Source organism: Pseudomonas oryzihabitans (genome assembly GCF_007665395.1).
GTDB lineage: Bacteria > Pseudomonadota > Gammaproteobacteria > Pseudomonadales > Pseudomonadaceae > Chryseomonas > Chryseomonas psychrotolerans_C.
In genome coordinates this window covers 1-214,134 of record NZ_VDND01000009.1, presented here as the reverse complement: position 1 = coordinate 214,134, position 214,134 = coordinate 1, and the positions used below count along the sequence as shown (strand labels likewise).

Sequence of the window (214,134 nt, the reverse complement as noted above, 5' to 3'; positions counted from 1 at the left end):
CTGAAAGCATCTAAGCGGGAAACTTGCCTCAAGATGAGATCTCACTGGAGCCTTGAGCTTCCTAAAGGGCCGTCGAAGACTACGACGTTGATAGGTCGGGTGTGTAAGCGCTGTGAGGCGTTGAGCTAACCGATACTAATTGCCCGTGAGGCTTGACCATATAACACCCAAACAATCTGACCGCGTGTCAGAGCGTAAGGAAGACGACGCCGAAAACGGCGCGTGGGTTCGCAAGACCCAAGACGAGTTGTCTACTTCGATCACAGACCCAATTGGGCCAGCCAGGCAGGCGTCATCGCCTGGCCAGCCAACCGAATTGCTTGACGAACATAGAGCATTGGAACCACCTGATCCCTTCCCGAACTCAGAAGTGAAACGATGCATCGCCGATGGTAGTGTGGGGTTTCCCCATGTGAGAGTAGGTCATCGTCAAGCGCCTAACACCCAGCACCCCCGCTCAGTTCATTCTGACGGGGGTGTTGTCTTTGGGGCGGGGAAAGTTTGGCGGGGGTGCTAGGAGCGCTTGGGGCGAAGCCGGCAGGTCAGGTGGCTGGGGTTGCCCTCACCCCAGCCCTCTCCCGGGGGGAGAGGGGGCTAGGAGCGGTGCTGCGGGGGGCTTGAGTGCGGCCTGGTAGGCCAGGTGCAGCTGAAGCCTTCAAGAGCAAGAGCCACAACAGCCCGGCTGCGCCGGGCTCTCGCGGCCATGGGCCGCTCCTACAAAAGTCCTACCGTAGGAGCGGCCGCATCGGCGGACCGCCATGGCAGCGATAGATACGTAGGTTGGGCTGAGCTTGCGAAGCCCAACGTTCGAGCGGTACGTGCGCTAGGGGCTACAGGCCACGGAGCGGGCCTGGATGTTGGGCTTCGCTGCGCTCAGCCCAACCTGCCAAAGTACCAAGACAGAGCAATAAAAAGCCCGGCATTGGCCAGGCTTTTTGCTTTCTGCTGTTCAGGGTTTGCGGGCGATGAGGGTGGCGCGCAAGGGGGCGGGGAGGCCTTCGATCGTGAGACTCGGATCGTCCGGGTGGAGGAAGTCTGGTAGGGACTGGAAGCCCATCCACTCGGTGGAGCGTTGTTCGTCCACTGTGGTGGGAGTGAGATCCACCAGCTGGATGTCGCGATAACCGGCGCGACGTAGCCAGAGCTGCAGGGCATCGGTAGAGGGCAGGAACCAGACATTACGCATCTGGGCGTAGCGGTCTTCCGGGACCAGGACGGTAGTGGCGTCACCTGCGACGACTAGGGTTTCCAGGACCAGCTCGCCGCCGCTGTCGAGGCAGTTCTTGAGATCCAGTAGGTGATCGATGGGCGAGCGACGATGATAGAGCACACCCATGGAGAAGACCGTATCGAAGCCGCCGTCCAGGGCGGGTAGCTCTTCCAGCGTAAGGGGCAGGTGCCAGGTGGGCAGGTCGGGTAGATAGTGGCGCAGGGCTTGGAACTGGCAGTGGAACAGCCAGTTGGGATCTATCCCGATAACAGCGCTGGCCCCGGCGCCAAGCATGCGCCATTGGTAGTAGCCGTTGCCGCTACCGACATCCAGCACCCGCTTACCCTGCAGGTCCAGATGCGGAGCTACCCGCTCCCATTTCCAGTCGGAACGCCATTCGGTGTCCAGGTGCAGGTCGAACAACTGGAAGGGACCTTTGCGCCAGGGCCGTAGTTGCAGCAGGGCCTGGCGCAGCGCCTGGTGTTGCTCCGCGGAAAGACGACCGTCGAGGCGCAACCTGTCGCGTAATTCTACGTTGTCGACGACGAGATCAGGCAGGGCGTCGAGGCCGCCTTGCCAGCGTTGAAGATCACCATGGCCGCGGGCGTACTTGGCGGCCAGGATGGCTTCGAGGGCGTGGGACCAGGCGGCCAGTGGAGTGCCCGCGAGGGTCTGTTGCAATTCAGCGAGGTAAGCCGGTTGGGTCATGGCAGGGCGATCAGGGAGACGAAGTTCAGGCATTGGAACCAGGGTACGACGGTGGAAAAGCCGGCGGCCTGCAGGCGCGCGCGGTGTTCGTCCAGGGTATCGGTGAGCATGACGTTTTCCAGCGCGGTGCGTTTCTGGGCGATTTCCAGTTCGCTGTAGCCATTGGCTCTCTTGAAGTCCAGGTGCAGGCCGTTGAGCAACTGCTGGGTCTGGTCATCCGGGAAGCGGATCTTTTCCGACAGCAGCAGCGCGCCACCGGGCAGCAGGCTGCTTCTCAGCCGACCGAGCAGGCCCAGGCGCTGCTCCGGCGCGATGAATTGCAGGGTGAAGTTGAGCGCTATCACCGAGGCAGGTTGGAGCGGTGCCTCGAGGATGTCGGCCTCCAGCACCTCGACCGGCAGCAGTTCCTCGTGCATGGAGTCCTGGGCGCTCAGGTATTCGCGGCAGCGGGTGACCATGGCCGCGGAATTGTCGATGGCCACCACCCGGGTACCTTCGGCGCGGACATGGCGGCGCAGGGCCTGGGTAACGGCGCCCAGCGAGCAGCCGAGGTCATAGAGGTGGCTGTTGGGCTGGGCGAAGCGGGCGGCGATGACGCCGAGGTTTTCGACGATGGTGGGATAGCCCGGCACCGATCGCTTGATCATGTCGGGAAAGACGCGCACCACGTCTTCGTTGAAGGTGAAGTCGGCGGGAGGCTGCGGCGACGCGAACAGGCGGTCGGCTTCGCTCATGGGTGGTACCTGGAAAATCGAAAGGGGGCATTGTACCCCCGGCCGCTCGCGCCGGACGTGGCTTCAGCGGATTTCGATGCGGCAGTCGAAGCGGGCCTGGGGCTCGGCCGCGGCATCCCAGGGTTGCCGGGCCTGGAGTTCGAGATGGGCACTGCCGGCCGCTTGGGCGCGGAAGCGCCAGAGCGATTGACCGGCGCTGCCGATGCCGCCCTGGTCCTGGCGCTGTTCGCGGAAGACCTCCGGGCCGAGTTGCTTGAGGTTGTCGCTGCGCTGGAGGATGGCCCAGCGATAGCCGCTGGTGGGATCGCTGGGCAGGGTCAGGGTCAGTTCCTGGCCAGGATGCATGACCAGGGGGGTGCAGTCGCTGTCGTCGCCGAGAATGAGGTTGCCGCTCGGCTGAGTGCTGCTGCAACCGGCCAGCAGCAGGCAGCTCCAGAACAGGTGGCGCGGGGACATGGAAACCTCCGGGGTATGACGGCAAAACGCAGAGCATACCCCAAGAGGTCGGTCGGTCTAGAAGAGCACCTTGGCCACGTCGGCGAAGCGCCGGGCGAAATGGACGGTCAGGCCTTCCTTGAGATAGGCCGGCAACTCCTCGAAATCGCCACGATTGGGTTCCGGCAGGATCAGTTCGCTGATCTTCTGTCGCCGGGCGGCGATGACCTTTTCCCTGACCCCACCGATGGGCAGCACCTGGCCGGTGAGGGTCAGCTCGCCGGTCATGGCCACGTTCTTCTTCGGCGCCTGGTTGCGCGCCAGCGACAGCAGTGCCGAGGCCATGGTGACACCGGCGCTGGGGCCGTCCTTGGGCGTGGCGCCCTCGGGTACGTGCAGGTGCACGAAGGCCTGGTCGAAGAAATTCGGGTCGCCCTTGAATTCCTTCAGGTGGGCCGTGACGTAGCTGTAGGCGATCTCGGCCGATTCCTTCATGACCTCGCCGAGCTTGCCGGTGAGCTTGAAGCCCCGGTTCAGGGTATGGATGCGCGTGGCCTCGACCGGCAGGGTGGCACCGCCCATGCTGGTCCAGGCAAGCCCGGTGATGATGCCGACGCCGGAGAGCAGCTGTTCCTTGCGGAAGGTGGGCTTGCCCAGGTAATCCTCGAGATCCGCAGCACCGACCTTGAGCTTGAGCCTGGGCTCGTCGATGAGCTTGACCACCGCCTTGCGTACCAGCTTGCCCAGCTGCTTCTCCAGCTGCCGTACCCCGGCTTCGCGGGCATAGCCTTCCACCAGGGCCTTGAGGGCGCTGTCGGTCAGGGTCAGGCGCTCCTTGGGGACGCCGGCCTTGTCCAGCTGCTTGGGCCAGAGGTGGCGCTTGGCGATGGCCTGCTTCTCCTCGGCGATGTAGCCGGACAGACGGATGACTTCCATGCGGTCCAGCAGGGGCCCGGGAATGGAATCCAGGGTGTTGGCGGTGCAGACGAAGAGCACCTTGGACAGGTCCAGGCGCAGGTCCAGGTAGTGGTCGAGGAAGTCGACGTTCTGCTCGGGGTCGAGGGTCTCCAGCAGCGCCGAGGCCGGATCGCCCTGGTAGCTCTGGCCCATCTTGTCGATCTCGTCGAGCATGATCACCGGGTTCATCACCTTGACGTCGCGCAGGGCCTGGACGAGCTTGCCGGGCATGGCGCCGATGTAGGTACGGCGATGGCCCTTGATCTCGGCCTCGTCCCTCATGCCGCCGACGCTGAAGCGATAGAAGGGGCGGCCGAGGGATTCGGCGATGGACTTGCCGATGCTGGTCTTGCCCACCCCGGGCGGGCCTACCAGCAGCACGATGGAACCGGCCACCTCGCCCTTGAAGGCGCCCACGGCGAGGAATTCGAGGATGCGGTTCTTGATGTCGTCGAGGCCGGCATGGTGACGGTCGAGCACCTTGCGCGCGTGCTTGAGGTCGAGCTTGTCCTGGCCATGGACGCCCCAGGGCAGGTCGGTCGCCCAGTCCAGGTAGTTGCGGGTGACGCCGTACTCGGGCGAGCCGGTCTCGAGGATGGAGAGCTTGTTCAGCTCGTCGTCGATGCGCTTCTGCGCCGCCTCGGGCAGGACCTTGCCGTCCAGCCGCTGGCGGAAGCTTTCGATGTCGCTGCTGCGATCGTCCTTGGTGATGCCCAGTTCCTGCTGGATCAGCTTGAGCTGTTCCTTGAGGAAGAATTCGCGCTGGCGCTCGTTGATCTTGCGATTGACCTCGGCGGAGAGCTCCTTCTGCAGGCGCGCCACCTCCACTTCCTTGCGCAGCAGCGGCAGGACCCTTTCCATGCGCTGCAGCATGGGTACGGTGTCGAGCACCTGCTGCAGTTCGTCGCCCGGCGCGGTGGTGAGGGCGGCGGCGAAGTCGGTCAGCGGCGAAGGATCGTTGGGACTGAAGCGATTGAGGTAGTTCTTCAGCTCTTCGCTGTAGAGCGGGTTGAGCGGCAGGAGCTCCTTAATGGCGTTGATCAGCGCCATGCCGTAGGCCTTCACCTCGTCGCTGGGATCGGGGCTGGGGCGCAGGTGTTCGACTTCCACCAGGTAGGGCGGCCGTTGCCGGCGCAGCCAGCCGCGGATGCGTACCCGCGACAGGCCCTGGGCGACGAACTGCAGTTTGCCGTCCTGGCGACTGGCGTGATGGATGCGTACCAGGGTGCCATGCTGGGGCAACTGGTCGGGATCGAAGCCTTCGGCATCCTCGGCTTGCTGGTCCATGTAGAACAGCGCGAGGCAGTGGTGGTCGGTCTTGGCCACCAGTTCCAGGGTTTCCGCCCAGGGTTCTTCGTTGACGATGACGGGCAGTACCTGCGCCGGGAAGAACGGCCGGTTGTGAATGGGGATGATGTAGAGCTTGTCGGGAAGATTCTGGCCAGGGAGCGCCAGACCGGTCTGGCCGGCTTCCTCGCTGAGAATGTCCGCTTGATTATCCTGATCGCTCATTGGCGTACCTTGGGCTTGGATGTGAGGCCAACATGGGGCGAGCGCGCTGCTTTTTCAACGCGGGGAAACATCTGTCCTTCTTGACCGCCGGGCGCCGCTTGAAGTGCGACCGCCGGGATGACCAGGGGACTGGTCCCGATAAAGATTCCGCCGCGACGGCCGCTAATGCTGAGGTCACGCCGCGCAGCCGGCGATGGATTCGAACGATGCCTCGTGGAGAGCAGCCGGTGAACAAGCTATGGGTGGTGGCGGGACTGTTGGCCCTGGGCCTGGGGACCGCACAGGCGGCGGAGATCACGGTGACGGTCGTCGACAGCCAGGGCGCGGCCCTGGCCGACGCCGTGGTGATGCTGTCCGGCCAGGGGCTGGTCCCCGAGCGGCGCCCCGCAGCCATCGACCAGCAGAATCGGCGTTTCGTCCCCCATGTCCTGGCGGTGTCCACGGGCACGGCCGTGAGCTTTCCCAATACCGATGACATCCGGCACCAGGTGTATTCCTTTTCCAGCCCCAAGCACTTCGAGCTACCGCTCTACCACGGCATTCCCAGCACGCCGGTGGTGTTCGACCAGCCCGGGGTGGTGGTGGTGGGCTGCAACATCCACGACTGGATGGTGGGTTACATCTATGTGACCGCCGCTGGGCGCTCCGCGGTGACCGACAGTCAGGGTCACGCCCGGCTCGAGGCGCCGAACGGTCATTATCAGCTGACACTCTGGCATCCCGACCTCAGCGACAAGCATGAGGTGGCCCAACCCGATCTGGACGTGGCAGGGACGCCCTTGACCGTGAAGCTCCAGCTGGCCGTCCAGCCGAAGCCGCAGCCGGCGGAACCGGCGAGCTCGGCGTTCGAGGATGCCTTCCACAAGGCAGCGCACGATGAAGCTCATCCATAGTTTCCAGACCCGCATCGCCGGCAGTCTCTTCCTGCTGATGCTGGTGGTGATCGCGCTGGTCTACCTCACGGTCAAGGCCGCGACGGAGGCCAGCGCGGTCCGGCAATCCTATGACCAGCTCGATACCGGGGCCCGGGTCTTCCGTCAGGTCCTGGATGGCCAGTGCCGTCGGCTGAACGATGCCGTGCGCGTCCTGGCCGCCGATTTCGGCTTTCGCGACGCGGTAGCCAGTGGCGACGTGCCGACCCTGAGATCGGTACTGGCCAACCATGGGGCGCGCGTGGGCGCCGGTGACACCTATCTGCTGGACATGGACGGTCGCCTGATCGCCAGCACCGTGCCGGGCCACAGCGAGGGCGAGCGCCTGCCCGCGTCGACGGCGGCCGGTGGCGATGGCAGTTGCGTGGTGGCGGGCACCGGCCTACCGTCGCTGCGGGTGACGGTGCCGGTACGGGCGCCGGTACCCATTGCCCAGGTGGTGATGACCTTCGCCATGGATCAGGCCATGGCGCAGGAATTTCGCTCGCTGATCAACCTCGACGTGGTGTTCCTGGGCGGTGCTACCAGTATGGCCAGCACCCTGCCGGTGGCCCAGGGGCAGCTGTTGGCGCAGCAACTCCAGGCTTCGCCCAATACGACCGAGACCTGGCAGATGACGCTCGGCGACCGGCTCTATCAGGTCAAGCGACTGACCCTGGGCACCCGCGAGAGTCCGGTGTACGTCTACCTGTTGCGCTCGCTGGACGTGGCACTGGGGGAGTTCGCGCCCCTGCTGCGGCAACTGGCGCTGATCGCCGGTGGCGCCCTGCTGACGGCCCTGCTGGGTGCGCTCCTGCTGGCGCGTAGCCTGGCCCAGCCGCTGCGGGAGCTGGCGGTGGTGTCCTGGCGAATTGGCCAGGGCGATTATGCGGTCAAGGTGGACGTGCAGCGTCGGGACGAGTTCGGGCGACTGGCGCGGATGCTCGAGACGATGCGCGAAGGCATCGCCGAGCGGGAGCAGCGGCTGAATCACCATGCCTTGCACGACCCCCTGACCGGCCTACCCAACCGCATCCTGGCCGAAGAGCGGCTGCGGGTGTTCATCGCGACCCAGTCCCAGGTATCGCTGCTGTACCTGGGCCTGGACGACTTCCAGGCGATCAACGAGGCCGCGGGCGTCGCGGGGGGCGACCGCATCCTCAAGCTGGTGGCCGAGCGTGCCCAGGTGCTGCTGGCCGGCCGAGGTTGCGTCTCTCGTCCGGTGGGCGACGAGTTCCTCGTCCAGGTGTGCCGCATGAGTCTGGAAGGCGCCGTGGGGCTGGCCGACCAGTTGCGCCAGGCGCTGGCCGAGCCGATCGAGTGGGAAGGCCAGCTGTTCCGCCTCAGTTGCCGGATCGGCGTCACCGAGTACCCGCGGCACAGCGGCGATCCGGCGCTGCTGATCGAACGGGCGCGTAGCGCCATGCTCGATGCCGCCCAGGTGCCGGAGCGCCTGCGGGTCTATGACGAAGGCCGCGACGCGGCCCAGCAGCGCCGTCTGCAGCTGGTCCACGACCTGCCGCTGGCGGGCGAGCGGGGCGAATTGATGCTGGTGTTCCAGCCCAAGGTGGCCTTGCGTGGCGATGGGTCGCCGCAGGCGGAGGTATTGCTGCGCTGGCGACACGCCGAGCTGGGCATGATTTCGCCGGGCGAATTCATTCCCCTTGCCGAGCGCAGCGGCAGCATGGCCGGGCTCACCCGCTGGGTGATCCAGGCGACGATCCGCCAACTGGCGCTGTGGCAGACCCAGGGGCGCGAGGTGAAGGTGTCCCTGAACGTTTCCGCGGTGGATCTCACCGATACCCAACTCCCGGAACGGGTGATCCGCTGGCTCGACGAAGCGGGCGTCTCGGCCCGGCAGCTGACCTTCGAGATCACCGAGAGCGCCATCATGGCCGATCCCGAGGCGGCCATCGCCCTGCTCAAGCGCCTCTCCATCATGGGCATCCGGCTGTCGGTGGACGATTACGGCACCGGCCAGGCGTCGCTGGCGCACCTCAAGCGTCTGCCGGTGGACGAATTGAAGATCGACCAGTCCTTCATCAGGGAGCTGGAGCCGGGCAACGACGATGCCGTCATCGTCCGCTCGACCATCGAGATGGGGCACAACCTGGGGCTGGACGTCGTCGCCGAGGGCGTCGAGGAAGGTCGCACCCTGGCGCTGTTGCGCAGTTGGGGCTGCGACCTGATCCAGGGCTACTACATCAGCCGCCCGGTTCCGGCCGGAGAGTTCGAAGCCTGGATGGAACGGCAGGCCGAGCCCGCGGTAGAGGAGCTTTCATGACGCGATGGTGGTGGTTGGGCCTGGCGCTGCTGGCGACGGTCGTGCAGGCCGAGGGCGGCAAGCTGCTGGCCACCGGCGGCGCCAGCAGCGTGGAGGGCGCGGCGGGGGGCGGTATCACGCCCTGGGCGTTGATCGGCGGCTATGGTGAAAGCGGGCAGCCCGGGGCGACGGCGTTCGCCACCCGGGTCTGGACCGGCGATTACCGGCTCGACGTGGCCGGCGCCGCGGTGGCCTACGACAACCGGGTGGAGCTGTCCTACGCGCGGCAGCGGTTGGACATGCCGACCCTGAGGCGCCAGCTGGACCTTGCCGAAGACAGCCTCAGCCAGGACATCTTCGGCGCCAAGGTGCGCCTCGCCGGCGACCTGATCTACGATCGCCTGCCCCAGGTTTCCCTGGGGATCCAGTACAAGCACCAGCGTGATTTCGCCATTCCGCAGGCGGTGGGCGCACGGCGCGACAGCGATGTCGAGGGCTACCTGGGTGCCAGCCGGCTGTTCCTCGGCGGCGCCTTCGGCTACAACCTGCTGCTCAATGCCGGGCTGCGCTACAGCCGCGCCAACGAGCTGGGGTTGCTCGGCTTCGGCGGCGATCGCAACGACAGCCGCCAGTGGCTCAAGGAGGGCTCGGCCGCGGTGCTCTTCACCCCACGCTGGGCGGTGGGCATGGAGTACCGGCAGAAGCCGCAGAACCTGTCCTTCACCCATGAGAGCGACTGGGTGGATACCTTCGTCGGCTACTTCCCCAACAAGCACCTGTCGGTGGTGCTGGCCTACGCCTGGCTCGGCGAGATCGCCACCCTCGATGATCAGCAGGGCCTCTACCTGTCGCTGCAGGGAAGCTATTGATGAAGTTGAAGCCTTGGCTGTTGGCCTCCCTGCTGGCGAGCCTGCTCGGCTGCGCGTCCCCGCCTCCGGCGAATGACCGGCTCTACCAGGAGCTGGGTGGCCAGGCGGGTATCACCCGGATCGTCGAGGGGATGCTGCTCAATATCGCCCGTGATGAGCGGATCCGGCACTACTTCGCCAATGTCGACATTCGCCGCCTGCGCGGGCTACTCATCCAGAAGTTCTGTGTCGACGCCGGTGGACCCTGCCGCTACGAGGGCGCGAGCATGGCCGAGAGTCACCGTGGCCTGAACTTGCAGCCGGCCGATTTCAATGCGCTGGTGGAAGACCTGCAGCTGGCCATGCAGCGCGAAGGGATACCGGAGCGGACGCAGAATGGCCTGTTGGCCCGTCTTGCGCCGCAGCGCGGCGAGGTGATCCGTCACTAGGCTACCGGCCGTCGTTCCCATCGAACCGCGGTGGCGCAGGGTCATCCCTAGGCAAGAGACCCTGGAGAGGAATGATCCTTGCGCAAGACCACTTCGGCTACCGATCTCGGCCTGACCCTCACCGCCGAGGACGAACAGGCGCTGTTCGGCTGGTTCCTGGCCAGCTATCTATTCGGCAAGCGCATCTCCCAGGGCATTGCCGCCCAGGCCTGGACCGTGCTCTATCGCCGGTACGGCCGTGACAGCCCGCGCAAGGTGCTCAACCTGAGCTGGCGGCAACTGGTCGACTATCTCGGCGAAGGCCATTACCGGCGCTACGACGAAAGCACGGCGACGCGGTTGCTGGAGGCCTGTCGCCAGTTGCAGGAGGAATACCGGGGCAGCTTCGCCGGCCTGCGCGATACCAGTGCCGACCGGGCGGACTTCGAGCGCCGCCTGCAGACGCTGAAAGGCGTGGGACCCAAGACCTGCGAGATCTTCATGCGCGAGGCCGGCCCCCTGCTGTTTCCCGGCTGACAGCACACCGCCGGCGCGAGGCCGGCGGTGTGCTAAGCCAGTAACCGAATCCTACTTGGCCAGATCTGCCTTCAGGCGGCTGCCGGCATAGGCCTGGGCGTCCTTGGCCTTCTGCACCACGGCGGCGGTACCGAAGAACTCGTGGGTGACGCCGGGATAGACCTTGCGCTCCACCGGCACGCCGGCCTGGCGCAGGGCGGTTTCCAGGAAGGCGCCATCGTCCCGCAGCGGATCGATCTCGGCGTTGACGATGGTGACCGGCGGCAGGCCGGCGAGGTCGGCCTTGGTCAGGTCCAGGCGCGGATCCTTGAGGTCGGCAGGCGAGCGGGTCACCTGCTCGACGAACCACAGCATCATCGGCCGATTAAGCGGCTTGGCGTCGTCGTACTGGTCGTAGGACGGAGTGTGGGTATTAGTCTGGGCGACCGGATAGACCGACAGCACGTGCTTGGGCGCAATGAGCCCGGCCTTGCGCGCCGCCACGGCGGTCGCTACCGCCAGGTTGCCGCCAGCGCTCTCGCCGGCCAGCGCCAGGCGCTGGGGATCCCCGTTCAGGGAGCCGGCATTGGTGGTCACCCAGCGATAGGCCGCGAGGGCATCGTCGTGGGCGGCGGGGAATTTGTATTCCGGGGCCTGGCGATAGTCCACCGAAACGACGATGGCATTGGCCTGCTTGGCCAGGCCGCGGGCACCGCCGTCATAGACGTTGCGGTCGGCGAAGACCCAGCCACCGCCATGGAAATAGAGGATGACCGGGAAGGGACCCTGGCCCGCGGGAGTATAGATCCGGGCTGGGAGCACGCCAGCGGCGCCGTCCACGGCGCGGTCGACAGTGGTCACGCCCGGTACCAGGGCCTCTGGCTGGGTGGGACGACCCTCGTCCTGCAGCACACCCTTTACCGCATCGGCGATGGTAGGCTGTTGCCGGGCCTGCTGGGCGGTGAGTTTCTCGACCGCCTTGGGATCGAAGCTGGCGTACTTGTTCAGTACCCTTTGCATGTCGGCATCGGTGCGCGCCATGCTCTTGGCATTGCTGACCGCCTCGGCGCCCAGGGAGCGTTTTTCCGGGTCGCGGGCGCAGCCGGCGAGGGCGATGCCGGCCCCAACCAGAGCCAGGGCGAGGAGGGTAGGTTTGCTACGCAAGACGGACAGCGGCATGGGAAAGATCCTGTGCGAATTCGGGAGGCTTACCTTTAAACCGACACGCTTAGCGCGCGAGAGGTTCCGGCGGGCGGTTGGCAGGACGCTGGCGATCGCCCTGCTCGGGCTGCTGGCGACGGAGGCGCTCGCCGAGCCGGCCGCCTACTGGCGATGGCGCAGCCAGCTCGACGGCAAGGAGTTCTGCGCCCAGACCTCGCCGGGGCGTGGCTGGACCCAGGTCGCCGGGCCCTTCCGCGACCTGCAGTGCCGGGAGCCGGGCAGCCTGCCCCTGCGGCGCTGGGCCGAGCCGACGCCGCAGCGGTTCTAGTTCGAGGTCTCCGCCGCCTTGAGCAGGGCGGCGCCGATCTCGCCTTCGTAGCGCTGCCACACCGGTCGCATGGCCTCGCGCCAGCGGGCGCGCTGCTCGGGCGTGAGCGTCAGGATTTCGCTGCCGCCGATGGTGGCGATGCGTGCGCGGTCGCGCTGGTTTTCCGCCTCGGATTGTTTCTTCACCTCGAAGGTCACCTGGTCGACGATCTCCTCCAGGGTGCTGCGCACGGCGAAGGGCAAGGAACGCCAGCGCTCGGCCCGGACGATCAGCAGGTAGTCCAGGGCGCCGTGATTGGTCTCGGTGAAGTAGCGCTGCTGCTGGTCGAGGCGCTGGCTCCAGTAGTTGGACCAGGTGTTCTCGGTGGCGTTGACGGTGCCACTGGCGAGCGCCTGCAGGGTCTGGTTGAAGGGCAGCTTGACCGCCGTGGCGCCCAGGGTTTCGAACTGGGTCTGCAGGACATCGGAATTCTGGATGCGGAAGACCAGGCCCTTGGCATCGCCGGGTTCGCGGATCGGCTTGCGCGCCGACAACTGCTTGAGGCCGTTGGGCCAGTAGGCCAGGCCGATGATGCCGGCCGGTTCCAGACTCGTGAGCAGCTGGCGGCCGCTCGGGCGCGCCTGGAAATGATCCAGGGCGGCGCGACTCTCGAACAGGAACGGCAGGTCGAACAGCTTCAGCCTGGGGCTGAGGACGGTGAGCTTGCTGATGGCCGGCGCGAGGATGTCCACCTTGCCTTCCTGCAGGGCCTGCAGCTCGCTGGCGTCGTCGAAGGCCGTCGCGTTGGGCAGCACCTCCACCCGTACCTGACCGGCCAGCCGCTGCTCCACCAGCTGCTGCAGCAGCTGGGCACCGCGGCCCTTGGGCGTGTCCGGCGCCACCACATGGGAGAACCTCAGGGTGATGACGTCGGCGCAGGCGGCCGTCAGCGGCAGGGCGGCGGACAGCAGGGCGCAGAGGCCCAGGATCGGCGACTTCATGGAAGCTCCTTGGCGACCTTCTTATTGGATTCCTTGCAGGTCGTACTCTACCAGTGCGACGTCCGGCCGCAGGGCCTGCGGTAGGCCCCTGGCTGCCGTTGGGCGGATGACCGGGAGAATCGGCGTCGCGCTGGCGTTCCAACCCGAGACACCCACGAGAAGGATGCGTCCATGAATACCGCTCAAACCGTTCGTTTGCCCGATGGCACTACCGTTCCGGCGCTGGGACAGGGGACCTGGCGCATGGGCGAGAATCCCGACCTGCATCGCCAGGAGGTCAGTGCGCTGCGCCAGGGCCTGGACCTGGGCCTGACGCTGATCGATACCGCCGAGATGTATGGCGACGGCCAGGCCGAGGTGCTGGTTGGCGAGGCCATCGCCGGACGGCGCGACGAGGTCTTCCTGGTCAGCAAGTTCTACCCGCAAAACGCCACCGAAGCGGGCGTGCCCCTGGCCTGCGAGCGCAGCCTCAAGCGGCTGGGCACCGACGTGATCGATCTCTACCTGCTGCACTGGCGTGGCCAGGTGCCGCTGATCGAGACGGTGATGGCCCTGGAGAAACTGCGCGACGAGGGCAAGATCCGCCACTGGGGCGTGTCCAACCTCGACACCAGCGACATGCTCGAACTGGCGGACGACCGCTGCAGTGCCACCCAGGTGCTCTACAACCTCGAGCAGCGGGGCATCGAGCATGACCTGCTGCCCTGGTGCCAGCGTCAGCAGTTGCCGCTGATGGCCTACTGTCCCCTGGGGCAGGGGGGCGATCTGTTGCGACATCCGACCTTGGCTACCCTGGCCGAGCGGCATCAGGCCAGTCCGGCGCAGATCGCCCTGGCCTGGGTGCTGCGTCAGCCGGGCGTGATCGCCATTCCCAAGGCTGGCGATGCCGGGCATCTGGAAGAAAACGCCCGGGCGCTGGACCTGCGCCTGGGCGACGAGGATCTTGCCCTGCTCGACGGTGCCTTCCCGCCACCGCAAGGCAAGACCCCGCTGGCGATCGTCTAGCCGCCGCGGATCAGGCGGCGCAGGGGAAAGCGGTTGGGATGGCAGGCCTCGGCTACCCGCCGTGCCACGGGCAGGGGTTCGTCCTCCAGCCAGGCCGCCAGCAATTCGGCGGCCAATGGCGTGGTGACCAGGCCACGGGAGCCATGGGCCAGATTGAGGTAGAGGCCGGGACGCCAGGGCGCCGGCAGGTCCGGTACCTGGCGCGCGTCCTGGCCGAGTACCTGGTAACGCTCGGCGAACAACGCCTCGTCCACCACCGGGCCCACCAGCGGCAGGTAATCCGGCGAGGTGCAGCGAAAGGCCACGCGGCCATCCAAGGATTCGGTCGGGTAGGCCGCCGCCAGCGCGGGTGACAGCTCGGCGAGCAGCTGCAGGTTGCTCAGGTGTTCCGCCTGGCTGGGTTCGAGATCGTCACGGTCGAAGACGAAGCTGGCGCCCAGGCAATGCTGCCCCTCGCGCGCCGGGGCGAGATAGCCCTCGCCACAGACCACGGTCGCCAGCGCCTGGCTGTCCGGGGTTTGTGGCAGCTGCGAGAGCTGCCCGCGGATGGCCTTCAGCGGCAGCCCGGGCACCAGCGCCCTGGCCTGGGCGGCGCTGGCCACCACCACCACCGTGGCCTGCAACGCCGCGTCGCGGGTGATGACGTCCCAGCCCGTGGCGCCGGGCTGCACCGCCGTCACCTCGGTGCCGGTGACCAGCTCGATGTCGGGATGGGCCAGCCAGTGCGCGCACAGCGCCGGTGGATGGACCCAGCCACCCTCGGGAAAGAACAGGCCGCCGGCGGTCAGGCCGATACCGGCCTGGGCACTGGCGGCGTCGCGCGCCAGCGGTTGCAGCAAGTCGGCGGAAAAGTGCGCCGCCAGTTGCGCCTGGCGTTGGGCGTCCTTGGCGGTCAGGGCCAGTTGCAGCACCCCGCAGGGCGACCAGGCCGCTCCCGGCGGCAGGGCCTGCAATTCGCGCAGGGTGAGGCCGAAGCCGTCCAGGATCAGTCGGCTGAGCGGGGTGTCGTGGGCCGACAGCTTCAGGTAGAGCACGCCCTGGGGATTGCCGGAGGCCTCCTGGGCCGGTGCGGCATGCCGCTCGACGACCTGTACCCGCCAGCCACGGCGGGCGAGGCTGGCGGCGGTGGCGCAGCCGGCGAGTCCGGCGCCTATGACCACCGCCGTCCTGGGGCCCGTAGGGCGGGGTGGGCGGGCATACCAGGGGGCGCTGGCCTGGCTGCCCGGACGCTCCAGGACACCGGCCAGCATCTCCCGCTTGTGGCCGAAGCCCGGCACCTTGGTCATGGCGAAGCCGGCCTCGATGAGGCCACGGCGGACGAAGCCGGCGCAGGTGAAGGTGGCCAGGGTCGTACCGGGATGGCCCAGCCGTGCCAGTTCGGCGAACAGCGCGGGCGTCCACATCTCCGGGTTCTTCGCCGGGGCGAAGCCATCCAGGAACCAGGCATCGCACCGGGCGTCCAGCTCCGGCAGGCGCTCCAGGACATCGCCCACCAGCAGGGTCAGGGTGACGCGGCCGTCCCCGAGGACCAGTCGTTGGAAACCGGGATGGATGGCCTGGTACTGCCGTTGCAGCGCCGCGCCGTAGGACGCCAGCTCCGGCCAGAGGGCCAGCGTCTGGGCCAGGTCCGCAGCGGTCAGCGGGAAACGCTCGACGCTGACGAAGTGCAGCCGGGCCCCGGCGGGCGCCACCGTGTCGAACAGCTGCCAGGCGCAGAGAAAATTCAGGCCGGTGCCGAAGCCGGTCTCGCCGATGGTGAAGACCTCGCCCGCCGCCAGCGCGGCGAAACGCTCGGGCAGGCGGTTCTGCTGCAGGAACACATAGCGCGTTTCCTCCAGGCCGCTGGCGCGGGAGAAATAGACGTCGCCATAGGCGCGGGACAGGGGTTGCCCGGAGGCATCCCAGTCGAGCTGGGCGTGCTGGAAATCGGTCATCGGAGGCGCGGCCTGGAGGTCAGGGCGCGCAGTCTAAAGGATTGGGTGCGGCCGGTCAGAGGTTGCTGACGGATTGGCGCAACAGGCCGGAGGAGGTCTGCAGGCGCTCCACGTAGCGATCGATCTGGTTCAAGGCTTCTTCGCGACTGAAGAAGGGCCCTTCCAGGGTGCCCTCGCGGGTGGTGAAGAAGAACTGGCCGTTGACCACGCTGACGCGTTCGCTACGGAAATGGGTGCTGGAACCGGGATCGTCGTTGCGCTTGCCGAACATGAGCTTCTCCTCCTCGTCTTGCCAACAGACCATGCCGAGTGCCGCGGGTTGCCGCGCTGGGCAGATTTCCGTCCATTGGTCTTCCCTTAGGTGTAGCACCCTAACCGCCGCTGCGCCTGGCGGGAAAAAGCCCGCAGGAACTGTGAGGGCCATCACGTCCCGCCTGGCGCCGAGCCAGGAGGATGGCCCTGACACGAGCGGCTTTCGCGTTATAACCACAGCGCGATCCGATCTTTCCCGCCGTGCGCGGCGGGCGGCATAGTGCCTTCATCCCTACCTGCCTCAGGAGAACTGCCAATGACTATCCGTCTGGGCGATATCGCCCCCGATTTCGAACAGGATTCCAGCCTGGGCCGCATCCGCTTCCACGAGTGGCTGGGCAGCAGCTGGGGCGTGCTGTTCTCCCACCCGGCCGACTTCACGCCGGTCTGCACCACCGAGCTGGGGCTCACCGCCAAGCTCAAGGACGAATTCGCCAAGCGTGACGTCAAGGTCATCGCCCTGTCGGTGGACGGCCTGGAATCGCATAAAGGTTGGATCAAGGATATCGAGGAAACCCAGGCCACTGCCGTGGGCTTCCCCATCCTGGCCGATGCCGACCGCACGGTGGCCGGCCTCTACGACATGATCCATCCCAATGCCAACGACACCCTGACCGTGCGTTCGCTGTTCGTCATCGATCCGCAGAAGAAGGTGCGGCTGTCGATCACCTATCCGGCCAGCACCGGACGCAATTTCGACGAGATCCTGCGGGTGATCGATTCGCTGCAGCTCACCGACAACCACAAGGTCGCCACCCCGGGTAACTGGAAGGATGGCGATGACGTGGTCATCGTGCCCTCGCTCAAGGACGAGGAAGAGATCAAGCGGCGCTTTCCCAAGGGTTACACCGCGGTCAAACCCTATCTGCGCCTGACGCCGCAACCGAATCGTTGAAATCGGCGGTGACCAGCGACCCCGGCCCAGGCCGGGGTTTTGTTTATCTGGTTATAACCAAGTGCCTAAAGAGTATTTTTAGGTAATAAACACCCGCTGCTAAGGTCCGCTCATCCCTTTTTCGAGCGGCGCGACACCGCTCCTTTTTATTCCGGAGGCGGCGATGCAGGTGGTGACTTTGGCGGGCAGTCCGGCAGCGCGGTCGCGCTCCAGCGGGGTGCTCGATCTGGCGGCGAACTGGTTGCAGGCGCGTGGCGTGGAGCTGTCGCGCTGGCGTATCCAGGATTTTCCCGCCGCCGACCTCATCGGTGCCCGCTTCGACAGTCCGCCGGTGGTGGAGCTGATCGCCCAATTGCAGGCCGCCGATGGCCTGGTGATCGCCACGCCGGTGTACAAGGCCTCCCTGGCCGGCGCGCTGAAGACCCTGCTGGATCTGCTGCCCGAGCGCGCCCTGACCCACAAGGTGGTGCTGCCCCTGGCCACCGCCGGCTCCAGCGGCCACCTGTTGGCCATCGACTATGCGCTCAAGCCCGTGCTCTCGGCGCTCAAGGCCCAGGAAATCCTCAATGGCGTCTTCGCCGACGACAGCCAGGTCAGCTACACCGAGACCGGCGTGGCCCTGGTCCCAGCGCTGGAGCAGCGCCTCTACGAGTCCCTCGAACAATTCCACGCCGCCCTGGCGCGGCGTCCCCAGCCCCTGACCCCCGAGCTGCTGGCCGATCGCATCGGCCAGGCACGCTGGGGCATCTGATCCGGAGCGTCATCCATGCAGTTTTCGTTCAAGCGTTCGGTTCTCGCCGTCACCCTGCTGACCCTGGCCGCGGGCCTGGCCCAGGCGGAAGAGGTGGTGCGCATCGGCTACCAGAAGTACGGCACCCTGATCACCCTCAAGGCCCGCGGCACGCTGGAGCAACGGCTGGCCAAGGACGGCGTCAAGGTGCAGTGGACCGAGTTTCCCGGTGGCCCGCAGCTGCTCGAAGGCCTCAACGTCGGCAGCATCGACTTCGGCGTGACCGGCGAGACGCCGCCGGTGTTCGCCCAGGCCGCCGGGGCTGACTTGGTCTATGTGGCCAACGAACCGCCGGCGCCCACTAGCGAGGCCATCCTGGTACCCAAGGATTCATCGATCCAGTCGCTGGCCGATCTCAAGGGCAAGAAGATCGCCCTGAACAAGGGCTCCAACGTCCATTACCTGCTGGTGCAGGCGCTGGCCAAGGCCGGCATTTCCTACAAGGACATCCAGCCGGTCTACCTGCCGCCGGCTGATGCTCGCGCCGCCTTCGAGCGCGGCGCGGTGGATGCCTGGGTGATCTGGGATCCCTACCAGGCCGCCGCCGAGACGCAACTGCAGGCGCGCACCCTGACCGATGCTACCGGCCTGGCCGACAACCACCAGTTCTACCTGGCCACCCGCAGCTTCGCCAAGGCCCATCCGGAGCAGGTCGGCGTCATCGTCGACGAGGTGCGCTCGGTGGGTGACTGGGCCAAGGCCCACCCGGACGAGGTGGCCGCACAGGTGGCGCCGCTGCTCAACCTGCCGCTGGCTACCGCCCTGACCGTGGTCAAGCGCCAGGGCTATGGCGCCCGCTTCATCACCCCGGAGGTGGCCGCGCAGCAGCAGAAGATCGCCGACGCCTTCGCCGCCCTCAAGCTGATTCCCAAGCCGCTGGTCATCCGCGACGTGGTGTGGACCCCGCCCGCCAGTCTGCAGACCGCTGCCAAACCCTGATTTCGCTTTCTGGAGAACGTCCCATGAGTCTCGACATCTTCTGGTTCCTGCCCACCCACGGCGATGGCCATTACCTGGGTACCGCCGACGGCGCCCGTGCCGTCGACCACGGCTACCTGACTCAGATCGCCCAGGCCGCCGATCGCCTGGGCTTCGGCGGGGTGCTGATCCCCACCGGCCGCAGCTGCGAGGATTCCTGGCTGGTGGCCGCCTCGCTGATCCCGGTCACCCAGAAGCTCAAGTTCCTGGTGGCGCTGCGCCCCGGGATCATCTCGCCCACGGTGGCGGCGCGGCAGGCGGCGACCCTGGATCGCCTCTCCGGCGGCCGGGCGCTGTTCAACCTGGTCACCGGGGGTGATCCGGACGAACTGGCCGGTGACGGCCTGCACCTGTCCCACAGCGAGAGATACGAGGCCTCGGTGGAGTTCACCCGCATCTGGCGCCGGGTGCTGGAAGGCGAGAAGGTGGACTACGAGGGCAAGCACATCCAGGTCAAGGGCGCCAAGCTGCTCTATCCGCCGCTGCAGCAGCCCCGTCCGCCGCTGTATTTCGGCGGTTCCTCCGAGGCCGCCCAGGACCTCGCCGCCGAGCAGGTGGAGCTGTACCTGACCTGGGGCGAGCCGCTCGACGCCGTGCGCGAGAAGATCGAGACGGTCAAGGCCAAGGCGGCCGCCCTGGGGCGCACCGTGCGCTTCGGCATCCGCCTGCACCTGATCGTCCGCGAGACCAACGAGGAAGCCTGGAAGGCCGCCGACCGGCTGATCGCCAACCTGGACGACGCCACCATCGAGAAGGCCCAGGCTGCCTTCGCGCGCTTCGACTCGGTCGGTCAGCAGCGCATGGCCGCCCTGCACAAGGGCCGCCGCGACAACTTGGAGATCGCCCCCAACCTCTGGGCCGGCGTCGGCCTGGTCCGTGGCGGGGCCGGTACCGCCCTGGTCGGCGACGGCCCCACCGTGGCGGAGCGAGTCAAGGAATACGCCGCCCTGGGCATCGATACCTTCATCTTCTCCGGCTATCCGCACCTGGAAGAGTCCTACCGGGTGGCCGAGTTGCTGTTCCCGCACCTGCCGGTCAAGCGGCCGACCCAGGTGGAAGGGGCCAACTACGTGAGTCCCTTCGGCGAGATGGTGGCCAACGACATCCTGCCGCAGAAAGCGGCGCAGAGCTGAGGGAGGCCGGCATGAGCAGTACGACCGAACGCCAATTGCAGCGGCTGGCGCCCTGGGTGGTCCCGGTGGCCCTGATCCTCGCCTGGCAGCTGTCGGTGAGCAGCGGCCTGCTGTCCAGCCGCATCCTGCCGTCGCCGGCCGCGGTGCTGGAGGCCGGCTGGAGCCTGGTCAAGAGCGGAGAGCTGTGGCAACACCTGGCCATCAGCGGCTGGCGCGCCGGCATCGGCTTCGCCATCGGCGGCAGCATCGGCCTGGCGCTGGGCTTCATCACCGGCCTGTCTAAATGGGGCGAGCGGCTGCTCGACAGCACCCTGCAGATGGTCCGTAACGTGCCGCACCTGGCGCTGATCCCGCTGGTGATTCTCTGGTTCGGCATCGACGAGTCGGCCAAGCTGTTCCTGGTGGCCCTGGGGGTGTTCTTCCCCATCTACCTGAACACCTACCACGGCATTCGCAACGTCGATCCGGCGCTGGTGGAGATGGCCCGTAGCTACGGTCTTTCCGGGGCGCGGCTGTTCTGGCACGTGGTATTGCCGGGTGCGCTGCCGTCCATCCTGGTGGGGGTACGCTTCGCCCTCGGCCTGATGTGGCTGACGCTGATCGTCGCCGAAACCATTTCCGCCAGCTCCGGCATCGGCTACCTGGCGATGAACGCCCGGGAATTCCTGCAAACCGACGTCGTGGTGCTGGCCATCCTGCTCTACGCGGTGCTCGGCAAACTGGCGGACCTCGCCGCCCGCGGCCTCGAGCGCGCCTGGCTGCGCTGGCATCCGGCCTATCAGAAGGGGGCCCACGCATGACCAATCTCCAAGCCTTCCCGCCCTTGGCGCGGGGCATCGCCCTTAAGCTGCAACAGGTGGTGAAGAAGTTCGGCGAACGCACCGTATTGCATGGGATCGACCTGGAGATCCCGGCCGGCCAGTTCGTCGCCGTGGTGGGCCGCAGTGGCTGCGGCAAGAGCACCCTGCTGCGCCTGGTAGCCGGTCTCGACAAGGCCAGCGGTGGCAACCTGCTGGGTCAGGACGAACCCCTGGCCCAGCACCGCGAAGACACCCGGCTGATGTTCCAGGACGCGCGTCTGCTGCCGTGGAAACGCATCATCGATAACGTCGGCCTGGGCCTCAAGGGCGACTGGAAGCCCAAGGCGCTGGAAGCCCTGGAGGCGGTCGGCCTGGCCGATCGCGCCCAGGAATGGCCCTCGGCGCTCTCCGGTGGCCAGAAGCAGCGCGTGGCCCTGGCCCGCGCCCTGATCCACCAGCCGCGCCTGCTGCTGCTCGACGAGCCGCTGGGCGCCCTGGATGCCCTGACCCGCATCGAGATGCAGCAACTCATCGAAGGCCTCTGGCAGCGCCACGGCTTCACCGTGCTGCTGGTCACCCACGACGTGGGCGAGGCGGTGGCCCTGGCCGACCGCGTGGTGCTCATCGAAGACGGCCACGTCGGCCTGGATCTCGACGTCAACCTGGCGCGTCCCCGGGCTGCCGGCGATGCCCAGTTGGCCCGCCTGGAGGCCGAGGTACTCGCTCGCGTGCTGCAGCAACCGCTCAATCCCGATCTACCCGAAATCGTGCAACCCCTGCCCACGCAACTGCGCTGGGCCTATTGATCGTTCATCCGAGGAGTTCTGCCATGACCATCAAGGCCATCAACGTTCGCAACCAGTTCAAGGGCACCATCAAGGAAATCATCGAAGGCTCGGTGCTCTCCGAGATCGACGTCCAGACCGCCGCCGGCATCGTCACCTCCGTCATCACCACCCGCTCGGTCAAGGAGCTGGAACTGGTCGTCGGCAGTGAAGTGATCGCCTTCGTCAAATCCACCGAGGTGTCCATCGCCAAGCTGTGATGGGAGCCGGTGGTGAGAAAACCCGCCCTGGTGGCGGGTTTTTTGTTTTGGCTTGATGGTGTTGGGCTTCGCTGGCGCTCAGCCCAACCTCCGAAGTGGCGCGATGGCATAGGTGGGATTGCTCGCAGCGAAGCCCAGGGTGTTCCCGGTTCGAGAGGGCCAATGCCCCCAGGCGCCGCCGCCCGAGGGAGAAACGCCAACGCCCCGGCTGAACCAGGGAAGCGCCTGGGGCCGGGGCGTTGCGAAAGAGTGGGAAGGGCGGTGGTTCAGGCGACGCGCAGGCCCTGGAAGGAGCCGAGCTTCGCCAGCTGGATCAGGCCTTCTTCCCACTGATGGTGTCCGGAGCGGGTATTGATGTGCCCGGCGCCAGGGAGCACCTCCAGGTCGCTACCCCAGTCGCGTGCCAGGGCTTCGGCTTGGGGCAGACTGATGGCGTGGTCGTTGTCGGAGGTCACCATCCGCGAGGGGAAGGGCAGCGGCTGCCGGGGCAGCGGGGCGAAGCCTACCAGCTCCGCCGGGCAGCCGGGCCGCTCCACATCGGCCGGTGCCACCAGCAGCGCGGCCAGCACACGTTGCCGCCGCGCTAGGGTGGCGCTGGCTGCCCAATGCGCCACCGTCACGCAACCCAGGCTATGGGCGATCAGCACCACGGGAGCCACCGCCTGGGCGATGGCCTGGTCGAGGGTAGCGACCCAGCGTTGCGGATCGGGGTGCTGCCAATCCGCCTGCTCGACCCGCCGCGCATCCGGTAGGCGGCGTTGCCAATGGCTCTGCCAATGATCAGGGCCGGAGCCTTGCCAGCCGGGAAGGATGAGATAGCGGGTCATGGCGGGTCTCCGCGATGAAAAGGGGAGAGCCGATAGTGACGGCGGATGAGCCGTACGAGAAAGAATAAAAGGCGCTTTGGTTATGCCGTGGGGTTTAGGCTCAACGGCTATAGGTCGGCCGTGGCGGGCCGCCGAGGTGGCCGCGTCCAAGGAACTTCGGCATCTATTGATCGCGGCCATGGGCCGCTCCTACAGGAAACGGATACTCCCGTAGGAGCGGCCGCCTTGGCCGCGATTGCATCGATGAAACCCCGGGGACAGAGCTACTCGTTCCGCCCCAACCGGTCCACCTCTTGCAACCAGCGCAAGCGCTGCTCCTCGTCGGCGGCTCTTACCGGCGAGTACTCGTGCACCTGCAGCACCTGGATGCCGCAGGCTTCGAGGCCTTCCTGGATGCCCTGGCGGTGCGGGGCCTGGTTGCGCAGGCGTTGCCAGGGGGAGGGCGGGGTATCGGAGGTGACCAGCAGCTCGGCGCTGCGCCCGGCCAGCAGGGGCTCGCCGCCCCAGGTCTGGTCGCGCTGGGCGAAGGCGAAGCCCGGTTGCAGGACGCGTTCGAGAAAGCCGGCCAGCAGCGCCGGCAGGCCGTTCCACCACACCGGATAGATGAACACCAGATGCTCGGCCCAGTGGATCTGCCGCTGGGCTTCCAGCAGGTCCGGTTCCAGTGTCTGCGAGAGGTCATAGCCCTCGCGCAGCACCGGGTCGAATTGGGCCTCGGCCAGCTTGAGCTGGCGTACCACCTGGCCGCTGGCCTGGGCGCCCTGGACATAGGCGTCGGCCAGCGACTGGCAGAAACTGGCGCGCTTGGGATTGCCCTGGATGACCAGCAGGCGCCGGCCATCCCCTTCCAGCGGCGTGGCGCCGCGGAATTCAGCCACGGCCACCGGCTTCCAGCATGGTTTCCGGGCGTACCCACTCGTCGAACTGGGCGTCGGTCAGGTGGCCGAGTTCCAGCGCGGCGGCGCGCAGGGTCTTGTTCTCGGCATAGGCCTTCTTGGCGATCTCGGCGGCCTTGTCGTAGCCGATGTGCGGATTGAGCGCCGTCACCAGCATCAGCCCCTGTTCCAGGTGTTCGGCCATCTTGTGCTCGTCCGGCTCCATGCCGGTGACGCAATGGGTGTTGAAGTTGCGGCTGCCGTCGGCTAGCAGGCGGATGGATTCGAGCACGTTGTGGGCGATCACCGGCTTGTAGACGTTGAGCTGCAGGTGACCTTGGCTGGCGGCGAAGCCGACGGTGACGTCGTTGCCGATCACCTGGCAGGCCAGCATCGACAGCGCCTCGCACTGGGTCGGATTGACCTTGCCCGGCATGATGGAGCTGCCCGGTTCGTTGGCCGGCAGCTTGACCTCGGCGAAACCCGCGCGCGGACCGGAACCCAGCAGGCGCAGGTCGTTGGCGATCTTCATCAGGGCCACGGCCAGGGTCTTCAAACCGCCGTGCAGGGCCACCAGCGGCTCATGGCCGGCGAGGGCGGCGAACTTGTTCGGCGCGGTGACGAAGGGCAGGCCGGTGAGCTCGGCGATTTCCTTGGCGATGGCTTCGTCGAAGCCCTTGGGCGCATTGAGGCCGGTACCCACGGCGGTGCCACCCTGGGCCAGTTCCAGGACGGCCGGCAGGGCGTTGCGGATGGCCCGCTCGGCGAGGTCGAGCTGGGCGACGAAGGCCGACAGTTCCTGGCCGAAGGTCACCGGGGTGGCGTCCATCATGTGGGTGCGACCGGTCTTGACCAGGTTCTGGTAGCGTGCTGATTGCAGCGCCAGGCCGCCGGACAGCTCGGCGATGGCCGGCAGCAGGTCGTTCTGCACCGCCAGGGCGGTGGCGATGTGCATGGCGGTGGGGAAGCAGTCGTTGGAACTCTGGCCGCGGTTGACGTGGTCGTTGGGATGGACCGGCTGCTTGCCGCCCATGCCGTTGCCGGCCAGCTCGTTGCTGCGCCCGGCGATGACCTCGTTGACGTTCATGTTGCTCTGGGTGCCGCTGCCGGTCTGCCAGACCACCAGGGGAAACTGATCGTCGTGGAAGCCGTCGAGGATCTCGCTGCTGGCCTTCTCGATCAGGGTGGCGACGTCTTCCGGCAACTCACCGAGGCGCAGATTCACCCGTGCGGCCGCCTTCTTCACCGTGGCCAGGGCATGCACCACCGCCAGCGGCATCTGCTGGTTGCCGATGGCGAAGTTTTCCAGCGACCTCTGGGTCTGGGCGCCCCAGTAGACATCGTCGGCCACTTCGATGGGGCCGATGCTATCGGTTTCGGTACGGCTCATGGCGGTCTCCGCTCGTAGGTTGAGGATCCAGCTAGGTTGGGCAGCAGGTTAGCGCCAGGGTTCCCAAATGGGAAGTGTTCTCACTTGCGGGATTGCCGTCGCTGGCAGTTCAGCTGGCATTCAGCCCGTCTCTGCCAGACTTTCCGTCCATTTTTCGCATCCTCAAGGACGCCCATGAAGAAGACTCTCCGAACGCTCGGTGCCCTCGTCCTGCTGTCCAGCGCGAGCGGCTTGGCCCTGGCCGACGCCAAAAGCCACGCAGCCGACGCAGAGCGCTTTCTCAAGCTGGCCAACGCCGACAAGCTGACCACCCCGGTCTATGCCCAGGTGCAACAACTCTTCGCCCAGCACTTCGAGCAGGCCAAGGCGCCGGCCAAGAAGGCCGTGCTGGAAAGCTACACCGCGCGTGCCAACCAGGCGCTGGACAGCACCATCGGCTGGGAAAAGGTCAAGCCCGACCTGGTCAAGCTCTACACCGATACCTTCACCGAAGACGAGCTGGAAGGCCTGATCAAGTTCTACCAGTCGGACCTCGGCAAGAAGATGCTGGCGACCCTGCCGCGGCTGTCGGCGCAGTCCGCCGAGCTGACCCAGGCCAAGCTGGAGCTGGCGGTACCCAAGGTCAACGGCATCCTCGCCGAGATGGACAAGGAACTGGGCGTCAAGCCGCCGGCCGGGGCAGGCAACGCCACGCCGCCCGCCAAGCGCTGAGCCCAACCTCAGCCGAAGCCCGGACCCGTTCCGGGCTTCGTCGTTTTCGGGCCGACGGCGGCGATTCCGGCCGGTGGCCGCGCTCGCTAGAATGACGGCTCTCACAGTCGAGGTATCCCCATGAGCATGCGCGAACGTATCCAGTCCAGCCTGGGCCTGTTGCAACCCGAGCACCTGGAGGTGCTGGACGAAAGCCACATGCACAGCCGTGGCCAGGAGACCCACTACAAGGCGGTGGTGGTCAGCGAACACTTCGCCGGGCTCAATGCGGTGAAGCGCCACCAGAAGGTCTACGGCACCCTGGGCGAGCTCATGGGCCAGTTCCATGCGCTGGCGCTGCACACCTATACCCCGGAGGAGTGGGCGAGCCAGGGCCAGGCACCGGATTCGCCCACCTGCCGGGGCGGCAGCCAGCGCGACCTGACGGGCTGATCTCAAGACGCGACTGTTCGGCAGCGAAACGATTGGTTAAAATTTGACCGGCGCCGGCATCCTTGCCGGCGTTTTCGTCTAACCGGTCCGCCCTTTGCGAGGGCGACCCCTGGGAAATCGAAGATGACCGACAATATCGTCGTGGCGGCTCTGTACAAGTTCGTCACGCTGGACGACTACGTCCAATTACGTGAACCCCTGCTGCAGGCGCTGCTGGCGAACGACGTCAAGGGCACCCTGCTGCTGGCCGAGGAAGGCATCAACGGCACCGTCTCCGGCAGCCGTGAAGGCATCGACGCCGTGCTCGCCTGGTTGCGCGCCGATCCGCGCTTGGTCGATATCGACCACAAGGAATCCTATTGCGCCGAGCAGCCGTTCTACCGCACCAAGGTCAAGCTGAAGAAGGAGATCGTCACCCTGGGCGTGCCCGGCGTCGATCCCAACCAGCGCGTGGGCACCTACGTCGAGCCGCGGGACTGGAACGCCCTGGTGGACGATCCCGAGGTGCTGGTGATCGATACCCGCAACGACTACGAGGTGGGGATCGGCAGCTTCAAGGGCGCCATCGATCCCCAGACCAAGAGCTTCCGGGACTTTCCCGCCTACATCCGCGAGCACTTCGATCCGGCCCGGCACAAGAAGGTCGCCATGTTCTGCACCGGCGGCATCCGCTGCGAGAAGGCCTCCAGCTTCATGCTGCAGGAGGGTTTCCCCGAGGTGTTCCACCTCAAGGGTGGCATCCTCAAGTACCTCGAAGAGGTGCCGGCGGCCGAGTCGCGCTGGGAAGGCGAGTGCTTCGTCTTCGACAACCGGGTGACCGTGACCCATGAGCTGGCCGAGGGGGTCTACGACCAGTGCCATGCCTGCCGCAATCCGGTGTCGCCGCAGGACATGCAATCGCCGCACTACAGCCCCGGCATCAGTTGCCCGCACTGCTGGGATTCGCTGTCGGAGAAGACCCGCGCCGGCGCGCGCGAGCGGCAGAAGCAGATCGAACTCGCGCGCCTGCGCAACGAGCCCCATCCCATCGGCCGCGATCCGCGGCTGAACGCCATGCCCAGCCTCGAGGAGGTTTAGGATGCCCGGTCGCCTGCTCTATGTGATGGACCCCATGTGTTCCTGGTGCTGGGGCTTCGCCCCGGTGGTGGATCGCCTGGCCGAGCGGGCGGCCGCCCAGGGCATTCCCCTGCGCCTGGTGGTGGGTGGACTGCGCCGCGAGCGGGTGGCCCAGGACACCGCCAGCCGGGTGCGCACCCTGGCCTACTGGCAGGCGGTGCAGGAAACCACCGGCCAGCCCTTCGCCCTGGATGTGGGGCCGCCGGAAGGCCTGGTGTACGACACCGAGCCGGCCTGTCGTGCCCTGGTCGCCGCGCGCCAGCTCGACGAAGACGCCGTCTGGGGGCTGGCCAAGCGCATCCAGCAGGCCTTCTATGTCGAGGCCCGCGACGTCACCCAGCCGGCGCTGCTGGTGGCTCTGGCCGAGGCCAGCGGCCTGCCGCGCATCGAATTCGCCCCGCTGTTCGACGGTGAGCCCGCGCACCAGGCCACCCAGGCGGACTTCGACTGGGCGTTGAATCTGGGCATCGCCGGCTTTCCGACCCTGCTGGCCGAACGCGATGGCCAGCTGGCCCTGATCACCAACGGCTACCAGCCGCTGGCTGAGCTGGAGCCGCTGCTCGACGCCTGGCTGACCCGCGGCGCGCAACCGGCGTGAGTCTGGTCATCGACGAGCGCCTGACGCTGCCCGAGCAGGAGATCCAGCTCACCGCGGTACGCGCCCAGGGCGCCGGTGGCCAGAACGTCAACAAGGTCTCCAGCGCCGTCCACCTGAGATTCGACATCCAGGCCTCCTCGCTGCCGGAGGCACTCAAGGAGCGCCTGCTGGCCCTGCGCGACCAGCGCATCAGCCGTGACGGCGTGGTGGTGATCAAGGCGCAGCAGTACCGCACCCAGGAGCAGAATCGCGCCGACGCCCTGGAGCGCCTGGCCGCCCTGATCGCTACCGCCAACGTCCCGGAAAAACCCCGGCGCCCCACCAAGCCGACCTATGGCTCCAAGCAGCGCCGCCTGGAAGGCAAGTCCCGCCGCAGCGGCCTCAAGGCCAGCCGTGGGCGGGTGGATTTCTAGGCCTCGGCTTCTTCACGCGCCAATGTCTTCAGCCAGTCGCCGACGGCCACCAGCGCCGCGTCCTGGCGGCTACGGCTGGGCATCACCAGGTAATAGCCCAACTCGGTCGATACCGGCTCCGCCGTCACCTGGACCAGTCGACCGCTCGCCAGGGCCTCGTGCACGAAGCGCCGATTGACCATGGCCAGCCCCTGGCCGGCGAGGGCGGCGTCGATGGCCAGGGCGGCCTGGTTCATGTGCAGCTCCTGGTGCGCCGGCTCGCCCTCCAGCACCGCCGACCAGTCGGCTTGGCCATCGTTGAGCAGCGGATAGCGGGCCAGCGCCGCGCCGCTCAGGGGTAGCGGCTGGGCGCCGATCAGTGCGGGGCTGGCCACTACCACCAGGTCGGCGAAGAGAAAGTCCGCCATCACCCCTCGCAGGGTGGGACGGCGGACGAGGCGCACGGCCAGGTCGACGCCATCCCGGGCGAAGTCGACCAGGACATCGCTGGCCAGCACCCGCAGTTCGATAGCGGGATGGGCGCTGGCGAAGGTGGGCAGCGCAGGGATCAGGCACTTCGCGGCGAAGCTGGGCGTCACGCTGACGGTGACGATCCGCTTGAGCCTGAGCAGGGCGTCGGTGGCTTCCCGTAGCACGTCGAAGGCGCGCTGTACCTCGAGAAAATAGGCGTGGCCGCGGTCGGTCAAGCGCACGCCGCGGCGCTGGCGCAGGAACAGTGGAAAACCCAGGCGCTCCTCCAGTTGGCGCACCTGTTGGGCGACCGCCGCCTGGGTGACGGAGAGTTCCACGGCCGCTGCCTGGAAGCTGGCCCGGCGGCCGGTGGCTTCGAAGGCTTGCAGTGCTTTCAACGACGGTAAGCGTGGGCTGGCTGCCATGGTTCCTGACCCTAGTTTGGCTACTGGCTGAAGGCAGTGGATAGCGTGCCAGGAATTTACCGAAATCCGCTACATAGGGGCTTCTAGCAGAGGATTCGGCCAAGGTCGCCAGGAGGGGGATATGGGACTTACCGCAGCACTGTTCGGAGCGCTTGGCCTCTGTTGGGGCGCCAATTTCATCTACATGAAGCTGGCGGTGGAGATCATCTCGCCGGCCCAGATGACACTGCTGCGGGTCGGTTGTGGCTTCGTGCCCCTGGCCCTGGTGGCCTGGCGGCGGGGCGTGCTGCGGTGGGAGCAGGGGCGCCTGCTCCCGCAGTTCCTGGTCATGGCACTGCTGGCCACGGCCTTCTACTACTTCGCCATCGCCAAGGGCACCACGCTGCTGCCATCCGCCGTCGCCGGGGTCTTGGGCGGTACCATCGCCTTATTCACCACCCTGGCCAGCCTGGTGTTCCTGCGCACGGAGCGGCCCACTGCGGCCATGTGCGGAGGTGTACTGCTGGGCTTTCTCGGCGTGGTCCTGCTGATCGCCCCCTGGCAGGCCGCGAGTCAGGAGCTGGATGGCCGGGGCGTACTCTGGATGCTGGGCGCCGCCGCCTTGTTTGGCTGCTCCTACGTCTACGTCGGCCGCTATCTGGCGCCCCATGGCCTGCCGCCCCTGGCCTTGGTGACCTGGCAGATGGGCTTGGCCTTGGCGGTGTTGCTGGTGGTCACCGATACCGCCGGCATGGCGACGCTCTGGCAGTACCCACGGGCGCTGGCGGGGGTAACGCTTGGCTTGGGTGTGCTGGGGACCGGAATGGCCTTCCTGCTCTATTACGCCCTGCTCGAACGCCTGGGCGCGGTCGCTTCGGCGGCGGCGACCTATCTGACCCCCGCGGTCGCCCTGTGCATCGGTTGGGCCAATGGCGAAGCCGTCGGCCTGCGGGAGGTGGCGGCGGCCGGGGTGATCCTGCTGGGGATCGCCGTGGTGCAATGGGGGCGACGCTCCACCGTCCGCTAGCGCACCACGATCAGCGCACTGCCGGCGGTTTCCAGCATGTTGCGAGTGTTGCTGCCCATGAAGAAATGCCGCAGCCGTGAATGTCCGTAGGCGCCCATCACCACCAGTTCCAGGCCGTGCTGCTTGCGGTAGCGCTCCAGGCCCAGCTCGACGTCGCCATCGGTGATGGCGGTGGTGACCTGGCGGCCTCCGGCTGTCAATTCGTCGGCTGCGCGGGCGAGGGCGGCGCGGCGTTCTTCGCGCTCGCGGCCGACCGTCACCACATGGCAGGCGAGGCCGTCGAACAGGCGGCAGTGGGCGACCCAGGTCACTGCCTTGCGCGCGCTGCTGCTGTCGTCGTAGGCCAGCAGTACGCCCTTGGGCTCGACGAATTGATGGCCGGCCACCAGCAAGGGGCGGTGCAACAGGCGGATGGCGCTTTCCAGGTGGCGACCGATCAGCCGCTTGGGCGGACTGTCCTCGCCCTGGCGCCCCAGCACGATGAGGTCGAAGTCCTCCTGCAGGCTTTCCAGGGAGCCCATCAGGTCACCGTGTTGCAGCACCGCCCCGGCGCAGCGGGCCTGTCGTTCTTCCACCCGCAGCTGCGCCGCGTCGAGCAGGAGTCGCCCCTGGTCCTCGGCCAGGCTGCCCCGGCGGGCGTCCAGCGCGGCTAGCTCGGTGAGCAGGTGTTCGCGGTTGACCAGCAGGGGCGGCGGGGTGCCGTTGCCGGGTTTGGGAAAGCGCCGCTGATCCAGCACATGCAGCAGGGTCAGCGGAGCATCCAGGGTAGTGCCGGCCCAGGCGGCGAAGTCGCAGACGGCGGCGCTGACGGCTGAGCCGTCGAGGCAGGCGAGGATCTTGGACATGGCCGCGGGTCTCCGGACAGAGGACATTGCTGGGACAGACCCGGCGGCGGCGTCCGGGGTTCAATCGCCGAGGGCGAGGTCGTCGCTCACGCCACCGCGGCGCAGCAGCTGCTTGCAGCGCGCTGACAGGTGCAGCACCCGTACCCGCTTGCCGGCCTTGGCGTAGCGCTCGTGCAGGGTGCGCAGCGCGGCCACGGCGGAGTAGTCGACGAAACTCAGGTGGCGGCAGTCCACCACCACCCTGGGCGGATCGCCGGCCGGGTCGAACTGGTTGAGAAAGGTCGCGGTGGAGGCGAAGAACAGGGTGCCGTGCACCTGGTAGCTCTTGCTGCCGTCGGTGTCCAGGTGGCTGTCGGCATAGAGCCGGCGCGCGTGCTGCCAGGCGAAGTTGAGTGCCGCCAGCACGATGCCGCAGAGCACGGCGATGGCGAGGTCGGCGAACACGGTGATGACGGTGACCGCCACGATCATCAGCATGTCGCTGCGCGGCACCCGGTGCAGCACCCGTAGCGAGGCCCAGGCAAAGGTCTGCTGGGCGACCACGAACATGGTGCCGACCAGTGCCGCCAGCGGAATGCGCTCGATCAGCGGGGAGAGGAACAGCACGAAGAGCAGCATCAGCACCCCGGCGACCAGCCCCGACAGTCGCCCGCGACCACCGGAACTCAGGTTGATCATGGTCTGGCCGATCATGGCGCAGCCGCCCATGCCGCCGAACAGCCCCGAGACGAGGTTGGCGGCGCCCAGCGCCACGCACTCGCGGTTGGGATAGCCGCGACTCTCGGTGATCTCGTCGGTGAGGTTCAGCGTCAGCAGGGTTTCCAGCAGGCCGACCAGCGCCATCAGCACCGCATAGGGCAGGATGATCCGCAGGGTGTCGAGATTCCAGGGGATGTCCGGCCAGGCCAGTTGCGGCAGGCCGCCGGCGATATGGGCCATGTCGCCCAGGGTGCGCGTCGGCAGATCGAACAGGTAGACCGCGAGGCCGACGCCGAGGATGGCCGCCAGCGCCGGCGGCACGGCGCGGGTCAGCCGCGGCAAGAGCCAGATGATGGCCATGGTCGCCGCGGTCAGGCCGAGCATCAGGTACAGCGACGCGCCGCTGAGCCAGGCGCCCCCCTGCTTGAAATGTTCCAGCTGGGCCAGGGCGATGACGATGGCCAGGCCGTTGACGAAACCCAGCATCACCGGGTGCGGCACCATGCGGATCAGCTTGCCCAGGCGCAACAGGCCGAAGGCGATCATCAACAGTCCGCCGAGCACTACCGTGGCCAGCAGGTACTGCACGCCGTGCTGCACCACCAGGGCGACGATGACCACCGCCATGGAGCCGGCGGCACCGGAGATCATGCCGGGGCGGCCGCCGAAGAGCGCGGTGAGGGTACAGATGAAGAAGGCGCCATAGAGCCCCATCAGCGGATTGAGCTGGGCGACCAGGGCGAAGGCGATGCACTCGGGCACCAGGGCGAAGGACGTGGTGAGGCCGGCCAGGATGTCGGCGCGGGGAGAAGCACTTTTCATGGCGTATCCAGAACGGGCGATGGCACGGCAGGGCGCGACCGGGAAGAGATGACAGGGCAGGACGAAGCGGGCACACGCCGTGATGGGGCGGTTACCGGAGGAGGGGTGTTGCTATGGCGGCGTCGGCAGGTGCTTGGACATGGGGGCGGGGTCCGAAGGCAGCGCGAGGAAAGTTAGCCAGCTTAGCATGACTTGTCGGCGCTGCCGAATCGACGGGATAGACGGGTCGCGCCGAAGGCCCTTCGCCAGCCGTCAGCGGTCCACGGCCGATTGACCCGCGCGGGTAAGGCGGGTGATGACCCGGTGCCGGCAGAGCAACGCCGACCGAGTTTGAGGCACGGGGGGATCGGCGGGCAGCTCCGGGTTGAGGACGGAAGGTGGCCTTCCATTGATCGGCGACAGGAGCGAAGCGCTCGATAAGCCAAATGATTGAGGTACTCTTGCCTCAGGGCCTGGCTATGCACCGGGCCCAGCCTGAAACGAGGATAAGAACCGTGGATATGAACCGTCGGCAATTCTTCAAGGTCGCGGGAGTCGGCCTTGCGGGATCCAGCCTGGCGGCGTTAGGCATGGCCCCCACCGCCGCCTTCGCTGACCAGGTGCGCCATTTCAAACTGGCGCACACCGTGGAAACCCGCAACACCTGTCCCTATTGCTCGGTCGGCTGCGGCCTGATCATGTACAGCATGGGTGACCGGGCCAAGAACGTGGCCCAGAACATCATTCACATCGAGGGCGACTCCGACCATCCGGTCAACCGTGGCACCCTCTGCCCGAAAGGCGCCGGTCTGCTGGATTTCATCCACAGCCCCAATCGCCTCAAGTACCCCGAAGTCCGCAAGCCCGGCAGCAACGAGTGGACCCGCATCAGCTGGGACGAGGCGCTGGGGCGCATCGCCACCCTGATGAAGGAAGACCGCGACGCCAACTTCATCGCCACCAACGACCAGGGCCAGACGGTCAATCGTTGGTTGACCACGGGCTTTTTGGCCGCCTCGGCGTCCTCCAATGAAACCGGTTATCTGACGCACAAGATCGCGCGGAGTCTGGGCCTGCTGGCCTTCGACAACCAAGCACGCGTCTGACACGGCCCGACGGTGGCAGGTCTTGCCCCGACGTTTGGCCGTGGTGCGATGACGAATCATTGGAGTGACATCAAGAACGCCAATCTCGTCCTCATCATGGGCGGCAATGCCGCTGAAGCGCATCCGTGCGGCTTCAAGTGGGTCACCGAGGCCAAGGCGCACAACAACGCCCGGCTGATCGTGGTCGATCCGCGTTATACCCGTTCCGCCTCGGTGGCGGATTACTACGCGCCGATCCGCACCGGCAGCGACATCGCCTTCCTGGGCGGGCTGATCAACTACCTGATCACCCACGACAAGATCCAGCAGGAGTACGTCCGCAACTACACCGATGCCGGGTTCCTGGTGAAGGAAGGCTTCACCTTCGAGGACGGTCTCTACAACGGCTACGACGCCGAGAAGCGCACCTATACCGACAAGGTGAACTGGGGCTACCAGATCGGCGACGACGGCTTCGTCAAGATCGATCCGACCCTGCAGGATCCGCGTTGCGTCTTCCAGTTGATGAAGCAGCACTACAGCCGCTACACCCTGGAAGTGGCCAGCCAGACCTGCGGCACGCCGACCGATGCCATTCAGAAGATCTGGGCGGAAATCGCCGAGACCTCGGCGCCCGGTCGCGTCATGACCATCCTCTATGCCCTGGGCTGGACCCAGCACTCCATCGGCGCGCAGATCATCCGCTGCGGCGCCATGGTGCAGCTGCTGCTGGGCAACATCGGCCTGCCCGGTGGCGGCATGAACGCCCTGCGCGGTCACTCCAACATCCAGGGGCTCACCGACCTCGGCCTGCTGTCGATCCAGCTGCCCGGCTACCTGACCATCGGTGGTGACGGCGAGCAGGACTACAACGCCTTCATCACCAAGCGCGCCAGCAAGCCGCTGCGCCCGGGCCAACTGAGCTACTGGCAGAACTACGGCAAGTTCCATGTCAGCCTGATGAAGGCCTGGTACGGCGACAAGGCCACCAAGGACAACGACTGGTGCTATCACTGGTTGCCCAAGGTCGATGTCACCGGCGCCGGCTACGATGTGCTGCGCTATTTCGACATGATGGGCAAGGGCCAGGTCAACGGCTACGTCTGCCAGGGCTTCAACCCCATCGCCGCCTTCCCCAACAAGGCCAAGGTGCTGCGCGGGCTGTCCAAGCTCAAGTGGCTGGTGATCATGGATCCGCTGGCAACCGAGACCTCGGAATTCTGGCGCAACCACGGCGATCACCACGACGTGAAGACCGCGGACATCCAGACCGAGGTGTTCCGGCTGCCCACCACCTGCTTCGCCGAGGAAGACGGCTCCCTGGTCAACTCCAGCCGCTGGCTGCAGTGGCACTTCAAGGGCGCCGAGGCACCCGGGGAAGGGCGCAGTGACATCGCCATCATGTCCGAGTTGTTCATCAAGCTGCGCGAGGCCTATGCCAAGGACGGCGGGGCCTTCCCCGATCCGATCCTGGGGCTGTCCTGGCCCTACGCCAAGCCCGAGGAGCCTTCGCCCGAGGAACTGGCCAAGGAGTTCAACGGCTACGCCGTCACCGACGTGCTGGACGCCAAGGGCGCGGTCTCGGCCAAGGCCGGCCAGCAACTCGCCGGCTTCGGCCAGCTGATGGACGATGGCAGTACCGCCTCGGGCTGCTGGATCTTCTGCGGGGCCTGGACCGAACAGGGCAACCAGATGGCCCGGCGTGACAACAGTGATCCCTTCCACATGGGGCAGACCCTGGGCTGGGCCTGGTCGTGGCCGAACAACAGGCGCATCCTCTACAACCGGGCCTCCTCGGATCTCCAGGGCAAGCCCTGGGACCCGAGCAAGAAGCTGGTGTGGTGGAACGACAAGGCGCAGAAGTGGGGCGGCACCGACGTGCCGGACTACAAGATCGACGCCAAGCCGGCCGACGGCATGAGTCCCTTCATCATGAACCCCGAAGGGGTGGCGCGTTTCTTCGCCCTGGACAAGCTGGCCGAGGGGCCCTTCCCGGAGCACTACGAGCCATTCGAGACGCCCATCGGCGTCAACCCGCTGCACCCCAACAACCGCAAGGCCCTGAACAGCCCGGCGGCGCGGGTGCTCAAGGACGACTGGGCGGACTTCGGCGACCGCAAGGACTTCCCCTATGCGGCCACCACCTACCGCCTGACCGAGCACTTCCACTACTGGAGCAAGCACTGCCGGCTCAACGCCATCGTCCAGCCGGAGCAGTTCGTCGAGATCGGCGAGGTGCTGGCCAAGCAGAAGGGCATCGCCGCGGGTGACCTCGTGCGCGTGACCTCCAAGCGCGGCCACATCGTCTGCAAGGCGGTGGTGACCAAGCGCATCCGGCCGCTGCAGGTCAACGGCGAGACGGTGCACCATGTCGGCATCCCCATCCACTGGGGCTTCTCCGGCGTGGCGCGGATGGGCTATCTGGCCAACACCCTGACCCCCTTCGTGGGTGACGGGAACACCCAGACGCCCGAGTTCAAGTCGTTCCTGGTCAACGTGGAGAAAGCGTGATGGCAAGCCAAGATATCTATGCCCGCTCCGCGACCACCACGGCCTACACGTCCGTGCGCACCCAGGCGGAAGTGGCCAAGCTGATCGACGTGTCCAAGTGCATCGGCTGCAAGGCCTGCCAGGTCGCCTGCTCGGAATGGAACGAGCTGCGCGACGAGGTGGGCCACAACCACGGCACCTACGACAACCCGGCGGACCTTACTGCGGAGTCCTGGACCCTGATGAGGTTCACCGAGCACGAGGACGAGGCCGGCAAGCTGGAGTGGCTGATCCGCAAGGACGGCTGCATGCACTGCGCCGAGCCGGGTTGCCTGAAGGCCTGTCCGAGTCCGGGGGCCATCGTCAAGTACGCCAACGGCATCGTCGACTTCAACCAGGACCACTGCATCGGCTGCGGCTATTGCATCGCCGGTTGCCCCTTCGATATCCCGCGGATCTCGAAGAAGGACAACAAGGCCTACAAGTGCTCGCTCTGTTCGGACCGGGTCGGCGTGGGGCTGGAACCCGCCTGCGTGAAGACCTGCCCGACCGGCGCCATCACCTTCGGCACCAAGGACGCCATGAAGGAGCACGCCGCCGAGCGCATCGTCGATCTGAAGAGCCGGGGCTACGAGAACGCCGGGTTGTACGACCCGGCCGGGGTAGGGGGCACCCACGTCATGTACGTGCTGCACCATGCCGACCAGCCGCAGCTGTACAACCACCTGCCGAAGGATCCGACCATCAGCCCCAGCGTGGGCCTGTGGAAGGGCTTCACCAAGCCCCTGGCGCTGTTCGCCATGGGTGCGGCGGTGCTGGCCGGCTTCTTCCACTACGTGCGCGTCGGCCCCAACCGGACCGATGACGACGACGAGGTGGTCGAGGCGCCGCCCTCCACCGCGGGCGATGCGCCCAAGGGAGAGGTCAAGCAGCTGAGTCCGTCCGTGCAGATCTTCGATCCGCACGACAAGCAGCCCTAGAGCCGGAGGCCCCCGGTCCGGCCGGGGGCGTCTTGGGAGACTTCAGATGAAACCTGAAATCCAGCGTTACAACGCCAACGAGCGGACCAACCACTGGATCGTGGCGATCCTGTTCTTCATGGCCGGGCTGTCGGGGCTGGCGCTGTTCCACCCCGCGCTGTTCTGGCTGTCCAACCTGTTCGGCGGCGGCACCTGGACACGCATCCTGCACCCCTTCATGGGCGTGGCGATGTTCGTCTTCTTCGCCTTCCTGGTGATCCGCTTCTGGCGGCACAACAAGATCGGCCGCGAAGACGCCCAGTGGCTCAAGCAGATCAACGATGTCCTGAACAACCGCGAGGAGAAGCTGCCGCCGATCGACAAGTACAACCCCGGGCAGAAGATCCTGTTCTGGGTGCTGCTGGCCTGCATGCTGATCCTGCTGGTCAGCGGCGTGGTCATCTGGCGGCAGTACTTCGCCCACCTGTTCCCCATCCCGGTGATCCGCCTGGGCGCCCTGGCCCATGCCTTCGCCGCCTTCGTGCTGGTGCTGTCGATCATCGTGCACATCTATGCCGGGATCTGGATCAAGGGCTCGGTGAGCGCCATGCTGACCGGCTGGGTGAGCCGGGCCTGGGCCAAGAAGCACCACTCGCTGTGGTACGAGAAGGTCACCCGCGAGAAGAAGTGAGTCTTTTTGTTGGGCTTCGCTGTGCTCAACCCAACCTACGGATGAGGTGCGTGGGATTTCCCCCGCGCACCGATCTGGCTCCCTCTCCCTCCGGGAGAGGGTTGGGGTGAGGGCCGCAATTCCAGGTTGGGCCGAGCGCAGCGAAGCCCAACCACCCAACCTCCCCGCTATCCTGAATCTTCCATCGTCCATTGTTTGCCTAAGGAGCCCTGCCATGGCGGGCCAGATCCTAGAGCCCGGCGAAATCGAAGCCGCGGCCGTCAATCCCGATTTCATCCTGCTGCCCGGGGGCGAGCTGTTCGGCTATCGCGCCGACCGCCTGCGCCTGCTGGCCGCCGGCAATGCCCTCGGCGACTACCTGCTGCTGATGGCCGAGCTGTGCGAGGCCCAGCAGCGGGTCTTCGATAGCCTCGCCCCCCTGCCGCTGGACGAGGCGCGCAGCGCCCAGAGCCTGCAGCATGGCCTGCCGCCGCTGAGCTACGACACCCTGGTCCGCGAAGGCGACTGGCTACCGGCGCTGGACGCCCTGCTGGCGGCCCTCCAGATCGCGCAGTCGCCCGTGCAGGCCGCCCTCGACGCCTTGCGCCACGCCGATGCCGGCCAGCGCAAGGCCTGGGCCATCGCCCTGCTGGCGGGCAGCTACGAACTGGTGCCGGCCGCCGTGGTGCCCTTCCTCGGCGCCGCCCTGCAACTGGCCTGGACCCACTGGCTGCAACGCAGCGACTTCAGCGCCCTGCGCGAGCAGGGCAGCCAGACGACCTGTCCCTGCTGTGGCGCGCCGGCCATGGCCGGGGTCATCCATCACCTGGGCAAGGCCAATGGCCTGAGGTACCTCACCTGCTCGCTGTGCGCCTGCGAGTGGCACTTCGTGCGGGTCAAGTGCAGCCATTGCGAGACCGGCAAGGGCCTGGGCTACTACTCCCTGGGCACCGACGACGCCAATGCGCAGAAGGCCCCGCTGCGCGCCGAGACCTGCGCCCACTGCAAGACCTATCTCAAGCACCTCTATCGCGACCACGATGCCCGCAGCGAACCGCTGTCCGCCGACCTCGCCAGCCTGGCGCTGGACGTGCGCCTGGCGGAAGAGGGCTATGAGCGCCACGCGCCCAACCTGCTGTTCGCCCCGGGCTGAAGCCAGACGATGGGCCGCCGGCTAGGGTAGGGCGGCCTCGTCGTCGAAGATCGTCTCTATGGGTTGGGCGAAGAGGCGTGCGATCTGGAAAGCCAGCGGCAGGCTTGGGTCGTAGCGGCCATTCTCGATGGCATTGACCGTCTGGCGCGATACACCCAGGCGTTCGGCAAGGTCCTGCTGGGACCATTGGCGCTCGCCACGCAGCGCCTTGAGCCGGTTCTTCATCGGTAGCGCCAGCGTGCCATGCCCAGCCCGATGATCCAGGTCAGGCCCATCAACGGCCACACCATCAGCCACGAGAGCGGCGGGGCACCTACGTTCTGCAGGAAACCGTAGCTGAAGGTGGTCAGCGCCGTGGCCGCGAAGGCGAAGGCCAAGGCTTCGAACTGGATGCGCAGCTGCAGCTCGTCCAGTCGCCGCAGTTCCCGTAGCACCACCCAGCAGAGCAGGCCGCACGGCAACACGGGCGCCAGGCTAATCAGGGCGCGCATCAGCAGCGGACTCTCGCCGAACCGGTGCAGCAAGAGCAGGGACAGGGCCAGGATTACCAGATAAAGCAGCATGGTCGCGGTGAATTCAAGGGTGTAGCGCTTCATCGATGGCTCTCCAGGTAAAGGACGCTTTCCATTATGGGCACTGGGGTAGGTTTGTAAAGGAGGCTTTCCATTGACGAGTATTTTCGCCTGTCACCGGCTAGAGGACCGACCGCGGCTACTCGGATGGATCTTCATGAGGATCGCCCAGGCGATGGGGTCGATTGCCCCGATGAGATGTTCGCTGGCGAATGTTTCGCGTGCTTAAGGGCGGGGCCGTGGCGCTGTCACCCGAAGGTCATGTCCCAGAGTCAGTCTATCGACGGGCATAAAACCTTCTATCACGCCGGCCCGAGAAGCCGTCTAGTATGGTCCTTGCGCCGCTTCGTCGGCGCATCCATCTGATGAGGGGATAACAATGAACGAAACGTCCGCTTCGCCCGTGGTGGGGCTTTCCCTGGCGGCGGCTCGAAACTAGCCGCTGCGTGCGTCGCGCCGCTAGCCCGACGGCGCCGTCACCATGACTTCTGCAGGCCGTGCTGCTGTCGCGGCCGACAACCGGATGAACAAGACCCTGAGGTAGCCAAGAAGATGTCGACCGAATCCAAGTGCCCGTTCAATCACGCCGCCGGCGGCGGTACCACCAACAAGGATTGGTGGCCGAACCAGCTCAATCTCAACTTCCTGCACCAGCACTCGTCGCTGTCCGACCCCATGGGTGAGGAATTCGACTACGCCAGCGAATTCAAGAGCCTCGACCTGGAAGCGGTGAAGGCCGACCTGCGCGCCGTGATGACCGACTCCCAGGAGTGGTGGCCCGCCGACTTCGGCCACTATGGCCCGCTGTTCGTGCGCATGGCTTGGCACAGCGCCGGTACCTATCGCGTCGGTGACGGCCGCGGTGGTGCGGGCCAGGGTCAGCAGCGCTTCGCGCCGCTCAACAGCTGGCCGGACAACGTCAGCCTGGACAAGGCGCGCCGGTTGATCTGGCCGATCAAGCAGAAGTACGGTCGCAAGATTTCCTGGGCCGACCTCATCGTCCTCACCGGCAACGTCGCCCTGGAGTCCATGGGCTTCAAGACCTTCGGTTTCTCCGGTGGCCGCCAGGACGTCTGGGAACCCGATGACGCTGTGTTCTGGGGCTCGGAAACCGTCTGGCTGGGTGGTGACGTCCGCTACGGCGAGCACAAGAAGATGGAGCAGCCCGGCGATGGCGTGCTGACCGCGCAGCCCGAACAACATCCGGTCGAACAGAGCCGCAACGAGGGTCCCGGCCGCGTGCTGGAGAATCCGCTGGGCGCGGTACAGATGGGCCTCATCTACGTGAACCCCGAAGGTCCGAACGGTAATCCCGATCCGGTGGCCTCGGCCCACGACATCCGCGAAACCTTCGGCCGCATGGCCATGAACGACGAGGAAACCGTCGCCCTGATCGCTGGCGGCCACGCCTTCGGCAAAACCCACGGCGCCGGTCCGGCCACCAGCGTGGGCGCCGAGCCGGAAGCGGCCGACCTCGAACAGCAGGGCTTCGGCTGGCAGAACAGCTACGGCACCGGCAAGGGCGGCGACACCATCACCAGCGGCCTCGAAGTGACCTGGACCTCCACGCCCACCCGCTGGAGCAACGAATACTTCGAGAACATGTTCAAGTTCGAGTGGGAGCTGTTCAAGAGCCCGGCCGGTGCCCACCAGTGGCGGCCGAAGGACGGCGCCGGTGCCGGCGCGGTGCCCGATGCCCATGACCCGAGCAAGCGCCACCAGCCGACCATGCTCACCTCGGACCTGGCACTGCGCTTCGATCCGGCTTACGAGAAGATTTCCCGCCGCTTCCTGGAAAACCCGGACCAGCTGGCCGATGCCTTCGCCCGCGCCTGGTTCAAGCTGACCCACAGAGACATGGGCCCGCTGGCCCGCTACCTCGGTCCGGAAACCCCGGCCGAGGAACTGCTGTGGCAGGACCCGCTGCCCAAGGCCACCGCTGCGCCCCTGGGCGAGGCCGAGGTCAAGGCGCTCAAGGACAAGCTCGCCGCGTCCGGCCTGAGCGTATCCGAGCTGGTCGGCACCGCCTGGGCGGCGGCGTCCAGCTTCCGTGGCTCCGACAAGCGTGGCGGCGCCAACGGTGGTCGCCTGCGCCTGGCGCCGCAGAAGGATTGGGAAGTCAACCAGCCGGCGCAACTGGCCAAGGTGCTGGGCGTGCTGGAAGGCATCCAGCGCGACTTCCAGGGTCAGGGCAAGCAGGTCTCCATCGCCGACCTGATCGTGCTGGCCGGTAGTGTCGGTGTGGAAAAGGCCGCCCAGGCGGCGGGTCATGCGATCAGCGTGCCCTTCACTCCGGGCCGCGTGGACGCATCCCAGGAGCAGACCGACGTCCACTCCTTCGGGCACCTGGAGCCCTGGGCCGACGGCTTCCGCAACTACCTGGGCGGCGACTTCAAGGTCAAGTCCGAGTTCCTGCTGGTGGACAAGGCCCATCTGCTGAACCTGACCGCGCCGGAACTGACGGTACTGCTGGGTGGCCTGCGGGTGCTGGACATCAACGTGGGCGGCGCCAAGCACGGCGTCTTCACCCAGCGGCCGCAGACCCTGACCAACGACTTCTTCGTCAACCTGCTGGACATGGCGACCGAGTGGAAGGCCACTGGTCCGGACAAGGCCACCTTCGAAGGTCGCGATCGCAAGACCGGCGCCCTGAAGTGGACCGGCACCCGGGTCGACCTGGTGTTCGGCTCCCACGCCCAGCTGCGGGCCCTGAGCGAGGTCTACGGCAGTGCCGATGCCCAGGAGAAGTTCGTCAAGGACTTCGTCAAGGTCTGGACCAAGGTGATGGAGCTGGATCGCTTCGATCTGCGCTGAACGCCACGCGGTAACTGAAAACGCCTCCTTCGGGAGGCGTTTTTTTTGGGGCCTCGCCAGTAGGCGACCGTCCATCGTCGACCAATGGTGAGTACGCAGGATCCGCATTCCAGAGCGGTTGTTGTTCGCGCGGCGCCACGTCCGGCCAGCCTTAAGCAAACCCTAATGCTTCCTTAAGGAGCGCGTAACCCGGGAGATACAAACTGCGCTAAACAACCAGAGGCTGTCCCCATGGAAGCACTTGCCGAACTTTCCCTCAGTCTGGTCGAAGGCGCTGCGCGTCCCGATCTGTGTCGCGATGAAGTCCTCGCCGATCTGTTCGAGGCCACCGCGGCGCGGGCGCCGGAACGGCCGGCGCTGCTTGAGGGCGAGCGCAGCCTGAGCTACGGCGAGCTGGACGCCTGGGCCGATCGCGCCGCCTCGCGGCTGCTGGCGGCTGGCGCCGGCCCCGGCCGGGTGGTCGGCCTCTGGCTGCCGCGCGGGATCGAGCTGCTGGTGATGCAGCTGGCCATCGCCAAGACCGGCGCCGCCTGGCTGCCCTGCGATGCCGAGACCCCGGCCGAGCGCGTGGCCCTCTGCCTGGAGGATGCCCAGGCCGTGGGTGTGATCACCGGGACGCTCTTCGCCGATCTGCTGGCGCGCCCGGGTCTGCAGTGCTGGACGCCGGCCCTGCTGAGCGCTCCCTTGGGCAATGGCGAGACCCTGCGCCGCCGCGGCCAGGTATCCCCGGACAACCTCGCCTACCTGATCTACACCTCCGGCTCCACCGGCAAGCCCAAGGGCATCGGTATCCGCCAGGACAGCATCTGCCACTTCCTGCGCAGCGAGAACTCGCTGCTCGGCATCGAGGCCGGCGACCGGGTCTACCAGGGCTTCTCGGTGGCCTTCGACATGTCCTTCGAAGAGATCTGGATCAGCTACCTGGTGGGCGCCACCCTCTGGCTGGCCCCGCGGGAAATCACCGCCGACCCCGAGGCCCTGGCCCGGGCGCTGACCGCCAATCGCATCAGCGTGCTGCACGTGGTGCCGACCCTGCTGGCACTGCTGCCGGAAGACGTCCCCAGCCTGCGGCTGATCAACCTCGGCGGCGAGATGTGCCCCGAGCCGCTGGTGGCGCGCTGGAGCCGGCCGCAGCGGCGGCTGTTCAACACCTATGGGCCGAGCGAAGCGACCGTCTCGGCGAGCCTGGCGCGATTGCAGCCGGGCGAAGCGGTGACCATCGGCCGGCCGCTGCCCAACTACAGCCTGCTGGTGGTGCCTGCCGATGCCAGCCAGCCGCTGGCGCTGCTGCCGCGTGACCAGGTGGGCGAACTCTGCATCACCGGCCCGGGCGTCGCCGACGGTTACCTCGGCCGTCCGGAGCTGACCGCCGAGAAATTCCTGGCCAATCCCTGGAGCACCGGCAGCCACGACCTCAAGCTCTATCGCACCGGCGATCTGGCCCGGGTCGACGAACACGGCCAGGTGCATTGCCTGGGCCGGGTCGACGACCAGGTGAAGATCCGCGGCTATCGGGTGGAGCTGGGCGAGATCGAAGCCACCCTGGCGCGGCAGCCCGGGGTGGGCACCGTGGCCGTGGTGCTGCGCGAAGAGGCCGGCGTGGAGCAACTGGTGGCCTTCTTGGTCGGCGATGGCGGGCCGGTGCCGCGCAGCGACCTCCTGCGCACCGAACTGGCCGGCTGCCTGCCGCTGTACATGGTACCGAGCCGCTTCGAGTGGCTCGGCGAGATGCCGCGGCTGAATTCCGGCAAGATCGATCGCAAGCAGCTGCGCGCCCGGCCGCTGGCCATCGCCGCCGTGGCCCCGGTCGCCGCGACCAGTGGCGCGCTGGGGGCGGTGCTGGCGGCTACCGCCGAGCTGTTCCCCGGCCAGGCCCTGCGGGCCGAGCTGGATTTCTTCGATGACCTGGGTGGCCATTCGCTGTTCGCCGCCCGCCTGGTCTCGCGGCTGCGCCAGGACTCGCGCTATGCCAGCGCCACGGTCAAGGCGGTCTACGCCGGCCGGACCCTGGGCGCCATCGCCGAGGCCCTGGAGACGGACGCCGCCGCGGCCGGCCAGGCGACCGCCACCGAGGCCTGGGCACCGCCGAGTCGCTGGCGCCGCTGGCGTTGCGGCCTGGCCCAGGCGGTGGCCCTGCCGCCGCTGCTGACCCTGCGCCTGGGCCGCTGGCTGGCGCCCTTCCTGGCCTTTCCCCTGCTGATCCACACCGGCACGGCAGTGCCCGTGGCCATGCTCACCGCCCTGAGTCTGTTCGTCCTGGCCATCGGCCTGGAATTCGCCGTGGCCCTGGTCGGCAAGCGCCTGACCGGTCGCCTGGAAGCCGGCCGCTATCCGTTGTGGGGCCTGACCTACTACCGCTGGTGGCTGGGCGAGCGCTTCCTGTCCCTGGCGCCGGCCTACCTGCTCAGCGGCTCGCCGCTGGCACGGGGCTGGCTGCGGCTGCTGGGCGCCCGGGTCGGTGACCAGGCCTTCATCGGTACCTATACCTTGCGCGTCCCCGAGTTGCTGACCCTGGGGCAGGGCGTGAGCCTGGGCAACGGGGTCAATTTCGAGAACGCCTGGGTGCTGCGTGGCGAATTGCTGCTCGGCGCCGTGGCGCTGGGCCAGGAGGTTCAGGTCGGTTCCTACGCCGTGCTCGAAGGCGATACCGCCATCGGTAACAGCGGTCGGCTGCAGGCCCAGTCCGCGCTCCGCGCCGGACAGCGGGTGCCGGCCGGGCGCAACTGGGGCGGTGCCCCCGCCCATGACCAGGGCGCCGTGGCTGCCCGCGTCGCGCCGCCGGCGCCCAGCTCCCGCGCCAAGCGCAGTCTGCTGAACGCCCTCTATGCCGTGAGCGGCCTGGCGGTGTCCGTGCTGTTCTTCATGCCGCTGTTCCCCCTGGCGCTGCTGATCGACGCACTGGAAAGCCTCGGTGGCCTGCCCTGGTGGCACACCTCTTCGCTCGTGCTCGACGCCCTGCAGTACGGCGTGCTGGCCCTGCCGCTGGGCGTGGTCAGCGTCGCCCTGACGCTGCTTGGTTGCGCCCTGGCGCGGCGGCTGATCCTGCCGCGCCTGGAGGAGGGCCAGTGGTCGGTCGACAGCCTCTTCTACTGGCGCAAGTGGCTGGCCAACCTGATCCAGGAGTCGGCACTGCAAAGCCTGCAGGGGCTCTATGCGACGGTCTACTCGTCCCTCTGGTACCGCCTGCTGGGTGCCCGGGTCGGCCGAGATGCGGAGATCTCCACCGCCCAGGGCCCGGTGTCGTCGCTGCTGGAGCTCGGCGACGAAACCTTCATCGCCGATGCCGTGATGCTGGGTGACGAGCAGATCGCCCAGGGCTGGATCACCCTCAAGCGCACCTCCGTCGCCCGCCGCAGCTTCGTCGGTAACGGCGCCTACGTGGCCGACGGCTGCCATATTCCCGAGGATGCCCTGGTCGGCGTGCTGGGGCGGCTCGACGAGGGCGTGCCCCTGCGCCAGGGCGAGACCTGGCTCGGCTCGCCGGCGGTGCGGCTGCCGGCGCGGGAAACCCTCACCGGCTACCCGGAAAGCCTGACCTTCCGCCCGGCGCCCTGGCGGCGCCTGGTCCGCGGCCTGATCGAGGCGCTGCGGATCGTGCTGCCCACCGGCTTCACCGTGGCCGCCGGCTGCGCCATCGCCGAAGCCCTGGTACCACTGTGGCAGCAGGGGGCCTGGCTGAGCCTGCTGGGCGAGACCCTGCTGGCCGGCAGCGTCTTCGCCCTGGCCAGCTTCGCGGTGGTGCTGGCGCTCAAGTGGCTGGTGGTGGGGCGCTATCGCCCGCGTTCGGCGCCCATGTGGACCTTCTTCGTCTGGCGCAGCGAGGCCATTACCAGCCTCTACGAAACCCTGGCGGTACCCAACCTGCTCGCTACCCTGCGCGGCACGCCGTGGCTGCCGCTGGCCCTGCGCCTGCTCGGCGCGCGCCTGGGCCGCGGCACCTACCTGGATACCACCGACCTCACCGAATTCGACTGCGTGCGCCTCGGCGACCACGGCGAACTCAACGCCCTGGCCGGGCCCCAGACCCATCTGTTCGAAGACCGGGTGATGAAGGTCGGCGAGGTGGACCTGGGCGCCGGCGTCAATCTGGGCCCGCGCAGCGTGGTGCTCTATGGCGCCCGGGTCGGCGACGACGTCGAACTGGGGCCGCTGTCGCTGGTGATGAAGGGCGAAACCCTGCCAGCGCGGTCGCGTTGGGAAGGTAACCCCGTCCAGCCTCGTCGCTAGGGCTGTCATACAACTATAAAGACAGCCCTGGATACTCCGCCCCGTACAACGATGACGGGGCAAGGCAATGACGGCTTGGGTACGACGGATCAGGATCGGACGGACCGGCTGGCTGCTGGGCCTGGCCCTATTGCTGGCACTGGGGCTGACCCAGGGCCTGCGCGGCAGCCACCTGGATAGCCAGCTGCTGTTCTGGCTCGGCCAGCAATGGCAGAGCGAGCCCCGGACGTCACTGGAGCTCGGCCGCTACCGGGTGGCGGTGGAAGCCAAGCCGGTGGCCGGCATCACCGAGAATCTCTCCGACCTCAGCTACGACCCGGTGCGTGATCGCCTCTGGGCGGTGGTCAACAACCCGCCCGAGCTGCTGGCCCTGAGTCGTGACGGCGATCTGCTGGAACGGCATCGCCTGGAAGGCTTCGACGACGTCGAAGGCGTGACCTACCTGGGCGATGATCGCCTGCTGCTGGCGGAAGAGGGCGCCAATGCCCTGACCCTGGTCGACATTCCGGAAGGGGACGACGTGCTGCGGCGCAGCGACTATCGCAGTCTCACCCTGGATCTCTTCCCCCGCGCCAACCAGGGCTTCGAAGGGCTGGACTACGATGCCACCCGGGATCGCCTGTTCGTGGTCAAGGAGCACTCGCCGCGCAAGCTCTATGAAATCCGGGGCCTGCTCAAGAGCTTCGATGGCGACTTCGCCCTGCGCATCATCGATCGCCAGGCCTGGCTGGACCAGGCACCCAGCACCGGCGATCTCTCCGCCATCCACGTCGACCGCCGCACCGGGCACCTGCTGCTGCTCAGCGACGAGTCACGGGTGCTGATCGAACTCGACGACCAGGGCCGGACCCTGGATACCCGCTCCCTGGCGGCGCCCTTCGGCGGCCTGTCGCGGCGCATCCGCCAGCCCGAAGGGGTCACCCTGGATACGGCGGGCAACCTCTATGTGGTCAGCGAACCCAACCTCTTCTATCGCTACCAGAAACGCTGATCAGGCGCCGCCCAGGCGCTCCAGCACGGCCGGCGTATCCTGGGCGCCCATGGCGCGGGCCACGCTCAGCGCCGTGTTGCCGGCGGCGTCGCGCGCCCGGGGATCGGCGCCGCGGGCCACCAGCAGCTCCACCATCTGCACGTGGTTGAACATGGCCGCCATCATCAGGGCGGTCTTGCCATCGGGCATGGCGCCTTCCACCGCGGCGCCCTGGTCCAGCAGCAACTCGGCCATGGCCAGGTTGTTCTTGAAGGCCGCCCCGGCCAGCGGTGACTGCCCCATGTCGTTGGCCAGATTCGGATCGGCCTGATGCTCCAGCAGCACGCGACTGGCCTCCAGGTGACCGTGGTAGCTGGCCAGCATCAGCAGGCTGTCGCCCTTGTGATTGCGCAGGTTGGGCGTCAGCCCCTTGTCCAGCACCAGGGCCAGTACCTCGGCATTGCCGGTACGGGCGAGGTTGAACACCTCGGTGGCGAATTCCTGGGCTTCTTCATCGGTCATGCGCTGGGGACCGTCTGCGGTCATGGTGCTCTCCTCGGCTAAGGCGGGCGGGACCCTCGGGGTCCCGGGCGATAGGAGGGCAGACCCGAACGGCAGGGGGGAGTTCTCTCGCGGCGGCGAAAGAAGAGCGCCGCGAGCCGGCTAGCCAAAGGTCGCGTGGGTCTCGGCAAAGGCCTGTAACTCCGCCACGCTGTAGTTGCCGACCATCAGCACCGGACCATGGGCCGTGCCGATCTGCGCCGGCAGGGTGTCGAGAAAGCCGCCGGTAGGGGTCACCCCGAGGTTGGTGTATTCGGCGGCTGGCAGATGGAATTCGGCGATCAGGCGCGCCGCTTCGGCGATCCCGGCGGCGACGCTGAGCGGATGCAGGGCCGCCCCCAGTGGATTGACCTGGCCGCCGTTGTCGCCGTTGAACAGGTAGCCGACCTTGGCCGCCGCCTGGCTTAGGTCATGCTGGTCGGCCTGGGCACCGATCAAAAACAGCGAGCCATAGTGCGGCAGGCTGCCGCCACCCTCGGCCTGGCTGACGAAGCTGGGTGCGAAGGGCTGTTCGCCATGGATGTCGGAGCTGTAGTTGGCCACCGGATCACCGAGGGTGACCACATTGACGAAGTTGTCACCCTGGCCCGCGGCGTGCACGTCCCGAGGAATGCCCGAGGCCTCGAAGCTGATGCCGCCGAGGCCGGTCTGCTGGGCGACGTATTCCGCCGAGATGCCACCCAGGGAATGGCCGGTGACGAAGATGTCCTGGGTGCCGTAGCCCTGCTTGGCCGCCGCCTCGATCACCTGGTGGGCGAAGTCCAGCGACTGCCGCTGGGCGCTGGAGACCTGCTGGCCGAGGATCTGCAGGTCACTGAGCAGGCCACCCGCGGTGGCCAGGGGATCGATCAGCAGATTCTCGCCGCGAGTAGTACCAGCGTTGGTGATGAGGATCTGGTTCTCGGCGGTGATCCAGGTATGGGCCACGGCGCCGTTGAGCGAGTTGTGCAGCGTCAGTGGGTGGCCATCGACCAGAAAGGGCCGCATGCCGTCCGGGGTGCCGCCCAGCACATACTCGCTGATGGCACCGTTGAGGAATTCGCTGACCGTCGGCGTGACGGCCGCAGCGGTCTGGTGCACCGTGGTAGCCGCGCCACTCTGCAACGCCTGCAGGTAGGTGAAGTTGCCGAGGCTGACGAGGTCGCTGTGGTCGAGGAGGCCATCGCTGGCCCAGGGGGAGGTCTTCTTGGACATGGCGGCACCTTTGTTGTTTTTGTCGGCGGTGGACGGGGTCGTCGCCAAGCCTTCGGCTGCCGGGGCAAGGAAAAGGCTCGAAAATCCATCCTAGGACGGCCTCTGCCGCGCGGCAATCCGGGAACCCGGGGGTCATTTCCAGACGCGCGCGGTCTGGCGGCGGGCCGCGCCAGCCACGCCGGGTGGGCGACGGGAAGCCTGGGCGACCCGCCGCGGGTTCGGGCTACACTGGGGATCGACTCGACCCAAGGGGCTTCCATGACCGCCATTCGCCTGCCGTCCATCGACCGCCTGCTGCGCCATCCCGCTTCGCGTCCGCTGGAGGAGCGCCATGGCCGCGAGCAGGTCCTCGGTGGCTACCGCTCGCTGCTGGACGATCTGCGCGACGCCCTGAAAGCCGGCACCCTCACCGCCGTGGAGGTGGAGGAGGGTGTACTGGCCGGCCGCCTGGGCGAGCGCCTGGCCCTGCGCAGCCGGCCGCGGGTGCGGCGGGTGTTCAACCTGACCGGTACGGTGTTGCACACCAACCTGGGGCGGGCGCTGCTGGCGGAAGAGGCCATCGCCGCGGTCACCGAGGCGGCACGCCAGCCGATGAACCTGGAATTCGATCTGGCCACCGGCAAGCGCGGCGACCGCGATGACCTGGTGGCCGAGCTGGTACGCGAGCTCACCGGTGCCGAAGCGGTGACCGTGGTCAACAACAACGCCGCCGCCGTGCTGCTGGCCCTGCACGCCATCGGCGCGCGCAAGGAGGGAGTGCTGTCGCGCGGCGAGCTGATCGAGATCGGTGGCGCCTTTCGCATCCCCGACATCATGGCCCGCGCCGGCGTCAAGCTGGTTGAGGTGGGCACCACCAACCGTACCCATGCGCGCGACTACGAAGCCGCCATCGGCCCGCGCACCGCGCTGCTGATGCGGGTGCACACCAGCAACTACAGCGTCCAGGGCTTCACCGCCAGCGTCGCCACCGCGGAGCTGGCCGCCATTGCGCGCGCCCACCAGGTCCCCCTGCTGGAAGACCTGGGCAGTGGCACCCTGGTGGACCTGACGCGCTGGGGCCTGCCGGCCGAACCCACGGTGCAGCAGGCCCTGCGCGACGGTGCGGATCTGGTCACCTTCAGTGGCGACAAGCTGCTCGGCGGGCCCCAGTGCGGCCTCATCGTCGGTCGTCGCGACCTCATCGAGCGCATCAAGAAGAATCCGCTCAAGCGCGCCCTGCGGGTGGACAAGCTGACCCTGGCCGCCCTGGAGGCGACCCTGGCGCTCTATCGCGATCCGGATCGACTGGCCGAACGACTGCCTAGCCTGCGGCTGCTGTCGCGCCCGGCCGCGGACATCACCACCCAGGCCGAGCGCCTGCTACCCACCTTCGCCGCGGTCCTGGGTGATACCTATGCGGTCAGCGTGGAGCCGGCGCTGGGCATGATCGGCAGTGGCGCCCAGCCGGTGGCACGGCTGCCCGGCGCGGCCCTGTGCTGTCGCCCCCAGGTCAGCAAACGGCTGCGCGGGCGCGCCTTGCGGCAACTGGAAGAAGGGCTGCGCCAGCTACCCATCCCGGTGGTGGGCCGGATCGACGCCGACGCCCTCTGGCTGGACCTGCGCCAGCTCGACGACGAAGCGGCCTTTCTCGCGCAACTGCCAGCGCTGTTGCTGCCGGAGATTGGTTAGCGGACGACCCAGCGCTGCCGGGCCCAGTTGCTCAGCAGGTCCACGCCCAGCACCAGCACCAGCATGCCGAGGATCACCGTGGCGGCCTGGGCCTGCTGGAACAGGCTGAGGCTGAAATACAGCTGCTGCCCCAGGCCGCCGGCGCCGACGAAACCGAGGATGCTGGCCATGCGGATGTTGTTTTCCCAGCGATAGAGCAGATAGGCCAGCAACTGTGGCCAGACCGCCGGCAGGGTGCCGTAGAGAAAGGCCGCCAGAGGGCCGCCCCCGGCCAGGCGAATGGCCTCGGCGGGGGCCTTGGGCGTGTTCTCCAAGGCTTCGGCGAACAGCCGACCCAGCACCCCGGCGGTGTGCAGGGCCAGGGCCAGGGTCCCGGCATTGGGGCCGAGACCCGCCGCCAGGACCATCAGCGCCGCCCAGACCAGCTCGGGTACGGCGCGCAGGGCATTGAGCAGCAGTCGCGCCAGGGCCAGGGCGGCCAGGCCAAGCCGTCCGGCCGCCGGCAGCGCCAGCAGGATGCCGAGCAGCCCGGCGAGCAGGGTGCCCAGGGCCGACATGGCCAGGGTCTCCACCGCGCCGCGGGCCACGGCGGTCAATTGGCCGAGCGAGAAGTCGGGTTTGAGGAAGTCGGCCAGGAAGCTGCCCATCTGGCCCAGGGCACGCGCGCTCAGCAATTCGCCGAAGGCGGTGCCCAGGTAGCTGGCAGAGGCCAGCAGCGCCACCCCCATCGCCAGCACCGTCAAGGGACCGCGGCCACGGCCCTGGCCGCGTTCCACCTGGCGCAGCAGGCGACTGAGCACATCGGCCAGCAGCACCAGCACCAGGAAGGTCAGCAACAGGCTGGCCACCTCGCCGCCGGCGAACATGCGCAGCGACAGGTCGACCTGCTGGCCGAGGCCACCCGCGCCGACGAAGCCCATCACCACCGAGGCGCGGATGGCGCACTCCCAGCGATAGACGCTGTAGGAAATCATCTCGCCCGCGGCCGTGGGCAGCACGCCATAGACGAACGCCGGCAACCGCCCGGCGCCTTGCAGCAGCAGGGCGCGCGCCGGGCGTGGATCGACCGACTCGAAGATCTCCGCATAGACCTTGCCGAGCATGCCGCCATAGGTGATGGCGATGGCCAGCACCCCGGCGGTGGGGCCCAGGCCCACGGCGCGCACGAACAGCAGCGCCCAGACGATCTCCGGCACGCTGCGCAGGACGATCAGCACCGTGCGAATCAGCCCTCGCAGCAGCCGTGGCAGTGGTCCCGGTCGCCCGGCCCGGGGCAGGGCGGAAATCGACAGGACGCGGGTGGCGAGCAGGGCGGCGGGCAGGGCGATGAGTGCGGCCAGGGCCATGCCCAGGGTGGCGATGGCCAGGGTTTCCAGGGTGGCGCGACCCAGCACGGCGAGAAAGTCGGCGTCATGGGCCGGTGGCCAGAAGCCGGCGAGAAAGTTGCCCATGGTACGGGCGTTGTCGCCGCTGAAGAGACCCCGCAGATCGAATTCCGCCAGGCGCAGTGTCGGCCAGGCCAGCAGCAGGGCCAGCAGGGTCAACAGCAGGCGGGGCCAGGCAGCGGGGTCCCAATAGGGCGGCTTCAGCATCGCGGCAGATCGAGGGGGGCTTCGGCGGCGGCGGGCGTCGCGGGCGGCAGGGCCGTGCCCAGCCCCTCGTTGGCATAGAGCTCGGCCAGGTCGGCGGCAGTCACGGCGCTGGCGGGCTTGTCCCACAGCAGGCGGCCGGCGCGCAGGCCGAGGATACGGGGATAGCGCTGCAACGCCAGCTCGACGTTGTGCAGGCTGGTGACCAGGGTAGTGCCCTGGCGGGTCGCGGCGTCGCCCAGTACCCCCAGGGTATGGCCGGCCAGCACCGGGTCCATGGCCGAGACGGGTTCGTCGGCGAGCAGCAGCTGTGGCTGCTGGTAGAGCGCCCGGGCGATGCCGACGCGCTGCAACTGGCCACCGGAGAGCTGGTCGCAAGAGGCATAGAGGCGGTCGGCCAGGTTTAGCGGCGCCAGGGCCGCGGCAGCGCCGGCACGGTCCAGCGGATGCACCAGGCTGACCAGGCTGCGCGCCAGTGACCACTGGCCGAGGCGCCCGGCGAGCACCGCGGTGATGACCCTCTGCCGCGCGGGCAGCGGTGGCGCCTGGTGGATCAGGCCGATGCGGGCGCGCAACAGCCGCCGCGCAGCGTTGCCCAGCGCCCAGGGATCCTCGCCGAGCAGCTCCAGCTGGCCCGCGGCCGGCCGCAGGCCGGTGGCCAGCAGGCGCAGCAGGCTGGTCTTGCCGGCACCGGAGGGGCCGATCAGCGCGACCTGCTCACCCTGTTCCAGGCGCAGGTCCAGATCGGCGAGGGCCGGCGTACCATCGGCGTGGACCAGCCTCACGCCCCTGAGGGCGAGACTCACTTGAGCAGGCCGGCTGCCAGGGCGGAAGCCTCGATGCTCTTGTAGTTGTCCGGCGAGGTCGGCACGAAGCGGCTGGCCGCCTGCAGGTCGAGGATGGCCTTGTCCGCCGGCTTGGCCGGGTCCAGGTCGAGGAAGGCCTGCTTGATCTTGGCCGCCAGTTGCGGATCCAGGTTGCCGCGCACCGTCCAGTTGTAGTCGTAGAAGGCCGGGGTGGTAGAGATCACCCGGACCTTGCTGGTGTCGACCTTGCCGGCGTCGACCAGCTTCTGCCACACCGAGGCGTTGAGCACGCCGGCGTCGGCCTTGCCCGCGGCGACCCAGGCGACGGTGGCGTCGTGGGCGCCGGAGTAGGCCACCCGCGAGAAGAACTGCTCGGGCACGATGCCTTCCTGCTGCATGAAATAGCGCGGCATCAGGCTACCCGAGGTGGACGAGACCGAGCCGAAGGCGAAGGTCTTGCCCTTGAGGTCCTGCAGGGTCTTCACGGCCGGGTCGGCGGTGATGAACTTGCTGGTGAACTGCTGATCTTCCACGCGCTGCACCAGGGGCGTCATCGGCGCCTTGCGCTGCGCCTGGACGAAGGTGAAGCCGCCGAACCAGGCCAGGTCCAGGCGATCTGAGGCCATGGCTTCCACCACGCCGGCATAGTCGGACACCGGAATGAACTTGACCGGCATACCCAGGCGTTGCTCCAGGTATTCGCCCAGCGGCTTGAACTTGCGGATCAGCTCGGTGGGTGCCTCGTCGGGGATGGCCGAGACGCGCAATTCGGCGGCGGCGTGGGAAAGCAGGGACGTCAGGGACAGGGCCAGGCCTGCTGCCAGGGCCAGCGAACGCTTGAGCATGGGTTTCTCCGGTTCAATAGCGGAAAAAAAGGGGCTGCAGTATAGGGGCTCGCGGTGTTTTCCGCAGCTCGAGCGTCAGGCCAGGGGGCGGCCGGCTAACGCAGCGGGCGGCTCGGTGCGCGCCGGCAGGCTGCCGCACGCGCTCTGGCCCGCGTATTGCGCAGCGGGCCCGCCAGGCCCGGCGCGTCCACGGCGAAGGGCTCCGGCGCAAGGCGAGGGCGCTCAGGTCTCGTCGAAGAAACGCTCGTTCCAGTCCACCAGGGGTTGCGGCGCATTGAGCTTCTGGCCGTAGATCACCGCATAGGCCAGCACGTTCTGCACGTATTGCCGCGTCTCGTCGAAGGGAATGGTCTCCACCCAGACGTCGAAGGCCAGGTGGCGCGCACCGGTCAGCCAGCGCTTCACCCGGCCGGGTCCGGCGTTGTAGGCCGCCGAGGCCAGCACCCGGTTGCCGTTGAACTGGGCATGGACCATGGACAGGTAGGCGGTCCCCAGCTCGATGTTCTTCTCCGGCGTCAGCGCCTGCTGCGGCGAGGCCAGGGGAATCGCGAACTTGCTGGCGGTATGGCTGGCGGTGGCCGGCATCAGCTGCATCAGGCCCATGGCACCCACCCCGGAGCGGGCATCGGCCATGAAGCCACTCTCCTGGCGCGTGATGGCGAACACCCAGCTGCTGTGCAGGCCGCGGGTCTGGGCTTCGCGCACAAAGCTCTCGCGGTAGGCGATGGGGAAGCGCACGTCCAGGTCGTCCCAGTACTTGGCCAGGCTGATGGTGCGGATGGCCGGGAAGTACCACTGCATGTCATAGGCCAGGCGCGCCTGGGCCACCAGTTCGTCGCGGTTGAAATGGCGACTGACGTAGAACCACTCGCGGCGCGCATTGATCGGCTCGCCACGGGCGATGAATTCCAGGGCGCGCTGCACGCCCGGGGTGTTGCGCACCTTGCGCTTGAGCGCCTCGCTGAGCACCAGCGGCTTGTTGTTAAGCTGGTAGGGCGCCTTGCTGCGATCGGCGGCGAGGAAGCCGTAGTAGTCGCGCTCGCGACTGACCTCGGCGTATTCACGCAGCACCGACGGACTCTGTGGCTGCATCAGCTCCAGGGTACGGGCGCGCCAATATTCCCAGCGATTGGCCTTGGCCAGGCTCGGCGGGAAACGCTCGATCAGCGCGTGGGCATCGCTCCAGCGACCCAGGCGTAGTAGCAGCCGCGCGCGCCATTCGCTGACATCGTCGTCGCGCAGCTCGGGATCGTAGCGCTCCATCAGTGGCAGGGCGCGCGGATCGAAGTTCTTCGCCAGGGTCAGGCCGATCTGGCGGGCGATGGCCACCTTCTCGTCGCGGGTGAAGGGCATGCGCTGGCTGTAGACCTCGAGCAGGCCCATGGCCTGTTCCGGGTCCTGCCGCGCCAGCTTGCGCAGCCCCAGGCCGACCACGTCGGCGAGGCTTTCGCTGGCCGGGGCGAAGGCCTGGACATTGGCGATCTGCTGCGGCTTCTGGGCCACCTCGATCAACCGCTGGGCCTGGCTGGCCAGGGTCGGCAACTGGGCGGACAGCGACCGGACCAGGCCGTACTCGCCCTTGTCGGCGGCGGTCTTGGCGCGTTCCCAGACCCGCTCCTCGGTGAGTTGCCCGCGCGCCGCCCAGGCCTGGAACAGGCCGTCGCAGGTGGTCGGCTGGGGCTTGCCGGCCAGCCAGTATTTTTCCGCCAGCTTGAAGCCCTCGCTGGCATTGCCCTGGGCGATCAGGTACTGGCCGTGCAGGCAATCCAGTTCGGTGAAGTTGAAGTCGGGCGAATAGTATTTCTCGAAACGATTCCAGTCGCCGCGATCGGCTAGGCTGCGCAGCCAGCGCAGGCGCAGCCAGTTGGACTGCGGCAGGTCGCCGTGCTCGGCGAGAAAGGTCTCGATCTCGGCGTCGCTGGCACCGGGGACGCGCTTGATCAGCTCGTCGTAGGCTAGGTAGGGCTCCAGCGGATAGGTGCGCAATTCGCCGCGATTGGCCAGGTAGACGCTGGCGTCACCCTTGTCCAGCGCCGCCTTGGCCTGGTCGTAGAGTTGCCGCTGCTGCTCCAGGGGAGCGGCCTGCGACGTGGTGGAGGCGATCAGCGGAGCGAGGAGCAGGGGCAGGATGACGAACAGGCGACCGCGCATGGGAATTCCGTAAAAGCTGGATGCGGAGGGGGCGGCGCGCGCTGCCCAGGGCAAGCGGCCGACCGTCACGGGGCAGTCTAGCTTACGTGCCGGCGCCAGGTGGCGAAAGCGTCGGCCATGGCCTGCCGTCGGGCGGCATGGGCGTTTCGCCGGCTGGCGGCGAGCGCCGGGCAGGTGGCTGTCTCTGCTAGACTGGGCGCCATTTTTCGCGGAGAAACCCATGGCGCTGCTCAAGTTCACCAACGTATCCCTGGCCTTTGGCGTCACCCCCTTGCTGGACGGGGTGTCCTGGCAGATCGAACGGGGCGAGCGGGTATGCATCATCGGTCGCAACGGCACCGGTAAATCCAGCCTGCTGCGCATCGTCAAGGGCGAGCAGCAGGCCGACGACGGCGAAGTCTGGCGCGCCCCGGCGATCAAGATCGGCGAACTGCCGCAGGAATTGCCACGCGCCGACGACCGCACCGTGTTCGACGTGGTGGCCGCGGGCCTGGCCGGGGTCGGCGAACTGCTCGCCGAGTATCACCACCTGACCCAGGACACCAGCGGCGAGCTGGACATGGACCACCTCATGCGCGTGCAGCAGGAGCTGGAGGCGCGCGACGGCTGGCGCCTGCAGCAACTGGTGGACAGCACCCTGAGCCGGTTGCAACTGCCGGCCGAGAAGACCCTGGCCGAACTTTCCGGTGGCTGGCGCCGGCGCGTGCTGCTGGCCCAGGCGCTGGTGGCCGAGCCCGATCTGCTGCTGCTCGACGAACCCACCAACCACCTGGACATCGGCGCCATCGCCTGGCTGGAAGAGGCCCTGCGCGGCTATCCCGGTGCCGTGCTGTTCATCACCCACGACCGTGCCTTCCTGCAGGCCCTGGCCACCCGCATCCTCGAACTGGATCGCGGCAACCTGATCGACTGGCAGGGCGACTACGCCAGCTTCCTGGTGCACAAGGAGCAGCAGCTGGCGGCGGAAGAAACCGCCAATGCCCTGTTCGACAAGCGCCTGGCCCAGGAAGAGGTGTGGATCCGCCAGGGCATCAAGGCCCGGCGTACCCGCAACGAAGGCCGCGTCCGCGCCCTCAAGGCCATGCGCAACGAACGCAGCGAGCGGCGCGAACGCCAGGGCAAGGCCAACCTCCTGCTGGAGACGGCCGACAAGTCCGGCAAGCAGGTCATCCTCGCCGAGCACATGAGCTACGCCCATCCCGGTGGCGAGCCGCTGATCCGCGACCTGACCCTGCTGATCCAGCGCGGCGACCGCATCGGCCTGCTCGGCCCCAATGGCTCCGGCAAGACCACCCTGCTCAAGCTGCTGCTGGGCGATCTGCAGCCCACCGCCGGCACGATCCAGTACGGCACCAAGCTGGAGATCGCCTATTTCGACCAGCTGCGCCTGCAACTGGAGCCGGAAAAGACGGTGATCGACAACCTTGCCGAAGGCCGGGAATTCATTACCATCAACGGCCAGGACCGCCATGTGCTGAGCTACCTCGGCGACTTCCTGTTCAGCCCCCAGCGGGCGCGGACCCCGGTCAAGGCGCTGTCCGGCGGCGAGCGGGCCCGGCTGCTGCTGGCCAAGCTGTTCAGCAAGCCGGCCAATCTGCTGGTGCTGGACGAACCCACCAACGACCTCGACGTCGAGACCCTGGAATTGCTCGAAGAGGTGCTGCTGAGTTTCGAGGGCACGGTGCTGATGGTCAGCCACGACCGGGCCTTCCTCGACAACGTGGTGACCAGCACCCTGGTGTTCGAAGGGGAAGGGCAGGTACGGGAATACGTCGGTGGCTACCAGGACTGGCTGCGCCAGGGTGGCTCGCCACGCCTGCTGGGTGTGCAGACCCGCGAGGACAAGCCGGCGCAACCGGTCGCCAAGGTCGAGCCGGCACCGGTGGCAGCGCCCGTAGCCGCCGCAGCGGCACCGGCCAAGCGCAAGCTCAGCTACAAGGAGCAGCGTGAGCTGGATGCCCTGCCAGCCGCCATCGAAACCGCGGAGATCGAGCTGGAAGCCTTGCAGACCGCCATCGCCGATCCGGGCTTCTACCAGCTGCCGGGCGAGGTCACCCAAGCCAAGCTCGCCCGCATGGACGCGTTGCAGGCCGAGCTGGACCGCCTCATCGAGCGCTGGGCCGAGCTGGAGTAATCCAGCCCGGCTGCGGGATCAGGCTTTGTCTTTCTTCAGGGCCACCGCCAGGGTATCGCAGGGCGCGCCGTGCAACAGGTCGTTGGACGTCGAGCCCAGCAGCAGTGCCAGGCCGTGACGCCCATGGCTGCCGACCACGATGAGGTCGCAACCCTGTTCCTTGGCCATGCGGTGGATTTCCTGGCGCGGTTGGCCGTAGGCCAGCACGCAGTTGCCGGCCAGTTCCGCGTACTGGGTGGTGAAACCGTCCAGTCGCTCGCGGGCTTGCTCGATCTGCTGCTGCTGCAACGACGACAGGTCCATGGGCACGTCACCGCCAAAGGCCATGGCCATGGGCTCGACCACGTGCACCAGCGACACCTTGCTGCCACAGCACTGACCCAGGGCAACCGCCCGGCGAATCACCGGCTGGCAATCTTCGGTCAGGTCGACGGCGACCAATATGTGTTGGTAGGCCATACACATCTCTCCTTCATGATGGGGCGCCAGGCCGTACCGTGGCTGGCGCTCGATTCGCGGGCTTCAGGCACTGACTGGGCAGAACCGGCAATTCGCGCGGCGGCTGGTCAGGCAGACTCTCGCCCACTTGTAGTTTCGACTCCAGGAGTCGGGGATAGCTCCACGGCTATCTTGCACAGAAGCGCGACAAGCTCAAGCGCCCGCCGTTGGAACCTCCGGCCGCGCTTTCCCCCTGCGTCCCAATTGACAAGCGCCCGCTTTTGCCAGAAGGTTGTGCGAGCCGTTCAAACGGTTGTATGAATTTTCGCCCCGGCCCGGCCGGTGCCCTCCACAGAACAATATCGGGGCTGGCGATCCTCGGCTTCCAGCTGAAGCTACCGCCCGCCTCGCGACCAGGACTCAAGGGAGACCCGCTGATGATTTTCGAAGGCAAAGCCCTTTCGGTGCGCGACGTGGAGGACGGCATCGCCGAACTTCGCTTCGACCTCCAAGGCGAATCGGTCAACAAGTTCAGCGCCATCACCCTGCGTGAATTCCGCCAGGCCGTGGATGCCCTGAAAGCCCACGCCGGCCTGCGCGGCGTCATCGTCACCAGCGGCAAGGACGTCTTCATCGTCGGCGCCGACATCACCGAATTCGTCGAGATGTTCGGCCGGCCGACCGCAGAGCTGCAGGCCGGCATCGCCGAGATCAATCGCATCTTCAACGACTTCGAAGACCTGCCGGTCCCCACCGTGGCCGCGGTGGGCGGCATCGCCCTGGGTGGCGGCTGCGAGATGACCCTGGCCGCCGACTACCGGGTACTGAGCACCGCGGCGCGCATCGGCCTGCCGGAAGTCAAGCTGGGCATCTACCCGGGCTGGGGTGGCACCGTGCGCCTGCCGCGCCTGATCGGTAGCGACAATGCCATCGAATGGATAGCCTCCGGCAAGGAAAACGACGCCGCCACCGCCCTCAAGGTCGGCGTAGCCGATGCCGTGGTGGCCCCCGAGCACCTGTTCGACGCCGCCCTGGACCTGGTCCGCCGCGCCGCCGCCGGCGAGCTGGACTACCGCGCCAAGCGCAAGCCCAAGCTGGAGAAGCTGCAGCTCAACGCCATCGAAGCCATGATGGCCTTCGAATCGGCCAAGGGCTTCGTCGCCAGCCAAGCCGGCCCGCACTATCCGGCGCCGCTGGAAGCCATCAAGGCCATCCAGAAGTCCGCCAACTACGGTCGCGACAAGGCCCTGGAAGTGGAAGGCGCCGGTTTCGCCAAGATGGCCCAGACCTCGGTCTCCGCCAGCCTGGTGGGCCTGTTCCTCAACGACCAGGCGCTCAAGCGCAAGGCCAAGGGGCTGGAGAAGCTGGCTGCGCCGGTCAAGCTCACCAGCGTCCTGGGCGCCGGCATCATGGGTGGCGGCATCGCCTACCAGTCCGCGCTCAAGGGCACCCCGATCCTGATGAAGGACATCCGCGACGAGGCCCTGGAACTGGGGCTGAGCGAAGCCAGCAAGCTGCTCAACAAGCGCGTCGAGAAGGGTCGCCTGGAGCCGGTAAAGATGGCCGAGGCGCTCAATCGCATCCGCCCGACCCTGTCCTATGGCGACTTCAAGAGCGTCGACCTGGTGGTCGAGGCCGTGGTGGAGAATCCCAAGGTCAAGCAGGCCGTACTGGCGGAAGTGGAGGGCCAGGTGCGTGAGGACGCCATCCTCACCTCCAACACCTCGACCATTTCCATCAGCCTGCTGGCGCAGGCGCTCAAGCGTCCGGAAAACTTCTGCGGCATGCACTTCTTCAACCCGGTGCACATGATGCCCCTGGTGGAAGTGATCCGCGGCGAGAAGACCAGCGAGAAGGCCATCGCCACCACCGTGGCCTATGCCCGCCAGATGGGCAAGAACCCCATCGTGGTCAACGACTGCCCCGGCTTCTTGGTCAACCGCATTCTATTCCCCTACTTCGGCGGCTTCGCCGCGCTGCTGGCCCAGGGTGCCGACTTCCAGCGGGTTGACCGGCTGATGGAGAAGTTCGGCTGGCCCATGGGCCCGGCCTACCTGATGGACGTGGTCGGCATGGACACCGCCCACCACGCCCGCGACGTCATGGCCGAGGGTTTCCCCGAGCGCATGAAGGAAAGCCGCAAGACCGCGGTGGACGCCCTCTACGAAGCCCAGCGCTTCGGCCAGAAGAACGGCAAGGGCTTCTACGTCTACGAGACCGACAAGAAGGGCAAGCCGAAGAAGGTCGCCGACCCGGCCGTGGCCGAGGTGCTGGCACCGGTCACCTACGAACAGCGTGAATTCACTGATGAAGAGATCGTCGAGCGGATGATGGTGCCGCTGTGCCTGGAAGCCGTGCGCTGCCTGGAAGACGGTATCGTCGACAGCGCCGCCGAGGCCGACATGGGCCTGATCTATGGCATCGGCTTCCCACCCTTCCGCGGTGGTGCGCTGCGCTACATCGACAGCCTCGGCGTGGCCGAATTCGTCGCCATGGCCGATAAGTACGCCGACCTCGGGCCGCTGTACCACCCGACCCCCAAACTCCGCGAAATGGCCGCCGCCGGCCAACGCTTCTTCGGTTGAGCCAGGAGCCAGAACAAGATGAGCCTTAATCCGAGAGACGTCGTCATCGTCGACTTCGCCCGCACGCCCATGGGCCGATCCAAGGGCGGCATGCACCGCAACACCCGCGCCGAGACCCTCTCCGCGCGGCTGATCGACGCCGTGCTGGAGCGCAATCCCCAGGTCAATCCGGCCGAGGTGGAAGACGTGATCTGGGGCTGCGTCAACCAGACCCTGGAGCAGGGCTGGAACATCGCCCGCATGGCGTCGTTGCTGACCCGCATTCCCCACACCAGCGGCGCCCAGACGGTGAGCCGCCTGTGCGGCTCGTCCATGAGCGCCCTGCATACCGCCGCCCAGGCGATCCAGACCGGCAACGGCGACGTCTTCGTCGTCGGCGGGGTGGAGCACATGGGCCACGTCGGCATGATGCACGGTGTCGATCCCAACCCCCAGCTGTCGCTGCACGCCGCCAAGGCTTCCGGCATGATGGGCCTGACCGCCGAGATGCTCGGCAAGATGCACGGCATCACCCGCGAGGCCCAGGACCAGTTCGGCTATCGCTCGCACCAGCTGGCCTGGAAGGCTACCCAGGAAGGCAAGTTCAAGGACGAGATCATTCCCCTGGAAGGTCACGACGAGAACGGTTTCCTCAAGGTCTTCAGCCATGACGAAACCATTCGCCCGGAAACCACCGTCGAGGGCCTGGCCGCGCTCAAGCCGGCCTTCAATCCCAAGGGCGGCACCGTGACCGCGGGGACGTCCTCGCAGATCACCGATGGCGCCTCCTGCATGCTGGTCATGTCGGCCCAGCGCGCCCAGGACCTGGGCCTGCAGCCGCTGGCCAGGATCCGCTCCATGGCAGTAGCCGGCGTCGATCCGGCGATCATGGGCTACGGGCCGGTGCCGGCCTCGCAGAAGGCGCTCAAGCGCGCCGGCCTGACCATCGCCGACATCGACTTCATCGAGCTCAACGAAGCCTTCGCGGCCCAGGCCCTGCCGGTGCTCAAGGACCTCAAGGTACTGGACAAGATGGACGAGAAGGTCAACCTGCACGGCGGCGCCATCGCCCTGGGTCACCCCTTCGGTTGCTCTGGCGCCAGGATTTCAGGCACGCTGTTAAATGTCATGAAACAGAACGACGGCACCTTCGGCCTGGCCACCATGTGCGTGGGTCTCGGCCAGGGCATCACCACGGTATTCGAACGCCTGCGCTGATCCGCGGCGCGCGTCATCCGACCGGGGCGCCCCCAGGGCCGCCCCGGTTTTCTTTTTTCGAGGTGGAACATGGCATTGCAGACGGGACTCTACCGCCACTACAAGGGTCAGCAGTATCGGGTGCTGGGCGTGGCCCGGCATTCGGAGACCGAGGAAGAGCTGGTCATCTATCAGGCGCTGTACGGCGAATATGGTCTCTGGGCCCGGCCCCTGAGCATGTTTCGCGAGAGCGTCCAGGTGGATGGCGAGCAGGTGCCGCGCTTCGCGCTGATCAGCGTCGAAGCCGATCCCTTGGGTCTGGATGCCAAGACCCAGCCTTGACCTTGCCGACATCGCCACTATATATAGCGGTGCCGCGTTGGCCGACCGCCCCCGGCGCACCAGACTGAAATCGGTCCGGTCCTCCATTCGCCGCTACGGCGCTCGCCTTTCGCTCGCTCATCGCTTTCAAGCAGGAATCTGACTCTCCCATGGGTAAATCGCTGGTCATCGTGGAATCCCCGGCCAAGGCCAAGACCATCAACAAGTATCTGGGCAACCAGTACGTGGTGAAGTCGAGCATCGGCCATATCCGCGACCTTCCCACCAGCGGCGCCGGCACCGCCAAGGAGCCCGCCGCCAAGACGCGCAAGACCGCCGCCGAGGCGCCCGCGCTGTCACCCAAGGAAAAGGCCCGGCGCCAGCTGTTCACGCGCATGGGGGTCGACCCCGAGCATGGCTGGAAGGCGCACTACGAGATCCTGCCCGGCAAGGAAAAGGTGATCGAGGAACTGCGCCGGCTGGCCAAGGACGCCGACACCGTCTATCTCGCCACCGACTTGGACCGCGAAGGGGAGGCCATCGCCTGGCACCTGCGGGAAGCCATCGGTGGCGACGACTCGCGCTACAAGCGCGTGGTCTTCAACGAGATCACCAAGAAGGCCATCCAGGAGGCCTTCTCCCAGCCCGGCGAGCTGGACATCAATCGCGTCAACGCCCAGCAGGCGCGTCGCTTCCTCGACCGCGTGGTTGGCTACATGGTCTCGCCGCTGCTGTGGTCGAAGATCGCCCGTGGCCTGTCCGCCGGTCGGGTGCAGTCCGTCGCGGTCAAGCTGGTGGTGGAGCGCGAGCGCGAGATCCGCGCCTTCGTCCCCGAGGAATACTGGGAAATCCACGCCGACCTGGCCACGCCGAAAAAGGCCCAGGTGCGTTTTGAGGTGGTGCGCGAGAAGGGTGAAGCCTTCAAGCCGCTGAACGAAGCCCAGGCCAAGGCCGCCCTGGCCAAGCTGGAAAAGGCTGCCTATCGCATCGCCAAGCGCGAAGACAAGCCGACCAGCAGCAAGCCCTCGGCACCCTTCATCACCTCCACCCTGCAGCAGGCGGCGAGCAATCGCCTGGGCTTCGGGGTGAAGAAGACCATGATGATGGCCCAGCGTCTCTACGAGGCCGGCTACATCACCTACATGCGTACCGACTCGACCAACCTCTCGGGCGATGCCATCGCCATGGCCCGCGGCTACATCGAGAGCGAGTTTGGCAAGCAGTACCTGCCGGAAAAGGCCAATGTCTACGGTAGTCGCGAAGGCGCCCAGGAGGCTCACGAGGCCATCCGTCCGTCCGATATCAACGTCAAGCCCAACAGCCTGTCGGGCATGGAGCGCGACGCCGAGCGCCTGTACGAACTGATCTGGCGCCAGTTCCTGGCCTGCCAGATGCCACCGGCCGAATACCTGTCCACCACCGTGACCGCGGCGGCGGGCGACTTCGAGTTGCGCGCCCGTGGCCGCATCCTCAAGTTCGATGGCTACACCCGCGTGCTGCCGCAACAGAGCAAGCCGGGCGACGACGATGTCCTGCCCGAGATGAAGCAGGGCGAAGACCTCGGCCTGGTCAAGCTCGACCCCAGCCAGCATTTCACCAAGCCGCCGGCGCGCTTCTCCGAAGCCAGCCTGGTCAAGGAGCTGGAGAAGCGCGGCATCGGCCGGCCGTCCACCTATGCCGCCATCATCTCCACCATCCAGGATCGCGGCTACGTGACGGTGCACAATCGCCGTTTCTATGCCGAGAAGATGGGTGACATCGTCACCGATCGCCTCAACGAAAGCTTTGCCAACCTGATGGACTTCAGCTTCACCGCCAACATGGAAGGCAACCTGGACAACGTTGCCCAGGGCGAGCGGGACTGGAAGAACCTGCTCGACGAATTCTATGGCGACTTCAAGCAGAAGCTGGAGACCGCCGAGGCCGGCGAGAAGGGCATGAGGGCCAACCAGCCCACCCTGACTGACATTCCCTGCCAGGTCTGCGGCCGGCCAATGATGATCCGCACCGCCTCCACCGGGGTCTTCCTCGGCTGCTCGGGCTATGCCCTGCCGCCCAAGGAACGCTGCAAAGCCACCATCAACCTGGTGCCGGGCGACGAGATCGCCGAAGACGACGAGGGCGAATCCGAGTCCCTCGTCCTGCGCGGCAAGCACCGTTGCCCCATCTGCAGCACCGCGATGGACGCCTACCTGATCGACGAGCACCGCAAGCTGCACGTCTGCGGCAACAACCCCGACTGCCCGGGCTACGAGATCGAAGAGGGCAGCTATCGCATCAAGGGCTACGAGGGTCCGTCGCTGGAATGCGACAAGTGTGGCAGTGAGATGCAGCTCAAGACCGGTCGCTTCGGCAAGTTCTTCGGCTGTACCAACCCGGCCTGCAAGAACACCCGCAAGCTGCTCAAGAACGGCGAGCCGGCCCCGCCGAAAATGGATGCCGTGCCCATGCCGGAGCTGCGCTGCGAGAAGGTCGACGACACCTATGTGCTGCGTGACGGAGCCTCGGGCCTGTTCCTGGCCGCCAGTGGTTTCCCGAAGAATCGCGAGACCCGCGCGCCGCTGGTCAGCGAATTGCTGCCCCATCGCGACGAGATCGATCCCAAGTACCATTATCTGCTCAGTGCCCCGGTGAAGGATGGCGAGGGGCGTCCGGCGGTGATCCGCTTCAGCCGCAAGACCAAGGAGCAGTACGTGCAGACTGAGGTCGAGGGCAAGCCCACCGGCTGGAAGGCCTTCTACGACGGCAAGAAGTGGCAGGTGGAAGAGAAGCGCTAGGGCTGAGTCGACCCTGGCGGGAGAGAAACCGACCGGTGCGCCGGTCGCAGGAGAAGGGCATGGCCAACGAGCGTTACACCCGGACCAACCAGAAGCTCTACTTCGCCGGCCTGGCACTGGACAGCTGGCGCTCGGCCCAGGCCGCGCCCACGGCGCATAGCCAGGGGCGCATCATGGCCGAACGCGAAGCCTGCCTGTTCCACCTCCACGGAGCCCTGCTGGGGCTCTGCCAGGAGGTGGCGGGTTTCTATCGGCATCCCACCATGGAGGCCACCTCGCTGGCGGTGTTGCTCTCCCCCGAGGCGCTGCACGAGACGCCCAGTCCGGAGATGGGTGAACTGGCGGAGTTGGCCGGTAACCCGGAAACCTGGCTCGCGCGATTGATCGCCGAGTACCAGCGCCTGTTGCAGCCGCCCCAGGCAGCTCGTCGGCCCAAGCAGGACCCGACGCTGCCGCTGATCGAAGCGGTCAGTCTCGAGCCGGCCGAGCCGGAACTGGGCCTGGACGAGGTGGAAGCCTGGCGCCAAAGCCTCAAGCAGACGGCACTCCGCTTTCGCGGCGCCATGACCGAGTGGTAGGGCGCGCGGCCCTGGTAGCTCGTCCTCAGCGGCCTTCAGGAAGAGGGCCTTGCAGACCGTCGAAAAAGGCTCAGGCAGGTCAGCCTCTCAGACCCCACGCTGTTACACTGTTCGCTTAGCTGTGGAGATACTGAATGACTACTGCCTACCTGGAAATCGTTGAACTTTCCGATGGTCGCATCGTGTTGCGCCGTGCGGACGACGAGGAAGCCCTCGTTACCCTGGAGTTCTCCAGCGATGCCAAGGATTTCCTGCACGGACAGCAGATCGAGGTGGCCAAGGCCATGTTCAACCTGGGCGTGCAGATGGCCGGTCGACTGGCCGAAGGCGATAGCCTGCAACGCGACGATCAACCGCGCGTCCTGCACTGATCCCTTACCGAGATACCGGCATTCTGTCCTGGAATGCCGTCCCTACGCCTCGTACCGCCCGCCTTCCATTACGCGAATCTGATGTTCAGGCTCTGGCTATTGCCCTGGGCCGCGGCGCGCGCCAATTGCTGCTTGCCCGCGTCACTCAGGTCGTGCAGCCAGCTGATCACCGTATGGCTCTGGCCCTTGCGCAGTACCTCGCAGGCCAGTTGCAGCGTCTTGGCCGCACTGGGCGTCTGCAACAGGAGCACGCGCTCGGGATTCAGGTGGGTGCTGCGCAGCCAGGCATTGCTGAGCAGTGAGGGCGGGGTGACCAGGGTCAGCCAGCGCGCATCGTCCTTCTCGCTGAGTTGCCGCAGGATGGGTGCGAGCAGTTGCAGGCACTGCTCCTGGCTACCGTGCAGGGACATCTCGCTGAAGGTGTCCGGCAGCGCAGCGACCGGCAGTTCCCGTACCGGCTTGCCGGGCTTGGGCAGGAAGGCGGTCAGCTCCTGCAGCAGCAGGGGGGCCAGCTCCCGCTCTTGAACGGACGAGCGCGGTGCATCGAACATCAGGGGAAATTGCATGGCGACCTCCTCGAGGCGACTTGATCAAATCCACTTGAGGTCATGTACCACCACTACATGACGTCAATGTTCTCCGCCTGGTCTTGAGCGCTTTCTGGAGCGCGAACCGATACCCCCGATCAAGACTTCGGCGCAAGGCGAACAGCGGGTAAATAGGGGCTGGCGGTGAGGCCAGCCCTGGACGTCAGCGGCGGATGACGCCGACGCTCAACCCTTCGATGGCGAATTCCTGAGTGGAAAGATCGACTTCGATGGGGGAGAACTCGGGATTTTCCGCCAGCAGGGTGACCTGGTTGCCCGAGCGCTTGAATCTCTTCACGGTGACCTCGTCGCCCACCCGGGCCACGACGATCTGGCCGTTGTGCACCTCGCGGGTCACATGCACGGCGAGGAGGTCGCCATCGAGGATGCCGACGTCCTTCATGCTCATGCCCTTGACCCTGAGCAGGTAGTCGGCACGCGGCTGGAAGAACGCCGGGTTGATGGCGCAATTCTCCTCGACGTTCTGCTCCGCCAGGATGGGCGCACCGGCCGCGACCCGACCGATGACCGGCAGGCTCTCGTCGGCCTTGCGCGTGGTATCCAGGCCTGGAATGCGAATGCCCCGGGAGGCGCCCGGCGTCATCTCGATGGCGCCCTTGCGGGCCAGGGCCTTGAGGTGTTCCTCGGCCGCATTCGGCGATTTGAAACCAAGCTCCTGCGCGATCTCCGCGCGGGTGGGCGGAAAGCCATTGGCTTCGAGGCAACGCTTGATGAAGGCCAGGATCTCGGCTTGTCGCGGTGTCAGTTTCAGCATGATGCACGTCGCGTCGTCTAATGATGCTGTGATTATATACAGTAACTTCGGGTGGCAGGCAAGGCCGTCGCCCAGGCTTCTGACGACAGGCTGGACTGCGCTCCCGTGGCGGCCAAGGGGGGACGGGCACGCTACCCCTGGCCAGTTTCCCCGGCGTCTGGCGCCAGGCCGACATTGACGCCGATAGCGTTTGAAACATATGTTTCAAACGGAATTCATCTACCGAGGCAGATCATGGCGCAGTCGGATACCGTTGAGCGCATTCTGGATGCGGCCGAGCAGCTGTTCGCCGAGCGCGGCTTCGCCGAAACCTCGCTGCGGCTCATCACCACGCGGGCCGGGGTGAACCTGGCGGCCGTCAACTACCACTTCGGTTCCAAGAAGGCGCTGATCCAGGCGGTGTTCTCGCGCTTCCTCGATCCCTTCTTCTTCAATCTGGACCGGGATCTGGATCAGTGGCAGCCGCAGAATGGCGAGCAGATGAGCCTGGAGATGCTGCTGAATCTGCTGGTCGACCACTCGATCGCCATCAAGCCGCGGCACGGCAACGATCTCTCGGTGTTCATGCGGTTGCTGGGCCTGGCGTTCAGCCAGAGCCAGGGCCACCTGCGCAAGTATCTCGAGCAGAACTATGGCCGCGCCTTCCGCCGCTTCCTGTTGCTGATGAATCATGCGGTACCCGAGATCCCGCCGCTGGAGCTGTTCTGGCGCGCCCACTTTATGCTCGGCGCCGCAGTGTTCAGCATGTCCGGCATCAAGGCGCTGCGCGCCATCGGCGAGAACGACTTCGGCGTCGATACCCATACCGAGCAGGTGCTGCGGCTGATGGTGCCCTTTCTCGCCACCGGCATGCGCGCGCCCACCGCGATGCACGAGCCCGAGCTGGCCCGGGCCCAGTATCGGCCACGGCGCTCGACGCCCGTCGAGGCGGCCGAGACCTACTAGGCTGCAGCGCTGGCAAAGCCTGGGTTAAGCTTGCGTCCCTTTCGCGGCGCCGGGCGCCGGAGCATTCGGACGAGGTACCCATGCAAGGCTCCCTGATGGTCGATATCGCTGGCACCTGGCTTACCGCCGAGGATCGCCAGCTACTACGCCAGCCGGAGGTGAGCGGGCTGATCCTGTTCGCCCGCAACATCGAAACCCCGGGCCAGGTGCGCGAGCTGAGCCGCGCGATCCGTGCCGTGCGGCCGGAACTGTTGCTGGCGGTGGACCAGGAGGGCGGCCGCGTGCAGCGCCTGCGGCGCGACGTGGTGCGCCTGCCCGCGATGGGCCAGCTGGGCGGGCGGGCGGACAGCGTCGAGCTGGCGCGGCTCTGCGGGTGGCTGATGGCGACCGAGATCCTGGCGGTGGGGCTGGACTTCAGCTTCGCCCCGGTACTGGACGTCGACTACGGGCGCAGCCAGGTGATCGGCGCCCGCTCCTTCGGTGGCGCCGAGCAGGTGATCGAACTGGGCGGCGCCTTCATCGCCGGCATGAATGACGCCGGTATGGCCGCCACCGGCAAGCACTTTCCCGGACACGGCTGGGCCGAAGCCGATTCCCACTACGCCATTCCCACCGACGAGCGCGACCTGGAGACCCTGCAGCGTACCGATCTGCGGCCGTTCCAGGCGCTGCTGCCGAAGTTGGGTGCGGTGATGCCCGCTCACGTCATCTACCCCGCAGTGGATTCCCAGCCGGCCGGGTTTTCCCGGCGCTGGCTGCAGGAGATCCTGCGCGGTGAGCTGGAGTACCAGGGCGTCATCTTCAGCGACGACCTGTCGATGGCTGGCGCCCACGTCGCCGGCGATGCCGGTCAGCGGGTCGAGGCGGCGCTGGCCGCCGGCTGCGACATGGGCCTGGTCTGCAATGACCGCGCTGCGGCCGAGCTGGCCCTGACCCGAGTCCAGCAGTTGGGCGTCGCACCCGCACCACGGCTGGCCAGCATGAGGGCCCGTCGCCACGTCGATCTCGATTACCGGCAGCAGCCGCAGTGGAGCCAGGCTCTGCAGCGGTTGCGCCAGGCTGAACTCATCTAAGAGTCTATTCAAAGCGCTGCTGCGCGTCGGCCAAACCGCGTTAAAAATGCCTTCGGAATGCTCATTTACCACACGTAAACTCCGCTTCCTCAGGCATTTTCGCCTTGTTTGTCTCTAGCTCGCGAGCCTTTGAACAGGCTCTAAGGACATTCCCATGACCACCTACGCCATCATCGGCGGCACCGGCCTCACGGCGCTCGCCGGCCTGGAGCTGGACCAGGCCCAGACCTTCGACACGCCCTGGGGCGAACCCTCGGCGCCGGTACAGCGCGGCCACTATGCCGGCCGCCCGGTGCTGTTCCTGGCCCGCCATGGCCATCCCCACCGTATCCCGCCGCACCAGGTCAACTACCGCGCCAACCTCTGGGCGCTCAAGGAGGCCGGCGCTGAGGCCATCCTCGCGGTGAACGCCGTGGGTGGCATCCATGCCGCCATGGGCAGCGGGCACCTGTGCGTCCCCCACCAACTGGTGGACTACACCTGGGGTCGCGGCCACACCTTCTTCGAGGGCGCGGCGCTCGACCACGTCACCCATATCGACTTCAGCTTTCCCTACGACGAGCCCCTGCGCCAGCGGCTGCTCACCGCGCTGCGCAGGCTGCAGCTGCCGCACAGCGACCATGGCGTCTATGCCGCGACCCAGGGACCGCGCCTGGAAACGGCGGGAGAGATCGTCCGCCTGGAGCGCGACGGCTGCGATATCGTCGGCATGACCGGAATGCCGGAAGCGGCCCTGGCTCGCGAGCTGGGCCTGCCCTATGCCTGCCTGGCACTGGTGGTGAATCCGGCGGCCGGCAAGGTGCAGCGGGAGATCACCATGGCCGAGATCGAGGCCGTGCTGGCCAGCGGCATCGAGGAGGTGCGTCAGGTGCTGGCCGAGGTACTGACGGGCTGATCGGTAGAAGGAGCCGCTCCCGAGAGGTCCCGGGAGTGGCTCAGGCATCAGCTGGCGGCCGGCGTCAGCCGGTCGAACAAGGCTTCCAGCACGTTGAAGCGCTCCTCGGCGCGTTCCATCGGCACCTGGAACTTGAACAGGGTCGCGCCCTCCAGCCGGTACTTCTTCGGCTGCGCCTGGATCATCTTCACCAGCACCAGCGGGTCCACCTGGGTATCGGCGGCGAATTCCAGTCGCCCACCCTGGGGGCCGGCGTCCACCTTGACGATGCCCAGGCCTTCCGCGCGCAGCTTGAGCAGCGTCAGCCGTACCAGGTTCTTGGTCGGCTCGGGTAGCAGGCCGAAGCGGTCGATCATCTCCACCTGCAGTTCCTTGAGCGCTTCCTCGTCCGCCGCCGAGGCGATGCGCTTGTAGAGGATCAGCCGCGCATGGACGTCGGGTAGATAGTCCTCCGGGATCAACGCGGGAACGCGCAGGTTGATGTCCGGTCCGCCGCCCAGGGGTTTCTCCAGGTTGGGTTGCTCACCCTTGCGGATGGCCTTTACCGCGCGCTCGAGCATTTCCATGTAGAGGGTGAAGCCCACCGCCTGGATCTGCCCGCTCTGGCCTTCGCCGAGCAGTTCGCCGGCACCGCGGATCTCCAGGTCGTGGGTGGCCAGGATGAAGCCGGCCCCCAGGTCCTGGGCGCCGGCGATGGCTTCCAGGCGCTTCTCGGCGTCCGGAGTCATGCCCTTGCGCGGCGGGGTGAGCAGGTAGGCGTAGGCCTGGTGGTGACTGCGCCCGACCCGACCGCGCAGCTGGTGCAGCTGGGCCAGGCCGAACTTGTCGGCGCGCTCGATGATGATGGTGTTGGCGCTGGGCACGTCGATGCCGGTCTCGATGATGGTCGAGGCCACCAGCACGTTGAATCTCTTGTGGTAGAAGTCGCTCATCACCTGTTCGAGATCGCGCTCGCGCATCTGCCCGTGGCCGATGCCGACGCGGGCCTCGGGCACCAGTTCGGCCAACTCGCGGGCACGCTTCTCGATGGTCTTGACCTCGTTGTGCAGGAAGTACACCTGGCCACCGCGCAGGAGTTCGCGCAGCAGGGCTTCCTTGATCACCGCGTTCTGCTCCTCCATGACGAAGGTGCGCACCGAGAGGCGCCGCGCCGGCGGGGTGGCGATGATGGACAGGTCGCGCATGCCCGACACGGCCATGTTCAGGGTGCGTGGAATCGGCGTGGCGGTGAGGGTGAGGATGTCCACCTCGCTGCGCAGCGACTTGAGCTGTTCCTTCTGGCGTACCCCGAAGCGGTGCTCCTCGTCGATGATGGCCAGGCCCAGGTCCTTGAACTTCACATCGCCCTGCAACAGCTTGTGGGTACCGATGATGATGTCGATCTTGCCGTCGGCCAGCTCGCGCGCCGCGGCGGCGACCTCCTGGGTCGACTTGAAGCGGCTCATCACCTCGACGCGCACCGGCCAGTCGGCGAAGCGGTCGCGGAAGCTGTTGTAGTGCTGCTGGGCGAGCAGGGTGGTGGGCACCAGGACCGCCACCTGGCGGCCGCCGTGCACGGCGATGAAGGCCGCGCGCATGGCCACCTCGGTCTTGCCGAAGCCGACGTCGCCACAGACCAGGCGATCCATCGGCGTGCCGGCCAGCATGTCCTTGCGCACCGCCTCGATGGCGGCCTGCTGGTCAGGGGTCTCCTCGAAGGGGAAGCCGGCGGAGAAGGTGGCGTAGTCGACCGCCGGATCCTTGAACGCATAGCCCTTGCGCGCGGCGCGGCGGGCATAGATGTCGAGCAGCTCGGCGGCCACGTCCCGTACCTGCTCGGCGGCCTTGCGCTTGGCTTTCTGCCAGGCTTCCGAGCCGAGCTTGTGCAGCGGCGCCAGGGCGTCGTCGGTGCCTGAGTAGCGGGCGATCAGGTGCAGGCTGGCCACCGGCACATAGAGCTTGGCATCGTCGGCGTATTCGAGCAGCAGGAATTCCTGGGGCTGGTCGTCCAGCTCCAGGGTGATCAGGCCCATGTAGCGGCCGACGCCGTGGTCGATGTGCACCACCGGTGCGCCTTCGCGCAGCTCGGTCAGGTTCTTGATGACGTTGTCGCCGGCGTCGCGACCCTTCTCGCGGCGGCGACGCTGCATGATGCGCTGGCCGAACAGCGGATTCTCCGGGATTAGGGCAACCCCGGCGTCATCCAGCACCAGGCCTTCGTCCAGCGGCGCCAGGGCGATGGCGATGCGCTCGCCGCTGGCCTGGAAGGCCGCCCAGCCCTCGACCTGGCCGGGACGCAGATTCAACCGCGCCAGCAATTCCAGCAGCACCTCGCGGCGCCCCGCGCTTTCTGCGGTGAACAGCACGCGACCGGGGAAGTCGGTGATGAAGTGTTCCAGGGCGGCCAGCGGCTGGCTGGCCTTGGCGTCGATGGCCAGGTCGGGCAGTGCCCGGGCGGGGAAGCGCTCGCGGCCCACGCCGGACTCCAGGTCGTCCGCGCCTATGACCACCCGTGGCCAGTTCTTCAGCCGGGCGAAGCAGTCCTCCACCGGCAGGAAGACCTCGGCCGGGGGCAGCAAGGGTCGCTCCGGATCGACCCGGCGGTCCTCGTAGCGGGCACGCACGTCGGTCCAGAACTGCTCGGCCGCCTGCTCGATCCCCGGCAGGGAGAACACCTGGGTGTTGGCCGGCAGGTAGTCAAAGAGGGTGGAGGTCTCGTCGAAGAACAGCGGCAGGTAGTACTCGATGCCCGCCGGGGTGATGCCGCTGGCCAGGTCCTGGTAGATGGGGCAGCGGCGGTAATCCACGTCGAACCGCTCGCGGAAGCGCGCGCGGAAGCCGGTTACGGCTTCCTTGTGCAGCGGGAATTCCCGCGCGGGCAGGAGGCGGATGCTGTCGACCTTATCGATGGACCTCTGGGTCTCCGGATCGAAGGTGCGCAGCGTCTCGATCTCGTCGTCGAACAGGTCGATCCGGTAGGGCAGGCTGCTGCCCATGGGGAAGAGGTCGATCAGGGCGCCCCGCACGGCGAATTCGCCGTGCTCGTACACCGTATCCACATATCTATAGCCGGCCGCTTCCAGGCGCGCCCGGGTGGCCTCCACGTCCAGCCGCTGGCCGACGTCCAGCACCAGACTGCTGCCGAGCAGGAAACGGGTGGGTGCCAGGCGGTGTAGGGCGGTCGCCAGAGGGACTACCAAAATGCCGTGGGAGAGCTCCGGCAAGCGATAAAGGGTAGCCACGCGCTGGGAGATGATGTCCTGGTGAGGCGAGAAGACATCGTAGGGCAGCGTCTCCCAATCGGGGAAATTCAGCACCGGAAGTTCAGGGGCGAAGAAGCGCAGTTCCTGCTCCAGGCGATCGGCGGTCTGGCTGTCCTGGGTGATCAGCAGGGTGAAGCGGCGTGTCGCGGCCTTGGCGGCTTCAGCGATGGCGAGGGCTAGCGCGGCGCCGGGCAGGTTGCCCCACTGCTGGCGGCCGGCGGTTTCAGGAATTGACGGGGTACGCAAAACTGACACGCGGGCGGAACTCCGGTGGATTTCGGGAGGGTTGGGATTGTAACGACCGGGCATTCGCGCTGTCAGTGCAGCGACGCGCGTTGATTGCCTGGGACAGGCGGCGCGGTCATAATGTAGTTCCTTTTTTCAGCTCCTACATAGGGAAGGATTTGTCGTGAGTCAGAAGCCTGAGCAGTGCCTTGAAGAATGGATCGATCGCGAAGCGCTCGCCGAGGCCATGATTCCCCTGATTGGTCAGCTGTACCGGAACAACAATGTTGTGACCTCGATTTACGGTCGCGGTTTGGTCAACCGTTCGGTGATCTCCATCCTCAAGGCCCATCGTTTCGCGCGCCAGATCGACAACGTCGAGCTGTCCGTGCAGGACACCTTCCCGCTGGTGAAGGCCCTGAGCGAGCTGGAACTGGGTGCCGCCTCCATCGACCTGGCCCGCCTGAGCCTGAAGTTAAAGGCCGAGGGTGCCGGTCGCGACCTCAAGGACTTCCTGCGCAGCGAGCTGTCCGCCGTGGTCGGCAAGCAGGGTGTCGAGCAGCGCAAGGGCACCGACGTCGTCCTGTACGGCTTCGGTCGCATCGGTCGCCTGCTGGCCCGCATCCTCATCGAGCACCAGGGTAGCGGCGACGGCCTGCGCCTGCGCGCCATCGTCGTGCGCAAGGGCGCCGACAACGACCTGGTCAAGCGTGCCAGCCTGCTGCGTCGCGACTCCGTGCACGGCTCCTTCGACGGCACCATCACCGTCGACGAGGCCAACAGCACCCTGTGCGCCAACGGTACCCTGATCAAGGTGATCTATTCCAACGATCCCACCACCGTCGACTACACCCAGTACGGCATCCAGGATGCCATCGTGGTCGACAACACCGGCAAGTGGCGCGATGCCGAGGGCCTGGGCCAGCACCTCAAGTGCCAGGGCGTCGCCCGCGTGGTGCTGACCGCACCGGGCAAGGGCAGCCTGAAGAACATCGTGCATGGCATCAACCATGACACCATCACCGCCGAAGACACCATCGTCACCGCGGCGTCCTGCACCACCAACGCCATCGTGCCGATCCTCAAGGCGGTCAACGACAAGTACGGCATCGTCAACGGCCACGTCGAGACGGTGCACTCCTACACCAACGACCAGAACCTGATCGACAACTTCCACAAGGGCGATCGCCGGGGTCGCAGCGCCGCGCTGAACATGGTGATCACCGAGACCGGCGCTGCCAAGGCCGTGGCCAAGGCCCTGCCGGAACTGGCCGGCAAGCTTACTGGCAACGCCATTCGCGTGCCGACGCCCAATGTCTCCATGGCGATCCTCAACCTGAACCTGGAAAACGCCACCAGCAAGGACGAGATCAACGAGTACCTGCGCACCATGGCGCTGCACTCGCCGCTGCACAAGCAGATCGATTTCGTGAACTCGCCGGAAGTGGTGTCCAGCGACTTCGTCGGCTCCCGCCATGCGGGCGTGGTCGATGCCGGCGCCACCATCGTCAGCGACAACCGCGTCGTGCTCTACGTCTGGTACGACAACGAGTTCGGCTACAGCTGCCAGGTCGTCCGGGTGCTGGAAGAAATCGCGGGCGTCAACCCGCCGGCCTTCCCGGCCTGAGTCTTGCGCCCTAGGCAAGGCTGACTTGCGAGAAAAAACGGGAGCCCAGGCGGCTCCCGTTTTCGTTTTGTATGGGTTTTGCTTCACAATAGCCACCCGTGACAAGAGGTCGCAGCCCTGGGCTTGCGTCTCACGTCGGACGGCCTCGCGAGGCTGCCCGGCTCCAGCCGTCGCCTGCGGACGGCTAACCTTCTAAGGAGAAAGCATGGCGGTCTATAGCTACGATGTGGTGGTACTGGGTTCGGGACCGGCAGGCGAGGGCGCGGCGATGAACGCCGCCAAGAATGGTCGGCGGGTGGCGGTGGTGGACAATCGCCAGGTGGTCGGCGGCAACTGCACCCACCTGGGCACCATTCCGTCCAAGGCGCTGCGCCATTCGGTCAAGCAGATCATCCAGTTCAACACCAACGAGATGTTCCGCTCCATCGGCGAGCCGCGCTGGTTCTCCTTTCCCGACGTGCTGCGCAGCGCCGAGCGGGTGATCGCCCGCCAGGTGTCCTCGCGCACCAGCTACTACGCGCGCAACCGGGTCGACCTGTTCTTCGGCACCGCCAGCTTCGCCGACGAGAACACCATCGAGATCGTCAACCTGCGCGGCGACCTGGAGCGCCTGGTGGCCAAGCAGGTCATCATCGCCACCGGCTCGCGGCCCTATCGCCCCATGGACGTGGACTTCAGCCATCCGCGCATCTACGACAGCGACACCATCCTCTCGCTGACCCACACCCCGCGCCGGCTGATCATCTACGGCGCCGGGGTGATCGGCAGCGAATACGCCTCCATCTTCAGTGGTCTCGGCGTGCTGGTCGACCTGATCGACAACCGCGACCAGTTGCTCAGCTTCCTCGACGACGAGATCTCCGACGCCCTGAGCTATCACCTGCAGAACAACAACGTGCTCATTCGCCACAACGAAGAGTACGAGCGTATCGAAGGCCAGGAACACGGCGTGGTGCTGCACCTGAAATCCGGCAAGAAGCTGCGCGCCGATGCCCTGCTCTGGTGTAACGGCCGGACTGGCAACACCGATCACCTGGGGCTGCCGAACGTGGGCATCTCGGTGAACAGCCGTGGTCAGGTCAGCGTCGACGAGAACTACCGGACCTCGGTGGGCAACATCTACGCCGCGGGCGACGTCATCGGCTGGCCGAGCCTGGCCAGCGCCGCCTACGACCAGGGCCGTTCGGCCTCGGACAACATCCTGCACGACAACAACGGCCGGGTGGTCAACGACATCCCCACGGGCATCTACACCATTCCGGAGATCAGTTCGCTGGGCAAGACCGAGCGCGAGCTGACCCAGGAAAAGGTGCCCTACGAGGTGGGTAAGGCGTTCTTCAAGAGCATGGCGCGGGCGCAGATCTCCGGCGAACCGGTGGGCATGCTGAAGATCCTCTTCCACCGCGAGACGCTGCAGGTGCTCGGCGTGCACTGCTTCGGCGACCAGGCGTCGGAGATCCTGCACATCGGCCAGGCGATCATGAATCAGCAGGGCGAGGCGAACAGCATCCGCTATTTCGTCAATACCACCTTCAACTACCCGACCATGGCCGAGGCCTATCGGGTAGCCGCCTTCGATGGCTTGAATCGGTTGTTCTGAGTCGGCTCACATCGCGGCCATGGGCCGCTCCTACAGGATCCGTAGGAGCGGCCCATGGCCGCGATCATCTGTGATCAAGACAGCCTATGAGCGACCGCGTCGGCGGACCGCTATGGCCGCGATGATAGGTCGGTTGGGTTGAGCGCAGCGAAGCCCAACAGTGCCCAGGCCCGAGTCGAGTGTTGGGCTTCGACGATGAAGCCGTCTCAACCCAACCTACGAGCTGCCTGGACTAACGGTGCTGCTGGACTAGCCCTCTCTCCCCATGGGAGAGGGTTGGGGTGAGGGTGCTCCCCGTAGCGAACTTCCAGTGGAAAAGGCTGCGCCGTTTTCCACGCTACGGTTCTGGATCTGGTCACCTCGCGGCCATGGCGATCCGCCGATGCGGCCGCTCCTACGGTTACATCGAGCCTGTAGGAGCGGCCCATGGCCGCGATAGCCGGTAAGTTGGGCTTTCGTAGGTTGGGTTGAGCGCAGCGAAGCCCAACACTTACCGGGCTTCGAGCCGAGCCAGCTGCTACCCCAACGTCCGCCGCGCCAGACTCGGGAAATCGGTGATCAGGCTGTCCGCGCCGAAATCGGCCAGGCGGCGCATCAGGCTGGCGTCGTTCACCGTCCACACCGAGACGTGCAGACCCTGGCGCTGGGCCTTGAGCAGGCGCTCCGGGGTGCACAGCGTCCAGTTCAGCGCCAGCAGGTGGCAGCCGTAGTGGGCCGCGACCTTGAGCGGATCCAGCCAGGCGTATTCCGCCACCAGGCCGCGCGCCAGGTGTGGCGTATCGCGCTGCAAGGCGCGCAGGACCTCGCGCGAGGCGCTGGTCACGGTGATCCTGTCCTGCAGGCCGAATTCCCCGACCAGCTGGGCGATGGCCCTGACGGTCTGCGCCGCCCGCACCCGCGAGGTACTCTTCACTTCCAGTTGCCAGTGTTCGAAGGCGCACTTCTCGAACAGCTCGCGCAGGGTCGGGATGGGGCTGGGGCGGGGCCAGACCGGTCCGCCCTGGCGGGCATCCAGCGCCACCAGGTCGGCGACCAGCTTCTCGCTGACCTTGCCACCCCGGCCGGTGGTGCGCTTCAGGGTCGGGTCGTGGATCACCACCAGCTCGCCGTCGCGGGAGAGGTGCAGGTCCAGCTCGCAGCGCCGGACGCCCAGCTCCAGGCACAGCTCGAAGCCAGCCAGGGTGTTTTCCGGGGCTTCGCCGCGGGCACCGCGGTGTCCATAAATGAGGGTCATGAGCGCTCCTAGGGTGACGGGGCCGGGCGGTGCGGTTCGCGGACCGCATCCAGCACCCGGTCGTTTTCGAAATAGACACTGAACTCGCGATAGTCCCAGCGGCGAATGGGCGGGCGGCCGACGGGCGCGTGCTCCTGGTCGGGCAGGCCGAAGCGCTCCAGCACCTGGCTACGGCTGTCGCCGCGTGCCGGCAGCAGGGTGCCGGGATCGCCCTGCTGGCCGAGCGGGATCTGCAGGGTCTCGGCGCCGCCGGGAAGGGCGGCGCCCAGCAGCAGGAGCGCCAGCCAGGGGCGTTTCACGCCTCGTCTCCGCGGTCGGCGCGGCGGACCCGGGCCTGCTGGCGCAGGACATGGCGTGCCAGCAGCTGGCGCTGGGCATCTTCCAGCGCGATGAAGCTGGTGCCGATCTCGTAACCGCCGGCGACCGTCTGGCAACCGGTCACCTCGGCCAGCACCTGCAGGCCCAGGCCCTGGGGCGGCAGAGCCATGCGCAGGTCGAGCCGGGTGCCCAGGGCATAGGGCTCGGCGTCGACGAAGGCCAGGCCGCCCTCGGACAGCACCACGTCGCGGGTGGCGCCGCTGTCATGCAGGAGGTTCCAGGTGAAGGCCTGGCCGAGCAGGTCGAGGCGCTTGTGCACCAGCCGCAGGCAGGCGGTGACGGCGCGGTCGCGCTCGTCCAGGTTGCGCAGCAGGTGACGGGATTCGAATTCCAGCTGATGCAGTTCGCTCAGGAGTGCGAACAGCGGCGCGGTCTCGCCGGGGACCCCGTCGGCAGGGCTGATTTGCAGTGCGATACGGTCGGTGATGCGATAGTATTCCCGCCGTTCACGCGCGTCTGGGGTGGTCATGTCGGGCCGCTCCGTGGGTGATGGCCCCGAGTGTAGCCGGCGAGCCGGCACGGTGTCGCCGTCCAACCCGCCGGGCGCCTACGTCTTTCCGCCGTGCAAGCGAGCCTATGTTCAGACCCCTGCCGATCTACCTTGGCCTGCGTTACGTCCGCGCCAAGCGCCGCAATCATTTCGTCTCCTTCATCTCGCTCACCTCCATGATCGGCCTGGCCCTCGGCGTCGTCGTCATGATCGTGGTGCTGTCGGTCATGAACGGCTTCGATCGCGAGATGCGCGACCGCGTCCTCGGCATGATTCCCCATGCGACGGTGGAGTCCTACCAGCCCGTGCTCGACTGGCGCAGCGTGCGCGAGCGGGCGCTGCAGAACGGCCAGGTGGCCGCGGTGGCGCCCTTCACCCAGTTGCAGGGCATGCTGGCCAATGGCAAGGCGGTGCAGACGGTGCTGCTCAACGCCATCGACCCGGCCGAGGAACCCAAGGTCTCGATCATCGCCAGCTTCATGCGCCAGGGTCGGCTCGACGACCTCAAGCCGGGCGAGTTCGGCATCGTCATCGGCTCGCTGGCCGCCGAGAAGCTGGGCGTCAAGGTCGGCGACAAGGTCACCTACATCGCCCCCGAAGTGGCGGTGACCCCGGCCGGCATGTTCCCGCGCATGAAGAGATTCACCGTGGTGGGCATCTTCAGCGTTGGCGCCGGCGAGCTGGACGGCTCGGTGGGCCTGATCGACATCGAGGACGCCGCGCGGCTGCAACGCTGGCCGGCGCAGGCGGTACAGGGCGTGCGCCTGAAGCTGCACGACCTGTTCCAGGCTCCCGACGTCTCCTGGAACATCGCCCGCCAACTGCCTGGCAACGACTGGTACGCCCGCGACTGGACCCGCACCCACGGCAATCTCTACCAGGCCATCGGCATGGAAAAGACCATGATCGGCCTGCTGCTGCTGCTGATCGTCGCCGTCGCTGCCTTCAACATCGTCTCCACCCTGGTGATGGTGGTGACCGACAAGAAGTCCGACATCGCCATCCTGCGCACCCTGGGCGCCACACCGCGGCAGATCATGGCGGTGTTCATGGTCCAGGGGACCTTCATCGGCGTCATCGGCACCGCCATCGGCTGCGTGCTGGGCGTGCTCGCCGCGCTCAACGTCAGCGCCGCCCTGGCCTGGGTGCAGCAGGTGACCGGCCACCAGTTCCTCAATGCCGAGGTGTATTTCATCGACTACCTGCCGGCGCAGCTGCAGCTGCACGACGTCCTGCTGGTCTGTGGCGCGTCCTTCGCCCTGAGCTTCCTGGCCACGCTCTATCCCTCCTGGAGCGCCGCCCGTACCCAACCCGCCGAGGCCCTGCGTTATGAATGATCGAGCCGTTTTGCGTTGCCAGGACCTGGGCAAGCGCTACGAGGAAGGCCCCCAGACCGTCGAGGTGCTGAGCAACGTCCAGCTGACCCTGCAGCCGGGCGAGCGGGTCTCCATCGTCGGCAGCTCGGGGTCGGGCAAGACCACGCTGCTGAACCTCCTGGGCGGCCTGGATACCCCCAGCAGCGGTAGTGTCTGGCTCGACGGCGAAGAGCTGTCGGCGCTCAACGAGAAGGCCCGTGGCCTCCTGCGCAACCGCGCCATGGGCTTCGTCTACCAGTTCCACCACCTGCTGCCCGAATTCAGCGCCCTGGAAAACGTCTGCATGCCGCTGCTGATCGGCAAGGCGTCCATCGGCGAGGCCCGCGAGCGCGCCGCCAAGCTGCTGGAGCGGGTCGGTCTCGGTCACCGCCTGGGCCACAAACCGGCCGAGCTGTCCGGCGGTGAGCGCCAGCGCGTGGCCATCGCCCGCGCGCTGGTCAACCAGCCCAAGCTGGTACTGCTCGACGAACCCACCGGTAACCTCGACCAGCACACCGCCCACGGTATCCAGGACCTGATGCTGGAGCTGTCCACCTCGCTGCGCACGGCCTTCCTGGTGGTGACCCACGACCAGGTGCTGGCGGGCCAGATGGACCGGATGCTGCGCCTGGACGAGGGCCATCTGGTCGACGCCACGCCGGCCCGGCAGGTCTGAGGTCGTCATGTTCAGACCGCTTTCGCTGTTCGTCGGCCTCAGATACACCCGCGCCAAGCGGCGCAGGTCGTTCATCTCCTTCTTCTCGCTGGTCTCCATGTTCGGCCTGGCGCTGGGCGTGCTGGCCATGATCCTGGTGCTGTCGGTGATGAACGGCTTCCAGGAAGAAATGCGCGGCCGCATCCTCGGCATGGTGCCCCATGCCTTCATCAGCGCGGCTCAGCCGCTGGACGACTGGCGTCCGCTGGCGGCCAAGGCCGAGCAGCAGCCCCATGTGCTGGCGGCGGTGCCCTACACCCAGTTGCAGGGCATGCTCTCGGTACGGGGCCGCATGCAGCCGCTGCTGGTGGACGGCATAGATCCGAGCCAGGAGAAACGCGTCTCCATCGTCGGCGAGCGCATGACCCAGGGCAGCCTGGATGCCCTCAAGCCGGGCGAATTCGGCATCGTGCTGGGCGAGATCGCCGCCCGCCGCTTCCAGCTCGAGGTGGGCAGCCAGGTCACGGTGATCATCCCCGAGGTCGGCGCCACCGGCAGCATCACCCCGCGCCTGCGGCGCTTCACCGTGGTCGGCACCTTCAAGGTCGGCGCCGAGCTGGATGCCTCGCTGGCTCTGGTCAACGTGGCCGACGCCGCGCCGCTCAAGGGCTGGCAGCCGGGTCAGGTGGAAAGCATCCGCCTGGCGCTGGACGACCTGTTCCAGGCGCCGCGCATCTCCCGTGACGTGGCCAAGGCCCTGGGCGACGGCTACCAGGCGCGTGACTGGACCAGCACCCAGGGCAGCCTGTTCCAGGCCATGCAGATGGAGAAGACCATGATCGGCCTGCTGCTGCTGCTTATCGTGGCGGTGGCCGCCTTCAACATCATCGCCACCCTGATCATGGTGGTGGCCGACAAGAAGGCCGACATCGCCATCCTGCGCACCCTGGGCGCCACGCCCGGGCAGATCATGGCGGTGTTCATGGTCCAGGGCACGGTGATCGGTCTGGTCGGGACCCTCATCGGCGGCATCCTGGGGGTCCTCGCGGCGCTCAACGTCAGCCAGTGGATCGCGGCGCTGGAACGGCTGCTGGGCCACAAGCTGTTCGGCGGCGACATGTACTTCATCAGCAACCTGCCGTCACGGCTGGAGCTGGAGGACGTGGTGCTGATCGCCGTGGCAGCCCTGAGCATGAGCTTCCTGGCGACCCTCTATCCCGCCTGGCGCGCCTCGCGCACCTCGCCGGCCGAAGCCCTGCGCTACGACTGATCCCCGCGCCGGGCCAGGTGGCTGTGCGCCCCTGGCCCTGCGGCCCGCGAACTGGTCTAATCCGCGCATCTGAAGCCTTGCTGGTTCTCCACGGATGGAGTCCTGATGCGCGCCGCTCTGCTCGCGTTCGCCCTGGGTGTGCTGGTCCTGCGTGCCTTGCCGGCGCTGCCTTCGCTCGCCTGGCTGGCCGCCCTCGCCGCGGTAGCCGCCGTGCTGCTGGGGACGCGGCTGTTCGTCCTGGGCGCCTTCGGTCTCGGGCTGGCCTGGGCGGTGTTCAATGCCCAGGGCGCCCTGGACGATCGCCTGGATCCGGCACTCGAGCAGCGGGTGCTGTGGATCGAAGGCCAGGTGAGTGGCCTGCCGGCGGTGGGGGACGACTCGGTCGGCTTCGTGCTGAGTCAGCCGACCAGCCGGCGCGAACTGCGCCTACCCGCCCGGATACGCCTGAACTGGTACGGCGGCCCCCGGCCCCTGGCCGGCGAGCGCTGGCGACTGGCCGTGGAGCTGCGCCGGCCGGCGGGCGTGGCCAATGCCCTGGGGCAGGATCGCGAAGCCTGGCTGCTGGCCCAGGGCATAGGCGCCACCGGTAGCGTCAAGGATGGCCAGCGACTGGCCGCCGCCGCTGGCCTGGCGACCTGGCGCGACGGTATCCGCCAGTACCTGCAGGTCCGCGATCCGGCCGGGCAGGGCGGGCTGCTCGCGGCCCTGGTGGTAGGGGATGCCTCGGGGATCACCGATTCCCAGTGGCAGCTGTTCCAGGATACCGGCACCGTGCACCTGATGGTGATTTCCGGTCAGCACATCGGCCTGATCGCCCTCGGTGTCTATGCCGGGGTGGTCAGTCTGGCGCGCCGTGGCTACTGGCCGCGGCGGCTACCCTGGCGGCTGTCCGCGGCGGGGCTGACCATCGCCACCGCCCTGGGCTACGGCCTGCTGGCCGGCTTCGAGGTGCCGGTCCAGCGGGCCTGCGTCATGGTCACCCTGGGGCTGCTCTGGCAACTCGGCCGCCAGCAGGTACGCCTCGGCGACGCACTGCTGGCGGCCCTGGTGCTGGTGCTGGCGGCCAATCCGCTGGTGGTACTCCTGCCAGGCTTCTGGCTGTCCTTCGGTGCCGTGCTGGTATTGCTGTGGAGCTTCGCCGGGCGCCTGGGACGCCTGCCCGGGTGGATCAGTCTGGGACGCGCCCAGGGGTGCATGACCCTCGGCCTGGCGCCCCTGCTGCTGGCGCTGGGCTTGCCGCTCAGCCTGAGCGGCCCGCTGGCCAATGCGGTCGCCGTACCCCTGATGGATATCTTCATCGTGCCCCTGGCGCTGGTGGGGACGGCGCTGTCTCTGCTGTGGTCGCCGTTGGGCGATCCCGCGCTGCTGCTGGCGGGCGGTCTCCTGCACAGCCTGCTCTGGCTGCTGGAGTGGCTGGCGCGCCTGGCCACGGCCTGGCAGCCGGCGCTCGCTCCCGCCTGGGCACTCGGGCTGGCGGGCCTCGGTGCCTTGCTCGCCCTGTTGCCGGCGGGCGTGCCGCTGCGCGGCTTCGGCATGCTGCTCATGCTGCCGGCGCTGTTTCCGCTGATCCCGTTGCCTGCGCCTGGCCAGGCGCGGATCACCGTGCTGGATGTGGGGCAGGGCCTGGCGGTGCTGGTGCGCACCCGGGATCACGCCTTGCTCTACGACGCCGGGCCACGGCTGGGCAGCTATGACAGCGGGGCCCGCGTGGTCCTGCCCAATCTGCGCGGCGCTGGCCTGGCAACTTTGGACGTGCTGCTGCTCAGCCATGCGGATGCCGACCATGCCGGCGGTGCGCCGGCCGTGGCCCAGGGCTTGCCCCCAGGTCGGGTGCTCAGCGGCGAGGCCGGGCGTCTCGAGCCGCGGTTGCAGGCGCGGGACTGCGAGGACGGCGCCAGCTGGGTGTGGAACAAGGTCAGCTTCACCACCTGGTGGCGCGCCAGCGCGGACGCCAATGCCGCCTCCTGCGTGCTGAGGGTCGAGGCCCGGGGCGAGCGCCTGCTGCTGACCGGCGACATCGACGAACGCCGCGAAAGCGAGCTGGTGGCCAGCGGCCTGCCGCTCGCCGCGGAATGGCTCGGCGCCCCGCACCATGGCAGTCGCAGCGGCTCCAGTGCGGCCTTCATCGCCGCCGTGGCACCCCGCGGCGTGCTGATCTCGCGTGGCCGCCACAACCGCTACGGCCATCCCCATCCGCAGGTGCTGCAACGCTATCGCGAGCGCGGCGTGCTGGCCTATGACACCGCCGAGCTTGGCGCCCTGACGTGGACTCTCGGGCGCTGGGAGGTACCGCGTGGTCAACGCCAGGCGCGTCACTGGTGGCGGACGCCCCCGGCGACACCCTGAGCGCCTGGTCAACGGCTGCTGCGCGGCGGCCAGACGGCGGTGCAACACCCCTGGGTCGCTGGGCGGCCCGGTCGGAATGCCCATTTACCTTTCGTAAACCCGCCCGCGGGTCCGCTCCGCTTCCTCTGGTCTTTCGTCTTCTCCAGCTCACGACCCCTTGAACAGGCTCTCCGGCGTTCGTGCTAGAGTGGCCGCATTTTGCGGCGGGGGTAACGGTCTCGTGTTCGAAATGGTCAAAGCGGGCGGCTGGATGATGCTGCCGATCATCCTCAGTTCCATCCTGGCCACGGCCATCATCGCCGAGCGGCTGTGGACCCTGAGGCGCAGCCGGGTCGCGCCGCCCAACCTGCTCGCCCAGGTCTGGCGCTGGATCCAGGACAAGCAGCTCAACGCCGAGCGGCTGCGCGAATTGCGCGCCGGTTCGCCGCTGGGTGACATCCTCGCCGCGGGCCTGACCAATTCCCGCCATGGCCGCGACATCATGAAGGAAGCCATCGAGGAAGCCGGCAGCCGCGTGGTGCACGACCTCGAGCGCTATCTCAACACCCTCGGCAGCATCGCTGCCCTGGCTCCGCTGATGGGGCTGCTCGGCACGGTGTTCGGCATGATCGACATCTTCAGTGCCTTCATGAACGACGGCATGGCCAATGCGCCCATCCTCGCCGGCGGTATCTCCAAGGCACTGGTGACCACCGCCGCCGGTCTGCTGGTGGCGATTCCCGCGGTGTTCTTCCATCGCTACCTGCTGCGTCGCGTCGATGAGCTGGTGGTGGGCATGGAGCAGGAAGCGGTCAAGCTGGTGGATATCCTCCACGGTGATCGCGAGGTGGACGTCCGCGAAGGAGCCGCCGCGTGAAATTCCGTCGCCGCGCCGGGGGCGCTGCTCGCGAAGAGGTCTATATCAACCTGGCGTCCTTCATCGACGTCATCTTCGTCCTGCTGCTGTTCTTCGTGGTGACCGCGACCTTCAGCCGGCCCAGCCAGCTGAAGATCGAACTGCCCGAGGCCGACAGCGCCGCCGCCGCGGCCAACCAGGGCAAGACCCTGGAAATCAGCATCACCACCGAAGGCCAGATGGCGCTGAACGGCCAGACCCTGGCGCGCAACGACCTGACCGGCCTGACCACCGCCCTGCAGCGCGAGTCCGGTGGGGACAATAGCCTGCCGCTGGTGATCACCGCCGATGGCCGCGCCACTCACCAGTCAGTGGTCATGGCCATGGACGCCGCCGGCAAGCTGGGCTTCAGCCAGCTGCGCATCACCACCCTCGAGGCCCAGGCGAAACGCCCGTGAGCCTGGGCGACCGCCTGGTCCGCGCCTGGTACCAGGGCCATCCCGCCCTGGGCCTGCTGGCGCCGCTGGAAGCCCTCTATCGCCGGGTCGCCCGGCGCAAGCGGCAGCGCTTCCTGGCCGGGGAGGGCAGCATCCATCGCGCCCCGGTCCCGGTCATCGTGGTGGGCAATCTCACCGTCGGCGGCACCGGCAAGACGCCCATGATCCTCTGGCTGATCGGCCACCTGCGCGCCCGTGGCCTCAGGGTCGGCGTGGTCAGTCGCGGCTATGGCGCGACGCCGCCGAGTCTGCCCTGGCGGGTGCGGGCGACCGACAGCGCCGCCGTTGCCGGTGACGAGCCGCTGCTGATCGTGCAGCGTACCGGGGTCGCCCTGGTCACGGATCCCGATCGCGGCCGCGCCGTCGAACGGCTGCTCGCCGAGGAGCGGCTCGATGTCATCCTCAGCGACGACGGTCTGCAGCACTATCGCCTGGCCCGCGACCTGGAACTGGTGATGGTCGATGCCGCGCGCGGCTTCGGCAATGGCCGCTGCCTGCCCGCCGGCCCCCTGCGCGAACCCCTGGAGCGCCTGGCCGAGGTGGACGCCGTGATCCACAACGGCGCCGCGGTCGACCCCGCCGACGGCTTCGGCCTGACCCTGCAGCCCAGCGCGCTCATCAATCTACACAGCGGCGAGGCGCGACCGCTGGATTTCTTCCCGCCCGGGCAGCGCCTGCATGCCCTGGCCGGCATCGGCAACCCCGGGCGTTTCTTCGCCACCCTCGAAGGACTACACTGGCAGCCGTTGCCCCATGCCTTCGCCGATCATGCCGCCTACCGCGCCGCGGACCTGGCCTTCACGCCCGAGCTGCCGCTGGTGATGACCGAGAAGGACGCGGTCAAGTGCCGGCCCTTCGCCGCCGCCGACTGGTGGTACCTGGCGGTGGACGCCCAGCCCTCGGCCGCCTTCGTCGCCTGGCTGGATGGGCGTCTTGATCGCCTCCTGCCCGAACACTCTCTCTGACGGAACTATCGCCCATGGACCTCAAGCTGCTCGACATCCTCGCCTGCCCCCTGACCAAGAGCCCGCTGATCTTGAGCGACGACAAGACCGAGCTCATCAGCAAGGCCGCCGGCCTGGCCTTCCCGATCCGCGACGGCATCCCGGTGATGCTGGAAAGCGAGGCGCGCGTCATCACCACGGACGAGCGCCTGGACAAATGAGCACCGCCTTCACCGTCGTCATCCCGGCCCGGCTCGCCAGTACCCGGCTGCCCAACAAGCCGCTGCTCGACATCGCCGGCAAGCCGATGATCCAGCACGTCTGGGAGCAGGCCCGGCGCAGCGGCGCCGAGCGGGTGGTGGTGGCGACCGACCACGACGACATCCTGCGCGCCTGCGAAGCCTTTGGCGCCCAGGTGCTGCTGACCCGCGCCGACCATGCCTCGGGCACCGATCGCCTGGCCGAGGTGGCCGAGCTGCTGGGGCTGGCCGACGACGCCCTGGTGGTCAACGTGCAGGGCGACGAGCCCCTGATACCGCTGGCGGTGATCGACCAGGTGGCGGGCAATCTCGCCGCACATCCCGAGGCCGGCGTGGCCACCCTGGCCGAGCCTATCCACGACGTCGACAGCCTGTTCAATCCCAATGTGGTCAAGGTGAGCACCGACGTGAACGGCCTGGCGCTGACTTTCAGCCGGGCGCCGCTGCCCTGGGCGCGCAATGCCTTCGCCGGCGACCGCTCGCAGCTGCCCCCGGGCTTTCCCTATCGTCGCCACATCGGCATCTACGCCTATCGCGCCGGCTTCCTCGCCGACTTCGTCGGCTGGGGCCCCTGTGCCCTGGAAGAGACCGAGGCTCTGGAGCAACTGCGCGCCCTCTGGCACGGCGTGCGCATCCATGTCGCCGATGCCCTGGAAGCGCCCCAGGCCGGGGTGGATACCCTGGAAGACCTCGAGCGCGTCAGACGCCTGCTGGGAGCCTAGATGACCCTGCGCATCCTCTTCGTCTGCATGGGCAACATCTGTCGCTCGCCCACCGCCGAAGGCATCCTGAGGGCCAAGCTGGACGCCGCCGGCCTGGTCGGGGCGGTGGAGCTGGACTCGGCCGGCACCGGTGACTGGCATGTCGGCAAGGCGCCGGATGCCCGCGCCATCCAGGCCGCCGCCGGGCGCGGCTATGACCTCGGCGGCCTGCGCGGGCGCCAGGTCACGGCCGCGGACTTCCAGCGCTTCGACCTGATCCTGGCCATGGACCACGACAACCTCGCCTGGCTGGAGCAATTGCGGCCCGCGGGCGCAGAAGGCGCGGTGCCCGAGCTATTCCTGGCGCGCCAGGGCCTGGCGGTGGATGAGGTGCCCGATCCCTATTACGGCGGCGCGGCCGGCTTCGAACGGGTCCTCGACCTGCTGGAAAGCGCCTGCGACGGCCTGGTCGCCGAGGTGGCTACCCGTCATGGTCGCTGACGTCCAGCAACGGTTCCCCTTGCAGGGACTCAACACCTTCGGCCTGGTGGCCGAAGCCGATAGCTACCTGGAAGCCGCGAATGACGCCGAGGTCCGCGAGGCCCTGGCGCTGGCCCGTGACCTGGGCGTACCGCTGCGGGTACTGGGTGGTGGCAGCAACCTGGTCCTGCCCGAGCGGGTCGAGGGCCTGGTGCTGCGGCTGACCTCGCGCGGCATCCGCCTGCTGGCGGAGGAGGGCGATGCCCTGCTGGTGGAAGCCGAGGCCGGCGAATCCTGGCATCCCTTCGTCATGGCCACCCTGGCCAACGGCTGGTATGGCCTGGAAAATCTCAGCCTGATCCCGGGCACCGTGGGCGCCTCGCCGATCCAGAACATCGGCGCCTATGGCGTCGAACTCAAGGACAGGTGCGCCGGGGTCACGGTGCTCGACCGCCATAGCGGCGAGCTCCACGAGCTGGCGCCAGAGGACTGCGCCTTCGCCTATCGCGAAAGTCGCTTCAAGGCCGAGGCCGGCCGCTGGATTGTGCTGCGGGTCCGCTTCCAGCTCAGTCGCCAGCCGCAGCTGGTGCTGGACTACGGTCCGGTACGCCAGGCCCTGGCCGAGGCGGGCGTCGAGCACGCGACACCCGAGGCGGTCAGCGCGGCGATCTGCGCAATCCGCCGGAGCAAGTTGCCCGACCCGGCGGTGCTGGGCAATGCCGGCAGCTTCTTCAAGAATCCAGTGGTGACGGCCGCCGCGGCGGCCGCGCTCAAGGACGATTATCCCACCCTGCCGACCTATCCCCAGGCCGATGGCTCGGTCAAGCTGGCCGCTGGCTGGCTGATCGACCAGGCCGGCTGGCGCGGTCATCGCGACGGCGCCGTGGGAGTGCATGCCGCCCAGGCGCTGGTGCTGGTCAACTTCGGCGGCGCCAATAGTCGCGATGTCCTGGCGCTGGCGGAGCGCATCCGCACCTCGGTGCGGGAGCGCTTCGGCGTGACGCTGGACATGGAGCCGGGAAGCCTGACGTGACCGACGATGCGCCCGATGCCCAGCGCCGCCGCCTGCTGATCGCCACCACCTCCGCCGTGGGCGGTCTGGGCCTGGCGGCCGGTAGCGTGCCCTTCGTCTGCGCCCTGCGGCCCAGTCGCTCGGCGCAGGTTGCGGCAGAGCCGGTGCAGGTCGATATCTCCGCCCTGCGCGACGGCGAACAGCTCACCGTGCAGTGGCGCGGCCAGCCGGTCTGCGTGCTGCGCCGCAGCGCGGCGGACCAGGCCCGGCTGCTGGCCGACGCCGCCGGACTCGCCGATCCGGATTCCCGGGAATCCAGCCAGCCGCCCTATGTCGATCCACGGCTGAGATCGCGGCGGCCGGACCTCTTCGTGGTCACCGCGATCTGCACCCACCTGGGCTGCATTCCCTCCCTGGCGCCGGGCGCGGCGGACCGGGACGGAGGCTACCTCTGTCCCTGCCATGGCTCCCACTTCGATCTGGCCGGCCGGGTCTATCGCGACCAGCCGGCACCGCTCAACCTGGCCGTGCCCCCCCACCATTTCCAGGGCGAGAACCTGCTGATCATCGGCAGCGATGGCGAGGGGGACGCATGAAGGATGATCGCCACGACTGGCTGGAGCGACGGCTGCCCCTGCGCGCCTTCTGGCGGCGGCACGTCAGCGAGTACCGGGTGCCACGCAACCTCAACGTCTTCTATCTGTTCGGCTCGCTGCTGGTCTTCATCCTGGCGCTGCAGCTGGTGTCCGGCCTCTGGCTGCTGCTCGGCTACGAGCCCAGCGTGAAGGGCGCCTTCGCCTCGGTGCAGCTGTTCATGCGCGAGGTCCCCTTCGGCTGGCTGATCCGCTACCTGCATGCGGTGGGCGCCTCGGCGCTGTTCGTCTGTCTCTATCTGCATATGCTGCGCGGCCTGCTGTACGGCTCCTATCGGGCCCCGCGCGAGCTGGTCTGGAGCTTTGGCGTGCTGCTCTATGTGCTGCTGCTGGCCCAGGCCTTCTTCGGCTACCTGCTGCCCTGGGGCCAGCTCTCCTATTGGGGCGCCCAGGTGGCGCTGAACGCCGTCGAGGCGCTGCCCCTGGTCGGCCCGACCCTCGCCGATCTGCTGCGCGGTGGCGTGGTGCTGTCGGACGCCACCCTGCGCCGCTTCCAGGCCCTGCACGTGGTGGGCTTGCCCGTGCTGATTCTGCTGCTGGTGACCTTGCACGTGGTCGCCCTGCGCCAGACCGGCTCGAACAATCCCGAAGGCGACGATCGCGATGTCAGCGGTGCCGCCGGGGTGCCTTTCCACCCCTACCTGACGCTCAAGGACCTCTGCGGGCTGGCCATCTTCCTGCTGGTCTTCCTCGCTGTGGTGCTGTTGGCACCGGACTTGGGCGGCCTGGTGCTGGAGCCGGCCAACCAGCAGGCCGCCAACCCCCTGGTCACCCCCGCGCACATCGCCCCGCCCTGGTACCTGGCGCCCTTCTATGCCCTGTTGCGCGCGGTGCCGAGCAAGGCCGGCGGCCTGGGTCTGGCGGCCCTGGCCCTGGCGCTGCTGTTCGTGCTGCCCTGGCTGGATCGCAGCGCGGTCCGTTCGGTGCGGCGCAAGGCCTGGCCGGCGCGGCTGGGGCTGTATGCCGCCTGCCTGGCCTTCGCCGTCCTCGGGGTGCTGGGGGTGGTGGCGCTGACCGACGAACGTCTGTGGCTGGCGCGGCTGGCGGCTGGCGTCTACTTCGCCAGCCTGCTGGGCATGCCCTGGTACAGCAGGCTGGGCCGGCCTCGGCCGTTGCCGGAGTCCGGCGCGTGAGGCGCGCTCTGCTGCTGGGCCTGCTGCTGCTCGGTTCCGGCCTGGCTGCCGCCGCCGAGCCCGGCGATCCACGGGCGGGCGCCATCACCTTTGGTCGCTACTGCCTGGCCTGCCATGGCCAGGAATACCAGCGCTTCGAACGGGTTGCCGGGGATCTTCAGCTGGATCTCGCCAGCTGGGCGCCTGGGCGCACCGCCAGCGCGCCCATGCTCAGCCTGCTCAAGCCCGAGGACGCCCGCCGCGCCTTCGGCAGCGTGCCGCCCGATCTCAGCCTGATCGCCGCGGTACGCGGCGAGGCCTGGCTGCGTGCCTTCCTGCAGGAGTTCTATGTGGCGCCGGGTCGTCCCCTGGGGGTCGACAACCTCGCGGCACCCGGTACCCGCATGCCGGACGTCCTGGCCGCCCTGCGCGGTCGGCAATCGCGCGACTGCCATGCGGATCGCTGTGTATTGAAGCTGGAGCCGGGCAGTGGCGCCCAGACGCCCGAGCAATTCGCCCGTACCGTCGACGACCTGGTCGCCTACCTGGGCTACTCCGCCGCTCCCGAGCGCAGCCTGGCCCGGAGACTCGCGCCCTGGGTGCTGGGCTATCTGGGGCTGTTCACCGTGCTCGCCTGCTGGCTCAAGCGTGAATTCTGGCGGCGATTGCCCGACGATGAGCGATGAGACTAGGTCGAAAGCGGCAAGGTGCGAGATAATCCCCCCTTTACAGCTTCGCCCCCGACGGGGGAGGGACCCATGGGCGCCATAACCCGCCTGACCTGTTTCCATGATCCCGAGGATCACTACAGCCACAGGATCCGTCTGATCCTGGCGGAAAAGAACGTCGAGTGCGAGCTGATCGCCGTGCGCCGTGGCGAATGCCCCCGGCAGCTGGCCGAGCACAACCCCTATGGCACCGTGCCGACGCTGATGGATCGCGACCTGGTGCTCTATGGCACCGAGGTGCTCATGGAGTACCTCGAGGAGCGTTATCCGCATCCGCCGCTGTTGCCGGCCTATCCGGTCACCCGCGGCCAGTCGCGGCTGCTGATGCATCGCATCGGGCGGGACTGGTGCACCCTGGCGGATGCCATCCTGCAGGCGGCGCCGGGTACCGACCTGGCCAGCGCGCGCAAGGAATTGCGGGAGAGCCTGACCGGCGTGGCACCGATCTTCGCCGAGAAACCCTTTTTCCTGAGCGACGACTTTTCCCTGGTGGACTGTTGCCTGCTCCCCCTCCTGTGGCGACTGCCGCGCCTGGGCATCGAATTGCCCCGGGCGGCCAAGCCGCTGCAGGACTACATGGATCGTATGTTCGCGCGCGACAGTTTCCGATCCAGTCTTTCGGTCACCGAGCGTGAGATGCGCTAGAGGAGAACCCCATGAATTCCAGTCGCCCCTACCTGGTCCGCGCGCTCTACGAGTGGATCGTGGACAACGACTGCACGCCCCATCTGCTGGTCAATGCCGACTACGCCGAGGTGCGCGTGCCGCCGGGCTATGCCAACGACGGCCAGATCGTGCTGAACGCCTCGCCCAGCGCCGTGCGTGACCTGCACATGGACAACGAAGCCGTCAGCTTCAACGGCCGCTTCGGCGGCGTGGCCTACAACCTCTATGTGCCGGTGGGTGCCATCCTCGCCATCTACGCCCGGGAGAACGGGCAGGGCATGGTCTTCGACAGCGAGCCCAGCCCGCCGGATGACCAGGGTCCCGACACTGGCGGCAGCAAGCCCGAGGCGCCCAAGCCGGCTCCGGCGCGGCCGAGCCTGAAGGTGGTCAAGTAACGCGGGCCGCGGGCCGACCGCGGCTCGGCCCGCGGCAGCCATGAAAAAAGCCCCTGTCGGCCGTGCCGACAGGGGCTTTTTCGTGACCGGTACTGGCTCAGCGCTTGAGCGAGGCCGGCAGGTGCGGCTGGATCTGAGTCAGCAGGCCGCGGAAGCACTTGGGGTTGCCGGCGACGATGTGGCCCTTCTCGAGGAAGTCGTGGCCGCCGTTGAAGTCGCCGATCAGGCCACCGGCTTCCTGCACCAGCAGGGCGCCCGCCGCCATGTCCCACTCCGACAGGCCCATTTCCCAGAAGGCATCGAAGCGACCGGCGGCCACGTAGGCCAGGTCCAGGGCCGCGGAGCCGGCGCGGCGGATACCGGCGGTCTGGCCGATCAGGCTGCGGAACATGCCCAGGTAGTTGTCCAGGTGGTCGACATCGTTGGCACGGAAGGGGAAGCCGGTACCCAGCAGGGCGCCTTCCAGGCTGCGTCTGTTAGTGACGCGGATGCGCCGGCCGTTCAGGGCGGCACCGCGGCCACGGCTGGCGGTGAATTCTTCCTGGCGCACCGGATCCAGGACCACGGCGTGCTCCAGGCGGCCCTTGTACTTGCAGGCGATGCTCACGGAGAAGTGCGGGACGCCGCGAACGAAGTTGGTGGTGCCGTCCAGCGGGTCGACGATCCAGACGTAATCGGCGCCTTCGCCTTCACCGGCCAGGTAGCCGGATTCCTCACCGTAAAAACCATGGGTGGGGTAGGCCTTGCGCAGGGTGGCGAGGATGGTCTGCTCGGCGGCGCGATCCACTTCGGAGACGAAGTCGTTGGCGCCTTTTTCGTCGACGGCGATCACGTCCAGGCGCTCAATCGAACGGAAAATCAGTTCACCGGCGCTGCGGGCCGCGCGCAGGGCGATGTTCAGCATGGGCTGCATGGATAGATCACCTGGGTTGTATAAGGAAAGCCGGCAATGATAGCAGACTTCGCGGCGCTGGAAGGGGTATTCGTGGCAAGCGGGCGCGGGTGGGCGTAGTATACGGCGCCGATTTCCCGCGTCCGCTCGAGGATAGCCACGTGCTGAATAACATCCGCGTCGTCCTGGTCAATACCAGCCATCCCGGCAACATCGGCGGTGCCGCCCGGGCCATGAAGAACATGGGCCTGTCGCGCCTCTACCTGGTCGAGCCCGAGGACTTCCCCAGCGGCGAGGCCAATGCCCGCGCCTCCGGTGCCAACGACGTGCTCGACGCCGCCATCGTGGTCGACACCCTGGAAGAAGCCCTGACCGGCTGCAGCCTGGTGCTGGGTACCAGTGCCCGCGACCGGCGGATTCCCTGGCCGCTGCTCGATCCGCGCGAGTGCGCCACCACCTCGCTGGCCCAGGTGGAGCAGGGCGGCGAAGTGGCCCTGGTGTTCGGCCGCGAATACGCCGGCCTGACCAACGAAGAGCTGCAGCGCTGCCACTACCACGTGCACATCCCCTCGGACCCGGCCTTCGGCTCGCTCAACCTCGCCGCCGCGGTCCAGGTGCTGGTGTACGAGGTGCGCATGGCCTGGCTCGCCGCGCAGAACCAGCCGACCAAGATGAACAAGGTCGAGGCCACCGCCATGCTCAACACCCAGCCGGTGACGGTGGAAGAGCTGGAACTCTACTACCAGCACCTGGAGGAGACCCTGGTGGAGATCGGCTTCCTCGATCCGGCCAAGCCGCGCCACCTCATGAGCCGGCTGCGACGCCTCTATGGCCGTGCCGGCATCAGCAAGCTGGAGATGAACATCCTGCGGGGCATCCTCACCGAAACCCAGAAGGCCGCCCGCGGCGAATCCCATCCGCGGACTATCCCCCCGATAGATAATGCCTGAGTGATTTGCTCGGTTTTAAAGTTGACCTTTTTTGTCGGGAATCCGATAATCGGGTCATCCGCTGCAACCCGCTCGAGTTCGTCATGAGACTGACCACCAAAGGCCGCTATGCCGTAACCGCCATGCTCGACCTGGCGCTGCATGCCCAGCGGGGCCCGGTGTCGCTGGCCGATATTTCCGAGCGGCAGGGCATCTCGCTGTCCTACCTGGAACAGCTGTTCGCCCGGCTGCGTCGTGGCTCGCTGGTCAACAGCGTGCGCGGCCCCGGCGGCGGCTATCAGTTGGCGCGTGACATGGGCGGTATCCATGTGGCCCAGGTGATAGATGCCGTCAACGAATCCGTGGACGCCACCCGTTGCCAGGGCAGCGGCGGCTGTCACCAGGGTGATACCTGCCTGACTCACCATCTCTGGTGCGATCTGAGCGATCAGATCCATACCTTTCTCAGTGGCATCACCCTGGCCGATCTGGTCGCCCGCAACGAGATCCAGCAGGTTGCCAAGCGTCAGGACACCAAGGTCTGTGCCAGCAAGCAATCGCCTTTAGCGGTCGAAAAAATCGAAGCGTCCACCATCGACTGAGCAGAGACGCCCGTCTGATTAGGAGTAACCGATGAAATTGCCGATCTACCTAGACTATTCCGCCACTACGCCCGTCGATCCGCGCGTCGCTCAGAAGATGAGCGAGTGCCTGCTGGTGGATGGCAACTTTGGCAACCCCGCATCGCGCTCCCACCTGTTCGGCTGGAAGGCCGAGGAAGCCGTGGAAAACGCCCGTCGCCAGGTGGCCGAGCTGGTCAACGCCGACCCGCGCGAGATCGTCTGGACCTCCGGTGCCACCGAGTCCGACAACCTGGCCATCAAGGGCGCCGCGCACTTCTACCAGAACAAGGGCAAGCACCTGATTACCTCCAAGATCGAGCACAAGGCGGTGTTGGACACCACCCGCCAGCTCGAGCGCGAAGGCTTCGAGGTGACCTACCTGGAGCCGGGCGAAGACGGCCTGATCACCCCCGAGATGGTCGCGGCGGCCCTGCGTGACGACACCACCCTGGTGTCCATCATGCACGTCAACAACGAGATCGGTACCGTCAATGACATCGCCGCCATCGGCGAGCTGACCCGCTCCCGTGGCGTGCTCTTCCACGTCGACGCTGCGCAGTCCACCGGCAAGGTCGAGATCGATCTGGAAAAGCTCAAGGTCGACATGATGTCCTTCTCGGCGCACAAGACCTATGGTCCCAAGGGCATCGGTGCCCTCTACGTCCGCCGCAAGCCGCGCGTGCGTATCGAGGCCCAGACCCATGGTGGCGGTCATGAGCGTGGCATGCGTTCGGGTACCCTGGCGACCCACCAGATCGTCGGCATGGGCGAGGCCTTCCGCATCGCCAAGGAAGAGATGGTCCAGGAAAATGCCCGCATCAAGGCCCTGAGCGATCGCTTCTACCGCCAGTTCGAAGGCCTGGAAGAGGTCTACCTGAACGGCAGCCTGGTGCACCGCGTACCGCACAACCTGAACCTGAGCTTCAACTACGTCGAAGGCGAGTCGCTGATCATGGCGCTCAAGGACCTGGCGGTTTCCTCCGGTTCGGCCTGCACCTCCGCGTCCCTGGAGCCGTCCTACGTCCTGCGCGCCCTGGGCCGCAACGATGAACTGGCGCACAGCTCGATCCGTTTCACCTTCGGCCGCTTCACCACCGAAGAAGACGTCGACTATGCCGCGAGCAAGGTGGCCGAGGCCGTCACCAAGCTGCGCGAGCTGTCTCCGCTGTGGGATATGTTCAAAGAAGGCGTAGACCTGAGTCAGGTCGAGTGGCAAGCCCACTGACCAACCCCTGATGAGTGAGGATTGAACCATGGCATACAGTGAAAAGGTCATCGACCACTACGAAAACCCGCGCAACGTCGGCAAGTTCGACGCGGCCGATCCCGATGTCGGCACCGGCATGGTCGGCGCCCCGGCCTGCGGCGACGTGATGCGCCTGCAGATCAAGGTCAACGAGCAGGGCATCATCGAAGACGCCAAGTTCAAGACCTACGGCTGCGGTTCCGCCATCGCGTCCAGCTCCCTGGCCACCGAGTGGATGAAGGGCAAGAGCATCGAGGAAGCGGCGTCGATCAAGAACAGCATGATCGCCGAAGAACTGGCCCTGCCGCCGGTGAAGATCCACTGCTCGGTACTCGCCGAAGACGCCATCAAGGCGGCGGTCAGCGACTACAAGCAGAAGAAAGGCCTGCTCTGAGGAGGAACCATGGCGATCAGCATGACCGAGTCCGCCGCCCGTCACGTGCAGCGCTCCCTGGATGGGCGCGGCAAGGGTGAGGGCATCCGCCTGGGCGTTCGTACCACGGGTTGCTCGGGACTGGCCTACGTACTCGAGTTCGTCGACGAATTCGCGGCCGAGGATCAGGTGTTCGAAAGCCATGGCGTCAAGGTCATCATCGACCCCAAGAGCCTGGTCTACCTGGACGGCACCGAGCTGGATTTCGTCCGTGAAGGCCTCAACGAGGGCTTCAAGTTCAACAATCCCAACGTGCGTGGCGAGTGTGGCTGCGGCGAAAGCTTCAACATCTGAGGCCTGCCATGGGTAAGCCCTGCCACTTCGCTCTGTTCGAGATCAAGCCCGCCTTCGAGATCGACCAGGCGGGCCTGGCTTCGCGCTATCGAGACCTGGCCCGCACCGTCCATCCGGATCGCTTCGCCGACGCGCCGGAGCGCGAGCGGCGCCAGGCGCTGGAGCGCTCCGCCGGGCTCAACGAGGCCTATCACGTGCTGCGCGCTCCGTCGCGCCGTGCACGCTACCTGCTGGAACTCGAAGGGCACGAGATGCCGCTCGAGGCGACCATCCAGGACACCGACTTCCTCATGCAGCAGCTGCAGTGGCGCGAGGAGCTGGAAGACCTGCAGGACGCGGGCGACAGCGCGGGGATCCCCGCCTTCCGCCAACGCCTCAAGGATGCGCAGCGGGATATCGAGCAGGCCTTCGCGGCGATCTGGCAGGACCCCGCCCAGCGCGAGTCCGCCGAGCGCCTGGTCCGTCGCATGCAGTTCCTGGACAAGCTGGCCAGCGAGATCCGTCAGCTCGAAGAGCGTCTGGACGATTAATCACAGGTGTCGCTCAGGCACCGATAACCATAAGCCGACTAGCCAATGGCTCTATTGCAGATAGCCGAACCCGGAATGGCGCCCAAGCCGCACCAGCGCAAGCTGGCGGTGGGCATCGACCTGGGTACCACCAATTCCCTCGTGGCCGCCGTGCGCAGCGGCGTGGCCGAAACCCTGCCCGACCTCCAGGGCGAGGTGATCCTGCCGTCCGCCGTGCGCTATGCCGCCGGCGGCGTGGAAGTGGGGGCGGGGGCCAAGGCCGCCGCCGCCCAGGATCCGTTCAATACCATTCTCTCCGTCAAGCGCCTCATGGGGCGTGGCATCGCCGACGTCAAGCAGCTGGGCGAGCAGTTGCCCTATCGCTTCGTCGCCGGTGAATCGGAAATGCCCTTCATCGATACCGCTGCCGGGCGCAAGAGTCCGGTAGAGGTCTCCGCCGACATCCTGCGGGTGCTGCGCGAGCGGGCCGAAGCCACCCTGGGTGGCGAGCTGGTCGGCGCCGTCATCACCGTGCCGGCCTATTTCGACGATGCCCAGCGCCAGGCCACCAAGGACGCGGCCCGCTTCGCCGGCCTGAATGTCCTGCGCCTGCTCAACGAACCCACCGCGGCGGCCGTGGCCTATGGCCTGGACCGGGGCGAGGAGGGCGTGGTCGCCATCTACGACCTGGGTGGCGGCACCTTCGACATCTCCATCCTGCGCCTGACCCGCGGCGTCTTCGAAGTCATGGCCACCGGGGGCGACAGCGCCCTGGGTGGTGACGACTTCGACCATGCCATCGCCGGCTGGATCGTCCAGCAGGCCGGGCTGTCCAGTGACCTGGATCCGGGCACCCAGCGGCGTCTGCTGCAAAGCGCCTGCGCCGCCAAGGAGGCCCTGTCCGCCGCCGAGCGCGTCGAGGTCAGCCATGGCGACTGGTCGGGCGTGCTGGAACGCAGCACCTTCCAGGAACTCATCGCCCCGCTGGTCGCGCGCAGCCTCAAGGCCTGTCGTCGCGCCCTGCGCGATGCGGACGTGGAACCGGCGGACATCCGCGCCGTGGTCATGGTCGGCGGTTCCACCCGGGTGCCCTACGTCCGTGAAGCCGTGGGCGAGTTGTTCGACTGCACCCCGCTCACGGACATCGATCCGGATCGCGTGGTCGCCATCGGCGCCGCGCTGCAGGCCGACTCCCTGGCCGGCAATCGGGCCGGCGAAGAATTGCTGCTGCTGGACGTCATCCCGCTGTCCCTGGGTCTCGAGACCATGGGTGGGCTGATGGAAAAGATCATTCCGCGCAACACCACCATCCCGGTCGCCCGCGGCCAGGACTTCACCACCTATCGCGATGGCCAGACCGCCATGCTGGTGCACGTGCTGCAGGGCGAGCGCGAACTGGTCAAGGATGCCCGCTCCCTGGCCCGTTTCGAGCTGCGTGGCTTTCCGCCCATGGTCGCTGGCGCGGCCAAGATCCGCGTCACCTTCCAGGTCGATGCCGACGGCCTGCTCGGCGTCAGCGCCCGCGAGCTGTCCAGCGGCGTGGAAGCGAGCGTCCAGGTCAAGCCGTCCTACGGCCTGACCGATGGCGAGATCGCCAACATGTTGCAGGACTCCTTCCGCCATGCCGGTGACGACATGCAGGCCCGCGCGCTGCGCGAGCAGCAGGTCGAGGCCCGGCGGCTGATCGAGGCGGTCAGCGCCGCGCTGGCGGCCGACGGCGAGCGCCTGCTGGACGCCGAGGAGCGTCAGGTGATCGAGCTGGAAATCGCCCGGCTGGCCGAGCTGCTGGACGCCACCGACGTCCAGGCGCTCGAAGAGCAGACCAAGCGTCTTTCTCACGTGACCGATGCCTTCGCCGCCCGGCGGATGAACGCCTCGGTCAAGGCGGCCCTGGCGGGTCGCCGTCTCAACGATATCGAGGAGTAGTTCCATCATGCCGCAGATCACCCTGCTGCCCCACGCCGAGCACTGCCCCGAGGGGGCGGTCTTCGAAGCCAGCGAAGGCGAAACCATCATCGCCGCGGCCATGCGCAACGGCATCGACATCGAGCACGCCTGCGAGATGTCCTGTGCCTGCACCACCTGCCACGTGGTCATCCAGGAAGGCTTCGACTCCCTCGAGCCCTCCGATGAACTCGAAGACGACATGCTGGACAAGGCCTGGGGCCTGGAGATGCGTTCGCGCCTGTCCTGCCAGGCGGTAGTTGGCAGCGAAGACCTGGTGGTGGAGATTCCGCGCTACACCATCAACCAGGTTTCCGAAGGCCACTGAGGACAGCTGTCATGGCACTGAAATGGACCGATGTGCTGGATATCGCCATCGAACTCAACGACGCCCATCCCGACGTGGATCCGCGCTACGTGAACTTCCTCAAGCTGCGCAACTGGGTCGTGGAGTTGCCGGAGTTCGACGACGATCCCCAGCGCGGCGGCGAGAAGGTGCTGGAGGCCATCCAGGCCGCCTGGATCGAAGAGTCCGCCTGACGCATCGCCCGTACCGCGCTACGCTTTTCACCGGGACCCGCGTATAATCCGCGGGTTTCGTTTTTGCTCTATTCCCACTTTTGGAGTTCACATGTCCGTTCAACGTACCCTGTCGATCATCAAGCCCGATGCCGTAGCCAAGAATGTCGTCGGTGAGATCGTCACCCGCTTCGAGAAAGCTGGCCTGCGCGTCGTCGCTGCCAAGATGGTCCAGCTGTCCGAGCGCGAAGCCGGTGGCTTCTACGCCGAACACAAAGAGCGTCCCTTCTTCAAGGACCTGGTCTCCTTCATGACCTCCGGTCCGGTCGTGGTCCAGGTGCTGGAAGGCGACAACGCCATCGCGAAGAACCGTGAGCTGATGGGCGCCACCGATCCCAAGAAGGCCGACGCCGGTACCATCCGCGCCGACTTCGCCGTCTCCATCGACGAGAACGCCGTCCACGGTTCGGACTCCGAAGCGTCCGCCGCGCGCGAGATCTCCTACTTCTTCGCAGCTACCGAAGTCTGCGAGCGCGTCCGCTAAGGATGAGCGCCGGCCAGGGAAGCGGCCAGCCCGCCTTCCTGGCACCGCCCGCGCCCCGCGCGGGCTTCAAACAGATTTCGTCGAGGTGATCCCATGACCATAGCCACCGATAAGGTCAACCTGCTGGGCCTGACCCAGCCGCAACTCGAGTCGTTCTTCGAGTCGATCGGGGAGAAGCGCTTTCGCGCCGGGCAGGTCATGAAGTGGATCCATCACTTCGGCATCGATGATTTCGACGCCATGAGCAACCTGGGCAAGGCGCTCAAGGAAAAGCTCAAGGCCGCCGCGGAGATCCGTGGCCCCGAGATCGTCAGCGAAGACATCTCCCGCGATGGCACCCGCAAGTGGGTGATCCGCGTCGCCTCCGGCAGCTGCGTCGAGACCGTCTACATTCCGCAGAACGGCCGTGGCACCCTGTGCGTGTCGTCCCAGGCCGGTTGCGCCCTGGACTGCAGCTTCTGCTCCACCGGCAAGCAGGGCTTCAACAGCAACCTCACCGCCGCCGAGGTGATCGGCCAGGTGTGGATCGCCAACAAGTCCTTTGGCAGCGTGCCCGCCAAGATCGACCGCGCCATCACCAACGTGGTGATGATGGGTATGGGCGAGCCCCTGCTGAACTTCGACAACGTCGTGTCCGCCATGCGCATCATGATGGACGACCTGGGCTACGGCATCTCCAAGCGCAAGGTCACCCTGTCCACCTCGGGCGTGGTGCCGATGATCGAGGAGCTGGCCAAGCACATCGACGTCTCCCTGGCGCTGTCGCTGCACGCGCCCAACGACGAGCTGCGCAACGAGCTGGTGCCGATCAACCGCAAGTATCCCCTGGCCATGCTGCTCGACGCCTGCCAGAGATACATCGGGCAACTGGGCGAGAAGCGCGTCCTGACCATCGAGTACACCCTGCTCAAGGACGTCAACGACCTGCCCGAGCACGCCCTGCAGATGATCGAGCTGCTGCGCAACGTGCCCTGCAAGATCAACCTGATCCCCTTCAACCCCTTCCCGCACTCCGGCTACGAGCGGCCGAGCAAGAACGCCACCCGCCGTTTCCAGGAACTGCTGCAACAGGCCGGCTTCAACGTCACCGTGCGTACCACCCGGGGCGATGACATCGATGCCGCCTGTGGCCAACTGGTGGGCCAGGTCATGGACCGTACCCGTCGTAGCCAGCGTTATATCGCCGTCCGCCAGCTCGACGGTGCCGAAACCGTAACGCCGCTCCAGGGCTGAGGGGGCGACCATGGCGATCACGCGCTGTGCGGCCCTCGCGCTCGCCCTGTTGGTCGGCGGCCTGGCCGGCTGCGTGACCGAGGGCGACCGCAATCCCATGGATACCCGCCAGGGGCGGATGCAGGCCCGTGATGCCTACATCCAGCTCGGCCTCGGCTATGTCCAGCAGGGCAACACCGAACAGGCCAAGGTCCCGCTGAAGAAGGCTCTGGAGCTGGATTCGTCCAGCGCCGACGCCCATGCCGCCCTCGGGCTGGTGTTCCAGGCCCAGGGCGAGACCGACCTGGCCGATCAGGAATATCGCCTGGCCCTGCGCGAGCGGCCCCGCGATGCCCGCATCCTCAACAACTATGGCAGCTTCCTCTATGAGCAGGGGCGCTATAAGGATGCCTACGAACGCTTCACCCAGGCCGCCGAAGACAGCCTCTATCCCGAACGCGCCCGCGTGTTCGAGAACCTCGGCCTGACCGCCCTGCGACTCAATCAGGTCGACTTGGGCAAGGAAAATCTGGAAAAATCCCTGCGGCTGGATCGTAACCAGCCCAGGGCCCTGTTCGAATTGGCTCAACTGGCCTACCAGACGCGCGATTACGTGCCGTCTCGTAGCTATTACCAGGCCTTCAGCCAGCTCAGTCCCCAGGATGCCCGCAGCCTGTTGCTCGGGATTCGCCTCGCCGAAGTGTTCAACGATCGCAACACCGCCGCGAGCTATGCCCTGCAGCTGAAGCGCCTGTACCCGAACTCACCTGAATATCGTCAACTTCAGTCGGAGCAGAAATGACCGCAGTGCAATCCGAAGCGGTACACGCCGGACGGGGCAATCCCGGTGAGATCTTGCGGCAGAAGCGGCTGGCACTTGGCTGGAGCCAGGCCCAGGTCGCGCAGAATCTCAATCTCAGCGAGCGCATCATCGAGCAGCTCGAATCCGGCAACTATCAGCAGATGCCGGGGCATACCTTCGCCCGCGGCTATACCAAGGCCTACGGCAAGCTGCTCGGCCTGGACCAGGTCGAGCTGGTGCGGACCTTCGACGGCTATACCGGGACCGATGCCAAGGGCAGCACCGTGCACAGCCTTGGCCGTCTCGACGAGCCGGTGCGACTGTCGCGCAACGTCCTGAGATTCGTCAGTTTCATCCTGGTGGTGCTGATCATCGCCATGGGCCTGTTCTGGTGGCAGGAACGCAGTCGCCAGGCCTCCAGCGCCAGTGCCGTGAGCATGGAGCACGTCGAGGTCGAGGGTGCCGACGGCAAGACCGAGATCCACCCCATCGACGAGCCGGAAGAACAGCCCCCGGTCACCGCCCAGCAGCCGGCCGCCAGCCTGCCGTCCCCGGTGGGTACGCCGACTCCCGATGCCAATGCCGTCGCCGCCATGACCGCCCCCACCGCCGCGCCCACCCCGGCTCCGGCAACGGGTTCGACTGCGCCAGCGCCCACGGCACCCGCCACCGCGACCCCGGCCGCGCCGGCCAGCGCGCCTGCCGCGGCGCCCGTTGCCGGCAGCGACAGCCTGAACATCCGCTTCACCGCCAATTGCTGGACGCAGGTCAGCGACGGTAGCGGCAAGATCCTCTTCAGCGGCGTGAAGAAAGGTGGCGAGAGCCTCGACTACGCCTCGATCAAGGCGCCGGTGAACATCCGCCTCGGCTTTGCCCGCGGTGCCCAGATCTCCTACAACGGCCAGGTCGTCGACCTCGCGCCGTTCACCAAGGGCGAGACCGCCCGCATCAAACTCGGTCAGGCCGGACAATGACGTCCGGCGACCTCATGGGAAACCAGCATGCATAGCGAATCGCCCATCAAACGTCGGTTGTCCCGCAAGATCTGGGTCGGCTCGGTGCCGGTCGGCGGCGATGCTCCCATCGCCGTGCAGAGCATGACCAACACCGAAACCTGCGACGTCGACGCCACCGTGGCGCAGATCCAGCGCCTGCAGGACGCCGGTGCCGACATCGTGCGCGTCTCGGTGCCCGACATGGACGCCGCCGAAGCCTTCGGTCGCATCAAGCAGCGGGTCAGCCTGCCGCTGGTGGCCGACATCCACTTCGATTACAAGATCGCCCTGCGCGTGGCCGAGCTGGGCGTGGACTGCCTGCGCATCAACCCCGGCAACATCGGTCGCGAAGACCGGGTCCGGGCGGTGGTCGACGCGGCCCGCGAGCGCGGCATCCCGATCCGCATCGGCGTCAACGCCGGGTCGCTGGAAAAGGACCTGCAGAAGAAATACGGCGAGCCCACCCCGGAAGCCCTGGTGGAATCGGCCATGCGCCACGTCGACCACCTGGAGAAGCTGGACTATCCGGACTTCAAGGTGAGCGTGAAGGCCAGCGACGTCTTCATGGCCGTGGCCGCCTACCGCCAGCTGGCGACCCGCATCGAGCAGCCGCTGCACCTGGGCATCACCGAAGCCGGCGGCCTGCGCTCGGGTACGGTGAAGTCCGCGGTCGGCCTGGGCATGCTGCTGGCCGAAGGCATTGGTGACACCATCCGCATCTCCCTGGCGGCCGATCCGGTCGAGGAGATCAAGGTCGGCTTCGATATCCTCAAGTCGCTGCGCCTGAGATCCCGCGGGATCAACTTCATCGCCTGCCCGAGCTGCTCGCGGCAGAACTTCGACGTGGTCAAGACCATGAACGAGCTGGAAGGGCGCCTGGAGGACCTGCTGGTGCCCCTGGACGTCGCGGTGATCGGCTGCGTGGTCAACGGTCCCGGCGAAGCCAAGGAAGCCCACGTCGGCCTGACCGGGGGTACGCCGAACAACCTGGTGTACATCGACGGCAAGCCGGCGTCCAAGCTGAACAATGACAATCTGGTGGACGAGCTGGAAGGGCTCATCCGCCGCAAGGCGGCCGAAAAGGCCGAAGCGGATGCCGCGCTCATCGCGCGCAGCTGAAAGATCAAGGAATAAGGCCCTTTCGTGAGCAAGTCCCTGCAAGCCATCCGTGGCATGAACGATATCCTGCCGGAGCAGACTCCGGCCTGGCGCTACCTGGAACGTACCTTCGCCACGCTGCTCGACGGCTATGGCTACCACGAGATCCGCCTGCCCATCATGGAGTTCACCGAACTCTTCGCCCGCGGCATCGGCGAGGGCACCGACGTGGTGGACAAGGAGATGTACACCTTCCTCGACCGCAACGAGGAATCCCTCACCTTGCGTCCGGAAGGCACCGCGGGTTGCGTGCGGGCCGTGCTCGAGCACGGCATGACCGGGGGTGGCCAGGTGCAGAAGCTCTGGTACGCCGGCCCGATGTTCCGCTACGAGAAGCCGCAGAAGGGCCGCTATCGCCAGTTCCACCAGATCGGCGTGGAGGTGTTCAACCTGCCCGGGCCGGACATCGATGCCGAGCTGATCGTGCTCACCGCGCGCCTCTGGCAGCGCCTGGGCCTGACCGACGCCGTCACCCTGCAGCTCAACAGCCTGGGCTCCAGCGCCGATCGCGCCCGCTACCGCGAGGCCCTGGTGGCCTATCTGCAGGAGCGCTTCGCGCAACTCGACGAAGACAGCCAGCGCCGCCTGACCACCAATCCGCTGCGCATCCTCGACAGCAAGAACGCCCAGACCCAGGCGCTGCTGCAGGAAGCCCCGACCCTGGCCGACTACCTGGACGACGAGTCCCGCGCCCATTTCGACGGCCTCAAGGCCCGCCTGGACGCCGTCGGCATCCGTTACGAGATCAATCCCAAGCTGGTGCGCGGCCTGGATTACTATGGCCGCACCGTGTTCGAGTGGGTCACCGACAAGCTCGGCGCCCAGGGCACCGTCTGCGCCGGTGGCCGCTACGATGGCCTGATCACCCAGTTCGGTGGCAAGCCCACGCCGGGTGTCGGCTTCGCCATGGGCGTCGAGCGCCTGGTGCTTCTGCTGGAAACCCTGGAGCGCCTGCCGAGCGATCTGCAGCGCCCGGCCGACCTCTACCTTTGCGCCTTCGGCGAGGCGGCCGAGCTGGCCGGCCTCAAGCTGGCAGAGCAGTTGCGCGATTCCCGCCCCGACCTGCGCCTGCTGGTCAACGCCGGCGCCGGCAGCTTCAAGAGCCAGTTCAAGAAGGCCGACAAGAGCGGCGCGCTCTGGGCCATGATCCTGGGCGAGGACGAACTGGCCGGGCAACGGGTGGCGCTCAAGCCGCTGCGGGGCGATGCGCCCCAGGAAACGGTCGAGTTCGCGGCCCTGGCCGCCCGTCTGGACGAGATTTTGCCCCCGGCCGGTTCCGGTCGCGGGAATTGAGGAGAACGGATTTGAGTTCCATCGACGACGACAATCTGGTGGTCGCCAAGGCCTGGTGGCAGCGTAATGGCAAGCCGCTGGTGGCCGGTGGCGTCATCGCCCTGGTGGCGGTGCTCGGCTGGCAGGGCTGGCAGCGCTACCAGAACAACCAGGCGCAGGGCGCCTCGGTGCTCTACCAACAGCTGGTGGAAGCGGCCCTGGCCCCCGGTGGCAAGGTCGACACCGCACGGGTGACCGACACCTACGGCAAGCTCAAGCAGGATTATTCCGGCACCGCCTACGCCCAGTACGGTAGTCTCTTCGTCGCCAAGGTGGCGGTGGAGAGCAATCGTCTCGACGACGCGGCGAACGAGCTCAAGGCGGTGGTGGACAAGCCCCACGACGCCGAACTCGGCGAGCTGGCGCGCGAGCGTCTGGCCCGGGTGCTGGCCGCCCAGGGCAAGGCCGAAGAAGGCCTGAAGCTGCTCGACGGCGAGGCACCCAAGGCCTATGTCGCCAACCGCGAAGAATTGCGTGGCGACCTGCTGGTGGCGTTGAAGAAGCCGGCCGAGGCCCGCGCCGCCTATGAAAAAGCCCGCGCGGCGCTGCCCAACGACGCAGCCGAAGGCGTGCTGCAGATGAAACTCGATGATCTCGCCAAAGGAGACGCCTGATGTTGCGCTGGAAGCCTATCGCGGTACTGGGTCTCGCCCTTGCGGTCGTCGGGTGCAGCAGCACCGGCAAGAAGGAATTGCCCCCGGCCGAGCTGAAGGACATCAAGGCGGAAGTCCGGCTGGATGAAGTCTGGAGTCGCTCAGTGGGCGATGGCCAGGGCAAGGAATACAACCGCCTGGCACCGGCCGTCGATGGCCAGACGATCTTCGCCGCCGATGCCGATGGCCGGGTCATGGCGATGAATCGCGAGACCGGCGCGGTGCTCTGGAAGAAGGACCTGGACCTGCCGGTTTCCGGCGGCGTCGGGGTCGGCTCCGGCCTGGTAGTGGTCGGTACCCTGCGCGGCCAGGTGATCGCCCTCGACGCCGGCAGCGGTGACGAGAAGTGGCGCGCCCAGGCTTCCAGCGAGGTGCTGTCCGCGCCGGTGGTCAACAACGACGTGGTGGTGGTGCAGTGCCAGGACGACAAGCTGCAGGCCTTCGAACTGGGCAGCGGTACCCGTCGCTGGATCTACGAGGACACCCAGCCGGTGCTGAGTCTGAGGGGCACCGGCGCCCCGCTGGTCACCAACCAGCTGGTCATGGCCGGCTTCGCCAGCGGCAAGGTCGTCGCGCTGGACGTGCAGCGTGGCCTGCCGCTGTGGGAACAGCAGATCGCCGTGCCCAAGGGCCGTTCCGAACTGGAGCGGATCGTCGACGTCGACGGTGGTCTGTCGCTGTCGGGCGACACCCTCTATGTGGTCAGCTACAACGGCCGCGTGGCCGCGCTCAATCCGGCCAATGGCCAGATCCTCTGGCAGCGTGACGCCTCCAGCTACGACGGCGTGGCCGAAGGCTTCGGCAACGTCTACCTGAGCCTGGACAACGGTACCGTGGAAGCCGTCGAGGAATCCTCGACCTCCGCGCTCTGGACCAACGCCGACCTGGCCCGTCGCCAGCTCACCGGGCCGGTGGTCTGGTCGAGCAACGTGGTGGTGGGTGACTACGCCGGCTACATCCACCTGCTGAGCCAGGTCGATGGGCGTTTCGTCGGCCGGACCAAGGTCGATGGTGACGGCGTCCGGGTACGGCCACTGGTCGTCGGCGACATGCTCTACGTTTACGGCAATGGCGGTAAACTCGTCGCCTATCGTCTGCGCTAGAATTTTTTATCCTCAACCGATGGCCGCTACCGTGAAGTTCGGTAGCGGCCATCGTGTTTTCTGCTCTGGGAGAGCCGCATGGTTCCCGTAATTGCCCTGGTGGGGCGGCCGAACGTCGGCAAATCCACGCTATTCAACCGTCTGACCAAGACCCGCGACGCCATCGTCGCCGACTTCGCCGGCCTGACTCGCGATCGCAAGTACGGCGAGGCGAAGTGGCAGGGGCGGACCTACATCGTGGTCGACACCGGCGGTATCTCCGGTGACGAGGAAGGCATCGACCTGAAGATGGCCGAGCAGTCGCTGCAGGCCATCGAAGAGTCCGATGCGGTGCTGTTCCTGGTGGACTCCCGCGACGGCCTCACCGTCGCCGACCAGATGATCGCCGAGCACCTGCGCAAGCGAAACAAGCGCACCTTCCTGGTGGCCAACAAGGTCGACACCGTCGATCCGGACATCGCCCGCGCGGAATTCAGCCCGCTGGCCATCGGCGACGCCTATCCCATCGCGGCGGCCCACGGCCGCGGCGTGAACAACCTGCTGGAAGCCGCCCTGGGCGTCTTTCCCAAGGACGAGGTCGAGGTCGAGGAGCTCACCGAGGAGCAGGTGCGCGCTGCCGCGGAGGAGGGCGGGGACGTCTTCCGTCGCGTGCAGGGCATCGACGAGACCACCGGCATCAAGATCGCCGTGATCGGTCGGCCCAACGTCGGCAAGTCGACCCTGGTCAACCGCATGCTCGGTGAAGAGCGGGTGATCGTCTACGACCAGGCTGGCACCACGCGCGACAGCATCTACATCCCCTTCGAGCGCAACGAAGAACGCTACACCCTGATCGACACCGCCGGCGTACGCCGCCGCGGCAAGGTCTTCGAGGCGGTCGAGAAATTCTCGGTGGTCAAGACGCTGCAGGCGATCCAGGACGCCAACGTGGTTATCTTCGTCATGGACGCCCGCGAAGGCGTGGTCGAACACGACCTCAACCTGCTCGGCTTCGTGCTGGAGACCGGGCGGGCCCTGGTGATCGCCCTGAACAAGTGGGACGGCATGGAGTCCGGCGAGCGCGACTACGTCAAGACCGAACTGGAACGCCGCCTGCTGTTCGTCGACTTCGCCGACATCCACTTCATCTCGGCGCTGCATGGCACCGGTGTGGGCCACCTGTACAAGTCGGTGCAGCAGTCCTTCGCCTCGGCCACCACCCGCTGGCCCACCAGCCGCCTGACCCAGATCCTCGAGGACGCGGTGCAGGAGCACCAGCCACCGATGGTCAGTGGCCGCCGCATCAAGCTGAGATACGCCCACCTGGGCGGCGCCAACCCGCCGCTGATCGTCATCCACGGCAACCAGACGGAAGCGGTGCCCAAGTCCTATACCCGCTACCTGGAAAAGACCTATCGCCGGGTGCTCAAGCTGGTGGGCACGCCGATCCGCATCGAATACCGCGGTGGCGAAAACCCCTTCGAGGGCAAGAAGAACACCCTCACCGAGCGCCAGGTGAACAAGAAGCGCCGGTTGATGAGCCACCACAAGAAGGCCGAGAAGAAGCGCAAGGACAAGCGGCGGTAAGCCGGTCGGGCGTTGTGCAGGGGAGGGGGCTAATAAGCCCCCTTTTTCTTTGGTAGAGGATTGGCGCGAGGAGGCTCCTCGTGCACCGAATGGCTCCCTCTCCCTCTGGGAGAGGGCTGGGGTGAGGGTATGCCGTGCGAAGCTCGTATCAGTGGAACAGGCTGCGCCGTTTTCCACGCTACGGTGGTTGCTCGATCGCGGTAGTGGTGGTGCACCGATTCGGCCGGGCGCAGGAGACAACCCCCTCTCCCTATGGGAGAGGGTTGGGGTGAGGGCATGCCGTGCGAAGTTCGTATCAGTGGAAAAGGCTGCGCCGTTTTCCACGCTACGGTGGTTGCTCGATCGCGGTAGTGGTGGTGCGCCGATTCGGCCGGGTGCACGAGACAACCCCCTCTCCCTATGGGAGAGGGTTGGGGTGAGGGTGATCCGAGCGACGGCCTAGCAGTGAAAAAGATCGTAGCCTTGTCCCCTTCGCGTCGCCAACGGGTAACCTGATTGGCTGTGGTTGCCCTCACCCTGGCCCTCTCCCGGAGGGAGAGGGGATGTTTGGATCAAGCCTTGTACCTAGGCTATGCCTAGACCGCTGACTGGCTGATCGGCATAGCACTACTTGCCCTTCGCCACAAAAAATCGCAGTCTGCCGATCTCCTTCCAGCCAGACCTGTGCCCGCGCGATGATCCAGAGCAAGCTTCCCGACCTCGCCGTCACCATCTTCACCCGCATGTCCCAGCTCGCCGCCGAAACCGGGGCGCTGAATCTCTCCCAGGGTTTCCCCGACTTCGACGGTCCGGCCGAGCTGCTGGCGGCGGTCGGTCGCCATGTCGCGGCCGGCCATAACCAGTACGCGCCCATGACCGGGCTGCCGGCGCTGCGCCAGCAGGTGGCCGCCAAGGTCGCGGCCTTCTATGGTCGGGAGGTGAGTGCCGACACCGAGGTCACCATCGTCCCCGGTGCCACCCAGGGCCTGTTCTGCGCGATCCAGACGCTGGTGCGACCGGGCGACGAGGTCATCGTCTTCGATCCCTGCTACGACAGCTACGAGCCCTCGGTGCAACTGGCCGGTGGACAGTGCGTGCACGTGCCCCTGGCGTTGCCCGGCTTCGGCATCGACTGGGCGGCGCTGGAAGCCGCGCTCGGCCCGCGTACCCGGGCCATCGTGCTCAATACCCCGCACAACCCCAGTGGGGCCCTGATCAGCGCCGCCGAGCTGGATCGCCTGGCCGCCCTGATCCGTGGGCGCGACCTCTATCTGGTCAGCGACGAGGTCTACGAGCATCTGGTCTACGACGGCCAGCGCCATGCCAGCGTCATCGCCCATGACGAACTCTATGCCCGCGCCTTCGTGGTCAGCTCCTTCGGCAAGACCTATCACGTCACCGGCTGGAAGACCGGCTACGTGGTGGCTCCGCCGGCGTTGTCGGCGGAGTTGCGCAAGGTGCACCAGTACGTGAGCTTCTGCGGGGTGACGCCGATCCAGTGCGCCCTGGCCGACTTCATGGCCGCCCATCCGGAACACCTGTGCGAGCTGCCGGCCTTCTACCAGGCAAAGCGCGACCTCTTCTGCGATCTGTTGGGCCGCTCGCGCTTTACCTTCCAACGCGCCGCCGGCACCTATTTCCAGGTGGTGGACTACTCCGCCATCCGCCCGGACCTGGACGACGTGGCCATGGCCGAATGGCTGACCCGCGAGCATGGCGTCGCCGCCATTCCGCTGTCGGTGTTCTACCAGACGCCACCCACGGACCTGCGCCTGGTGCGCTTCTGCTTCGCCAAGCGCGAAGACACCCTGCGCCAGGCGGCGGAGCGGCTATGCGCGATCTGATCCCCACCCAGGACCTGCGGCTGGCGCTGGTGCAGAGCGAACTGGCCTGGCACGACCCGGCCGCCAACCGTGCCCATTTCGAGGCGCTGCTGACGGAAGTCGGCGAGACCGATCTGGTCATCCTGCCGGAGATGTTCACTACCGGCTTCTCCATGGACTCGGCAACCCTGGCTGAGCCCGTGGAGGGCGCCACCTCGGCCTGGATGCGCGCGCAGGCGCAGCGCCTGGGCGCCGTGGTGACCGGCAGCCTGATCGTGCAGGACGAGCAGGGCCAGTATCGCAATCGTCTGTTATGGGCAACCCCTGGCGGGGAAGTGCTGCACTACGACAAGCGCCATCTCTTTCGCATGGCCGGCGAGCATGAGCATTACGCGCCCGGCGTGGAGCGGCAACGGGTCACCCTGAAGGGCTGGCGGATCCGGCCGCTGGTCTGCTACGACCTGAGATTCCCGGTCTGGAGTCGCGCCCAGGACGACACCGACCTGCTGCTCTATGTGGCCAACTGGCCGGCGCCGCGGCGGCATCACTGGAACCGCCTGCTGCCGGCGCGGGCCATCGAGAATCTCTGCTACGTCGCCGCGGTGAATCGCCTCGGCAGCGACGGCAATGGTCATCCCTATGCGGGCGACAGCCAGGTGCTCGACTTCCAGGGCGAAGCCCTGGTCGAGGCCGGCGCGGCGGCCGGTATCTTCCACACGACGCTGTCGGCCGCAGCCCTCACGGCCTATCGCGAGCGCTTTCCGGCGCAGCGCGATGCCGATGCTTTCCGCCTGGACTGATCAGGCCCAGAAGGGCCTGGGCGGGGCGGCATGGGCGTGGATCAGGGCGATGGCCTGGTCGACGTCTGCTTCGCTGGTGTAGCGCCCCAGGCTGAAACGGTAGCTGCGTGCCGCCTGCTCCGCGTCCAGGCCCAGCCCCAGCAGGACGTGGGAGGGCGCGGCCTTGGCCGAACTGCAGGCCGAGGTGGTGGAGAAGGCCAGCCGGCGTTGCAGAGCTGCAGTGTCCAGCGCGGTGGCGAAGGTCAGGTTCAGGGTGTGGGGGATGCGCTGCCGAGCGCAGCCGTTCAGCCGCATGCCGGACAGGGACCGGACACCGGCGAGGAAGAGCTCGCGCAGGCCTGCAAGGCGTTCATGCTCCCTAGCCATGGCCTGGCCGGCGAGGGCGAAGGCCGTGCCCATGCCGACGATCTGGTGGGTGGCGAGGGTACCCGAGCGCAGCCCGCGCTCATGACCGCCACCATGGATCTGAGCCTGGAGCGCCCCTTCCGCGCGCGGGCCGACGTAGAGGGCGCCGATGCCCTTGGGGCCATAGGTCTTGTGCGCGGAAAAGGACATCAGGTCGACGTCCAGCGCGGCCAGGTCGATGGCGACCTTGCCGGTGGCCTGGGCGGCGTCGACGTGGAAGAGCGCACCACGGGCGCGGACCTGCTGGCCGATCCGGTCGATGTCGGTCAGGGTGCCCAATTCGTTGTTCACCCGCATCAGCGATACCAGGAAGGTGTCGTCACGCCAAGCCTGCTCTACGGCCTCCGCGGTGATGAGGCCCTGCTCGTCCGGCGTCAGGTAGGTGACGGCAAAGCCCTCGGCCTCCAGCTGGGCGGCGGTATCCAGGATCGCGCGGTGTTCCAGGCAACTGGTGATGAGGTGACCCCGGCCGCGGCGGCGCGCCACGCCGAGCAGGGCGAGGTTGTTGGATTCGGTGGCCCCTGAGGTCCAGATCAACTGCTCGGGCCGGGCGCCGACCAGCTCGGCGACCTGCTGGCGGGCGGTGTCCACGGCGCGCTGGGCATCGTTGCCGAAGGCATGACCGCGCGAGGCTGGATTACCGAATACCCCTTGTCGCCCCAGGCAGCCGAGCATGGCTTCGATGACGGTTTCGTCGACCGGGGTGGTGGCGGCGTAATCGAAATACAGCGGAAGAGCGTCCATGGCGAGCCTCGAGGTGTTCGTAGGGCTTCAGGTTAACGCCGACGCCGGTGAAGAAATTTGCTTTTTCGTCGTGAGGTCGCGACTGAATTAGAATATGAATCTGCCGATGGGTTATTAAAGAGAAAATTTTTCCTTGGATCGTTTCGACCGCGCCATTCTCGACCTCCTGCAGCAGGACAGTACCCAACCGGTCGCCGAGATCGCCGAGCGTATTGGCCTGGGTACCACCGCTTGCTGGCGACGCATCCAGAAGCTGGAGGAGCAGGGCGTCATCCGCGCGCGGGTGGCCCTGCTCGATCCGCGGCAGCTCAACGTGGGGGTGACGGTGTTCGTGTCGGTGCGCACCAGCCAGCATGCGCAGGACTGGCTGCAGCGCTTCCACGCCGCGGTAGCGGCCATTCCGGAAGTGGTGGAGCTCTATCGCATGGCCGGCAACACCGATTACCTGATGCGGATCGTGGTCCCGGACATCGCCGCCTACGATGGCGTCTACAAGCGGCTGATCCAGGTGCCGGGGCTGCTGGACGTCAGCTCCAGTTTCGCCATGGAGCAGATCAAGTACAGCACGGCCCTGCCGCTGGACTATGTGCGGTGAGGGGGCGACAGTGGTCTCGTAGCGTGGAAAGCGGTAGAGGTTTTTCACTTGTTGGTCCGCTGCTAGATTTGCCCTCACCCCAGCCCTCTCCCGGAGGGAGAGGGGGCTATACGAGCGAACGCTCGGCTTTGCCAGCTACCGAGGCCCCTATCTGCTGGCGTAGCGTGGAAAACGGCGCAGCCTTTTTCCTCTCGGGAATCCGCTGTGAGGTTTGCCCTCACCCCGGCTCTCTCCCGGAGGGAGAGGGGGCCATACGAGCGGGCGCTCGGCTTTGCCAGCTACCGAGGCCCCTGTCTGCTGGCGTAGCGTGGAAAACGGCGCAGCCTTTTCCGCTTGGGAATCCGCTGCGAGGTTTGCCCTCACCCCAGCCCTCTCCCGGAGGGAGAGGGGGTGTCCGAGTAGGTGCTCGGCTTTGCCAGCTACCGAGGCCCCTGTCTGCTGGCGTAGTGTGGAAAACGGCGCAGCCTTTTCCACTTATGAGTCCGCTGCGATCTTTGCCCTCACCCCGGCCTTCTCCCGGAGGGAGAGAGGGCCGAGTTCAGTCCCTAGGCGAGATCGCGGCCATGGGCCGCTCCTACAGACGCGGATTGTTCCGTAGGAGAGGCCCATGGCCACGATAAGACGAAGCAGATATTGCTCAGGAGCGGCCGCAGCGGCGACCCGCCAGGGCCGCGATGAAACCTAGCGATAGGCGCTGACCTGATCCAGCAGGGTGATGTCGTCGGCCGGTAGCTGCAGCTGGGTCGCGGCGACCAGTTCGTCGAGTTGCGCCTGGGAGGTAGCGCTGACGATGGGGGCGGTGATGCTCGGTCGGGCGATCAGCCAGGCGAGGGCCACCTGGCCCGGGGTGGCGCCGTGCTTTTCGGCGATCTCGTCGAGGCCGGCGAGGATGGCCATGCCGCGTTCGTCCATGTAGCGCTTGGCCATTTCCGCCCGCGAGCCCTTGAGGTCGTCCTTGGTGCGGTATTTGCCGGTGAGGAAGCCACTGGCCAGGGAGAAATAGCTGATGACGCCCAGCCCGAGTTCCTGGACCGCGGATTCCAGTTCGGTCTCGTATTCCTGGCGTGCGTGCAGGTTGTAGTGGGGCTGCAGGCTCTGGTAGGCCGGTACGCCCAGGCGTGCGGCCACCTGGGCCGCTTCGCGCAGGCGCTGGCCGCCATAGTTGGAGGCGCCTATGACCCGCACCTTGCCCTGTTCCACCAGCTTGGCGAAGGCACCCAGGGTTTCCTCCAGGGGGGTGTCTTCGTCGTCGCAGTGGGCCTGGTAGAGGTCGATGTGATCGGTCTGCAGGCGCTTGAGCGAGGCTTCCACTGCCTGCTGCACGTAGCTGGCCTTGAGGCCCTTGCGGCCCTGACCCATGTCCATCCCCAACTTGGTGGCAAGGATCACCCGGTCGCGCTTGCCGCTCTGGGCGAACCACTTGCCGAGCAGGGCCTCGGACTCGCCGCCCTGGTTGCCGGGTGCCCAGCGCGCATAGACGTCGGCGGTGTCGATGAAGTCGAGGCCGGCGTCGAGCAGGGCATCCAGCATGCGAAAGGACTGGGCTTCGTCGAGGGTCCAGCCGAAGACGTTGCCGCCGAAGCAGAGCGGCGGGACCTGCAGGTCGGAATGGCCGAGGGGACGTTTTTGCATGGGATCCTCATCCAGATAGGTGGAGATACCCAGGTTACGACCGGTGGCCAGGGCTCAAGGTTCGAGGTGCGGCAGCCCCTGCCAGTCCTTCAGCGGGATCGGCTTGCCCAGCGCGTAGCCCTGGGCGTAGTCGACGCCGATGGTGCCGAGCAGTTCGAAGGTGGCGCGGGATTCGACGAATTCGGCGATGGTCTCGGCGCCCAGGTGGTGGGCGACCTGATTGATGGACTCGACGATGGCGCGATCCAGCGGGTCCTGGTCGAGGTTGCGGACGAAGCTGCCGTCGATCTTCACGAAGTCGACGCGGAAATTCTTCAGGTAGGTGAAGGAGCTGAGGCCGGCGCCGAAGTCGTCCAGGGCGATGCGACAACCGCGCTCGCGTACCCGGCTGATGAGCGCGGAGGCCACCGACAGCTTGTTGATCACCGCGGTTTCGGTCAGTTCGAAGAGCAGGCGCTGCGGATCCAGCGGCGAGGCGGCGATCAGCTCCAGCAGCTCGGGCAGGAAGTCGGGATCGCTCAGGCTGTTGCCCGACAGGTTGATACCTACGTGCAGCTGGGGTCTTTCCTGCAACCAGGGCACCAGCTCGACCAGCACCTGGCGCACCACCCAGCGGTCGATGCTGCTCATCAGGCCGAAGCGTTCGGCGGCCGGGATGAAGGTGGCCGGCGAGATCAGCTGGCCCTGGACGTCGCGCAGGCGCAGCAGCAATTCCACGTGCTGTTCGTCGCGGTCGGTAGGGCGGGTGGCGACGATGGGCTGGGCGTGCAGTTCGAAGCGATGCTGCTCCAGGGCCTCGCGCAGGCCGCTGGCCATAAGGATCTCGCGGTACTGGCGCTCGACGTCTTCGCTGCCGGCCCGGTAGAGGGCGGCGCGATTGCGGCCGGCGTGCTTGGCGGTGTAGCAGGCCACGTCGGCCTGGCTCATCAGCTCGGCCGGACTGCGGGTCTCCGCGTTGATGGCGACGATGCCGGCGCTGGCGCCGACGTCATAGACCCGGTCCTGCCAGTTGAAGCGGACGGCACCAATGCTGGCGATCAGCTTTTCGGCGACGGCCTCGGCCTGTACCAGGTCGCAATCGCGCAGCAGCAGGGCGAATTCGTCGCCGCCGATCCGCGCGACGGCGTCGGAGCCGCGCAGGGAATCGCGCAGCAGGGTGCCCAGTTCGCGCAGCAGCAGGTCGCCGGCGGCATGGCCGGCGGAATCGTTGACCACCTTGAAACGGTCGAGGTCGATGAAGCACAGGGCGTGCTGGGTGGTTCCCGCCTGGGCCTGCTGCCAGGCGGCGTCCAGTTCCTGCTCGAACTTCAGGCGGTTGTAGAGCCCGGTCAGGGCGTCGTGGGAGGCGTTGTAGCTCAGTTCGCGCTGCAGGTTGCGCGCATGGGTGACGTTCTGGAACACCAGTACCGCGCCGATGATGCGGCCATCGACGGTGCGCACCGGGGCGGCGGAATCCTGCACCTCGTGTCTTTCGCCGTGGCGACTGAGCAGCACGGCTCCCTCCTCCAGCGAGGTGATGGTCTGTTCGCGCAGGCAGCGGGCCACCGGGCTGGGCAGGATCGCGTCGTTCTGGCTGTCCTGGATGCGGAAGATCTCTTCGTGGGGGCGCCCCTGGGCATCCGCCAGCGACCAGCCGGTGAGCTGCTCGGCGACCGGATTGAGGAAGAGGATGCGGCCGTCCACGTCGGTGGTCAGCACGGCATCGGCGATGGACGCCAGGGTGACCTGCAGCCGTTCCTTTTCCTCGTAGAGCGCCGTGGTCAGGCGGTGGTGCTCGGTGACGTCCCGATTGCTGCCGACGATGCGGCATTGGCCATCGCTGCTCTCGATGGCGATGACTTCGGTGCGGATCCGCCGCACCCCCCCGTCCGGGCGAACGATGCGGAATTCATGTTCGTAGGAGGACAGGGTGCGGATCGCCTCGCGGAAGATGGTCATGGAGGCGTCGCGATCGTCCGGATGCAGGGCGCCGATCCAGGTCTCCAGGTCATGATGGCCGTCGATCACCGGCAGTCCGTAGAGTTCGTGGACCTTGGCATCGGCGATGAACAGCCGATTGCGACTGTCCCATTCCCAGATCCCGACATTGCTGGCGCGAATGGCCAGTTGCAGGCGCTCACGCAGATGAGCGTTGGTGTCGTCGGCGCGCCGCTCGGCATCGATGTCGCGGATCTGGACGAGATAGCCCGACAGCAGATCCTGGTCGTCGTGATCGGGGGAGCAGGCCAGCGCAACCCAGATGGCGTGACCCTGGTGGTGGCGCAGCTGCAGGGTCCGCTCGTCCTCGCCGAGGTCCGGTTCGAGGTCGGGATTGGCGAGCAGGTCGCGCAGCCGCAGGCCGTCGAGGGCGCCGCGTGGATAGCCGAGCATGGCTTCCAGGGCGGGATTGACGTCCGACAGGCGTCCCGCGGTGGACAGCAGCGCCATGCCATAGGGGGCGGTGTGCATGGCATGCCGGTAGCGAGCCTGGTTGCGCTGCAGGCGCTGGTGCTGATGCCGGCTCTGCTGCACAGCGGCGGCCAGCAGCAGCGGCGGAATCTGCATCAGCGCCACGGGAATGTAGGTCAGGGCCTGGACGACCAGCGAGACCTGGGTCAGGTCGATGACGTGATTGTAGGCTATGAGGTTGCCCAGGATGAGGATATGGAGGCCGCCGATGAGCGCCGTGCCGGCCACGGTCAGGCGCATGGTCAACACCAGCAGAAGTGTCGCCAGGTAGACGAAGGGGTAGGGCAAATAGTCGAGGATGCTGATCGCCAGCAGCGGGCTCAGCACCAGCAGGACCAGGAATTCCTTGGGCGTATGCCGGGTGAAGACAGCCAGCCTGAGGGGCCAGGGCAGGAAGGCCAGCGGCAGCACCACCAGCAGGCCAAGGGCGTCGCCGATGTACCAATGCACGGCGATGGGCAGCAGCCGGGTGTCTCCGGTGAGGCTGAAGACCAGGGTGCCCAGGGCAGCGCCCAGCAGCGGCGGCAGCAATACGCCCTGGATCAGCAGCCGGCCCATGGCGGCGATATTGCGGTCGAACGCCAGGCTATGGCGATGCAGCAGGGTCGCGCCCAGCAGGACCTCCGCCAGGCTGGCCAGCCCGAAGCCCAGCCCGACCACCAGCCGGCCGCCGGTCAGGAGGTCGGTCAGGCTGGCGGCCACCAATACCGCGGCGGCCAGCAGCGGCCATTGCCGGCGCTGGCTGCGCAGGAACCACGCCAGGGCCAGGCCATTGGGTAACCAGAGGGTGGGGACCGAGCTGGCATCCTGGCGGGCGAGCGCCAGGCACACCAGGGCCGCGGTCAGGAACACGCCACAGAGCGCCAGGGCGCTGACCAGGGCGGGTACTACGCGAAGTGAAGATACCTTCATTGATCGTCCGTACTGGAACGGTCCCTTCGCCAGACCGCGCGGCGGGAGTGGATGTCCTTGAGGCGATCAGTATCGACGCAGCGGTGACATAAAAAAAGGGAACGCCGACGGGCATTCCCCTTGCTTTGACCAGCGTCAGACTCAGGCGGCCTTGGCCTGCGCCTGGGTCACCGCGCGGTTCAGGGCACTGAGCAGGGCGCGGAAGCTGGCGGTGGTGATGTTCTCGTCGATGCCGATGCCGTGCAGCGGGCGCTGGCCTTCCAGGCGGATCTCGATGTAGGACGCGGCCTTGGCATTGGTGCCGGCGCCGATGGAGTGTTCATGGTAGTCCATGATCTCCACCGCCTCGGGCAGGCTGGCCACCAGGGCTTCCAGCGGGCCCTTGCCGGTGCCGTGCCAGTGTTCGGTACGGCCGTCGACGGCCACCTGGATGTCGACGGTGGAGGTGCCGTCTTCCTCGCGCAGCTTGTGGCTGACCAGGGCATAGGGGCTCCTGGCCTGCAGGTATTCCTGCTCGAGCAGCCCGTGGATCTGGGCGGCGGTCATCTCCAGACCGAGGCGATCGGTCTCGCGCTGGACCACCTGGCTGAATTCGATCTGCATGCGGCGCGGCAGGCTGATGCCGTATTCCTGCTCCAGCAGGAAGGTGATGCCACCCTTGCCCGACTGGCTGTTGACGCGGATGACCGCCTCGTAGTCGCGACCGATGTCGGCCGGGTCGATGGGCAGGTAGGGCACCTCCCAGAGCGCATCCGGCTTCTGCTGGGCGAAGCCCTTGCGGATGGCGTCCTGGTGGGAGCCGGAGAAGGCGGTGTGGACCAGGTCGCCGACATAGGGATGGCGCGGGTGCACCGGCAACTGGTTGCATTCCTCGACGGTCTTGCGCACGGCGTCGATGTCGGAGAAGTCCAGCTCGGGATCGACGCCCTGGGTGTAGAGGTTGAGCGCCAGGGTCACCAGGCAGACGTTGCCGGTGCGCTCGCCGTTGCCGAACAGGCAGCCTTCGACGCGATCGGCGCCGGCCATCACCGCCAGTTCCGAGGCGGCCACGCCGGTGCCGCGGTCGTTGTGGGTATGGACGCTGATCAGCACGCTGTCGCGGCGGTCGATGTGGCGGCCGAACCATTCGATCTGGTCCGCGTAGTTGTTCGGCGTGGCGCACTCGATGGTGGCCGGCAGGTTGAGGATCAGCTTGTTGGCCGGGGTTGGCTGGAACACGGCGATCACCGCGTTGCACACCTCGACGGCGAAGTCGGTCTCGGTGGAGCTGAACACCTCGGGGGAGTACTCGAAGCCCCACTGGGTCTCCGGACGCTCGGCGGCCAGGCGCACGATGGTCTGGCCGGCGGCCACGGCGATGGCCTTGACGCCCGCCTGGTCCTGGTTGAAGACGATGCGGCGGAAGCTCGGCGCGCAGGCGTTGTAGTAGTGCACGATGGCGCGCTTGGCACCCTTGAGCGATTCGAAGGTGCGCTCGATGAGGTCGTCACGGGCCTGGGTCAGCACCTGGATGGTGACGTCGTCGGGGATATGACCCCCTTCGATCAGCTCGCGGACGAAGTCGAAGTCGGTCTGGGAGGCGGAGGGGAAACCCACCTCGATCTCCTTCAGGCCCACGGCGACCAGGCACTTGAAGAAGGCCATCTTCTTCTCGGCGTCCATCGGCTCGATCAGCGACTGGTTGCCGTCGCGCAGGTCGGTGGACAGCCAGATCGGCGCCTTGTCGATGACCTTGTCCGGCCAGGTGCGGTCGGGCAGAGCGACGGGCGTGAAAGGACGGTACTTCTGCGAGGGATCTTTGAGCATGGTCATGGCGAGTCTTTCCTTGGGCGTGGTCGGGACTTACGAAGCGAGCGCGGTCGAGCTTCGCAGTCGTGGACTGACCAGTCGCAGGCAGCGGTGCTGCCGGAGGAGGATGAGGGTATGGGCGTTGTGCATGGCGCCTACGTTAGTCCGCCGAGGGTAGGGCTCGCAATGTTCTTTTTAAAATTGGCAGGTTTGAACGTCTGGTGCCGTTTCTTGGTGATTTATTGCGCCTTTAGGATGATATTTGGCGGTTTCTGAAATGGGCAGATGCCCGCCTTTTTGTAACCGGTGATCGCCGGAGCGATCCGTGGCACCGGCTTGGGGTCAAGGTAAGGGAAAGGGGCAACCGTCCTGGAGGAGGGTAATCATGAAGATCCTGTCGCAGGTCGGGGTGGCGACCGCGCTGTTGGCTGGCCTGCTGGCCACGGCCCGGGCCGCCGACAACCCCTTGGTTGCGGAGCGCTGGAAGACCCGGCCGCTGATCCTGGTGGCGCCCACGGCGAACGATCCTCAGGTGACGCAGCTCCGCGCCGAACTGGCGCAACCGGCCAACCGCGAAGCCTTCGTCGAGCGGGAAATGGTGCTCTATACGGTGGTAGGCGGTGCCGGCAGTCGCAATGACCGGCCGTTGCGCCCGCAGGAGACCCAGGCGCTGCTCAAGGCGCTCGATGCCCGTGCCGGGCAGCCGGCCACCCTTTACCTGGTCGGCAAGGACGGTGGGGTCAAGGTGCGGGAGGAGCAGGGATGGTCGCTCAAGGCGCTGTTCGGCACCATCGACCGGATGCCGATGCGGCGGTAGCGGCTTTGCCCTCACCCCAACCCTCTCCCAGGGGGAGAGGGGGGTTATCGAGGTCAACGGATGCTACTTAGGTTGGGCTGAACGCCTCGGCGTAGGTTGGATTGAGCGCAGCGAAGCCTAATGAGCCCAGCCGCGTAGGGTGGACAACGGCGCAGCCTTGTCCACGCGGGTCGCTTCAGGGTCACCAGTGGAAAACGCTGGCGCGGTTTTCCACGCTACGGGGCGAGAGCTCTCCCTCACCCCAACCCTCTCCCAGGGGGAGAGGGGGTTACCGAGGTAATCCGGATGCCGCGCAGGGTGGACAACGGCGGAGCCTGGTCCACGCGGGTCGCTGCAGGATCGCCAATGGAAAACGCTGGCGCGGTTTTCCACGCTACGGGGCAGAGCTTTCCCTCACCCAACTCTCTCCCGGGGGGAGAGGGGGTTTATCGAGATATCCGGACGGGGCGTAGGTTGGGTTGAGCGTCAGCGAAGCCCAACAAGGCCTCAGGCGTACACGTAAGGCCCGCCCTGCTGCAGTGCCCGCTGGTAGGCCGGGCGTGCATGGATACGTTGCAGGAAGTCCACCAGCCTGGGCCTTTTGCCGTTGTTCAGGCCGGCGCGGGCATTGGCGGCTTCGAGGGGGAAGCTGAGCTGGATGTCGGCGGCGGTGAATTCATCGCCGACGAACCAGCCGCTGGCGCCCAGCTGGCTTTCCAGGTAGTCCAGGTGCAGGTCCAGTTGCGGCTGGATGAAGCTGGCCGTGGCCTTGGCGGCGATGCCCTTGGCGATGGGCTTGGCGAAGAAGGGCATCGGCGAGGTGGCGATGCGGTCGAACACTAGCTTGAGCAGCAGCGGGGTCATAGCCGAGCCTTCGGCGTAGTGCAGCCAGTAGGTGTAGCGGACGAACTCGGGACTGTCCTGGGCCGGCAGCAGTTGCGGGCCGTAGCGCCGCGCCAGGTAGTCGACGATGGCGCCGGATTCGGCCAGGGTCAGGTCGCCGTCGACGATCACCGGCGACTTGCCCAGCGGATGCACCTTGCGCAATTCCGGCGGGGCGAACAGGCCGCCGGCAGCGCGCTCGTAGCGCTGCACCCGATAGTCGATGCCCAACTCTTCGAGCAGCCAGAGCACCCGCTGGGAGCGGGAATTGTTCAGGTGGTGGACGACGATCATGGTCTTTCCTTGAGCACGGGGCTGGGGATCAGGGCGCCGGGGTGCCCGGTTCGCCGAGGGAGGTCATGGCCTCGCGGGATTCCAGCCGCCCGCGGAAGTCGCGTCCGCTCGGATGCTGGAACACATGGAGGCCGAATTCCGGGAGGATGGCCAGCAGGTGATCGAAGATGTCCCCCTGGATGCCTTCATATTGCGCCCACACCGTGGTGTTGGTGAAGCAATAGATCTCCACCGGCAAACCCTCGGCGGAGAGCGGCATCTGCCGCACCAGCAGGGTCATGTCATGGCGTACCCCGGGGTGGGCGCGCAGGTAGCGCTCCACATAGGCGCGGAAGGTCCCCAGGTTGGTCACCCGGCGGGTGTTGACCGGCTCCTGGCCTCGCTTTTCCAGCTTGAGATTCCAGTTGGCCAGTTCCTCTTCCTTGGCGGTGAGGTAGTCGTCCAGCAGGTTGAAGCGGTGCAGGTGTTCGCGCTCGGCGTCGCTCAAGAAGTGCACGCTGTGCTGGTCGATGTTGAGCGAGCGCTTGATGCGCCGGCCACCGGCTTCCTGCATGCCACGGTAGTTGCGGAAGGAATCGGTGATGAATCTCTTGGTGGGGATGGTGGTGATGGTCTTGTCGAAGTTCTGCACCTTGACCGTGTGCAGGGCGATGTCAATGACGTCGCCGTCGGCATTGAGCTGGGGCATCTCGATCCAGTCGCCGACGCGGATGATGTCGTTGCTGGAGATCTGCACGCTGGCCACCAGGGACAGCAGGGTGTCCTGGAAGATCAGCAGCAGTACCGCGGCCATGGCGCCGAGGCCGGAGAGCAGGATCAGCGGCGAGCGATCGATCAGGGTGGCGATCATCAGGATGACCGCGATGGCGTAGATGACGATCTTGCTGACCTGGACATAGCCCTTGATCGGCTTGAGTCGCGCCGAGGGCCGCCGTGAATAGAGCACATTGACCACGTTTAGGGCGCTGCCCAGGGCCAGGGCGATGGTCAGCACGATGAAGGCGCTGCAGACGTTCTGCACCACGGTGACCAGGGCCGCGGGGCGACCAGGCACCAGCTCGATGCCTCCCGCCAGTACCAGCGCGGGGACGATGTTGGCCAGGCGGCCGATGACCCGGTGGTGGTTGAGCTCCTGGTCCTGGCCGAAGGAGGTGCTGCGCAGCAGGCGATAGAAGCCACGCACCAGGATGCGCTTGACGACCCAGTTGAGCAGCCAGGCGGCCAGCAGCAAGCCGAGGCAGGCGACCAGGGTGAGCAGGTGTGGATGGCGTTCGAGGTCGGCGAGGAGGGTGGTCAGGGCCGGGGGCATCGGGTGCTCTCTGGTAGGGGGCGGCGGCAGCGGTATTGGCGAGCCCGTCCGTGCCGGCCAAGGTCTCGAGGGCGCAGGAGGGTACACTGAGTCCTTGCCGACCGGGTAGGCTGCAACTGCTGCCTGGGCTGCCGTATTCGGCGCCGTCGGCCGGTCCAAGTTTCAATGTCGGGTGGAAAAATCCTATGGCCGTGTTTTTGCGTTTCTGCGCGCTCCTGGGGCTGGTGCTGCTCGCCGGCTGTGCGGCGCGCCCCTTCGGTCCGCCGACCCTGGACGACCGCCTGGCCGAACTGGGCTATCGCCAGGGCGCGCCGGTGGCGACCATTCTCGGCTTCGATCTCTCCGGCTGGCGCTATCTGGACAGCCGGCACCTGGCCCTGGGGACCGGCCTGGGCCGGGCCTACCTGGTGGATTTCGCCGTGCCCTGTCGCAACCTCGCGGCGGGCAATCGCCTGGGCTATCGCTCCCGCGCCGCCGGGCTGCAGGCCGGTGATGCGCTGGTCTCCACCGATGCCCGTGGCAGTCGGCTGGAATGCCCCATCGCCGGTCTGTCGCGCCTCGATCCGCTGCGCTGAGCCGCCATGATCCTCACCCTCGGGCATTCCAATCATCCCCTGGCGCGCTATGTGGAACTGCTGCAGGCCCAGGGCGTGACCGCCGTGGCCGACGTGCGCTCCCAGCCCTATAGCCGCCATGTGCCACAGTACGGCCGCGAAGCCTTGCGCGAGGGGCTGGCAGCCGCCGGGATCGCCTATGTCTTCCTCGGCGCGGAGCTGGGCGCGCGCAGCCCCGACCCGGCGCATTACCAGGACGGTCGGCTGCGCTACGACCGCCTGGCCGTCAGCGCGCTGTTCCAGCAGGGACTGCTGCGGCTGGAGCAGGGCCAGGCGCGTTGGCGCATCGCCCTGCTGTGCGCCGAGCGCGATCCGCTGACCTGCCATCGCGGCCTGCTGGTGGCGCCCTGCCTGGTGCAGCGCGGCTTGGCGGTGAGGCACATCCACCCGGACGGTCGCCTGGAAAGCCAGGCCGAACTGGAGGATCGGCTGCTGGCCGGCAGCGGCCTGGCGGATGGCGATCTGTTCAGTTCGCGGGAGGAACGACTGGCGCGGGCCTACGCCCGCCATGGCTGGGGTTGAACGCTCAGCGCTCGACCGGCTCGCGCTTCTTCCACCAGCCGGCGAACAGGCCAATGGGATAGACGCTGACCAGCACGGCGTAGACCACCCAGGTGCGCCAGGACCAGGCCGACAGCACGAAGCCCTGGGAAAAGCCCACCAGCAGATAGCAGGCCGCGGCGACTAGCAGGATGCTGCCGAGGGCGCTGCCGAAGCGGGGTTTTGGCGTCATGGCGGGTCATTCCGGGACTGGGCGGCTGGGGCGTCCCTTTTAAGCCGAAGCGCGACAGCTGGCAATGCCCCGGACTGCAACCAGGTGTGTGCGGTTCCTCTCAGGGCTTGAACGCGCCGATGAAGATGCTGGGGTCGACCCGCACGTCGTTGAGGCTGACGTTCCAGTGCAGGTGCGGCCCGGTAGCGCGCCCGGTGCTGCCGACGCGGCCGACCACGCCGCCGCGGGGCAACTGCTGGCCGACCTGGACGTCAATCCGCGAGAGGTGGCAGAACATGCTGATGAAACCCTGGCCATGGTCGACGAACACCGTCTTGCCATTGAAGAAGTAGTCGCCCACCAGTACCACCTTGCCGGCCGCGGGGGCCTTGACCGGAGTACCGGCCGGCACGGCGAAGTCCAGGCCGGAATGGGGATTGCGTTCCTGGCCGTTGAAGAAGCGGCGCAGGCCGAAGGGGCTGGACAGCGGACCCTCCACCGGTTTGTCCAGCAGCAGGTTGCTCGGCTGGTTCGGCGAGAACAGCCGGTAGGCGGCCTGCTGCTCGGCCAGCTCGCGCTCGAACCTCTTGAGGTCCTCGGGATTGGGGGTGACCTGGCGCTGATTCTTCAGGGTGATGCGCTGTTCGGCGTAGTGGCGGTTGCCGACGACGAACGCCAGGGGCGCCGCGCCGACGACCTCCAGTTGCTGGCGGCCGGCGGCCGTCCCCAGGGGGATGCCGACGATGGCCACCCAACCATTGCCGTCCTTGACCACCAGCACCGGCTTGCCCTGGTAGCGCACCTGCGGCGCCCGTTCGCCGGTGACCGGCACCACGGCCACGCCACCCGGCACGGGTTTGTCCAGCAGGCGTTGCAGATAGGTGCCGGCGTGGGCCGAGAGGGTCAGCAGCAGGCAGCAGAGCAAGGCGAACAAACGGGACATGGACGCTTCCGGTTAGCGAAAACGCCCATGCTGGGGCAGGCGAAGGCCGCAGGGCAAGGCGCTGGCGGCCCGCTTCGTCAGTTGGGCACGATCTTGTAGAGCACGGTTTCCAGCGCCGGCTTCTGCTTGGGATCGAAGAAGCTCATCTCGGGAATGCGCGAATCCGTGACGTAGACGGTACCGTCCGGACCGCGGCCGAAGGTGTCCGGCCAGCTCAGCTTCTTGTCCTGGACCAGGGTGGTGAGCTGGCCATTCTCGCGGACCTTGACCGCATGCTCTTCCACCGCGCTGACATAGAGGCGGCCCTGGGGATCCATCAGCAAGCCGTCTGCCGGCCCGTTCTCGCCGACCTTTTCCACCTTGGCCGGCAGGCTGGCGAGGTCGTCGCCCTGCAGGGCGACAGTGGGGATGCGATAGAGGGTGTTGCCCTTGACCGCCTGCCAGTAGAGGTAGTCGCCAGTGGGCGAGAGGGCGATGCCGTCGGCGGCGAACTCCACGCCGCGGCCATCGGGCCGTACCAGCGGCTTGCCGTCGGCCTTGACCTTGACGCCCTTCTCGGCCTGGGTGGTGGGATCGCCATCCAGGGCGCGGCGGGCCTTGCCAGTCTCCAGATCCAGCACCACCAGGGCGCCCCGGGCACCGGAGTCGGTGATATAGGCATGGCGGCCGTCGGGGCTGAATCTCACGTCGTTGAGGTAGCTGCCCTGGGGCGCCACGCTTTCGTCCAGGGAGTAGACCTTGCTGACCTGGTTGCTGGCCAGGTCGATCTTCACCAGCTTGGGCGCGCCCGGTACCACCAATGCCTGGGCGGGAGCGCCCGGGTCGATCACCCAGAGACTGCCGCGGCCGTCGGCCACCACGGATTGCACGCAGACCCAGCGATCGCCCGGCGTCAGCGCGTCGCGCTGGGCATTGCGCCAGCCGTTCCAGGCCGCGTCGGGATAGGGCACCAGGCTGCCATCGGGCTTGAGCTCGGCGACCGAGACCTCGCTGTCTTCGGTCCAGCGCGGGAAGTTGACGAAGATCCGCCCGCTCTCGCTGACGGTGACGCCGGTCACCTGGTGATCGAAGCTGGCGACCTTTTCCAGCGTGGCGCTGGACTCGGCGGCGAAGGCTGCAGGGGCCAGCGGCAGGACCAGCAGGGTGGCGAGGGCGAGGCGGGAGAGGGCGAGGTTGGGCATGGCAGTGTTCCTTGTCGAGGATGACCGGAAACGCCGGTCCTACAGGTACGACTGTGCCGGGCGCGGCGAAGGTCGCCAGGACCGACGACTGGCCGGGCGTGCCTCCACGGGGAACGCGCGTGGGAATCCGGGAGTCCTCCTTGAAACCTCAACAGGAGACATCCATGCCCCGTCCAGTAGTCGCCAGCAGCCTGGCCCTGGTTACCCTGAGCGCCCTGCTCGCCGGCTGCGACAAGCCACCGGAAACGCCGCCACCCCAGCGCAGCGAGGTGGTGCAGAAGAGTGCCCCCGGCAGCGATCCCGCTACCCAATCGCCCGGGCGGACGGTGGAGCAGACCCACAAGGACCTGCTGGCACCACGGGCGCCGGACACCGCCAATCCGTCCCAGGTGACACCGCAAGGGACGGAGCGGGCGCAGTAATCTTCAGCGCCTGTTCATAAGCTCGCGAGCTGGAGCCAAACCAGGAGAATAGGCCTGAGGAAGCGGATCGGACCCGCGCTCGGGTTTGCCCAGGGTAACTGAGCATTCCGAGGGGCTTTTCGACGCAGTCTGGCCGACGCGCAGCAGGCGCTGAACAGGCTCTCAGCTCGCCGGGACGCCCTTCTGCCAGGTGTCCCAGTGTTCGACGATCTCCCGCACCAGCGGATTGCCGGTGCGATAGAGATTCTCCAGCGCCGGGACGAAGCCGCCCTGCTTGGCGTAGTCGAGCAGGTTGTCCACCTCGGAGGCGCCCTTGGCCGGGCGGTCGAAGTCCGAACCGGCGCGGACCACCGCCAGGCGTTGCAGGTCGACCTTGCCCAGGCGGCTGGCGCGCAGCAGCGCCTCGTAGGTGGCGTTGTCTTCCTGCTGGGTGGTGCAGTAGCGACCTTCGCCATTGGTGAGCAGGCGCGTCCATTCCTCGGCCCGCTCGGACAGGCGGGTCCCGGAATACCAGGTGTCGCCGGCCAGGGTGTCGCAGCGGGTCACCACCGGCGGCTGGTTGGCCGGGGCGTAGTCGTAGCGTTGGCGCCAGGCCTTGGATTCCGCACTCTCGGTCAGCTCCGCCTGACGTGACAGGGCGTAGGCCTTGTCTCTCAGCCGCACGTTGAGTTCGAACACCTCGGTCTTGTAGTCCAGCGGCGGCTTCTCGCCCGGACCGCGGGTATTGATGCCCAGGTAGCCGGTCGGCCAGTCCTTGGGTACGTCACGCGAATCCAGTTCCCACTGGATACCGAAGTCCACCAGGTAGCGCGCCCAGGCGGTGGTGCCCAGGGTGCCTTCCTTGGGGCTGATCCCGGCGATGCCGGCGACCAGGAAATAGGTCTTGCGCAGGTCGAGCTTGGGCGACAGGGTCAATGCCAGGGTCGAGGCGGCGGCGTTAGTATGCCCCATTCCGGTGGTCATCAGGCACACCCGTGCCTCATTGCAGAGCACATTGGGATAGTCGGCGGAGAGGCCATCCACGGCGATCTTGCGGGTGAGCTTGAGGCGATCGATCCAGGTCTGGGCCTCGGGGGCGAACATCGCCACGATCATGACCTTGGGCTGCACCGGTGCGGGCGCGGCGGCGTGGGCGGCACCGGCCAGCAGGGTGGTGGCGAGGGGCAACAGGGAGGAGCGCAGAAGGACGTGCATGGAGAGCCTCGGTAGGTGAAATCCTGACCGAGGGTTCAAGATGCGTGCCACCATCGGTCCGGGTTGGACCGATTAGTCCAACAGAGACAGAGTGGTCGGTTCCTGGTGGTTGTCCAGTACCCGCACCGCCAGTTCGCCCTCGGCGAGCCGGGCGGTGAGCCGTTGCCCATTGCTGACCTCCCCGGCGGACCGCACGGCCTGGCCACGCTCGTCGAGCAGGATGCTGTAGCCACGCCCCAGGGTCGCCAGCGGACTGACGATCTGCAGCGTCTGCACCGCACCGGCCAGGCGTTGCTGGCGCTCCTTCAACTGCCGCTGCATGACCCGTGGCAATTGCTCGGCCAATAGCTCCAGCCGTTGGCGCAGCTGCGCCAGCTGGCGTCCGGGGTGTTGGCCGGCGAGGCGGGTCTCCAGGTGAGCCAGGCGATCGCGGCGGCGATTCTGGGCGATGACATAGGCGCGGCGCAGGCGCAGGTCCAGGTCGTCCAGGCGCTGGGCCTGCTGGCGCAGCCGTTCGCCGGGATGGCGCAGGCGGCGACTGCAGGCTTCCAGGCGCAGGCGCTCGCGGGCCAGGCGCTCGCGCATGCGCAGCAGCAGCTGGCGCTGCAGGCCGTCCAGCCGCTGGCGTAGATCCGCGCTGTGGGGCGCCAGCAATTCAGCCGCCGCCGACGGGGTCGGGGCGCGCACATCGGCGACGAAGTCGGCGATGGAAACATCGGTCTCGTGGCCCACGGCGCTCACCACCGGGGTCTGGCAGGCGGCCAGGGCGCGGGCCACGGGTTCTTCGTTGAAACACCAGAGGTCTTCCAGGGAGCCGCCGCCGCGGGCCAGGATCAGCGCATCGAAGCCCTGGCGATCGGCCAGCTGCAGGGCACGGACGATCTGGGCGGTGGCCTCGCGGCCCTGTACGGCGGTGGGGATCAGGGTCAGCTCCACCTGGGGCGCGCGTCTCCTGAACACGCTGATGATGTCGCGGATCACCGCACCGGTCGGCGAGGAGACGATGCCGATGCGCTGCGGATGGGCCGGCAAGGCGCGCTTGCGTTCGGCGGCGAACAGGCCCTCGGCGGCCAGCCGCTCCTTGAGCGCCTCGAAGGCCAGGCGCAGGGCACCGTCGCCGGCCGGCTCGACGCTGTCGAGGATCAGCTGGTAGTCGCCGCGGCCCTCGAACAGCGAGACCTTGCCGCGCACCTTGACCGCCAGGCCGTCGCGCAGTGCCTGGCGCACCCGGCTGGCGTGCTGGCGGAACAGGGCGCAACGCACCTGGGCCTGGCCGTCCTTGAGGGTGAAATAGAGGTGGCCCGAGGCGGGCTTGGCCAGGTTGGAGATCTCGCCCTCGACCCAGACCTGGGCGAAGACGTCTTCCAGCAGCACCCGGGCGCGGCTGTTGAGCTGGCTGACGCTGAGCACCTCGCGGTCGAGGCCGAGGCGGGCAAAGGGATCCTTGAACATGGGGCGCTTTCTGTGGCTTTCGTCGGCCTCACCTTAGCAGCTCTGGGCGCGCGGCGAGCAGCGGATTAAGCTGCGCGCCCCGTTCTTCGAGACCTAGGTTCCATGACCCTGCGCCAGACCATCCTCGCTCCTCGTATCTCCAGCCATCCGCGAGGGGAGCGCACCGCGGTGGAGATTCTCGGCTGGCTCGCCGCCTCGGGCGTGGTCAGGGCCGAGGCCTCGCCCTGCCTGCCCAGTCGCGGGCGGCGTGGCCATGCGCCGGGGCCGCGACTGACCGAGGTGCTGCGCCTGGCGCCGGGCATGGACGATCCGCGCGACTATGCCGATGGCGGTCTGGAGATCGTCACCGAGCGCTGCATCTTCACCCCGCTGGACGGCTTCGAAGGCCGCGCCCGCTGCCCCGCCTGCCGCCGCGAGATCGGCGAGGCGCTGTTCGAGCACCTGGAGGTGTGGATGCCGGCGGAAAGCGACAACTTCACCTGCCCGGAATGCGATCACGAAGACGACATCAACGGCTTCGATTTTCCCCAGCCCTGCGCCTTTTCCGACCTGGGCTTCATCTTCCACCACTGGCCAGCGCGGGCCTTCGCTCCGGCGTTCTTGGAAGAATTCCGGAGGCGGCTGGGGCAGCCGTTGGCGGTGGTGGAGGTGTAGGGGTTTCCTTGGAGGCTTCATCGCGGCCATGGGCCGCTCCTACAGGGCTGATGTTGCTGTAGGAGCGGTCGCTACGGCGCACCGGCATGGCCGCGATAGAGGGATAGATCCGTAGCGTGGAAAACCGCGTAGCGCTTTCCACCGGGCACGGTGCTTGGTGGTAGGTTCGTCGAAGCCCAACAGGGGCACGCTGCTGGACGTGCGCGGTGTTGGGCTTCGCGTTGCTCAGCCCAACCTACGGGAGAGGGTAGGTTGGGTTGAGACGGCTCTTTCGTCGAAGCCCAACAGGGCCAAGGTCAGGCCTGGATCTGTTGGGCTTACGCCTGCAGCTTGCGCAACCACTCCAGCCCCGCCGAGGTATCGCCGCGCGGACGATACTCGCAGCCGATCCAGCCGTCGTAGCCGAGGGCGTCGAAGCGTTCGAACAGGTAGGGGTAATGCAGCTCGCCCAGGTCCGGTTCGTGGCGGTCGGGCACCCCGGCGATCTGCACGTGGCCGATGCCGGCGAAGTCCCGCTCGAAGGTCTTGCTGACGTCGCCCTCGACGATCTGGCAGTGGTAGCAGTCGAACTGCACCTTGAGGTTGCTGGCGCCGATGGCCTGGCGGATGGCCTGGGCGTCGTCCTGGCGGTTGAGGAAGTAGCCGGGCATGTCGCGCGGATTGATCGGCTCGATGAGGATCGTCACCCCGGCCTTGGCCGCCTGCTCGGCAGCGTAGGCCAGGTTGCCCAGGTAGGTGTCGCGGGCGCTGGCCCGGTCGACCCCGGCGGGCAGCAGGCCGGCCATCACATGCACCAGGCGATTGCCCAGCACCGCGGCGTACTCCAGGGCGCGGTCGATGCCGGCGCGGCACTCGGCCTCGCGACCGGGCAGGGCGGCCAGGCCGCGTTCGCCGGCCGTCCAGTCACCGGGCGGCGCGTTGAACAGCACCTGGGTCAAGCCGGCGGCGTCCAGGCGGGCCTTGATCTCGGCGGCGGAGTGCTCATAGGGAAAGAGGTATTCCACGGCCTGGAAGCCATCCGCCGCGGCGGCGGCGAAGCGGTCGAGGAAGGCCTGCTCGGGATAGAGCATGCTGAGGTTGGCGGCGAAACGGGGCATGGCGATTTCCTAAGTCAGACGAAGGGCCAGAGCAGCAGGGTGATGGCGAAACCGAGGCACCCCAGCAGCGTGGTCAAGACGGTCCAGGTACGCAAGCCGTCGGCGACGCTCAGGCCGACCAGCTTGGTGAAGATCCAGTAGCCGGCGTCGTTGATGTGCGACACCGCAAGGCCGCCCGCGCCCATGGCCAGGCACAGCAGCGCCATGTGGTTGGCCGAGAGGTCCAGGGTGGCGATCAGCGGGCCGAGGATGCCGGCGGTGGTGACCAGGGCTACGGTGGTGGAGCCCTGTACCGCGCGCAGCAGCAGGGTCAGCACGAAGCCCAAAGCCAGTACCGGCAGGCCGGTGGCGCGCAGCAGTTCCGAGACCACCGCGCCGATGCCGGTATCCACCAGCACCTTGCCGAAGACGCCGCCGGCACCGGCGATGAGGATGACCATGGCCACGCCGGGCAGCGCCGAGCCGATGACCTCCGAGACCTGCTCCCGCGACCAGCCGCGGCGGAAGCCCAGCACATAGGCACAGAGCAGGGTGTCGATCAGCAGGGCCACCAGGGGCGCGCCGACCACGGTCAGGATATCGCGCAGCAGGTTGCCGGCGGGCAGCCAGCTGGTGGCCAGGGTGCCCAGCAGGATCAGCACGATGGGCAGCAGGATCAGGGTCACCACCAGGCCAAAGCCGGGGGCCGGGGCGGGCGGCAGACCGGCGGCGATGCCGGCCGGGGTTTCGTCGACCTGGACCGCGGCGGCGCCGAGGCTGGGCAGGCCCGGGGCCATGTCCTGGCCGCGGCCCCATTGCTGCAGGTGGGTATCGGTGATCTGAGCGCCGTAGACGTCGGTGCGGATGTCGTCGGTCATGGGGTAGTGGCGGCGGGTCATGCGCCCGGCGATCCACCAGCCGACCAGCGCCAGCACGGCGGTGATCGGCAGGCCGAACAGCAGCACCCGACCCAGGTCGGCGCCCAGCTGGCCGGCGGCGGCCACGGCGCCCGGATGGGGCGGCAGCATGGCGTGCACGGTGAGCATGGTGGCGCACATCGGCAGGGCGAAGACGATCAGCGGCTTGCGCGCGGTGCGGGCGATGCCATAGGCCAGCGGCATCAGCACGATTACCCCCACCTCGAAGAACACCGGGATGCCGACCAGGAAGCCGGCCAGGGTCAGGGCCAGCGGCGTGCGTCGGTTGCCGAAGCGCTCGATCAGCGTCTTGGCCAGCGCCTCGGCGCCACCGGAGAGTTCGATGATGCGGCCGATCATGGCGCCCAGGGCGATGATGATGGCGATGTGGCCGAGGATCTTGCCCATGCCGCCTTCGATGGTGGCGACCAGCTTGGACGGCTCCACCCCGGCGGCCAGGGCCACCAGGATGCTCACCAGCATCAGCGCCACGAAGGGCTGGAACTTGTACTTGAGAACCAGGAACAGCAGCAGGGCGATGCCCGCCGCGGCGATGAGGACCAGCAGCAACGGACTCATGAACGGGACTCCGGGCGGGTGAGGCTGACGACGTGGGACATGGCACTTTCCTCGCTATTGTTGTTGTTCAGGGCAAGCCGCTCCCGCGACGGCCAAAGGCGGCCATCGTGGGCGGGTATTTCAGGGGGCGGGCTTCAGGTCACCAGACGGCGCCGAAGGTCTCCGCCAGTTCGGCCAGGGCAGCGGCATCGAGCGGCGCGGGGCGCGGCTCGGTCAGCAGCCACAGCCGCGCGGTTTCTTCCAGCTCCTCCAGGGCGAAGCTGGCCTTGCTCACGCTGCTCTCCCAGACCACCGGACCGAGGCGTTCGAGCATCACCCCGCGGACCTGGTTGGCCAGTTGCGCCACCTGCTCGGCAACGCTGGCGGCGCCGGGTCGGGCATAGGGAATCAGCGGGATATGACCGACCTTCATCACCTGGTAGGGCGTGATCGGCGGCAGGATGTCGTCCGGGCGCCAGACGCCGGCCAGGGTCAGGGCCACCAAATGGGTGGAGTGGGTATGCACCACGCCACCCACGCCGGGATTGCGGTCGTAGACCTGGCGATGCAGGGCCAGGGTCTTGGACGGCTTGTCGCCGGAGACCCAGTCGCCGTTCAGGCCGACCTTGGCGATGGCCGCCGGATCCAGGCGACCGAGGCAGGCATCGGTGGGGGTAATCAGCCAGCCGTCTTCCAGGCGGGCACTGATGTTGCCAGCGCTGCCCACGGTGTAGCCGCGGGCATAGAGGCTGGCACCGACGGTGCAGATCTCTTCGCGTAGCCGGGCTTCGGCGCTCATGGCTGTTCTCCTGCCAGCTGGCGCAGGGCCTTGGCAAAGAAGTCGCGACTGCCGAAGTTGCCGGACTTGAGCGCCAGGGCCAGGGGTTCGCCCTGTACCTGGCCGAGGGTCGCCGGCACGCCCGGATCGATCTGGGCGCCGATGCGCAGGCTCCGCACGCCCAGCGCCTGGACCACGGCGCCGGAGGTCTCGCCACCGGCCACCACCAGGCGGCGCACGCCGCCGTCGAACAGGCCGCGGGCGATCAGGCCGAGCGCACGTTCCACCAGCTCACCGGCGCGTGCTACGCCCAGCTCGCGCTGAATGGCCTTGACCTCGTCGGCGGGGCTGGTGGCATAGATCAGCACGGCCTGGCCCTGCTCGCGCGCCCAGGCGAGGGCGGCGTCGATACTGTCGTCACCCTGGGCCAGCGCCAGCGGATCCAGGCGCAGGGCCGGGCGACCGGCTTCCAGCCAGGCGGCGACCTGGCCATTGGTCGCCTGGGAGGCGCTGCCGGCCAGCACGGCTTCGCCACCGGCGGCGGGCAGCTCCAGGGCGGCGGCATCGTGCGCCTGCAACAGGCCGGCGCGGCGGAAATTCTCCGGCAGGCCCTGGGCGATGCCCGAACCACCGGTCACCAGGGGCAGCTCGGCACAGGCCGCGCCCAGGGTATGCAGATCGGCATCGGACAGGGCATCGGCGATGGCCAGGCGATGACCCGACTCGCGCAGTGCGGCGATGGCCGCGCGTACGGCTTCAGGGCCCTTGGCGACCTGGTCGTAGCGCAGCAGACCCACCTTGCCGCGGCTCTGGGCTTGCAGCACCCGCACCAGATTGGAGTCGCCCATGGGCGTCAGCGGGTGGTGCTGCATGCCGGACTCGCTGAGCAGCTGGTCCTGGACGAACAGATGGCCGCGGAACAGGGTACGCCCGGTCTCCGGGAAGGCCGGGCAGGCCAGGGTGAAGTCGCAGTCCAGCGCCTGCTGCAGGGCCTCGGCCACCGGGCCGATGTTGCCTTCCGCGGTGGAGTCGAAGGTGGAGCAGTACTTGAAGAAGAATTGCCGGCAACCGCGCTGGCGCAGCCAGGCGAGGGCGGCCAGGGATTCGCTCACCGCCTCGGCGGCCGGGGTGGTGCGGGATTTCAAGGCCACTACCACAGCGTCGGCGGCTTCCAGTTCGGCATCCGCCGCGGGTACGCCGATCACCTGCACGGTGCGCATGCCGCCGCGCACCAGCATGTTGGCGAGATCGGTGGCGCCGGTGAAGTCGTCGGCGATGCAGCCCAGCAGCGGGCGGGTCTCGGTCGCGCTCATGGGTTTCACTCCGCGGCCTTGGGCAGCTCGATGCCCGGGAAGATCTTGATCACGGCCGAATCGTCTTCACGACCGTAGCCGGCGGTGGAGGCCTGCATGAACATCTGGTGGGCGGTGGCCGACAGCGGCAGCGGGAATTTCGAGGTGCGCGCGGTATCCAGCACCAGGCCCAGGTCCTTGACGAAGATGTCCACGGCGGACAGCGGGGTGTAGTCGGCCTTGAGGATGTGCGGCACGCGATTCTCGAACATCCAGGAATTGCCGGCGCTGTGGGTGATTACCTCGTAGAGGGCCTCTGGATCGACGCCTTCGCGCAGGCCCAGGGCCATGGCCTCGGCGGAGGCGGCAATATGCACCCCGGCCAACAGCTGGTTGATGATCTTGACCTTGGAACCCTGGCCAGGCGCATCGCCCAAGCGATAGACCTTGCCAGCCATGGCGGCCAGGACCGCCTCGCCCTTGGCATAGGCTTCCGCGGTACCGGAGGTCATCATGGTCATCTCGCCGCTGGCGGCCTTGGCCGCGCCACCGGACAGCGGGGCGTCGAGCAGCAGGATGCCGCGCTCGGCCAGGCGCTCGCCCAGCTCGACGGCATAGGCCGGCGCCACGGTGGCGCAGGCGATCACCAGGCTGCCCGGACGCAGGGCAGAGACGGCGCCGCCTTCACCGAACAGCACGGCTTCGGTCTGCTCGGCGTTGACCACCACGGTGATGAGGATGTCGCAGCTGTCGGCCAGGGCCGCAGGCGAGGTGCAGGCCACGCCGCCTTCGCTGGCGAAGGCTTCCAGCACGCTGGCGCGCACGTCACAGGCATGCACGGCGAAGCCCGCGCGCAGCAGCGAACGGGCGACGCCCAGACCCATGGCCCCGAGGCCGATGACACCGACGTTGTCTTGCATCTTGTTGTTCTCCGTAAAAAGCTCAGGCGAAGCCAGCCTGCCGTAGACGGCGGGCGGCGTTGTAGATGTGCTGGCGGGCGGCGTTGGCGGCGGCCAGGGGATCGCCGAGGCGAATGGCGGCGACGATGGCCTGGTGTTCTTCGTGCACCTGGCGGGAAAAGTCCTCGCGCCGCGCCTCGTTGGTGCGGGTGATGCGCGTGGCCGTCTCCAGGTACTGGCTGACGAATTCCAGGGTCCTGATGAAGTAGGGATTGCCGGTGGCCTGGGCGATGGTGCGATGGAAGGCCACATCGGCGCGCACCCCGTCATGGCCGTCGGCGACGTCTTCGTCGATGGCGGCCAGGGCCTCGTCGATGGCGACCAGGTCGGTCTCGCTGCGGTTGATGGCGGCTTCGGAGGCGATCTCGGCCTCGATGGCGCGGCGCAGGTCGAGCAAGTGGAAGACGCTGCCGGGTAGGCTGGCTTCGTCGGCATCGATACGCAGCGGGCGGATGGCGGCATGGGCGGTGACGAAGATGCCGCGACCCTGCTGGGGCTGCAGCACGCCTTCGTTCTTCAGTCGCGAGATGGCTTCGCGCACCACGGTGCGGCTGACCCCGAAGGCTTCGGAGAGCAGGGCCTCGCTGGGGATCTTGCTGCCGGGGGCGAAGACGCCGGCTTCGATCTTGTCCAGCAGTTGCTGGGCGACGTTGTCGCTCAGGACGTTGGCGGGAACCTTGGCAAACATGGAGACCTGCTTATCTGGTTGTAAGGTTGTCATACAGGTTGTGACGTTACTGTCGCATAGGCTTTTGGCTTTGTGTAGTGGTTTTGGTGGAAGCACTACGGAATTTTTGTGACGGGTTCTACGGGTGGCAGAAGCGAGCCAGAGCGGACGGGAAGTGTTATAATATAACATCTGCTGGTGGAGAACTGCCCATGACCCCTGAAGAACTCCTTGGCCAACCCGATGTGAACTACATGAACGAGGCCCAGCGGGGCTTCTTCCGCGCCTTGCTGCTGGCCCAGCGCGGTGATCTGCAGCGGCTGATCGATGAGCAGGTGGAGGACTTGCGTGCCGTGGACGCCCACGGCGATCCGGCCGACGTCGGCAACGCCGAGCAACAGCGCCAATGGCAACTGCGCCAGCTGGAGCGGGAGAAGAAGCTGCTGGACAAGATCGACGAGGCCTTGGAGCGCCTGGCTCGCGAGGACTACGGCTGGTGCGCCGAGCACCCCTAACACAGCGTGCATGGACATGTCACCCCTACATGCTAGCCTGTGGACAAAGCATCTAGGAGAGAGATATGGCGCGTTTAGAGCTAATAGTGTTTTCTCCTATTCATCCAGATTTCGACTTCGCCAATATCCTTGATTACAAGGCTATTAGCGAAGAAGTAAAGGTAGATAGCTTTCCTCAACTTTACTGGAAGAATCGATTTCCATGGAACGCGGCAAACCTATATCTTCATAGTCGTGTGAATGAAATTATAAGGTCAAGTATAAGTGTTCTAACTCTCGTATCAATTGCGAAGAGTTTGCTAGCTTATATGCGATTTTTAGAAGAATACGAGTTAGCTTGGGATAAATTTAATTATCGAGAATCCGTCAGGCCTCTAAACATGTATAGAGGATATTTGATCGATAAGAGAAATAAAGGGCAGATCGCATCGTCACTAGCATCTTTCAGGATGAATAGTGTATTAAATTTTTACAGGTGGACGCAGGATTCAGGTGTTATAGAAGCGCCGGAAAATTTATGCGCTGATACTGAAATTTCATTTAGCCATATAACCTCGAACGGATTGATACGAAAATTAAAGGTAAGGTCGTCTCGCTTGGCGGTTCCTAATAGGTCTAGAAGAGGAACGATTCTCGAAGACGGGCTTCAACCTATTAGTAAAGAAGATCGCGACGCTTTACTTGAAGTGGCGAAGGAGCGCGCATCAATTGAGTTGTATCTGATGTTGCTGCTCGGGTTTTATACCGGTATGCGTATTGGAAGTATTTGCGATTTAAAAATCAAAACGCTAGAGACAGCCTTTCGCCATCATTCGACGCCAGAGCTCTTCTGGATCAGGATTGGCCCTGGCGCAATCGGGGCTCCAGTTAAGACAAAAAATAACGTAAATGGAGAAGTTATCATTCCGAGATTTCTTCTCATGGAGCTTCTCGTCTATGTTAAAAGCCCTCGGCGGCTAATAAGGGCGGCGAAAGCTCCGTCGCTAAATAAAGGGCATGTGTTCTTGAATAGAAACGGGAGAAGTTACTATGACGAAAAAAAGTTAGGACATCCTACAGTCGATGTAGAAATGTCTCGGTTAAGAAAGAAAATAGGCGAAAAATCTATAAGTACTCATCATTTTAAATTTCACCAGACACGAGCCACGTTTGCTACTAACGTTGCAGAGATTGCTTTAGCGAATTGTGGTGAAAATATTGGTGGAGCTATCGCGCTGGTGCGCGAACTTCTTTTGCATAAAAATGAGAGTACATCAATGCGTTATATAAAGTTTGTTCAGGAACACGGTGTGCTCAGCAAATGGGCTGATGACTTCACTAGAGACGTTATCCAGCATGCCATCTCTGTTCGAGAGAGAAAGTGACCATGTTGGATAAATACCCAGATCTAAAAGTCTCATTTAGCTTTGGTCAGAGCCGTTCATTTGCAAATTTCTTTATCAGATGTCTTTATAAAAATGCATTTAAAGTACCATATCGGGTGTTCATGACCTCTGCCAGTTCAGGGTCGTATTCAGACCCTGATACCGCGCGTTTGAAATTAGTCAGGATTCTACGTAACAACTGCGTCAATAAAATGGAAAGTGGTGTAAGTTTGCGCGGATTAAGCGAAGAGATGATCATTCTATCCAGGATGTTCCGATTCGCTGACGACTACGATTTGCGTTTAAATGTTACGTCTGTAACGAAAGTCTTTGCGGCGTGGACAGACTATATGTACGAGGAAGTCAGAAAAGGTGAGGTGAGCGGAGGGCGTGCCTATCACATGATTATGACTGTCATGAAAACCTTCTTAAGGGGTATAGCTGATCCGTTTCAACTGAAAAAACTCGCAGGACTCGCAAGGTTTGACCGCCGGCAAAAACAACAGCGAGATTTATCGATCAGCGAGGGGGTAGTTCTAGACTATTGTGCAGATCTACTCGCTATAATCGAAGAGCTTACTATAGAGAGGATGCTACAAGCACTGCCAGTTCGCGTCTATTTTGGAAGCTATGGATTTTGGGCAGAGCTCCCATGTAGCTTGAAACAACCATATAGAATGATACGCCCTCAAGAGATTAGAAATAGAGCGCCGATATCTGCAGAGGTCTTGTTAAAAAAAAGATCTCCTCTGGTGAACCTAAGGATTCAAGCCGAATTGTCGTATTTTATAGCGCAAACGGCTATGAATCTAGGGCAGGCCATTGAATTAACTTTAGGTGATTACCGGTTTCAATCTTGGAAAGGCGGTTACGAAGTAAGAAAGTACAAAGGTCGCAGAAAAGGTGATGTCCTCTTTTTTTTATATCCAGAGTATCTGTCACACTTTAAGCAATATCTTGAGTTTAGAGAGCATCTGAAATTATACGTAGATCGGGATGAACTGTTTCCATTAAATATCAATAGGTCGAACTCGACCATTAACGACAAAGGCCTGAGAACGTTACAAAACGCATTGATTCGCGCACGTCGCGTATATGTATCACCTATGAAACTAAGGAAAAGTAAAAGCAATTGGTTGTTAAAGAGAGGGGGCTCGCCGCGCGTAGTGGCTGACATGATGCAGCACACCGTAGAGACGCTTTACCGAAATTATTCGAAACCTGATCCTTCGCTTGCCAAGATCGAATGGAAGAATTTCTTTACCTTATTGGATAAGACAAGCCCGACCGTAGCACTCGGGCTGTGTTCCAAGATCCCCGGCAGGGTTGATGGCTATGAAGGCTCTCTACTTCTTCCAGACTGTAAAAATGTCGCTGCATGTCTTTTTTGTACCAGTTATAGCGGCGTAGCGAGCTATGACTACGTATGGTCGCTCATTTCCTATCGATATTTAAAGTTAATTGAGAGTGTTAATTTAAAAAACATCTCTTCCTTGCCTCCTGTGCTTGAGCAATACGAAATTTTGCTCACAAGGATTGATGAGATTCTAACTGCATTTTCGGGCCAAAACTCAAAATGCCAAGGATTTATTGATTTGGCTAATGAAAATGTTCTACAGGAAAATTATCATCCAAGGTGGCGGCTCTATATTGCTCTTGTTAATGGTGGAGTCAAATGAAATTATCCTCCAATGATAATCTTATATGTGGAGTTGGTTTTTCGCGTCAATTCCCTCCAGCAAATGACCATCCGATAGTTCAGTTGTCAAATGGCGCCGTATTGTCCAGGTACGGAGATGCCGAATGGAGATTTCCCGGTAGGTCGGGTGGATTTATTAAAGTTCATTTCGGAAACGACCCGTCGAAAAAAATCAGACTAAACGACGAAAATGGAAAGCGTCTTCGGGAGCTACTTTACTTTATTTATGCGAAAGGTTCGCACCCGATACGCCCTTCGACTTTGCGTCATTATTTTAACTGTCTGCTAGGCATATTTAGATTGTGTGATGAAAAAGGTATATTAATTGATGAGCTTGAAAATTTTCCTAGAGTTATAGATGAGGTCTCAGCTCGGTGTCTTTCTTCAAAAAAAGAATGCACAAGACAGCTTTTATTAAACATATACTATCTTAAGGAAGATTTAGGTTTTTTCATACTGTCGCCACAAAGTGTGAATCGAGCATTTCTCAACGATTTGCCTGTCGTTATTTCTCAGACGCCCTATATTCCCACGCGTATTTGGACCTACCAAACGTCTCGCTTATCTGAAGCGCTCTTAGACTTCGTGTTGCATAAAAATCGCATACGTGAGGTATTCATCGATATCTCTAATTTGTATCTAGATGCTTTTGGTGTTGAAAGAGCGTTCGAAATTAAGCAGGCGTGCGATCGTAAATCGCTTAAGGTCATAAATCACAAAGTTCGCCAGTATATAATTGATGCTGGTTTGGATGAGCTACTCAGTAAGTGGGGGGCTGACTACAAGTACAATGGCTTTCGGACCGCCGGCAGAACCCTGTCAAAATATCTGAGCGCCATGGTTTTTATAGGAAACGTTTACATTGCAAATTATAGTGGGCTTAGAAAGCAGGAATTACAAAGCTTAAGGGCCTCTTCACTTTATTCAGAGAATGATAATCTATTTGGCGAGATTTTTTTAATAAGAGGAAGAACTACTAAAGCTGTCAGCGATGATAATGCCAAGTGGATAACTTCTTCAAAAGTGAAGGTTGCTTTTGAGGTGTTGAAAGAGATTGCCGAGCTTCGAATTTGGATTGCTAAGCACAATCCGAAACTTCAATTAAGTGAGCAGGATGTCATTGATCCATTGCTCTCCATAGGTAGTTACGAGCCTTGGGGGCGTGGATGCAGAGATCACGTTTCTGATCATGCTATCTTTCTTCTGAATTTGGATTATTCAAGATGGAAAGAGCGTTGTCCTGGATTGTTCAATACTGATGATCTCATAGTCACTGCGGAAGATATGCACGAGGCTTTCTCTGCCACAGATTCCTTAAATGCGACTAAAGTACAAGTCGGTCAGCCGTGGGGTCTTTCGTTACATCAGTTGCGTCGAACGCTTGCCGTGAATGCTGCATGCTCTGGATTGGTCAGCAATAGATCGTTGCAGTATGAATTGAAGCACTTGACTCCACAAATGGCGTTCTACTATGGTCGAAACTCATCACGGTTTACGTTTGATAGAAGTATGGTAAATGAATTTCGTGCTGAGGTATTTGACGGCATCGCGCGTGAGGCTCTACTGCTTAAAGAAGATAGGTTCATTTCTCCCCTAGGCGAAGCAAACAAAAATATCCTCGTTTCATTCATGTCTGTGGGTGATCTTAAAAAAATAGCAGGCTTGGCGCGTAAAGGAGAGATTGCTTTGCGTCCTACCATGGCAGGTCTGTGCCTTAGTACAGAATTTTGCCCGTCTGGAGGTATAGATAATATTGAGGAATGCATGTCTTGCTCCAAAGCACTATTTGATAGATCCAAACGGCCAATGCTCGCTGGCCTTCTAGAGGATTTGAGAGAGATGCATAGCCTTGAAGAAGACGAAGCACTTCAATCGTCGACGGGACGACAGGTAAAGTTTCTGGAGAAAGTGCTTTATGAAGTCTACTGATAAATCAGCCACCGTCGAAGGCACGGCTGAGGACGATTTTAGGAGTGCTTTTTACCGACTGAAGGTTGGAAGGCCGTCTGTTCTTCCTAGTGGTGCAAAAGTCTCACAAAATAATGTTGCTAAGGAGGCTGGAAGGGATCCGTCTGCTCTTAAAAAGAGTAGATATCCTAATCTAGTTTCTGAAATTCAAGAATGGGTTTCCAGCACATACTCTAACCCTGCCTCAAACAGTCAAGGTGTAAAAAAGGTATCTAGGTGTAGGGAAGAACGGCTTAAAAGCATAATTGCTATACTAAAACGTGATCGGGATATTGCTCAGAGCCTTCTGATAGAGGCGCATGCGAAAATTTTAGAGTTAAACAAGGAGTTATCTCTATATAAAAAAGATGATAAGCCTCGTACAAATATCACGTTTCTATGATTAAAAAATCAGGTTCGCACTATCGAAATGATAAGAATTTTTTCTCAGGGATTTGGTTATCTGGGCACTGAGCAATTTGGCTATCAGTTCACCGTGGTAACTCTCGCCTTGTTGTAAAATAAGACTTACCGTTTTTTGCGAAACTTCCAAAATCTTTTCCTTTTGTCTGACTTTGGTAGATTGCTCTCCCATCCTCGCATCCATCCTTCATACGCATGGTCAGAAGGTATCAAGCCTACATTTTCGTCAAATAGCGAAAGCTCTCTCGTAAATCGTTTTTCACCGAACGTTTTTTTGTATTCTTTAGAAACTTCGATTCCTCGTAGTGTAAGGCAGCCTGAAAGCTTGTATGCGAAGAATAATACATCGTCTGTGTAAGTCGCTATGCCCTTTACAGCAGAGCCGTATTCATCATTCACTACGCCGCCAATAGGGATCGATAGGTAATAATGCTCTGGCTTAAACCCATGAGGGAGGTTGCCACTTTTAAATGCTTCCAATAGAGTATTATAGGCGCTTATCATTCCGTTGAGATTGCCTACGCTATCCCTTAACGCTATGATTGATTTCACCCCATTTGGTGAGGTGCTCATGTCTTTGAGCACAAGATTTTGCAGTTCAGAAATCGGCGGCTCTATGGTTTGGAGCTTTCGGTTTTTTATTCTTAGTTCAAATATAGAATTTCTGTTCTCGTTTTTTTTGTATGCTTCGAATGCGGCTACAGCTTCGTTGAATTCTTTAAGTATCTCTGAGGAATACTGCTTTTTCAGGGATCCTGCGAGATCTATTGTCGACGCACATATGGTTATGGCTATGTCGACGCTACGCATCTCTGAGAGAAGATCGTGTTTGAGTTTCGTCCTATCGGCGATACGCCCGGCCATCCACGCGCCCACGCCCGCGCCAAATCCTGCGCTAATCACTGCGCTCACCCACGCTGCTCCATCAACATTCAAAAATGGTTGTGCCCAAGAAAACAGAGGAGAGGTTGCTGTGTAAACGCCATTGATTGGCTCCCATAATTTTGTCATTTATCTGCCTCGTGGGGGCTGGTTTGCTAACCAAACGCTGCTAACCATTCAGTTATCGTAAAATCCAAAAGCTAGTCAGCGTTTAGACTGCCATGTTTGTTGGACGGTTTTTTAACACCAAAGCTTGGCTTAGTGAAGAGTTTTATCCAAAGCCGCTCGCGTTGGGTGTTTTGTAGCACTCGAGGGCTGTTTTGAATGACCTTTAGCTTTTTTACCGGATGAAGCAAGCTGTCCCTATGCGGTTGCAGTCCACCAAAACGGACCCGGCTCGCGACTTTTTTAGCGTATAAGATCAATGACAAGTAGGGAAGAGGGAGATGAAAAGGTAGAGGCAGAGGCATGATTGGCCTAACAATTCGTTGCATCACGCTCCTAAGTTTACGATGGTCAATCTCGTCAGCCTAATCGACATCCTTGAAGGCTTCGAAGAATCTCTTCTAAAATCGATTTCGCGAGCTATGCCAAAGCTTCTTTAGCTGGTTGTTAGATAACACCTGCTCGCCAGCTAAAGAAGAAAATAACACCAGCTCATTTATGTGGCTAATTACCAGCCTTGCTCGATTTGAAAACCAATGTTCGAGCCATGAAGGTCATTGCCAAAGGTTCCAGTACTGGACAGCGCCGTTCCCGGGTCAAACTGATCTGCCGCCGCTTGCGCGGCACGGTTCCAAGCGGCATAGGTGTAAAACAGGCGAACTTCCGGTCGGGTCTTGAACTCTGGACCTTTGGGAGACCAGGTAGGCGCCAACGTCAATTTGGTCAGCTTTCGAGTGCCTCCCGGAGCCTGGACACGATCATGACCGAGTTCGGTAGAAAATTTGAATTGATCAGTGATGCCGTATACCAATCGTCCGCCGATCGACGTCCATCGCAAATCACTTCCGTTCGGACGCTCATCCTTTTGGTAAAGCGCCGCAACCTGGCCGCCCCAATAACGGCTGATCTGCCAGGTGTAGTAATCAAGGACTCTGTAGGATACGTCGGCACTGCTTAAGGTTGGATCGCCAGTACTGCCTAGCGCTGTGCCAGGACCCTGCCCGCGTTGAACAGCGAAGGTGTTTAATCCACCTGTTCCGAGGAAGTCGACCTGTTTGTGTTGCAGCGTTACTGCTATGCCGCTATTCGCATTCTGCTGGTTGCTGGGCTTGTCCAGGTAGCTAAGGCCGACCTCCAAACTTCCGTTGGGGTTTGTCTGGAAGCCGGCGACGTTGAAGTCATAGCGATTAACGAAGTCCTTCTGGTTCTGGTTATCCTTGCGCGAGAAGGCAATGCTGTACTTCAGCCCGCCAATCAGGACGTCTTCTATACCACCGCCCGTCGCGCTCTGGTTCCAGTAGAAGAAGTCATTGATGCTGATGTCATTTCGTTTGTAATACCGACGACCAGCCCAGACGTTACCACCATTTAATGCAGCGATATTGTTCCAATAGGCGTAAGCCTGGGGTGCGCGAATCTCCCCATTGTCACCGTTGAATGTGGGCGTTTTGTCATAGCGGTTGTAGAAGCTCGCCATTCCAAAAACGCCTACAGTCGATCCGTCGTTCATGCTCAGGATGTCTTGCTTAGCCGCAAGTTCACCATACTGCTCGCATTCATTGCCGAGCCGGTATTTAGCTTGCGCCCCTTGAAGCTTGAAACAACGCATTGAATCCGACCCACTCGAATCACCGAGCCCTGTACGGAAATATCCGGTTGTCTCGAAAGCGTATGACATCGGAGAGGCGGCAATGCCTACGACCGCCGCGAAACTGACTACTTTTATTTTTTTCATCTTGATCCCGTCATTTTTATTGTTGTCCTTTGGATAGCCTAGAATCGTACATATACCTCTTATGCATCAGGCTCTATGGCGGATATTACGCCTCCGATATCCAGCCGCTATCGATACTAGCTATCTAAAGGTCACCTCTAAAGCGTCAAATAATAAAATCTGTATTTCATTATGGAAAAACAGCAAGCATAAAAAAAGCCGGGCAATGCCCGGCTTTTCTTCTCGCTTCCGTTAGGCGGGATTACCCTTATTCTTTTGATAGACGTCGACGAAAACTGCTGCCAGTAGCACGGCGCCTTTGATCATCTGTTGGTAGTCGACACCGATACCTAGGATCGACATACCGTTGTTCAGAACGCCCATGATGAAGGCTCCGATTACGACACCGACGACCTTGCCCACACCACCAGATGCCGAAGCACCGCCGATAAAGACTGCGGCGATCACATCGAGCTCGAAGCCCAGGCCGGCTCGGGGTGTTGCGCTGTTCAAGCGAGAGGTGAAAATCAGCCCAGCGATTGCGGCCAGGATGCCCATGTTGACGAAAGTGAAGAAAGTCACCTTCGCGGTATCGATCCCCGAAAGCTTTGCCGCCTTGAGGTTGCCACCGACCGCATAGATCCAGCGTCCGAGAACGGTCCGATTCATGATGAACGTATAGACGGCAATCAGCACGCTCATGATGATCAGTACGGTTGGCAGCCCGCGATACGTCGCCAACTGGTAGCAGAAGAAGACGATCAAGGCGGTAAGGACGCCGTTTTTCAGCAGAAACAATCCCTTCGAGCCGACCTGACCGCCATTGCGAGCCAGGCGTTTACGGCTGCGCAGTTCGACAACCCAAAAGGCTCCTGCCACCAGGATGCCGACCAGGAGGGATGTCAGCTTCAGCCCGGTACCTTCCAACAGCTCCGGAATGAAACCCGAACTGATAGCGGTGAAGTTTGCAGGAAAGGGTCCTATCGACTGGCCGCCCGAGATCGCGATGGTTGCACCGCGGAAGACCAGCATTCCTGCAAGCGTCACGATGAAGGACGGCATACGCCAGAACGCTACCCAGTAGCCTTGAGCCGCACCAATAACTCCACCTGCAAGAATGCAGATAATGGAGGTGGTGATGAAGTCCAGTTTCATCTGGACCATCAGTACTGCCGCAATCGCGCCAATGACCCCTACGATTGAGCCCACAGACAGGTCGATGTGACCGCAGACGATCACCATCAGCATGCCCAACGCCATGACCACGATGTAGCTGTTCTGCAGCAGCAGGTTCGTCAGGTTTAGCGGTTGCAACAGCGCGCCGCCTGTTGCGATCTGGAAGAACACGACAATCACGAGCAGCGACGCCAGGAGTCCGTACTCCCGAGCACTACGCTTGAGGGATGGCATCAAACTGCGCTTCTGCGCCAGGGGAGCCGTTACTTCACTCATGAGAGGACCTCATTTTTCATGATGGCGTGCATGATTCGCTCTTGCGATGCAGCCGCGATGGGAAACTCGCCGACAAAACGGCCTTCGTTCATCACATAGATTCGATCGCAGGTGCCAAGTAGCTCTGGCATTTCCGAAGAGATCATCACTACGCATTTGCCGGCTGCGACGACGTCATTCACGACCGAATAGATCTCGTACTTGGCGCCTACATCGATGCCTCGTGTCGGCTCATCCAGGATGAGTACTTCCGGATCAGCGAAGAGCCACTTGCCCAGCACCACCTTCTGCTGGTTGCCGCCCGACAGGTGCTCAACAGGCTGCTGTACGTCCGCGCTGCGGATACGAAGCTTCTGGCGGTAGCCACCAGCGACCTCGGCTTCCTCATGCTCCTTGACGACACCCTTTTCAGAGAGCTTGGCCAGATTCGGCAGACTGACGTTCTTGGCGATTCCATCGCCCAACACCAGCCCCTGACCTTTGCGATCTTCAGTGGCATACGCGAGGCCCCTGTCGATTGCCTTGCGGACGGTGCCAACATCGATTGCTTCGCCATTAAGGCGTACCTGGCCGCGAATCTTGGTACCGAATGCCTTGCCGAAGATGCTCATGGCGAGCTCTGTCCGCCCGGCTCCCATGAGGCCAGCTATGCCGACAACTTCGCCGCGACGGACGTGAAAATTGATGTTCTTGATGAAGTCCTGTTCCGGCCGGTCTGGCTTCGCGACTGACCAATCCCGAACTTCGAACATGACTTCGCCCAGGTTGGATGTCCGCTTCGGATAGCGATCCGACAGCTCTCGCCCAACCATGGCTTTGACGATCCGATCTTCCGAAACGTCGGTAGCGTTGCAATCAAGCACGTCCACCGTCGCGCCATCGCGGATGACGGTGATGCTGTCCGCGACCCGTGAGATTTCGTTCAGCTTGTGCGAAATGATGATCGAGGTGATACCACGCTCCTGAAGCTCCAGCATCAGGCGCAACAGGGTGTCACTATCCTTTTCATTGAGGCTTGCCGTTGGCTCATCGAGGATCAGCAACCGGACATCTTTCGCCAGCGCCTTGGCGATCTCGACCAGCTGCTGCTGGCCGATACCAAGCTGCGACACCAACGTCTGGGGCTCCACGTTGAGGCCTACGCGGCTAAGGAGCTCCCGAGCTTGACGATGTGCCTCATCCCAGGCGATCACGCCGTATTTGGATCGCTCATTACCGAGGAACAGGTTCTCGGTGATGGACAGCATCGGCACGAGCGCAAGCTCCTGATGAATGATGCAGATGCCAAGAGCTTCACTGTCGCGAAGGTTCGAAAACTTTCGTTCCTGGTTGTCATAGTGCAGCGCACCTTCGTAGCTACCGTACGGATAGACACCACTCACGATCTTCATGAGCGTCGACTTACCCGCGCCATTTTCGCCGCAGATTGCGTGGATCTCGCCTTCCCGCACCTGCAGGCTGACATTGCTCAGCGCCTTCACAGGCCCGAAGCATTTTTGGATGCCGCGCATGTCGAGAATCATTTTTGTCATTGTGCTTCTCTGCTTCGCTTATCGGCGTGCACCGATAGCCGAGACCGCGGCTACCGGCGACTGCTCGAACTCTGGACCGGACTTACTTCAGCTGGTCTTCCTTGTAGTAATGCGCGTCATCGACCAGTACCTGCTTCCAGTTGTCCTTGTTGACCAGCACCGGCGTGAGCAACTGGGTCGGAACGACCTTGACGCCGTTGTTGTAGGACTTGGTGTCGTTGATCGCGACAGGCTTGCCCTGAAGGGTGTTGTCGATCATCTGAGCGGCGGCATCAGCCAGCGCACGGGTGTCTTTGAAAACCGTTGAGGTTTGATCACCGCGGATGATGGCTTTCACGCTCGGGATCTCTGCGTCCTGCCCGGTGACGACCGGCATCTTCAGGTTGCCCGAGCTATACCCGACGCCTCGGAGCGAGGAAATTACACCGATAGCCAACTGATCATTGGCGGTGAGGACGGCATCCAGGTGAGCACTACCATTGCTGTAGAAAGCGCTCAGCAAGTTGTCCATTCGCGCCTGCGCTTGGCCACCATCCCAGTTCGGCGTCGCCGTTTGATTCAGCTCGATCTGCTTGCTTCGTACGACCAGCTTGCCGCTATCGATGAAGGGCTTGAGCACGGACATGCCGCCTGCATAGAACACGTGGGCATTGTTATCGTCGGTGGAGCCGGCAAAGATCTCGAGGTTGAACGGTCCCTTGCCCTGGTCCAGCCCCAGGTTCTTAACGATCGACTGCCCCTGCAGCGCTCCAACGCGGAAGTTATCGAAGGTGACGTAGGACTCGAAATTGCCGGAGTTGCGAATTAGACGGTCGTAGGAGATGACCTTGATGCCCTTGTCCTTGGCCTGTTGCAGGACGTCTGCCATCGTGGTGCCATCGATGGGAGCAATCACCAGGGCCCTCACGCCCTTCACCAGCATGTTCTCGATCTGGGAGAGCTGAGTGGGAACCTCGTACTGGGCGAATTGCAGATCGGTGTCGTAACCCATCTTCTTGAGCGCGGCGACCATGCTGTCGCCATCCGAAACCCAGCGCGCCTCGGTTTTCGAGGGCAGCGAAATCCCGATAGCTCCTTTCCCTGCATCGTCTTTCTTCGAGCACGAAATTACTGCGAGCGCCATGACACCGAGCGCGACCACCTTGATCAGCTTGCGCATCTTCATATCCTTTCTGTTTTTGTTGTTGTTGCGGCTATGGTTCAGATTGAGCATCGGCCGGTTGCATCAGCGCAGCAGCCGGCCGATGTGCCGACATCAGGTCAGTAGGATTTCCTGACCGTCCTTCTCGGCGGAAGCGAACATCGCCTCCAACAGCAGGTTGATGTTGTGGGCTTGCGTCGCAGGAACCTGTGACGGCTTGCCGTTGCTGTACGAATCGAGGAAGGCAGAAGCTTCGCGATCGAAGTAGACGGGATTACCGATCTCCGCCACGTCTGGGGAATAGACGGTCTTTCGGGTGGCCCAGATTTCCGGGAAGCTGGTTTCGCTCCAAGTGGTCCACCCTTCTTGATGACCATTCTTGCCGTCGTGATAGATCTTGTAGGACGCCGGCATCGGACGCGCATGGATAGACCCGTGGGTGCCGTACGCGGTGATATCCCAACTTTCGGTCCAAGGCAGCGGATCCCAGGACATGAAGTCGATGGTTACCATCTTGTCGTCATAGTTCAGAACGGCCGCGGCCGCGTCTTCACGCGCGCTTTCACTCATCTGCCCGGGGAATTTGGTAATCCGAGCGTTGAGCGACTTCGGCTTGCCGAAGTGCAGCAAGATGCGGTCGATCGTATGGCAACCAATCACATAGAAGGCCCCGCCGCGATCCCCTGGTTGCTTCATGTGGTCGCTATCCGCTTCATCGTGGGAGCATCCCGCGTGAGCACGTACCTGCAGGACCTTACCTAGCTCTCCGCTCTGGAGAACCTCCTGCATCTTTTGAATGGATGGCGCGAACCGCCAGCAGTAGCCGACCTGGAACAAGCCACCGGTGCGCTCCACTGCCTCGACAATGCGCTGCGTGTCTTGAGAGCCGCGGCCAGCAGGCTTCTCGCACAGTACCGCCTTACCGGCTTCCAGGGCCTCGATTGCCCAGTCGGCCATCAGATAGCTCTTGGGATGGACCAGAACGATATGAACGTTCGGGTCCGCCAGAATCTCTTCCTTGGTGCGCGCTTCGAGCTCCATTGCTTCGACGAAGGGTTGAAGCAATGGGCTGGAGTCGTACGCGCCCAAGAACTGAACGTTGGGGATCCGCTTGAACGCTTTCACCCGCCCGGAGGTGTGGGGATGGGTGATACCCAGGCAGGCGACGCCTAGGGTTTTGGGGGTGTGCTGAGACATGGAGCCTCCTTCAGATGTACGGGAAGGGCGTTAAACGCGAACGCGACGACCTGATTTGGCGGACTCGATAGCGCAATCGGCCAGATGCAGTGCCTTCAGGCCATCCTGGACGGTCACTGGCAGGGCGTTCCCATCCAGCAGGGCCTGGACGAAGGCATCCAGTTCGCCCTTGTAGGCCTGGGTGTAGCGCTCGAGGAAGAAGTTGAGGAGCGGATCGCGCACGTCGGTTGCATGTTGGGTCCAGCGGCGCAGAGTGGTAGGCCGGAGGTTGTCCTGCAGCAGCATGCCTTTGGAGCCGAAGACCTCGATGCGCTGGTCGTAGCCGTAGACGCTGTTGCGGCAGTTGTTGATATGGCACTGCTTACCGGATGCGGTTTGCATCTGCACCATGGCGGTGTCGTAGTCGTCGTACTTTTCCATCATATGCGGATCGACGACTCGGCTTCCCATCGCCATCAGCTCGACCGGTTCTTCACCCAGGAGCCAGCGACCGATATCCAGATCATGGATCGTCATGTCGCGGAAGATGCCACCCGAGTGCTTGATGTAGTCCTCAGGAGCAAGACCTGGATCCCGACTGGTGATGATGACTTGGCGAACTTCGCCAATATCGCCGGCTTCGATTGCACGACGCATCGCAGCAAAGGTGGTTTCAAAGCGGCGGTTGAAGGCGAGCATTACCTTGCCACCGAGGCGCTCGACTTCCTCCACGGCCGCCTGGCTTTTTGCCATATCAAGGTCGATCGGTTTTTCACAGAGGACTGCTTTGCCCTGACGTACTGCGTGCAACATCAGGTTGATGTGGGTATCAGTGGGCGTGCCGATGACAACGGCTTGGACATCGTTTCGATCGATCGCTGCAAGGCAATCGGTCATCGCATCTGCACCCAATTGCCCGGCCAGACTCTGAGCTGCACTGGCATACGGATCGGCGACCGCGATCAAGCGAGCCGATGGATTGGCAGCGACGTTTGCTGCGTGAATTTTGCCAATGCGCCCTGCGCCAAGAACCGCTATACCAACCATGTTGTTTCTCCTGTACCGCGCGTTAGCGCACGTGTTGTTTTTGAGAGATGGCCTGCTTCAGGCAGCTACTTCTGGAAAGCGGATGTTTTCGAACTGCGCCATCGTCGTCTCGAAGACACGCTTGGCAGCGACCTCGAGCGGCATGGCTCTCAGCTCTTTCGAAATGATCTCCACGCCGTAGGCGCCGGTGTAACCGCGGTCGACGATGGCTTGAATGAACGCAGCGGTGTTCAAATCTCCCTCACCACACAGCTTGCGGTGATGGGTGGAGTCATTGAAGAAGTCACCAACCAAGGTGGCGTCGGCATCGTTGAGCTCAACCCCCTTGATCAGATCAACCGGGATCTTCGCAATCTCGTCGTAGCTCATACCGCCGCGTGCTACGTGCCAGGTGTCGACGAGAACACCGCCGTTTGGACGCACCCCCTGAGTTACCGCCAGCGCCTTATCGATGGTGTTCACACTGGAGAAAGGTAGAAACTCGAGCGCCACATCTACGCCATAGGCAGCTGCCTTGTCGCACCACACGGCAAACGCCTCGCGCATTACGGGTACGTCGGGATCACCCTCCTCGAACAGCCCGCCTGCGCCTTTGATACGGGTAGCGCCGAGCTCGCCAGCGATATCCAGCAGCTGATCACGGATGTTGTCGGAGAACGCCCTGCGCTCGCCTTGGAGATGCCAGTCGACAAGAAACTCGACTTCACGATGGGTGATGCCGTTATCGTCGAAGATTTTCCTAACAGTCGACATGCCTTGCTTCTGCACAGCGCTGACAATGTCTTCGAAGACCAAGCCCATACCCTTCCAGCCGGCTTTGGAGGCTGCCTCAGCGCGTTGCTGCAGGGAGTAGGGGCTGATTTCACTGGAGGCACCTGGGTAGGTGTCGCCGGCGATAGTCCAGTAGGAAGCGATCAACTCAACATTGTTCTTGTTCATTTGCATTTCCGTGTTTCGAATGGACAGACGTTCGTCCGCCAAAGGGGCTCAGAGAGGTTCAGCTGGGATTGAGATTCGGTGAGGCAGTATGCCTACCGATTCGAGAGGCGGCAGGTCGGCCTCTTGGGAACGCATCAGGATAGGTCGATGCATCGGTGTCTCCAGTCATTGTTCTTATCTGGTTGATCCGGAGTCTAGTTTCTCTCTTTTCAGGAAAAAACCTATAGTAATGGGATACAGCTTCCCACCTAGCGGGAAAATTACATGGATCCATTCAAAGAGATTGAGGTGTTTGTCGGCGTCGCAGACGCAGGCAGCATCAGCAAGGCAGCCGAAAATCTGAAGCTTTCCGTGTCTGCCACGAGTCGTCATCTGATGGCATTGGAGTCGCGTCTGGGGGTACGGCTGGTGCAGCGCACCACCCGTCAGCTATCACTCACGGAAGTAGGGTCTGAGTTCTATCGTCGGACGAAGTCAGTTCTGGCGGATGTGAGAGAAGCCGAAGCCGTGGCTCGGGAAGCAGTCGTCAAACCGAGCGGTGTTCTTCGGGTGACGGCCTCACTGTCGTTCTGCCTACTCCACATAGAGCCGCTCCTGCCGGAGTTCATGGCGCGCTATCCCGAGATAACGGTCGACATCGTAGCTGCCAACCGTTATCTGGACGTCATGGAAAACAATGTCGACGTGGCCATTCGAACTCGTCAGTTCGAAGCGGACAACAACCTCACCATTAGGCGACTTGCAGAGACAAGGCGGGTGCTAGCAGCATCGCCGGCCTACCTGGAGCAGTATGGAACCCCACAGACACCATTCGACCTGCTCAAGCACAAGCTGCTGATTTACGACTACGCCTTGAATCCTAACGCGCTGCCCTTCAAGAGGCGCGGCGAGGCAACCACGGTGGAGGTTAGGCCGTTCATTTCAACGAACGACGGCCAGATCGTTCTGCGAGCAGCACTGCACGACATGGGAATCCTGGTCCAGCCCAAGTACATCGTCTACGACGCGCTAGTCAAAGGCGACCTCATACCTGTCCTGGATGACTGGGATCTGCCGAGGCTGACAATGAATATCGCTTTTCAAACCAGACGGCACATGCCGGCCAAGGTGAGGCTCTTCATCGAAGCGCTAGCCACTCGGTTTCGTGACAACAACTACGAGCGTCTATGGACACAGTGATCGCGATAATTTCAAAAATGGAATAAAGATTTTCATTTTGTTCGTTTAATAGCCAAATCAGAAAATATAGGCTCGTTTAAACACGAGTCGTGATCGGTTGCCGGATGGCTACCATCATTCTTTGAGGCGGCTATGCACCCAGAACAAGAAACAGCCCAGCACATTCGCGAGCTTGAGCGTCAACGCTACGAGGCCATGGTGGAGGGAGACTGCGATGCCTTCCAGCGCCTTGCCCATCCTCGCCTGCTATACATCCACACCAGCGGCCTAGTCGACACTCTCGAGAGCTATCTAGAGAAGCTTCGTAGCGGCTATTACGACTACCACAACATCGATCATCCGATCGAGCATCTCGAAATCGACCGTTTGTGGGCGTTCGTCGTGGGTGAAATGAACTGCGCCATGAGCGTGAATGGTCACGCCAAGACGCATCACAACCGGGCTGCGGCTACCTGGATCCATACCAATGGTGAATGGAAGCTACGGAGTTACCAGGCTACCCCTCTCAAATAACATCGGCCTGCGGCCGGAGATGTACTTCCACGACCAGAGGAATCTCACAGTGGCATCTAAATTTTTTACCTATACAGGGCTGCCTGCCCGCGTTGTTTTCGGCAGAGGTGCACTACAGCAGCTCGAGAGCGAAATCGATCGGCTCGGTGCTCGACGGGCGTTGGTTCTTTCGACCCCGGAACAACGCGATCAAGCTGAACGTGTTGCTGCGCAGCTTGGGGATCGCGCTGCTGGCGTCTTCGACAAGGCCGTCATGCACGTGCCTATCGAGACAGCGAGAGAGGCCCGGCAGGTTGCAAAAGAATTGGATGCAGACTGTGCAGTCGCTATCGGCGGCGGATCTACTACTGGGCTTGGTAAGGCCATTGCGCTTGATTCTGGCTTGCCCATTCTCGCCATTCCGACAACCTACGCGGGCTCAGAAATGACCCCAGTCTATGGGCTCACTGAAAACGGGCTGAAGAAGACGGGAAAGGACATCAGAGTCCTTCCGAAAACGGTCATCTACGATCCAGAGCTTTCGGTCTCTCTACCGGTAGGATTGTCGGTCACCAGCGGGATGAACGCGATCGCGCATGCCGCTGAAGGACTCTACGCCCAGGATGGGAACCCGGTCATGTCATTGATGGCCGAGGAAGGTATTCGTGCGATGGCTGAAGGATTACGACGCGTCGTTCGATCTCCCGACGACCTCGATGCGCGCGCTGACTGCCTGTACGGAGCATGGTTGTGCAGCCTCGTGCTGGGGAACGTTGGAATGGCGCTTCATCACAAGCTCTGTCACACGCTTGGGGGTAGCTTCAACCTTCCACACGCTCCAACGCACACCGTGGTTCTGCCTCACGCAATCGCCTACAACGCCGAGGCCGCTCCTGAAGCCGCCGCGCGGATCGTTCGAGCACTCGGAGGTGACCAAAACTCGGCTGGCGCCGCGCTCTATGACCTCGCCAAAGAACTACAAGCGCCGACAACGCTGGCTGAGCTAGGCCTGACGGAACCCGACTTGGATAAAGCGACCGACATCGCCCTATCCAACCCTTATTGGAATCCACGCCCGATCGAACGCGACGGCATCCGTGGATTGCTACAGAACGCTTTCCAGGGCGTACGTCCCGCGTAGCGGGGGCTTGGTGTTTCCCTCGGCCTAGCCCACTCGCTAGGTCGAGGGCCTTTTATCTGGTCCAGTACCGCTCGTATTCGTTCCGGTGGAAGTGGTCGGTCAAAAAGTCGATAAACAAGCGGGTCTTCGCAGGCATGAATCGCCGATTCTGAAAGGCAAGGTTGATGGTCAGCTGTGGCAGATGCCAGTCATCCAGCACCGGAATTAGACGCCCTGCAAGCAGATCGTCGTAGATGATGTATTTGGGCTGAACCAGTATCCCCGCACCAGCCAATGCTGCTGCTCTGACGATCTGGCCATCATTGCTTTCCAAGCTAGGCTGGACCTTGACCGTAACCGATCGATCCTCCTGGGTGAACTCCATGATGTTCGGATGATTGGCATGGCTATAGATCAACAGCTCATGCTCAACCAGGTCCTCTGGTGTACGTAATTTGGGTCGGGACAACAGATACCGTGGTGAGGCAGCCAGTACGCGACGTGTTGTGGCCAGCTTGCGGATAGCGATATTCGAGTCTGCCTCGAATTCCCGGGTGCGGACAGCGAGGTCAATCTCGCTATCCATGATGTCGTAGTATCGATTCGCACCGATCAGCTTCATCTGCAGCCCAGGATGCCGCCGTTGAAATTCGGGCACCAATGGAGCCAGGTGCAGCATGGCAAATGAGATCGTTGCCGTGACAGTGAGGGTTCCTGTCGGCTCGACCATACTGGCGTTGACCGATGCCTCGGCCTCGCCCAGCTCGGCTAGAACTGCCTTGCACCTTTTATAGAAATCGTGGCCCGTATTGGTGAGAGACAGGCGCCGCGTATTTCGCTCGATCAGCCGGACGTTTAGGCGCGCTTCCAACGCCGCCAGATGACGAGTCGCTGCCGCATTCGAGATATCCAACCGCTCGGCCGCCTTGCTCAGGGTTCCCAGCTCCGCGGTGTAGACGAATAGCTCCAGCTCGAGGAATCGGTCCAAGGAAGAGTCACCTCGTCAGTTTTTCTTATTTGAAATAAAGAATTCCGTTTGTGGGGTTTTATTCCACAAACGAGCACTTTAGCTTAAACAAATTGCTGTTGAAAGCGGCTGGCCTTCGTGAAGGCTGCCAAGCGAAGCAACACGCCTAACAAGTCCAAGGAACATGCGTAATGCGAAATCTTGATGAACAAACCATCACGCAGGCAGTGATCGCCCGCAATGCTGAGACGCCCGATGCGCGCCTTCATGAGGTCCTCACCTGCCTCGTCCAGCACCTTCACACCTTCGCTCGTGAAGTGCAGCTCACCGAAGCTGAATGGGAAAAGGGCATCGAATTTCTTACCGCCGTCGGCCAAATCTGCTCTCCGACTCGGCAAGAGTTCATCCTTCTCTCGGATACGCTCGGGTTGTCGACATTGGTGACTGCGCAAAACCACAAAAAGCCTGCTGGATGTACTGAAGCCACCGTCTTCGGCCCCTTCCATGTGGCCAGCGCTCCCATCTTTGAGCTTGGCGAAAACATCAGCGCTGAGTTGGAAGGCACTCCTTGGTTCGTCAGAGGCACCGTCAAGGGCATTGACGGAGAAGCTATTCCGGGCGCCGAGATAGAAGTCTGGCAGGCTGACGACGCAGGGTTCTACGACGTTCAGAAGGACGGCATGGACCACTATGAAGGTCGGGGCGTACTAAGGGCAGATAGCGAGGGGCACTATCACTTCCAGACCATCGTGCCTGAGGCATACCCCATCCCCCATGATGGGCCGGTAGGAAAGATGCTCCAGGCGCTCAACCGACATCCGTGGCGACCGGCTCACCTTCACTTCATGATTTCGGCTCCTGGTTATGAGCGTTTGGTTACCCATGTCTTCCGGGAAGGTGGTGAGTATTTAGATTCTGACGCGGTCTTTGGCGTGCGCTCTTCGCTTATTGCAGACTGGGTTCAACATGAGCCCGGCGTTACCCCTTACGGTTTCGAAAGTAACGAGCCATTTTATACGCTCGACTTCGGCTTTGTTCTAAATAAAAAGACCCACTAAGCGGGTATGCCACCCGCCCGGAGCACCTATGTCGAGCATCAAGCACATCGTCATGTGGAATTTACAAGGCGAAAACGCAACAGAGCGATCCCAAAATATAGAAAAGCTGAAAAATGCCTTTGAAGGCATTCGCGATCTGATACCTGGGCTACGCACTCTTGAAATCGGGGTCGATATCAGTCGGATCGACTATGCATGCGATGTGGTTCTGTACTCGGAATTTGATTCGATGCAAGCTCTTGCGGACTATGCCATTCACCCAGCTCATTTGCGCGTCAGAGAAGAGCTGGGGAATCTGCGCATCGCCAGGCACCAAGTCGATTACGTTTCTTAGGGGGCTCAGTAAGTAGTGCAGAAACTTCCAATCGGCCGACTCTCAACGCCACCTGAGAACAAGGCCGAGTGGCTCACATATTTGACCTTGCAGCAGGCCACGCGCTTTGTTCAGGAGGAACGAGCCCAGCCAGACCTATCGATGCCATCCCTCAGGGTACTTGCATCATTCCAATAATTAGATCCTGGTGAGGAGTTCCACTTGATTTCCAACATCATGCAAGCAGCTACGGGCGAAAAAACTCGCCGAAATCATTCAGGCCGGCGCTTAGTTTTTATCACTGTTCTCGTCGCTACTATGGGTGCTTTAGCCTTCGGCTACGACACAGGTATTATCGCGGGAGCCTTGCCGTTCATGAGCCTGCCAGTTTCGCAGGGCGGTCTCGGGCTTACCTCCTTCACCGAGGGGATAGTCGCGTCTTCTCTTATTGTAGGAGCCGCCATTGGCTCGCTGGCGTGTGGCTACGTTTCTGATCGATTCGGTCGTCGAACCACTCTGCGCCTCCTATCCGTCCTCTTTGTGATCGGTGCCATCGGTACAGCCTTGGCGCCAAACGTCATAGTCATGACCATCATGCGTTTCGTCCTTGGGATAGGCGTAGGCGGTGGTTCGGCCACAGTGCCCGTTTTCATCGCCGAGATCGCCGGCCCATTGAAGCGTGGTCGCTTGGTAAGCCGCAATGAACTGATGATCGTTACGGGGCAGCTGCTTGCCTATGCGCTGAGTGCGCTGCTGGCCTATCTCTTCCATCAGTCTGGCATCTGGAGGACGATGCTAATCATCGCCATGGTTCCAGGCGTGTTGCTGTTCCTCGGAACATTCCTCTTACCCTCGTCACCTCACTGGCTGGCGTCGAAGGGCCGGATCAAAGAAGCGGAACAGGTGCTTCTGAAGCTACGCGACACGCCCGAAGAGGTGCGTCGGGAAGTAGAGGAAATGCGAGCTCACGATAAGGCAGCAAAACATCGGCCGCCGGCAAAGGAGTTGCTTCAAGAACGATGGGTAGTGAAGTTGCTGTGCATTGGCATCGGCCTTGGCTTCGTCTTGCAGTTCACTGGCGTCAATGCGTTTATGTACTACACCCCAATCATTCTAAAGACGACGGGGCTTGGGACTAATGCAGCGTTGACCGCCACAATAGGTAATGGCGTCGTCTCTGTCATCGCAACCATGCTTGGTATCTGGGCTATTGGCCATGTGGGGCGGCGGCACCTGTTGATGCTAGGCTTGGTAATCGTTATTCTCGCTCAAATAACGCTTGGCGCCATAATGCAATTGCTTCCACCCAGCCCTGTGCAAAGCTGGGCAGCACTGGCTACGATTTTGACTTTTTTGTTTTCCATGCAGATGTGTATCTCTCCAGTGTACTGGCTACTAATGTCGGAGTTATTTCCCAATAGCGTCCGCGGGATACTGTCTGGGGTGGCGGTGTCCTCACAGTGGCTGTTTAATGCTCTGGTCACTTTCTTGTTTCCAATGTGTTTGGGCTATTTCGGCGAGAAGACATTCTATGCTTTTGCTGCCTTGAATGTACTGTCATTGATTTTTGTAATAAGCTGCCTTCCTGAGACAAAGGGCAAGTCATTAGTCGAAATCGAGAGGGTAATGAGGAAAGAACTATAGTTAGTATAAAGTTGCCGTTTACTCAGCTCCTGCACTGGTGTAGGAGCTGATATGAAAACCACATAAATAAAAAATACAAGCAATAGCCAAACTCAGCCTGCACTTTAGGAAGCATCGCCTAACACCGCAAATTTCTATGTGTCAGGGAGCGGCAAGGCTGTCAGGCAAAATATTTTATTAATTTATTTTTTTGAAGAACTTCGGTGAACGTCTATCGTTAGGCTTCAAGGGAAACCTGCACCAAGTCTTATCAATTTAATTTGCTGGGACCTTCATTTTTTCAACGAGGTTCAAGAGTACTGCTTTCACGGCCTGCGCAGGAACTGAAAGTGGCAAGTGGTCAGATAGACACAGAGTGAGGGGGGCTTGTATTTCTGGATGAATGATTTTCGCAAGATGGACTCGTCTAGTCTCCTGCATAGCGCGGGCGGCTGATTCCGGGAGAACTGTCGCACCAAAGCGCTGAGAGATTGCAGTTGATAGAGTAGTGGCAGATTCAATTTCAGCAATTACTCGGATATTACATCCGGCACGGACGGCTGCTTCATCGACAAGCTGCCGAATTATATTATAAGGGCGGGGTAGAAGTAGATCCAAAGCGGCTGCATCAGTGAAGGTCAGCTCCTCCCTGCCTGCGATGGCAGGATCGGCGCTGACGAGAAAGAGTTGTTCGCTCACCAGAGGTGTAAACGAGAGGCCATGTAGCTCCCGCCCGCCATAGAGCACGGCCATATCCATTCGCCCATTCATAATGAGCTCGCTTAGCGTCGTACCGAAGTTTTCGTTCAGGTACAACACGATACCTGGATGAGTCGCGCGCACGTGCTGCAATAGCGGCACGGCTAATGCAGACGCGGCCGTGCCCGGTGCGAGGCCGACTGATACTTTTCCAGATAGCTGGTGCCCGGTAGAAGTGACGTCGCTGAGTGCCTGCTCACATTGGCGGAGGATAAGCTGGGCATGAGCATAGAGCGTTTTGCCTGCATCGGTTGGGGTTACACCCCTTTTTGTACGGATGAGTAGTTGTTGCTTCATCTCCGCTTCAAGGGTTACCAGCTGCTGGCTGAGTGCTGGTTGGGCGATGTGCAAGATATCGGCGGCCTGGGTCAGGCTACCGACATCAACGATTTTGACGAAGTACTTTAGGCGACGGAGGTTCATAGTGGATCTCTAGAGTCTTGCCAACTCTCAGCAATCGTCAGGCCAGCTCTGGTATTGGTGGTTCGCGTAGCGGTAGATCTATTTTAGTGAGTAATAAAGGGTCGGGAGAGGGCGTTAATGCGTTCATTGCATCATTTTGGTGCAATTTAAATGACTAGCCATAAGGCGACCTTATCCATCCAGAGGGAAGTTGTCTTTTGTCTCATAGCGTGGTTCTCGTAACGTAAGGGTGCGTAGTGGGGCCTTCGTCGCGCTTTTCGAACCTATCCTTTGAGTCAGCTATGAACGTTTCCGAGCCGCATTCCCTGACGTTTCGCCAAGCGCTGCTTGCGATGCTCGGCGTGTCCTTAGTGTTGATGCTGTCCGCTCTGGACCAGACGGTCATTGGGAACGCGCTACCAAGCATCGCTAATCAGCTGCAGGGGTACGAATACTATGCTTGGGTCGCTACTGGTTACCTGCTAACGTCTATCGTCACTATCCCTATCTTCGGCCGTTTGGGCGATTATTACGGTCGTAAGCCCTTCGTCATGGCAGCTACGGTGCTGTTCACCCTCGCCTCTATACTTTGCGCCCTGGCGCAGGAAATGTGGGTGCTGGTGATAGGACGTGCGCTGCAGGGTATTGGCGGCGGCATGCTAGTCGGTACCGCGTTCGCCTGTATTCCCGAATTATTTTCCGATACCCGCCGACGACTACGCTGGCAAATGCTGCTGAGCACCCTGTTCAGCGTGGTGAATGCGCTGGGCCCAGGCATCGGCGGCTATCTGACCGGCCACTTCGGCTGGCGCTCGGTCTTCTGGCTTAACCTACCGTTCGGGCTAGTGGCGCTTTTCTTCGCCTGGCGCTATCTGCCTTGGTACCGGCCGCAGCGGCGAGGCGCGATCCGCCTCGACTGGCTTGGCGCGCTTCTGATCGTCGTCATACTGGGCAGTTTGCAGTTGCTGGTAGATCGCCTGGGCCGAAGCGGCTTGGCGCTCACACTTGGTTTGGCGCTGTTGTGTCTGCTGGCGACGGCCGCGCTCGTCTGGCAGGAGCGGCGCAGCCATCACGCTTTGCTGCCGGCGGCGCTCTTTGCCGATCGCCGGATCAATCTGCTGTTCGTGTTGGCGCTACTGGCAGGCGGGGTGATGTTCACCCTGCTGTTCTATCTGCCGCTGCTACTGCAAGGAGGATACGGCTACTCCCCGGCAACGGCGGGCCTGCTGATCACACCGCTAGCGTTGAGCATCACCGTTGGCGCCCTGATTAACAATCGGGTCATGATGGCGTTGGCCAACCCTAACATCCTGCCGTTGCTAGGCTTTAGCGTTTTGCTGACGGCCTGCCTGGCCCTGTCCGTGATCGGCGCGAATGCATCGTTCGAAGGGCTGCTGCTGCTGATTCTGGGGGCGGGGACCGGGCTAGGCTTCGTGTTGCTCAACCTGACGGTGTTCACACAAACGCTGGCTGAACGCCAGTACCTGGGTATCGCGACGGCTTTGCAGCAATCGTTGCGGCTCGTGGGCGGGCTGATCGGCACCGCCCTGATGAGCACCCTGGTGAATCTACTATACGGCTATTTTCTTCGGGCCCGACTGGCCGCCGACGGCCGAGACGCAGCCTATGCGACATTGCGCGATCCACAGGTCCTACTGAGCCATGCCGGACAGCACTCACCGGAGCTGCTGAGACTGGCCCAAGGCGCGCTCGTTCAGGCGATCGATGTCGGCCTGCTCGGATGCGCGCTGGCGGGGTTGGTAGCGGTCGTGATCTTGCGCCGCCTACCGGCCGTCGACCTGCACGCCCGCCGGGCCGGTGCATCATCCTAGCGGCCGGCCGCTACCCTCCCGCCCTTTTCTCGCCCACTAGGACACCCCCCGCCCATGGCAAGCTACTTTTCGTCCCCCCCGGCTTTGGTGCCCCTTTGGCAGACGGCTGAGGACCAGGTCCGACTATCCATGATCGGTTCGCGCGCCTTCTTGCTGGAGGCACCGGGTGGCCTGGACCTGCCGAGCCAACGGCGGATCTGGGCACTGACCCAGAAGCTGAAGCCTCGCGAGGACATCGCCGAACTCATTCCCGGTATGACCAACCTGCTTGTAGTGCTCAAGCGTACGCCGGCCTCCGTGGATTCGGTGGCGCGCGAGTTGCAACGGTACTGGGCCGAGGGCGGCGAATTGGGGCAGCCAGGCCGGGTGATCGAAGTTCCCACCTGCTATGGCGGTGAACATGCAATCGACCTGGCTGCGATCTGCGACTTCACCGGGTTGAGCGATCATGAGGTCGTCCGCCGGCATCACCAGGGTACGTACACAGTCATGGCGCTGGGCAGTGCGCCGGGTTTCGGCTACCTCGGTGGCCTGGACGCGAGCATCCATGTGCCTCGCAAGAAGGTGCCCTCGCTGCGCATGCTCAAGGGTACCGTGACCATCGGCGGCCCTCAGACGGGAATCTCCGCACTCACCGGACCCAACGGCTGGAACGGCTTAGGGTTTGCCGAGCTAGAGGTGTTCGACCCGACCGCAGAGCGTCCTGCGTTACTGGCGCCTGGTGACCAAGTACGCTTTTTACCCGAGAGGATCGAACTATGATCGAGATACTGGCCACTGGTGCACTGAACACCGTGCAGGACCTTGGGCGTGAGGGGTATCGCGACATCGGGGTGAGCTTGAGCGGCGCCATGGACCCCCTGGCGCTGCGGATCGGTAATCTACTGTTGGGCAATGCTCAAGGCTGCGCGGCCCTGGAGCTACAAACGTTTCCAGTCACTCTGGCGTTCACCACGGACGGTTGCATCTCCCTCACTGGTGCAGATTGCCGGGCGCGGCTCGACGGCCGCCTGTTACCGCCTTGGTGGGCGCTGCCGGTCAAGGCGGGCCAACGTTTGGAGTTGGGCTATCCTCGTAGCGGCGCCCGTGCCTATCTGGGAGTGCGTGGCGGTTTCGACGTGCCACTGGTGCTGGGCTCGCGTAGTACAGCGCTGCGTGGCCACTTCGGTGGCCTGGGAGGACGTCCCCTCCAGCGGGGTGACCGGCTGGCGGCTTTGCCAGCGCCTGCGCTCAGCTTACCCAAGGAAGGTCTGGGCGTGGCGCCGCCCGAGGTTGCGCTGGGCGGGCTTTTTCCACGCCTGGACGATGGTACGCTGCTGCTGCGCGCCATTCCTGCCGGCGAGCACGATCTTTTCGAGGCCGTCGCGGAAGGCTTCTGGAACCAGACATGGAAGATCTCCGCTCAGAGCGACCGTACCGGATTTCGTCTGTCCGGCACGCCGTTGGTGGCCAAGCGACCGATGGAGATGCGCTCCTACGGCCTGATGCCGGGCATCGTTCAGGTGCCGCCGGCCGGCGAGCCGATCATTCAGCTCAGTGATGCCAACACGGCTGGTGGCTATCCCAAGGTTGCCGGGGTGATCGAGGTGGATCTGTGGCGTCTGGGTCAGGCCCGTATCGGTAGCGGTATTCGCCTTCAACCGGCGGATACTGGAGTAGCGCTGGACGTGGAACAGGGCCTGGATGACTACCTGTCGGGTCTGCGACGGCAATTGGGTCGCTATGTCGACCTGCCGCTATCCGCCTGACGGCTAAGGGCTTTCGCGAAGAGAGAACCCAATCCCACGGCGTCGCGAGACACCTTGGGGTTAGGCCGTCACGATGCGAGGTGCCGAGCGTTCGCTTGTGTAAAAAGTTGAGAAGGTAACAAGGTAAGCGGTTGATAGGCGGAGCGATCCCGGACGCGGCCCTTTGCAGGTGCCGCATCCGGGAGGGGAACGGTCAGCGTAGCTCGGCGCAGAAGGTGGCGATGCGATCGCAGCCTTCATGCAAGACGTCCAGGCTGGTGGCGTAAGACAGCCGAAAATGCGGACTCATGCCATAGGCCGCGCCCTGCACCGTCACGACCTGGTGCTCATCCATGAGCGCCATGACGAAGTCGGTGTCGCTGTCGATACGCCGTCCGCCACGGCTGGTCTTGCCGAGGAGCTGGGAAATGTTCGGGAACAGGTAGAAGGCACCTTCGGGCTTATGGCACGTCACGCCTTCGATGGCTCTGAGTCGCCCGAGTACTAGATCGCGGCGTTGCTGATAGAGGGCGGCACGCTCCTTGAGCAGTGTTTGTGGGCCTTCCAGGACGGCTATAGCGGCCGCTTGCGTGAGGGTGCAAACCCCCCCCGCGTTCTGGGTGTTGACGTTACCGATAGCCTTGATCAGGTCACTGGGGCCGCCGCAGAAACCCAGGCGCCAGCCGGTCATGGCATAGGCCTTGGAGACGCCATTGACGGTCAGGGTGCGGTCGTACAACGCCGGTTCCACCTGGGCCAGGGTACAGAACTCGAAGTCATCGTAGATCAGGTGTTCGTACATGTCGTCGGTCATGATCCACACCTCGGGATAGCGCAGCATGACCTCGGCGATGGCGGCCATCTCGGCGCGCGAACAGGCCGCACCGGTAGGGTTGTTCGGGTAGTTCAGCAACAGCCATTTGGTTTTGGGGGTGATCGCCGCCTCCAAATCCTCCGGGCGCAGCTTGAAACCGTTGGCCTGATGGCAGGGAATGGCCACCGGTACACCTTCGGCGAAGCGGACGATGTCGGCGTAGCTGATCCAGGACGGCGTTGGAATGACCACTTCGTCGCCGGGGTTGAGGGTGGCGAGCATGGCGTTGAAGATGACCTGCTTGCCGCCACCCGCGGTGAGAATCTGGTCGATCGGGTAGTCGACTCCGTTGTCGCGCTTGAACTTCTCGCGAATGGCGGTGCGCAGCCGAGGGGTGCCGTTGACCGGAGGATACTTGGTGTCGCCGGCCGCCGCGGCGGCGTACGCCGCTTCGATGGCATGCGCAGGCGTGGGGAAGTCCGGCTCGCCCGAGGACAGGCCGACCACCTTGATGCCCTGAGCGGCGAGATCGCGGGCTTTTTGGGTCATGGCGACGGAGGCGGATACCGAGACGTTCTTCAGGCGATCAGCTGTAGCGGGCATAGTCCGTATCTTCATGGTTGCGGAAGGCACCGCCAAGGATAAGAGAGCCGTTGGCACCGCCTCCAATAGCCCTTCGCTGTGGGGGCATAATTAAAAGGCATGGTTACGTCCGAACGGTCTCGATGGCGGAGCACAAAAAGCCGAAGGCGCGCAGGGCGCCTTCGGTAAGACAGGGGGCGTGGAGCGACGCCACCTGCGTCGACCTCACTGCGCCGAGCCACCGCCGGTCTGCTTGATCAGTGTCAAGGCTTCTTGGCTCGTCCGCTGGCAATTCTGGTAATCGCCAGCTTTCTGGTAGCTCTTCGCCTTGGCGATGAGTTTGGTCACTTGCGGCGACTGCTGTTGGTTGCCCAGGCTGCCGGACCGGGTGGTCAAGGCTTGGTCGTCGAGCTTTTGCAATTGCAGGGCGCATTGGTCTTCGGCCAACGCTTGGCCGGCGACCAGCAGCAGGCCCGTCAGAATCAAGAATCTACGCATCTTCGCTACCCTCTGTATGGATAAAAGCCCGATCGGCAAACCGTAGGAGGGAGGCCTTATTCCAAAGGTTCGAATTTGAGTTCCTCAAGCTTCTGCACCCGCTCTTCGCGGACCATCTTGTACTCGGTATTCGGTCCTATCCATTTGGCCCATACCCGGTCGATCTCGCCGGCTTGGTCCATGGCCCGCAGGGCGGCATTGACCTTTTCCAGCATCGCAGGCTCATTCTGCCGCATCCCGACACCGATCGGCTCGAGCGCCAGCGGCGCGGAGACGATACCCAGGTCGACCCCACCCTGTTTGGCCTGAGCGACTAGCTTCTTGGCCGTCATGGTGTTGGTGACGACGCCCAGCACCTTGTTCTGCTGCACCGCAAGGTAGGCCGATCCCGTGTCCTGGAAGGTCACCGGGTTGGCACCGATCAGCCGGATGGACTGTTCGGACGTGGAGCCTTTGGTCGCGCTCAGACGCTTCTCCTTGAAGAACTCCAGGGGCTTTTCGGCCAGCGGCGCCTTGACCACCAGCATTTCCTTGGCGACGTAGTAGGGATCGCTGAATTGGATCTGCTGGGCACGGGTCTTGGTATAGGCTAGGTTGGCGATGACCACGTCGACCCGGCCCATCTTGACTTCCGGTACCCGCGCTTCACCCGACAGCGGCTTGAGCGCCACCTCCACGCCCAGCTGTTTGGCAAGAGCCGTGCACAGGTCCACGTCCATGCCTTCAAGCGAGCGGGTGCTGGGGTTGGGCGAGGAAAAGGGTGGAACGTCGGAATAGACGCCGCAACTCAGGCTCTTGCGGGCTTGAATGTCAGCCCATTGATCGGCCTGGGCCAGAGCGGAGAATAGGGGGGTAACGGACAACGCCAAAACGGTCAATTTCAAGCGCATGTAACGATCCTCAGGAAAGGTAGGGCAGCGACAGGGCGCAGGAGATCGCGCGTTGCTTTGGATGCTCTAGGGGCATTTCAGTGAGAGCGCAGGTCCGAGATGAAACGCTGCGCCCGTGGATGCTGCGGTTGGCTGAAAAAAGCGTCTGGCGTAGCTTTTTCCAGAATCTTGCCAGCGTCCATGAACCAGATGACGTCGGCCACTTCGCGGGCGAAGTTCATTTCGTGCGTCACGCACATCATGGTCATGCCATCTTTCGCCAGGCCGCGCATCACGTTGAGCACCTCACCCACCATCTCTGGGTCCAGGGCGCTGGTGGGTTCGTCGAACAGCATCACCGGCGGATCCATCGCCAGGGCTCGGGCGATCGCCACCCGTTGCTGCTGGCCGCCGGATAGCTGCGCCGGGTAGGCGTCCGCCTTGTGCGCCATGCCCACCCGGTCGAGCAGTTCCAGGGCCCGCTTCTTGGCGGCCGCCGCTCGGAGGCCACGGACCTTGGTCGGTGCCAGAACGATGTTGTCGACCACCGACAGGTGGGGGAAGAGATTGAAGCTCTGGAAGACGAAGCCGATGCGGCTGCGCAAGCGATTGAGGTTCGCGTCGGTGCCGTGGATGTCCTGGCCGTCGAACAGGATCTGTCCACCTTGGATACCCTCCAGGCGATTCACCGTACGGATCAGGGTCGATTTACCCGAGCCCGAGGGGCCGCAGACGACGACCACTTCCCCCCGGGAGATCTCGGCGTTGACGCTGGTCAGCGCCTGGTACTCGCCATACCACTTCTCGACATTGGCAAATATGATCATGGGATTCATGGAGCGATCACCTAGGAGACTCTGAAAGGGAGGCGGTGCCGGCGGGCGTCGGCTGGCCGGTGCCGCTGCTCTGACCTGCCCGTTTGCGGGCGATGCGATGTTCCATGGCCGTCGCCACGCGACTCAGGCCGTAGCAGAGGCAGAAATAGGTCAGTGCCAGGATGGCGTAAACCTGGAAGGGTTTGGTGAGCAGCTGGTTGTTGACCTGGTTGGCCGCGAAGGTCATTTCCTGGACGTTGATGATGTAGCCCAGCGTGGTTTCCTTGATGATGGAGACGAATTGGCTGATCAGGCTCGGCAGCGCGTTGTACAGCGCCTGCGGCAGGATGACCCAGAGCAGCGTGCGGAAGTAGCCGAGTCCCAGCGCGCGCGACGCTTCCATCTGTCCAGCGGGTAGCGCCTGGATCCCGCCGCGGACGATCTCGCTCAGGTAGGCACTCTGATAGATCACCAGGGTGCAGAGCATGGTAGTGAAACCACTGATGTTGCGACCGATGAGGAGGGGTACCAGAAAGTACGTCCAAAAGATCACCATCAGCAGCGGAATGCCACGCAGCACATAGACCCAAACCGTGGCTGGAAGGCGTACCAGGCGATAGGGCGAGATACGGGCGACGGCCAGCATCAGGCTCAGTGGAAACGCCAGGAGCAGCGCCAGCGCGGACAGGATCAGGGTATTCAGCAGGCCGCCCAGCGGACCTTCCGGGTACTGACCGATGAGGAACAGCGCCCAGTTGTCGTAGAGGATGTTGAACATGTCCAACATGGGATTACCTCACCCTTGCCCGTTCGAAGCGCCTTGCGATCAGTGCCCCTATTCCCATCAGCACCAGTGAGAAGGCGAGATAGGCCAGGGTGGCCACCAGATAGGTCTCGAACGTGCGGAAGGTGTAGTTCTCGACCTCGCGTGAGGCATAGGTCAACTCGACAACACCGATGGCCATCGCCAGGCTGGTGTTCTTGAACAGCAGCACGGTGTGGTTGATCAGCGAGGGGAGGGCGTTGCGCACGGCTTGCGGAAGGATCACGTAACGCATCGAGCGCACGTAGTTCAAGCCGAGCGCGCGAGCTGCCTCGTTCTGCCCACTGGGCAGGGCGCGCAGGCCCGCCCGCAGGTCCTCAGAGAAGTAGGCGGCCTGGCACAGGCCGAGGGCAATCACCGCGAAGAGGAATTCGGTACTGTAACCGGCCAACCAGAGTTGCATCCACTCGGGGAGCAATGTGGGAATGCCGAAATACCAAAGCATCAGCTGGACCAGGGTTGGAACGTTGCGGTGGTAAGCCACATAGGCGGCGACCAGACCTTCTGCGACGCGTGCCCGGGTTAGGCGGACTGTGACCAGCAGAAAGGCCAACCCCATGGCCAGCAGCCAGGCGTATAGCATTAGCTGTAGCGTCAGCTCACCGCCCTGAATAAGCAGCTGACCGTTTTCGCCGCTGAGGATTGGCCTCAGGTCAAAATTTTCCAGCATAAGAAAGCCCTACGGGAAGGGTGGCGGCAGCATGCGAAAGGAAGATAATGTTCGGCGGCCTATCCGGCGGGATGGCCGCTCTCATCAAGATGGGATGTCAGCTGATTTGCGGCCGAGTAGTCTGCAGGCCGCCTGGTACTTGCAGGGTCGGTGTGATCTCCATGTGTCCGATGTTCATGGCGATGGGAGCTGCGATGGCGAAAGCGATGGCATCGGCGATGTCGCTGGCTAAAGGCAGTTCGTAACCCTCTATGTATTTTTTGTGCGAAGCTTCTGGGTCACCGTGCACATGGGCGAAGATGTCGGTCGCCACCCGGCCAGGACAAATTTCGGTCACCCGTACTCGCTTGCCGAACACGTCGATGCGCAGGTTCCGAGAGAGCATGCTTACTGCCGCCTTGGTGGCGTGATAGGTGGTGTTGCCGCCGAAATTGTAGGCTCCGGCGATGGAGCTGATGTTAATCACGTGACCGCGATCGCGGATCACCATTCCGGGTACCAACAGGCGTGTTAGGTGCAATACGGCGCGCAGGTTGACGTCGATCAGGGCGTCGATGCCCTCTGCGTCGGCGGCGAGGATCGAACCGGGTCGATCAACCCCAGCGTTGTTGACCAAGATGTCGACATCAATACCGGCCAGCGTCTTCGTCAGCGCTTCAAGGTCGGCTACGTCCACAGGGTGCACCTCGCAACCGGTACGCTCGCGCAGAACTGTCAGTTTGTCTGCGCTACGTGCAAGGGCGTGGACCTTGAGACCTTCGCGGCAGAGACGCTCCACAGTGGCGGCACCGATCCCGGAGGAGGCGCCGGTCACCAGCGCGGTACGGTAGTCGGAAAACGGCATGTCAAAGTCCTCGTCGAACGGTCCCAGGGCGGGATCCGAGAATGCGGTAATAGGTCAAACGTTAAATCGCCACGCCCGACATGGCTAAGAGGGTTTGGCTGTGTGGCGATAAGCGCGGCTTATAATGGATATTGCCGATCAGGCCACCAACTGCGACAAGGGCACGATCTCGCCACCGCCGTTCTCGATCTCTTCGCGGATACTCCTTGCCAGCTCGACGGCGCCCGCTGTATCGCCGTGCAGGAGAATGGATTGCGCTGGCATGGCGATGCGTTCGCCGGTATAGCAGGTCACGCTACCCTCATCGAGGAACTGCCGAACGCGAGCCCGCACGCGCTCGGAATCCTTGATAACCGAGTCGGGCAGACTGCGCGGTACTAGTAGGCCATCACGGTTGTAGGCGCGATCTGCTAGAAAGGTAGTAGCGATGCGCAGGCCATGGCGTCGCGCCGCCCCTTCCAACGCCAGACTGGTGGAAGAGCTTAGGATCAGCCCAGGATCGAAGGCTGCCACCGCGGCCACCAAGGGCTCGGCAAGCTGTGCATCGGCGGCCGCCATGTTGCCCAAGGCGCCATGGAAGCTCATATGGGTGACCCGGTGGCCAACGCTCGCGGCGATACCGGCGAGAGCGCCTAGCTGATAAATGACACAGGCGGTCAGCTCTCCGATATCCATCTGCAGGGGACGCCGCCCGAAGCCCTGTAGATCGGGAAAGCCCACGTGGGCACCCAGGTCGATACCGCGCTGTAAGGCCAGCCGAGCGGTATTCGTCATAATCAGCGGATCGCCAGCATGAAAGCCGCAGGCGACGTTTGCGGAGGAAAGGATCTGCATGAGGGCGGCATCCTCGCCCATGGTATAGGCGCCATAACCCTCGCCAAGGTCCGCGTTGAGATCGATGCGCATCGCGATTGCTCCTGTCTATTCAATAGTCGGTCGTGCTGGCCAGCAGGGGCGTGCCGTAGTCGACCAGCTGCCCGTCCGCCACAAGATAGGCACCCAGGGTCCCGTCGACCTCCGCAATCACAGGCAGATAGAGACCGCCTACTGCTAGAAGGCCTACGTAGTCGCCAGCCGCTACTGAATCGCCGGTCGCGGGCTGGATATCCGGCCGCGCCGGATGACGAGCGTGGAAGTGGCCGCAGGATGTGGCGCGTGCCAGAGTCTTCGGCGCCGTGGCGTCGGGTGCCGCCGTCGGTTTACTCGGGCGCGGCGCCGCACTTTTGGGCGCTCGTACCAGACGGACGTAGCAGGACGGGGTGTCGAGCCGCAGCTCGGCCAGGTCGGCCTCTTGCAGCCAGAGGGCGAGGCGGCGCAGGCTAGCAATGTTCATGGCGTCATTCCTGGGCGCGACGCTGGTCCAACCAGCGTTCTAGGTGGTGGATGTCGACGCCGCCGGCGCGGAAGGCCGGGTCCTCAAGGATCTCCCGATGCAGCGGCACATTGGTTGCGATGCCCGACACCTCCAGCTCGGCCAGGGCGGTGCGCAGGCGGGCGAGCGCCTGGTCGCGGGTGGCGCCGTGGACGATCAGCTTGCCGATCATCGAGTCGTAGTAAGGCGGTACCCGATACCCGGCGACCACGTGGGAGTCCACCCTCACGCCCATGCCGCCGGGTGGGTTCCAATGGGTGACCACGCCGGGATTAGGGACGAACGTCCGCGGATCCTCTGCATTGATCCGGCATTCCAGGGCGTGACCCTGGCTGCGGATCGCCGCCTGCTCCAGCGTCAGCGGCTCTCCCTGGGCGACGCGGAGTTGCCACTCGACGATATCGATTCCGGTAGTCATCTCCGTCACCGGGTGCTCTACCTGCAGACGGGTATTCATCTCGATGAAATAGAACTCGCCGTCCTGGTAGAGGAACTCGAACGTGCCCACGCCCCGATAGCGAATCTGTCGGCAGGCGGCGACGCAGCGTTCGCCGACCCGCGCCAGGGCGTCGGCGGCGATACCGGGCGCCGGCGCTTCCTCGAGCACCTTTTGGTGGCGACGTTGCAGCGAGCAGTCGCGGCTGCCCAGCCATACCCCGCGACCATGGTTGTCGCACAGCACTTGGATTTCCACGTGCCGTGGGCGGTCCAGGAACTTCTCCAGATAGAGTTCTGGATTGCCGAAGGCGCGTCGTGCCTCTTCACGGGTTACGGCGATCGCTTGCAGCAGGTCCTGCTCGCGTTCCACTACGCGCATGCCCCGCCCACCTCCGCCCCCGGCCGCCTTGACGATCACTGGATAGCCGATTTCGCCGGCGATGGCGAGGCAGGCCTCCTCGGCGTCAGGCAAGGCCCTGTCAGGACCTGGCACACAAGGCACTCCGGCCTCGCGCATGGCGCGTTTGGCTGCCACCTTGTCGCCCATGCGGCGGATGCAGGCGGCGTCAGGACCGATGAACGTCAGGCCGGCGGCTTCGACCGCGGCGCTAAACTCGGCGTTCTCCGAAAGAAAGCCGTATCCCGGATGGACTGCCTGGGCACCGGACGCCAGGGCGGCATGAAGGACGGCGGTTTGATTCAGATAGCTAAGGCCCGGCGTGGCCGGACCGATGCACAGGGCTTGGTCGGCCTGCCGCAAGTAGGCGGCTCCGGCATCGCCCTCAGAGTAGACCATCACCGTGCGCAGGCCGAGTGTGCGGCAGGCGCGGTGAATGCGCAGGGCGATCTCGCCACGGTTGGCAATCAGAACGTTTTCGAAAGCGGTCATGCCGAGGCCTCGGGGGCGCGCAAGGAGAACAGGGGCTGATCGGCTTCGATCTCCTGGCCCGGCTCGGCCAGGATGCGCTCCACCACCCCGGCGTACGGGGCCTTCACCTGATGGAACATCTTCATGGCCTCCACGAGGCAGAGCATGGCACCGGCGGCTACGTGCTGACCTTGGGTCACGAAGGGCGGTTCGTCCGGCGAGGGCGTCAGGTGCAGAACGCCGTACAGTGGTGCGCGGACCTCGGTGATCGCGGCCTCTACCGCCGCGAGCGGTGCGGCGACCGAGGTCGCCGGCATCGCCGCGGCGGGTTTTGCCACCGGCGGCGCGTCGGTGGTGCGAGGCAGCGCCTCCGCAGTGGCCTTGCGTTTGATCGTGAGGGTACTCCCCCCTTCACTAAAGGTGAGTTCGCCGAGATCGGAATCGGCAAGTAGGTCGATCAACTGCTTGATGCGCTGTTCATCCATCGAAGGTCTGCCGTATCGAGTGGCTGCGACGGCCTTGCTGGCCGGCTGGAGAGGGGATGAACATCACTCTAGCCACCCTCGCGGCAACGACGCAAAGAGCCTTTAGCATTGATGCGATAAGAGCGTCTTATGACGGCGATGTCCGCTACGGGGCGGGACAAGTCATAAGTATCCGCTATTCAACCAGAGCGAAGTCGTCTTAACCCCGCCGCCTCGGTTTTTGTAACGTGCTGTGAGCGCCAAGGGTGGTGCTCACCATAAGTTCAATGCGGGATCTCGCCAACGACCGAGCCTACCCGTGCGTACCTTCGCGTACGCCTTCAACTGCCTCGCTTCATGGATCAATTATTCGATAAAGGGCAAGGGCAGCATGAGCATTCTAAAATATTCGATCGGGGCACTGGGGTTAGCGGTTTTTCAAACGGGCATGGCGGCAGGATTCGTCGACGACAGTCATGCCACGCTTTTGCTACGTAACTTCTATAGCAATGCCGATAACCGCGATGGCACAGCAGCGCCCAACTACACCCAGGAATGGGGGCAGGGCTTCGTTCTCAACTACACCTCCGGCTTCACTCAGGGCACCGTAGGCGTGGGCGTGGACATGATCGGTATGTTGGGGCTGCGGCTGGACTCGGGCAAAGGGCATCACTACAACCCCACCAGCACCGCCAGCAACGGCAACATCTTTCCCACCGACAGCGACGGGCGGGCGGTGGAAGATTTCGCCAATCTAGGGCCGACCCTCAAGGCGCTGGTTTCCAAAACGGAATTCCGCTACGGCACGCTACAACCCAAGCTGCCGATCCTCATGTCTAGCGACCGATTGGTATTCCAGACCTTTAACGGCTTTCAGGTCGAATCCCGAGAAATCGACGGTCTGACGCTCACTGGTGGGCGCATCGATCACGTCAAGGAGCGGGGCTCGACCGATTGGGAAGGGATGTCCATTAACGGCTCTAACGCCACCGTAGACCCAGTGAATCCCGGGCTAAACACCACCCGCAGCACCCATGTAAACGAATTTTGGTTTGGTGGCGGTCAATATCGGGTGAACAAGGATCTGGCGTTGCAGTACTACTACGCCAATCTCCAGGATTTCTATCGACAGCACTTCCTAGGCGTAGTCTATGGCTTGAACTTGGGTCCCGGCCGGTTGACCACGGACCTGCGTTACTACAACAATCACTCCGACGGTGCAAACGGGCATAATCCGGACTACTACAGCACCGGCTATTACGGCAACGGCGTTACCCGTGGCAAGGTCGACAGTCGCCTGAGCAGCGTACTGTTCACCTATGCGCTGGGCAACCACTCCTTCTCGACCGGCTACCAGCAGGTGGATGGCCGCAGCGATGCGGTGTGGGTCAATGAGGGTGCGGGCACTACGAGCTACTTTATCACCGAGACCATGTCCGGCAAGTTCCAGCGCGCCGGGGAGCGCAGCTGGCAGGTCCGCTACGCCTATGATTTCAAAGGCGTTGGCTTTCCAGGTTGGACACTGAAAACAGCCTACTGGAACGGCGATCATATCAAGACTGCCACCTCGGATCAGAAGGAATGGGCGCGAGATATCACGCTGGGCTATGTGTTCACAGAGGGTCCGGCGAAAGGCCTGAGTACCGCGTTTAGGCTGGGTGTGTTCCGGACAGAGATGCAACGTAACACTGATGAGTATCGTGTGATCGTGGACTATCCGATCTCGCTGTTCTGACCAACTTAGAGAGCTCTTGAGGTCAGAGCGCGGTGCGGAAGCCTGATTAGGCAAACTCACGAACTGACGAGCTTGGTGGTATAGCGTTCACCGTTCGAGTATCAGTCGCCACTATCCGGTCTTGCTCACGCCTGTACTACGGACTCGCCGCGCGGGGATATCCTCTGATCCCCGCGCGGCGATATCCTCATCGCATGTACTGCCGGCAGGTATTGGGCTAGATCGGTGTCGTTGTGCATGGCTGAAGCGTAAAACGAACTCGACGATGCGGTTGAGGCCACCTGAGGCTATTTGATTGAAGTTGCTACGGCTGTCAGCAGCGGTTGATCACCCCCATCGTCACTCGCTTTGTGCGTCAATCCATCGCAAGGCGGAAATACCCTGCCGGCAGGTGCTAGGCGGTACACCGACTTTAACAATGGCTTTCATTAGCCACGGTTTGCTTGATAGGCTTATTCTGTACCTCATTGTCAGGTTTTTTTGCTTCGGGCGAAGTTGCTATGCTCCATGGCTAGTTCGGCTTCCTGAGCGCCGGTACGATCTTGTTGCATGAATCGCTCCTTAAGCCCGCTAGCCGCAATTTTTCGCATGACGGCCTCAATGGCAATTTTACTCTCATCAGTGGTTCCGTGTTTTGGGCGGCGCTTAGTCATATATAGTCCTCGCTATGACATTAACTGGATTTTATTCGACTTCAAAATTAACTTTAATTTTCGGCTTTATACTGATGATAGTTCTGTTCAAATATAAATTCCGTAGTCTATTTTTATTAACAAATGCTGAACCCTAAGGTATCCGGACTTTTGATTAAGTGCGTGGCAGGGTGAAGTGCCATCAAGTCCACGCGCAGGCGATACGAACCACCGTAGCGCAGATTTATAACTGCCTAGAATGTCGGTTGCCTGATATAGAACGTGAGTTTGCTGAATCAAATAATTTCTATGCTTTGGGCTGTAGCACGCGAGAGAACCTGTCGGTATCTTTAAAGAGATCATGCTCTGTTCCCCCGTGGAGCGCGCAGAAAAGCTCGGTACTCAGTCAATGATTTGTTTGCTGGCATCTCGTTTCTGTGACGCGGGCCAGCTGAGATTATATGATGAGTTGGGTGCCGGGGGACTTCGTTGGTAACGGTTCATCCCGTTAACTCCCCCTCCGGTTTTCCCGCTTACCAAAGCGCCTTTGGAATTCGCTGATGGCGAGTAGGCTGGTTTAGTACAAGGAAAGTATCTCTGTTCTAAAGTCCTTTGAAAGCTCAATCTTAAACAAACTGTCCTCGCCGAACGCGGCATCAAGTTCCTCTACTGCGCTGAGTCTTTGTTCTATCTCAAATTCCAGGCATTCAAAGGATGGTTCATGGGTGTCTTGATATAAGTTGTCCAGGCTTCCATCGCTACCTTTTAGAATCTGAAAATTTTCGAGAACGGCGAGGTCTTCCGGAAGGTCTTGAGCGATGCGCTGAGAGAATTGAATCAAAGAGGGTTCCGCTAAGATATACAGCCAAGCGTGGTGATCTTCATTTCCAGTGCGTCTAAGAATTCGCCCTAACACCTGCCTATAGTGTAATTCAGTGCGTATTCGACTCAAGTAGCAACAAACCTGCAAACGAGGTATATCAGTGCCCTCGCTGATCATACCAACCGCAACTATCCATCTACCTGTCCCTTTTCTAAATCCTTCGATGACTTGATGGGCACTTGGCGTACGGTTTGTCACTACAACAAAGTCTTCACCCCTTTGCCTCAGAGTTGCAGCAATCTGGTTGGCATGGCGAATGTTCGTTGCCACTATCAATCCCCCCGCATTAGGGACGTCCTTGCGGACATCATCGAGCCTGCTTTGACCAAGAGACAGAATCTTTCCTATCAATTCTGGGTGGCCAAGGATGCTTTCGAAAGAAATTGGGCTTTCATTGAGGAGCTGAGCGATACTGCTGTGAGTAGTGACAATCGGAACGCTATCCGACTGCTCTGTAAGACGTATGGCGTTGTTTTCCAGGACCGCTATGCGGGGGGTGCGACAAACTCTATCAGTTACGGCTTCTCGAAGACCGTAATTAAAATCGCAGACTAGACGACCTTCCGGGCTGGAGTATCTAGCCAACACAATGGCACGCTCGTCAGAGCGCCAAGGAGTTCCTGAGAGGGCTAGCGTATAGGCGGCTTTATCTTGTATCCTTTGTAGGATTATCTGTCCCCAAGCATTACTAAGGAGGGGGTCATGGCCAGCACAATGATGAACTTCATCGAAGATGACCAACACGCGATAGTCTTCGACTAACTTCCAAAATGCACTCGATCGATAGTCCATCGCTTGGTAAGTCGATGCAGCACCTACAGATCCCAACTGCCCGTTAAAGGGTCGACCAAGTACTTTCGAAAATGTCTTTTCCAACCCATCCACAACTTGGCGAGAAGGCGCAAAGCACAAAACAAGCTCAATCAATCCTGCCTGCAGCATTTCTTTCGCTAACTCTGCCGCCATCCTGCTTTTCCCTGACCCGGGAGTAGCTTGACAGAAGAAATGAGCGGAAGAGCGGTAATGCTCCATAGCGGCTGCTATACAAGCTTGCTGCCACCCACGTAGTTCTTTCATGGCACAATCAATATATTGAGTGTTTTTTCGATAGCGCGGAGGTGACCTAAGAGCTTGGAGCTTCGATCCCTGGCTTCAAAATAGTCGCTTTCAATTTGAGTTTTGAGCGCTGGTATCTCGGTAAATAACTGCTTGTATCTCTCGGCTTCACCCATTGCCGTAAGCATGTCCAAACGAATCTCTTTAGCAAGCAACTCTAAGTGCTCGGTGGTATTGTTTGGCCGCTGCCGGGTATGCGTTCGAGCCACTGATCGGTCGACAGCTGAGTCTGTATCCGTAGTAGCGGCCTTTGGGTCAATGAGGACCAAAGTAATCCCTGGTGGCATGCTTGTTACATGAAAGATCTGATCACGCCTGCGCTTATGCGAATCTTGACTCACCCAACCCATACGCACCAGACGTCGGACCTGATCGTAGATATAACGCCACAGGTCTAAGCCATTAGCCTGAACGCCTGTGCGAATAGCGTAAAAGTCTCTCAATGACCGAATTGTAAATTGCTGGCACCGCTCATCCGTGAGCAGCTCATAGAGCTGCCTGTCCAGCCTGAAAATTGCGGATTTCATACGAATGCCCAATATCGCTCAAGCAAGCGAAATGCGGATTATAATCCGTCGCGCACCGTATTGGAAACGTCTGATAGTCCCGCCTTGGTCACACGAGGCGGACATGCAAGCGCTGGCGAAGGATCTCGGTGAAAGAATTCGAGAGAGAAGGTTATCAATAGGGCTGTCTCAGGACGCGCTAGCCTTCGCTTGCGGGATTGATCGCAGCTACATGGGCCGAGTGGAGAGGGGCGAGGTCAATATCACTGTTGAAAAGCTGTATCGCATAGCTGCTCAGCTCAGATGTCAGCCTCACACCCTTATTCCCCGATTACCTCGGTAGCTGGCTGTCCTTGGGACAATCACTCGTATGCTGTGGTAAGCCTCTGAGTCCATATGGACGAAGAGTGATGAGCCCGAAAACGAGCCAGCACCAGGCATTGAGTGCGTGTCCATGGAGTGCCATGTTAGGGGTGTTCGATACCGGTGAACCCATAGGCCTGGCGCGTCTGCTGCTAAGGCCTACCGCGACCCTGAGCGTGGAGGCCAAGGAGCGCCAGGAGCTGCGTGAGCGGCATATGCAGTCGTCGTGAGGGTTCGACGTGGGGCTACCCTCACCCCAGCCCTCTCCCAGGGGGAGAGGGGGCGGAGCAGCCGTAGGTTGGGCTGAGACAGCTCCATCGTCGAAGCCCAAAAGGGCGGGGTCGAGGCGGGCATCGTTGGGCTTCGCTGCGCTCAACCCAACCTACGAAAGCTGCCCCTTCGCCTCTAGGCGGACCCGTAGGTTGGGTTGAGACGGCTCCACCGTCGAAGCCCAACAGCCGGTGTAGGGTGGAAAACCGCGCAGCGTTTTCCACGCGTTCTACGGCTCCGGCGTAAAGGGCTTCCCCCTCCCCGGGGAGAGGGGCGAAGCGGATTCGTAGGTTGGGCTGAGACGGCTCCATCGTCGAAGCCCAACAGGCAAGGCTGAGCCACTTACACTTGGGCTTCGCTAACGCTCAACCCAACTTACGCAAGCCGCTGGGCCTCGAATAGCTCGCCCGGGCGCACGATCTGCTCGCGCGCGGCGATCAGCGGCAGGTCGCGGCTGCCGGGGGCGGTGCGGGCGACCAGCGCGTAGAGGGCGCTGACCGCATGGGAGGCCGCGGCGGGGGTGGACTGGCCGTTGAGCAACTGGCCCAGCAGCACGGCGGAGAAGACGTCGCCCATGCCGTTGGGCAGCGGCTGCAGGTCCAGGTAGGGCGTCTGCACCAGCCAGGCATCCGCCGCCTCCACCACCAGGGTGCTGAGCACGTCGGTCGGCAGGTCCGGGGTGCGCAGGCTGGTGATGACGATGGTCGTCGGACCCGGTTGGCCGGGGCGGCCGAGCAGCAGCCGGGCGGCGCTCACGGCGTCGGCGGTGTCGGCCAGCGGCTGGCCGTGCAGCAGCTCGAATTCGTACTGGTTGGGGGTGATCAGGCTGGCCTGCTCGATGGCGCGGCGGCGCAGGAAGTCGGGGATGCCGGGGCGGACGAAGATGCCGCGGCCGACGTCGCCCATCACCGGGTCGCACAGGTAGTGCAGGTCGCTACGCTGGCGGCGGATCTCCTGGACCACGCCGAGGATCACCTCGCCGATGGCGGCATCGCCCAGGTAGCCGGACAGCACCGCCACGCAGCGTTCCAGCACGCCGCGGGCGCGCAGGCCGTCGAGTACGTCGTGGATGTGCTCGGGCGGAAAGACCTGGCCCTTGAATTCGCCGTAACCGGTGTGATTGGAGAATTGCACCGTGTTGACCACCACCGGCTGCAGGCCGAGCAGTTGCAGCGGCAGGGTGGCGGCGGCGTTGCCGACGTGGCCGTAGGCGACATGGGACTGGATGGACAGCACCAGCGGCGGCTGGGCGGGCAGGGCGGCAGGCATGGCGATCTCTCGGGCAGCGGGCTCTTGGTCGGGAGCCGGAAGGGCAGACTCCGGCAGCTTAACCCAGGCCTCCGGGCGAACCCTACCCCGGCTGTGGCGGTCTGCATCGGCAGTGCGGATCGCTACCAGCGCCGGGTACCTTGGCTGGCTACACTGGAGCGGCTGTCATCCACCTCTGGCCCCAAGGAGAAACGGGGAATGTCCGAGCTTCGCTTCGCACGTCTGGTGTTGGGTCTGCAGGCCCTGGTCTGGTTTGGACTCGCCCTGGCGCACTGGTTCTATCCCTACGAGATGGCCAACGCCCGCGGCATGGTGCTGATGGATTCGGCGTCGGTGGCCGAGGCGCGGGTCTGGTACGGCGGCATGCAGTTCGCCCTGGCGCTGTTCGCCGTGCTGGCCTTCCGCCGCGCGGAATGGCTGTCGGCCGGGCTGCTGCTGGTGGCCTTCGTGCAGCTGACGTTGTTCGTGGTGCGCCTGATCAGCGGCATGCTGGGCGAGTCGGCCACCGCCGAGCTGGATCTCTACTCCCAGGGCTATCGCCTGGTCATCGGCGTGCTCGCCCTGCTGGCGCTGCGCGCCCACCGTCGCCACGAGCAGCGGGAACTGGAGAATCGGCGGATCTACCAGGGCCAGTGATCAGCCCAAGGGTCGGGGCCGCGCGGTGTCGATCTGGTCGCTGCGGCTCAGGCCCAGGGTCAGCTGGCGGCAGAGGTCGAGGAATTCGACCATGGCCCCGGTCTGGTACTTCTGCTTGTGCCAGATGAAGCAGAACTGCCGGCGCAGGTCCAGGGTCGGGGTGTCGATGGGCACCAGGGTGCCGCGGGCGAAGGCATCGCGCAGGGCCAGCCGCGACAGGCAGCCGATGCCCAACCCCGATTCCACCGCGCGCAGGATGGCCTCGGTGTGCTCCAGTTCCAGGCGCACGTCCAGCGGCTGGGCGTGGTGGCGCATGGCCTGGTCGAAGGTCAGGCGGGTGCCGGAGCCCTGTTCGCGCAGGATCCAGGCCTGGGCTTCCAGTTCGGCCTGGGCGGCGGTGGTCCCGGCCAGAGGGTGCCCGGGGGCGGCGAACACCACCAGTTCGTCCTCGATCCAGGGCTGCACCTCCAGGTCCGGGTGCTGGCAATCGCCTTCGATCAGGCCGAGGTCGATGTCATGGTTGGCGATCCGCTGCACCACGCTGGCGGTGTTGTGCACGTGCAGGCGCACCCGGCAATCGGGGTGGCGCTGCATGAAGTCGCCCAGCAGCAGGGTGGCCAGGTAGTTGCCGATGGTGAGGGTGGCGCCCACTTCCAGAGAGCCGAAACCGGTCTTGCCGCGCAGCAGGTTTTCCACCTCGGCGCTGCGGTCGAGCAGGGCCACCGCCTTGGGCAGCAGTTGCCGACCCAGGGCGTTGAGCGTCAAACGCTTCCCGGCGCGGTCGAATACCCGGCAGTCGAATTGGCGCTCCAGTTCGCCCAGGGCGGTGCTGGTGGCGGACTGCGACAGATTGAGCGCCTCGGCTGCCCGGGAAACGCTTTCCTGGCGCGCCACGGCGACGAAGACCTCGAGTTGACGCAACGTGAATCTCATATCTGCCTTTTGGATAACCTATATTCGAATTATTCATTTCACGGATATTTTCCCCCTCTATAAACTGTCGCGCAATTTCTATCCAGCCCCGGGCTGTACCGATTTTTCCTGGAGTCATCGATGAGCAACCTGTACACCGAGCGCGTCCTGAGCGTTCATCACTGGAACGACACCCTGTTCAGCTTCAAGACCACCCGTAATCCGGGCCTGCGTTTCGAGAACGGTCAGTTCGTGATGATCGGCCTGGAAACCGAAGGCGGTCGTCCGCTGATGCGCGCCTACAGCATCGCCAGCCCCAATTACGAAGAGCACCTGGAGTTCTTCAGCATCAAGGTGCCGGACGGCCCCCTGACCTCGCGCCTGCAGCACCTCAAGGAAGGCGACAACCTGATGGTCAGCCGCAAGCCCACCGGCACCCTGATCCTCAGCGACCTCAAGCCCGCCAAGCACCTCTACCTGCTGAGCACCGGCACCGGCATGGCGCCCTTCCTGAGCACCATCCAGGACCCGGAGACCTACGAGCGCTTCGAGAAGGTCATCTTGGTCCACGGCGTGCGCTACGTGAACGAGCTGGCCTATGCCGACTTCATCACCAAGACCCTGCCCGAGCACGAGTTCATCGGCGACCTGGTGCGTGAGAAGCTGATCTACTACCCCCTGGTCACCCGCGAGGAATTCCGCAACCAGGGTCGCCAGACCGACCTGATGCGCAGCGGCAAGCTGTTCGAGGACATCGGCCTGCCGCCGATCAATCCCCAGGACGACCGCGCCATGATCTGCGGCAGCCCGAGCATGCTGGACGAGACCAGTGCCGTGCTGAACGAATTCGGCCTGACCATCTCGCCACGCATGGGCGACCCGGGCGACTACCTGATCGAGCGCGCCTTCGTCGAGAAGTAACGCCGCCCGGCTCCACGAAAACCCGCCCTCCGGCGGGTTTTTCGTTTGCGCAGGCCGGGGTGCTGAACTCCCCCGGGGGCGGATCGGTCGGTTGCTGGAGGACGTGTCAGGGTGACACGCCACTGCCGGGAGCCCCCATGAAGCCCTATGTGATCTGCCATATGATGTCGTCGGTTGACGGCCATGCCCTCACCGATGGCTGGGAACGTCCGCTCAAGAAGCAGGCCGACGCCACCTACGAGCGCCTGGCCGAGCGCTTCGAATTCGATGCCTGGGCCTGTGGCCGGGTGACCATGGAGGAGATCGCCCACGGTGAGGGCTATCCCACGGGCGTGGCCCAGGCGCCCATCGCCCGTACCCATCATTTCGCCCAGCGCGATGCCGCCAAGTACGCCATCGCCATCGATCCCCAGGGTAAGGTGGCCTGGAAGAAGAGCGAGGCCCTGGATTCCCATGTGGTGGCGGTATTGACCGAGGGCGTGAGCGACGACTACCTCGCCCACCTGCAGAACATCGGCGCCTCCTACGTCTTCGGCGGCAAGGACGAACTGGATCTGGCGACGGTGCTGGAATTGCTCAATGCCGAGCTGGGCATCGAGCGGCTGGTGGTGGAGGGCGGTCCCCATGTCAGCGGCTCCTTCGTCGCCGCCGGGCTGGTGGACGAGATCAGCGTGCTGATCATTCCGCTGGTGGACGGTCGCGGTGCCCATCCGGCGTCCTTCGAGATCGCCGAACAGGCGTGGCAGCAGCCGCTGTATCTCCAGCTGGAGTCGGCCGAGGCCCAAGATGACGGCAGCGTCTGGCTGCGCTACCGCCGCCGCTAGCCGAGGGCGTTCATGGGGGCCTGGAGCGGGCAGACGCCACTGGCGTAGTCCCGGATCACTGCGGGCACCCGTGCCAGGGGCACCGGCCGGCTGATGTGGTAGCCCTGGATAAAGTCGCAGCCCAGGGCGCAAAGCAGCCGCAGCTGTTCCAGTTGCTCGACCCCCTCGGCGGTGACCTTGAGCTTGAGCGGCCGGGCCATGCCGATGATGGCCTGGACGATCTGGTGATCGGCATTGCCCTCGGCTAGGCCGGTGACGAAGGAGCGGTCAATCTTCACCGTGTCGATGGGCAGACGCTTGAGATAGGCCAGCGAAGAATAGCCGGTGCCGAAATCGTCGATGGAAACGGCCACGCCAAGGTCGCGGATGCGCTGCAGCACTTCGATGGTGGGTTGCACGTTCTTGACCAGGGCGTTCTCGGTGACCTCCAGCTCCAGGCGGCGGGGCGAGAGGTGGTGGTCGTCCAGGCGCCAGGCGATCTGTGCCGGCAGGGCGTCGTTGCTCAGGCTCAGCGCCGAGCAGTTGATGGCGATGCGCAGGTTGCCCATGCCGGCGGCGGTCAGCTCGGCCAGATCCTGGCAGGCCCGCTTGAGCACCCAGGCATCCAGTTCCTCGATGAAACCATTGGCCTCGGCGATGCCGAGGAAGAAGTTGGGCGCCAGCAGGCCCAGGCGCGGATGGTCCCAGCGGATCAGCGCCTCGGCCTTGTCCAGGTGGCCGCTGGCGACGTCCAGGATCGGCTGGTAGTAGAGCTGCAGGCCGCGTTCCTCGGTCAGGGCCTCGCGCAACTCGGCCTCCAGCTCCAGCTGCAGCGAGATCTTCTCGCGCAGGGTCTCGTCGAAGAAGCTGTAGGTGTTGCGGCCATTGCCCTTGGACAGATAGAGCGCCAGGTCGGCGCTCTTGAGCAATTCCTCGCAGCAGCCACCATCGCGGGGATAGAGGCTGATGCCGATGCTGGTGGTCATCACCAGGGGACGGCTGCCGATGGTGATGGGGTTGCGCAGGCGCTCCAGAATGCGCTGGGCGAGGTGGCGGGCTTCGTCCGCGTTGGCCAGGCTGGCCAGGATGCAGAATTCGTCACCACCGAAGCGCGCCACCAGGTCACCTTCGCGCACCGCATCGCGAATGATCTTGGCCATGGCCACCAGCAGCTGGTCGCCGGCGTCGTGGCCGAGGCTGTCGTTGATCCGCTTGAAATGGTCGATGTCGAGAAACATGACCGCCAGGCTGCGGCCCTGCTGGGCGTGGCGGTCGAGGGTCTCGGCGAAGGCCTGGTTGAAGGCGCGTCGGTTGTGCAGGTCGGTGAGGGGATCGTAGTGCGCCGCCTGCTGTAGCGAGGCCCGGGCCTCGTCGAGCTGGCCGACCAGGGAATTGACCCGCTCCAGGTCGTGTTCCTTGCGCTGCAGCTGGCGATCCGCCCAGGCCGCGCCCAGGCCGCCCACCACCAGCAGCAGGGCGATGATGGCGATGCCCACGCCCAGCTGCCAGGCATTGCTGCCGCCCTGCAGCGTGGTCTCGGTGGCGGTCGGTGCGATCAGCACCATCGACCACATGCCGGTGAAGTGCATGGCCGCGATGGCCAGGCCCATCACCAGGGCGGTGGCCATGCGCAGCCAGCGATAGATGCCGGTGTAGTGCCGGCGGAAGATCTGGATCAGCTGCAGGGCGGCGAAGCTGGCGCCCACGGCGATGGCGATCGATGCTAGGAAGGGCGCGGGACGGTAGAGCACCACGGCCTCGGTGTGCACGGCGGCCATGCCGGTGTAGTGCATCAGCACGATGCCCACGCTCAGCACCAGGCCGGCCTGGAGCCGCTGGCCGCGGGTGAGATCGGGCTGGCTCAGGGCGGGCATGGCCATGAGGCCGGCGAGCACCACGATCAGCAGCGACGCCAGGGTGATGAAGAGGTCGTAGTGCACCCGGGTGGGCACGGTGTAGGCCAGCATGGCGATGAAGTGCATGCCCCAGACGCCGAAGCCGAAGCTCAGGGCGCCCATCAGGCTCCAGGCCCGCCGGCGGGCCAGGGTACGGGTCTGGCCGATGCGCTCGGCGAACACCAGGGTGACGTAACAGGCGCTGACCGCGACCAGATAGGCGAGTGCCACCAGCCAGGCATCGTGCTGCCCATGCAGATGCACGTGGTCCTGGGCAAGGGGGGCGACAAGGAACTCGAGTCCCAGCCAGTTATTCATTCCGTAGCCTCGGCAGGAAATCCGGCAGGGCTGGGTGAAGAGGGCCCGGCGGGGTATCCGACCCGGGTGGCTTTCACGACGGCAGCCTGCGCTCTGAGTTTAGCTTGCCTTGCCCTATCGGCGAGGGGAAGGGGGGCTTTAACCCGGACTAGAGCGGTTAGCGCGCGAGCTTTTCCGCTCAGGACAGCCTTTGAAGCGAAGCGCACCGGGACGATGCCCAAGCGAGGCGCTCTAGATAGCTAGCTAGCGACTGGTCGATATCACTTGGCCAGTAAGGATGACCGTTCGTCGATAAGCGCGTTGACGAACGGTCATGGGGGACGAAACCGCTCGCGCGGCCTTAGCTCACCACGCGATAGCAGGGCTCGTAGGCGGCGCCGCCCGGCAGCTTCATGCGGTGCTGCTCGACGAAGGCCTGCAGCAGCCGATCCAGCGGACGCATGATGTCGGGATCGCCGTGGATCTCGTAGGGGCCATGCTCCTCGATCAGCTGGATGCCCTTGGCCTTGACGTTGCCGGCGACGATGCCGGAGAAGGCCCGGCGCAGGTTGGCCGCCAGTTCATGGGGTGGCAGGGCATGGGTCAGCTGCAGCGCGGCCATGTTGGCGTGGGTGGGATCGAAGGGGCGCTGGAAGCCTTCCTCGATGCGCAGCAGCCAGTTGAAGTGGAAGGCGTCGTGGCGTTCGCGGCGGAATTGCTTGACCGCCTTGAGCCCCTGGGCCATCTGCCGGGCCACCTCGACCGGATCGTTGACCACGATCTGGTAATGGCGCTGGGCGGCTTCGCCGAGGGTGGCGCCGATGAAGGCGTGCAGTTGCTCCAGGTAGGGCGCGGCGCTCTGCGGACCGGTGAGGATCACCGGGAAGGGGATCTCGCGGTTGTCCGGGTGCATGAGGATGCCCAGCAGGTAGAGGAATTCCTCCGCCGTGCCGGCGCCGCCCGGGAAGATGATGATGCCGTGGCCGACGCGGACGAAGGCCTCCAGGCGCTTCTCGATGTCCGGCAGGATCACCAGCTCGTTGACGATGGGATTGGGCGCCTCGGCGGCGATGATGCCCGGTTCGGTGAGGCCCAGGTAGCGCCCGTGCTGGAGGCGCTGCTTGGCATGGGCGATGGTGGCGCCCTTCATCGGGCCCTTCATCACCCCCGGGCCGCAGCCGGTGCAGATGTCCAGGCTGCGCAGGCCGAGTTCATGGCCGACCTTCTTGGTGTACTTGTATTCCTCGGTACTGATGGAGTGACCGCCCCAGCAGACCACCATCTTGGGCTCCATGCCGGCGCGCAGGGTGCGGGCGTTGCGCAGCAGGTGGAAGACGTAGTCGGTGATGCCTTCGGAGCTCTCCAGGTCGATGCGCAGGCTGCTCTGCTCGCTCTCGGTGTAGACGATGTCGCGCAGGGCGCTGAACAGCATCTCGCGGGTGCTGGCGATCATCTCGCCGTCGACGAAGGCGTCGGCCGGGGCGTTGACCAGTTCCAGGCGGACGCCGCGGTCCTGCTGGTGGATGAGGATCTCGAAGTCCTGGTAGGCCTCGAGGATGGTCTTCGCGTTGTCGCTGTGGGCGCCGGTGTTGAGGATGGCCAGGGCGCACTGGCGAAAGAGCTGGTAGAGGTTGCCCGAGCCGGCGGCGCTGAGCTGCTGGACCTCGCGCTGGGAAAGGGTCTCCAGGCTGCCCTTGGGGCTGACCTGAGCGTTGATGACCTGTCTGCTTGGAGCCATAGCGGTTTCCCTAATCGGTGATACGGCCGAACGGCGACCGTAGCCGCGTGCGGATCGCCTCATGCGATCCGGCCATGTCATTGTTGGGGCCTTGGCCGCCGGAATGCAAACGGGGCGGTGTCAGGACGCCACGGTCACGTCCAGTACCCGGATCTGTTCCGCGGTCGGATAGTGCCAGTGCACCTCCACGTCCCAGAGGCGCACGCCATAGCGTCGCTCGGGCGCGGGTGTCTGGTAGGCCGGGCGCGGATCCTGGGCCAGGCACTGCTCGATCAGCTCCACCAGGGGCTCGCCGAGACGCTGGCCATGGGCTACGGCCTGGACGCGCGCCGCGTCCGCCCAGCCTACCACCAAGGCCGGCGGCGGCGCCTCGGCGATGGCGTTGTGGGCGCCAACGGGGCTATCGGCATAGGGAACATAGGGCTTGACGTCCAGCACCGGGGTGCCGTCGAGCAGGTCGATGCCCGAGAGCAGCAGGCGCCCCGGTTCGATACCATCGAGGCGGACCACCGACTGGCCGATGCCGTTGGGTCTGTGGGTGGCGCGGGTGGCGAACACCCCCAGGTATCTATTGCCGCCCAGCCGCGGCGGCCGTACCCGCAACCGTGGCTGGTTTTCCAACGCCTGGTGGAAGAGGAACAGCAGCCAGACATGGCTGACCTGCTCCAGGCCCTGGACGGCCTCGGGGCGGTCGAACGGCGGCAGCAGTTCCAGCACGCCACGGGCGGCCGGCGCCAGGGCCGGCTGGCGGGGGATGGCGAATTTCTCCTTGAAGCAGGAGCGGACGTGGCCAATAGGGGTGACGCTGTGCTGCATGGGTCTGGGCCGTCTGACGCGGGGCCCGCTATTATGCCCTGCTCGGACCCTCGGGGAGCGCCGCTGCCGGGTCGTCGGTGGCGTTGCGTCGCACACCCCGCAGATTCATCGCCGCCAGGCCCAGTTGCAGCACGATCAGCGCATAGGCCTCGGCCTGCAGGCCCCAGGCGATCCACAGGGCGTTGCTTAGCAGGAACACCCAGAAGCCCAGGTTGCGCCGGCCCTGGCGCTGGGAAGCCACCAGCCAGGCGGCGAGCAGGGTGATGGCCATGGCCGGCCATTGCAGCAGATCGAGCATTTCCATCGATGACCTTCAAAAGAATGACTAATGAAGGGGAGCCTTATCCGGGGGGCCGAGTTCCGGCAGCCGGATTCAGGGCGCCGGATGGCGCGCCCGGGCATAGGCGATGAAGCCGTCGATGTCGGCACTGCACAGGCGTTCCCCGGCGGCGAGGATGTCCGCCTCGGGCCAGTCCCACCAGGCGATGTCGAGCAGCGCCTGGCAGGTGGCCTCGGGGAAGCGCCATTTGATGAAGCGGGCCGGATTGCCGCCCACCACCGCATAGGGCGGTACATCGCGGGTGACCACGGCACCGGCGGCCACCACGGCGCCATGGCCGATGGTGACGCCGGAGAGGATCAGCGCATCGGTGCAGATCCAGCAGTCGCTGCCGATCACCACGTCGCCGCGACTGCCGCCGTAGTCCTTGATATGGGCCAGGTCGTCGACGAAGGCGGGAAAGGGATAGGTGGTGACCCAGTCCAGGCGGTGCAGGCCACCGAGCAGGATGCGTACCCCTTCGGCGATGGAGGTATAGCACCCCAGGCGCAACGTGGCGCCTTCCTTGAGATCGAACACCCGCGGCGCGCCATAGGTGCCGGCGCCGACCTCGTAGTCGGGCAGCTCGCGACGCAGGCGCGCGGTGCGCTGGTGCAGGCGAGGCAGGGCGGCCAGGGCCTGGCGTTCGCGTTTCTGGCGCAGCTTGTCGAGAAAACCCATGGCGATGCCCTGGCGAAAAGTATCCGGCAGGATACAGAAGCGCCAGGGCAGGCCTCAATCGCCGTATTCAGCCCTCGGCCCGGTCCTCGTCGGCCTGGAGTGGGATCGGTGGCAGGCCCAGCTGGTCGGCCAGGTCCTGCAGGTCGCTGGCTTGCAGATCCCAGTTGCCCGTCGATACCTCGCCGCCCGCCGGGCCGTTTTCCCGCGGCCGCTGGATGAAGGCGGTGGCCAGGCCCAGGTCCTGGGCGGCTTGCAGGTCGTCATTGTGGGCAGCGCAGAGCATCACCTGCTCGGGTTGCAGGTCGAGCAGGGCGCAGGCACCCAGGTACACCTCTGCAGCCGGCTTGTAGCGCTGGAACAGGTCGGCACCGAACAGCATGTCCCAGGGCAGGCCCGCGTGGCGGGCCATGTCCAGCAACAGGCTGACGTTGCCATTGGACAGGGCGCACACCGGATAGCCCTGGCGCAACCGCTGCAGGCCGGGCACCGCATCCGGCCAGGGGTCGAGCTGGTGCCAGCGGCGATTGATCCAGGCCACCTCGGCGTCGGTCAGGCCGACCAGGCCGTGGCGCGGCAGCAGTTCGTCCAGCGCCAGGCGGTGGACCTCGTCGAGGGGCAGCCAGGGCAGGGTGCGGGCGGCGATCTGCGGCAGGATGGCCTCGTAGGCTTCGCTGCGCCAGGCATCGGCCAGCCTGGCCCAGTCGGCCTGCACGCCATGCCTGGCCGACAGGCCCTGCAACCCTTCGATCAGGCTGCCACGCCAGTCCACCACGGTGCCGAAGACATCGAAAAGTAACGCCCGAACGGTCGTCGTCATGGGTAGACTCCTGCTGGTGGTGGTTTCCACCAGACGGAGCGCGGGTGACGAGGGTTCCCCCCGAGTGCCCGGAGGTCGCCCCTTGCCGAAGGATCCCTGCATGACATTGCGTCACCTCAGCCACTGGGTGTTCGACCTGGATGGCACCCTGACCCTCGCCGTCCATGACTTCGCCGCCATTCGCCGGCACCTGGACATTCCCGCGCAGGCCGACATCCTGCACCACCTGGCCGAGTTGCCGGCGACCGAGCGCGAGGCCAAGCACGCCTGGCTGTTCGCCCACGAGCGGGAACTGGCGGTGGCCGCCCAGCCGGCGCCCGGCGCCGTGGACCTGGTGCGGAGCCTGCACGCCCGTGGCTGCCACCTGGGCATCCTCACCCGCAATGCCCGTGACCTGGCACTGCTGACCCTGGCCGCCATCGGCCTGGAAGACTGTTTCGACCCCGGCGCGGTGCTCGGCCGCGACGAGGCGGCGCCCAAGCCCGATCCGGGCGGTCTGTTACGGCTGGCCGATCTCTGGCAGGTGGCGCCCGGGAGCCTGGTGATGGTCGGCGATCATCGCTACGACCTGGAGTGTGGCCGGGCGGTGGGCTGCACCACCCTGCAGGTCAACCAGCCCGGCGATCCCTGGCCCGCCGCCCGCGACCAGCGTTTCGAAACCTGCCAGGAGATCCTGTCGGCGCTTTGACGCCGGAAAATTAGCCGTTAGGCGCAAAGAGGCTATCGGTGGCCCGCTGGCTGGCTAAGATGCCGGCTTTGGATTCATGCCGGGCCCGTCGTATGAGCCTTCCTCGATCTCGCCACGATCACCCCCCTGCCAGCGACCTGCGCCAGTACGAGCGTCAGGCGCTGGAAAGTCTCGCGACCGGCTTGCCGCTGGCGCGGGTGCTGCACTCCCTGATGCAGCGGGTGGAGCGCCTCGCCCAGGTGCGGCTGCACGCCTGCATCCTGTTGCTCAGCGATGACGGCCGCTTCTTGGAGGACGGCGTCGCCCCGAGCCTGCCGGAGGCCTACAGCCAGGACCTCGGCCGCCTGGAGATCGGTCCCACGGCCGGTTCCTGTGGCACCGCGGCGTATCGGCGCGAGCCGGTCTACGTCGAGGACATCGCCAGCGATCCGCTCTGGGCTGGGGCCCGCGACCTGGCGTTGCGCCACGGCCTGCGGGCCTGCTGGTCGATGCCGATCCTGGCCCTCGATGGCCGCCTGCTGGGGACCTTCGCCAATTACTACCTGGAGCCGCGCCGTCCCTCGGCGGCCGAGCGCGAGGCCTTTCGCCTGGTCACCGAGACCGCGGCCCTGGCCATCGAGCGCCATCAGGCGGATCGCCAGCTGCGCGAGAGCGAGGACCACTATCGGCACCTGGTGGAGCTCAATCCGCAATACACCTGGACCTGCGATCCCATGGGTCGCGAGGTGATCTTCTCGCCGCGCTGGCAGCAGTTGACCGGCCGGGCCGACTTGCGCGCCGAGACCTTCTGGCGGCTGCTGCACCCCGACGACCGCACGGCGACCCGCCAGGCCTGGGCCACCGCCCTCGCCACCGGCCGGGCCTATGACCACGAGCATCGCGTACGGGTGGCGGACGGCAGCCATTGCTGGATGCGCACCCGCGCCTATCCGCGCCAGGACGAGACCGGTGCGGTGATCCGCTGGTACGGCACCACCGAGGACATCGACGATCGCCGCGAGGCCGAGGAGGCCCTGCGCCGCGAGCGCGCCACCCTGGAAGTCCAGGTGCAGGCCCGCACCGCGGAGCTGGAAGCGGCCAATCGGCAACTACGCGAGGAGATGCAGAGTCGCGCCCAGACCGAGGAGCTGCTGCGCCAGGCCCAGAAGATGGAGGCGGTCGGCCAGCTCACCGGCGGCATCGCCCACGATTTCAACAACCTGCTGGCCGGCATCCAGGCCAGCGTGGATCTGCTGCGCCGACGCCTGGCGCCCCAAGCCCTGGCCCAGGTCGACGGCCTGCTGGACACCGCCACCCAGTCGGTGAGCCGAGGCGCCAGCCTCACCCATCGTCTGCTGGCCTTCTCCCGCCGGCAGACGCTGCTGCCCCAGGCGGTCGACGTCAGTGCCCTGATCGCCGACTTCAAGGAAATCCTCCTGCACAGCCTGGGTCCGCAGATTCGCTGCCAGGTTGACCTGGCAGCGACGCTCTGGCAGGTCGACGCCGATCCCCACCAGCTGGAAAACGCCCTGCTCAATCTGGCCATCAACAGTCGCGACGCCATGCCGGCAGGGGGTACCCTCACCATCAGCGCCGCCAACTGGGTGCAGCCGGTCGCCGGGTCGACGCTGCCGGCGGGCGACTATCTGCAGATCGCGGTGAGCGACGATGGGCTCGGCATGACGCCCGAGGTCTTGGAGCGCGTCTTCGAACCCTTCTTCACCACCAAGCCGGTAGGCCAGGGCTCGGGTCTGGGCCTGTCGATGATCTATGGCTTCGTCCAGCAATCCCGTGGCCAGGTGACGGTGACCAGCGCGCCCGGCCAGGGGTGCCGGGTGAGCCTGCTGCTGCCACGCCATCCCGGTACCGCGCCGCAGGCGCCGACCACCGCGGCCGGCACCACGGCGGCGCGGGCACTGCCCACCGCCCGGGTGCTGCTGGTGGAGGACGATGCAGTGATCCGCGGCCTGCTGGTGCAACTGTTCGACGAACTCGGCTGGCACTATCGCGATGCCGTCGATGCCGAGTCGGCGTTGGCGGCGCTGCGCGAGGGCGAAGGCTTCGATCTGCTGATCACCGATGTCGGCCTGCCCGGTCTGAACGGGCGGCTGCTGGCCAACGCGGCCCGCACCCTGCGGCCTAATCTGCCGGTGCTGTTCATCACCGGCTACGTGAACGATGGCGAGCCGCAGTCCTGCCTGGTCGCCGAGGGCATGCAGCTGCTCACCAAGCCATTCAGCCTCGACACCTTCGTCGGCAAGGTCCAGGGTCTGCTGGGCAGCCGCGCGGTGCTCAGTCCCTGAGGATCAGCCGCCGGTGCCGAACAGCACCCGGCGGCCTTCCGCCGAGGTAAAGATGGCATCGCCGTTGTGACCGACGCCGGGCACCTGGACCAGGCGCTGGGGCAGGCTAGCGTGACGCCCCTGCAGGTAGCGGTAGTAGTTCAGGCCACGCGCCAGGCGATAGGGGCCCTGGGCCTCGGCGGCGCAACTCTTGTCCAGTGCCGGATGGTTGGGGTCGATGTCCTCGGCGCCCAGCAAATAGGTGAGGTCGAGACCGGCATAGTGCTGCTCCAGCGTCGTCGCGCTGCGTCCCTCGGCATAGGCCGGTAGTCCCTGCATGCCGTATTTCCAGGTATCGAAGTCCGCACAGGTCGCCGCACCGGCGAAGGGCGCGGGACGGCCCTGGGCGTCGGGCCTGCTGGCGTCGAAATAGGCATAGGACGAGGGATTGGCCACCACGAATCTCAGGCGGATACCACTACCCGCCAGCGGGCGCTCGCCCTGGCCGAGCACGGCATAGCGCTGCACCACCTGGCCGCCGCCGGAATGGCCGGCGATCACCACCTCTTGCAGATTGGGCAACAGGTGCCGATCCGCGAGGCGGGCGAGGAGGGCGTCGAACACCGCGAAGCTGCTCAGTGGTCGAGGCCCCAGCGCCGGCTCGCCGCCCATCCAGGCATTGCCCTGCCAGCGCAGCAGGTCGTCCGGCAGCTGATGGCGCTTGACGTCCTGGTCGTTGAGGAACTGTGGCGCTATCACCAGGGTGTCGGCGCTGGCGCCTGCCGCCTGGGTAGCGGTTTCCCCGGAGCGGAAATAGGTCGCGGCGTTGCGCAGCCGGCCATGGACGATCACCAGGGCACGGCGGATTTCCGGGTGCGGCCGGCTCCAGTCGGTGGACAGCTCCAGCGCGGCCTGGGCCGTGCCGATCGGCAGGCGGTCATCGACGATGCGGGCCACGCCCTCATGGGGCGCCGCCAGGGCGGTGTTGGCAGCCAGGATCAGGCACAGCGCGAACAGGCGACGCATCGACGAACTCCTCGGCAGGTCAGAGCGCCTGCGCAGCGAAGGTGTTGCAGCTCTCCACCTTGCCACTGTCGAAGCCGGTGCGGAACCACTTCACCCGCTGCGCCGAACTGCCATGGGTGAAGGAATCCGGCACCACGCGCCCCTGGGCCTGGCGTTGCAGGCGATCGTCGCCGATGGCGTTGGCCGCGTTCAAGGCCTTTTCGAGGTCACCCGGATCCAGCCAGTTCAGCCGCTGCTGGGCATCGTTGGCCCAGACCCCGGCATAGCAGTCGGCCTGCAGTTCCAGGCGGACCGACAAGCCGGTGGCGCCTTCGGTGGGAATGCCGCGACGGCGCGCCGCTTCCATCTTGTTGGTGGTGCCGGTAAGGTTCTGCACGTGGTGGCCGACTTCGTGGGCGATGACGTAGGCACGGGCGAAGTCGCCGTCGGCGCCGAAGCGCTGCTGCAGTTCCTGGAAGAAGGTGAGGTCCAGGTAGACCTTGCCGTCCACCGGGCAATAGAAGGGCCCGCTGGCCGCGGTGGCGCCGCCGCAACCGGACTGCACCTGGCCATTGAACAGCACCAGCTTGGGCGGCTGGTACTGCTCGCCATGGGCCTGGAAGATCCGGGTCCAGGTATTCTCGGTTTCGCCCAGCACCACGCGGACGAAGTCCACCTGGCTATTGTCCGCCGGCGCGGTGGTCTGCTGCTGGGTCGGGGCGCCCTGGCCGCTGAGGCTGATCAGGTTGCCGAGGATCTGGGTCGGGCTCTGGCCGCTGAGCAGGCCGAACACCACCACCAGGGCCACGCCGCCCAGGCCCAGCCCGCCGCCGATCTTCATGCCGCGTCCGCCGCTGGCCTGTTCCACGTTGTCGCTACGTTGTCCCTTGTCCCACTGCATGGCCGCCGCCTCGTGATTGTCGTCATCGCTAGGACCGCGGGGCGCGCCAAAAATGCGTTACCAGACATGACAACGCCCGCGACGGGCGCGGGCGTTGTCGATCAGGCGGCGAACACGGGTCAGGCCGCGGTCTGGCCCTGCTTGAGGCTCTGCATGTCGATCACGAAGCGGTACTTCACGTCGCTCTTGAGCATGCGCTCATAGGCCTGGTTGATGTCCTGGATGGCGATCTGCTCGATGTCCGAGACGATGCCGTGCTTGGCGCAGAAGTCCAGCATCTCCTGGGTTTCGCGGATGCCGCCGATGAGCGAACCGGCCAGTTGGCGGCGCTTCATCACCAGGTTGAACACGCTGGGCGCGGGGTGCGGCTCGGCGGGTACGCCGACCAGGGTCATGGTGCCGTCCCACTTCAGCAGGGTGAGGAAGGCGTCCAGGTTGTGCGGCGCGGCCACGGTGTTGAGGATGAAGTCGAAGCTGCCGGCGTGGGCGGCCATCTCGTCTTCGTTCTTCGACACCACCACCTCGTCCGCGCCCAGGCGCAGGGCGTCGTCCTTCTTGTTGGCGCTGGTGGTGAAGAGCACCACGTGGGCACCCATGGCGTGGGCGATCTTCACGCCCATGTGGCCGAGGCCACCCAGGCCGACGATGCCGACCTTCTTGCCCGGGCCGACCTTCCAGTGGGCCAGCGGCGAGTAGGTGGTGATGCCGGCGCACAGCAGCGGCGCCACGGCGGCCAGGTTCTCGGTATGGCTCACCTTGAGCACGAATTTCTCGTTGACCACGATGTGGTCGGAGTAGCCGCCCTGGGTGTTTTCGGCGCCACCGTAGAGGTTGCCGTTGTAGGTACCGGTGAAGCCGTTCTCGCAGTAGGACTCTTCGCCGGCGTCACAGGGGGCGCAGTGCTGGCAGCTGTCGACCATGCAGCCGACGCCGACGGTGTCGCCGACCTTGAAGTGCTTCACGTGGGCGCCGACCGCGGTCACCTTGCCGAGGATCTCGTGGCCCGGCACGGAGGGATACAGCGTGTTGTTCCACTCGTTGCGCGCGGTGTGCAGGTCTGAATGGCAGACGCCGCAGAAGAGGATGTCGATCTGCACGTCGTGAGCGCCCGGCTCGCGGCGCTCGAAGGAGAAGGGCGCCAGGGGCTGGTCGGGGGACTGGGCAGCGTAGCCTTTGGCTTGGCTCATGAGATACCTCATCTAGATGGTGGAACGGGGCGGCCAGGTTGGCCTGGCCGAATGACAAACCGGTGATCCTGCGCAGCGCAGGTCCGGGGTACCAATCGATCGTCTCGATAATCGTCATGCCGCCCATCGATGGAACTCGGGCGGGCAGGGATACGACGTTTTACGACCGGGCTTTCCCTGGCGATGTTCCCGCATGGATCCGTCTGGCCCCGGGTGTTCGCCAGTCTCAACGCGCCAACCGTGGCGCCACCGTGGGCAGCAGCCGAGTGGCCAGGTGGTCGAGGAGCAGCCGCACCCGCGGCAGCGTTTCCCGGCTGCGCGGCCAGACCAGGTTGATCGGCAGGCCATCGACGGCGCAGTCGGGCAGGACGTCCACCAGCGCACCGCTGGCGAGGTGCTCGGCGATCAGCCAGGTGGGTAGCTGGGCGATGCCATGCCCGGCCAGGGCGGCCAGCACCTCGCCTTCGCCATCACCCACCACCAGGCGCGGCTGGAACACCCAGCGCTCGCTTTCTCCCGGCTGCTCGCCGCGCAGGTGCCAGGGGCTGACCAGGCCATCGGCCTGGCGAAAGCCGATGCACAGATGATCGGCCAGGTCGCTGGGACGCTGCGGTCGGCCCTGCCGCGCGAGATAGGCGGGGGCGGCGCAGAACACCTGGCGCTGGGTGCCCAGGTAGCGGTGCCCCAGGCTGGCCGGCCAAGCGTCGGAGCCACCGATGCGCACCAGGATGTCGATGCCTTCGTGGACCGGATCGACGAAACGATCGGCGAAGGACAGATCCGGTTGCAGCAGCGGATAGCGCTGCAGCAGCTCCAGGATCAGCGGCAGGACGTGCAGGCGACCGTAGGCGGCGGGCAGGTCGATGCGTACCCGACCATGGGGCTCGCCCTCCTGGGTGGTCAGGCCCAGCTCGGCCTGCTCCAGCTCGGCGAGTACCGCCGTGCAGGTGCGATAGAAGCTCGCCCCGGCCTCGGTGAGTGTCAGGCGGCGCGTGGTGCGTTGGAACAGCCGCACACCCAGGCGGCCCTCCAGCCGAGCCACACTCTTGCCGATGGCCGAGGCGGTGAGGTTGAGGCGCTCGCCGGCGGCGGTGAAGCTACCCAGATCGGCTACGGTGACGAAGACGTCGAGGCCCTTGAGGCGTTCGGAGGAATACAAGCGCGGCTCCTGATTGCGGAATCTGATTCCCTCAAAACGGGAATTTATACCCAGGATACGCCGTTAATTCTCTAATAGGCTGGAATCAACCCTGAGGTAAGGCACTCCCTTATCTACAGCGCCTGCGACTGCCGCAGGCCGTCTCTCACCCCTATTGGAGGTTTCATGCGCAAGGGCACCGCTCTCATCGTCGGCGTCACCGGCATTTCCGGCTATAACCTGGCCCTCACCCTGGTCGCCTCCGGCTGGACCGTCTATGGCCTGGCGCGCAAGCCGGTGGAGCAGGAAGGGGTCATTCCGGTGGCCGCCGATCTGCTGGATGCCGAGTCCACCCGCCAGGCGTTGGCCGGCCTGCCCATCAGCCATGTGTTCTTCTGCACCTGGACTCGGCGCGCCACCGAGAAGGAAAACGTCGAGGCCAATGGCGCCATGATGGGCAACCTCTGCCAGGCCCTTGACGGCGCGCCGCTGCAGCACCTGGCGCTGGTCACCGGCACCAAGCACTACCTGGGTTCCTTCGAGGAATACGGCAGTGGCAAGGCCGAGACGCCCTTCCGCGAAAGCGAGCCGCGCCAGGCGGGCGCCAACTTCTACTACACCCTGGAAGACATCCTCTTCGCCGCCGCCGAGCGCCATGGCTTCGGCTGGAGCGTACACCGCTCCCACAGCATGATCGGCCAGGCCAAGGGCACCAACGCCATGAACATGGGCCTGACCCTGGCGGTCTACGCCTCCCTGTGCAAGGCCACCGGCCAGCCCTTCGTCTTCCCCGGCTCCCGAACCCAGTGGGATGGCATCACCGACGTCACCGACGCCGGCCTGCTGGCCGAGCAGCTGGAATGGGCCGCGCTGGCCCCGGCCGCGCGCAACCAGGCGTTCAACACCGTCAATGGCGATGTCTTCCGCTGGCGCTGGCTGTGGGGCGAAATCGCCGCCTTCTTCGACCTGGAGCCGGCGCCCTATCCGGAGCAGCCCATGCCGCTGGAAGCGCGGCTGAAGGACGTCGCGCCGGCGCAGTGGCGCAAGCTGGCCGAGGAGCACGGCCTGGTGGAAGCCGATGTCGACAAGCTCGCCTCCTGGTGGCACAGCGACGCCGACCTGGGCCGCGAGATCGAATGCCTCAACGACATGACCAAGAGCCGCGACCTGGGCTTCTTCGGCTATCGCGACACCCGGGCGAGCTTTCTCGATCTGTTCACCCGGCTGCGGGCGCAACGCCTGATTCCCTGAGTCTGGCACCCGGGCTCAGAACAGCCCGTTGTCGTTGGCCGATCGATCGGGCACGTCCTGGATGACATCCCAGTGCTCGACGATCTGGCCGTTCGCCACGCGGAAGATATCCACCACTGCCTGGCCACGGTCTTGCGGGCCGTCGGTGGCGTGCACGTGCAGCCAGACGAGATCGTCGTTGGCGGCACTGCGCACGATACGGGCCCGGGCCTGCGGATGCTCGGCGAAGAAGCTCGAGAAGAAGGACACGAAGGGCTGCTTGCCGTCCGGCACCGCCGGATTGTGCTGTCGGTAGTCGGTGGCGACCACCGCGGCACTTTCAAGGTCATGCGCATTGAAGAAGCGCTCATAGAAGTGGACCACCAGCTGGCGGTTGGCTTCCTCCTTGTCGATCTGGCGCTCGGCGTGGGCGAAGGCCGGCAGGCTGCCGAGCAACAGGCAGAGGCAGGTCAGTAGGCGTAGGCAGGTCATGGGCAGGGCTCCAGGCAGGTAAGGGAGGGGGTCACCAAGGTCCGGTCCAGGACCCGTGTCGCTGCCCAGGGCGTTTGGCCTGGGCGGCATTGCCGGGTCCTCGTCCGGGTGGTCTATTTTCCAGACCATGGTAGGAAGGGCCGCCTGGCTCCACAAGGACGCACCCTGAAGTGACCAGGTCAGCCGGCGCTGACCTGCATCGTTCGCGCAGGCGCCGCTGGTGACAAGAACCCGCGCGGGGCTCTAGCCTCACCCGTCCGCTTGCGCCCCTTCCGGAGTCCCCATGAGCGATCCCCAGCCCTTCGTCTTCGCGCAGCCCTGTCCGATCCGCGATGTACTGGATCGGATCGGCGATCAATGGAGCCTGCTGGTACTGGAACAGCTGGCGGGCGGTACGCTGAGATTCAACCAATTGGCCCGCGGGATCGGCGATATCTCCAAGCAGATGCTCGCCACGACCCTGCGGCGCCTGGAGCAGGATGGCCTGGTACGGCGCCAGGTCCTGGCCGAGGCGCCGCCGCGGGTGGAATATGCCCTGACCGACCTTGGCCGCTCCTTCCTGCAGCCCTTGCAGGCGCTCGTCCACTGGGCCGACACCCACCACCAGGCCATCGTGCTAGCCCGGCAGCGTTATTCCGCCTGAGGCCATGCCCGGCGCCTGGGCGGTCGGCAGCGGGTGTAAGCTTTCGGGATGCCGGCCTAAAGGTCGGCGGGCGAGGGTCGTCTATTCTTCGACAACCAGTACCAGAGGAGCGTGTGGCATGGATGCTTGGGTAGCCAGCGCGATGGCGCTGTTGACGACGTACGGGCCGCTCCAGTGGCTGCTCATCGAGGCCATCGTGGCAGCGGCCTATCTGATCTTCGGTGTCGCAGGGTTCGGCAGCGCCCTGGTCGCCGGTCCCTTGCTCACCGCCTGGATGCCGCTGTCGCGCATCGTCCCCTTGCTGGTGCTGCTGGACTTCCTCGCGTCCTTCCACAACTGGCTGCCGGATCGGCGCGCCATCGCCGGGCGTGAACTGCAGCGCCTGTTGCCCATGCTGCTGCTCGGCGCGGCCCTGGGCACCTATCTGCTGCTGCGCACCGATGCCCGCCTGCTGATGCTCTGGCTAGGCCTCTTCGTGGTGGGCTATTCGAGCTACAGCCTGCTCGCGCCCAAGGGCTTTCGCCAGTTGGCCCCGGCCTGGTCGATCCCCGCCGGGAGCGTCGGCGGCCTCTGCGGCGCCCTGTTCGGCAGCGGCGGCTTTCTCTATGCGCTCTATCTCAACGGGCGTCTGCAGGACAAGCACGCCATCCGGGGCACCCAGAGTTTCCTCATCGGCTGCAGCGCCTCCATCCGTATCGCCCTGCTGCTGATCGCCGGCGCCTACAGCGATGGCAGCCTGCTGCTGCTGGCGCTCTTCCTGCTGCCCGCCATGCTGCTGGGTGGCTGGATCGGTCGCCACTTACAGCGCCGCCTGTCGCGGGAGCGCTTCACTCGGCTGGTGACCTGGCTGGTGCTGGCCTCGGGCGTGACCCTGATCGGGCGTTATCTGGCAGGGTAGAGCATCCCAAGGTCGTGACGGTCCCGTAGGTTGGGTCAGACCGTTTTATCGTCGAAGCCCAACGAGGCCGGACATCCCGTGTTGGGCTTCGCTGCGCTCAACCAACCTAAGTCACCTCGACGGCCACCTTGGGAACTCCCCCCGTCTACACCGATCCGCTTTAGATCCCCCTTGGCGGAGAACTCCCATGCTCACCTCCATCCAGGCCGGCGTATTGGACGTGGCCTACGAGACTCAAGGGCCGGACGCTGGCCATCCGGTCCTGCTGCTGCATGGCTTCCCCTACGACATCCATGCCTACGACGAGGTGGCCGATGACCTCGTCGCCAGCGGCTGCCGGGTCTTTGTGCCCTATCTGCGCGGCTATGGCGCTACTCGTTATCTGAGCGCCGACACCCCGCGTTCGGGCCAGCAGGCGGCGCTAGCCCATGACGTCCTGGCGCTGCTCAATGCCTTCGGCCTGGAGCGCGCTACCCTGGCCGGCTACGACTGGGGTGGCCGCGCGGCGGGCATCGTCGCCGCCCTCTGGCCGGAGCGGGTGAGCGGGCTGGTGTTGGGCGACGGCTATCCCATCCAGGACATCGCCCGCGCCGCGACCCAGCCGGCCGAACCGGCGGCGGAACTGCGCTATTGGTACCAGTACTACTTCCATGGCGAGCGTGGTCGCGCCGGGCTGGCGGCCCATCGCCGGGAGTTCTGTCGCCTGCTCTGGGCGCTGTGGTCACCCAGTTGGAGGTTCAGCGATGCCACCTACGCCCTTACCGCCGCGGCCTTCGACAATCCCGATTTCGTCGAGACGGTGATCCATTCCTATCGCCACCGCTACGGCCTGGCGCCGGACGACCCGGCCTATGCCGAGACCGAAGCGCGCCTCGCCGCCCAGCCACCGATCAGGGTGCCCACCACGGTGCTGGCCGGGGCCGACGATGGCGTGACGACCTTGCAGGACGAGGCTGCAGTCGCTCGGCATTTCCAGGGCCCTTTCCGCTTCGAGGTGTTGCCCCGTTGCGGCCACAACCTCCCCCAGGAAGCCCCCGCCGCCTTCGCCGCGGCGGTGCGGGAGCGCCTGCCGTAGGTTGGGTTGTGACGGCTCCATCGTCGAAGCCCAACAGCGTTCAAGTCTGGACAATGTTGGGCTTCGCTGCGCTCAACCCAACCTACAAGGTATGCGCCGCTTTTCCCCCTCTCCCTCTGGGAGAGGGCTGGGGTGAGGGTGGAGTTGTTGGGCTTCGCTGCGCTTAACCCAACCTACGAGGTATACGCCGCTTTTCCCCCTCTCCCTGTGGGAGAGGGCTGGGGTGAAGGTGCAGTTGTTGGGCTTCGCTGCGCTCAACCCAGCCTACGGGGTATACGCCGCTTTTCCCCCTCTCCCTCTGGGAGAGGGCTGGGGTGAGGGTGCAGTTGCTGGGCTTCGCTGCGCTCAACCCAACCTACGTCGCCTCGACGGTCCCGTAGGTTGGGTTGAGACAGCTTCATCGTCGAAGCCCAACGTTACCGGCCTTGGTTTCTCCTCACCCCAACCCTCTCCCCGAGGGAGAGGGGGCTGGTCCAGTAGGTTGGGTTGAGCGCAGCGAAGCCCAACGTGGGTGTCTTGCCCTGTTGGGTTTCCACGGTGGGGCTTTCTCAACCCAACCTACGCCGGTTCAACCCTTGCCCAACACGTCCGGATTGGCCAGGCCGGTCGGGTCCCCGGCGAAGAAGGCCACCAGGTTGGCGAAGGCCTCGCCGAAGTAGAGCTCGTAGCTGTGCTTTTCCACATAGCCCAGGTGTGGCGTGCAGAGCACCCGGGGATGGGCGAGCAGGGGATCGTCGGGGGCGACGGGTTCCTGCTCGAAGACGTCCAGCGCCGCCTGGCCGGGGTGGCCGAGCTCAAGGGCGGTGAGCAGGGCGCCGGGTTCGATCAGGCCGGCGCGGGCGGTGTTGACCAGCAGGGCGCTCTTCTTCATCCGCGCCAGGTCTTCGGCGCGGACGCAGCCGCGGCTGCGCTCGCTGTATCTCAGGTGCAGGCTGATGACGTCCGCCTCGGCGAAGAAGGCCGCCTGGCTGGTGGACGCGCGATGGCCGTCGGCTTCGGCGCGGGCCCGGGAGGCCTCGCTGCCCCAGACCAGTACCGGCATGCCGAAGGCCTGGCCATAGCGCGCCAGGCGCTGGCCGATCTTGCCGTAGCCCCAGATACCGAGGATCTGCCCGTCCAGCCGTTCGCCCAGGTTGACCTGCCAGCGCCCGGCATAGAGGGCGTCGATGGCCGGCTTGAGCTTGCGGCGGGCCATGAGGATCAGGGTCCAGGTCAATTCGGAGGTGGAGACCGGCGAGCCGCTGCCTTCGCAGACCGCCACGCCCTGGCGGGTGCAGGCGGCCACGTCGAGGTGGGCGGTGGCCTTGCCGGTCTGGCTGATCAGCTTGAGGCGCGGCAGGTGCGCCAGCAGCTCGGCATCGATACGGGTGCGCTCGCGGGTCAGCACCAGGGCGTCGGCGTCGCGGAAACGTTCCACCAGTACCTGGGGATCGCGCTCGGCGTCGTGGTAGAGCGTCACCTGGTGCCCGGCGCGCTGGAGCAGGGGATAGCAGTCCAGGGTTTCGACGACGTGCTGGTAGTCGTCGGGGATGACGATGTGCATGGCGGGCTCCGTTGTTGTTCTGAGCCGTCAGTGGAGCACCTGCGGGGTCGTCCGACAAGATGGGACGCAACGGTGGACGAGGCTGCGCCGTCGTCCACCCTACCGGTAGCCTGGAAAACCGCGCAGCGTTTTCCAGGGATCGTTTTCTAGTAGGGAATCACCAATGGCGTGCCCGCCAACGGATTTTCGATCACCGCGCACCTGAGGCCATACAGCGCCTCGATCAACTCGGGGGTGATGATCGCCGCTGGCGGACCCTCGGCGAGGATGCGTCCGGCGCGCAGGGCGATGATGTGGTCGGCATAGCGACAGGCCTGGTTGAGATCGTGCAGCACCGCCACCAGGGTGCGACCGCCCGCGCGATTGAGCCGGCAGAGCAGCTCCATGAGCTCCACCTGATGGGCGATGTCCAGGTAGGTGGTGGGTTCGTCGAGCAGCAGCAGCGGCGTTTCCTGGGCCAGTGCCAGGGCGATCCAGACCCGCTGGCGCTGGCCGCCGGAGAGGCTGTCCACCGCCCGCTCGGCTAGCTCCAGGGTATTGGTGGCTTCCAGGGCGTGCTGCACCGCGCGCTCGTCGGCATCCGTCCAGCCGGCGAAGGCCTGGCGATGGGGGTGCCGACCGCGGGCCACCAGGTCGGCGACCAGGATGTCTTCCGGCGCCACGGCGCTTTGCGGCAGCAGGCCGATGCGCCTGGCCACCTCGCGGGTGGGGAGCTCCTGGATCGGCCGGCCGTCCAGGTGCACCTCGCCGGCGCTCGGGCGGATCAGTCGCGCCAGGCTGCGCAGCAGGGTGGACTTGCCGCAGCCGTTGGGGCCGATGATGACGGTGAAGCGGCCATCGGGCAGGTGCACGTCGAGGTCGCTGCAGATCGGCTGACCGCCGTAGCCCACGGTGAGGCCACGGGCGGCGAGGCGACTGGGGGAAGCGTCTTGGCTCATGAGGTCCGCCGCCATTCGCGGCTCAGCAGGAAGATCAGGTAGAGGCCGCCCAGGGCGCCGGTGAGCAGCCCGACCGGAATCTGGAAGGGCGCCAGCAGCCGCTGCGCCAGCAAGTCGGCCAGGGCGGTGAGGCAGGCACCGAGCAGCGCGGGCGCCAGGATGCCGAGATCGGCGCTGCGGGTCAGGCGCCGTGCCAGTTGCGGCGCCGCCAGGGCGACGAAGCCGATGGGCCCGGCGGTGGCGATGGCCAGGGCGGCCAGGGCTACCGCCACGGCGAGCAGCAGGTTCTGGCTACGGAGTACCGGCAGCCCCAGGGCCCGCGCCAGGTCGTCGCCCAGCTCCAGCAGCCGCAGCCGCCGGGCCAGCCAGGCGGCCAGTGGCAGGAGCAGCAGGCAGCCGGCGAGCAGGCTGAGGGTGCGACTCCAGGTCAGCATGTCCAGGCTGCCGAACAGCCAGAGCCGGGCTTCCTGGGCTTCGTTCAGCTCGGCCCGGGTCAGCAGGTATTCGTTGAGCGAGGCGAGCAGGGCGCTGATGGCGATGCCGAGCAGGATCAGCCGCTCGCCGCGGATGCCGGCCAGGGCCGCCAGTCCGGCCACCAGCACCGCCGCCAGCAGGCCCCCGGTGAGGGCGCCGAGCATCAGCGCGGCGCCGCCCAGTTGCAGCCAGAGCAGGGTAATGAGGGCGCCGCTGGCCGAGCCGACGGTGAAGCCCACCAGGTCCGGGCTGGCCAGCGGATTGCGCGCCAGGCGCTGGAAGATGGCGCCGCTGGCACCCAGGGCCGCGCCGACACCCAGGGCCGCCAGCAGACGCGGCAGGCGCAGGTCCAGCAGGATCAGCCGGGTCAGCTCGTCGCCGCCCCCCAGCAGGGTGGCGACCACTTGGTGGGGCGCCGGGGCGAAGGCACCCCCGGTGAGGGTGAGGGCACAGATACCGACCGCCGCCAGCCCGAGCAGCAGCAGGCAGGCCTTGAAGCGCGCCGAGCGCCGTGGCGCGAAGCGATGGCGACTCAAGGGCGCACTCGCTTGGCGGAGCGGATGACCAGCATCAGCAGCACCGGGGTACCGAGCAGGGCGCAGACGATGCCGGCCTCCAGCTCCCCCGGCAGCGCCACGCGGCGGCCCAGGGTGTCGGCGAGCAGCAGGAGGTTGGCGCCGGCCAGGGGCGCCAGCGCCAGGATCCAGCGCCAGTCGGCGCCCACCAGCAGGCGCAGGGCGTGGGGCACCACCAGGCCGAGGAAGCCGATGGGGCCGGCCACCGCGGTGGCGGCGCCGCACAGCAGCACGATGGCAACGAAGGCCAGCAGTCGCACCTGCCCCGGTCGGGCACCGAGGGCACGGCCCAGGTCGTCACCCAGGGCCAGGGCATTGAGGCGACCACCCAGGGGCAGGCCCAGCAGCAGGCCGACCAGCAGCAGCGGCAGGATGGCCAGGGCGCCCCCCGGCGTCTGGCCGCTGAGGGCACCGACCGCCCAGAAGCGGTAGCTGTCGAACACGGCGCTGTCGAACAGGGTGATGATGCCGGTGCAGGCGTGGAGGCTGGCGCTCAGGGCGATGCCGGCGAGGATCAGCCGCAACGGCTGGCCACGGGCCGGCGCGCTGCCGCCGAGCAGATAGACCAGGCCGGCGGCCAGGGTGGCACCCAGCAGGGCACAGGCCAGGCGCAGCGGTGCATCGTCCAGCCCCACCAGCGACAACCCGGCCACCACGGCGAAGGCCGCGCCGGCATTGATCCCCAGCAGGCCCGGGTCGGCCAGGGGATTGCGCGTCAGCGCCTGCATCAGGGCGCCGGCCAGGCCGAGGGCGGCGCCCACCAGCAGGCCGAGCAGGGTGCGCGGCAGGCGCAGGTCCCAGAGCACCACGGCTTCGGTGGAGCCATCGGGCGCGAAGAGCAATTCGACGATCCGCGTGGCGGACAGCGGCCGGGCGCCTATGCCCAGGCTGGCGATCAGCGCCAGCGCCAGGGCGCCGAGCAACAGCAGCAACACCAGGCCGCCGCGGGCGAAGGTGGCCTGCCTGATGAGGACCGCGGCGGCCGGCTGGTTCATGCGATCCCCAGGGCGGTGGCCACGGTAGTCACCACCTGGCGCGCGGCCAGCGGACCGGCGTTCAGGTAGAAGGCATCGGTATCCACCTTGATCGCCCGGGCCTGGCTCACGGCCTCCAGGCGCGGCCACAGCGGCTGGCGGGCCAGGCTGGCCAGGGCGGTACCCTGTTCGGCATAGAACAGCCAGTCGGCGTCGGCCAGATCGAGCAACTCGGCGCTGACGTCCTGGGAGGTACCCTTGAATCGCTGGGCGGCGGGGCGGGTCAGGCCCATGGCCTGCAGCAGGCCGCCGGCGAAGGAGTCCTTGCCCATCAGCCGCAGCCGGGCACCACTGGAAAACAGCAGGGACGCGGAGGGCGGTTGGCTACCCAGGCGCTGCGCCATGCCGGCGAGATCGCTATCCAGCGACGCCAGCAGCCGCTCGGCCTGCTGGCGTCGCCCCAGGGCCTCGGCCAGCAGCAGGAAGTCCGGTCGCCAGTTGCCACCGGTGCCACGCGCCACCACCGTGGGGGCGATGCGCGAAAAGAGTTCCAGGCCGCCCGCCCGCAGGACGGTGCGATTGAGCAGGATCAGATCCGGTGCCAGTCGCGCCAGGGCTTCCAGATCCGGGGCCTGGCGGCTGCCCAGGTCGACCATGGCGTCCAGCTCGGTCGCGCGGCCGGCCAGGGCACTGCGCAGGTAGGCCGGTGCCAGCTCGCGATTATCCACGCGCGCCGTCCCTGCCGGAACCACGCCCAGGCTCAGGGCGGCGTCCAACTGGCCGGTGGAGATCACCGCCACACGCCGCGGCTCCCGCGGCACCAGGGTGCTGCCCGCCACATGTTCCACCTGCCGGGGAAACTCGCCGTCGCCGAGCGCAGCCCGCGCGAACGCCCGGGCAGGCAGCCCGGCGAGCAGCGCGGTAGCACTGGCGAAATGAAGGAAGGCGCGACGATCAAGCATGGCGTGGGCTGGCTGGGTGGCGGAAAGAGGCCCGCCAGGCGGGCCGAGGACCCGCGACGGGGCGGCTAGGATAGAGCATCGCCGGTGGGCTGGCATCCGCAACCGGTGCCAGGTTGAGCGTTACGTATTCAACCCGGCAGCATCCGCCCCTCTCCCTGCGGGAGAGGGTTGGGGTGAGGGCAGCCCTCGCTCAGAAACTCACCGAGGCACTCAAGCGCGCCGTCCGCGGCTCACCCACCGCGACCTGCAGCGGGCTGTTGGCGCTGTAGGGGTAGTAGTGCTTGTCGAACAGGTTGTCGACGTTCAACTGAAGTCGCGTCTGGTAGCCGGTCACCGGCAGATCCCAGCGCAGGAAGGCATCGGCTACGGTGTAGCTGCTCAGGTAGAAGCTGTTGGCGGGGTCGCCGGCCTGCTCGCCCACGTAGCGCGCCCCACCCCCGGTATGCCAGTTGCCCAGGTTGGACGGCACTTGCAGATGATGAGTGAGGTAGAGACTGCCGCTGTGCTTGGGTGCCAAGGGTAGCCGTCGGCCCTCGTTGACCGGATCGTCGAGCACCTCGGTATGGTCGTAGGCGTAGGTGGCCACGATGTCCCAGCGCTCGGCCAGGCGACCGGTCAGGTCCAGTTCCAGGCCACGCGAGCCGACTTTGCCGGCAGCCTGGCCGACACTCAGGTTGTTCACCTGGGTGGTGGTCACCACATTCTTCTTCTCGATGTCGTACAGCGCCACGTTCAGATTCAGTCCCGGCGTCAGGTCGTACTTGGCACCCACCTCGAGGCTGCGGCCCTCTTCCGGCGCGAAGGTGTCGCCGAGGTCGTCGACCGTGGTGTTGGGGACGAAGGAGCGGCTGTAGTTGCCATACAGCGACAGGCTGTCTGTAGCCTGAAATACCAGGCCTGCCAGGGGGACGAAGGCCTGATCATCCTTGTCCAGTTGTTTGGTGCGAGTGGCACCGACGCCCTGCGCGGCGTACTGGTTGAATTGCTGATAGCGACCGCCGAGCACCAGGATCCAGCGGTCATCCAGGTGCCAGTTATCTTTCAGATACAGCGAGCTGGAGGTCAGGTTGGTATCCAGGTCGCTCTGGGCAGGCACGTAGGCACTCGGCGGCGCGAGATTGCCGTACACCGGCGCATAGATGTTGATGTTGCGCCGCGTGGCATTGTTGCGATAGGTGGTGCCCCGGTGTTTGTCATAGTCCTCGTGATCGACGCCCACCAGCAGGTCGTGGCGCTGGCCGAATAATTCCTGGCGGCCAATGAAGTCCCAACTGGTGTAGTGGGTCTGGTCATCGTAGTGGGCGCCGTTGGCCGCCCGCAAAAAGTTGCCATTGGCCGCCAGGGACACCGGCTGGGCGAAATTCAAATGGTACCTGTCGTTGTTCCAGGCGTAGGTCAGCCGGGTCTTCCAGTCATCGCTGAGCTGGTATTCGAAGCGGGCGCTGGCAGTCTCGCGGATGCCACCCGCGTCCGACCAGGACTCATCCAGCCGTTTGTCATAGTCGATATCCGCTGGATGTCCCTTGACGAATACCGTGCCTCGATCGAGGACGCCGGTGTAGTCGCTGTAGGAATAGGCCAGCGTCATGCTGGCGCGTTCGCCGGTCCAGGACAGTGACGGCGCCACCAGGGTGTGCTGGTCCACCCCATAGTTGCGCCAGTAATCCTCGTGCTGGCGTTCGGCGACCAGCCGATAGGCCAGGCCGCTGTCACCCAGCGGACCGGTGGTGTCCAGGCCCAGGTTGCCGCCGCCTTCGCTGTAGGCCGATCCACTCAGGGTGGTGCGCTGTTGGTACTGCGGCTGCTTGCTGACCACGTTGATCAGCCCGCCGGGCTCCAGGGCGCCATAGAGCAGCGAGGCCGGGCCCTTCAATACCTCGACGCGTTCCGCGGTTGCGTCGAAGTTGTGCGTCAGGTTGGAACGTACTCCGTCGCGGAAGATGGAGCCGTCCTGGTTGTTGCCGAAACCGCGCTTGATGAAGGAATCCTTGGTGCCGGCCAGGGTATTGCCCTGGGTCACGCCACTGATGAACTTCATGGCGTCGTCGAGGGTGCGCACCTCGTAGTCCTGGATGAGCTGAGGCGTAACGGTCTGGACCGACTGCGCTTCCTCCTTGAGGGGCACCTCGCTCTTACTCGCCGTGCTGCCGCGGGTCGCCTGGTAGCCGATATCGGCCTCGGGCGCGCTGGCGGAAATGTCCATCGGCGCCAGTTCACTGCTCTCAGCGGCGTGAAGCTCGAGCGGTAGGGCCAGGGCGAGGAGACCAAGAGTGAAAGGCACGAAAGGGCGAGGAAAGGCTCTGCAAGGGGCGTTCATGAGAGGACTCAGTAGTGGTTCCAAAGTGATATCAATACTATATTGATAATCATTCTCATGAAAAGCGCTTTTCCTGACCTTCTCTCCGAGGCGCGTTGCCGCCCATCCCCAAGCGCAGGTATAATGTCGCGCTCCTTATTTTTCCCGCCCGGGAGCCCCCGCCATGCTGCGCATCAGCCAAGAAGCCCTGACGTTCGACGACGTACTCCTCATCCCCGGCTATTCGGATGTCCTGCCGAAGGACGTCAGTCTCAAGACCCGCCTGACCCGTGGCATCGAGCTGAACATTCCCCTGGTGTCCGCCGCCATGGACACCGTGACCGAGTCCCGCCTGGCCATCGCCATGGCCCAGGAAGGTGGCATCGGCATCATCCACAAGAACATGACCGTCGAGCAGCAGGCCGCGGAAGTCCGCAAGGTCAAGCGCTTCGAGGCCGGCGTGGTGAAGGACCCCATCACCATCGACGCCGACGCCAGCGTGCGCGATCTGTTCGACCTAACCCGCCAGCACAACATCTCCGGCGTCCCGGTGCTGTCCGGCCGTGACCTGGTGGGCATCGTCACCTCCCGCGACGTGCGCTTCGAGACCCGTCTCGACGTGCCGGTGCGCGAAGTCATGACCCCCAAGGACCGCCTGGTCACCGTGCGCGAAGGCGCCGACAAGCAGGAAGTCCGCGAGCTGCTGCACAAGCACCGCATCGAGAAGGTGCTGATCGTCGACGAGGCCTTCGCCCTCAAGGGCATGATGACCGTCAAGGACATCGAAAAGGCCAAGGCCTACCCCAACGCCAGCAAGGACGACGCCGGTAGCCTGCGCGTCGGCGCCGCCGTCGGCACTGGCGCCGAGACGCCCGAGCGCGTCGCTGCCCTGGTTGCCGCCGGCGTCGACGTCATCGTCGTCGACACCGCCCACGGCCACTCCAAGGGCGTGATCGACCGCGTGCGCTGGGTCAAGGAGACCTATCCGCAGGTCCAGGTGATCGGCGGCAACATCGCCACCGCCGAAGCCGCCAAGGCCCTGGCCGACGCCGGCGCCGACGCGGTCAAGGTCGGCATCGGCCCGGGCTCCATCTGCACCACCCGCATCGTCGCCGGTGTCGGCGTGCCGCAGATCTCCGCCATCGCCAACGTCGCCGCCGCCCTCGAAGGCACCGGCGTGCCGCTGATCGCCGACGGTGGCATCCGCTTCTCCGGTGACCTGTCCAAGGCCATCGTCGCCGGCGGCTACTGCGTGATGATGGGCTCCATGTTCGCCGGTACCGAAGAGGCCCCGGGCGAGGTCGAGCTGTTCCAGGGCCGCTCCTACAAGTCCTATCGCGGCATGGGCTCCCTGGGCGCCATGTCCCAGACCCAGGGCTCCAGCGACCGCTACTTCCAGGATTCCGCCTCCGGCGCCGAGAAGCTGGTACCGGAAGGCATCGAAGGCCGCGTCCCCTATAAGGGTCCGCTGGCGGCGATCATCCACCAGTTGATGGGCGGCCTGCGTGCCTCCATGGGCTACACCGGGTGCGCCACCGTCGAGCAGATGCGCACCAAGCCGCAGTTCGTGCGCATCACCGGCGCCGGCATGGCCGAATCCCACGTCCACGACGTGCAGATCACCAAGGAAGCACCCAACTACCGCGTGGGCTGATTCCAACCTGTTTCTACGTTGCGATTCGGGGCTGTCTAGACAGCCCCGAATCGTCTGAACCTAGCGCTATCGAGACCTGGCCATGTCCCAAGACATCCACGCCCACCGCATCCTCATCCTCGACTTCGGCTCCCAGTACACCCAGCTCATCGCCCGCCGCGTGCGCGAACTGGGCGTCTACTGCGAGCTGCACCCCTTCGACATGGACGACGCCGACATCCGTGCCTTCGCTCCGCGCGGCATCATCCTCGCCGGTGGTCCCGAGTCGGTCCATGAGGCTGGCAGCCCGCGCGCACCCAAGGCGGTGTTCGACCTGGGCGTGCCCCTGTTCGGCATCTGCTACGGCATGCAGACCATGGCCGAGCAACTCGGCGGCAAGGTCGAAGGCTCCAACATCCGTGAATTCGGCTATGCCAAGGTCGACGTGGTCGGCAAGAGCCGCCTGCTCGAAGGCATCGAAGACCACATCGACGACGACGGCGTGCTCGGCCTGGACGTCTGGATGAGCCATGGCGACAAGGTCGGCAAGCTGCCGGACGGCTTCCACATCGTCGCCAGCACCCCCAGCTGCGCCATCGCCGCCATGGGTGACGACGAGCGTGGCTGGTATGGCGTGCAGTTCCACCCCGAGGTGACCCACACCAAGCAGGGCGGGCGCATCCTGGCGCGCTTCCTGAAGGACATCTGCGGCTGCGAAGCCCTCTGGACCCCGGCCAACATCGTCGAGGACGCCATCGCCCAGGTGCGTGCCCAGGTCGGCAGCGCCAACGTGCTGCTGGGCCTCTCCGGCGGCGTCGACTCCTCGGTGGTCGCAGCCCTGCTGCACAAGGCCATCGGCGACCAGCTGACCTGCGTCTTCGTCGACAACGGCCTGCTGCGCCTGCACGAGGGTGATCAGGTGATGGCCATGTTCGCCGAGAACATGGGCGTCAAGGTGATCCGCTCCAATTCCGAGCAGCGCTTCCTGACCAACCTGGAAGGCGAAGCCGACCCGGAGAAGAAGCGAAAGATCATCGGCCGCACCTTCATCGACGTCTTCGACGCCGAAGCCAGCAAGCTCGACAACATCAAGTTCCTGGCCCAGGGCACCATCTACCCCGACGTCATCGAGTCGGCCGGCGCCAAGACCGGCAAGGCCCACGTCATCAAGTCCCACCACAACGTCGGCGGCCTGCCCGAGGAAATGAACCTCAAGCTGGTCGAGCCGCTGCGCGAACTGTTCAAGGACGAGGTACGCAAGATCGGCCTGGAACTGGGCCTGCCCTACGACATGGTCTACCGCCATCCCTTCCCGGGTCCGGGCCTGGGCGTGCGCATCCTCGGCGAAGTGAAGAAGGAATACGCCGACCTGCTGCGCCGCGCCGACGACATCTTCATCAGCGAACTGCGCAAGGCCGACTGGTACCACAAGGTCAGCCAGGCCTTCGTCGTCTTCCAGCCGGTGAAATCCGTCGGCGTGGTCGGTGACGGCCGCCGCTACGCCTGGGTCGTCGCCCTGCGTGCGGTGGAAACCATCGACTTCATGACCGCCCGCTGGGCCCATCTGCCCTACGAGCTGCTGGAAAAGGTCTCCAACCGCATCATCAACGAAATCGACGGCATCTCCCGCGTCACCTACGACGTCTCGAGCAAGCCGCCGGCGACGATTGAGTGGGAGTGATCCCGCGGCCGGCATAGACCGGTACGTCTAGCAAAAAGCCAAAAGCCCGCGTAATTGCGGGCTTTTGGCTTTTTGCTGAGGGGGATCCTGGAAGTCGCCACGACTTGCGCCGCACGGCCAGCCTCTCGCACGCGGTGGATTACAAGTCCGACTGGATCGAGAAGTATAGCTAGCTAGCTGTGATCTCTCAGTAGGTTGTTCATCCGGGGCATTCCCGGAATTCTGGAAGCGCGACCAACAC

At 64.8% G+C, this 214,134-nt stretch carries 199 protein-coding genes, 2 rRNA genes and 3 pseudogenes; 112 read left to right on the top strand and 92 right to left on the bottom strand.

Annotated features, from left to right (window positions below; genetic code table 11):
* Both FSV73_RS18800 and rrf read left to right on the top strand, forming a co-directional pair.
* Window positions 1–160 (top strand): 23S ribosomal RNA (locus tag FSV73_RS18800); the annotation flags it as partial.
* Window positions 161–319: 159 nt separating this feature from the next.
* Window positions 320–435, top strand: a 5S ribosomal RNA gene (gene rrf, locus FSV73_RS18795).
* 514 nt (window positions 436–949) lie between these two features.
* Here rrf and cmoB read toward each other — a convergent pair.
* From cmoB to lon, 4 genes are all read right to left on the bottom strand, one after another.
* Complete coding sequence (cmoB, locus tag FSV73_RS18790) at window positions 950–1,918, bottom strand: tRNA 5-methoxyuridine(34)/uridine 5-oxyacetic acid(34) synthase CmoB (RefSeq protein ID WP_145009707.1); 969 nt, start codon at window positions 1,916–1,918, stop codon at window positions 950–952.
* Complete coding sequence (cmoA, locus tag FSV73_RS18785; protein ID WP_145009703.1) at window positions 1,915–2,652, bottom strand: carboxy-S-adenosyl-L-methionine synthase CmoA; 738 nt, start codon at window positions 2,650–2,652, stop codon at window positions 1,915–1,917. Before cmoA ends, cmoB begins: the two co-directional genes overlap by 4 nt.
* A 63-nt stretch (window positions 2,653–2,715) precedes the next feature.
* A complete protein-coding gene (locus FSV73_RS18780; RefSeq protein ID WP_145009700.1) occupies window positions 2,716–3,108 on the bottom strand; it encodes a protease inhibitor I42 family protein in 393 nt (130 codons plus the stop codon).
* A 57-nt stretch (window positions 3,109–3,165) separates the two neighbouring features.
* Complete coding sequence (gene lon / locus FSV73_RS18775) at window positions 3,166–5,556, bottom strand: endopeptidase La (RefSeq protein WP_145009697.1); 2,391 nt, start codon at window positions 5,554–5,556, stop codon at window positions 3,166–3,168.
* Between the two features lie 206 nt (window positions 5,557–5,762).
* Here lon and FSV73_RS18770 point away from each other — a divergent pair, with 206 nt between their 5' ends.
* The 5 genes from FSV73_RS18770 to FSV73_RS18750 all read left to right on the top strand — a co-directional run bounded on the left by FSV73_RS18770 (window position 5,763) and on the right by FSV73_RS18750 (window position 10,543).
* Entirely contained in the window at window positions 5,763–6,449 is a 687-nt protein-coding gene (locus FSV73_RS18770; RefSeq protein WP_260856111.1) for a methylamine utilization protein, read from the top strand.
* A complete protein-coding gene (locus FSV73_RS18765) occupies window positions 6,433–8,751 on the top strand; it encodes a putative bifunctional diguanylate cyclase/phosphodiesterase (protein WP_145009695.1) in 2,319 nt (772 codons plus the stop codon). The genes FSV73_RS18770 and FSV73_RS18765 overlap by 17 nt, the downstream gene beginning before the upstream one ends.
* Window positions 8,748–9,599, top strand: coding sequence for a DUF3034 family protein (locus FSV73_RS18760; RefSeq protein ID WP_145009692.1), 852 nt, complete (start codon window positions 8,748–8,750; stop codon window positions 9,597–9,599). The genes FSV73_RS18765 and FSV73_RS18760 overlap by 4 nt, the downstream gene beginning before the upstream one ends.
* Window positions 9,599–10,027, top strand: coding sequence for a group I truncated hemoglobin (locus FSV73_RS18755; protein ID WP_145009689.1), 429 nt, complete (start codon window positions 9,599–9,601; stop codon window positions 10,025–10,027). The genes FSV73_RS18760 and FSV73_RS18755 overlap by 1 nt, the downstream gene beginning before the upstream one ends.
* 78 nt (window positions 10,028–10,105) lie before the next feature.
* A complete protein-coding gene (locus FSV73_RS18750) occupies window positions 10,106–10,543 on the top strand; it encodes a DNA methylase (RefSeq protein WP_145009687.1) in 438 nt (145 codons plus the stop codon).
* Window positions 10,544–10,594: 51 nt separating this feature from the next.
* On the opposite strand, the gene FSV73_RS18745 is transcribed toward FSV73_RS18750, so the two are convergent.
* Entirely contained in the window at window positions 10,595–11,701 is a 1,107-nt protein-coding gene (locus FSV73_RS18745; protein ID WP_145009684.1) for an alpha/beta hydrolase, read from the bottom strand.
* On the opposite strand from FSV73_RS18745, the gene FSV73_RS18740 reads away from it, so the two are divergent.
* Window positions 11,700–12,011: a hypothetical protein gene (locus FSV73_RS18740; RefSeq protein ID WP_260856110.1), complete on the top strand. Its 312-nt coding sequence runs from the start codon at window positions 11,700–11,702 to the stop codon at window positions 12,009–12,011. The genes FSV73_RS18745 and FSV73_RS18740 overlap by 2 nt on opposite strands.
* Here the strand turns inward: FSV73_RS18740 and FSV73_RS18735 are convergent.
* Entirely contained in the window at window positions 12,008–12,991 is a 984-nt protein-coding gene (locus FSV73_RS18735) for a DctP family TRAP transporter solute-binding subunit (protein ID WP_145009681.1), read from the bottom strand. The two genes, FSV73_RS18740 and FSV73_RS18735, sit on opposite strands and share 4 nt — an antisense overlap.
* 171 nt (window positions 12,992–13,162) lie before the next feature.
* On the opposite strand from FSV73_RS18735, the gene FSV73_RS18730 reads away from it, so the two are divergent.
* Window positions 13,163–13,996, top strand: coding sequence for an aldo/keto reductase (locus FSV73_RS18730; protein ID WP_145009678.1), 834 nt, complete (start codon window positions 13,163–13,165; stop codon window positions 13,994–13,996).
* On the opposite strand, the gene mnmC is transcribed toward FSV73_RS18730, so the two are convergent.
* Window positions 13,993–15,930, bottom strand: coding sequence for a bifunctional tRNA (5-methylaminomethyl-2-thiouridine)(34)-methyltransferase MnmD/FAD-dependent 5-carboxymethylaminomethyl-2-thiouridine(34) oxidoreductase MnmC (gene mnmC / locus FSV73_RS18725; RefSeq protein ID WP_145009675.1), 1,938 nt, complete (start codon window positions 15,928–15,930; stop codon window positions 13,993–13,995). The genes FSV73_RS18730 and mnmC overlap by 4 nt on opposite strands.
* A 55-nt stretch (window positions 15,931–15,985) precedes the next feature.
* On the bottom strand, window positions 15,986–16,201 hold the full coding sequence (locus tag FSV73_RS18720; RefSeq protein WP_145009672.1) for a DUF6316 family protein: 216 nt from the start codon (window positions 16,199–16,201) through the stop codon (window positions 15,986–15,988).
* Window positions 16,202–16,498: 297 nt separating this feature from the next.
* On the opposite strand from FSV73_RS18720, the gene FSV73_RS18715 reads away from it, so the two are divergent.
* From FSV73_RS18715 to FSV73_RS18685, 7 genes are all read left to right on the top strand, one after another.
* A complete protein-coding gene (locus tag FSV73_RS18715) occupies window positions 16,499–17,137 on the top strand; it encodes a peroxiredoxin (protein WP_145009669.1) in 639 nt (212 codons plus the stop codon).
* Window positions 17,138–17,300: 163 nt separating this feature from the next.
* Window positions 17,301–17,888 carry an NADPH-dependent FMN reductase gene (gene ssuE / locus FSV73_RS18710; RefSeq protein WP_058782214.1) on the top strand — a complete coding sequence of 196 codons (588 nt, stop codon included), beginning with the start codon at window positions 17,301–17,303 and terminating at the stop codon, window positions 17,886–17,888.
* A gap of 15 nt (window positions 17,889–17,903) precedes the next feature.
* Window positions 17,904–18,866, top strand: coding sequence for a sulfonate ABC transporter substrate-binding protein (locus FSV73_RS18705; RefSeq protein WP_145009666.1), 963 nt, complete (start codon window positions 17,904–17,906; stop codon window positions 18,864–18,866).
* A gap of 23 nt (window positions 18,867–18,889) precedes the next feature.
* Window positions 18,890–20,038, top strand: coding sequence for an FMNH2-dependent alkanesulfonate monooxygenase (ssuD, locus tag FSV73_RS18700; protein ID WP_145009663.1), 1,149 nt, complete (start codon window positions 18,890–18,892; stop codon window positions 20,036–20,038).
* An 11-nt stretch (window positions 20,039–20,049) separates the two neighbouring features.
* The gene (gene ssuC, locus FSV73_RS18695) at window positions 20,050–20,838 is read left to right on the top strand and encodes an aliphatic sulfonate ABC transporter permease SsuC (RefSeq protein WP_145009660.1); all 789 of its coding nucleotides are present in this window, start codon (window positions 20,050–20,052) and stop codon (window positions 20,836–20,838) included.
* The gene (ssuB, locus tag FSV73_RS18690; protein ID WP_145009657.1) at window positions 20,835–21,644 is read left to right on the top strand and encodes an aliphatic sulfonates ABC transporter ATP-binding protein; all 810 of its coding nucleotides are present in this window, start codon (window positions 20,835–20,837) and stop codon (window positions 21,642–21,644) included. Before ssuC ends, ssuB begins: the two co-directional genes overlap by 4 nt.
* Before the next feature lie 23 nt (window positions 21,645–21,667).
* The gene (locus FSV73_RS18685; protein ID WP_010795839.1) at window positions 21,668–21,883 is read left to right on the top strand and encodes a TOBE domain-containing protein; all 216 of its coding nucleotides are present in this window, start codon (window positions 21,668–21,670) and stop codon (window positions 21,881–21,883) included.
* Window positions 21,884–22,149: 266 nt separating this feature from the next.
* On the opposite strand, the gene FSV73_RS18680 is transcribed toward FSV73_RS18685, so the two are convergent.
* From FSV73_RS18680 to FSV73_RS18670, 3 genes are all read right to left on the bottom strand, one after another.
* Window positions 22,150–22,710, bottom strand: coding sequence for an RBBP9/YdeN family alpha/beta hydrolase (locus FSV73_RS18680; RefSeq protein ID WP_145009653.1), 561 nt, complete (start codon window positions 22,708–22,710; stop codon window positions 22,150–22,152).
* A 263-nt stretch (window positions 22,711–22,973) separates the two neighbouring features.
* Entirely contained in the window at window positions 22,974–23,594 is a 621-nt protein-coding gene (locus FSV73_RS18675) for an NAD(P)H-dependent oxidoreductase (RefSeq protein WP_145009650.1), read from the bottom strand.
* Entirely contained in the window at window positions 23,581–24,975 is a 1,395-nt protein-coding gene (locus FSV73_RS18670) for a class II fumarate hydratase (RefSeq protein WP_145009647.1), read from the bottom strand. Before FSV73_RS18670 ends, FSV73_RS18675 begins: the two co-directional genes overlap by 14 nt.
* Window positions 24,976–25,149: 174 nt before the next feature.
* Between FSV73_RS18670 and FSV73_RS18665 the strand changes: the two genes are divergently transcribed.
* The 5 genes from FSV73_RS18665 (at window position 25,150) to arfB (ending at window position 28,245) form a co-directional block, all read left to right on the top strand.
* Window positions 25,150–25,686 carry a DUF2059 domain-containing protein gene (locus tag FSV73_RS18665; RefSeq protein WP_145009644.1) on the top strand — a complete coding sequence of 179 codons (537 nt, stop codon included), beginning with the start codon at window positions 25,150–25,152 and terminating at the stop codon, window positions 25,684–25,686.
* A gap of 120 nt (window positions 25,687–25,806) precedes the next feature.
* The gene (locus tag FSV73_RS18660; protein ID WP_145009641.1) at window positions 25,807–26,118 is read left to right on the top strand and encodes a BolA family protein; all 312 of its coding nucleotides are present in this window, start codon (window positions 25,807–25,809) and stop codon (window positions 26,116–26,118) included.
* Between the two features lie 123 nt (window positions 26,119–26,241).
* Window positions 26,242–27,195 carry an oxygen-dependent tRNA uridine(34) hydroxylase TrhO gene (gene trhO, locus FSV73_RS18655; protein WP_145009638.1) on the top strand — a complete coding sequence of 318 codons (954 nt, stop codon included), beginning with the start codon at window positions 26,242–26,244 and terminating at the stop codon, window positions 27,193–27,195.
* 1 nt (window position 27,196) lies between these two features.
* On the top strand, window positions 27,197–27,832 hold the full coding sequence (locus FSV73_RS18650; RefSeq protein ID WP_145009635.1) for a DsbA family protein: 636 nt from the start codon (window positions 27,197–27,199) through the stop codon (window positions 27,830–27,832).
* Between the two features lie 2 nt (window positions 27,833–27,834).
* Window positions 27,835–28,245 carry an alternative ribosome rescue aminoacyl-tRNA hydrolase ArfB gene (arfB, locus tag FSV73_RS18645; protein WP_145009736.1) on the top strand — a complete coding sequence of 137 codons (411 nt, stop codon included), beginning with the start codon at window positions 27,835–27,837 and terminating at the stop codon, window positions 28,243–28,245.
* On the opposite strand, the gene FSV73_RS18640 is transcribed toward arfB, so the two are convergent.
* A complete protein-coding gene (locus FSV73_RS18640) occupies window positions 28,242–29,093 on the bottom strand; it encodes a LysR substrate-binding domain-containing protein (protein WP_186309270.1) in 852 nt (283 codons plus the stop codon). The two genes, arfB and FSV73_RS18640, sit on opposite strands and share 4 nt — an antisense overlap.
* A 148-nt stretch (window positions 29,094–29,241) precedes the next feature.
* Here FSV73_RS18640 and FSV73_RS18635 point away from each other — a divergent pair, with 148 nt between their 5' ends.
* Window positions 29,242–30,126 carry a DMT family transporter gene (locus FSV73_RS18635; protein ID WP_145009629.1) on the top strand — a complete coding sequence of 295 codons (885 nt, stop codon included), beginning with the start codon at window positions 29,242–29,244 and terminating at the stop codon, window positions 30,124–30,126.
* Here the strand turns inward: FSV73_RS18635 and FSV73_RS18630 are convergent.
* Both FSV73_RS18630 and FSV73_RS18625 read right to left on the bottom strand, forming a co-directional pair.
* Window positions 30,123–30,971, bottom strand: a complete 849-nt coding sequence (locus FSV73_RS18630; RefSeq protein WP_145009626.1) for a universal stress protein — start codon at window positions 30,969–30,971, stop codon at window positions 30,123–30,125. The two genes, FSV73_RS18635 and FSV73_RS18630, sit on opposite strands and share 4 nt — an antisense overlap.
* Window positions 30,972–31,031: 60 nt before the next feature.
* On the bottom strand, window positions 31,032–32,492 hold the full coding sequence (locus tag FSV73_RS18625) for a SulP family inorganic anion transporter (protein WP_145009623.1): 1,461 nt from the start codon (window positions 32,490–32,492) through the stop codon (window positions 31,032–31,034).
* A 494-nt stretch (window positions 32,493–32,986) separates the two neighbouring features.
* Here FSV73_RS18625 and fdnG point away from each other — a divergent pair, with 494 nt between their 5' ends.
* From fdnG to fdhE, 4 genes are all read left to right on the top strand, one after another.
* Complete coding sequence (gene fdnG, locus FSV73_RS18620) at window positions 32,987–36,067, top strand: formate dehydrogenase-N subunit alpha (RefSeq protein WP_145009620.1); 3,081 nt, start codon at window positions 32,987–32,989, stop codon at window positions 36,065–36,067.
* Entirely contained in the window at window positions 36,067–37,026 is a 960-nt protein-coding gene (fdxH, locus tag FSV73_RS18615; RefSeq protein ID WP_145009617.1) for a formate dehydrogenase subunit beta, read from the top strand. Before fdnG ends, fdxH begins: the two co-directional genes overlap by 1 nt.
* 46 nt (window positions 37,027–37,072) lie before the next feature.
* Window positions 37,073–37,696 carry a formate dehydrogenase subunit gamma gene (locus FSV73_RS18610; protein ID WP_145009614.1) on the top strand — a complete coding sequence of 208 codons (624 nt, stop codon included), beginning with the start codon at window positions 37,073–37,075 and terminating at the stop codon, window positions 37,694–37,696.
* A gap of 214 nt (window positions 37,697–37,910) precedes the next feature.
* Window positions 37,911–38,828 (top strand): formate dehydrogenase accessory protein FdhE, encoded by a 918-nt coding sequence (gene fdhE, locus FSV73_RS18605; protein WP_145009611.1) that lies wholly within the window; start codon window positions 37,911–37,913, stop codon window positions 38,826–38,828.
* A gap of 21 nt (window positions 38,829–38,849) precedes the next feature.
* On the opposite strand, the gene FSV73_RS18600 is transcribed toward fdhE, so the two are convergent.
* Together FSV73_RS18600 and FSV73_RS18595 are read right to left on the bottom strand one after the other, a co-directional pair.
* Entirely contained in the window at window positions 38,850–39,053 is a 204-nt protein-coding gene (locus FSV73_RS18600) for a helix-turn-helix transcriptional regulator (protein ID WP_145009607.1), read from the bottom strand.
* A complete protein-coding gene (locus tag FSV73_RS18595; RefSeq protein WP_145009604.1) occupies window positions 39,050–39,424 on the bottom strand; it encodes a hypothetical protein in 375 nt (124 codons plus the stop codon). The genes FSV73_RS18600 and FSV73_RS18595 overlap by 4 nt, the downstream gene beginning before the upstream one ends.
* Before the next feature lie 528 nt (window positions 39,425–39,952).
* Between FSV73_RS18595 and katG the strand changes: the two genes are divergently transcribed.
* From katG to FSV73_RS18580, 3 genes are all read left to right on the top strand, one after another.
* Window positions 39,953–42,214, top strand: coding sequence for a catalase/peroxidase HPI (gene katG, locus FSV73_RS18590; protein ID WP_145009601.1), 2,262 nt, complete (start codon window positions 39,953–39,955; stop codon window positions 42,212–42,214).
* A gap of 231 nt (window positions 42,215–42,445) precedes the next feature.
* A complete protein-coding gene (locus tag FSV73_RS18585) occupies window positions 42,446–46,441 on the top strand; it encodes a Pls/PosA family non-ribosomal peptide synthetase (protein ID WP_145009598.1) in 3,996 nt (1,331 codons plus the stop codon).
* Window positions 46,442–46,508: 67 nt separating this feature from the next.
* Entirely contained in the window at window positions 46,509–47,432 is a 924-nt protein-coding gene (locus FSV73_RS18580) for an SdiA-regulated domain-containing protein (RefSeq protein WP_145009595.1), read from the top strand.
* Here FSV73_RS18580 and FSV73_RS18575 read toward each other — a convergent pair whose 3' ends face one another.
* Both FSV73_RS18575 and FSV73_RS18570 read right to left on the bottom strand, forming a co-directional pair.
* On the bottom strand, window positions 47,433–47,957 hold the full coding sequence (locus FSV73_RS18575) for an ankyrin repeat domain-containing protein (RefSeq protein ID WP_145009592.1): 525 nt from the start codon (window positions 47,955–47,957) through the stop codon (window positions 47,433–47,435).
* A gap of 117 nt (window positions 47,958–48,074) precedes the next feature.
* Entirely contained in the window at window positions 48,075–49,166 is a 1,092-nt protein-coding gene (locus FSV73_RS18570) for a hypothetical protein (protein WP_145009589.1), read from the bottom strand.
* Between the two features lie 258 nt (window positions 49,167–49,424).
* Between FSV73_RS18570 and selA the strand changes: the two genes are divergently transcribed.
* Window positions 49,425–50,834, top strand: a complete 1,410-nt coding sequence (selA, locus tag FSV73_RS18565; RefSeq protein WP_145009585.1) for an L-seryl-tRNA(Sec) selenium transferase — start codon at window positions 49,425–49,427, stop codon at window positions 50,832–50,834.
* On the opposite strand, the gene phnE is transcribed toward selA, so the two are convergent.
* The 5 genes and pseudogenes from phnE to FSV73_RS18545 form a co-directional block, all read right to left on the bottom strand.
* The gene (gene phnE / locus FSV73_RS25830) at window positions 50,831–51,562 is read right to left on the bottom strand and encodes a phosphonate ABC transporter, permease protein PhnE (RefSeq protein WP_260856113.1); all 732 of its coding nucleotides are present in this window, start codon (window positions 51,560–51,562) and stop codon (window positions 50,831–50,833) included. The two genes, selA and phnE, sit on opposite strands and share 4 nt — an antisense overlap.
* Window positions 51,563–51,613: 51 nt before the next feature.
* A pseudogene (locus FSV73_RS25825) lies at window positions 51,614–52,426 on the bottom strand (PhnE/PtxC family ABC transporter permease); the annotation flags it as partial.
* A complete protein-coding gene (locus tag FSV73_RS18555; RefSeq protein WP_145009578.1) occupies window positions 52,420–53,229 on the bottom strand; it encodes a phosphonate ABC transporter ATP-binding protein in 810 nt (269 codons plus the stop codon). The pseudogene FSV73_RS25825 and the gene FSV73_RS18555, both read right to left, overlap by 7 nt.
* On the bottom strand, window positions 53,226–54,074 hold the full coding sequence (locus tag FSV73_RS18550; RefSeq protein WP_145009575.1) for a putative selenate ABC transporter substrate-binding protein: 849 nt from the start codon (window positions 54,072–54,074) through the stop codon (window positions 53,226–53,228). The genes FSV73_RS18555 and FSV73_RS18550 overlap by 4 nt, the downstream gene beginning before the upstream one ends.
* 222 nt (window positions 54,075–54,296) lie before the next feature.
* The gene (locus FSV73_RS18545) at window positions 54,297–56,225 is read right to left on the bottom strand and encodes a transglycosylase SLT domain-containing protein (protein ID WP_145009572.1); all 1,929 of its coding nucleotides are present in this window, start codon (window positions 56,223–56,225) and stop codon (window positions 54,297–54,299) included.
* Window positions 56,226–56,445: 220 nt separating this feature from the next.
* On the opposite strand from FSV73_RS18545, the gene FSV73_RS18540 reads away from it, so the two are divergent.
* Window positions 56,446–58,359: an ATP-binding cassette domain-containing protein gene (locus FSV73_RS18540; protein WP_145009569.1), complete on the top strand. Its 1,914-nt coding sequence runs from the start codon at window positions 56,446–56,448 to the stop codon at window positions 58,357–58,359.
* An 18-nt stretch (window positions 58,360–58,377) separates the two neighbouring features.
* Here the strand turns inward: FSV73_RS18540 and FSV73_RS18535 are convergent, their stop codons facing one another.
* Window positions 58,378–58,818, bottom strand: a complete 441-nt coding sequence (locus tag FSV73_RS18535) for a universal stress protein (protein WP_007162381.1) — start codon at window positions 58,816–58,818, stop codon at window positions 58,378–58,380.
* Between the two features lie 416 nt (window positions 58,819–59,234).
* On the opposite strand from FSV73_RS18535, the gene fadB reads away from it, so the two are divergent.
* The 6 genes from fadB (at window position 59,235) to FSV73_RS18505 (ending at window position 66,605) form a co-directional block, all read left to right on the top strand.
* Window positions 59,235–61,382, top strand: a complete 2,148-nt coding sequence (gene fadB, locus FSV73_RS18530) for a fatty acid oxidation complex subunit alpha FadB (protein ID WP_145009566.1) — start codon at window positions 59,235–59,237, stop codon at window positions 61,380–61,382.
* An 18-nt stretch (window positions 61,383–61,400) separates the two neighbouring features.
* Window positions 61,401–62,579 (top strand): acetyl-CoA C-acyltransferase FadA, encoded by a 1,179-nt coding sequence (gene fadA, locus FSV73_RS18525; RefSeq protein ID WP_145009563.1) that lies wholly within the window; start codon window positions 61,401–61,403, stop codon window positions 62,577–62,579.
* Between the two features lie 69 nt (window positions 62,580–62,648).
* Window positions 62,649–62,900 (top strand): DUF1653 domain-containing protein, encoded by a 252-nt coding sequence (locus FSV73_RS18520; RefSeq protein ID WP_186309269.1) that lies wholly within the window; start codon window positions 62,649–62,651, stop codon window positions 62,898–62,900.
* Between the two features lie 149 nt (window positions 62,901–63,049).
* Complete coding sequence (gene topA / locus FSV73_RS18515; protein ID WP_145009560.1) at window positions 63,050–65,656, top strand: type I DNA topoisomerase; 2,607 nt, start codon at window positions 63,050–63,052, stop codon at window positions 65,654–65,656.
* A 59-nt stretch (window positions 65,657–65,715) separates the two neighbouring features.
* Window positions 65,716–66,234: a DUF6586 family protein gene (locus FSV73_RS18510; RefSeq protein ID WP_145009557.1), complete on the top strand. Its 519-nt coding sequence runs from the start codon at window positions 65,716–65,718 to the stop codon at window positions 66,232–66,234.
* Window positions 66,235–66,368: 134 nt separating this feature from the next.
* Window positions 66,369–66,605, top strand: coding sequence for a hypothetical protein (locus FSV73_RS18505; RefSeq protein ID WP_007162387.1), 237 nt, complete (start codon window positions 66,369–66,371; stop codon window positions 66,603–66,605).
* Window positions 66,606–66,673: 68 nt separating this feature from the next.
* Here FSV73_RS18505 and sulA read toward each other — a convergent pair whose 3' ends face one another.
* A complete protein-coding gene (gene sulA / locus FSV73_RS18500; RefSeq protein WP_145009554.1) occupies window positions 66,674–67,171 on the bottom strand; it encodes an SOS-induced cell division inhibitor SulA in 498 nt (165 codons plus the stop codon).
* A gap of 184 nt (window positions 67,172–67,355) precedes the next feature.
* Window positions 67,356–67,967, bottom strand: a complete 612-nt coding sequence (lexA, locus tag FSV73_RS18495; protein WP_145009551.1) for a transcriptional repressor LexA — start codon at window positions 67,965–67,967, stop codon at window positions 67,356–67,358.
* 234 nt (window positions 67,968–68,201) lie between these two features.
* On the opposite strand from lexA, the gene FSV73_RS18490 reads away from it, so the two are divergent.
* From FSV73_RS18490 to FSV73_RS18480, 3 genes are all read left to right on the top strand, one after another.
* The gene (locus FSV73_RS18490; RefSeq protein ID WP_145009548.1) at window positions 68,202–68,912 is read left to right on the top strand and encodes a TetR/AcrR family transcriptional regulator; all 711 of its coding nucleotides are present in this window, start codon (window positions 68,202–68,204) and stop codon (window positions 68,910–68,912) included.
* Between the two features lie 80 nt (window positions 68,913–68,992).
* Entirely contained in the window at window positions 68,993–69,985 is a 993-nt protein-coding gene (gene nagZ, locus FSV73_RS18485; protein ID WP_145009545.1) for a beta-N-acetylhexosaminidase, read from the top strand.
* Window positions 69,986–70,139: 154 nt separating this feature from the next.
* Window positions 70,140–70,880 carry an S-methyl-5'-thioinosine phosphorylase gene (locus FSV73_RS18480; RefSeq protein ID WP_145009542.1) on the top strand — a complete coding sequence of 247 codons (741 nt, stop codon included), beginning with the start codon at window positions 70,140–70,142 and terminating at the stop codon, window positions 70,878–70,880.
* A gap of 47 nt (window positions 70,881–70,927) precedes the next feature.
* Here the strand turns inward: FSV73_RS18480 and mfd are convergent, their stop codons facing one another.
* On the bottom strand, window positions 70,928–74,377 hold the full coding sequence (gene mfd / locus FSV73_RS18475) for a transcription-repair coupling factor (RefSeq protein WP_145009539.1): 3,450 nt from the start codon (window positions 74,375–74,377) through the stop codon (window positions 70,928–70,930).
* 154 nt (window positions 74,378–74,531) lie between these two features.
* On the opposite strand from mfd, the gene FSV73_RS18470 reads away from it, so the two are divergent.
* Together FSV73_RS18470 and sthA are read left to right on the top strand one after the other, a co-directional pair.
* A complete protein-coding gene (locus FSV73_RS18470; protein ID WP_145009536.1) occupies window positions 74,532–75,974 on the top strand; it encodes a glyceraldehyde-3-phosphate dehydrogenase in 1,443 nt (480 codons plus the stop codon).
* A 205-nt stretch (window positions 75,975–76,179) separates the two neighbouring features.
* Window positions 76,180–77,574, top strand: a complete 1,395-nt coding sequence (sthA, locus tag FSV73_RS18465; RefSeq protein WP_145009533.1) for a Si-specific NAD(P)(+) transhydrogenase — start codon at window positions 76,180–76,182, stop codon at window positions 77,572–77,574.
* A gap of 517 nt (window positions 77,575–78,091) precedes the next feature.
* On the opposite strand, the gene FSV73_RS18460 is transcribed toward sthA, so the two are convergent.
* The 3 genes from FSV73_RS18460 to FSV73_RS18450 are packed head-to-tail and all read right to left on the bottom strand — an operon-like array spanning window position 78,092 to window position 79,655.
* On the bottom strand, window positions 78,092–78,808 hold the full coding sequence (locus FSV73_RS18460) for a glycerophosphodiester phosphodiesterase (RefSeq protein ID WP_145009530.1): 717 nt from the start codon (window positions 78,806–78,808) through the stop codon (window positions 78,092–78,094).
* 8 nt (window positions 78,809–78,816) lie between these two features.
* Window positions 78,817–79,107, bottom strand: coding sequence for an outer membrane protein assembly factor BamE (locus FSV73_RS18455; protein ID WP_145009527.1), 291 nt, complete (start codon window positions 79,105–79,107; stop codon window positions 78,817–78,819).
* Window positions 79,104–79,655 carry a PilZ domain-containing protein gene (locus FSV73_RS18450; RefSeq protein WP_145009524.1) on the bottom strand — a complete coding sequence of 184 codons (552 nt, stop codon included), beginning with the start codon at window positions 79,653–79,655 and terminating at the stop codon, window positions 79,104–79,106. Before FSV73_RS18450 ends, FSV73_RS18455 begins: the two co-directional genes overlap by 4 nt.
* A 107-nt stretch (window positions 79,656–79,762) precedes the next feature.
* On the opposite strand from FSV73_RS18450, the gene FSV73_RS18445 reads away from it, so the two are divergent.
* From FSV73_RS18445 to FSV73_RS18370, 16 genes are all read left to right on the top strand, one after another.
* On the top strand, window positions 79,763–81,013 hold the full coding sequence (locus FSV73_RS18445) for a lipoprotein-releasing ABC transporter permease subunit (protein ID WP_145009521.1): 1,251 nt from the start codon (window positions 79,763–79,765) through the stop codon (window positions 81,011–81,013).
* Window positions 81,006–81,707 carry a lipoprotein-releasing ABC transporter ATP-binding protein LolD gene (lolD, locus tag FSV73_RS18440; protein ID WP_026083696.1) on the top strand — a complete coding sequence of 234 codons (702 nt, stop codon included), beginning with the start codon at window positions 81,006–81,008 and terminating at the stop codon, window positions 81,705–81,707. Before FSV73_RS18445 ends, lolD begins: the two co-directional genes overlap by 8 nt.
* A 7-nt stretch (window positions 81,708–81,714) precedes the next feature.
* On the top strand, window positions 81,715–82,956 hold the full coding sequence (locus FSV73_RS18435) for a lipoprotein-releasing ABC transporter permease subunit (protein ID WP_145009518.1): 1,242 nt from the start codon (window positions 81,715–81,717) through the stop codon (window positions 82,954–82,956).
* A gap of 105 nt (window positions 82,957–83,061) precedes the next feature.
* Window positions 83,062–85,302 (top strand): DNA internalization-related competence protein ComEC/Rec2, encoded by a 2,241-nt coding sequence (locus FSV73_RS18430; protein WP_145009515.1) that lies wholly within the window; start codon window positions 83,062–83,064, stop codon window positions 85,300–85,302.
* A gap of 220 nt (window positions 85,303–85,522) precedes the next feature.
* Window positions 85,523–86,158, top strand: a complete 636-nt coding sequence (locus FSV73_RS18425) for a MotA/TolQ/ExbB proton channel family protein (protein WP_145009512.1) — start codon at window positions 85,523–85,525, stop codon at window positions 86,156–86,158.
* Window positions 86,155–86,595: an ExbD/TolR family protein gene (locus FSV73_RS18420; RefSeq protein WP_145009509.1), complete on the top strand. Its 441-nt coding sequence runs from the start codon at window positions 86,155–86,157 to the stop codon at window positions 86,593–86,595. The genes FSV73_RS18425 and FSV73_RS18420 overlap by 4 nt, the downstream gene beginning before the upstream one ends.
* A complete protein-coding gene (lpxK, locus tag FSV73_RS18415; protein WP_145009505.1) occupies window positions 86,592–87,599 on the top strand; it encodes a tetraacyldisaccharide 4'-kinase in 1,008 nt (335 codons plus the stop codon). Before FSV73_RS18420 ends, lpxK begins: the two co-directional genes overlap by 4 nt.
* A 14-nt stretch (window positions 87,600–87,613) precedes the next feature.
* A complete protein-coding gene (locus FSV73_RS18410; protein WP_059232294.1) occupies window positions 87,614–87,799 on the top strand; it encodes a Trm112 family protein in 186 nt (61 codons plus the stop codon).
* Window positions 87,796–88,560: a 3-deoxy-manno-octulosonate cytidylyltransferase gene (kdsB, locus tag FSV73_RS18405; RefSeq protein WP_145009502.1), complete on the top strand. Its 765-nt coding sequence runs from the start codon at window positions 87,796–87,798 to the stop codon at window positions 88,558–88,560. The genes FSV73_RS18410 and kdsB overlap by 4 nt, the downstream gene beginning before the upstream one ends.
* Window positions 88,561–88,566: 6 nt before the next feature.
* Window positions 88,567–89,040: a low molecular weight protein-tyrosine-phosphatase gene (locus FSV73_RS18400; protein WP_186309275.1), complete on the top strand. Its 474-nt coding sequence runs from the start codon at window positions 88,567–88,569 to the stop codon at window positions 89,038–89,040.
* Window positions 89,030–90,052, top strand: a complete 1,023-nt coding sequence (gene murB / locus FSV73_RS18395) for a UDP-N-acetylmuramate dehydrogenase (RefSeq protein WP_145009496.1) — start codon at window positions 89,030–89,032, stop codon at window positions 90,050–90,052. Before FSV73_RS18400 ends, murB begins: the two co-directional genes overlap by 11 nt.
* On the top strand, window positions 90,049–90,627 hold the full coding sequence (petA, locus tag FSV73_RS18390; RefSeq protein ID WP_145009493.1) for a ubiquinol-cytochrome c reductase iron-sulfur subunit: 579 nt from the start codon (window positions 90,049–90,051) through the stop codon (window positions 90,625–90,627). The genes murB and petA overlap by 4 nt, the downstream gene beginning before the upstream one ends.
* A complete protein-coding gene (locus FSV73_RS18385) occupies window positions 90,624–91,817 on the top strand; it encodes a cytochrome b (protein ID WP_260856109.1) in 1,194 nt (397 codons plus the stop codon). The genes petA and FSV73_RS18385 overlap by 4 nt, the downstream gene beginning before the upstream one ends.
* Window positions 91,814–92,482, top strand: a complete 669-nt coding sequence (locus FSV73_RS18380) for a cytochrome c1 (RefSeq protein ID WP_145009490.1) — start codon at window positions 91,814–91,816, stop codon at window positions 92,480–92,482. Before FSV73_RS18385 ends, FSV73_RS18380 begins: the two co-directional genes overlap by 4 nt.
* Before the next feature lie 72 nt (window positions 92,483–92,554).
* Window positions 92,555–93,169 (top strand): glutathione S-transferase N-terminal domain-containing protein, encoded by a 615-nt coding sequence (locus FSV73_RS18375; RefSeq protein ID WP_145009487.1) that lies wholly within the window; start codon window positions 92,555–92,557, stop codon window positions 93,167–93,169.
* Window positions 93,170–93,180: 11 nt separating this feature from the next.
* Window positions 93,181–93,585: a ClpXP protease specificity-enhancing factor gene (locus FSV73_RS18370; RefSeq protein WP_145009484.1), complete on the top strand. Its 405-nt coding sequence runs from the start codon at window positions 93,181–93,183 to the stop codon at window positions 93,583–93,585.
* Between the two features lie 97 nt (window positions 93,586–93,682).
* On the opposite strand, the gene suhB is transcribed toward FSV73_RS18370, so the two are convergent.
* The gene (gene suhB / locus FSV73_RS18365; RefSeq protein WP_145009481.1) at window positions 93,683–94,498 is read right to left on the bottom strand and encodes a type III secretion system regulator SuhB; all 816 of its coding nucleotides are present in this window, start codon (window positions 94,496–94,498) and stop codon (window positions 93,683–93,685) included.
* Window positions 94,499–94,638: 140 nt separating this feature from the next.
* Here suhB and trmJ point away from each other — a divergent pair, with 140 nt between their 5' ends.
* From trmJ to FSV73_RS18265, 20 genes are all read left to right on the top strand, one after another.
* Window positions 94,639–95,427 carry a tRNA (cytosine(32)/uridine(32)-2'-O)-methyltransferase TrmJ gene (trmJ, locus tag FSV73_RS18360; RefSeq protein ID WP_145009478.1) on the top strand — a complete coding sequence of 263 codons (789 nt, stop codon included), beginning with the start codon at window positions 94,639–94,641 and terminating at the stop codon, window positions 95,425–95,427.
* Between the two features lie 83 nt (window positions 95,428–95,510).
* Window positions 95,511–96,008 carry a Fe-S cluster assembly transcriptional regulator IscR gene (iscR, locus tag FSV73_RS18355; protein WP_027598345.1) on the top strand — a complete coding sequence of 166 codons (498 nt, stop codon included), beginning with the start codon at window positions 95,511–95,513 and terminating at the stop codon, window positions 96,006–96,008.
* A gap of 31 nt (window positions 96,009–96,039) precedes the next feature.
* Entirely contained in the window at window positions 96,040–97,254 is a 1,215-nt protein-coding gene (locus FSV73_RS18350) for an IscS subfamily cysteine desulfurase (protein WP_145009475.1), read from the top strand.
* Between the two features lie 28 nt (window positions 97,255–97,282).
* Window positions 97,283–97,669 (top strand): Fe-S cluster assembly scaffold IscU, encoded by a 387-nt coding sequence (iscU, locus tag FSV73_RS18345; RefSeq protein WP_007162419.1) that lies wholly within the window; start codon window positions 97,283–97,285, stop codon window positions 97,667–97,669.
* A 9-nt stretch (window positions 97,670–97,678) separates the two neighbouring features.
* A complete protein-coding gene (gene iscA, locus FSV73_RS18340) occupies window positions 97,679–98,002 on the top strand; it encodes an iron-sulfur cluster assembly protein IscA (protein WP_007162420.1) in 324 nt (107 codons plus the stop codon).
* Window positions 98,003–98,010: 8 nt separating this feature from the next.
* A complete protein-coding gene (gene hscB, locus FSV73_RS18335; protein ID WP_145009472.1) occupies window positions 98,011–98,532 on the top strand; it encodes a co-chaperone HscB in 522 nt (173 codons plus the stop codon).
* 45 nt (window positions 98,533–98,577) lie between these two features.
* Window positions 98,578–100,437, top strand: a complete 1,860-nt coding sequence (gene hscA / locus FSV73_RS18330) for a Fe-S protein assembly chaperone HscA (protein WP_145009469.1) — start codon at window positions 98,578–98,580, stop codon at window positions 100,435–100,437.
* 7 nt (window positions 100,438–100,444) lie between these two features.
* Window positions 100,445–100,783, top strand: a complete 339-nt coding sequence (gene fdx, locus FSV73_RS18325; protein WP_145009466.1) for an ISC system 2Fe-2S type ferredoxin — start codon at window positions 100,445–100,447, stop codon at window positions 100,781–100,783.
* Between the two features lie 11 nt (window positions 100,784–100,794).
* Window positions 100,795–100,995, top strand: a complete 201-nt coding sequence (gene iscX, locus FSV73_RS18320) for a Fe-S cluster assembly protein IscX (RefSeq protein ID WP_007162424.1) — start codon at window positions 100,795–100,797, stop codon at window positions 100,993–100,995.
* A gap of 91 nt (window positions 100,996–101,086) precedes the next feature.
* Window positions 101,087–101,518, top strand: a complete 432-nt coding sequence (ndk, locus tag FSV73_RS18315) for a nucleoside-diphosphate kinase (RefSeq protein WP_133862766.1) — start codon at window positions 101,087–101,089, stop codon at window positions 101,516–101,518.
* A 93-nt stretch (window positions 101,519–101,611) separates the two neighbouring features.
* Entirely contained in the window at window positions 101,612–102,751 is a 1,140-nt protein-coding gene (gene rlmN / locus FSV73_RS18310; protein ID WP_145009463.1) for a 23S rRNA (adenine(2503)-C(2))-methyltransferase RlmN, read from the top strand.
* 10 nt (window positions 102,752–102,761) lie between these two features.
* Window positions 102,762–103,532, top strand: a complete 771-nt coding sequence (gene pilW / locus FSV73_RS18305; RefSeq protein ID WP_145009460.1) for a type IV pilus biogenesis/stability protein PilW — start codon at window positions 102,762–102,764, stop codon at window positions 103,530–103,532.
* Window positions 103,529–104,506 carry a RodZ domain-containing protein gene (locus tag FSV73_RS18300; protein ID WP_145009457.1) on the top strand — a complete coding sequence of 326 codons (978 nt, stop codon included), beginning with the start codon at window positions 103,529–103,531 and terminating at the stop codon, window positions 104,504–104,506. Before pilW ends, FSV73_RS18300 begins: the two co-directional genes overlap by 4 nt.
* 27 nt (window positions 104,507–104,533) lie before the next feature.
* Entirely contained in the window at window positions 104,534–105,646 is a 1,113-nt protein-coding gene (gene ispG, locus FSV73_RS18295; protein ID WP_007162429.1) for a flavodoxin-dependent (E)-4-hydroxy-3-methylbut-2-enyl-diphosphate synthase, read from the top strand.
* A gap of 24 nt (window positions 105,647–105,670) precedes the next feature.
* The gene (hisS, locus tag FSV73_RS18290; protein ID WP_145009454.1) at window positions 105,671–106,978 is read left to right on the top strand and encodes a histidine--tRNA ligase; all 1,308 of its coding nucleotides are present in this window, start codon (window positions 105,671–105,673) and stop codon (window positions 106,976–106,978) included.
* Between the two features lie 11 nt (window positions 106,979–106,989).
* On the top strand, window positions 106,990–107,631 hold the full coding sequence (locus tag FSV73_RS18285) for a tetratricopeptide repeat protein (RefSeq protein WP_145009451.1): 642 nt from the start codon (window positions 106,990–106,992) through the stop codon (window positions 107,629–107,631).
* On the top strand, window positions 107,631–108,773 hold the full coding sequence (gene bamB / locus FSV73_RS18280) for an outer membrane protein assembly factor BamB (protein ID WP_145009448.1): 1,143 nt from the start codon (window positions 107,631–107,633) through the stop codon (window positions 108,771–108,773). Before FSV73_RS18285 ends, bamB begins: the two co-directional genes overlap by 1 nt.
* A gap of 78 nt (window positions 108,774–108,851) precedes the next feature.
* A complete protein-coding gene (gene der, locus FSV73_RS18275; RefSeq protein ID WP_145009445.1) occupies window positions 108,852–110,339 on the top strand; it encodes a ribosome biogenesis GTPase Der in 1,488 nt (495 codons plus the stop codon).
* Between the two features lie 674 nt (window positions 110,340–111,013).
* The gene (locus tag FSV73_RS18270) at window positions 111,014–112,162 is read left to right on the top strand and encodes a pyridoxal phosphate-dependent aminotransferase (RefSeq protein WP_145009443.1); all 1,149 of its coding nucleotides are present in this window, start codon (window positions 111,014–111,016) and stop codon (window positions 112,160–112,162) included.
* Window positions 112,150–112,941 (top strand): amidohydrolase, encoded by a 792-nt coding sequence (locus FSV73_RS18265; RefSeq protein ID WP_145009440.1) that lies wholly within the window; start codon window positions 112,150–112,152, stop codon window positions 112,939–112,941. Before FSV73_RS18270 ends, FSV73_RS18265 begins: the two co-directional genes overlap by 13 nt.
* On the opposite strand, the gene FSV73_RS18260 is transcribed toward FSV73_RS18265, so the two are convergent.
* Window positions 112,942–114,090, bottom strand: a complete 1,149-nt coding sequence (locus tag FSV73_RS18260; protein ID WP_145009436.1) for an aminotransferase class V-fold PLP-dependent enzyme — start codon at window positions 114,088–114,090, stop codon at window positions 112,942–112,944.
* A 133-nt stretch (window positions 114,091–114,223) separates the two neighbouring features.
* Here FSV73_RS18260 and FSV73_RS18255 point away from each other — a divergent pair, with 133 nt between their 5' ends.
* Complete coding sequence (locus tag FSV73_RS18255) at window positions 114,224–114,685, top strand: Lrp/AsnC family transcriptional regulator (protein WP_145009433.1); 462 nt, start codon at window positions 114,224–114,226, stop codon at window positions 114,683–114,685.
* 681 nt (window positions 114,686–115,366) lie between these two features.
* Here FSV73_RS18255 and FSV73_RS18250 read toward each other — a convergent pair.
* The 3 genes from FSV73_RS18250 to leuA form a co-directional block, all read right to left on the bottom strand.
* Window positions 115,367–116,317, bottom strand: a complete 951-nt coding sequence (locus FSV73_RS18250; RefSeq protein ID WP_145009430.1) for an aldo/keto reductase — start codon at window positions 116,315–116,317, stop codon at window positions 115,367–115,369.
* Window positions 116,318–116,371: 54 nt separating this feature from the next.
* On the bottom strand, window positions 116,372–119,677 hold the full coding sequence (locus FSV73_RS18245; protein WP_145009428.1) for an EAL domain-containing protein: 3,306 nt from the start codon (window positions 119,675–119,677) through the stop codon (window positions 116,372–116,374).
* A gap of 141 nt (window positions 119,678–119,818) precedes the next feature.
* Window positions 119,819–121,489, bottom strand: coding sequence for a 2-isopropylmalate synthase (leuA, locus tag FSV73_RS18240; RefSeq protein WP_145009425.1), 1,671 nt, complete (start codon window positions 121,487–121,489; stop codon window positions 119,819–119,821).
* Between the two features lie 361 nt (window positions 121,490–121,850).
* Between leuA and FSV73_RS18235 the strand changes: the two genes are divergently transcribed.
* Entirely contained in the window at window positions 121,851–122,282 is a 432-nt protein-coding gene (locus FSV73_RS18235; protein WP_145009422.1) for a DUF4174 domain-containing protein, read from the top strand.
* Window positions 122,283–122,768: 486 nt separating this feature from the next.
* Here the strand turns inward: FSV73_RS18235 and FSV73_RS18230 are convergent, their stop codons facing one another.
* Together FSV73_RS18230 and FSV73_RS18225 are read right to left on the bottom strand one after the other, a co-directional pair.
* Window positions 122,769–123,437: a glutathione S-transferase family protein gene (locus FSV73_RS18230; RefSeq protein ID WP_145009419.1), complete on the bottom strand. Its 669-nt coding sequence runs from the start codon at window positions 123,435–123,437 to the stop codon at window positions 122,769–122,771.
* 28 nt (window positions 123,438–123,465) lie between these two features.
* Window positions 123,466–124,746 carry a mechanosensitive ion channel family protein gene (locus FSV73_RS18225; protein ID WP_145009417.1) on the bottom strand — a complete coding sequence of 427 codons (1,281 nt, stop codon included), beginning with the start codon at window positions 124,744–124,746 and terminating at the stop codon, window positions 123,466–123,468.
* Window positions 124,747–124,931: 185 nt separating this feature from the next.
* Here FSV73_RS18225 and FSV73_RS18220 point away from each other — a divergent pair, with 185 nt between their 5' ends.
* Window positions 124,932–125,321, top strand: coding sequence for a DUF6491 family protein (locus FSV73_RS18220; protein WP_222119457.1), 390 nt, complete (start codon window positions 124,932–124,934; stop codon window positions 125,319–125,321).
* A 6-nt stretch (window positions 125,322–125,327) separates the two neighbouring features.
* A complete protein-coding gene (locus tag FSV73_RS18215) occupies window positions 125,328–125,882 on the top strand; it encodes a DUF488 domain-containing protein (protein ID WP_145009414.1) in 555 nt (184 codons plus the stop codon).
* Between the two features lie 4 nt (window positions 125,883–125,886).
* On the opposite strand, the gene FSV73_RS18210 is transcribed toward FSV73_RS18215, so the two are convergent.
* The 3 genes from FSV73_RS18210 to FSV73_RS18200 all read right to left on the bottom strand — a co-directional run bounded on the left by FSV73_RS18210 (window position 125,887) and on the right by FSV73_RS18200 (window position 128,196).
* Window positions 125,887–126,093 (bottom strand): hypothetical protein, encoded by a 207-nt coding sequence (locus FSV73_RS18210; RefSeq protein WP_145009411.1) that lies wholly within the window; start codon window positions 126,091–126,093, stop codon window positions 125,887–125,889.
* 100 nt (window positions 126,094–126,193) lie between these two features.
* Complete coding sequence (locus tag FSV73_RS18205; protein WP_145009408.1) at window positions 126,194–127,015, bottom strand: peptidoglycan DD-metalloendopeptidase family protein; 822 nt, start codon at window positions 127,013–127,015, stop codon at window positions 126,194–126,196.
* Between the two features lie 77 nt (window positions 127,016–127,092).
* A complete protein-coding gene (locus tag FSV73_RS18200; protein WP_145009405.1) occupies window positions 127,093–128,196 on the bottom strand; it encodes an L-dopachrome tautomerase-related protein in 1,104 nt (367 codons plus the stop codon).
* Window positions 128,197–128,360: 164 nt separating this feature from the next.
* On the opposite strand from FSV73_RS18200, the gene FSV73_RS18195 reads away from it, so the two are divergent.
* Window positions 128,361–128,618 carry a hypothetical protein gene (locus FSV73_RS18195; protein WP_145009402.1) on the top strand — a complete coding sequence of 86 codons (258 nt, stop codon included), beginning with the start codon at window positions 128,361–128,363 and terminating at the stop codon, window positions 128,616–128,618.
* Between the two features lie 162 nt (window positions 128,619–128,780).
* Here FSV73_RS18195 and FSV73_RS18190 read toward each other — a convergent pair whose 3' ends face one another.
* Both FSV73_RS18190 and xseA read right to left on the bottom strand, forming a co-directional pair.
* Window positions 128,781–129,812, bottom strand: coding sequence for a purine-nucleoside phosphorylase (locus FSV73_RS18190; RefSeq protein ID WP_145009399.1), 1,032 nt, complete (start codon window positions 129,810–129,812; stop codon window positions 128,781–128,783).
* Between the two features lie 72 nt (window positions 129,813–129,884).
* The gene (gene xseA / locus FSV73_RS18185) at window positions 129,885–131,264 is read right to left on the bottom strand and encodes an exodeoxyribonuclease VII large subunit (protein WP_145009396.1); all 1,380 of its coding nucleotides are present in this window, start codon (window positions 131,262–131,264) and stop codon (window positions 129,885–129,887) included.
* 102 nt (window positions 131,265–131,366) lie between these two features.
* Here xseA and FSV73_RS18180 point away from each other — a divergent pair, with 102 nt between their 5' ends.
* Window positions 131,367–131,918 (top strand): sugar ABC transporter ATPase, encoded by a 552-nt coding sequence (locus tag FSV73_RS18180; protein WP_145009393.1) that lies wholly within the window; start codon window positions 131,367–131,369, stop codon window positions 131,916–131,918.
* Window positions 131,919–132,235: 317 nt separating this feature from the next.
* Here the strand turns inward: FSV73_RS18180 and otnI are convergent, their stop codons facing one another.
* From otnI to FSV73_RS18150, 6 genes are all read right to left on the bottom strand, one after another.
* Complete coding sequence (gene otnI, locus FSV73_RS18175; protein WP_145009390.1) at window positions 132,236–133,015, bottom strand: 2-oxo-tetronate isomerase; 780 nt, start codon at window positions 133,013–133,015, stop codon at window positions 132,236–132,238.
* Window positions 133,016–133,029: 14 nt separating this feature from the next.
* Window positions 133,030–134,490, bottom strand: a complete 1,461-nt coding sequence (locus tag FSV73_RS18170) for a GntT/GntP/DsdX family permease (protein ID WP_145009386.1) — start codon at window positions 134,488–134,490, stop codon at window positions 133,030–133,032.
* Between the two features lie 139 nt (window positions 134,491–134,629).
* Complete coding sequence (gene otnC, locus FSV73_RS18165; RefSeq protein WP_145009383.1) at window positions 134,630–135,268, bottom strand: 3-oxo-tetronate 4-phosphate decarboxylase; 639 nt, start codon at window positions 135,266–135,268, stop codon at window positions 134,630–134,632.
* Window positions 135,265–136,560, bottom strand: coding sequence for a 3-oxo-tetronate kinase (gene otnK, locus FSV73_RS18160; RefSeq protein WP_145009380.1), 1,296 nt, complete (start codon window positions 136,558–136,560; stop codon window positions 135,265–135,267). The genes otnC and otnK overlap by 4 nt, the downstream gene beginning before the upstream one ends.
* Window positions 136,561–136,565: 5 nt before the next feature.
* A complete protein-coding gene (gene ltnD / locus FSV73_RS18155) occupies window positions 136,566–137,459 on the bottom strand; it encodes an L-threonate dehydrogenase (protein ID WP_115946413.1) in 894 nt (297 codons plus the stop codon).
* 22 nt (window positions 137,460–137,481) lie between these two features.
* On the bottom strand, window positions 137,482–138,186 hold the full coding sequence (locus FSV73_RS18150; RefSeq protein WP_145009377.1) for a FadR/GntR family transcriptional regulator: 705 nt from the start codon (window positions 138,184–138,186) through the stop codon (window positions 137,482–137,484).
* A gap of 191 nt (window positions 138,187–138,377) precedes the next feature.
* Between FSV73_RS18150 and FSV73_RS18145 the strand changes: the two are divergent.
* From FSV73_RS18145 to FSV73_RS18125, 5 genes and pseudogenes are all read left to right on the top strand, one after another.
* Window positions 138,378–138,671: pseudogene (locus tag FSV73_RS18145) on the top strand (RNA polymerase-binding protein DksA); the annotation flags it as partial.
* Window positions 138,672–138,745: 74 nt separating this feature from the next.
* On the top strand, window positions 138,746–140,044 hold the full coding sequence (locus FSV73_RS18140) for a tyrosine-type recombinase/integrase (protein WP_145009374.1): 1,299 nt from the start codon (window positions 138,746–138,748) through the stop codon (window positions 140,042–140,044).
* A gap of 2 nt (window positions 140,045–140,046) precedes the next feature.
* The gene (locus FSV73_RS18135; RefSeq protein WP_145009371.1) at window positions 140,047–141,723 is read left to right on the top strand and encodes a tyrosine-type recombinase/integrase; all 1,677 of its coding nucleotides are present in this window, start codon (window positions 140,047–140,049) and stop codon (window positions 141,721–141,723) included.
* A complete protein-coding gene (locus FSV73_RS18130; protein ID WP_145009367.1) occupies window positions 141,720–143,672 on the top strand; it encodes a hypothetical protein in 1,953 nt (650 codons plus the stop codon). The genes FSV73_RS18135 and FSV73_RS18130 overlap by 4 nt, the downstream gene beginning before the upstream one ends.
* On the top strand, window positions 143,659–144,093 hold the full coding sequence (locus FSV73_RS18125) for a hypothetical protein (RefSeq protein ID WP_145009364.1): 435 nt from the start codon (window positions 143,659–143,661) through the stop codon (window positions 144,091–144,093). The genes FSV73_RS18130 and FSV73_RS18125 overlap by 14 nt, the downstream gene beginning before the upstream one ends.
* 125 nt (window positions 144,094–144,218) lie before the next feature.
* On the opposite strand, the gene FSV73_RS18120 is transcribed toward FSV73_RS18125, so the two are convergent.
* From FSV73_RS18120 to FSV73_RS18085, 8 genes are all read right to left on the bottom strand, one after another.
* Complete coding sequence (locus FSV73_RS18120; protein ID WP_145009361.1) at window positions 144,219–145,124, bottom strand: hypothetical protein; 906 nt, start codon at window positions 145,122–145,124, stop codon at window positions 144,219–144,221.
* 544 nt (window positions 145,125–145,668) lie between these two features.
* Window positions 145,669–146,895 carry a carbohydrate porin gene (locus FSV73_RS18115; protein WP_145009358.1) on the bottom strand — a complete coding sequence of 409 codons (1,227 nt, stop codon included), beginning with the start codon at window positions 146,893–146,895 and terminating at the stop codon, window positions 145,669–145,671.
* Window positions 146,896–147,126: 231 nt separating this feature from the next.
* A complete protein-coding gene (mmsB, locus tag FSV73_RS18110; RefSeq protein ID WP_145009355.1) occupies window positions 147,127–148,326 on the bottom strand; it encodes a multiple monosaccharide ABC transporter permease in 1,200 nt (399 codons plus the stop codon).
* Window positions 148,323–149,858, bottom strand: a complete 1,536-nt coding sequence (mmsA, locus tag FSV73_RS18105; RefSeq protein ID WP_145009353.1) for a multiple monosaccharide ABC transporter ATP-binding protein — start codon at window positions 149,856–149,858, stop codon at window positions 148,323–148,325. The genes mmsB and mmsA overlap by 4 nt, the downstream gene beginning before the upstream one ends.
* 82 nt (window positions 149,859–149,940) lie before the next feature.
* Window positions 149,941–151,017 carry a multiple monosaccharide ABC transporter substrate-binding protein gene (gene chvE, locus FSV73_RS18100; protein ID WP_222119456.1) on the bottom strand — a complete coding sequence of 359 codons (1,077 nt, stop codon included), beginning with the start codon at window positions 151,015–151,017 and terminating at the stop codon, window positions 149,941–149,943.
* Window positions 151,018–151,113: 96 nt separating this feature from the next.
* On the bottom strand, window positions 151,114–152,196 hold the full coding sequence (locus FSV73_RS18095) for a Gfo/Idh/MocA family protein (RefSeq protein WP_145009350.1): 1,083 nt from the start codon (window positions 152,194–152,196) through the stop codon (window positions 151,114–151,116).
* Between the two features lie 30 nt (window positions 152,197–152,226).
* Entirely contained in the window at window positions 152,227–153,222 is a 996-nt protein-coding gene (gene iolG, locus FSV73_RS18090; RefSeq protein WP_144962088.1) for an inositol 2-dehydrogenase, read from the bottom strand.
* A 57-nt stretch (window positions 153,223–153,279) separates the two neighbouring features.
* Window positions 153,280–154,161, bottom strand: a complete 882-nt coding sequence (locus tag FSV73_RS18085) for a sugar phosphate isomerase/epimerase family protein (protein WP_145009347.1) — start codon at window positions 154,159–154,161, stop codon at window positions 153,280–153,282.
* A 264-nt stretch (window positions 154,162–154,425) separates the two neighbouring features.
* Between FSV73_RS18085 and FSV73_RS18080 the strand changes: the two genes are divergently transcribed.
* The 3 genes from FSV73_RS18080 (at window position 154,426) to FSV73_RS18070 (ending at window position 156,973) form a co-directional block, all read left to right on the top strand.
* Window positions 154,426–155,340: a LysR family transcriptional regulator gene (locus tag FSV73_RS18080; RefSeq protein ID WP_145009345.1), complete on the top strand. Its 915-nt coding sequence runs from the start codon at window positions 154,426–154,428 to the stop codon at window positions 155,338–155,340.
* 132 nt (window positions 155,341–155,472) lie between these two features.
* Window positions 155,473–155,853 (top strand): nuclear transport factor 2 family protein, encoded by a 381-nt coding sequence (locus tag FSV73_RS18075; protein WP_145009343.1) that lies wholly within the window; start codon window positions 155,473–155,475, stop codon window positions 155,851–155,853.
* Window positions 155,854–155,872: 19 nt separating this feature from the next.
* Window positions 155,873–156,973, top strand: a complete 1,101-nt coding sequence (locus tag FSV73_RS18070; RefSeq protein WP_145009340.1) for a maleylacetate reductase — start codon at window positions 155,873–155,875, stop codon at window positions 156,971–156,973.
* 52 nt (window positions 156,974–157,025) lie between these two features.
* Here the strand turns inward: FSV73_RS18070 and FSV73_RS18065 are convergent, their stop codons facing one another.
* Complete coding sequence (locus tag FSV73_RS18065) at window positions 157,026–157,940, bottom strand: LysR family transcriptional regulator (protein ID WP_145009337.1); 915 nt, start codon at window positions 157,938–157,940, stop codon at window positions 157,026–157,028.
* Window positions 157,941–158,110: 170 nt separating this feature from the next.
* Between FSV73_RS18065 and FSV73_RS18060 the strand changes: the two genes are divergently transcribed.
* The 3 genes from FSV73_RS18060 (at window position 158,111) to FSV73_RS18050 (ending at window position 160,934) form a co-directional block, all read left to right on the top strand.
* The gene (locus FSV73_RS18060) at window positions 158,111–158,977 is read left to right on the top strand and encodes an intradiol ring-cleavage dioxygenase (protein ID WP_145009334.1); all 867 of its coding nucleotides are present in this window, start codon (window positions 158,111–158,113) and stop codon (window positions 158,975–158,977) included.
* 28 nt (window positions 158,978–159,005) lie between these two features.
* Window positions 159,006–159,311, top strand: coding sequence for a Dabb family protein (locus FSV73_RS18055; protein ID WP_145009331.1), 306 nt, complete (start codon window positions 159,006–159,008; stop codon window positions 159,309–159,311).
* A gap of 201 nt (window positions 159,312–159,512) precedes the next feature.
* Window positions 159,513–160,934 (top strand): sugar porter family MFS transporter, encoded by a 1,422-nt coding sequence (locus tag FSV73_RS18050; protein ID WP_437179297.1) that lies wholly within the window; start codon window positions 159,513–159,515, stop codon window positions 160,932–160,934.
* A 255-nt stretch (window positions 160,935–161,189) separates the two neighbouring features.
* On the opposite strand, the gene nac is transcribed toward FSV73_RS18050, so the two are convergent.
* Window positions 161,190–162,095, bottom strand: a complete 906-nt coding sequence (gene nac, locus FSV73_RS18045; RefSeq protein WP_145009328.1) for a nitrogen assimilation transcriptional regulator NAC — start codon at window positions 162,093–162,095, stop codon at window positions 161,190–161,192.
* Window positions 162,096–162,376: 281 nt separating this feature from the next.
* On the opposite strand from nac, the gene FSV73_RS18040 reads away from it, so the two are divergent.
* The 3 genes from FSV73_RS18040 (at window position 162,377) to FSV73_RS18030 (ending at window position 165,654) form a co-directional block, all read left to right on the top strand.
* Window positions 162,377–163,906, top strand: a complete 1,530-nt coding sequence (locus FSV73_RS18040; protein WP_145009325.1) for an MFS transporter — start codon at window positions 162,377–162,379, stop codon at window positions 163,904–163,906.
* Between the two features lie 129 nt (window positions 163,907–164,035).
* Entirely contained in the window at window positions 164,036–164,668 is a 633-nt protein-coding gene (gene pxpB, locus FSV73_RS18035) for a 5-oxoprolinase subunit PxpB (RefSeq protein WP_222119455.1), read from the top strand.
* The gene (locus FSV73_RS18030) at window positions 164,665–165,654 is read left to right on the top strand and encodes a biotin-dependent carboxyltransferase family protein (protein ID WP_145009319.1); all 990 of its coding nucleotides are present in this window, start codon (window positions 164,665–164,667) and stop codon (window positions 165,652–165,654) included. The genes pxpB and FSV73_RS18030 overlap by 4 nt, the downstream gene beginning before the upstream one ends.
* 193 nt (window positions 165,655–165,847) lie before the next feature.
* Here FSV73_RS18030 and FSV73_RS18025 read toward each other — a convergent pair whose 3' ends face one another.
* The 11 genes from FSV73_RS18025 to accB form a co-directional block, all read right to left on the bottom strand.
* Window positions 165,848–167,050 (bottom strand): pyridoxal phosphate-dependent aminotransferase, encoded by a 1,203-nt coding sequence (locus tag FSV73_RS18025; RefSeq protein WP_145009316.1) that lies wholly within the window; start codon window positions 167,048–167,050, stop codon window positions 165,848–165,850.
* Between the two features lie 204 nt (window positions 167,051–167,254).
* Window positions 167,255–167,527, bottom strand: coding sequence for a hypothetical protein (locus FSV73_RS18020; RefSeq protein WP_145009313.1), 273 nt, complete (start codon window positions 167,525–167,527; stop codon window positions 167,255–167,257).
* A gap of 56 nt (window positions 167,528–167,583) precedes the next feature.
* On the bottom strand, window positions 167,584–168,417 hold the full coding sequence (locus FSV73_RS18015; RefSeq protein ID WP_145009310.1) for a transporter substrate-binding domain-containing protein: 834 nt from the start codon (window positions 168,415–168,417) through the stop codon (window positions 167,584–167,586).
* Window positions 168,418–168,494: 77 nt separating this feature from the next.
* The gene (locus tag FSV73_RS18010; RefSeq protein WP_186309272.1) at window positions 168,495–169,223 is read right to left on the bottom strand and encodes an amino acid ABC transporter ATP-binding protein; all 729 of its coding nucleotides are present in this window, start codon (window positions 169,221–169,223) and stop codon (window positions 168,495–168,497) included.
* 16 nt (window positions 169,224–169,239) lie between these two features.
* Window positions 169,240–169,998 carry an amino acid ABC transporter permease gene (locus FSV73_RS18005; protein WP_145009303.1) on the bottom strand — a complete coding sequence of 253 codons (759 nt, stop codon included), beginning with the start codon at window positions 169,996–169,998 and terminating at the stop codon, window positions 169,240–169,242.
* Between the two features lie 4 nt (window positions 169,999–170,002).
* On the bottom strand, window positions 170,003–170,704 hold the full coding sequence (locus tag FSV73_RS18000) for an amino acid ABC transporter permease (protein WP_145009300.1): 702 nt from the start codon (window positions 170,702–170,704) through the stop codon (window positions 170,003–170,005).
* 97 nt (window positions 170,705–170,801) lie between these two features.
* Window positions 170,802–171,548, bottom strand: coding sequence for an SDR family oxidoreductase (locus FSV73_RS17995; RefSeq protein WP_145009296.1), 747 nt, complete (start codon window positions 171,546–171,548; stop codon window positions 170,802–170,804).
* Window positions 171,549–171,686: 138 nt separating this feature from the next.
* Window positions 171,687–172,454 carry a LamB/YcsF family protein gene (locus FSV73_RS17990; RefSeq protein ID WP_145009293.1) on the bottom strand — a complete coding sequence of 256 codons (768 nt, stop codon included), beginning with the start codon at window positions 172,452–172,454 and terminating at the stop codon, window positions 171,687–171,689.
* Between the two features lie 19 nt (window positions 172,455–172,473).
* Window positions 172,474–172,881 (bottom strand): acetyl-CoA carboxylase biotin carboxyl carrier protein, encoded by a 408-nt coding sequence (locus FSV73_RS17985; protein ID WP_145009291.1) that lies wholly within the window; start codon window positions 172,879–172,881, stop codon window positions 172,474–172,476.
* Window positions 172,882–172,885: 4 nt separating this feature from the next.
* Window positions 172,886–174,247 carry an acetyl-CoA carboxylase biotin carboxylase subunit gene (gene accC, locus FSV73_RS17980; protein ID WP_145009288.1) on the bottom strand — a complete coding sequence of 454 codons (1,362 nt, stop codon included), beginning with the start codon at window positions 174,245–174,247 and terminating at the stop codon, window positions 172,886–172,888.
* The gene (gene accB / locus FSV73_RS17975; RefSeq protein WP_145009285.1) at window positions 174,244–174,711 is read right to left on the bottom strand and encodes an acetyl-CoA carboxylase biotin carboxyl carrier protein; all 468 of its coding nucleotides are present in this window, start codon (window positions 174,709–174,711) and stop codon (window positions 174,244–174,246) included. The genes accC and accB overlap by 4 nt, the downstream gene beginning before the upstream one ends.
* Before the next feature lie 370 nt (window positions 174,712–175,081).
* On the opposite strand from accB, the gene FSV73_RS17970 reads away from it, so the two are divergent.
* Window positions 175,082–176,425, top strand: a complete 1,344-nt coding sequence (locus FSV73_RS17970; RefSeq protein ID WP_145009718.1) for an OprD family porin — start codon at window positions 175,082–175,084, stop codon at window positions 176,423–176,425.
* A 470-nt stretch (window positions 176,426–176,895) separates the two neighbouring features.
* On the opposite strand, the gene FSV73_RS17965 is transcribed toward FSV73_RS17970, so the two are convergent.
* The 4 genes from FSV73_RS17965 to FSV73_RS17950 form a co-directional block, all read right to left on the bottom strand.
* Window positions 176,896–177,078 (bottom strand): hypothetical protein, encoded by a 183-nt coding sequence (locus FSV73_RS17965; protein WP_145009282.1) that lies wholly within the window; start codon window positions 177,076–177,078, stop codon window positions 176,896–176,898.
* Between the two features lie 87 nt (window positions 177,079–177,165).
* Window positions 177,166–177,420 carry an antitoxin Xre/MbcA/ParS toxin-binding domain-containing protein gene (locus tag FSV73_RS25990; protein WP_145009279.1) on the bottom strand — a complete coding sequence of 85 codons (255 nt, stop codon included), beginning with the start codon at window positions 177,418–177,420 and terminating at the stop codon, window positions 177,166–177,168.
* Window positions 177,421–177,634: 214 nt separating this feature from the next.
* On the bottom strand, window positions 177,635–179,017 hold the full coding sequence (locus FSV73_RS17955) for a DEAD/DEAH box helicase (protein ID WP_145009276.1): 1,383 nt from the start codon (window positions 179,015–179,017) through the stop codon (window positions 177,635–177,637).
* Window positions 179,014–179,583 (bottom strand): hypothetical protein, encoded by a 570-nt coding sequence (locus tag FSV73_RS17950; RefSeq protein WP_145009273.1) that lies wholly within the window; start codon window positions 179,581–179,583, stop codon window positions 179,014–179,016. The genes FSV73_RS17955 and FSV73_RS17950 overlap by 4 nt, the downstream gene beginning before the upstream one ends.
* A gap of 103 nt (window positions 179,584–179,686) precedes the next feature.
* Here FSV73_RS17950 and FSV73_RS17945 point away from each other — a divergent pair, with 103 nt between their 5' ends.
* A complete protein-coding gene (locus FSV73_RS17945; protein WP_145009270.1) occupies window positions 179,687–179,905 on the top strand; it encodes a helix-turn-helix domain-containing protein in 219 nt (72 codons plus the stop codon).
* A 136-nt stretch (window positions 179,906–180,041) separates the two neighbouring features.
* A pseudogene (locus FSV73_RS17940) lies at window positions 180,042–180,155 on the top strand (TraR/DksA family transcriptional regulator); the annotation flags it as partial.
* A gap of 415 nt (window positions 180,156–180,570) precedes the next feature.
* Here FSV73_RS17940 and pdxY read toward each other — a convergent pair.
* Complete coding sequence (gene pdxY / locus FSV73_RS17935; protein WP_145009267.1) at window positions 180,571–181,464, bottom strand: pyridoxal kinase PdxY; 894 nt, start codon at window positions 181,462–181,464, stop codon at window positions 180,571–180,573.
* Between the two features lie 198 nt (window positions 181,465–181,662).
* Here pdxY and FSV73_RS17930 point away from each other — a divergent pair, with 198 nt between their 5' ends.
* Entirely contained in the window at window positions 181,663–182,100 is a 438-nt protein-coding gene (locus tag FSV73_RS17930) for a DUF4345 family protein (RefSeq protein ID WP_077172295.1), read from the top strand.
* Here the strand turns inward: FSV73_RS17930 and FSV73_RS17925 are convergent, their stop codons facing one another.
* Window positions 182,101–183,033 (bottom strand): LysR family transcriptional regulator, encoded by a 933-nt coding sequence (locus FSV73_RS17925; protein ID WP_145009264.1) that lies wholly within the window; start codon window positions 183,031–183,033, stop codon window positions 182,101–182,103.
* A 120-nt stretch (window positions 183,034–183,153) separates the two neighbouring features.
* On the opposite strand from FSV73_RS17925, the gene fpr reads away from it, so the two are divergent.
* Together fpr and FSV73_RS17915 are read left to right on the top strand one after the other, a co-directional pair.
* Window positions 183,154–183,933 carry a ferredoxin-NADP reductase gene (gene fpr / locus FSV73_RS17920; protein ID WP_058760032.1) on the top strand — a complete coding sequence of 260 codons (780 nt, stop codon included), beginning with the start codon at window positions 183,154–183,156 and terminating at the stop codon, window positions 183,931–183,933.
* 137 nt (window positions 183,934–184,070) lie between these two features.
* On the top strand, window positions 184,071–184,757 hold the full coding sequence (locus FSV73_RS17915) for a dihydrofolate reductase family protein (RefSeq protein ID WP_145009261.1): 687 nt from the start codon (window positions 184,071–184,073) through the stop codon (window positions 184,755–184,757).
* On the opposite strand, the gene FSV73_RS17910 is transcribed toward FSV73_RS17915, so the two are convergent.
* From FSV73_RS17910 to FSV73_RS17885, 6 genes are all read right to left on the bottom strand, one after another.
* Window positions 184,754–186,949, bottom strand: coding sequence for a putative bifunctional diguanylate cyclase/phosphodiesterase (locus FSV73_RS17910; RefSeq protein ID WP_145009258.1), 2,196 nt, complete (start codon window positions 186,947–186,949; stop codon window positions 184,754–184,756). The two genes, FSV73_RS17915 and FSV73_RS17910, sit on opposite strands and share 4 nt — an antisense overlap.
* Window positions 186,950–187,289: 340 nt before the next feature.
* Entirely contained in the window at window positions 187,290–188,666 is a 1,377-nt protein-coding gene (gene ppnN, locus FSV73_RS17905) for a nucleotide 5'-monophosphate nucleosidase PpnN (protein ID WP_145009255.1), read from the bottom strand.
* Between the two features lie 120 nt (window positions 188,667–188,786).
* Entirely contained in the window at window positions 188,787–189,482 is a 696-nt protein-coding gene (gene tsaA / locus FSV73_RS17900; RefSeq protein WP_145009252.1) for a tRNA (N6-threonylcarbamoyladenosine(37)-N6)-methyltransferase TrmO, read from the bottom strand.
* Window positions 189,483–189,513: 31 nt separating this feature from the next.
* Window positions 189,514–189,786, bottom strand: coding sequence for a hypothetical protein (locus FSV73_RS17895; protein WP_145009250.1), 273 nt, complete (start codon window positions 189,784–189,786; stop codon window positions 189,514–189,516).
* Window positions 189,787–189,855: 69 nt separating this feature from the next.
* Window positions 189,856–190,482 (bottom strand): CatB-related O-acetyltransferase, encoded by a 627-nt coding sequence (locus FSV73_RS17890; RefSeq protein ID WP_145009248.1) that lies wholly within the window; start codon window positions 190,480–190,482, stop codon window positions 189,856–189,858.
* Between the two features lie 67 nt (window positions 190,483–190,549).
* Window positions 190,550–191,299 (bottom strand): haloacid dehalogenase type II, encoded by a 750-nt coding sequence (locus FSV73_RS17885; RefSeq protein ID WP_145009246.1) that lies wholly within the window; start codon window positions 191,297–191,299, stop codon window positions 190,550–190,552.
* 100 nt (window positions 191,300–191,399) lie between these two features.
* On the opposite strand from FSV73_RS17885, the gene FSV73_RS17880 reads away from it, so the two are divergent.
* A complete protein-coding gene (locus FSV73_RS17880) occupies window positions 191,400–191,987 on the top strand; it encodes an HAD family hydrolase (protein WP_145009244.1) in 588 nt (195 codons plus the stop codon).
* Window positions 191,988–192,079: 92 nt separating this feature from the next.
* Window positions 192,080–194,269 (top strand): ATP-binding protein, encoded by a 2,190-nt coding sequence (locus FSV73_RS17875; RefSeq protein ID WP_145009242.1) that lies wholly within the window; start codon window positions 192,080–192,082, stop codon window positions 194,267–194,269.
* Window positions 194,270–194,272: 3 nt separating this feature from the next.
* Here the strand turns inward: FSV73_RS17875 and FSV73_RS17870 are convergent, their stop codons facing one another.
* From FSV73_RS17870 to FSV73_RS17855, 4 genes are all read right to left on the bottom strand, one after another.
* Window positions 194,273–195,274, bottom strand: coding sequence for an alpha/beta hydrolase (locus tag FSV73_RS17870; RefSeq protein WP_145009240.1), 1,002 nt, complete (start codon window positions 195,272–195,274; stop codon window positions 194,273–194,275).
* A 19-nt stretch (window positions 195,275–195,293) separates the two neighbouring features.
* A complete protein-coding gene (gene ypfJ / locus FSV73_RS17865; RefSeq protein ID WP_145009238.1) occupies window positions 195,294–196,154 on the bottom strand; it encodes a KPN_02809 family neutral zinc metallopeptidase in 861 nt (286 codons plus the stop codon).
* Between the two features lie 119 nt (window positions 196,155–196,273).
* Window positions 196,274–197,341: an NAD(P)-dependent alcohol dehydrogenase gene (locus FSV73_RS17860; protein ID WP_145009236.1), complete on the bottom strand. Its 1,068-nt coding sequence runs from the start codon at window positions 197,339–197,341 to the stop codon at window positions 196,274–196,276.
* Window positions 197,342–197,567: 226 nt separating this feature from the next.
* Window positions 197,568–198,500 carry a LysR family transcriptional regulator gene (locus FSV73_RS17855; protein ID WP_145009234.1) on the bottom strand — a complete coding sequence of 311 codons (933 nt, stop codon included), beginning with the start codon at window positions 198,498–198,500 and terminating at the stop codon, window positions 197,568–197,570.
* 165 nt (window positions 198,501–198,665) lie between these two features.
* Here FSV73_RS17855 and FSV73_RS17850 point away from each other — a divergent pair, with 165 nt between their 5' ends.
* A complete protein-coding gene (locus tag FSV73_RS17850; protein ID WP_145009232.1) occupies window positions 198,666–199,730 on the top strand; it encodes an SDR family oxidoreductase in 1,065 nt (354 codons plus the stop codon).
* A 15-nt stretch (window positions 199,731–199,745) separates the two neighbouring features.
* Here FSV73_RS17850 and FSV73_RS17845 read toward each other — a convergent pair whose 3' ends face one another.
* Window positions 199,746–200,201 (bottom strand): nuclear transport factor 2 family protein, encoded by a 456-nt coding sequence (locus FSV73_RS17845; RefSeq protein WP_145009230.1) that lies wholly within the window; start codon window positions 200,199–200,201, stop codon window positions 199,746–199,748.
* A gap of 283 nt (window positions 200,202–200,484) precedes the next feature.
* On the opposite strand from FSV73_RS17845, the gene FSV73_RS17840 reads away from it, so the two are divergent.
* The 3 genes from FSV73_RS17840 (at window position 200,485) to FSV73_RS17830 (ending at window position 202,817) form a co-directional block, all read left to right on the top strand.
* Window positions 200,485–200,844 carry a winged helix-turn-helix transcriptional regulator gene (locus tag FSV73_RS17840; protein WP_145009228.1) on the top strand — a complete coding sequence of 120 codons (360 nt, stop codon included), beginning with the start codon at window positions 200,485–200,487 and terminating at the stop codon, window positions 200,842–200,844.
* A 118-nt stretch (window positions 200,845–200,962) separates the two neighbouring features.
* On the top strand, window positions 200,963–201,742 hold the full coding sequence (locus FSV73_RS17835; protein ID WP_260856108.1) for a sulfite exporter TauE/SafE family protein: 780 nt from the start codon (window positions 200,963–200,965) through the stop codon (window positions 201,740–201,742).
* 187 nt (window positions 201,743–201,929) lie between these two features.
* Complete coding sequence (locus FSV73_RS17830; protein ID WP_145009226.1) at window positions 201,930–202,817, top strand: alpha/beta fold hydrolase; 888 nt, start codon at window positions 201,930–201,932, stop codon at window positions 202,815–202,817.
* Between the two features lie 568 nt (window positions 202,818–203,385).
* Here FSV73_RS17830 and FSV73_RS17825 read toward each other — a convergent pair.
* From FSV73_RS17825 to FSV73_RS17800, 6 genes are all read right to left on the bottom strand, one after another.
* Window positions 203,386–204,360, bottom strand: a complete 975-nt coding sequence (locus FSV73_RS17825) for a D-2-hydroxyacid dehydrogenase family protein (protein WP_145009224.1) — start codon at window positions 204,358–204,360, stop codon at window positions 203,386–203,388.
* Window positions 204,361–204,506: 146 nt separating this feature from the next.
* Window positions 204,507–205,313 (bottom strand): ABC transporter ATP-binding protein, encoded by an 807-nt coding sequence (locus FSV73_RS17820; protein ID WP_145009222.1) that lies wholly within the window; start codon window positions 205,311–205,313, stop codon window positions 204,507–204,509.
* The gene (locus FSV73_RS17815) at window positions 205,295–206,308 is read right to left on the bottom strand and encodes a FecCD family ABC transporter permease (protein WP_145009220.1); all 1,014 of its coding nucleotides are present in this window, start codon (window positions 206,306–206,308) and stop codon (window positions 205,295–205,297) included. Before FSV73_RS17815 ends, FSV73_RS17820 begins: the two co-directional genes overlap by 19 nt.
* Window positions 206,305–207,342, bottom strand: coding sequence for a FecCD family ABC transporter permease (locus tag FSV73_RS17810; RefSeq protein WP_260856107.1), 1,038 nt, complete (start codon window positions 207,340–207,342; stop codon window positions 206,305–206,307). Before FSV73_RS17810 ends, FSV73_RS17815 begins: the two co-directional genes overlap by 4 nt.
* Window positions 207,339–208,283, bottom strand: coding sequence for an ABC transporter substrate-binding protein (locus FSV73_RS17805; RefSeq protein ID WP_145009218.1), 945 nt, complete (start codon window positions 208,281–208,283; stop codon window positions 207,339–207,341). Before FSV73_RS17805 ends, FSV73_RS17810 begins: the two co-directional genes overlap by 4 nt.
* A gap of 190 nt (window positions 208,284–208,473) precedes the next feature.
* Window positions 208,474–210,600 carry a TonB-dependent siderophore receptor gene (locus tag FSV73_RS17800; RefSeq protein ID WP_145009216.1) on the bottom strand — a complete coding sequence of 709 codons (2,127 nt, stop codon included), beginning with the start codon at window positions 210,598–210,600 and terminating at the stop codon, window positions 208,474–208,476.
* Window positions 210,601–210,763: 163 nt separating this feature from the next.
* Between FSV73_RS17800 and guaB the strand changes: the two genes are divergently transcribed.
* Complete coding sequence (gene guaB, locus FSV73_RS17795) at window positions 210,764–212,233, top strand: IMP dehydrogenase (RefSeq protein WP_145009214.1); 1,470 nt, start codon at window positions 210,764–210,766, stop codon at window positions 212,231–212,233.
* A gap of 82 nt (window positions 212,234–212,315) precedes the next feature.
* Window positions 212,316–213,893, top strand: coding sequence for a glutamine-hydrolyzing GMP synthase (gene guaA, locus FSV73_RS17790; RefSeq protein WP_145009212.1), 1,578 nt, complete (start codon window positions 212,316–212,318; stop codon window positions 213,891–213,893).
* The last annotated feature ends 241 nt before the right edge of the window (window positions 213,894–214,134 follow it).

Bases quoted from the DNA above. Each gene is read 5' to 3' on its own strand.
- cmoB (WP_145009707.1), bottom strand. From the start codon at position 1,918: ATGACCCAACCGGCTTACCTCGCTGAATTGCAACAGACCCTCGCGGGC.
- cmoA (WP_145009703.1), bottom strand. From the start codon at position 2,652: ATGAGCGAAGCCGACCGCCTGTTCGCGTCGCCGCAGCCTCCCGCCGAC.
- FSV73_RS18780 (WP_145009700.1), bottom strand. From the start codon at position 3,108: ATGTCCCCGCGCCACCTGTTCTGGAGCTGCCTGCTGCTGGCCGGTTGC.
- lon (WP_145009697.1), bottom strand. From the start codon at position 5,556: ATGAGCGATCAGGATAATCAAGCGGACATTCTCAGCGAGGAAGCCGGC.
- FSV73_RS18770 (WP_260856111.1), top strand. From the start codon at position 5,763: ATGCCTCGTGGAGAGCAGCCGGTGAACAAGCTATGGGTGGTGGCGGGA.
- FSV73_RS18765 (WP_145009695.1), top strand. From the start codon at position 6,433: ATGAAGCTCATCCATAGTTTCCAGACCCGCATCGCCGGCAGTCTCTTC.
- FSV73_RS18760 (WP_145009692.1), top strand. From the start codon at position 8,748: ATGACGCGATGGTGGTGGTTGGGCCTGGCGCTGCTGGCGACGGTCGTG.
- FSV73_RS18755 (WP_145009689.1), top strand. From the start codon at position 9,599: ATGAAGTTGAAGCCTTGGCTGTTGGCCTCCCTGCTGGCGAGCCTGCTC.
- FSV73_RS18740 (WP_260856110.1), top strand. From the start codon at position 11,700: ATGGGAAAGATCCTGTGCGAATTCGGGAGGCTTACCTTTAAACCGACA.
- FSV73_RS18745 (WP_145009684.1), bottom strand. From the start codon at position 11,701: ATGCCGCTGTCCGTCTTGCGTAGCAAACCTACCCTCCTCGCCCTGGCT.
- FSV73_RS18735 (WP_145009681.1), bottom strand. From the start codon at position 12,991: ATGAAGTCGCCGATCCTGGGCCTCTGCGCCCTGCTGTCCGCCGCCCTG.
- FSV73_RS18730 (WP_145009678.1), top strand. From the start codon at position 13,163: ATGAATACCGCTCAAACCGTTCGTTTGCCCGATGGCACTACCGTTCCG.
- mnmC (WP_145009675.1), bottom strand. From the start codon at position 15,930: ATGACCGATTTCCAGCACGCCCAGCTCGACTGGGATGCCTCCGGGCAA.
- FSV73_RS18720 (WP_145009672.1), bottom strand. From the start codon at position 16,201: ATGTTCGGCAAGCGCAACGACGATCCCGGTTCCAGCACCCATTTCCGT.
- FSV73_RS18715 (WP_145009669.1), top strand. From the start codon at position 16,499: ATGACTATCCGTCTGGGCGATATCGCCCCCGATTTCGAACAGGATTCC.
- ssuE (WP_058782214.1), top strand. From the start codon at position 17,301: ATGCAGGTGGTGACTTTGGCGGGCAGTCCGGCAGCGCGGTCGCGCTCC.
- FSV73_RS18705 (WP_145009666.1), top strand. From the start codon at position 17,904: ATGCAGTTTTCGTTCAAGCGTTCGGTTCTCGCCGTCACCCTGCTGACC.
- ssuD (WP_145009663.1), top strand. From the start codon at position 18,890: ATGAGTCTCGACATCTTCTGGTTCCTGCCCACCCACGGCGATGGCCAT.
- ssuC (WP_145009660.1), top strand. From the start codon at position 20,050: ATGAGCAGTACGACCGAACGCCAATTGCAGCGGCTGGCGCCCTGGGTG.
- ssuB (WP_145009657.1), top strand. From the start codon at position 20,835: ATGACCAATCTCCAAGCCTTCCCGCCCTTGGCGCGGGGCATCGCCCTT.
- FSV73_RS18685 (WP_010795839.1), top strand. From the start codon at position 21,668: ATGACCATCAAGGCCATCAACGTTCGCAACCAGTTCAAGGGCACCATC.
- FSV73_RS18680 (WP_145009653.1), bottom strand. From the start codon at position 22,710: ATGACCCGCTATCTCATCCTTCCCGGCTGGCAAGGCTCCGGCCCTGAT.
- FSV73_RS18670 (WP_145009647.1), bottom strand. From the start codon at position 24,975: ATGAGCCGTACCGAAACCGATAGCATCGGCCCCATCGAAGTGGCCGAC.
- FSV73_RS18665 (WP_145009644.1), top strand. From the start codon at position 25,150: ATGAAGAAGACTCTCCGAACGCTCGGTGCCCTCGTCCTGCTGTCCAGC.
- FSV73_RS18660 (WP_145009641.1), top strand. From the start codon at position 25,807: ATGAGCATGCGCGAACGTATCCAGTCCAGCCTGGGCCTGTTGCAACCC.
- trhO (WP_145009638.1), top strand. From the start codon at position 26,242: ATGACCGACAATATCGTCGTGGCGGCTCTGTACAAGTTCGTCACGCTG.
- FSV73_RS18650 (WP_145009635.1), top strand. From the start codon at position 27,197: ATGCCCGGTCGCCTGCTCTATGTGATGGACCCCATGTGTTCCTGGTGC.
- FSV73_RS18635 (WP_145009629.1), top strand. From the start codon at position 29,242: ATGGGACTTACCGCAGCACTGTTCGGAGCGCTTGGCCTCTGTTGGGGC.
- FSV73_RS18630 (WP_145009626.1), bottom strand. From the start codon at position 30,971: ATGTCCAAGATCCTCGCCTGCCTCGACGGCTCAGCCGTCAGCGCCGCC.
- FSV73_RS18625 (WP_145009623.1), bottom strand. From the start codon at position 32,492: ATGAAAAGTGCTTCTCCCCGCGCCGACATCCTGGCCGGCCTCACCACG.
- fdxH (WP_145009617.1), top strand. From the start codon at position 36,067: ATGGCAAGCCAAGATATCTATGCCCGCTCCGCGACCACCACGGCCTAC.
- FSV73_RS18610 (WP_145009614.1), top strand. From the start codon at position 37,073: ATGAAACCTGAAATCCAGCGTTACAACGCCAACGAGCGGACCAACCAC.
- fdhE (WP_145009611.1), top strand. From the start codon at position 37,911: ATGGCGGGCCAGATCCTAGAGCCCGGCGAAATCGAAGCCGCGGCCGTC.
- FSV73_RS18600 (WP_145009607.1), bottom strand. From the start codon at position 39,053: ATGAAGAACCGGCTCAAGGCGCTGCGTGGCGAGCGCCAATGGTCCCAG.
- FSV73_RS18595 (WP_145009604.1), bottom strand. From the start codon at position 39,424: ATGAAGCGCTACACCCTTGAATTCACCGCGACCATGCTGCTTTATCTG.
- katG (WP_145009601.1), top strand. From the start codon at position 39,953: ATGTCGACCGAATCCAAGTGCCCGTTCAATCACGCCGCCGGCGGCGGT.
- FSV73_RS18585 (WP_145009598.1), top strand. From the start codon at position 42,446: ATGGAAGCACTTGCCGAACTTTCCCTCAGTCTGGTCGAAGGCGCTGCG.
- FSV73_RS18580 (WP_145009595.1), top strand. From the start codon at position 46,509: ATGACGGCTTGGGTACGACGGATCAGGATCGGACGGACCGGCTGGCTG.
- FSV73_RS18575 (WP_145009592.1), bottom strand. From the start codon at position 47,957: ATGACCGCAGACGGTCCCCAGCGCATGACCGATGAAGAAGCCCAGGAA.
- FSV73_RS18570 (WP_145009589.1), bottom strand. From the start codon at position 49,166: ATGTCCAAGAAGACCTCCCCCTGGGCCAGCGATGGCCTCCTCGACCAC.
- selA (WP_145009585.1), top strand. From the start codon at position 49,425: ATGACCGCCATTCGCCTGCCGTCCATCGACCGCCTGCTGCGCCATCCC.
- phnE (WP_260856113.1), bottom strand. From the start codon at position 51,562: ATGGGGGTGGCGCTGCTGGCCTCTGCCAGCTACCTGGGCACCGCCTTC.
- FSV73_RS18550 (WP_145009575.1), bottom strand. From the start codon at position 54,074: ATGCTCAAGCGTTCGCTGGCCCTGGCAGCAGGCCTGGCCCTGTCCCTG.
- FSV73_RS18545 (WP_145009572.1), bottom strand. From the start codon at position 56,225: ATGCGCGGTCGCCTGTTCGTCATCCTGCCCCTGCTCCTCGCTCCGCTG.
- FSV73_RS18540 (WP_145009569.1), top strand. From the start codon at position 56,446: ATGGCGCTGCTCAAGTTCACCAACGTATCCCTGGCCTTTGGCGTCACC.
- FSV73_RS18535 (WP_007162381.1), bottom strand. From the start codon at position 58,818: ATGGCCTACCAACACATATTGGTCGCCGTCGACCTGACCGAAGATTGC.
- fadB (WP_145009566.1), top strand. From the start codon at position 59,235: ATGATTTTCGAAGGCAAAGCCCTTTCGGTGCGCGACGTGGAGGACGGC.
- fadA (WP_145009563.1), top strand. From the start codon at position 61,401: ATGAGCCTTAATCCGAGAGACGTCGTCATCGTCGACTTCGCCCGCACG.
- FSV73_RS18520 (WP_186309269.1), top strand. From the start codon at position 62,649: ATGGCATTGCAGACGGGACTCTACCGCCACTACAAGGGTCAGCAGTAT.
- topA (WP_145009560.1), top strand. From the start codon at position 63,050: ATGGGTAAATCGCTGGTCATCGTGGAATCCCCGGCCAAGGCCAAGACC.
- FSV73_RS18510 (WP_145009557.1), top strand. From the start codon at position 65,716: ATGGCCAACGAGCGTTACACCCGGACCAACCAGAAGCTCTACTTCGCC.
- FSV73_RS18505 (WP_007162387.1), top strand. From the start codon at position 66,369: ATGACTACTGCCTACCTGGAAATCGTTGAACTTTCCGATGGTCGCATC.
- sulA (WP_145009554.1), bottom strand. From the start codon at position 67,171: ATGCAATTTCCCCTGATGTTCGATGCACCGCGCTCGTCCGTTCAAGAG.
- lexA (WP_145009551.1), bottom strand. From the start codon at position 67,967: ATGCTGAAACTGACACCGCGACAAGCCGAGATCCTGGCCTTCATCAAG.
- FSV73_RS18490 (WP_145009548.1), top strand. From the start codon at position 68,202: ATGGCGCAGTCGGATACCGTTGAGCGCATTCTGGATGCGGCCGAGCAG.
- nagZ (WP_145009545.1), top strand. From the start codon at position 68,993: ATGCAAGGCTCCCTGATGGTCGATATCGCTGGCACCTGGCTTACCGCC.
- FSV73_RS18480 (WP_145009542.1), top strand. From the start codon at position 70,140: ATGACCACCTACGCCATCATCGGCGGCACCGGCCTCACGGCGCTCGCC.
- sthA (WP_145009533.1), top strand. From the start codon at position 76,180: ATGGCGGTCTATAGCTACGATGTGGTGGTACTGGGTTCGGGACCGGCA.
- FSV73_RS18460 (WP_145009530.1), bottom strand. From the start codon at position 78,808: ATGACCCTCATTTATGGACACCGCGGTGCCCGCGGCGAAGCCCCGGAA.
- FSV73_RS18450 (WP_145009524.1), bottom strand. From the start codon at position 79,655: ATGACCACCCCAGACGCGCGTGAACGGCGGGAATACTATCGCATCACC.
- FSV73_RS18445 (WP_145009521.1), top strand. From the start codon at position 79,763: ATGTTCAGACCCCTGCCGATCTACCTTGGCCTGCGTTACGTCCGCGCC.
- lolD (WP_026083696.1), top strand. From the start codon at position 81,006: ATGAATGATCGAGCCGTTTTGCGTTGCCAGGACCTGGGCAAGCGCTAC.
- FSV73_RS18435 (WP_145009518.1), top strand. From the start codon at position 81,715: ATGTTCAGACCGCTTTCGCTGTTCGTCGGCCTCAGATACACCCGCGCC.
- FSV73_RS18430 (WP_145009515.1), top strand. From the start codon at position 83,062: ATGCGCGCCGCTCTGCTCGCGTTCGCCCTGGGTGTGCTGGTCCTGCGT.
- FSV73_RS18410 (WP_059232294.1), top strand. From the start codon at position 87,614: ATGGACCTCAAGCTGCTCGACATCCTCGCCTGCCCCCTGACCAAGAGC.
- kdsB (WP_145009502.1), top strand. From the start codon at position 87,796: ATGAGCACCGCCTTCACCGTCGTCATCCCGGCCCGGCTCGCCAGTACC.
- murB (WP_145009496.1), top strand. From the start codon at position 89,030: ATGGTCGCTGACGTCCAGCAACGGTTCCCCTTGCAGGGACTCAACACC.
- FSV73_RS18385 (WP_260856109.1), top strand. From the start codon at position 90,624: ATGAAGGATGATCGCCACGACTGGCTGGAGCGACGGCTGCCCCTGCGC.
- FSV73_RS18375 (WP_145009487.1), top strand. From the start codon at position 92,555: ATGGGCGCCATAACCCGCCTGACCTGTTTCCATGATCCCGAGGATCAC.
- FSV73_RS18370 (WP_145009484.1), top strand. From the start codon at position 93,181: ATGAATTCCAGTCGCCCCTACCTGGTCCGCGCGCTCTACGAGTGGATC.
- suhB (WP_145009481.1), bottom strand. From the start codon at position 94,498: ATGCAGCCCATGCTGAACATCGCCCTGCGCGCGGCCCGCAGCGCCGGT.
- iscR (WP_027598345.1), top strand. From the start codon at position 95,511: ATGAGACTGACCACCAAAGGCCGCTATGCCGTAACCGCCATGCTCGAC.
- FSV73_RS18350 (WP_145009475.1), top strand. From the start codon at position 96,040: ATGAAATTGCCGATCTACCTAGACTATTCCGCCACTACGCCCGTCGAT.
- iscU (WP_007162419.1), top strand. From the start codon at position 97,283: ATGGCATACAGTGAAAAGGTCATCGACCACTACGAAAACCCGCGCAAC.
- iscA (WP_007162420.1), top strand. From the start codon at position 97,679: ATGGCGATCAGCATGACCGAGTCCGCCGCCCGTCACGTGCAGCGCTCC.
- hscB (WP_145009472.1), top strand. From the start codon at position 98,011: ATGGGTAAGCCCTGCCACTTCGCTCTGTTCGAGATCAAGCCCGCCTTC.
- hscA (WP_145009469.1), top strand. From the start codon at position 98,578: ATGGCTCTATTGCAGATAGCCGAACCCGGAATGGCGCCCAAGCCGCAC.
- fdx (WP_145009466.1), top strand. From the start codon at position 100,445: ATGCCGCAGATCACCCTGCTGCCCCACGCCGAGCACTGCCCCGAGGGG.
- iscX (WP_007162424.1), top strand. From the start codon at position 100,795: ATGGCACTGAAATGGACCGATGTGCTGGATATCGCCATCGAACTCAAC.
- ndk (WP_133862766.1), top strand. From the start codon at position 101,087: ATGTCCGTTCAACGTACCCTGTCGATCATCAAGCCCGATGCCGTAGCC.
- rlmN (WP_145009463.1), top strand. From the start codon at position 101,612: ATGACCATAGCCACCGATAAGGTCAACCTGCTGGGCCTGACCCAGCCG.
- pilW (WP_145009460.1), top strand. From the start codon at position 102,762: ATGGCGATCACGCGCTGTGCGGCCCTCGCGCTCGCCCTGTTGGTCGGC.
- FSV73_RS18300 (WP_145009457.1), top strand. From the start codon at position 103,529: ATGACCGCAGTGCAATCCGAAGCGGTACACGCCGGACGGGGCAATCCC.
- ispG (WP_007162429.1), top strand. From the start codon at position 104,534: ATGCATAGCGAATCGCCCATCAAACGTCGGTTGTCCCGCAAGATCTGG.
- bamB (WP_145009448.1), top strand. From the start codon at position 107,631: ATGTTGCGCTGGAAGCCTATCGCGGTACTGGGTCTCGCCCTTGCGGTC.
- der (WP_145009445.1), top strand. From the start codon at position 108,852: ATGGTTCCCGTAATTGCCCTGGTGGGGCGGCCGAACGTCGGCAAATCC.
- FSV73_RS18270 (WP_145009443.1), top strand. From the start codon at position 111,014: ATGATCCAGAGCAAGCTTCCCGACCTCGCCGTCACCATCTTCACCCGC.
- FSV73_RS18265 (WP_145009440.1), top strand. From the start codon at position 112,150: ATGCGCGATCTGATCCCCACCCAGGACCTGCGGCTGGCGCTGGTGCAG.
- FSV73_RS18260 (WP_145009436.1), bottom strand. From the start codon at position 114,090: ATGGACGCTCTTCCGCTGTATTTCGATTACGCCGCCACCACCCCGGTC.
- FSV73_RS18250 (WP_145009430.1), bottom strand. From the start codon at position 116,317: ATGCAAAAACGTCCCCTCGGCCATTCCGACCTGCAGGTCCCGCCGCTC.
- FSV73_RS18245 (WP_145009428.1), bottom strand. From the start codon at position 119,677: ATGAAGGTATCTTCACTTCGCGTAGTACCCGCCCTGGTCAGCGCCCTG.
- leuA (WP_145009425.1), bottom strand. From the start codon at position 121,489: ATGACCATGCTCAAAGATCCCTCGCAGAAGTACCGTCCTTTCACGCCC.
- FSV73_RS18235 (WP_145009422.1), top strand. From the start codon at position 121,851: ATGAAGATCCTGTCGCAGGTCGGGGTGGCGACCGCGCTGTTGGCTGGC.
- FSV73_RS18230 (WP_145009419.1), bottom strand. From the start codon at position 123,437: ATGATCGTCGTCCACCACCTGAACAATTCCCGCTCCCAGCGGGTGCTC.
- FSV73_RS18225 (WP_145009417.1), bottom strand. From the start codon at position 124,746: ATGCCCCCGGCCCTGACCACCCTCCTCGCCGACCTCGAACGCCATCCA.
- FSV73_RS18220 (WP_222119457.1), top strand. From the start codon at position 124,932: ATGGCCGTGTTTTTGCGTTTCTGCGCGCTCCTGGGGCTGGTGCTGCTC.
- FSV73_RS18215 (WP_145009414.1), top strand. From the start codon at position 125,328: ATGATCCTCACCCTCGGGCATTCCAATCATCCCCTGGCGCGCTATGTG.
- FSV73_RS18210 (WP_145009411.1), bottom strand. From the start codon at position 126,093: ATGACGCCAAAACCCCGCTTCGGCAGCGCCCTCGGCAGCATCCTGCTA.
- FSV73_RS18205 (WP_145009408.1), bottom strand. From the start codon at position 127,015: ATGTCCCGTTTGTTCGCCTTGCTCTGCTGCCTGCTGCTGACCCTCTCG.
- FSV73_RS18200 (WP_145009405.1), bottom strand. From the start codon at position 128,196: ATGCCCAACCTCGCCCTCTCCCGCCTCGCCCTCGCCACCCTGCTGGTC.
- FSV73_RS18195 (WP_145009402.1), top strand. From the start codon at position 128,361: ATGCCCCGTCCAGTAGTCGCCAGCAGCCTGGCCCTGGTTACCCTGAGC.
- FSV73_RS18190 (WP_145009399.1), bottom strand. From the start codon at position 129,812: ATGCACGTCCTTCTGCGCTCCTCCCTGTTGCCCCTCGCCACCACCCTG.
- xseA (WP_145009396.1), bottom strand. From the start codon at position 131,264: ATGTTCAAGGATCCCTTTGCCCGCCTCGGCCTCGACCGCGAGGTGCTC.
- FSV73_RS18180 (WP_145009393.1), top strand. From the start codon at position 131,367: ATGACCCTGCGCCAGACCATCCTCGCTCCTCGTATCTCCAGCCATCCG.
- otnI (WP_145009390.1), bottom strand. From the start codon at position 133,015: ATGCCCCGTTTCGCCGCCAACCTCAGCATGCTCTATCCCGAGCAGGCC.
- FSV73_RS18170 (WP_145009386.1), bottom strand. From the start codon at position 134,490: ATGAGTCCGTTGCTGCTGGTCCTCATCGCCGCGGCGGGCATCGCCCTG.
- otnC (WP_145009383.1), bottom strand. From the start codon at position 135,268: ATGAGCGCCGAAGCCCGGCTACGCGAAGAGATCTGCACCGTCGGTGCC.
- otnK (WP_145009380.1), bottom strand. From the start codon at position 136,560: ATGAGCGCGACCGAGACCCGCCCGCTGCTGGGCTGCATCGCCGACGAC.
- ltnD (WP_115946413.1), bottom strand. From the start codon at position 137,459: ATGCAAGACAACGTCGGTGTCATCGGCCTCGGGGCCATGGGTCTGGGC.
- FSV73_RS18150 (WP_145009377.1), bottom strand. From the start codon at position 138,186: ATGTTTGCCAAGGTTCCCGCCAACGTCCTGAGCGACAACGTCGCCCAG.
- FSV73_RS18140 (WP_145009374.1), top strand. From the start codon at position 138,746: ATGGCGCGTTTAGAGCTAATAGTGTTTTCTCCTATTCATCCAGATTTC.
- FSV73_RS18135 (WP_145009371.1), top strand. From the start codon at position 140,047: ATGTTGGATAAATACCCAGATCTAAAAGTCTCATTTAGCTTTGGTCAG.
- FSV73_RS18130 (WP_145009367.1), top strand. From the start codon at position 141,720: ATGAAATTATCCTCCAATGATAATCTTATATGTGGAGTTGGTTTTTCG.
- FSV73_RS18125 (WP_145009364.1), top strand. From the start codon at position 143,659: ATGAAGTCTACTGATAAATCAGCCACCGTCGAAGGCACGGCTGAGGAC.
- FSV73_RS18120 (WP_145009361.1), bottom strand. From the start codon at position 145,124: ATGACAAAATTATGGGAGCCAATCAATGGCGTTTACACAGCAACCTCT.
- FSV73_RS18115 (WP_145009358.1), bottom strand. From the start codon at position 146,895: ATGAAAAAAATAAAAGTAGTCAGTTTCGCGGCGGTCGTAGGCATTGCC.
- mmsB (WP_145009355.1), bottom strand. From the start codon at position 148,326: ATGAGTGAAGTAACGGCTCCCCTGGCGCAGAAGCGCAGTTTGATGCCA.
- mmsA (WP_145009353.1), bottom strand. From the start codon at position 149,858: ATGACAAAAATGATTCTCGACATGCGCGGCATCCAAAAATGCTTCGGG.
- chvE (WP_222119456.1), bottom strand. From the start codon at position 151,017: ATGCGCAAGCTGATCAAGGTGGTCGCGCTCGGTGTCATGGCGCTCGCA.
- FSV73_RS18095 (WP_145009350.1), bottom strand. From the start codon at position 152,196: ATGTCTCAGCACACCCCCAAAACCCTAGGCGTCGCCTGCCTGGGTATC.
- iolG (WP_144962088.1), bottom strand. From the start codon at position 153,222: ATGGTTGGTATAGCGGTTCTTGGCGCAGGGCGCATTGGCAAAATTCAC.
- FSV73_RS18085 (WP_145009347.1), bottom strand. From the start codon at position 154,161: ATGAACAAGAACAATGTTGAGTTGATCGCTTCCTACTGGACTATCGCC.
- FSV73_RS18080 (WP_145009345.1), top strand. From the start codon at position 154,426: ATGGATCCATTCAAAGAGATTGAGGTGTTTGTCGGCGTCGCAGACGCA.
- FSV73_RS18075 (WP_145009343.1), top strand. From the start codon at position 155,473: ATGCACCCAGAACAAGAAACAGCCCAGCACATTCGCGAGCTTGAGCGT.
- FSV73_RS18070 (WP_145009340.1), top strand. From the start codon at position 155,873: ATGTACTTCCACGACCAGAGGAATCTCACAGTGGCATCTAAATTTTTT.
- FSV73_RS18060 (WP_145009334.1), top strand. From the start codon at position 158,111: ATGCGAAATCTTGATGAACAAACCATCACGCAGGCAGTGATCGCCCGC.
- FSV73_RS18055 (WP_145009331.1), top strand. From the start codon at position 159,006: ATGTCGAGCATCAAGCACATCGTCATGTGGAATTTACAAGGCGAAAAC.
- nac (WP_145009328.1), bottom strand. From the start codon at position 162,095: ATGAACCTCCGTCGCCTAAAGTACTTCGTCAAAATCGTTGATGTCGGT.
- FSV73_RS18040 (WP_145009325.1), top strand. From the start codon at position 162,377: ATGAACGTTTCCGAGCCGCATTCCCTGACGTTTCGCCAAGCGCTGCTT.
- pxpB (WP_222119455.1), top strand. From the start codon at position 164,036: ATGATCGGTTCGCGCGCCTTCTTGCTGGAGGCACCGGGTGGCCTGGAC.
- FSV73_RS18030 (WP_145009319.1), top strand. From the start codon at position 164,665: ATGATCGAGATACTGGCCACTGGTGCACTGAACACCGTGCAGGACCTT.
- FSV73_RS18025 (WP_145009316.1), bottom strand. From the start codon at position 167,050: ATGCCCGCTACAGCTGATCGCCTGAAGAACGTCTCGGTATCCGCCTCC.
- FSV73_RS18020 (WP_145009313.1), bottom strand. From the start codon at position 167,527: ATGCGTAGATTCTTGATTCTGACGGGCCTGCTGCTGGTCGCCGGCCAA.
- FSV73_RS18015 (WP_145009310.1), bottom strand. From the start codon at position 168,417: ATGCGCTTGAAATTGACCGTTTTGGCGTTGTCCGTTACCCCCCTATTC.
- FSV73_RS18010 (WP_186309272.1), bottom strand. From the start codon at position 169,223: ATGATCATATTTGCCAATGTCGAGAAGTGGTATGGCGAGTACCAGGCG.
- FSV73_RS18005 (WP_145009303.1), bottom strand. From the start codon at position 169,998: ATGTTGGACATGTTCAACATCCTCTACGACAACTGGGCGCTGTTCCTC.
- FSV73_RS18000 (WP_145009300.1), bottom strand. From the start codon at position 170,704: ATGCTGGAAAATTTTGACCTGAGGCCAATCCTCAGCGGCGAAAACGGT.
- FSV73_RS17995 (WP_145009296.1), bottom strand. From the start codon at position 171,548: ATGCCGTTTTCCGACTACCGTACCGCGCTGGTGACCGGCGCCTCCTCC.
- FSV73_RS17990 (WP_145009293.1), bottom strand. From the start codon at position 172,454: ATGCGCATCGATCTCAACGCGGACCTTGGCGAGGGTTATGGCGCCTAT.
- FSV73_RS17985 (WP_145009291.1), bottom strand. From the start codon at position 172,881: ATGAACATTGCTAGCCTGCGCCGCCTCGCCCTCTGGCTGCAAGAGGCC.
- accC (WP_145009288.1), bottom strand. From the start codon at position 174,247: ATGACCGCTTTCGAAAACGTTCTGATTGCCAACCGTGGCGAGATCGCC.
- accB (WP_145009285.1), bottom strand. From the start codon at position 174,711: ATGGATGAACAGCGCATCAAGCAGTTGATCGACCTACTTGCCGATTCC.
- FSV73_RS17970 (WP_145009718.1), top strand. From the start codon at position 175,082: ATGAGCATTCTAAAATATTCGATCGGGGCACTGGGGTTAGCGGTTTTT.
- FSV73_RS17965 (WP_145009282.1), bottom strand. From the start codon at position 177,078: ATGACTAAGCGCCGCCCAAAACACGGAACCACTGATGAGAGTAAAATT.
- FSV73_RS25990 (WP_145009279.1), bottom strand. From the start codon at position 177,420: ATGATCTCTTTAAAGATACCGACAGGTTCTCTCGCGTGCTACAGCCCA.
- FSV73_RS17955 (WP_145009276.1), bottom strand. From the start codon at position 179,017: ATGAAAGAACTACGTGGGTGGCAGCAAGCTTGTATAGCAGCCGCTATG.
- FSV73_RS17950 (WP_145009273.1), bottom strand. From the start codon at position 179,583: ATGAAATCCGCAATTTTCAGGCTGGACAGGCAGCTCTATGAGCTGCTC.
- FSV73_RS17945 (WP_145009270.1), top strand. From the start codon at position 179,687: ATGCAAGCGCTGGCGAAGGATCTCGGTGAAAGAATTCGAGAGAGAAGG.
- pdxY (WP_145009267.1), bottom strand. From the start codon at position 181,464: ATGCCTGCCGCCCTGCCCGCCCAGCCGCCGCTGGTGCTGTCCATCCAG.
- FSV73_RS17930 (WP_077172295.1), top strand. From the start codon at position 181,663: ATGTCCGAGCTTCGCTTCGCACGTCTGGTGTTGGGTCTGCAGGCCCTG.
- FSV73_RS17925 (WP_145009264.1), bottom strand. From the start codon at position 183,033: ATGAGATTCACGTTGCGTCAACTCGAGGTCTTCGTCGCCGTGGCGCGC.
- fpr (WP_058760032.1), top strand. From the start codon at position 183,154: ATGAGCAACCTGTACACCGAGCGCGTCCTGAGCGTTCATCACTGGAAC.
- FSV73_RS17915 (WP_145009261.1), top strand. From the start codon at position 184,071: ATGAAGCCCTATGTGATCTGCCATATGATGTCGTCGGTTGACGGCCAT.
- FSV73_RS17910 (WP_145009258.1), bottom strand. From the start codon at position 186,949: ATGAATAACTGGCTGGGACTCGAGTTCCTTGTCGCCCCCCTTGCCCAG.
- ppnN (WP_145009255.1), bottom strand. From the start codon at position 188,666: ATGGCTCCAAGCAGACAGGTCATCAACGCTCAGGTCAGCCCCAAGGGC.
- tsaA (WP_145009252.1), bottom strand. From the start codon at position 189,482: ATGCAGCACAGCGTCACCCCTATTGGCCACGTCCGCTCCTGCTTCAAG.
- FSV73_RS17895 (WP_145009250.1), bottom strand. From the start codon at position 189,786: ATGGAAATGCTCGATCTGCTGCAATGGCCGGCCATGGCCATCACCCTG.
- FSV73_RS17890 (WP_145009248.1), bottom strand. From the start codon at position 190,482: ATGGGTTTTCTCGACAAGCTGCGCCAGAAACGCGAACGCCAGGCCCTG.
- FSV73_RS17885 (WP_145009246.1), bottom strand. From the start codon at position 191,299: ATGACGACGACCGTTCGGGCGTTACTTTTCGATGTCTTCGGCACCGTG.
- FSV73_RS17880 (WP_145009244.1), top strand. From the start codon at position 191,400: ATGACATTGCGTCACCTCAGCCACTGGGTGTTCGACCTGGATGGCACC.
- FSV73_RS17875 (WP_145009242.1), top strand. From the start codon at position 192,080: ATGAGCCTTCCTCGATCTCGCCACGATCACCCCCCTGCCAGCGACCTG.
- FSV73_RS17870 (WP_145009240.1), bottom strand. From the start codon at position 195,274: ATGCGTCGCCTGTTCGCGCTGTGCCTGATCCTGGCTGCCAACACCGCC.
- ypfJ (WP_145009238.1), bottom strand. From the start codon at position 196,154: ATGCAGTGGGACAAGGGACAACGTAGCGACAACGTGGAACAGGCCAGC.
- FSV73_RS17860 (WP_145009236.1), bottom strand. From the start codon at position 197,341: ATGAGCCAAGCCAAAGGCTACGCTGCCCAGTCCCCCGACCAGCCCCTG.
- FSV73_RS17850 (WP_145009232.1), top strand. From the start codon at position 198,666: ATGCGCAAGGGCACCGCTCTCATCGTCGGCGTCACCGGCATTTCCGGC.
- FSV73_RS17845 (WP_145009230.1), bottom strand. From the start codon at position 200,201: ATGACCTGCCTACGCCTACTGACCTGCCTCTGCCTGTTGCTCGGCAGC.
- FSV73_RS17840 (WP_145009228.1), top strand. From the start codon at position 200,485: ATGAGCGATCCCCAGCCCTTCGTCTTCGCGCAGCCCTGTCCGATCCGC.
- FSV73_RS17835 (WP_260856108.1), top strand. From the start codon at position 200,963: ATGGATGCTTGGGTAGCCAGCGCGATGGCGCTGTTGACGACGTACGGG.
- FSV73_RS17830 (WP_145009226.1), top strand. From the start codon at position 201,930: ATGCTCACCTCCATCCAGGCCGGCGTATTGGACGTGGCCTACGAGACT.
- FSV73_RS17825 (WP_145009224.1), bottom strand. From the start codon at position 204,360: ATGCACATCGTCATCCCCGACGACTACCAGCACGTCGTCGAAACCCTG.
- FSV73_RS17820 (WP_145009222.1), bottom strand. From the start codon at position 205,313: ATGGCGGCGGACCTCATGAGCCAAGACGCTTCCCCCAGTCGCCTCGCC.
- FSV73_RS17810 (WP_260856107.1), bottom strand. From the start codon at position 207,342: ATGAACCAGCCGGCCGCCGCGGTCCTCATCAGGCAGGCCACCTTCGCC.
- FSV73_RS17805 (WP_145009218.1), bottom strand. From the start codon at position 208,283: ATGCTTGATCGTCGCGCCTTCCTTCATTTCGCCAGTGCTACCGCGCTG.
- FSV73_RS17800 (WP_145009216.1), bottom strand. From the start codon at position 210,600: ATGAACGCCCCTTGCAGAGCCTTTCCTCGCCCTTTCGTGCCTTTCACT.
- guaB (WP_145009214.1), top strand. From the start codon at position 210,764: ATGCTGCGCATCAGCCAAGAAGCCCTGACGTTCGACGACGTACTCCTC.
- guaA (WP_145009212.1), top strand. From the start codon at position 212,316: ATGTCCCAAGACATCCACGCCCACCGCATCCTCATCCTCGACTTCGGC.